This is a genomic window from Lawsonibacter sp. OA9 (genome assembly GCF_022440585.1).
The window spans coordinates 1653587-1881857 of record NZ_JAKNTI010000022.1; the positions used below are offsets into that span (position 1 = coordinate 1653587).

Annotated in this window: 215 protein-coding genes, 4 tRNA genes, 12 pseudogenes and 1 riboswitch (2 of these 232 cut by a window edge); of the genes and pseudogenes, 111 read left to right on the forward strand and 120 right to left on the reverse strand. The window is 55.8% G+C overall.

The annotated features are described in order from the left end of the window. From MCG44_RS09190 to MCG44_RS09240, 10 genes are all read right to left on the reverse strand, one after another. On the reverse strand, positions 1–498 hold the beginning of the coding sequence (locus tag MCG44_RS09190; RefSeq protein WP_147571198.1) for a sodium ion-translocating decarboxylase subunit beta. Its footprint begins 684 nt before the window's first position; the window shows 498 of its 1182 coding nt (coding positions 1–498); its start codon is at positions 496–498; its stop codon lies beyond the left edge, outside the window. A gap of 15 nt (positions 499–513) precedes the next feature. Beyond that, positions 514–1170 carry an OadG family transporter subunit gene (locus tag MCG44_RS15015; protein ID WP_318653902.1) on the reverse strand — a complete coding sequence of 219 codons (657 nt, stop codon included), beginning with the start codon at positions 1168–1170 and terminating at the stop codon, positions 514–516. Positions 1171–1186: 16 nt separating this feature from the next. After that, complete coding sequence (locus tag MCG44_RS09205; protein ID WP_147571200.1) at positions 1187–1606, reverse strand: biotin/lipoyl-containing protein; 420 nt, start codon at positions 1604–1606, stop codon at positions 1187–1189. Positions 1607–1807: 201 nt separating this feature from the next. Further along, positions 1808–2944: a (R)-2-hydroxyglutaryl-CoA dehydratase subunit beta gene (hgdB, locus tag MCG44_RS09210; protein WP_240287852.1), complete on the reverse strand. Its 1137-nt coding sequence runs from the start codon at positions 2942–2944 to the stop codon at positions 1808–1810. Then, positions 2941–4404 carry a (R)-2-hydroxyglutaryl-CoA dehydratase subunit alpha gene (gene hgdA, locus MCG44_RS09215; RefSeq protein ID WP_147571202.1) on the reverse strand — a complete coding sequence of 488 codons (1464 nt, stop codon included), beginning with the start codon at positions 4402–4404 and terminating at the stop codon, positions 2941–2943. The genes hgdB and hgdA overlap by 4 nt, the downstream gene beginning before the upstream one ends. 65 nt (positions 4405–4469) lie before the next feature. Continuing rightward, positions 4470–4640, reverse strand: coding sequence for a hypothetical protein (locus MCG44_RS09220; protein WP_186852475.1), 171 nt, complete (start codon positions 4638–4640; stop codon positions 4470–4472). Further along, positions 4637–5431: a (R)-2-hydroxyglutaryl-CoA dehydratase activase HgdC gene (gene hgdC, locus MCG44_RS09225; RefSeq protein WP_147571203.1), complete on the reverse strand. Its 795-nt coding sequence runs from the start codon at positions 5429–5431 to the stop codon at positions 4637–4639. The genes MCG44_RS09220 and hgdC overlap by 4 nt, the downstream gene beginning before the upstream one ends. Positions 5432–5576: 145 nt before the next feature. Next, positions 5577–7325 carry an acyl-CoA carboxylase subunit beta gene (locus MCG44_RS09230; RefSeq protein ID WP_340405806.1) on the reverse strand — a complete coding sequence of 583 codons (1749 nt, stop codon included), beginning with the start codon at positions 7323–7325 and terminating at the stop codon, positions 5577–5579. A gap of 186 nt (positions 7326–7511) precedes the next feature. After that, positions 7512–8315, reverse strand: a complete 804-nt coding sequence (gene gctB / locus MCG44_RS09235; RefSeq protein ID WP_147571205.1) for a glutaconate CoA-transferase subunit B — start codon at positions 8313–8315, stop codon at positions 7512–7514. A gap of 20 nt (positions 8316–8335) precedes the next feature. Then, entirely contained in the window at positions 8336–9433 is a 1098-nt protein-coding gene (locus MCG44_RS09240; RefSeq protein WP_240287854.1) for a CoA transferase subunit A, read from the reverse strand. A gap of 254 nt (positions 9434–9687) precedes the next feature. On the opposite strand from MCG44_RS09240, the gene MCG44_RS09245 reads away from it, so the two are divergent. Next, a complete protein-coding gene (locus tag MCG44_RS09245; RefSeq protein ID WP_147571207.1) occupies positions 9688–10533 on the forward strand; it encodes an AraC family transcriptional regulator in 846 nt (281 codons plus the stop codon). A gap of 149 nt (positions 10534–10682) precedes the next feature. Here the strand turns inward: MCG44_RS09245 and MCG44_RS09250 are convergent, their stop codons facing one another. From MCG44_RS09250 to MCG44_RS09265, 4 genes are all read right to left on the reverse strand, one after another. Beyond that, on the reverse strand, positions 10683–11561 hold the full coding sequence (locus tag MCG44_RS09250) for a YitT family protein (RefSeq protein ID WP_147571208.1): 879 nt from the start codon (positions 11559–11561) through the stop codon (positions 10683–10685). 24 nt (positions 11562–11585) lie between these two features. Then, complete coding sequence (gene pgsA, locus MCG44_RS09255; RefSeq protein ID WP_147571209.1) at positions 11586–12110, reverse strand: CDP-diacylglycerol--glycerol-3-phosphate 3-phosphatidyltransferase; 525 nt, start codon at positions 12108–12110, stop codon at positions 11586–11588. Between the two features lie 346 nt (positions 12111–12456). Continuing rightward, the gene (gene rimO / locus MCG44_RS09260) at positions 12457–13782 is read right to left on the reverse strand and encodes a 30S ribosomal protein S12 methylthiotransferase RimO (RefSeq protein WP_147571210.1); all 1326 of its coding nucleotides are present in this window, start codon (positions 13780–13782) and stop codon (positions 12457–12459) included. 20 nt (positions 13783–13802) lie between these two features. Next, entirely contained in the window at positions 13803–14036 is a 234-nt protein-coding gene (locus MCG44_RS09265) for a helix-turn-helix domain-containing protein (RefSeq protein ID WP_240287856.1), read from the reverse strand. Between the two features lie 78 nt (positions 14037–14114). Here MCG44_RS09265 and MCG44_RS09270 point away from each other — a divergent pair, with 78 nt between their 5' ends. Next, positions 14115–14369 (forward strand): hypothetical protein, encoded by a 255-nt coding sequence (locus tag MCG44_RS09270; RefSeq protein ID WP_240287859.1) that lies wholly within the window; start codon positions 14115–14117, stop codon positions 14367–14369. Here MCG44_RS09270 and MCG44_RS09275 read toward each other — a convergent pair. From MCG44_RS09275 to MCG44_RS09320, 10 genes are all read right to left on the reverse strand, one after another. Further along, positions 14366–14986 carry a regulatory protein RecX gene (locus MCG44_RS09275; RefSeq protein WP_147571212.1) on the reverse strand — a complete coding sequence of 207 codons (621 nt, stop codon included), beginning with the start codon at positions 14984–14986 and terminating at the stop codon, positions 14366–14368. The two genes, MCG44_RS09270 and MCG44_RS09275, sit on opposite strands and share 4 nt — an antisense overlap. After that, on the reverse strand, positions 14987–16096 hold the full coding sequence (recA, locus tag MCG44_RS09280) for a recombinase RecA (RefSeq protein ID WP_186852472.1): 1110 nt from the start codon (positions 16094–16096) through the stop codon (positions 14987–14989). A 119-nt stretch (positions 16097–16215) separates the two neighbouring features. Continuing rightward, positions 16216–17079: a peptide chain release factor N(5)-glutamine methyltransferase gene (gene prmC / locus MCG44_RS09285; RefSeq protein WP_147571214.1), complete on the reverse strand. Its 864-nt coding sequence runs from the start codon at positions 17077–17079 to the stop codon at positions 16216–16218. A gap of 102 nt (positions 17080–17181) precedes the next feature. Further along, on the reverse strand, positions 17182–18168 hold the full coding sequence (locus MCG44_RS09290; RefSeq protein ID WP_240287860.1) for a DUF1385 domain-containing protein: 987 nt from the start codon (positions 18166–18168) through the stop codon (positions 17182–17184). A gap of 173 nt (positions 18169–18341) precedes the next feature. Then, positions 18342–19769, reverse strand: a complete 1428-nt coding sequence (locus MCG44_RS09295; protein ID WP_147571215.1) for a sensor histidine kinase — start codon at positions 19767–19769, stop codon at positions 18342–18344. A 251-nt stretch (positions 19770–20020) separates the two neighbouring features. Further along, entirely contained in the window at positions 20021–20710 is a 690-nt protein-coding gene (locus MCG44_RS09300; protein ID WP_147571216.1) for a response regulator transcription factor, read from the reverse strand. Positions 20711–20732: 22 nt separating this feature from the next. Further along, positions 20733–22208 carry a VCBS repeat-containing protein gene (locus MCG44_RS09305; protein WP_240287862.1) on the reverse strand — a complete coding sequence of 492 codons (1476 nt, stop codon included), beginning with the start codon at positions 22206–22208 and terminating at the stop codon, positions 20733–20735. A gap of 230 nt (positions 22209–22438) precedes the next feature. Continuing rightward, complete coding sequence (locus MCG44_RS09310; protein WP_147571218.1) at positions 22439–24520, reverse strand: sensor histidine kinase; 2082 nt, start codon at positions 24518–24520, stop codon at positions 22439–22441. After that, positions 24521–25216, reverse strand: coding sequence for a response regulator transcription factor (locus tag MCG44_RS09315; protein ID WP_147571219.1), 696 nt, complete (start codon positions 25214–25216; stop codon positions 24521–24523). It abuts the gene before it with no gap. A 147-nt stretch (positions 25217–25363) separates the two neighbouring features. Continuing rightward, positions 25364–26314, reverse strand: coding sequence for a 3'-5' exonuclease (locus MCG44_RS09320; protein WP_240287865.1), 951 nt, complete (start codon positions 26312–26314; stop codon positions 25364–25366). Between the two features lie 155 nt (positions 26315–26469). On the opposite strand from MCG44_RS09320, the gene MCG44_RS09325 reads away from it, so the two are divergent. Next, the gene (locus tag MCG44_RS09325; protein WP_240287866.1) at positions 26470–26718 is read left to right on the forward strand and encodes a hypothetical protein; all 249 of its coding nucleotides are present in this window, start codon (positions 26470–26472) and stop codon (positions 26716–26718) included. On the opposite strand, the gene MCG44_RS09330 is transcribed toward MCG44_RS09325, so the two are convergent. Next, a complete protein-coding gene (locus tag MCG44_RS09330; RefSeq protein WP_186852468.1) occupies positions 26708–27559 on the reverse strand; it encodes a patatin family protein in 852 nt (283 codons plus the stop codon). The two genes, MCG44_RS09325 and MCG44_RS09330, sit on opposite strands and share 11 nt — an antisense overlap. 181 nt (positions 27560–27740) lie before the next feature. Between MCG44_RS09330 and cysK the strand changes: the two genes are divergently transcribed. Together cysK and MCG44_RS09340 are read left to right on the forward strand one after the other, a co-directional pair. Then, positions 27741–28673: a cysteine synthase A gene (gene cysK / locus MCG44_RS09335; RefSeq protein ID WP_240288907.1), complete on the forward strand. Its 933-nt coding sequence runs from the start codon at positions 27741–27743 to the stop codon at positions 28671–28673. A gap of 140 nt (positions 28674–28813) precedes the next feature. Continuing rightward, the gene (locus MCG44_RS09340; RefSeq protein WP_147571223.1) at positions 28814–30127 is read left to right on the forward strand and encodes an Ig-like domain-containing protein; all 1314 of its coding nucleotides are present in this window, start codon (positions 28814–28816) and stop codon (positions 30125–30127) included. Positions 30128–30227: 100 nt separating this feature from the next. Here MCG44_RS09340 and MCG44_RS09345 read toward each other — a convergent pair whose 3' ends face one another. From MCG44_RS09345 to MCG44_RS09450, 21 genes are all read right to left on the reverse strand, one after another. Continuing rightward, positions 30228–30755 (reverse strand): hypothetical protein, encoded by a 528-nt coding sequence (locus tag MCG44_RS09345; RefSeq protein WP_147571224.1) that lies wholly within the window; start codon positions 30753–30755, stop codon positions 30228–30230. Between the two features lie 4 nt (positions 30756–30759). Further along, positions 30760–31257, reverse strand: a complete 498-nt coding sequence (gene coaD, locus MCG44_RS09350; protein WP_147571225.1) for a pantetheine-phosphate adenylyltransferase — start codon at positions 31255–31257, stop codon at positions 30760–30762. Continuing rightward, entirely contained in the window at positions 31254–31847 is a 594-nt protein-coding gene (gene rsmD / locus MCG44_RS09355; RefSeq protein ID WP_318653910.1) for a 16S rRNA (guanine(966)-N(2))-methyltransferase RsmD, read from the reverse strand. The genes coaD and rsmD overlap by 4 nt, the downstream gene beginning before the upstream one ends. 3 nt (positions 31848–31850) lie before the next feature. After that, on the reverse strand, positions 31851–32447 hold the full coding sequence (locus MCG44_RS09360; protein WP_240287868.1) for an NTP transferase domain-containing protein: 597 nt from the start codon (positions 32445–32447) through the stop codon (positions 31851–31853). Next, positions 32440–34731, reverse strand: a complete 2292-nt coding sequence (locus MCG44_RS09365) for a xanthine dehydrogenase family protein molybdopterin-binding subunit (RefSeq protein ID WP_240287870.1) — start codon at positions 34729–34731, stop codon at positions 32440–32442. Before MCG44_RS09365 ends, MCG44_RS09360 begins: the two co-directional genes overlap by 8 nt. Next, positions 34731–35195, reverse strand: coding sequence for a (2Fe-2S)-binding protein (locus MCG44_RS09370; RefSeq protein ID WP_147571228.1), 465 nt, complete (start codon positions 35193–35195; stop codon positions 34731–34733). Before MCG44_RS09370 ends, MCG44_RS09365 begins: the two co-directional genes overlap by 1 nt. A 3-nt stretch (positions 35196–35198) precedes the next feature. Next, complete coding sequence (locus MCG44_RS09375) at positions 35199–35990, reverse strand: FAD binding domain-containing protein (protein WP_147571681.1); 792 nt, start codon at positions 35988–35990, stop codon at positions 35199–35201. A gap of 178 nt (positions 35991–36168) precedes the next feature. Next, positions 36169–36942, reverse strand: coding sequence for an ABC transporter ATP-binding protein (locus MCG44_RS09380; RefSeq protein WP_240287872.1), 774 nt, complete (start codon positions 36940–36942; stop codon positions 36169–36171). Further along, on the reverse strand, positions 36935–37951 hold the full coding sequence (locus MCG44_RS09385) for a FecCD family ABC transporter permease (protein WP_186852462.1): 1017 nt from the start codon (positions 37949–37951) through the stop codon (positions 36935–36937). Before MCG44_RS09385 ends, MCG44_RS09380 begins: the two co-directional genes overlap by 8 nt. Positions 37952–37964: 13 nt before the next feature. Then, positions 37965–39047: an ABC transporter substrate-binding protein gene (locus MCG44_RS09390; RefSeq protein WP_240287876.1), complete on the reverse strand. Its 1083-nt coding sequence runs from the start codon at positions 39045–39047 to the stop codon at positions 37965–37967. 118 nt (positions 39048–39165) lie between these two features. Continuing rightward, entirely contained in the window at positions 39166–39501 is a 336-nt protein-coding gene (locus tag MCG44_RS09395) for a winged helix-turn-helix domain-containing protein (protein ID WP_147571230.1), read from the reverse strand. An 11-nt stretch (positions 39502–39512) separates the two neighbouring features. Then, on the reverse strand, positions 39513–40025 hold the full coding sequence (locus MCG44_RS09400) for a cob(I)yrinic acid a,c-diamide adenosyltransferase (RefSeq protein ID WP_186852460.1): 513 nt from the start codon (positions 40023–40025) through the stop codon (positions 39513–39515). Between the two features lie 199 nt (positions 40026–40224). Continuing rightward, a complete protein-coding gene (locus tag MCG44_RS09405) occupies positions 40225–41145 on the reverse strand; it encodes a tocopherol cyclase family protein (protein ID WP_186852459.1) in 921 nt (306 codons plus the stop codon). A gap of 105 nt (positions 41146–41250) precedes the next feature. Beyond that, complete coding sequence (locus tag MCG44_RS09410; RefSeq protein WP_147571233.1) at positions 41251–42315, reverse strand: galactose ABC transporter substrate-binding protein; 1065 nt, start codon at positions 42313–42315, stop codon at positions 41251–41253. Then, positions 42272–43225, reverse strand: a complete 954-nt coding sequence (locus tag MCG44_RS09415; RefSeq protein ID WP_240287878.1) for a sugar ABC transporter substrate-binding protein — start codon at positions 43223–43225, stop codon at positions 42272–42274. Before MCG44_RS09415 ends, MCG44_RS09410 begins: the two co-directional genes overlap by 44 nt. Continuing rightward, positions 43222–44988: a sensor histidine kinase gene (locus MCG44_RS09420; RefSeq protein WP_240288908.1), complete on the reverse strand. Its 1767-nt coding sequence runs from the start codon at positions 44986–44988 to the stop codon at positions 43222–43224. Before MCG44_RS09420 ends, MCG44_RS09415 begins: the two co-directional genes overlap by 4 nt. 148 nt (positions 44989–45136) lie before the next feature. Further along, entirely contained in the window at positions 45137–46741 is a 1605-nt protein-coding gene (locus tag MCG44_RS09425; protein WP_318653903.1) for a response regulator, read from the reverse strand. Positions 46742–46881: 140 nt separating this feature from the next. Continuing rightward, the gene (locus MCG44_RS09435; RefSeq protein ID WP_147571236.1) at positions 46882–47940 is read right to left on the reverse strand and encodes a galactose/methyl galactoside ABC transporter permease MglC; all 1059 of its coding nucleotides are present in this window, start codon (positions 47938–47940) and stop codon (positions 46882–46884) included. Between the two features lie 17 nt (positions 47941–47957). Beyond that, positions 47958–49466 (reverse strand): sugar ABC transporter ATP-binding protein, encoded by a 1509-nt coding sequence (locus tag MCG44_RS09440; protein WP_147571237.1) that lies wholly within the window; start codon positions 49464–49466, stop codon positions 47958–47960. Between the two features lie 160 nt (positions 49467–49626). Beyond that, the gene (locus MCG44_RS09445) at positions 49627–50787 is read right to left on the reverse strand and encodes a galactose ABC transporter substrate-binding protein (protein ID WP_240287880.1); all 1161 of its coding nucleotides are present in this window, start codon (positions 50785–50787) and stop codon (positions 49627–49629) included. 292 nt (positions 50788–51079) lie between these two features. Then, a complete protein-coding gene (locus tag MCG44_RS09450) occupies positions 51080–51346 on the reverse strand; it encodes a GNAT family N-acetyltransferase (protein WP_186852454.1) in 267 nt (88 codons plus the stop codon). A gap of 162 nt (positions 51347–51508) precedes the next feature. Here MCG44_RS09450 and MCG44_RS09455 point away from each other — a divergent pair. Then, positions 51509–51582 (forward strand) — tRNA-Gln (locus tag MCG44_RS09455). A gap of 736 nt (positions 51583–52318) precedes the next feature. On the opposite strand, the gene MCG44_RS09460 is transcribed toward MCG44_RS09455, so the two are convergent. Both MCG44_RS09460 and MCG44_RS09465 read right to left on the reverse strand, forming a co-directional pair. Further along, positions 52319–52549, reverse strand: coding sequence for a hypothetical protein (locus MCG44_RS09460; RefSeq protein WP_147571240.1), 231 nt, complete (start codon positions 52547–52549; stop codon positions 52319–52321). Positions 52550–52551: 2 nt separating this feature from the next. Then, on the reverse strand, positions 52552–53388 hold the full coding sequence (locus MCG44_RS09465) for a TrmH family RNA methyltransferase (protein WP_240287882.1): 837 nt from the start codon (positions 53386–53388) through the stop codon (positions 52552–52554). A gap of 246 nt (positions 53389–53634) precedes the next feature. Between MCG44_RS09465 and MCG44_RS09470 the strand changes: the two genes are divergently transcribed. The 6 genes from MCG44_RS09470 to MCG44_RS09495 all read left to right on the forward strand — a co-directional run bounded on the left by MCG44_RS09470 (position 53635) and on the right by MCG44_RS09495 (position 61498). Continuing rightward, the gene (locus tag MCG44_RS09470; RefSeq protein WP_240287884.1) at positions 53635–55068 is read left to right on the forward strand and encodes a sensor histidine kinase; all 1434 of its coding nucleotides are present in this window, start codon (positions 53635–53637) and stop codon (positions 55066–55068) included. After that, on the forward strand, positions 55061–55750 hold the full coding sequence (locus tag MCG44_RS09475) for a response regulator transcription factor (RefSeq protein ID WP_147571243.1): 690 nt from the start codon (positions 55061–55063) through the stop codon (positions 55748–55750). Before MCG44_RS09470 ends, MCG44_RS09475 begins: the two co-directional genes overlap by 8 nt. Positions 55751–55921: 171 nt before the next feature. Beyond that, on the forward strand, positions 55922–57625 hold the full coding sequence (locus MCG44_RS09480) for an efflux RND transporter periplasmic adaptor subunit (protein ID WP_240287886.1): 1704 nt from the start codon (positions 55922–55924) through the stop codon (positions 57623–57625). 1 nt (position 57626) lies between these two features. Next, on the forward strand, positions 57627–58373 hold the full coding sequence (locus MCG44_RS09485) for an ABC transporter ATP-binding protein (protein ID WP_186852997.1): 747 nt from the start codon (positions 57627–57629) through the stop codon (positions 58371–58373). Continuing rightward, a complete protein-coding gene (locus MCG44_RS09490; protein WP_147571245.1) occupies positions 58370–59557 on the forward strand; it encodes an ABC transporter permease in 1188 nt (395 codons plus the stop codon). The genes MCG44_RS09485 and MCG44_RS09490 overlap by 4 nt, the downstream gene beginning before the upstream one ends. Positions 59558–59644: 87 nt before the next feature. After that, positions 59645–61498, forward strand: a complete 1854-nt coding sequence (locus MCG44_RS09495; protein WP_240287889.1) for an S-layer homology domain-containing protein — start codon at positions 59645–59647, stop codon at positions 61496–61498. Between the two features lie 73 nt (positions 61499–61571). Here the strand turns inward: MCG44_RS09495 and MCG44_RS09500 are convergent, their stop codons facing one another. The 3 genes from MCG44_RS09500 to MCG44_RS15140 form a co-directional block, all read right to left on the reverse strand. Continuing rightward, on the reverse strand, positions 61572–66203 hold the full coding sequence (locus tag MCG44_RS09500; protein WP_240287891.1) for an S-layer homology domain-containing protein: 4632 nt from the start codon (positions 66201–66203) through the stop codon (positions 61572–61574). A 115-nt stretch (positions 66204–66318) separates the two neighbouring features. Continuing rightward, a riboswitch (cobalamin riboswitch) is annotated at positions 66319–66536 on the reverse strand. Between the two features lie 71 nt (positions 66537–66607). Further along, entirely contained in the window at positions 66608–68026 is a 1419-nt protein-coding gene (locus MCG44_RS09505; RefSeq protein WP_240287893.1) for a phospholipase D family protein, read from the reverse strand. A 761-nt stretch (positions 68027–68787) separates the two neighbouring features. Further along, on the reverse strand, positions 68788–69042 hold the full coding sequence (locus MCG44_RS15140) for an elongation factor P hydroxylase (protein WP_186853001.1): 255 nt from the start codon (positions 69040–69042) through the stop codon (positions 68788–68790). Positions 69043–69197: 155 nt separating this feature from the next. On the opposite strand from MCG44_RS15140, the gene MCG44_RS09510 reads away from it, so the two are divergent. Together MCG44_RS09510 and MCG44_RS09515 are read left to right on the forward strand one after the other, a co-directional pair. Continuing rightward, a complete protein-coding gene (locus MCG44_RS09510) occupies positions 69198–69725 on the forward strand; it encodes a hypothetical protein (RefSeq protein ID WP_240287895.1) in 528 nt (175 codons plus the stop codon). After that, positions 69722–70375: a hypothetical protein gene (locus tag MCG44_RS09515; protein ID WP_240287897.1), complete on the forward strand. Its 654-nt coding sequence runs from the start codon at positions 69722–69724 to the stop codon at positions 70373–70375. Before MCG44_RS09510 ends, MCG44_RS09515 begins: the two co-directional genes overlap by 4 nt. A 95-nt stretch (positions 70376–70470) precedes the next feature. On the opposite strand, the gene MCG44_RS09520 is transcribed toward MCG44_RS09515, so the two are convergent. The 4 genes and pseudogenes from MCG44_RS09520 to MCG44_RS09530 all read right to left on the reverse strand — a co-directional run bounded on the left by MCG44_RS09520 (position 70471) and on the right by MCG44_RS09530 (position 73106). After that, entirely contained in the window at positions 70471–70839 is a 369-nt protein-coding gene (locus MCG44_RS09520) for a hypothetical protein (protein WP_240287898.1), read from the reverse strand. Positions 70840–70953: 114 nt separating this feature from the next. Next, positions 70954–71115: pseudogene (locus MCG44_RS15145) on the reverse strand (TetR/AcrR family transcriptional regulator); the annotation flags it as partial. Beyond that, positions 71112–72374 carry a cation:proton antiporter gene (locus tag MCG44_RS09525; protein ID WP_186853004.1) on the reverse strand — a complete coding sequence of 421 codons (1263 nt, stop codon included), beginning with the start codon at positions 72372–72374 and terminating at the stop codon, positions 71112–71114. The gene MCG44_RS09525 and the pseudogene MCG44_RS15145, both read right to left, overlap by 4 nt. A gap of 647 nt (positions 72375–73021) precedes the next feature. Continuing rightward, positions 73022–73106, reverse strand: a tRNA-Leu gene (locus tag MCG44_RS09530). A 260-nt stretch (positions 73107–73366) separates the two neighbouring features. Between MCG44_RS09530 and MCG44_RS09535 the strand changes: the two genes are divergently transcribed. Beyond that, on the forward strand, positions 73367–74563 hold the full coding sequence (locus MCG44_RS09535; RefSeq protein ID WP_186853005.1) for a cation:proton antiporter: 1197 nt from the start codon (positions 73367–73369) through the stop codon (positions 74561–74563). Positions 74564–74608: 45 nt separating this feature from the next. Here MCG44_RS09535 and MCG44_RS09540 read toward each other — a convergent pair whose 3' ends face one another. Together MCG44_RS09540 and trmB are read right to left on the reverse strand one after the other, a co-directional pair. Then, positions 74609–75616 (reverse strand): TolB family protein, encoded by a 1008-nt coding sequence (locus MCG44_RS09540; protein ID WP_240287900.1) that lies wholly within the window; start codon positions 75614–75616, stop codon positions 74609–74611. A 15-nt stretch (positions 75617–75631) separates the two neighbouring features. Continuing rightward, positions 75632–76348, reverse strand: a complete 717-nt coding sequence (gene trmB / locus MCG44_RS09545; RefSeq protein ID WP_240287901.1) for a tRNA (guanosine(46)-N7)-methyltransferase TrmB — start codon at positions 76346–76348, stop codon at positions 75632–75634. Between the two features lie 395 nt (positions 76349–76743). On the opposite strand from trmB, the gene MCG44_RS09550 reads away from it, so the two are divergent. The 3 genes from MCG44_RS09550 (at position 76744) to MCG44_RS09560 (ending at position 78493) form a co-directional block, all read left to right on the forward strand. Beyond that, positions 76744–76819, forward strand: a tRNA-Pro gene (locus MCG44_RS09550). A gap of 382 nt (positions 76820–77201) precedes the next feature. Continuing rightward, on the forward strand, positions 77202–77774 hold the full coding sequence (locus MCG44_RS09555; RefSeq protein WP_240287903.1) for an SGNH/GDSL hydrolase family protein: 573 nt from the start codon (positions 77202–77204) through the stop codon (positions 77772–77774). Beyond that, on the forward strand, positions 77771–78493 hold the full coding sequence (locus MCG44_RS09560; protein ID WP_240287905.1) for an alpha/beta fold hydrolase: 723 nt from the start codon (positions 77771–77773) through the stop codon (positions 78491–78493). Before MCG44_RS09555 ends, MCG44_RS09560 begins: the two co-directional genes overlap by 4 nt. A 112-nt stretch (positions 78494–78605) precedes the next feature. Here MCG44_RS09560 and MCG44_RS14930 read toward each other — a convergent pair whose 3' ends face one another. After that, on the reverse strand, positions 78606–78734 hold the full coding sequence (locus MCG44_RS14930; protein ID WP_263858386.1) for a hypothetical protein: 129 nt from the start codon (positions 78732–78734) through the stop codon (positions 78606–78608). 38 nt (positions 78735–78772) lie between these two features. Then, complete coding sequence (locus MCG44_RS09565) at positions 78773–79585, reverse strand: SWIM zinc finger family protein (RefSeq protein WP_240287907.1); 813 nt, start codon at positions 79583–79585, stop codon at positions 78773–78775. A gap of 214 nt (positions 79586–79799) precedes the next feature. On the opposite strand from MCG44_RS09565, the gene MCG44_RS09570 reads away from it, so the two are divergent. After that, positions 79800–80240, forward strand: a complete 441-nt coding sequence (locus MCG44_RS09570; protein ID WP_240287909.1) for a flavin reductase family protein — start codon at positions 79800–79802, stop codon at positions 80238–80240. Between the two features lie 63 nt (positions 80241–80303). On the opposite strand, the pseudogene MCG44_RS09575 reads toward MCG44_RS09570, so the two are convergent. Beyond that, positions 80304–80964 (reverse strand): annotated as a pseudogene (locus tag MCG44_RS09575) (vWA domain-containing protein). A 175-nt stretch (positions 80965–81139) separates the two neighbouring features. Here MCG44_RS09575 and MCG44_RS09580 point away from each other — a divergent pair. Then, a complete protein-coding gene (locus MCG44_RS09580) occupies positions 81140–81916 on the forward strand; it encodes a zinc ribbon domain-containing protein (protein WP_240287911.1) in 777 nt (258 codons plus the stop codon). Between the two features lie 41 nt (positions 81917–81957). Here the strand turns inward: MCG44_RS09580 and MCG44_RS09585 are convergent. The 4 genes and pseudogenes from MCG44_RS09585 to MCG44_RS09600 form a co-directional block, all read right to left on the reverse strand. Beyond that, positions 81958–82290: pseudogene (locus tag MCG44_RS09585) on the reverse strand (RNase III inhibitor); the annotation flags it as partial. Between the two features lie 457 nt (positions 82291–82747). Then, entirely contained in the window at positions 82748–83770 is a 1023-nt protein-coding gene (locus MCG44_RS09590) for an ornithine cyclodeaminase family protein (protein WP_240287913.1), read from the reverse strand. A 40-nt stretch (positions 83771–83810) separates the two neighbouring features. Beyond that, positions 83811–84908: an NAD/NADP-dependent octopine/nopaline dehydrogenase family protein gene (locus tag MCG44_RS09595; RefSeq protein ID WP_240287915.1), complete on the reverse strand. Its 1098-nt coding sequence runs from the start codon at positions 84906–84908 to the stop codon at positions 83811–83813. An 84-nt stretch (positions 84909–84992) separates the two neighbouring features. Next, positions 84993–86375: a sodium/glutamate symporter gene (locus MCG44_RS09600; RefSeq protein WP_240287917.1), complete on the reverse strand. Its 1383-nt coding sequence runs from the start codon at positions 86373–86375 to the stop codon at positions 84993–84995. Positions 86376–86716: 341 nt separating this feature from the next. Here MCG44_RS09600 and MCG44_RS09605 point away from each other — a divergent pair, with 341 nt between their 5' ends. The 5 genes and pseudogenes from MCG44_RS09605 (at position 86717) to MCG44_RS09620 (ending at position 89416) form a co-directional block, all read left to right on the forward strand. Continuing rightward, positions 86717–87571, forward strand: coding sequence for a MurR/RpiR family transcriptional regulator (locus tag MCG44_RS09605; RefSeq protein WP_240287919.1), 855 nt, complete (start codon positions 86717–86719; stop codon positions 87569–87571). Between the two features lie 859 nt (positions 87572–88430). Beyond that, complete coding sequence (locus tag MCG44_RS09610) at positions 88431–88694, forward strand: hypothetical protein (RefSeq protein ID WP_240287921.1); 264 nt, start codon at positions 88431–88433, stop codon at positions 88692–88694. Between the two features lie 10 nt (positions 88695–88704). Beyond that, on the forward strand, positions 88705–88926 hold the full coding sequence (locus MCG44_RS09615) for a hypothetical protein (protein ID WP_240287922.1): 222 nt from the start codon (positions 88705–88707) through the stop codon (positions 88924–88926). Between the two features lie 21 nt (positions 88927–88947). Continuing rightward, positions 88948–89025: pseudogene (locus MCG44_RS15150) on the forward strand (hypothetical protein); the annotation flags it as partial. A gap of 16 nt (positions 89026–89041) precedes the next feature. Then, the gene (locus MCG44_RS09620) at positions 89042–89416 is read left to right on the forward strand and encodes a relaxase/mobilization nuclease domain-containing protein (RefSeq protein WP_240288935.1); all 375 of its coding nucleotides are present in this window, start codon (positions 89042–89044) and stop codon (positions 89414–89416) included. 3 nt (positions 89417–89419) lie between these two features. Here MCG44_RS09620 and MCG44_RS09625 read toward each other — a convergent pair. From MCG44_RS09625 to MCG44_RS09645, 5 genes and pseudogenes are all read right to left on the reverse strand, one after another. Then, positions 89420–89590 (reverse strand): annotated as a pseudogene (locus MCG44_RS09625) (hypothetical protein); the annotation flags it as partial. Further along, positions 89577–89813 (reverse strand): hypothetical protein, encoded by a 237-nt coding sequence (locus tag MCG44_RS09630; protein WP_240287923.1) that lies wholly within the window; start codon positions 89811–89813, stop codon positions 89577–89579. The pseudogene MCG44_RS09625 and the gene MCG44_RS09630, both read right to left, overlap by 14 nt. Before the next feature lie 102 nt (positions 89814–89915). Continuing rightward, a complete protein-coding gene (locus tag MCG44_RS09635) occupies positions 89916–90107 on the reverse strand; it encodes a hypothetical protein (protein ID WP_240287924.1) in 192 nt (63 codons plus the stop codon). 602 nt (positions 90108–90709) lie between these two features. Beyond that, complete coding sequence (locus tag MCG44_RS09640) at positions 90710–93016, reverse strand: S-layer homology domain-containing protein (RefSeq protein WP_240287925.1); 2307 nt, start codon at positions 93014–93016, stop codon at positions 90710–90712. A 461-nt stretch (positions 93017–93477) separates the two neighbouring features. Continuing rightward, positions 93478–94350: a tyrosine-type recombinase/integrase gene (locus MCG44_RS09645; protein ID WP_240287927.1), complete on the reverse strand. Its 873-nt coding sequence runs from the start codon at positions 94348–94350 to the stop codon at positions 93478–93480. Positions 94351–94798: 448 nt separating this feature from the next. Between MCG44_RS09645 and MCG44_RS09650 the strand changes: the two genes are divergently transcribed. From MCG44_RS09650 to MCG44_RS09925, 56 genes are all read left to right on the forward strand, one after another. Beyond that, positions 94799–95914, forward strand: coding sequence for a hypothetical protein (locus MCG44_RS09650; RefSeq protein ID WP_240287929.1), 1116 nt, complete (start codon positions 94799–94801; stop codon positions 95912–95914). Positions 95915–95929: 15 nt separating this feature from the next. Continuing rightward, positions 95930–97399, forward strand: coding sequence for a DUF6138 family protein (locus tag MCG44_RS09655; protein ID WP_240287931.1), 1470 nt, complete (start codon positions 95930–95932; stop codon positions 97397–97399). After that, positions 97396–98778, forward strand: a complete 1383-nt coding sequence (locus tag MCG44_RS09660) for a DUF6138 family protein (RefSeq protein ID WP_240287933.1) — start codon at positions 97396–97398, stop codon at positions 98776–98778. The genes MCG44_RS09655 and MCG44_RS09660 overlap by 4 nt, the downstream gene beginning before the upstream one ends. Positions 98779–98791: 13 nt before the next feature. Continuing rightward, positions 98792–99070, forward strand: a complete 279-nt coding sequence (locus MCG44_RS09665) for a hypothetical protein (protein ID WP_147571293.1) — start codon at positions 98792–98794, stop codon at positions 99068–99070. 21 nt (positions 99071–99091) lie between these two features. Then, the gene (locus tag MCG44_RS09670) at positions 99092–99601 is read left to right on the forward strand and encodes a hypothetical protein (protein ID WP_240287934.1); all 510 of its coding nucleotides are present in this window, start codon (positions 99092–99094) and stop codon (positions 99599–99601) included. Beyond that, positions 99598–99831, forward strand: a complete 234-nt coding sequence (locus MCG44_RS09675) for an immunity 17 family protein (RefSeq protein ID WP_002576934.1) — start codon at positions 99598–99600, stop codon at positions 99829–99831. Before MCG44_RS09670 ends, MCG44_RS09675 begins: the two co-directional genes overlap by 4 nt. 13 nt (positions 99832–99844) lie before the next feature. Next, entirely contained in the window at positions 99845–100387 is a 543-nt protein-coding gene (locus MCG44_RS09680) for a hypothetical protein (RefSeq protein ID WP_318653904.1), read from the forward strand. Between the two features lie 41 nt (positions 100388–100428). Continuing rightward, positions 100429–100629 carry a hypothetical protein gene (locus MCG44_RS09685; RefSeq protein ID WP_147571296.1) on the forward strand — a complete coding sequence of 67 codons (201 nt, stop codon included), beginning with the start codon at positions 100429–100431 and terminating at the stop codon, positions 100627–100629. A gap of 39 nt (positions 100630–100668) precedes the next feature. Next, positions 100669–101256, forward strand: coding sequence for a hypothetical protein (locus MCG44_RS09690; RefSeq protein ID WP_240287936.1), 588 nt, complete (start codon positions 100669–100671; stop codon positions 101254–101256). A 12-nt stretch (positions 101257–101268) separates the two neighbouring features. Next, a complete protein-coding gene (locus tag MCG44_RS09695; RefSeq protein WP_186853040.1) occupies positions 101269–101610 on the forward strand; it encodes a hypothetical protein in 342 nt (113 codons plus the stop codon). Positions 101611–101617: 7 nt separating this feature from the next. After that, positions 101618–102697: an ankyrin repeat domain-containing protein gene (locus tag MCG44_RS09700; RefSeq protein ID WP_240287938.1), complete on the forward strand. Its 1080-nt coding sequence runs from the start codon at positions 101618–101620 to the stop codon at positions 102695–102697. Positions 102698–102701: 4 nt separating this feature from the next. Continuing rightward, positions 102702–103322, forward strand: a complete 621-nt coding sequence (locus MCG44_RS09705; RefSeq protein ID WP_240287940.1) for a hypothetical protein — start codon at positions 102702–102704, stop codon at positions 103320–103322. A 16-nt stretch (positions 103323–103338) separates the two neighbouring features. Then, complete coding sequence (locus MCG44_RS09710) at positions 103339–103932, forward strand: hypothetical protein (protein ID WP_318653911.1); 594 nt, start codon at positions 103339–103341, stop codon at positions 103930–103932. A 14-nt stretch (positions 103933–103946) separates the two neighbouring features. Beyond that, positions 103947–104786, forward strand: a complete 840-nt coding sequence (locus MCG44_RS09715) for a DUF2262 domain-containing protein (protein ID WP_240287944.1) — start codon at positions 103947–103949, stop codon at positions 104784–104786. Between the two features lie 12 nt (positions 104787–104798). Beyond that, positions 104799–105302, forward strand: a complete 504-nt coding sequence (locus tag MCG44_RS09720; RefSeq protein WP_240287946.1) for a DUF2004 domain-containing protein — start codon at positions 104799–104801, stop codon at positions 105300–105302. A 16-nt stretch (positions 105303–105318) separates the two neighbouring features. Further along, entirely contained in the window at positions 105319–105729 is a 411-nt protein-coding gene (locus tag MCG44_RS09725) for a hypothetical protein (RefSeq protein WP_240287948.1), read from the forward strand. A 55-nt stretch (positions 105730–105784) separates the two neighbouring features. Further along, positions 105785–106381: a hypothetical protein gene (locus MCG44_RS09730; RefSeq protein WP_240287949.1), complete on the forward strand. Its 597-nt coding sequence runs from the start codon at positions 105785–105787 to the stop codon at positions 106379–106381. 22 nt (positions 106382–106403) lie between these two features. Beyond that, positions 106404–107039 (forward strand): hypothetical protein, encoded by a 636-nt coding sequence (locus MCG44_RS09735; RefSeq protein ID WP_147571304.1) that lies wholly within the window; start codon positions 106404–106406, stop codon positions 107037–107039. A 26-nt stretch (positions 107040–107065) separates the two neighbouring features. Next, the gene (locus MCG44_RS09740) at positions 107066–107620 is read left to right on the forward strand and encodes an SUKH-3 domain-containing protein (RefSeq protein ID WP_240287951.1); all 555 of its coding nucleotides are present in this window, start codon (positions 107066–107068) and stop codon (positions 107618–107620) included. Continuing rightward, entirely contained in the window at positions 107617–108621 is a 1005-nt protein-coding gene (locus MCG44_RS09745) for a DKNYY domain-containing protein (protein WP_240287953.1), read from the forward strand. Before MCG44_RS09740 ends, MCG44_RS09745 begins: the two co-directional genes overlap by 4 nt. Positions 108622–108638: 17 nt before the next feature. Then, positions 108639–109184: a hypothetical protein gene (locus MCG44_RS09750; protein WP_147571307.1), complete on the forward strand. Its 546-nt coding sequence runs from the start codon at positions 108639–108641 to the stop codon at positions 109182–109184. A 16-nt stretch (positions 109185–109200) separates the two neighbouring features. After that, entirely contained in the window at positions 109201–109527 is a 327-nt protein-coding gene (locus tag MCG44_RS09755) for a DUF5713 family protein (RefSeq protein ID WP_147571308.1), read from the forward strand. A 5-nt stretch (positions 109528–109532) separates the two neighbouring features. Next, entirely contained in the window at positions 109533–110480 is a 948-nt protein-coding gene (locus tag MCG44_RS09760) for a DUF4241 domain-containing protein (RefSeq protein WP_240287955.1), read from the forward strand. 11 nt (positions 110481–110491) lie between these two features. Further along, complete coding sequence (locus MCG44_RS09765; protein WP_240287957.1) at positions 110492–111451, forward strand: NTF2 fold immunity protein; 960 nt, start codon at positions 110492–110494, stop codon at positions 111449–111451. A gap of 8 nt (positions 111452–111459) precedes the next feature. After that, positions 111460–111696: a hypothetical protein gene (locus MCG44_RS09770; RefSeq protein WP_240287959.1), complete on the forward strand. Its 237-nt coding sequence runs from the start codon at positions 111460–111462 to the stop codon at positions 111694–111696. Positions 111697–111711: 15 nt separating this feature from the next. Continuing rightward, entirely contained in the window at positions 111712–113193 is a 1482-nt protein-coding gene (locus MCG44_RS09775) for a hypothetical protein (protein ID WP_240287961.1), read from the forward strand. Between the two features lie 14 nt (positions 113194–113207). Further along, a complete protein-coding gene (locus MCG44_RS09780) occupies positions 113208–113759 on the forward strand; it encodes a hypothetical protein (RefSeq protein WP_240287963.1) in 552 nt (183 codons plus the stop codon). Between the two features lie 22 nt (positions 113760–113781). Further along, on the forward strand, positions 113782–114381 hold the full coding sequence (locus tag MCG44_RS09785; RefSeq protein ID WP_240287965.1) for a hypothetical protein: 600 nt from the start codon (positions 113782–113784) through the stop codon (positions 114379–114381). A 2-nt stretch (positions 114382–114383) separates the two neighbouring features. After that, the gene (locus tag MCG44_RS09790; RefSeq protein WP_240287967.1) at positions 114384–114620 is read left to right on the forward strand and encodes a hypothetical protein; all 237 of its coding nucleotides are present in this window, start codon (positions 114384–114386) and stop codon (positions 114618–114620) included. Positions 114621–114634: 14 nt separating this feature from the next. Beyond that, positions 114635–115504 carry an NADAR family protein gene (locus MCG44_RS09795; protein WP_240287969.1) on the forward strand — a complete coding sequence of 290 codons (870 nt, stop codon included), beginning with the start codon at positions 114635–114637 and terminating at the stop codon, positions 115502–115504. Beyond that, the gene (locus MCG44_RS09800; RefSeq protein WP_240287971.1) at positions 115492–115950 is read left to right on the forward strand and encodes a C-GCAxxG-C-C family protein; all 459 of its coding nucleotides are present in this window, start codon (positions 115492–115494) and stop codon (positions 115948–115950) included. Before MCG44_RS09795 ends, MCG44_RS09800 begins: the two co-directional genes overlap by 13 nt. Before the next feature lie 22 nt (positions 115951–115972). After that, positions 115973–116416, forward strand: a complete 444-nt coding sequence (locus MCG44_RS09805; RefSeq protein ID WP_240287973.1) for an Imm51 family immunity protein — start codon at positions 115973–115975, stop codon at positions 116414–116416. Then, on the forward strand, positions 116406–116735 hold the full coding sequence (locus MCG44_RS09810; RefSeq protein ID WP_240287975.1) for a hypothetical protein: 330 nt from the start codon (positions 116406–116408) through the stop codon (positions 116733–116735). The genes MCG44_RS09805 and MCG44_RS09810 overlap by 11 nt, the downstream gene beginning before the upstream one ends. A gap of 18 nt (positions 116736–116753) precedes the next feature. Then, a complete protein-coding gene (locus tag MCG44_RS09815; RefSeq protein WP_147571316.1) occupies positions 116754–117071 on the forward strand; it encodes a DUF6881 domain-containing protein in 318 nt (105 codons plus the stop codon). Next, positions 117068–117478 carry a DUF6966 domain-containing protein gene (locus tag MCG44_RS09820; protein ID WP_186853062.1) on the forward strand — a complete coding sequence of 137 codons (411 nt, stop codon included), beginning with the start codon at positions 117068–117070 and terminating at the stop codon, positions 117476–117478. The genes MCG44_RS09815 and MCG44_RS09820 overlap by 4 nt, the downstream gene beginning before the upstream one ends. A gap of 11 nt (positions 117479–117489) precedes the next feature. Then, positions 117490–117774: a hypothetical protein gene (locus MCG44_RS09825; RefSeq protein ID WP_240287978.1), complete on the forward strand. Its 285-nt coding sequence runs from the start codon at positions 117490–117492 to the stop codon at positions 117772–117774. 109 nt (positions 117775–117883) lie between these two features. Continuing rightward, a complete protein-coding gene (locus MCG44_RS09830; protein ID WP_412531143.1) occupies positions 117884–118246 on the forward strand; it encodes an SMI1/KNR4 family protein in 363 nt (120 codons plus the stop codon). Between the two features lie 672 nt (positions 118247–118918). Next, entirely contained in the window at positions 118919–119893 is a 975-nt protein-coding gene (locus tag MCG44_RS15155) for a hypothetical protein (protein ID WP_412531156.1), read from the forward strand. A gap of 15 nt (positions 119894–119908) precedes the next feature. Beyond that, positions 119909–120277, forward strand: a complete 369-nt coding sequence (locus tag MCG44_RS09840; RefSeq protein ID WP_240287984.1) for a hypothetical protein — start codon at positions 119909–119911, stop codon at positions 120275–120277. Positions 120278–120290: 13 nt separating this feature from the next. Next, a complete protein-coding gene (locus MCG44_RS09845) occupies positions 120291–121139 on the forward strand; it encodes a hypothetical protein (RefSeq protein WP_240287986.1) in 849 nt (282 codons plus the stop codon). 25 nt (positions 121140–121164) lie between these two features. After that, positions 121165–121515, forward strand: coding sequence for a DUF6547 family protein (locus MCG44_RS09850; RefSeq protein WP_186853066.1), 351 nt, complete (start codon positions 121165–121167; stop codon positions 121513–121515). A gap of 15 nt (positions 121516–121530) precedes the next feature. Beyond that, positions 121531–128736: a DUF2185 domain-containing protein gene (locus MCG44_RS09855; RefSeq protein WP_240287987.1), complete on the forward strand. Its 7206-nt coding sequence runs from the start codon at positions 121531–121533 to the stop codon at positions 128734–128736. Between the two features lie 45 nt (positions 128737–128781). Further along, complete coding sequence (locus tag MCG44_RS09860) at positions 128782–129555, forward strand: hypothetical protein (RefSeq protein ID WP_186853067.1); 774 nt, start codon at positions 128782–128784, stop codon at positions 129553–129555. A gap of 73 nt (positions 129556–129628) precedes the next feature. Then, positions 129629–130492 (forward strand): CbrC family protein, encoded by an 864-nt coding sequence (locus tag MCG44_RS09865; RefSeq protein ID WP_147571323.1) that lies wholly within the window; start codon positions 129629–129631, stop codon positions 130490–130492. A 28-nt stretch (positions 130493–130520) separates the two neighbouring features. Further along, complete coding sequence (locus MCG44_RS09870; protein WP_147571324.1) at positions 130521–130799, forward strand: hypothetical protein; 279 nt, start codon at positions 130521–130523, stop codon at positions 130797–130799. Then, on the forward strand, positions 130796–131908 hold the full coding sequence (locus MCG44_RS09875) for a hypothetical protein (RefSeq protein WP_240287989.1): 1113 nt from the start codon (positions 130796–130798) through the stop codon (positions 131906–131908). Before MCG44_RS09870 ends, MCG44_RS09875 begins: the two co-directional genes overlap by 4 nt. Before the next feature lie 16 nt (positions 131909–131924). Then, entirely contained in the window at positions 131925–132359 is a 435-nt protein-coding gene (locus MCG44_RS09880; RefSeq protein ID WP_147571326.1) for a hypothetical protein, read from the forward strand. Positions 132360–132384: 25 nt separating this feature from the next. Beyond that, complete coding sequence (locus tag MCG44_RS09885; protein ID WP_240287990.1) at positions 132385–133134, forward strand: SMI1/KNR4 family protein; 750 nt, start codon at positions 132385–132387, stop codon at positions 133132–133134. 53 nt (positions 133135–133187) lie between these two features. Next, positions 133188–133538, forward strand: a complete 351-nt coding sequence (locus MCG44_RS09890) for a hypothetical protein (RefSeq protein WP_147571328.1) — start codon at positions 133188–133190, stop codon at positions 133536–133538. 66 nt (positions 133539–133604) lie between these two features. After that, the gene (locus tag MCG44_RS09895) at positions 133605–134120 is read left to right on the forward strand and encodes a hypothetical protein (RefSeq protein ID WP_240287992.1); all 516 of its coding nucleotides are present in this window, start codon (positions 133605–133607) and stop codon (positions 134118–134120) included. An 18-nt stretch (positions 134121–134138) separates the two neighbouring features. After that, positions 134139–134498: a hypothetical protein gene (locus MCG44_RS09900; RefSeq protein WP_186853072.1), complete on the forward strand. Its 360-nt coding sequence runs from the start codon at positions 134139–134141 to the stop codon at positions 134496–134498. A gap of 14 nt (positions 134499–134512) precedes the next feature. Continuing rightward, positions 134513–135172, forward strand: coding sequence for a DUF3885 domain-containing protein (locus MCG44_RS09905; protein ID WP_240287994.1), 660 nt, complete (start codon positions 134513–134515; stop codon positions 135170–135172). 28 nt (positions 135173–135200) lie between these two features. Continuing rightward, on the forward strand, positions 135201–135980 hold the full coding sequence (locus tag MCG44_RS09910; protein WP_240287996.1) for a hypothetical protein: 780 nt from the start codon (positions 135201–135203) through the stop codon (positions 135978–135980). Positions 135981–135990: 10 nt separating this feature from the next. Beyond that, a complete protein-coding gene (locus MCG44_RS09915) occupies positions 135991–136704 on the forward strand; it encodes a hypothetical protein (protein WP_186853075.1) in 714 nt (237 codons plus the stop codon). A gap of 185 nt (positions 136705–136889) precedes the next feature. Further along, positions 136890–137765: a spondin gene (locus tag MCG44_RS09920; protein ID WP_240287998.1), complete on the forward strand. Its 876-nt coding sequence runs from the start codon at positions 136890–136892 to the stop codon at positions 137763–137765. After that, positions 137762–138640, forward strand: coding sequence for a DUF4261 domain-containing protein (locus MCG44_RS09925; RefSeq protein WP_240288000.1), 879 nt, complete (start codon positions 137762–137764; stop codon positions 138638–138640). Before MCG44_RS09920 ends, MCG44_RS09925 begins: the two co-directional genes overlap by 4 nt. 618 nt (positions 138641–139258) lie before the next feature. Here the strand turns inward: MCG44_RS09925 and MCG44_RS09930 are convergent. Then, a pseudogene (locus MCG44_RS09930) lies at positions 139259–139774 on the reverse strand (O-acetyl-ADP-ribose deacetylase); the annotation flags it as partial. Positions 139775–140034: 260 nt separating this feature from the next. Here MCG44_RS09930 and MCG44_RS09935 point away from each other — a divergent pair. From MCG44_RS09935 to MCG44_RS09955, 5 genes are all read left to right on the forward strand, one after another. Beyond that, positions 140035–140703: a response regulator transcription factor gene (locus MCG44_RS09935; RefSeq protein ID WP_240288002.1), complete on the forward strand. Its 669-nt coding sequence runs from the start codon at positions 140035–140037 to the stop codon at positions 140701–140703. After that, complete coding sequence (locus tag MCG44_RS09940) at positions 140681–142183, forward strand: ATP-binding protein (RefSeq protein ID WP_240288004.1); 1503 nt, start codon at positions 140681–140683, stop codon at positions 142181–142183. Before MCG44_RS09935 ends, MCG44_RS09940 begins: the two co-directional genes overlap by 23 nt. A gap of 394 nt (positions 142184–142577) precedes the next feature. Further along, positions 142578–143438 (forward strand): ATP-binding cassette domain-containing protein, encoded by an 861-nt coding sequence (locus MCG44_RS15160; RefSeq protein ID WP_186853080.1) that lies wholly within the window; start codon positions 142578–142580, stop codon positions 143436–143438. Continuing rightward, a complete protein-coding gene (locus MCG44_RS09950; protein ID WP_240288006.1) occupies positions 143435–145624 on the forward strand; it encodes a hypothetical protein in 2190 nt (729 codons plus the stop codon). Before MCG44_RS15160 ends, MCG44_RS09950 begins: the two co-directional genes overlap by 4 nt. Then, positions 145617–146330: a hypothetical protein gene (locus MCG44_RS09955; RefSeq protein WP_240288008.1), complete on the forward strand. Its 714-nt coding sequence runs from the start codon at positions 145617–145619 to the stop codon at positions 146328–146330. Before MCG44_RS09950 ends, MCG44_RS09955 begins: the two co-directional genes overlap by 8 nt. Positions 146331–146506: 176 nt before the next feature. Here the strand turns inward: MCG44_RS09955 and purF are convergent, their stop codons facing one another. The 8 genes from purF to MCG44_RS09995 form a co-directional block, all read right to left on the reverse strand. Continuing rightward, positions 146507–147919 carry an amidophosphoribosyltransferase gene (gene purF, locus MCG44_RS09960; protein ID WP_240288010.1) on the reverse strand — a complete coding sequence of 471 codons (1413 nt, stop codon included), beginning with the start codon at positions 147917–147919 and terminating at the stop codon, positions 146507–146509. A gap of 230 nt (positions 147920–148149) precedes the next feature. After that, a complete protein-coding gene (locus tag MCG44_RS09965) occupies positions 148150–149754 on the reverse strand; it encodes a CTP synthase (protein ID WP_240288012.1) in 1605 nt (534 codons plus the stop codon). Positions 149755–149790: 36 nt separating this feature from the next. Further along, positions 149791–151206: an adenylosuccinate lyase gene (gene purB, locus MCG44_RS09970; RefSeq protein WP_186853085.1), complete on the reverse strand. Its 1416-nt coding sequence runs from the start codon at positions 151204–151206 to the stop codon at positions 149791–149793. 12 nt (positions 151207–151218) lie between these two features. Continuing rightward, positions 151219–152493 carry an adenylosuccinate synthase gene (locus MCG44_RS09975; protein WP_186853086.1) on the reverse strand — a complete coding sequence of 425 codons (1275 nt, stop codon included), beginning with the start codon at positions 152491–152493 and terminating at the stop codon, positions 151219–151221. A 14-nt stretch (positions 152494–152507) separates the two neighbouring features. Continuing rightward, positions 152508–153233 (reverse strand): phosphoribosylaminoimidazolesuccinocarboxamide synthase, encoded by a 726-nt coding sequence (gene purC, locus MCG44_RS09980; protein ID WP_240288014.1) that lies wholly within the window; start codon positions 153231–153233, stop codon positions 152508–152510. Next, the gene (locus tag MCG44_RS09985) at positions 153226–154314 is read right to left on the reverse strand and encodes a carbamoyl phosphate synthase small subunit (protein ID WP_240288911.1); all 1089 of its coding nucleotides are present in this window, start codon (positions 154312–154314) and stop codon (positions 153226–153228) included. Before MCG44_RS09985 ends, purC begins: the two co-directional genes overlap by 8 nt. Positions 154315–154343: 29 nt before the next feature. Further along, a complete protein-coding gene (gene asnB / locus MCG44_RS09990) occupies positions 154344–155927 on the reverse strand; it encodes an asparagine synthase B (protein ID WP_147571349.1) in 1584 nt (527 codons plus the stop codon). A 67-nt stretch (positions 155928–155994) separates the two neighbouring features. Next, entirely contained in the window at positions 155995–158091 is a 2097-nt protein-coding gene (locus MCG44_RS09995) for a glutamine synthetase III (RefSeq protein ID WP_240288016.1), read from the reverse strand. A 339-nt stretch (positions 158092–158430) separates the two neighbouring features. On the opposite strand from MCG44_RS09995, the gene MCG44_RS10000 reads away from it, so the two are divergent. The 4 genes from MCG44_RS10000 to MCG44_RS10015 all read left to right on the forward strand — a co-directional run bounded on the left by MCG44_RS10000 (position 158431) and on the right by MCG44_RS10015 (position 163389). Continuing rightward, positions 158431–159663 (forward strand): glutamine synthetase family protein, encoded by a 1233-nt coding sequence (locus tag MCG44_RS10000; RefSeq protein WP_207721972.1) that lies wholly within the window; start codon positions 158431–158433, stop codon positions 159661–159663. 36 nt (positions 159664–159699) lie between these two features. Continuing rightward, the gene (locus tag MCG44_RS10005; protein WP_186853090.1) at positions 159700–160284 is read left to right on the forward strand and encodes an ANTAR domain-containing response regulator; all 585 of its coding nucleotides are present in this window, start codon (positions 159700–159702) and stop codon (positions 160282–160284) included. Between the two features lie 147 nt (positions 160285–160431). Continuing rightward, positions 160432–161562, forward strand: a complete 1131-nt coding sequence (locus tag MCG44_RS10010; RefSeq protein ID WP_186853091.1) for a DUF362 domain-containing protein — start codon at positions 160432–160434, stop codon at positions 161560–161562. A gap of 156 nt (positions 161563–161718) precedes the next feature. After that, positions 161719–163389, forward strand: coding sequence for a nucleoside kinase (locus tag MCG44_RS10015; RefSeq protein ID WP_186853092.1), 1671 nt, complete (start codon positions 161719–161721; stop codon positions 163387–163389). Positions 163390–163648: 259 nt separating this feature from the next. Here the strand turns inward: MCG44_RS10015 and MCG44_RS10020 are convergent, their stop codons facing one another. The 4 genes from MCG44_RS10020 to guaA all read right to left on the reverse strand — a co-directional run bounded on the left by MCG44_RS10020 (position 163649) and on the right by guaA (position 166947). Continuing rightward, on the reverse strand, positions 163649–163993 hold the full coding sequence (locus MCG44_RS10020) for a thioredoxin family protein (RefSeq protein ID WP_240288018.1): 345 nt from the start codon (positions 163991–163993) through the stop codon (positions 163649–163651). 20 nt (positions 163994–164013) lie between these two features. Further along, positions 164014–165015, reverse strand: coding sequence for a permease (locus MCG44_RS10025; protein WP_240288020.1), 1002 nt, complete (start codon positions 165013–165015; stop codon positions 164014–164016). A 90-nt stretch (positions 165016–165105) separates the two neighbouring features. Further along, entirely contained in the window at positions 165106–165420 is a 315-nt protein-coding gene (locus MCG44_RS10030) for an ArsR/SmtB family transcription factor (RefSeq protein ID WP_240288022.1), read from the reverse strand. Between the two features lie 237 nt (positions 165421–165657). Next, positions 165658–166947, reverse strand: coding sequence for a glutamine-hydrolyzing GMP synthase (gene guaA / locus MCG44_RS10035; protein WP_240288024.1), 1290 nt, complete (start codon positions 166945–166947; stop codon positions 165658–165660). A gap of 216 nt (positions 166948–167163) precedes the next feature. Here guaA and MCG44_RS10040 point away from each other — a divergent pair, with 216 nt between their 5' ends. Both MCG44_RS10040 and MCG44_RS10045 read left to right on the forward strand, forming a co-directional pair. Continuing rightward, entirely contained in the window at positions 167164–167793 is a 630-nt protein-coding gene (locus tag MCG44_RS10040) for an ECF transporter S component (protein WP_240288026.1), read from the forward strand. Positions 167794–167806: 13 nt separating this feature from the next. Next, a complete protein-coding gene (locus MCG44_RS10045) occupies positions 167807–168769 on the forward strand; it encodes a P1 family peptidase (protein ID WP_240288028.1) in 963 nt (320 codons plus the stop codon). 625 nt (positions 168770–169394) lie between these two features. Here MCG44_RS10045 and MCG44_RS15165 read toward each other — a convergent pair. After that, complete coding sequence (locus tag MCG44_RS15165; RefSeq protein ID WP_374740544.1) at positions 169395–169559, reverse strand: recombinase family protein; 165 nt, start codon at positions 169557–169559, stop codon at positions 169395–169397. A gap of 455 nt (positions 169560–170014) precedes the next feature. Between MCG44_RS15165 and MCG44_RS10050 the strand changes: the two genes are divergently transcribed. Beyond that, the gene (locus MCG44_RS10050) at positions 170015–170224 is read left to right on the forward strand and encodes an integrase core domain-containing protein (protein WP_263858472.1); all 210 of its coding nucleotides are present in this window, start codon (positions 170015–170017) and stop codon (positions 170222–170224) included. Positions 170225–170438: 214 nt separating this feature from the next. On the opposite strand, the gene MCG44_RS10055 is transcribed toward MCG44_RS10050, so the two are convergent. The 8 genes from MCG44_RS10055 to MCG44_RS10090 all read right to left on the reverse strand — a co-directional run bounded on the left by MCG44_RS10055 (position 170439) and on the right by MCG44_RS10090 (position 178255). Further along, positions 170439–171461 (reverse strand): sugar kinase, encoded by a 1023-nt coding sequence (locus MCG44_RS10055; RefSeq protein WP_240288030.1) that lies wholly within the window; start codon positions 171459–171461, stop codon positions 170439–170441. A 12-nt stretch (positions 171462–171473) separates the two neighbouring features. Then, positions 171474–172109, reverse strand: coding sequence for a dihydroxyacetone kinase family protein (locus MCG44_RS10060; protein ID WP_186852137.1), 636 nt, complete (start codon positions 172107–172109; stop codon positions 171474–171476). A gap of 12 nt (positions 172110–172121) precedes the next feature. Continuing rightward, positions 172122–173114, reverse strand: a complete 993-nt coding sequence (locus tag MCG44_RS10065) for a dihydroxyacetone kinase subunit DhaK (protein ID WP_240288032.1) — start codon at positions 173112–173114, stop codon at positions 172122–172124. A gap of 14 nt (positions 173115–173128) precedes the next feature. After that, entirely contained in the window at positions 173129–174091 is a 963-nt protein-coding gene (locus tag MCG44_RS10070) for a bifunctional 4-hydroxy-2-oxoglutarate aldolase/2-dehydro-3-deoxy-phosphogluconate aldolase (RefSeq protein ID WP_147571175.1), read from the reverse strand. Positions 174092–174169: 78 nt separating this feature from the next. Next, positions 174170–175699, reverse strand: a complete 1530-nt coding sequence (locus MCG44_RS10075) for a tripartite tricarboxylate transporter permease (RefSeq protein ID WP_147571176.1) — start codon at positions 175697–175699, stop codon at positions 174170–174172. A gap of 32 nt (positions 175700–175731) precedes the next feature. Continuing rightward, positions 175732–176196: a tripartite tricarboxylate transporter TctB family protein gene (locus MCG44_RS10080; RefSeq protein WP_147571177.1), complete on the reverse strand. Its 465-nt coding sequence runs from the start codon at positions 176194–176196 to the stop codon at positions 175732–175734. A gap of 80 nt (positions 176197–176276) precedes the next feature. Beyond that, positions 176277–177305 carry a tripartite tricarboxylate transporter substrate binding protein gene (locus tag MCG44_RS10085; RefSeq protein WP_147571178.1) on the reverse strand — a complete coding sequence of 343 codons (1029 nt, stop codon included), beginning with the start codon at positions 177303–177305 and terminating at the stop codon, positions 176277–176279. A 65-nt stretch (positions 177306–177370) separates the two neighbouring features. Beyond that, a complete protein-coding gene (locus MCG44_RS10090) occupies positions 177371–178255 on the reverse strand; it encodes a dihydrodipicolinate synthase family protein (RefSeq protein WP_186852135.1) in 885 nt (294 codons plus the stop codon). Positions 178256–178544: 289 nt separating this feature from the next. Between MCG44_RS10090 and MCG44_RS10095 the strand changes: the two genes are divergently transcribed. Together MCG44_RS10095 and MCG44_RS10100 are read left to right on the forward strand one after the other, a co-directional pair. Continuing rightward, complete coding sequence (locus tag MCG44_RS10095; protein ID WP_186852134.1) at positions 178545–179375, forward strand: IclR family transcriptional regulator; 831 nt, start codon at positions 178545–178547, stop codon at positions 179373–179375. A gap of 57 nt (positions 179376–179432) precedes the next feature. After that, entirely contained in the window at positions 179433–180329 is an 897-nt protein-coding gene (locus tag MCG44_RS10100) for a ribokinase (RefSeq protein WP_240288034.1), read from the forward strand. A 361-nt stretch (positions 180330–180690) separates the two neighbouring features. Here MCG44_RS10100 and MCG44_RS10105 read toward each other — a convergent pair whose 3' ends face one another. After that, positions 180691–182160 carry a recombinase family protein gene (locus tag MCG44_RS10105; RefSeq protein ID WP_240288036.1) on the reverse strand — a complete coding sequence of 490 codons (1470 nt, stop codon included), beginning with the start codon at positions 182158–182160 and terminating at the stop codon, positions 180691–180693. Continuing rightward, on the reverse strand, positions 182157–182528 hold the full coding sequence (locus MCG44_RS10110; protein WP_240288038.1) for a helix-turn-helix domain-containing protein: 372 nt from the start codon (positions 182526–182528) through the stop codon (positions 182157–182159). Before MCG44_RS10110 ends, MCG44_RS10105 begins: the two co-directional genes overlap by 4 nt. A gap of 696 nt (positions 182529–183224) precedes the next feature. Here MCG44_RS10110 and MCG44_RS10115 point away from each other — a divergent pair. The 5 genes from MCG44_RS10115 to MCG44_RS10135 all read left to right on the forward strand — a co-directional run bounded on the left by MCG44_RS10115 (position 183225) and on the right by MCG44_RS10135 (position 186702). Then, positions 183225–183605, forward strand: a complete 381-nt coding sequence (locus MCG44_RS10115; RefSeq protein ID WP_240288040.1) for a helix-turn-helix domain-containing protein — start codon at positions 183225–183227, stop codon at positions 183603–183605. A gap of 187 nt (positions 183606–183792) precedes the next feature. After that, positions 183793–184110 (forward strand): hypothetical protein, encoded by a 318-nt coding sequence (locus MCG44_RS10120; protein ID WP_240288042.1) that lies wholly within the window; start codon positions 183793–183795, stop codon positions 184108–184110. A 157-nt stretch (positions 184111–184267) separates the two neighbouring features. Beyond that, positions 184268–185230 (forward strand): viral replication protein, encoded by a 963-nt coding sequence (locus MCG44_RS10125; RefSeq protein WP_240288043.1) that lies wholly within the window; start codon positions 184268–184270, stop codon positions 185228–185230. Beyond that, complete coding sequence (locus tag MCG44_RS10130) at positions 185217–186518, forward strand: FtsK/SpoIIIE domain-containing protein (RefSeq protein ID WP_240288045.1); 1302 nt, start codon at positions 185217–185219, stop codon at positions 186516–186518. Before MCG44_RS10125 ends, MCG44_RS10130 begins: the two co-directional genes overlap by 14 nt. 13 nt (positions 186519–186531) lie before the next feature. Next, on the forward strand, positions 186532–186702 hold the full coding sequence (locus tag MCG44_RS10135) for a hypothetical protein (RefSeq protein WP_240288047.1): 171 nt from the start codon (positions 186532–186534) through the stop codon (positions 186700–186702). A gap of 101 nt (positions 186703–186803) precedes the next feature. Here the strand turns inward: MCG44_RS10135 and MCG44_RS10140 are convergent, their stop codons facing one another. From MCG44_RS10140 to MCG44_RS10190, 11 genes are all read right to left on the reverse strand, one after another. After that, positions 186804–187355, reverse strand: a complete 552-nt coding sequence (locus tag MCG44_RS10140) for a hypothetical protein (protein WP_240288049.1) — start codon at positions 187353–187355, stop codon at positions 186804–186806. Between the two features lie 71 nt (positions 187356–187426). Further along, a complete protein-coding gene (locus MCG44_RS10145; RefSeq protein WP_240288051.1) occupies positions 187427–188563 on the reverse strand; it encodes a hypothetical protein in 1137 nt (378 codons plus the stop codon). A 235-nt stretch (positions 188564–188798) separates the two neighbouring features. Continuing rightward, a tRNA-Pro gene (locus MCG44_RS10150) sits at positions 188799–188875 on the reverse strand. A gap of 113 nt (positions 188876–188988) precedes the next feature. Next, complete coding sequence (locus MCG44_RS10155; RefSeq protein ID WP_147571403.1) at positions 188989–189558, reverse strand: peptidoglycan-binding domain-containing protein; 570 nt, start codon at positions 189556–189558, stop codon at positions 188989–188991. Then, on the reverse strand, positions 189555–190802 hold the full coding sequence (locus tag MCG44_RS10160; protein ID WP_147571404.1) for a peptidoglycan-binding protein: 1248 nt from the start codon (positions 190800–190802) through the stop codon (positions 189555–189557). Before MCG44_RS10160 ends, MCG44_RS10155 begins: the two co-directional genes overlap by 4 nt. A 9-nt stretch (positions 190803–190811) precedes the next feature. Then, a complete protein-coding gene (locus MCG44_RS10165) occupies positions 190812–191207 on the reverse strand; it encodes a spore cortex-lytic protein (protein ID WP_147571405.1) in 396 nt (131 codons plus the stop codon). Between the two features lie 131 nt (positions 191208–191338). Continuing rightward, complete coding sequence (locus tag MCG44_RS10170; RefSeq protein ID WP_147571406.1) at positions 191339–192340, reverse strand: NAD(P)H-dependent glycerol-3-phosphate dehydrogenase; 1002 nt, start codon at positions 192338–192340, stop codon at positions 191339–191341. Positions 192341–192476: 136 nt separating this feature from the next. Beyond that, positions 192477–193166: a glycerol-3-phosphate acyltransferase gene (locus MCG44_RS10175; RefSeq protein ID WP_147571407.1), complete on the reverse strand. Its 690-nt coding sequence runs from the start codon at positions 193164–193166 to the stop codon at positions 192477–192479. A gap of 2 nt (positions 193167–193168) precedes the next feature. Beyond that, positions 193169–194494, reverse strand: a complete 1326-nt coding sequence (gene der / locus MCG44_RS10180) for a ribosome biogenesis GTPase Der (protein WP_186851989.1) — start codon at positions 194492–194494, stop codon at positions 193169–193171. A gap of 172 nt (positions 194495–194666) precedes the next feature. Beyond that, a complete protein-coding gene (locus MCG44_RS10185; protein WP_240288053.1) occupies positions 194667–196049 on the reverse strand; it encodes a DUF512 domain-containing protein in 1383 nt (460 codons plus the stop codon). 79 nt (positions 196050–196128) lie between these two features. After that, positions 196129–196563, reverse strand: coding sequence for a DUF5655 domain-containing protein (locus MCG44_RS10190; RefSeq protein WP_147571410.1), 435 nt, complete (start codon positions 196561–196563; stop codon positions 196129–196131). Positions 196564–196687: 124 nt separating this feature from the next. On the opposite strand from MCG44_RS10190, the gene MCG44_RS10195 reads away from it, so the two are divergent. Then, the gene (locus MCG44_RS10195; RefSeq protein WP_240288055.1) at positions 196688–198016 is read left to right on the forward strand and encodes a sodium-dependent transporter; all 1329 of its coding nucleotides are present in this window, start codon (positions 196688–196690) and stop codon (positions 198014–198016) included. Positions 198017–198111: 95 nt separating this feature from the next. Here MCG44_RS10195 and MCG44_RS10200 read toward each other — a convergent pair whose 3' ends face one another. Next, positions 198112–198282 (reverse strand): hypothetical protein, encoded by a 171-nt coding sequence (locus tag MCG44_RS10200; protein ID WP_240288057.1) that lies wholly within the window; start codon positions 198280–198282, stop codon positions 198112–198114. 219 nt (positions 198283–198501) lie between these two features. Between MCG44_RS10200 and MCG44_RS10205 the strand changes: the two genes are divergently transcribed. The 3 genes from MCG44_RS10205 to MCG44_RS10215 all read left to right on the forward strand — a co-directional run bounded on the left by MCG44_RS10205 (position 198502) and on the right by MCG44_RS10215 (position 202442). Continuing rightward, positions 198502–199656 (forward strand): alanyl-tRNA editing protein, encoded by a 1155-nt coding sequence (locus MCG44_RS10205; protein ID WP_240288059.1) that lies wholly within the window; start codon positions 198502–198504, stop codon positions 199654–199656. Positions 199657–199665: 9 nt separating this feature from the next. Continuing rightward, positions 199666–200994 (forward strand): putative ABC transporter permease, encoded by a 1329-nt coding sequence (locus MCG44_RS10210; protein ID WP_147571412.1) that lies wholly within the window; start codon positions 199666–199668, stop codon positions 200992–200994. 131 nt (positions 200995–201125) lie between these two features. Then, on the forward strand, positions 201126–202442 hold the full coding sequence (locus MCG44_RS10215) for a helix-turn-helix domain-containing protein (RefSeq protein WP_240288061.1): 1317 nt from the start codon (positions 201126–201128) through the stop codon (positions 202440–202442). Between the two features lie 36 nt (positions 202443–202478). Here MCG44_RS10215 and MCG44_RS10220 read toward each other — a convergent pair whose 3' ends face one another. Both MCG44_RS10220 and MCG44_RS10225 read right to left on the reverse strand, forming a co-directional pair. After that, positions 202479–204155 carry a hypothetical protein gene (locus MCG44_RS10220; RefSeq protein WP_240288063.1) on the reverse strand — a complete coding sequence of 559 codons (1677 nt, stop codon included), beginning with the start codon at positions 204153–204155 and terminating at the stop codon, positions 202479–202481. After that, positions 204152–204709: an RNA polymerase sigma factor gene (locus tag MCG44_RS10225; RefSeq protein WP_186851982.1), complete on the reverse strand. Its 558-nt coding sequence runs from the start codon at positions 204707–204709 to the stop codon at positions 204152–204154. Before MCG44_RS10225 ends, MCG44_RS10220 begins: the two co-directional genes overlap by 4 nt. Before the next feature lie 237 nt (positions 204710–204946). On the opposite strand from MCG44_RS10225, the gene MCG44_RS10230 reads away from it, so the two are divergent. The 3 genes from MCG44_RS10230 to hslO are packed head-to-tail and all read left to right on the forward strand — an operon-like array spanning position 204947 to position 206876. After that, complete coding sequence (locus tag MCG44_RS10230; RefSeq protein ID WP_147571416.1) at positions 204947–205240, forward strand: YerC/YecD family TrpR-related protein; 294 nt, start codon at positions 204947–204949, stop codon at positions 205238–205240. Then, complete coding sequence (locus MCG44_RS10235) at positions 205240–205992, forward strand: class I SAM-dependent DNA methyltransferase (RefSeq protein ID WP_240288065.1); 753 nt, start codon at positions 205240–205242, stop codon at positions 205990–205992. The genes MCG44_RS10230 and MCG44_RS10235 overlap by 1 nt, the downstream gene beginning before the upstream one ends. 5 nt (positions 205993–205997) lie before the next feature. Next, a complete protein-coding gene (gene hslO / locus MCG44_RS10240; RefSeq protein ID WP_147571418.1) occupies positions 205998–206876 on the forward strand; it encodes an Hsp33 family molecular chaperone HslO in 879 nt (292 codons plus the stop codon). 124 nt (positions 206877–207000) lie between these two features. Here hslO and MCG44_RS10245 read toward each other — a convergent pair whose 3' ends face one another. Continuing rightward, complete coding sequence (locus MCG44_RS10245) at positions 207001–211098, reverse strand: DUF6923 family protein (RefSeq protein ID WP_240288067.1); 4098 nt, start codon at positions 211096–211098, stop codon at positions 207001–207003. A gap of 380 nt (positions 211099–211478) precedes the next feature. Between MCG44_RS10245 and MCG44_RS10250 the strand changes: the two genes are divergently transcribed. From MCG44_RS10250 to MCG44_RS10260, 3 genes are all read left to right on the forward strand, one after another. Beyond that, a complete protein-coding gene (locus MCG44_RS10250) occupies positions 211479–212324 on the forward strand; it encodes a tyrosine-type recombinase/integrase (protein WP_147571420.1) in 846 nt (281 codons plus the stop codon). A gap of 450 nt (positions 212325–212774) precedes the next feature. Beyond that, complete coding sequence (locus MCG44_RS10255; RefSeq protein ID WP_240288069.1) at positions 212775–213905, forward strand: zinc-ribbon domain-containing protein; 1131 nt, start codon at positions 212775–212777, stop codon at positions 213903–213905. Positions 213906–213945: 40 nt separating this feature from the next. After that, on the forward strand, positions 213946–217542 hold the full coding sequence (locus MCG44_RS10260; RefSeq protein ID WP_240288071.1) for an S-layer homology domain-containing protein: 3597 nt from the start codon (positions 213946–213948) through the stop codon (positions 217540–217542). Positions 217543–217929: 387 nt separating this feature from the next. On the opposite strand, the gene MCG44_RS10265 is transcribed toward MCG44_RS10260, so the two are convergent. From MCG44_RS10265 to MCG44_RS10280, 4 genes are all read right to left on the reverse strand, one after another. Then, positions 217930–218928, reverse strand: coding sequence for an XcyI family restriction endonuclease (locus tag MCG44_RS10265; RefSeq protein ID WP_240288073.1), 999 nt, complete (start codon positions 218926–218928; stop codon positions 217930–217932). Further along, entirely contained in the window at positions 218925–219701 is a 777-nt protein-coding gene (locus MCG44_RS10270; RefSeq protein WP_412531157.1) for a DNA-methyltransferase, read from the reverse strand. Before MCG44_RS10270 ends, MCG44_RS10265 begins: the two co-directional genes overlap by 4 nt. A gap of 290 nt (positions 219702–219991) precedes the next feature. Further along, entirely contained in the window at positions 219992–220195 is a 204-nt protein-coding gene (locus tag MCG44_RS10275) for a helix-turn-helix transcriptional regulator (protein ID WP_318653905.1), read from the reverse strand. A gap of 124 nt (positions 220196–220319) precedes the next feature. Next, the gene (locus tag MCG44_RS10280) at positions 220320–220754 is read right to left on the reverse strand and encodes a hypothetical protein (RefSeq protein WP_240288077.1); all 435 of its coding nucleotides are present in this window, start codon (positions 220752–220754) and stop codon (positions 220320–220322) included. A 111-nt stretch (positions 220755–220865) separates the two neighbouring features. Between MCG44_RS10280 and MCG44_RS10285 the strand changes: the two genes are divergently transcribed. Continuing rightward, positions 220866–221177 (forward strand): helix-turn-helix domain-containing protein, encoded by a 312-nt coding sequence (locus MCG44_RS10285; protein WP_240288079.1) that lies wholly within the window; start codon positions 220866–220868, stop codon positions 221175–221177. 60 nt (positions 221178–221237) lie between these two features. Here MCG44_RS10285 and MCG44_RS10290 read toward each other — a convergent pair. The 8 genes and pseudogenes from MCG44_RS10290 to MCG44_RS10325 all read right to left on the reverse strand — a co-directional run. Further along, positions 221238–221480: pseudogene (locus tag MCG44_RS10290) on the reverse strand (DUF6061 family protein); the annotation flags it as partial. A 589-nt stretch (positions 221481–222069) separates the two neighbouring features. Then, positions 222070–223257: pseudogene (locus MCG44_RS10295) on the reverse strand (AAA family ATPase). Continuing rightward, a complete protein-coding gene (locus tag MCG44_RS10300; RefSeq protein ID WP_240288914.1) occupies positions 223247–223582 on the reverse strand; it encodes a plasmid mobilization protein in 336 nt (111 codons plus the stop codon). The pseudogene MCG44_RS10295 and the gene MCG44_RS10300 overlap by 11 nt, the downstream one beginning before the upstream one ends. 2 nt (positions 223583–223584) lie before the next feature. Next, positions 223585–224259: pseudogene (locus MCG44_RS10305) on the reverse strand (site-specific integrase); the annotation flags it as partial. 121 nt (positions 224260–224380) lie between these two features. Beyond that, complete coding sequence (locus MCG44_RS10310; protein WP_240288081.1) at positions 224381–225730, reverse strand: DNA/RNA helicase domain-containing protein; 1350 nt, start codon at positions 225728–225730, stop codon at positions 224381–224383. Beyond that, positions 225687–226056, reverse strand: a pseudogene (locus MCG44_RS10315) (MobA/MobL family protein); the annotation flags it as partial. The pseudogene MCG44_RS10315 and the gene MCG44_RS10310, both read right to left, overlap by 44 nt. Before the next feature lie 318 nt (positions 226057–226374). Next, positions 226375–226497: pseudogene (locus MCG44_RS10320) on the reverse strand (DUF3847 domain-containing protein); the annotation flags it as partial. A gap of 89 nt (positions 226498–226586) precedes the next feature. Beyond that, positions 226587–228271: pseudogene (locus MCG44_RS10325) on the reverse strand (recombinase family protein) (it continues 388 nt past the right edge of the window).

The following is a 228271-nucleotide window of genomic DNA, read 5'->3' on the forward strand; positions in this document are numbered from 1 at the left end:
CGGGCCATCAGCACCGCCGATCACGCCGATAGCGGCCGCGTCAGCGGGAGTAAAGCTGATCAGGCCGTTGGTAATGGGACCCAGAGCCAAAGCCATCAGGAAGGCCGCAAAGATACCCAACTGGGCGGCGGCGCCCAGCATCAGAGATACGGGGTTGGCCAGCAGAGGGCCAAAATCCGTCATAGCGCCAATACCCATAAAGATAATGGATGGGTATATGGCGTATTGGACGCCCTGATAGAGCACCCACATAAAGCCCACCGTTCCGCTGTGGGTGGCGGCATCATAGACGGGCTCGTTGAACAGCCCGGTGACCGGCAGGTTAGCCAGCAGCATACCAAAGGCGATGGGAACCAGCAACAAAGGCTCGAAGCCCTTGCCAATGCCCATATATAGCAGGACACAGGCAATAAACAGCATGAGCGCGGTTTTCCAATCCAGAGCGGCAAAGCCAGAACCCTGCATGATCTTAGTCAAAACTTCCGTTACAAAATTCATACTTTACCCCTCCTTTCAACCGATGGTGACCAACAGGTCATCGGTATTGACAGCGGTACCCACCACAGCGGAAACGGACTTGACGGTGCCGTCCGCAGGGGCGGAAACTTCGATTTCCATCTTCATGGCCTCCAGAACCACCAGGACATCGCCTGCCTTTACGGACTGGCCTACGGAGCACTCTACCTTAAAGATGTTGCCGGGCATAGGGCTCTTGACCGCTGTCTCACCAGCCGCCACCGCAACGGGGGCGGCGGTCGGAACCGCGGCCGGAGCAGGCGCAGCGGCGGGAGCAGGGGCGGCAGCCACAGGGGCAGCCGCGGCAGGAGCCGCAGGGGCGGCGGCAATATTGGTGATGCGGAAGGAGTTGGGCGCCATCCCGGACTCCTCAGCAACCGCAGCCATCATAACCGCAACCAGCTCACCCTCATCCACAGCCGGTGCGGCAGGCGCAGCCGCAGGGGCGGGCGCGGGGGCGGCTTTCTTTTGCGGAGCGGGAGCGGCAGACTTTCCCTCGATGGCGTTCACGATCTTGGAAATAACCATGATAACCAGCATCAGGATGGCCAGCATCAGGAATACCACAAGCAGACCACAAACGGCGACCATTAGCGCCTCCGGGACTGAAAGCGGTTCAAATGGATTCAGGATTGCGATATCTGCATTAGGCATAGATCATAGTCCTCCCTTAACCCAGAGTGACCAGCAGATCGTCCGTATTGACAGCGGTGCCTACCACAGCAGAAACAGCCTTGACCGTACCATCCACAGGTGCGGAAACCTCAATTTCCATCTTCATGGCCTCCAGAACCACCAGGACATCGCCTGCCTTCACGGACTGGCCCACAGAGCACTCCACCTTAAAAATGTTGCCAGGCATGGGGCTCTTGACTGCCGTCTCACCGGCGGCCACGGTGGCGGCAGGAGCCGCAGCGGGAGCAGGCGCTGGGGCGGGAGCGGGAGCGGCGGCAGGAGCAGCCACAGGGGCGGCCACGGGAGCGGCAGCCACAGGGGCGGCGGCAGGAGCAACGGCCGCGGGAGCGGCGGCGCCAGTTTTCTCCACGGTCACGCTGTAAACCTTGCCGTTCACTGTAACGTTGTAGTTCATAGCTTGTTTTCCCCTTTACAATTTATTAATCGGCCGCTTAAATACTGACACGGGTATTTCTACTCCAGTATTCACGGCTTATGGTTCTCTCCCGCCTGTTTTAGAGGCGGGAGAGAACTTAAAATCGTGGATATTATACCAGTTTTATCCGTCTTATGTCAAGGTCCGGGTAAATGAGATAAAAATATCTATATAGAAACTTTACAGCACGTCGGCAAATGCCTGGATCGCGGTGCTGGCCTGGCCAAAGTCCCGCATCTGCTGGTCCACACCCAGCTTGATGTGGGGGATGCCCGCCCCATCCAGAGCTTTCTTCAGGTAGGGATACTCCATCTCCTCGGGGTCGCAGAACTGCTGCATGAACAGGACCAGACCCTGAGCGCCGGAGTCCTTGACCAGCTTGACCACAAACTCGCCACGGCGGTTCTGGTTAGAGTGCTCATCGTACAGCAGCACGTCGTAGTCCTGATCAGCGAACTGCTGGGCCAGCGCCATCATGGGGTCGCCGGTCTCAGCAGCGTCCACCAGACAGGGACGGCTCTCATGGGCCACATCGTCGGCGACAATGGCGATCTTATTGTCGTCAAAGATTTGCAACAGCTTGGGGTTGTCGCAGATGATGCCGGAGGTGACCACCTTCTTACCCTTCCAGTTGCAGGCGGGCAGCTTGGACAGCTCCGCGTTCAGCCGCTCCAGCAGATCGGTGTGCTCATCCTTCAGCATGAACCAAGAGGAGCGGAAGACTGCGGAACGGTTGACAGCGGAGATTACATCAGGGTGCTGGCCGGCCAGCTTGGCAAACTCCCTGCGGGCGGCCCGGCTGCGGTTATACACCTTGATAGCATTCCGCAACGCCTCGTCCGTAATAGGAGCGCCGGAGATCTTCTCTAACTCGTTCTTCACATGAGTGTACTGGTCCACGCAGAACTGCAGACCGAAAGCGGGCTTGCGGTGCTGAGGGTGGGCCAGGAAAATGCAGGGCAGCTTGCCCTCCATAGCAACCCGGAAGTTCTGGCTCATGGGGCGCAGGGTGTCACAAATGGTGGGGGTAATCAGGCCGTCCAGGTCGTCCAGTGTGCCATCCAGCAGCATCTCCAGCGCCAACTGGGCGATGGTGCAGTAGAAGGTGGCACAATACTCCTTGGCCTGGGCGATGGTCTTGCTGTTGCTGCCCCAGATGCCCATGGGCACCATCCCAGCGGCATAGACCAGCTCCTCAGGGGCGTAATAGGGCAGGACGCCGATGACCTTCTTACCCTGCTCCTTATAGGCCTTGATCCGACGATAGGGGTGGTCGGAGGCCTCCTTAAACTGATTCAGCAGTACCTCGATGCTCATTTCTCAGCAGCCTCCTTCGCAGCTTTGTTAGCCTCCATGGCCTCTACCAGGCCCTGGACACGGGTCTCATACTGGGCCTCGTTGAAGTTACGGGGATCGGCCTGGTCGCCGTCAAAGCCGGCGCAGGGCACACCCAGATCCTTAGTAAAGCGGCGCTGCATCTCGGCCATGTAACCGGACCAGGGCTTGCAGGAACGGTTATAGTGGACCAGCACGCCGTCCACCTTGTTGTCCCGGCAGATGCCCTCACGCCAATCCACGCCCTGCTCGATACACACAGAGTTGGGGGCCTTGCAGTAGGCGCGGACCATCTCGTCCATGTTATTGTACACGAAGCCGAAAGCGGGGGCGTACACAACGGCGGTGACGTTGACGCCATGCTCCTTCAAGGGCTTGAACAGGGAGGGCAGCTTGGGCCAGCAGGGGATGCCCTCGAACATGACGCGGTACTGCTCCGGGAAGGGCGTTGTAGACTTACCCTCCTTGATGGCCTCATCCAAATCGCGGGAGAGCTGCTCAAAAGCCTCGGCAGCCTCCACACGGCCGCGGGCGGTCACAACGTCGGCCATGTGGTTGAACAGGTCGAAGCCGGAGTAAGGAGCGGGCTTGTACTGCAGATAGTCGCACACCTTCAGCCAGGCCTTGGCGGTCCGATTGGCGTTGGCGCAGGCTTCGTCAAACTTCTTCTCGTCAAACTTTTTGCCGGTCAGCTTCTCCAGATCGTGAATAGCGTTGTCAAACTGGCCGCGGATATAGGCCACATAGGTATCGTCTACTTCTACCGTATTGTTATAGGGGATATCGATCATGATCAGTGGGATATCGCACATACGGGCAATATTCTCATACCACTTGGTCATGCAGTTGCAGATGTTGTTGCAGCACAGCACAAAGTCGGGCTGAGGCATGCGCATCTGGCGGTAAGGCTTGATGGCCTCCCGGCGGAAGTTCTTATAGGCGATCTCCTTCTCGGTGGTTTCAGGCAGAGCCTCGATCTCATAGATGTCATCCAGCACGGTGTAAGGCTGCATGGTTTTGGGATCCTTCTTGGGCTTGCCAGTCTCAGGGTCGATGACCACCTTGCCGTTCTCGTCCTTCAGGGGCTTTCCGCTGTTGGGGTTGATGACAAACTCCAGCGTTTCAGGGTCAAATTTGCGGCTGGCGCGCTTGCCGGCGGCATAGGCCAGGCTAATACGGGCGTAGCCGCAGATGTCGTTGTCAAAACCCAGGTCCTCGGCGGCCTGACACATGATCTCGCCGTCCCGGTTGGCGGCGATACCGGCGGCCTGGTTTTCAGGGTACATTACGTTCAGGTCAAAGGCGGCGGCCAGCTCACAGGGGAACTTGGAGCTGGACCAGCCCACCAGCTTGCCCTCTTTCTTGGCCACACGGGCATCGGCGTAGACGTCCTCAACGACCTTACGCAGAGCCTTTACGCCAGGACTTACTTCTTTAGCCATTGTAAATTCCTCCTTACCGGAAAATCAATTTTGCGATCGGCCGCCGAGACAGCGGCCATACTGCGTTACTTCTCTTTGAATGCGCCAATTCCGGCGATCACCAGACCGATGACCGCTATCAAAACCGCAAACTCTCCCCTGCTCATCAGGTCTCCCACAATTGGGAGCCATATCTCCGACAGCAGTAAGACCAGCGCAAACAAAATCAGCGCGATTCCAAAGAAGATCTGTTTCATCCCTTCTGCTCCTTCAGATACTTCTGATAGGCAAACAGGGCGGCGCCCAGGGCGCCGTTATACTGGGTCAGAGGCGAGGTATGGATGGTGTGGCCCAGCTGCTCCTCCAGAGCACTGACGATACCGATGTTCTGGGCCACGCCTCCGGTCATAACTACCTGGTCCCTAATGCCCACCCGGTGGGCCAAACCGGCCACCCGGTTGGCCACAGAGTGGTGGATGCCGTTGATGATATCCCGCTTATCCGTGTCCTGAGCCAGTTGGCTGATGACCTCACTCTCGGCGAAAACCGTGCAGGTGGAGCTGATGCCCACGTTTTTGGTGGACTGGGCGCCCAGAGTGCCCAAATCCTCCACCTTCACCTCCAGCACTCGGGCCATGACGTCCAAGAACCGGCCGGTGCCAGCGGCGCACTTGTCATTCATAACGAAGTTGGTCATCACGCCGTTCTCAATCTGGAGGACCTTTACATCCTGGCCGCCGATGTCGATAACCGTGCGGACCTCAGGGAAAAGGAAGGAGGCCCCTTTGGCGTGGCAGCTCAACTCGCTCATCTGTTGATCGGCAAACTCCTCCAGGGAGTTGCGGCCATAGCCGGTAGCCAGGATATAGCTCATCTCCTCCCGTGCCTTGCCCGCGTTCTCCAGCACCTGGGAGATAGCCCGCTGGGGCCCGCTGGTGCCGGCACCCACGGGAATCAGGGACTTGGCGACGATGTCTTTGCCATCGGCCAGCATAATGCATTTGGAAGCGGTGGAACCGATATCGATCCCAAGGGTATAGATACTCATACGGTCAATTTCTCCTTGTATTGCTTAGATCGGCCGGATCGCAGCGCGGCAAAAAGGCCGCTCCCCCATCGATCCCATCCACACCCGCATCCGGGGACCTGCCGGCTGGGCAGCTCCCCGGCCGGATGATAGCGCAGGTGTCAGATCACCGGTGGCCCTCGTCGTAGTCCTTGATGGTCCGGGGCAGCAGCATCTGGTGGAAGGGGCAAATGCTCTCAGGATTCTGATAGCAGGAGTCGGTGAAGGCCACGATGTAGTTGCGCATCATGGGCAGGTCCACCACCTCGTCCACCAGACCGGCCTGGGCGCAGAACAGGGGCTTGGACTTGACATCGTAGTCGTCGATCAAGGCGTTCATCTTGTCGATGGTGGGCTGCAGATCCTTGCCCGCCTTCTGGTCCTTGGCCAGACGGCCGGTGTACATGGCGTTGGCGGCGGTCTTGCCGTTCATGACGTTGATCTCGGTGGCGGCGGTGCCCAGGGAGAAGGCGTTGTTGTCGTTGCCCTGGGGCCCACCCAGGACATAGTGGGCGGCGGCGGTGCCGCGGCGCAGGGTAATCTCCATCATGGGCAGCTTGCTGCTCTGGATGGAGTAGATCAGGGACTGGCCCAGGCCCAGCAGCTCGGCCACCTCGGCGTCGTCACCCACGTCGATGCCGGTGGTATCCTGAATCCAGATCATAGGCAGGCGGTCACGGGCACACAGGGTGACAAACTCGTTCATCTTGATCAGCCCCTGGCGGTACAGCTTGCCGCCCGCGCCCATAGACTGGCCGTATTTGGCCACTTTATACTCAGGGTAGTTGGGGAACACGCCCTGCTGATTGGCCACCACGCCCACCAGCAGGCCGTCCACCTTGGCGATGCCGGTGATCATCTCGGGGCCGTAGCCCTTCTTGTACTCCATGAACTGGCTGCCGTCAAACAGGCGGCCGATGACAGAGTACATATCATAGGGACGGTTCTTGTTGTTCAGCACCAGGTCGTACAGCTCGATATCGGACATGGCGGGGGACTGGGGCGCGTCCACACGGAAGAACTCCAGGTCGAAGGTGGGCAGCATATCCACATACTTCTTGATACCGGCGATGACCCCCTCCTGATCGGCGTACACCTCGCGGAAGAAGCCGGTCTGACCGTAGTGGATGGAGACGGATCCGGGAGGATCGGCACGCAGGCCCTTGGTGGCCTCGATCTGGGCCAGAGCGGCCTCCATATCCACATGGGGCTTGGGATTCATGCCGCCTACGATACCGGCGCCGCCTACGGCCATATTGGCCTTCTCATGGGCGATCAACACGGTGGGAGAGATGGAGTGGTAGCCGCCGCCGGCGGGGTTGGTGCCGTGAATGCCTACGATAACGGGAATACCCATCTGGTTCAGCTCAGAGTTGCGGTAGAAGGGGGTGCCGCCGCCCCGGCGGTTGGGGTACACCTTCTCCTGCTTGTCCAGCTCCACACCAGCGCACTCCAGCAGATAGATCAGAGGGATGCGCAGCCGCTTGGCAGTATCAGAGCCACGGAGCAGGTTATCCGCCTGACCGGGAACCCAGGTGCCGGCGTGCTTCTTGTTATCGGAAGCGATGATGCAGCACCACTTGCCGTTGACCCGGCCCAGGCCCTTTACGATGGAGGTAGAGCCGTTTTTGTTGTGCTCGGGGTTGTACAGGCTGTTCAGGGGGCACCAGGTGCCGGCGTCCACCAGCAGCGCGACACGCTGCATAGCGGTGAGCTGTCCCTTGGCGTTCATGTCCTCGTCCGCCTTGCCGGCAGACAGGGCGTCTACAATATGGGCGTGGATGTCGTCCTCGATGGCCCTCAGCTCGGCCACGTTCTCGGCGTTGACCTTAACAGGCTTGCCCACCACAGGCATGTTCTGGAAATAGCGGGGCATGGAATAGTTACCCAATGTAATTTCCTCCTTTTATATCGTATCATCTCTGATGCGCGCCGTGCCACCCAGGCGACCATAAATTGTATTGGGTCGCCGACGCCCCCGATCAACACTTGTGTCGGCGGCAGTACGGGCAGGGGAACACGGTCCGAAAGAAAGCATTTCTTCCCATCAGCAACTTATTTTTTACTCCTTGGGAACCTTAATAAAGGCCTGACCGGGATCGATCTCCTCGCGGATGACCTTGATGATCTCGGGAGAGGGGCCCTCAAAGAGCTGGGCGCGGGACACATCCACCTCGAAGCCGGTGTTCTCCTGAACCATCTCAGGGGAGGAGAAGGGATAGTAGTAGGCCAGGTACATCCGCTTGGTCTCCTCATCGAACTTCATAATGCCCAGATCGGTGACCACCATCTGGGGGCCGCGGTTGCCAGGCAGGCCGGCGCGCTCGCGGCCGCCGGGGCCATCCATCCAGCCGCAGGAGGTAATGTAGTCGATCTTCTCCATAAAGCGGCGCTTCTGGTGCTGCATCATGATGATGGTGTTGCAGTAGGTGGCGATGCCGTTGGCGCCGCCGGAGCCGGTAAACCGGGTCTGGGGCTTGATGTAGTCACCCTTGCCGTAGATACAGGTGGAGTTCACATTGCCATAGGGGTCGATCTGGGCGCCGCCGATAAAGGCGATGAGCCGGTCCTCGTCGTGGAGCCACTCGTTGGCCTCAAACCCGATGAAGCGCACGTTGGGCCACTGGACAGCGCAGTGAGCCATAAAGCGGTTGTCACCCACAGAGCGGGGGACCTCCACAGGGGAACAGTCCATCAGCCCGCTCTCCACGATGGGGTGGCAGGAGGGGCATACCACCCGCTTGGCAAGGGAGGCGCCGATCAGTGGAAGACCGGTGCCCACAATGACGATCTGGTTCTCTTTGATGTTCTTGGCGATGGCGTAAGCCTGCATCTCCTGCTTGGTATACTTGGTATAATCAGCCATGTCTATGTACCTCCCTGTTCTTAGTGTCTGGTGGAGTAGCCCAGATGGGGCTCGTTCTTCAACCGCATCAAACGGGAACCGCCCACCTTATCCAGCAACTCATCGTGGTCCTTGACGGAGTAAACCCACTTGTCTACATAGTCCTTAAAGGTCTCAGGGATGGCGATGCCGGCGGCGGCATCGTCAGCGGCCTTCTTGGCCTTGGCGGCAGCCTCGGCCAGCTTCTCATCCTCAGGCTTGGCGGCGGCGGCCTTCTCAGCCTTGGCGGCGGCCTTGGCCAGCTGGGCCTTGGCGTCCTCGGCATCCTGGTACTTAGATGCCTTGTCATACTCCTTCAAAGCATGGGAGTCGTTGTCATAGTAGTTATAGCACTGAGAGGGCCAGGCTCCATAAGGGGCGTGGACTACGGCGGAGACACATTCACCGAAGATACGGGTCAGAGTGGGGTCGCGGCGGATATACTCGTCGCTGACCAGCTCCTCACAGGTGACAATGACCTTGCGGGCAGCCACGGCGATATCCACATCGTGGAACTCGTCGCCCTCGACGATACAGGTGCCGTCGGGGCTGGCCTTCTGCACGTGGATGATGGCGGTGTCCAGCTTGGGCACAGGGACGGCCACCACCTTCTCGCCAGGCTTGAAGGGATTTTCGATCTCGACGCACTTCAGGTCGTCTACCTTGTCCATGGTCTTGCGCTGCTCCTCGCTGATGCCCCAGTATTTCATCAGGCCGGAGCCCTGCATCAGACGGACAGGCAGGAAGGGCAGGCCCAGGGAGGCGGCGTGGAGCTGGAGCATCAGGACGTCCTGGGAATAGTCCTCATAGGTCAGTTCGCCCTTCTCGATGGCAGCACGGAAACGACGGGAGACATTGGTATAGCCGGAGTTGGCGGTGTAGCAGTTGATGTACGCTTTGACGCGGCCCTCGCCAATCATCATATCCCAATCACCGCCGGCGGGGCCGGCCCAGACAGTAAAGTCCTTCTGACCCTGGCGCAGGATCTCACTCACAGCGGCATAGGGCTTGCGGTTGGTGGTGAAGCCGCCGAAGCAGATACAATCTCCGTTCTCGACGAATTTCGCCACGGCGTCATGCAAGGAATACACTTTGTTCATGGTAAAACCCCCATTACAAAAGATTTTTTCATTCGCTTCTTTTTCTCAAATTTTCAAGGTACTGATATGCGCTCTATATCGGCTATTATTTTAACACAACTGACACAAGAGGTCTATCTTTAATTTATCAAAAAGTTTGCATATCTTCGCCTGCTGTGCTATAATGCTCCTGGCCCTCTCCCCCACGCCGGCCGGGGGGCCTTCCAGGGGCGCTTTGCCCTGAGAAATGAGCCATACAAACGGAGGTTTGCCGTATGACCAATGTGGAGTTTCATCTGCAGCTCAACCACAACGACACCTGGAACATGAGCCGGCTCCATTTTCATGACCACTTCGAACTCCTCCTCCCTCTGACCAGCCCCGGCAACATCTTTGTCAACGACCAGGTGTACCCCCTTCGCCGGGGCACCCTGTACCTCATTGGGGAGAACACCCTCCACCGGACCATGGCCACCGGGGCGCACGCCAGGTATGTCCTCCACATCAGCCGTAAATCCCTGATGCAACTGTCCACCGTTCAAACCGATTTCACCCAGCTCACCCACGACTCCTTCCGCCGGGCTAACCTGAACGGTATGCAGATGACCGAGATCATCGAGCTGTTCCAGGCCCTGGAGCGCAATAAAAACGACGGTTCCTTCGGCAGCGACATCCATCAGATGGTGGCCCTGCTCAATCTGCTGATTCGGGTAGCTCCTACCTTGAATGCCGCCACTGCCGGAGAGGCCATCCACAACAAGGACTTCCTCCGGGTGGCCCCCATTCTAGATTATATCCGGGACAACCTGTCCGAGCCCCTGTCCCTGGATCAGATCGCCAGCCAGTTTTTCATCAGCAAACACTATCTATGCCGCGTCTTCAAGGCGGCCACTGGCTTCTCCGTAATGGAATATATCATCTACAGCCGGGTACTGCGGGCCCGCCAGCTTCTCCAGGAGGGCACCAGCGTCCAGCAGGCCGGGGAGTTGTCCGGCTTCTCAGACAACTCTCATTTCATCCGCACCTTTGGCCATCTCACCGGGGTCACGCCCGGCCGGTATGCCAAGGAGTATCAGAGCAGCGATCAGATCCTGCTCCGTGAAAATCTGAAGCATAGATAGGGACAGGCCCCTTTTTTTCCCGATTTTCCCAGATGAGGCCCCCACTACGGGTCAACATCTGCAAATCAGCTTCTTCTCTTCCTTTTGTCTATTTTGACCGGATATATCAAAGGGCGCTGTGTGCCGCGGCACACAGCGCCCTTTCTTTTTCAATCCCTTGGCCTTCGATAGAACTTCCCGTGGACCCGTTCAGTCCGAATGACATTGACAAAGGCTTTGGGGTCGGCCTGACGTACCTTACGGACCAGGCCCTTGCTTTCTCCCACGCTGACCACCGTATAGATCATAACGCAGGGCTCCCCATTGTACAGGCCAACCCCCTCGATCAAAGTAGCGGTATGGTGGGTATCCTGTATCTGGGCACACACGCCCCCCACCGTTTCCCGTCCCGTGACGATAAACAGGGTGGCCCGGCCGCTGTCCGGGTCCAGCAGACGGATGGTCTGAGTGCTGGTAAACTGGAAAATGATGGAATACAGGGCCCGCTCCCATCCGAAAAGCAGTCCGGCCACCGTCAGCATCACCGCATTGCCCGCCAGAATATAGTTCCAGGCATCGATATTCTTCCGTTCGGACAGGGCGATAGCAATAAAATCAGTACCTCCGCTGGTGGCTCTGGCCCGCAGGCAGAGGCTGACCGCGAAACCGGTGATCAAGCCGCCGAACACACAGATCAGCAGCAGGTCCTCTGTAATGGGGATGGTAGGCACCAGGTCAGTGAAAATGCTGACCAGGACAATACACTGACAGGAATAGAGGGTAAACTTCTTTCCCACAAACCTGAAGCTAATAGCGGCGGGCACCGCATTGAGCAGCAGATATACTGGCGAGAAGGGGATGTCTACTCCCCAAAACTCCCAAGCCGCGCGCTGGGTCAGACGGGCAAGCCCCGTAAAGCCGCCGGGAAACAGGTCGCCGGCCTGGACAAAGCTTTTCATATTGACGGCGATGATAAGCGACGCCAGCGTCACCAGGACCAGGCGGAACAGGATATCTCTGACAGGGGACCGCACCGCTTTTTCCGACATAGCCGCTTCCTCCATATTACTGGTCTATTTCACATCGGCCAATACGTCCAGGTTCTTCATAAAGTATTCCACGCCGGAATAGATGGTAGCCAGCACGATGACAGCCACACAGATATTGTTGACCCAGGGGGCGATGGGCAACAGCATCAGCACGATGCACACCATAGTGGAGGCGGTCTTTACCTTGCCGGACCAGCCGGCGGCGATGACTCTGCCTTTGTCAGCGGCCACCATACGCAGGCCAGACACCCCGAACTCCCGGATGATGACCACCAGCAGCGCCCAGCCGGGCATCTGGCCGATCTCTACAAACCAGAGCATGGCGGCGGTGACCAGACATTTGTCCGCCAGAGGGTCCATAAACTTTCCAAAGTCAGTGGTCTGGTTATAGTGGCGAGCGATATAGCCGTCCAGGGTATCGGTGAGGCTGGCAATCACAAAAATGGCCAAGGCCCAATAGTTCGCCCCAGGCACATCCAGATAGAGGACCAGCAGGAACAGCGGGATCATAACGACCCGCAGCAAAGTCAGCTTGTTGGCGGTATTCATCTTATCGTTTCTCCTCTTTTTCCGGAACATACTCTATCAATGTCCTCGAATTGGTCATCCAGGTAAGCGCAGAGGTATTCAATGACGCGGGATTCCACATAAACCTTTTTCCATATGTATAGTCTCCAGATCAGACACCTCAGCCGCTTTATCTTTTCTAATGACATATTTTTTCAGGCCCTTTTGTTTCAAGAGCTGGAACAGCTTATTATCGAGCAAGGACACCCAGATCACATATATGTTATCATAGCACATTATCAGCACTGGACAAAGCTGGATTCAACATAAAATCTCACTTTGATTCTGCGTCAGCCAAAATCACGCTTCATCCAGCGCCGCGTTTGTATCAGTCCTCAATTTCGCCGGTCAAATCTCCATCAGACACGCCGGTGATACGCACCTTGACAAATTCCCCCGCGGGCACCAGCCCGGCGGCGGTAAAATACACATGGCCGTCGATATCCACCGAGTCGGCATAGGTGCGCCCGACGTAACAGCCGGCCTGACTGTCAAAGCCCTCGCACAGCACTTCCATCACTGTTCCCAGGCGTTCTTCGTTGTACGAGTCCATGATCCGGGACTGGAGGTCCACCACCAGCTCTACCCGGCGGGCGGCTACCTCTCCATCCACCTGGTCCTCCATGGCGGCGGCCAGAGTGCCTTCCTCGGGGGAGAACTGAAACACACCGGCCCGCTGGATCTTTTCCTCCCGCAGGAAAGCACACAGCTCCTCGAACTCCTCCTCCCCCTCTCCAGGCAGGCCGCAGATCAGGGAAGTACGGATGACCACGTCCGGCATCGCCGCCCGCAGCTTGGCGAAGAGGGCCCGTATCTCCGCCTTGGTGTTTCGGCGGCGCATGGCCTTCAAAATGTTGTCGTTGCAGTGCTGGATGGGGATGTCCAGATAGTGGAGTATCTTGGGTTCAGAGGCGATGACCTGGATAAGCTCGTCGGTGACGGCCTCAGGATAGAGGTAGTGGAGTCGGATCCAGTGGAAGTCCAGCCGGCACAGCTCCTTCAACAGTTGGGCCAAAGTGGCTTTCTCCTCCAGGTCCAGGCCATACCGGGTAATGTCCTGGGCAATGACGATGAGCTCCTTCACCCCGGAGGCGGCCAGCTTTTTGGCCTCAGCCACCAACGACGCTACGGTACGGCTGCGATAGCGACCACGGAGTTTCGGGATGATACAGAAGGCACAGCCATTGCTGCACCCCTCGGCGATCTTTAGATAGGCGGTGTAGGGGGGCGTGGTGACAATGCGCTCGCCGTCCTCATAAGTGCGGTGGATGTTGCCGAAGTGCTCCGCCTTCTCCCCCTCCATCAGTTCCTCTACGGCGGCCACCACGTCGCTGTAGCTGCCGGTGCCCAGCATCCCATCCACTTCGGGCAGCTCGGCACGGATATCGTCGGGGTACCGCTGACTCAGACAGCCCGCCACTAACAGCTTCTTCAGCTTACCTTGGTCCTTCAGTTGAGCCAGCTCCAGGATGTTGTCAATGGCCTCGCTCTTGGCAGACTCGATGAAGCCGCAGGTATTGAGGACGGCCACATCGGCCCCCTCTGGGTCGCCGGTGACGATGTGGCCCGCCTGGCGGCACAGGGCCATCATCTGCTCGGTATTCACCAGATTCTTGGCGCAGCCCAGAGACACAAACGCTACTTTATAAGTCATAGGATCGCTCCGTTTATCATTTATTTCCCCCGCCAGAGGGGGTCATCAGTAATCCCTAAAAGATAGTCAGCAGAAACCTTATAAAATTCACAGAGCTGATACAGCCGGTCCAAGTTCGTCCCAGATTTTCCATGCTCCATATCACTGATCTGTGTCCTAGTCACTCCTAGTAGGTCCGCAACTGCCTGTTGGGACATCTTGGTATCTTCTCTTAGCTTATATAGACGCGCTCCAAAAATTTTTTTATCTAACATGGTAGATACCTCTTGACAGTGTAGAATAAATCTTCTATACTAAATCGTAGATTAAATCTACTCTCCGGAGGTGCTAAAATGTACGATTATATCTCCGCACTCTGCCTGGGCGAAAGCCTGCGGGATCCCCCGGTCAACCCCCTTGAGAACATACCGTCCAGCCTGAAGAAGCAGTTGGAGCGCATCGCTCCGGCTATGGGCGAGCAGTTCAACCAAGAGTTCCTGCGGCAGCTTCGGCTGGTCCTCACCCGCACAGAGCTAAAGAGCTACCGGGACGGCTTTCAGACCGGGGCCCAGCTGATGCTCTCCATGCTGGAGGACTGCGGCAGCTAGTCCAGCTCCACCTCCGCCCCGCAGCGCCCCAGGGCCTCGTTGATCTCGCTCCAGTGGTAGCCCCGGCGGGCCAGGGCGTCAGACAGCTTCTTCAGCTCCTGACGGTCAGGCGTCCTGCCCCCCAGCTTTTTGGTCAGGAAGGCGTCGATGGCCGTGGAGGAGTCCTGCGCCTGGTCGAGGGCATCCTCCCACAGCTCCCTTGGGACGCCCCGGCAATACAGCTCGTCCCGCAACTTCCGCTCCCCGTATCCCTTAGCGGAGTAGTAGCGGACTACTTGGGCAGCGTAAGCCGCATCGTCCAGGTAGCCCAGCTCCGCCATCCGTTCACAAATGGCGGCGGCCTCCTCCTGGGTGGCCTCCCACTGGGACAGCTTTCGCTCCAGTTCCTTTCGGGACTGGGGCTTTCTTGCCAGCAGGGACAGTGCCTTCTCCTTCAGGCCGCTCCGGTGGAGAGAGGCCATCAGTCCCTCGGCCTCCTCTTCGGTCAGCTCCTTCCCGGCGCAGAGGGCAAAATCAATGATTTCGTTCTCCCCCAGACGCAGGATGGAGCCGTCCTCCAACACAGCCAGCCACCGGCCCTGGACCCGCTTGGAGGGCTTCAACTCCTGGATGACCACTTAGTCCTCTCCATCCTCGAAATCGTCCGCAGCCACGTCCACCGCCCGCCCGGCGGCCCTGGCGGCAATCTGGGCCTGCTTGCTCATCAGCTTGAAGGCGTTGGCCCGTACCTGGGCCTCAATGTCCTCGGCCAGCTCCGGGTGGTCCTGGAGATACTGCTTCACCGCGTCCCGGCCTTGCCCCAGGCGCAGCTCACCCATGGCGAACCAGGAGCCGGACTTCTGGACGATATCCAGCTTGACCGCCAGGTCCACCAGCTCGCCCCACTTGGAGATGCCCTCGCCGTAGAGGATGTCAAACTCCGCCTCCCGGAAGGGGGGCGCGACTTTATTCTTCACGATCTTGGCTCTGGTGCGGTTGCCGATGATCTCAGAACCGTTCTTCAGAGCCTCCACCCGCCGCACGTCGATACGCACTGAGGAGTAGAATTTCAGCGCCCGACCGCCGGTAGTCACCTCGGGGTTGCCGTACATGACCCCCACCTTTTCTCGGAGCTGATTGATAAAAATAACGATACAGTTGGTTTTGGAAATGGAGCCGGCCAGCTTGCGCAGGGCCTGGCTCATCAGTCGGGCCAGTAAGCCCACATGGCTGTCCCCCATGTCCCCCTCGATCTCCGCCCGGGGCGTCAGAGCGGCCACGGAGTCCACCACCACCACGTCGATGGCTCCGGAGCGGACCAGAGCCTCGCAAATCTCCAATCCCTGCTCGCCGGTGTCCGGCTGGGAGATGAGCATGGAGTCGATGTCCACCCCCAAGGCCCTGGCATAGCCGGGATCCAAGGCGTGCTCCGCGTCGATAAAGGCCACCTCTCCCCCCCGTTTCTGAGCCTCGGCCACAATGTGGAGGGCCAGAGTGGTCTTACCGGAGGACTCCGGCCCGTAGATCTCGATGATGCGGCCCTTTGGAACGCCGCCAATGCCTAGGGCGATATCCAGGGACAGGGATCCAGTAGGGATGGAGTCCACCACCACATCGGCATTCTCTCCCAGGCGCATGATAGAGCCCTTGCCATAAGCCCGCTCGATCTGGGCCATAGCGGTCTCTAATGCCTTTTTCTTGTCAGACGCGGGAGTTGCCGACTCCACCACGGGTTTTTTAGCAGCCATGTACATCTTTCCTTTCTCGCCGGCGGCTCTCAGCCGCCGGCCTCTGTCTGTCCCATATATTACCCTTTTATCTATCCGATAAACGGTACTTTTTGTGGGGGGCGGCCCCCTGTTCTACCTCAGCTGTTGATGGTCCCCTCCACCACCCGCCAGATCCCCTGGGTATCGGCTGTGGTCTTAATGTCCTCAAAGCCGTTTCGGGCCAGAATCTCCTCCACCTCGGGCGCCTGGCCGATCCCCACCTCGAAGAGCAGGGTGCCTCCCAGCCGGAGGGCGGATTTCCATTTGGCGGAAATGAAGCGGTAAAAGTCTAGCCCGTCTTCGCCGCCGTCCAGAGCCATATGGGGCTCGTAGTCCCGGACAGAGTGTTCCAGACCCAGAATGTCCGCGGTAGGTATGTAGGGGGGGTTACAGACGATGGCGTCAAAATCCCAGAGTGCGGAGCTGGGCGGCTCCATCGCGTTGACGGATAAGCAGGTGACTCTGGAGTTCAGGTCGTTGCGGCGGACATTCTGCTTGCACAGCCGCAGGGCTCCCTCGGACAGCTCCGCCAGCACCACCCGGCAGTTGGGCGCATTGGCGGCCACCGCCAGCCCCACACAGCCGCTCCCGGCGCATAGGTCCAGCACTCTGGCACCCTCGCCGGCCTCCCGTGCCTTCAAAATCCCCCGCTCGGCCAGCACCTCGGTGTCCATCCGGGGGATAAGGACATCCTGGGAGATATTGAGCGGCAGGCCATAGAACTCCCACTCGCCGATGATATAGGCCACCGGCTCCCCGGCCAGACGGCGCTGGACCAGCTCCTCTACCCGGCGCTCCAGCTCGGCGGACACATAGAGGGACATATCTCGGTACAGCTGCTCACGGCTCTTGTCTGAGGCGTAGCACAGGATTTCTCTGGCCTCCAGCTGGGCCCCCTCCACTCCGGCCTTTTTCAGCCGGGCCCTAGTATCCAGAAACAGATTGTTATAGGTGGTGGCCATACTATCACCTTCCCCGTTTATTTGTATACGGACATAGGCGCACAGGGCTCCCGTTAACGGCCGGAGACGGCCTATCAAAACGGAGCCCGCTTTCCTTTGGCGCTACCAGGCGTCCTCCCCCTGCTTCTCCGGCAGGACCAGCTCCAGGGCCCGGATGCCCACCTCGATCATGGAGTCATCCGGCTCGAAGGTAGTGAAGTTCTGAAGCCACAGGCCGGGGGCGGTAAGGAGCTTGGTCACAGGTCCGTCATGGCGGCCTGCCCAACGATTAAACTCATAGCTGATGCCCACGATAAGGGGCAGCATGGCCAGGTGGGCAAGAAAGCGTAAAAAGGCATTCTCCACCGGCCAGATGGCAAAAACTACTGTGGACACTAAAATGGAGACCGCGATGACCATAAACAGGAAGCTGGTACCGCAGCGCGGGTGGTGCCGCGGCTGTTTTCTCACGTTCTCCACCGTAAGGGGCAGCCCAGCCTCATAGCAGAAGATAGTCTTGTGCTCCGCCCCGTGGTAGGAGAATACCCGTTTCATCTCCTTCATCCGGGAGCACAGGGCCAGATAGCCCACAAAAATTACGATCTTCAACAGACTCTCCGCCACGTTCCGAACCAGCATAGACGGGGTAAAAAACCGGACCGCTGTGCCCAGCAGGGTGGGCAGCAGAAAAAACAGGGCAATGGACATCCCGATGCCCAAAATCACGGCCAAGGTAGTGAAGAACGCGGTGGCCTTCTCGCTGCCCAGCCTGTTGTTGAGCCAATTTTCAAATCTGGAGGGCTCTTCTTCCTCCCCGTCCTCAGGGTAGAAATCCGCCGAAAACATCAGGGCGGTCACTCCGTTGTACATGGAGTCGCAGAAGGTGACCACGCCGCGGATCAGGGGCAGCCCCAGGATGGGATATCGGTCCCGGATCAGCTTAATATCTTTCTCCTGTATCTCCAGCTCTCCGTCCGGCCGGCGGACCACCACAGACTGCTTTTTGGGGCCCCGCATCATGATGCCCTCAATCAGAGCCTGTCCACCGCACATGGTCTTAAAACCCTTTTGGCAAGCCCCTTGTCTTTCTTGTTCTGTCTGAATCGACATTTGATTCTCCTTATGTTGGCACTGATAGAATAGGTATATCCAACTATGTCCGGGGAGCTCCCGGCAGTTTCGCCCCCTGTTCTCCAGAGGTCTCACCGTCCCATTCTGAATATTCTCCCCGATATTGTACCAGAGTTGAACGAAAATAGCAAGGTAAAATAGAACTTATGTTCTCATTTGTCCAATGGGAGCCGGATGACCACCAGGCACCCTCCCCCTTCGGCATTTCCAATGAACAGCTGTCCCTCATGCCGAACCACAATCTCCTCACACACCGCCAGACCGATACCGGAACCCCGTGCTTTAGAGCTGCCTTTATAGAATTTATTTTTAATAAATGGCAGCTCTCCCTCCGGGATACCGGGTCCATAGTCCCGGATGCGGATGACGGCTTCCTCCCCCTCCCGGGCGATAGACACATCAATGCGCTTTCCAGAACCTCCATGCTTGGCGGCGTTGTCCAGCAGATTACAGAACACTTGCCGCAGCCGGTGGGGGTCACCGGAGATCGGCAGCATTTCCTCCGGGCAGTCCGTGTACTCCAGTGCGATCCCCTCTCTACGGAAGAACTCGGTATAGGTATACACCGCGTCCTCCAGCTCTGCCTTCAGATCCAGGGGCTCCACCGACAGGGTAAAGCGGCCGTCAGAAATACGGGAGAACTCCAGCAGCTCCTCCACCATATTGGTCAGCCGCCTGGCTTCGGACAGGATGATCTCCATTCCTTTCTTCATATCCTCCGGGTCCCGCAGCTCGCCGCTCTGCATGGTTTCAGCCCAGCCGGTGATGGCGGTCAGGGGGGTACGCAGCTCATGGGACACCGAGGAGATGAACTCACTCTGGGTCTTTTCCGACTGGCGTATCTTCAGGGACATATCGTTGATGGTGTCGGTCAGCTCCCCGATCTCGTCGTCAAATTTCTTCTCGATCTGGACTCCATAGCTTCCGTCCGCAATGAGTCTGGCCGTTTCCGTGATGCTGGCCAGAGGCTCCACAATGGAGCGCACAAAATAGAGGTTGGAGAAATAGACCATGGCAAAAATGGCCAGAGCGACCACCGTGATGAGGGACACTGTCAGGATGAACTGGCGGTCGATACCTGACATGGAGGTGACATAGCGGATCAGCCCCTCGGTATGGCCCTGATAGACCACTGGGCTGCAGGCGGCAGCGATGCGCTCCCCCGTACTCGGGTCCCGCCCAATCCACGGTGTCGTCTCCTGATCCTCCAGCGCCCCCTGGATATCCGGCGTATCCGGCGTAGTTCCGGCCGCCAAGTCATTTCCTGAATAAAGAACGGCCCCCGTCTCGTCCAGGAACTGGAGCTCCAGCAGCCCCTTTTCCTCGTATTCGCTGACTGTGCGCTGGGCCACGGTACTATACTCACTGCTGGTATAGTTGCGGAAGCTGTACGCCGTGGAACTGGCCCGGCTCATCAGATCGTCGGTAGTGCCTGTATAATAGTAACTCCGCAGGCTGGCAATGAAGGTGCCCAGGGCCAGAGCTAAAATCAACAGCACTACGCCGACGCTGTTCAGCAGCCAGCGCCGACGAATGCCTCTTATCTTACCCTTATCGTGAAGTTCCATCTTTTTTGCCACTGGAGCACCTCCTTTCCCGTTTTCTGTCCCCTTATGGAGCGGTGGCAACAGTTCTTTTTCAGCATCAGCTTCCTTACTAATAGCCGCAGCCCCAGACCGTATTGACAAACACCGGCTTTGGGGCGTTGCTTTCCCATAGAGCAGGTACCCAGAAGTAAATTCCGCCTTCGGAAATTCTCCAGCCCCCTGGGCCTAAGAATTTATGGCCGGACCCGTCGAGCGGGGAGGACAACGCCCAAACGCCGTCAGGCTTAACTGCCCCACTTATAGCCGTAGCCCCAGACCGTATTGACAAACACCGGTTTTTGGGCGTTATCCTCAATCTTGATCCGCAGGCGGCGGATGTTCACGTCCACAATCTTTAGCTCCCCAAAGTAGTCTTTTCCCCACACAGTATCCAGGATCTCTTCACGGGACAGGGCCTTTCCTGGGTTCTCCATAAACAGCTTGACGATGGAATACTCCACCTGGGTCAGCTTTACCTTCTGCCCATCCTTTTCCAGTGTCCGGTTCCTAGTGTTGAGCAGAAAGGGGGGATCGCTAATCTCATCAGGGCTGGCCGCCGTCTCATCCCCGCCTGTACGGCGAAATAGGGCGTCCACACGCGCGGTAAGCTCCGCCGGGGAGAAGGGCTTGGTCACATAGTCATCCGCTCCGGTCATAAGCCCGGTTACCTTGTCCATCTCCTGGGTCCGGGCAGTAAGCATGATAATGCCGATTTTGTTGTCCATGGCCCGGATACGGCGGCAGACCTCAAACCCGTCGATGTCAGGCAGCATGATATCCAGCAGGGCCACCTTAATCCCTGGATTGGCCTTCAGTGCGGCCAACGCCTCTTCGCCGGTTCCGGCCTCTATCGTCTGGTAGCCCGCCCGCTTCAAGTTGATGACCACGAAGCTGCGAATATTCTCCTCGTCCTCCAGGACCAAAATTTTTCTCATCTCTGTTTTCCTCCGTCGTCTGTCACTGGCTATACCAGTCTGCCTGGATCGTCCTGAAATACTCCAGCAGGCTGGTCTCGTCCAAGCCGCAGTCCCAGTCGCTGTCATAGAAGGCAGCGGAATAAATCACATTCTCCTCCTCCCGGAGAACAAACCGGCCCTCTCGTGTGGATCGGGCCGCCCGGTTCAGCCCGGTCAGCCGGTAAATGCTTAGGAAGGGCACAGGCTCCTTATCCTCGCCCTGCCAAAGAGAGAAGATAACCTCACGCTGGCCGATGACCTGGTCGTTGCGGGAAATGGTAATCTTGCCCTCCCACTCCTGTGGGATGACCAGATACCAAGAATCAGTCACATTGTGATAGGTGGTCATCACATGGTCCCGCTCCCCTGTTTCCTGATACTGATACCAGTCGATCAGCCAGAAATTGGTGGCGGCATTGTCTCCGTATACCGGCAGGCGGCTGGGAGAGGGCAGCTCTATCACATAGTCGCCGTTGATGTCAGTGGGGTCCACCTCAGTATAGCCCAGCATGACTTCCCGGCTTACCCCGGTCAGCGGATCCATTGTTAGATTGGTCAGCCGCCCATTCTGATAGGAGAGCACATCGATCACCCGCCGGCCGTCGGAAAGGGTGCTGGTCACATAGAGAGCCGGTGGATAGAACTCTCCTCCCAGGTAATTGGCTCGGATACGGGTCAGGGACACGATGCCGGCAGACAATGGCACGCTGCCCAAGCTGACCATGGCTCCATCTCTCCATCCGTAGACCTCCACATGGCTGCCCACGCCAGCGGAGTCAATACGGACCACTGCTACCTCGCTCCTGGTGTCCCGGTCAATATCCAGCAGACGGTAACCACTGGAGAAGGAGGAGCCCTCCGTAGCGGCACTGCACCGAGTCAGCAGCAGTTCAGTGGCCAGCAGCTCCGCCCGTTCGGCAGGAGCCGCGCCCCATACCGTGGGGCCGGCCTCCGCAGCCTCCGTTCCTCCGGACACTGGAAGCATCAGCTCGTCCAGAGTATAGACACCCAGCTGATATACGCCAGTGCTGATCTGCCAGTTGACCACCAGCTCCTTATATCCGCTGCCGTTCAGGTCCACATAGTCTATGGAATAGATGGCCGAGCCGTCCCCCTCTACCACAGCGGACACCCGGTATTCCTCTCCTATCTGGGTAAAGATAAATATTTTAATGGACTTCTCAATACTGGGGATACGCAGGAAGGTGATCGCGCTCTCCCGGGTCCCATCCCCGTCCAAATCCTGGAGCTGGATGGTGGCAGTATTGTCGCCTGCCAGGATGACTGCTGTTTCCGCACTGGCGTCAAACTCCATTTCCAGGGCGGTGCGCACCTCCTGAATGACTGCGTTCAGCTTCTCATAGCCGGCTGACTTCTCCGGCTGGCGGTAGAGGTCCTGGGGAGACTGGAACAGGCAGCCGGACAGCAGCAGCATCAGCGCCGCCGGAAAGAGTATCTTATACCATTTTCTCCTCATGCCCTCCACTCTCCTCTCATTTCAGCCTTCTGCCGCTTCCCATAAAAATCCTATTTATCATCATACCACAAACCCGGTAAAAAGGATATACTTTTTTATTGGTTTTCTAAGCTGGCAGCGGCGGATGTCCTTGGGAGCTCGCTCTCCGGTACGGCTTCCCTCTTATATGCAGCCGGTATGGATATAAAAGCAGACCGCCCGCGAGATGCGGGCGGTCTGTCAGTTTACCCTCAATTCGCCTGGGGCAAGGTGATACACGCTTTGAACAGGTCCCCATCCACCTTCAGCTGGAAAATGCCCCCCTGAAGCTCAGTCAGGCTTCGGGCGATGGATAGTCCCAAGCCGGAACCCTCGGTGGTGCGGGACTCATCCCCCCGGACAAACCGCTCCATCAGACGCTCCGGCGCCACGTTCAGCGCCTCTCGGGAGATATTCTTCACCGATAGGACCACCTGTCCGTGCCCCCGCTCCAGGTCCAGGTAGATTCGGGTACCCTCCATGGCATATTTGGCACAGTTGGACAGCAGATTATCGATGACCCGCCACAGATGACGTCCGTCAGCATAGACCCAGGTTTCCCCATCCTGAAGATTCCTTACCACGGTCAGATGGCGGGCGGCCAGCTTCTCCTCCCACTCCCCTAGGGCCTGGTCGATCAACTGGACCATACCGATCTTCTCCCGGCTGACGGACAGCACGCCGGTAGACGCCTTGGACGCCTCCACCAGATCCTCCGTCAGCTTCTTCAGCCGCTGGGATTTGCGGTCCAGCACCTCAATGTATTCCTGGGCCTTGGGGTCGGTCTGCTCCGTAGTTTTTAACAGGTTGACATAATTTATAATGGAGGTGAGCGGCGTCTTCAAGTCGTGGGACACGTTGGTAATCAGCTCCGCCTTAAATCGCTCGCTTTTCATCTTCTCATCCACAGCACTGGACAGGCCCACCGAGATGTTATTCAGGTCCTCGGCCTGGAGACGCAGGTCATGGAACATCCTGTTGGTGTCGATCTGATGCTCCAAGTCCCCTGCGGCGATAGCCCGGCTCCCTTTTCGCAGGCGGTGGAACCCGATGGCCCACCAGGCCAGAAAGAGGAACACCACACCGTTGAGGCCAAACCACAGCAGCCCCGCCAGGCCGTTGTAGCGGGCCGAGGTAAACAGCATGACATTGGCAAAGAAATAGATCAAAAAGCCCAGGAGCACCTTCCAGATGAAGGGCAGGTTGACAATCAGCTCGTGGACAGTGCGCACTGTCCACCCGACCACCCTGCACAGCAGGGTGGTCCGCGCCAACGCCCCGGCCTTAACTCGGACCACCAGGGTACGCAGTGCCAGACAGATGACCCCGACCAGCGCCGCTGTGAGCAGGGAGAGGGCCAAATATATGACCCAGAGCACCCACTGCTCCTCCTGGGAATAGAAATGGACTTGCACGATGAATTGGTACAGGTAGTCCCCAAAATAGAGGCCTCCGGCGGCCAGGGCGGTCCCCACAGTCAACAGGAAAAACCAATGGAACTCCAGGAATATCTTATCCTGCCAGGAGAGTATGATCTCCTCTTTTCCCTCCTTATGTCCCGCCGACCACAGCAGAAATAGCAGGCACAGCAGACTGGCCGCCATCAGGGACAGAGCGGCGGTACACCGGGGGCGGAAGCTCTCTAGGGCCTGGTCAAAGCTGGTGGATAGCTGGTAAAATTCGTCTGCCCGGCTCTCATCCACGTTCAGTGGGAGCCCGCACTCAATGACCATCTGTTCCACGGCGCTCTTGCCCTCAAGCTCCGCCTCACCCGGCACCTGCTCGCTCCCCTGTCCCGACACGCCGATTGAGAATACATAATCATTTTCACTGTTATAGAGGTCGTATTCTTCCTGTGTAAAATGCTCGCCCACCACAAAGGTGGAGTACCACACGGAGGACACCGTCGCAGAGAGAGTCTCCCCCTCCTTCAGATTGGTGGCCAGGACCTGGCCGCCGTCGGCGGTCTTGACCTGAAACCGAAACCAGGTGCTTTCAGCGTCCATCCGCTCCTCCAGCTCCTCCAAGCTCTCCTGGATAGACTGGACAGCCAGATAAGACAGGCTCTCCCCATTTCGTTCCAGCTGGATGGCATCCGCCACCCCGCCGGCCAGCTGGCCCTCTCGGTCTCGCAGCAAAACATAGTAGATACCTGTCTGCTGCCAGTTCTCGGCACCCACGCAGGACAGAGCGGTCAGTGCCCTGTATCCGAACCAGCTACTAGAAAAAGCAAGGGCCAGCATCAGAAAGGCAGCCGTCAGTTTAGCCCATGGGCTCTTCCGTACCGCTTCCATTCAGGCCCCTCCCTTCTCCATCTTGTAGCCCAGCCCCCACACCACCTTCAGCCAGCGGGGGTCCGCCGGGTCGATCTCGATCTTCTCCCTCAGATGGCGGATATGGACGGCTACCGTGTTCTCCGATCCGTAGGCCGGATCGTTCCATACCTGCTCATAGATTTGGGCGGAGGAGAATACCTGGCCGGGGTGGGAAATCAGCAGCTTCAAAATATTGTATTCAATGGGCGTCAGCGCCACGGGCTCTCCATCCACTGTGACCCGTTTGGCACTGTCATCCATGGACACCGGGCCAACGGTGATAAGGCCAGTGCTCTTTTCTGAACCTCCCAGGCTGGTATAGCGCCGCAGCTGACTCTTGACCCGGGCTATGACCTCCAGGGGGTTAAAGGGCTTTGTGATATAGTCGTCCGCCCCGATGTTTAACCCCAGTATCTTATCTGTGTCCTCGCTCTTGGCCGTCAGCAGAATAATGGGCACATTGTTCTCCTCCCGCAGCTTGGCTGTGGCTCGAATCCCGTCCAGCTCCGGCATCATGATGTCCATCAGGATCAGATGAATCTCCCTCTGCTCCACAGCCTTGAGCGCCTCTCTCCCATTATAGGCCTTGACCGTCTGATAGCCCTCACTGGTCAAATAGATATCCAGCGCCGACACAATGTCCCTGTCATCATCGCAGATCAGGATAGTATACATGGTCCCTCTCCTCCCGCTTTCCATGCTTGTTGCTCTAAGGATAACATACAGAGTTTAAGTTGCAAGTGGGAAAATATTAAGAAGTGCTTAAATTGAGCAGAACAGGGGGCGGACCAGCAAAGCCAGTCCACCCCCTGCTGTTCTTTTTTAAGACGCCTTCTCCCTCGCTTCGTCCCCGGATCGTCTTCTTCCGCCGCGCCTCCGCCGCCGGCCGCCCAGCGCCTTGCAGGAATGGAGTTGACCCTTCATGGCCTCGGAGTATGCCTGGATGGTGGCATCCGTCAGAGGTGGGAGGGACAGCCTGCCCCGGAACAGCCCGTCCTCCCCAGGGCTCATCACAAACCGAACCAAGAACCTGCCGTGTTCGCGGCAGGGGAAGGTACCGAAATAGACTCCCTCCCGTCTGGAGCGCCACTGGATGACCCAACCTTTCTCTCCGCACAGCGGGCAGCTCATCAGACGGCTGGTCCGGCTATTCAGTCCGCTCCTGGCCGTTTGAAATGGCCCGATCTCGCGGCTGCTCCCCCCCGGTTCAGAGGTCCAGGTAAATTTTTTTACCCAAGCGGGCGACGACAGCTCGTCGATAGCCGCCGGGGAGATCCACTGGCTGACCACCGCCGTATAGACGCAGTCGTTCAGCGCGTTGTGAAATTCAAAGGGCGCTGGAACGCCGCAGTATTCCACCGCCCGGTACAGAGCAACGCTCTGGCCTGTGCCCACAGTGATGGAGAACGCGCGCTGGAGGTCCCACACCTTTTTTGACAGGTCGGCCTCCATCTTCCAGTACCGGCAGTTCTGGGCCAGCACCTCCATATCGCCGCTGCCCCAGGCGCCAAATTCCCGCTCTTCGCCGCACCAATCCAGGAAGGCTCCCATGGCCTCTGGAAAGGTGGTCTCCGAATCCAGGGACCGCCGCAGCTCCGGCAGATACCTGGCCATCTGTTTCATCTTCTTGTGGACGCGGGGCCGGATAAAGGCGCAAAAGGTATCTGTAATGGGGCCACCCAGCCGGTCTACCCGCACCGCGCCGATCTGGAGGACCTCGTCTAAAACGGTCTTGTCATATCCCTGGTTCCACTCCAGGTCCAAAATGATCATCCTGTCACCTGCCTGTATCTTCTGTATACGACCATACCACATCCTCCTGGAAACGTCAATGGATATCCATGGTTCACCCGTCCCGCGCCTTCGACAAGGCGGCGCGAAAAACCACCCCGGCGGCCAGCGCATAGAATGACCGGGGGGTGGTTGTATTGGGTCAACTTTTCCGCGGCGGCAGCCAGGAGCTGCTGGCCATAGCCGTCATACTGGCCCTACTCCTGGCCCAGGACCAGGACAGCGGCCAGTTAGGCCGTATGTCCGCTTTTTTTACCGTGTTGGGAGATATCCTGGCCCTTTTCGCCCTCCAGCCCGACCTTGTAGGGCGGTATCAGGGGCTCTGCTCCCTGCCGGCCGAGGAGCCGGACTGCCCAGCGGACGGGAGGCAGCGCCTCATCGGCTGAAAAAGTCCTGGATCTCCTCCAGCCGGTCCACAGCGTCCTGATAGCCGGCCGCCCACAGCAGCCGCAGCTTCTCCGTGTTCCGCTCTGTCCGTGAGACGCCCAGGGTGGAACGGGGCGCGATGACCAGAAGCCGGCCCTCCCGCTCCGCGCGGAAGAGCTCCTCCCGGTCCTGGTTATAGACCTGGGCCCGCTGTTCCATAGCCGCCACAAAATTGGGATATTCCCGGTACTTCTTCCGCACCAGGGGCAGCAGCTTATCTGGCCTGCGCCGGTATTCCCTGGGCCTGGTCAGCACCACCAGAACACGGTCACAGCCCTGCTCCAGCGCCCTCCGCCATGGGATGGCGTCTCCAACACCGCCGTCCAGATAGGGCTGACCGTTGATATGATAGATGGGAAACATCAGAGGCATGGCGCAGGTAGCCTGGAGCACCAGGGACTCCCGGTCCTGCCGGGGGATCTCCAGATAGTCCGCCCCGCCGGTGTTCAGATTAGTGACCACCGCCTCCGCCTTTCCGGGATAGGCCTGAAAGGCGTCGTAGTCAAAGGGGACCAGCTCGTTTGGGATAGTCTGATAGGAAAACTCCAGACCGAAATAACTCTGATTCTTCTTATCCGCCAGATTACGCATCCCCATGTAGCGCCGGTCGGGGGCAAAGCGAGTGACCACCTCCAGATTTCTGCGGGGCTGCCGGGACAGATAGCTGACGCCGTAGGCCGCCCCTGCCGACACCCCGATGAAATAGTCTGTCATGATACCGCCCTCCAGCAGGCCGTCGCACACCCCGCTGGAAAAAATGGCACGGAGGGCCCCGCCCTCCAGGACCAGTCCTGTTTTCATAGGTTTTCCTTTCTTGACATACTAAGAGATAAGAGCATTATACCCCCTATCTCCCGACCTTTGCAATCGAATTGACAAAAAACTCTGCCGGGGGTATGATTTTTAATATCAGGCAACTGGGACAGGCAGTGCCTATCCTCGGTTGCTTTGTATCATTTTGAATGGAGAAAGGTTGGTCATCATGGCCCGTATCTATACTGGAATCGAGCCGCTGGTGGGAGGAACACCTCTCCTGGCACTGACACGCTACGGAAAAGCCCACCACTTCACCGCCACTGTTCTGGCGAAATTGGAATACCTTAACCCAGCCGGCTCTGCTAAGGACCGGGTGGGGCTGTCCCTCATTCTGGACGCGGAGGAACGGGGTCTGCTCAAGCCAGGCGCCACCATTATCGAACCCACCTCTGGCAACACTGGCATTGGTCTAGCCTGTATCGCTGCCGCACGGGGATACAAGGTCATTTTAACCATGCCGGATACCATGAGCGCAGAGCGGCGGTCCATGCTGGCGGCCTATGGTGCCCAGCTCGTCCTCACTCCTGGCGCCCAAGGGATGCAGGGAGCGGTGGGAAAAGCCCAGGAGCTGGCCGCCTCGATCCCCGGCAGCTTTATCCCCGGCCAGTTTGAAAATCCAGCCAATCCCCGTGCCCACTACCAGACCACCGGGCCGGAGATCTGGCGTGACACAGATGGAAACGTGGATATTTTTGTAGCCACTGTTGGGACGGGTGGGACTTTGTCCGGTACTGGCCGGTATTTGAAGGAGCAAGATCCCAATATCAAGGTAGTAGCGGTGGAACCTGACGCCTCTCCCCTGCTGTCCGGGGGCCAAGCCGGCCCTCACGGCATACAGGGCATTGGGGCCAATTTTATTCCCCAGACCCTAGATCGTTCTGTCTACGACCAGGTTATCCGTGTAAGGGATCAGGACGCCTTCCAGGCTGGGCGGGAGCTTGTCCGGACCGAGGGAGTGCTGGCCGGCATCTCCTCCGGCGCCGCCCTGTGGGCGGCGGGAGAGCTGGCCCGACTGGAGGAGAACCGCGGGAAGACCATCGTGGTCCTCCTGCCCGACTCTGGGGACCGATATCTCTCCTCCCCCATGTTTGCAGACTGACCGGAGCTCCCCGCATCCGTTGCTGGATGCGGGGAGCTTTGTCTGAAAGGCAGGATCTTTTCTGGTAATTTCTGTGTTCGCATAATTTGGCTCCAATGGCAAAAGAATAGGGATACACCTAATTTTGAAGGAGGTATCCCATGAATCGCTTTCATCCGTTCCGCCGGGTCATGGCTCCCATCCTAGCCCTGGCTCTGGCCTTTACCCTGTCCCTTCCCGCCTCCGCTTTCTTCTGGAATAAAAAGGAGAGCGCCGCTGTCAACGACTTCTCCAAAAACGGGCTTATCGGCACCATCATCTCCTTCTCTCTGGAGGACTTCGCGGTCACCGGAGATAAGAAGACCCAGCTGACTGCCATCACCATCGAGAGCCTGCCTGACCCCGGCGCTGGCACACTAGTCATCGGCGGCCAGCCCCTCCAGGTAGGCACTGTGGTAGACTGTACCGCTCTGGACGGGCTCCGGTTCCAGAGCTCTCCCGTCCCCACCGTGACCACCACCACCTTTACCTTCACCCCCAGCCTCGCCCCCACGCAGGACTGCGGGCCCGTTACCGTCACCTTGTACCTTCTGGACCAGGAAAATCAGGCCCCAATCGCTCGGAATATGGAGCTGTCCACCTATAAAAACGTGGCCATCACCGGATATTTCGACGCCGTGGACAGCGAGGGGGACGCCCTGTCCTTCCAGCTCACCTCCACCCCCGCCCGGGGCGCTGTGACTCTGGCAGAGGACGGCTCCAGCCAGTTCGTGTATACCCCCTATGAGAACAAGACAGGGAGCGATTCCTTCACTTATGTAGCCGTAGACCCCGCTGGCAACACCTCCGCGGAGGCCAAGATCACTGTCCACATCGAAAAGGCCGACACCAAGGTGACTTATGCCGACATGGAGGGGAATCCCGCCCATAAGGCTGCGATTCACCTGGCCGAGGAGGGCATCTATGTGGGCCAGTATATGAACGGCCACTACTTCTTCGACCCCAAGCAGCCCGTCAGCCGGGCCCAGTTCTTGACCATGGCCATGGCCGTGTCTGGTCTGGAAGCCATGGAGGGCGTAACACTCACCGGCTTCTCTGACGACAGCGCCATCCCCACCTGGGCCAAGGGCTCTGTTTCCGCGGCTCTGAAGGCCGGCACCATCCAGGGCTCCAAAGATGAGAGCGGCGCCCCCGTCTTTGGGGCGGATACCCCGATCACTCGTGCCGAGGCCACAGTGATGCTAAACAACCTGCTGGACGTGACTGATGTGCCCGTAGAGGTATTTTCTTCTGACAGCCAGGGTCACTGGGCCTCCCAGGCCGCGGCCAACCTAGCCTCCTCCGGCGTCATCCGAATGGAGAGCACCGGCGCCGCAGCTCTATCCAATCAGCTGACCCGGGCCGAGGCGGCCGAGATGCTGGACGGGGCCATAGATGTGCTGGCTGACCGGGAGGACGGCTGGCTGCCCTGGTGAAGCTAAGTCTCCATTCGCCCCCACTTCGCCGTGATCCCCTGACTCAGACAAAGCAGCGCCGCTGGAAGCTTCCTTCCAGCGGCGCTGTTTCATTTTGTTCTCAATCCTCGTCAGCCGCGGCGTCATAGATAGGCCGGGAGCCGGTGCTCCCCGCCTGGGGCACAGCAGACGCTCCAGCGGCAGCCCGGAAGCTGGCCCGAGACTTCTTGATCTCATCATAGGCGGCAGCCACTGCCTCCTCCGTACGACGCAGCACATCTTCGCAGTATTCGTTGGCCGACCGCTTCAGATCCCGGCTTCGCTCCTCAGTCTCCCGCTTCAGATCGTTGGCCTTCTGCTTGGCCTGGAGGGTGATGACATCCTCCGCCAGCAGCTGGCGCGCCTTATCCTCCGCCGCCTTGCGGATGGAGTCGGCCTCGCGTTTTGCGGAGGCGACCAATTCAGCCCGGTTGGCCATCATCTTTCTGGCCTCAGACAGCTCTACCGGGAACTGGCTTCGGATATCGTCGATTAGATCCAGCGCCCGGTCCCGTTCGATCATACACTTATCACCGGAGAGAGGGACGTTCTTCGCCTCGTCAATCATCTCAAAGAGCATATCCAGCAATTCTTCTACTCCGCTTGCCATGCCATTACCCTTCCTTTCTTTCCATCTGCCCCATGCGCTGGTTCACATCGTTGACGATCTCTCTGGGGACGAAGTCCGCCAGATTGGCTCCGTAGCGGGCCATCTCCTTCACGATGGTAGAGCTGAGGTAAGTATATTTTTCACTGGAGGCCAAAAACATGGTCTCCAACTTGGGATTCAGCTTGCGGTTAATGACCGCCATCTGGACCTCCTGCTCAAAATCCGATACCGCCCGCAGGCCCTTGACCACCACATGAGCCCGACGGCGCTTGGCGTATTCCGCCAACAGCTCGTTGGAGGAATCCACCTCTACATTGGGGAAACGGGCGGTGGAGCGGCGCAGCAATTCCACCCGCTCCTCCGGGGTGAACATCCCCTGTTTTTTGGAATTGACCATGACGCACACGATCAGCTTGTCAAAGCAGGCGGCAGCCCGCTTGATGATATTCAGGTGCCCCAGAGTCACTGGATCAAAACTGCCGGGATAGATGGCAGTACTCATCGTCTATCACTCCCCGCCCGGCGGCAGACTGTCAGCCTGATCTTGCCGTAGCGATACTCTCTCCCCCGTTCATAGGGGGGCGGCAGGGCGGGCAGCTCCCGTTCCGCCGCGCTTTCACAAATCATTATACCATGTTCCCGAAGAATGTCAAACTCTGTGATCCGCTTCACGCTCTTTTCCAGCAGCTCCGTGCGGTAAGGCGGGTCCAACAGGATCACATCAAATTTTTCCCCGCAGGAGGAAAGGAAGGACAGGGCGTCCCCTTGGACTACCCGAGACCGCTCACTCAGGCCGGTCAGCCTCAGGTTCTCCCGAATCAGGGCGGCGGCCTCCTTTCTCATGTCCACAAAGGTACAGTGGTCCGCACCCCTTGACAGGGCCTCGATGCCCAGCTGACCAGTTCCGCCAAAGAGATCCAGCACCCTTCTGCCCTCAATCTCGAACTGGATAATATTGAATAGGGACTCCTTGACCTTATCTGTGGTGGGGCGGGTATCCATCCCCTGAAGCTCCTTCAGTCTTCTGCCTCTAGCCGAGCCGGAGATTACACGCATGGTTTTTCTTCCTTTCCTTTGCCGTACTTGGACAATGTTTCAGGCTTCTAATCCATTTTCTTCCAGAGCCTGTCTAGTATCCACATCCTCAAGTTCCCGTGGGGTGTCCACCTGGATTCGCTGACACCGTTCCTCACAGGCCTCCAGGACAGCCCGTCCACCCCGGTCGCCGGTGAGATCCAATAATCGGGGTATCAGCTCCGCTGAAAAGAGGGTGGGATTGCCTACCCTATCTCCCCAGGCGGCGGTGGCGGCCAGCAGTCCGGGCCGGGCCGCATCCAGCAGTCGGGACACAGTCCCCGCCCCCAGCCAGGGCTGGTCCGCCACGGCAAACAGCAAAAAATCCTCTGGCGCTAATCCATCCAAAGCCTGGATAGCACTCTTTATTGTAAAGGATAATCCCTTGTCAGTTTCAGGGCTATCCACAACCCTGGCGCCTAACGCGGCGGCCATCTCCCGAATCTCCAGATAACTGGAGACCACGGTCAAGGTACAGTCTTCCCGCCTTTGGACCAAATCAGCCAGCATATCCAGGCTATATCTATAAAGTGATTTTCCTTTCCAGTTGTAGAGCAGCTTGTTGCTTCCAAACCGGCGGCCGCTGCCTGCGGCCAGATAGAGGATGTGCTTACTCATCCCGGCCAAGGAGCACCTTTTCCGGCGTGATGGGCAGGGAGTGGTGCCGCAGGCCGGTGGCCCGGTACACGGCATGGGCGATAGCCGGGGCCGGCGTATTGATGACGATCTCCCCGATTGACTTTGCGCCAAAGGGGCCAGTCTGCTCATAGCTGGATTCAAATTCCACCTGAAGACTGCCCATATCCAGACGGGTTGGGATCTTATAGCGCATGAGGGAATCCTCCCGGATACGCCCCTCCCTGTTGTAGGTCACATCCTCAAACAGTGCCATGCCAATCCCCTGAACAATGCCCCCCTCGGTCTGGACTCTGGCCAGATTGGGGTTGATGGGCGTGCCGCAGTCCACCACGGCCGTATAGTTTAAAACCTTTACAGCTCCAGTTTCTTTGTCCACCTCCACCTCGGCCATGCCTACCATAAAGGGCGGCGGCGAGATGGGGGAGGAGTGGGAAACCGTGGTCTGAACCGCTGTTCCGTTTCCGCACATGGACTTGGTAGCGATATCAAAGAGGGATACCTGGGCGGATCCGTCCAACCGACGCACCGCCTTCCTGGCGTACTCCACTTCCTCTCTGGGGCAGTCCAGCAGCTCCGCCCCAATGGCGCAAAGCCGCTCTTTTAACTCGGCACAGGCTTTCTCCACAGCCTTTCCGGTGACATAGGTGGTGCTGGAGGCATAGGAGCCGGAATCATAGGGGGAGGCGTCGGAGTCAGCGCCAAAGACAGCTACTTCATCCACCTCGCACTCCATACACTCGGCGGCCATCTGGGCCAATATAGTATCGCACCCAGTCCCCATGTCCGCGGCGCCGATGGTCAGGTTAAAAAATCCCTCATCACTCAGCTTGATAGTGGCGGAGCCCACGTCCACCCCAGAGATTCCGGACCCCTGCATGGCCATGGCTACGCCTGCCGCCCGAATCTTTCCGCCGCCCAAATCCCGGACGGGGTACTTCTCCTCCCAGTGGAACAGCTCCTTACAGCGGGTCATGCACCGGTCCAGGGCGCAGGCGTCCGCCCGCTCGTTATAATAGGCGGGCATGACCTGTCCCTGGCGGACCATATTCTTCTCCCGCAGGGCCACCGGGTCCACCCCAAGCCGGTCGGCCAGCTCGTTCACCGCCGACTCCACAGCAAAGATGCCCTGAGTGGCCCCATAACCCCGGTAGGCCCCGGCAGACTGGACATTGGTGTACACCACGTCATAAGCGAAGCGGAAGGCCTCCAGGCTGTTGGTATACAGGGGAATGGATTTGTGGCCGGACAACCCCACTGTGGTAGGGCCATGCTCACCGTAGGCCCCGGTATTGGATAAGGTATACACATCCAGGGCCCGGATGGTCCCATCCAGGCTGGCTCCCAAGCGCACCTTGATCTCCATCTCGTGGCGGGGAGAGCCGGCAGTCTGGCACTCCTGCCGGGTATAGATCATCTTGGCCGGCCGGCCCGTCTTCCAGGTGACCAGAGCGGGGTATACCTCGGCCACCACCGTCTGCTTGGCCCCGAAGCCGCCGCCGATGCGGGGCTTCTCCACATGGATCTTGGATTTTGGGATATCCAGAGCGTTGGCCAGAATACGCCTGACATGGAATACGATCTGAGTGGAGCTGACCACATGGAGCCGGCCATAGGGGTCCATCTCCGTATAGGTGCGGAAGGTCTCCATCATGGCCTGCTGGCAGGCTTTGGTGTGATAGGTCCCCTCTACCACGATATCACACTGGGCGAGCACCTGGTCCACATCCCCGTCCTGGCAGCTCTCGCTGGCGCACAGGTTGCGGCGGTTGTCCGCCCCCACAGGGCACAGGGACCGCCAGTCCTCCTCAGGGTGGACCAGGATCATGTTGTCCTTGGCGGTGTGGTAGTCCAGTACAGGCTGGAGGACCTGGTAGCGAACCCGAATGCGCTTCAGCGCCCGGTCCACCGCCTCTTCGTCCTCCCCGGCCACGATGGCCACAGCGTCTCCCACAAAGCGCACCCGCCGGTCCAAAATGAGACGGTCGTAGGGGGAGGGCTCTGGATAGGTCTGTCCGGCCATCGTGAACCGCTTTTGGGGCACATCCTTATAGGTAAAGATGGCAACCACGCCGGGAATGCTCTCGGCGTTTTCCGTGTCGATCTCCTCAATTAGAGCGTGGGCGTGGGGGCTGCGCAGCACCTTGACCACCAGACAGTTCCGTGGCGTCACGTCGTCCACATAGGCGGGCTTGCCCAGGAGGAGGGCCATGGCGTCCTTTTTCCTGACCCCCTTGCCCACGATCTTAAGCTCCTGCTGGTCCATCACGCCTTCCCTCCCTTTCTGCTGTCCAGATAGGCCCGGATGCCCCGCAGTTGCCCCTCATAGCCGGAACAGCGGCACAGGTTGCCCGCCAAAAATGTCCGTATCTCCTGGTCCGTGGGGTCCGGATTCTCCCGGAGCAGGGCAATGGTATTGACAACAAAGCCGGGATTGCAGAAGCCGCACTGCTCGGCGCCCTGGTCGGCAATGTAGGTGACAAACGCCTCCGCCTCCCTCTGAAGGCCCTCCAGGGTCTGGACCGTCCGGCCATCCGCTCTGGCCGCCAGTACGCTGCAGGACAAAACCGGTCTGCCGTCCAGCAGCACTGTACAGGCGCCACAGTTGCTGGTCTCGCATCCCCGCTTCACACTGTAGCAGCCCTGGTCCCGCAAAAAATCCAGCAACAGCGTATCCGGCCGCACCGAAGCGCTGACAGCCCTTCCATTTAGATTCAGGTTGATCTCCATATGTCACTCCACCCCTTCCAGCTTCAGCAGTCCTCGGCGGACCAAAACCGGACAGAGCGCCCTTCGGCTCTCTTCGCTGCCCAGGGCGTTTCCCCCTAGCTTCACTCGCTGGGACAGTTCAAGGGCGAATGCCTGGGCGATTTCCCGGGTAATACCTCCGGCCAGCAGGCCTCTCTCATCGCTATAGGTCCGGGCCACCATAGGACGGGCGCCCACCGCCACCCGATATTCCTCCTCCCGGCGGACAATGGCGCAGGCGAGGAGAGGAAAATCAGTGGCGCTGTTTCGCTGGGACAGGTATACCGCCCCTGTCACACCTTTGGGGACAATGACTTTGGTAAGGATGTCCCTGGAAATATGACTCTCACAGAAGTCAGCCAGCGGCATCACTCCGGCGTGATACAGCTCCACGCGGGCCCCCAGGGCCATCAGAATGGTCAGGACATCGGAAAAGCCGAAGCGTCCAAAGACGCTTCCTCCCACAGTGGCACAGTTCCGGAACTGTACCCCCACGATATGCTCCACGCTGTTAGAGATGGCCCCCCCTGTCAGTTCGTTGAGCCCAGGGTGTTTCTCCAGCTCCCGCAGGGACACCATGGCCCCTATCTCAAAGGCGTCCTCCCTCTCCGTGATCTGGTCCAGCCCTAGGCCGCACAGATCAATGGCGGCGCCCACCTTTCTGTCCTGCATCTTCAGCCAGAGCATTCCCCCCAGCACCACGTTATTGCGCTTCTGACACAGCTCATAGGCCTCCTTCAGACTTTGGGCCTTGACATACCGGTCGATGGTCAGCAAAGCGTTCCCCTCCATATCTTGATCGGCACAGATGTCCGTCATAATCCACGGGATGCCGCAGCGGCACAGCCAAATTGGCTCTTGCCTGGCGGCATCATCATTCAGCGGCTATTATACCATCCTTTTTCTCCTTTGACAAACAAAAAACGACGCCCTATTAAAGGGCGCCGCTTCCCGTTCAATCGGGCAGACAGTAAAACCTGCCCTCCGCCTCCCGGCGGACACGGATGGAGGGATACAGCCTTCTCAATGCCGCCTGGAGTTCCTCCTCCCTCCGTTCGGCCACTATAATATCGTCCACCAGCCTTCCTCCGTCCAGCAGGAGCAGCCGGTGACAGCGGTCCAAGGCCAGAGCCGGGTCATGGAGGACCATCAGGGCGCACTTTTCCCCCTCCACCATCTGAGTGATCCGGTCAAAGAGCAGGGCGGTATTGTCAAAGTCCAAGGCAGTGTTGGGCTCGTCCAGCAGCAGGATTGGGGCGTCCTGGGCTGCCAATCGTGCCAACTGGACTAGCTGGCGTTGTCCCTCGCTGAGTTGGGCACAGTCCCGGTCCAGCAGGTAATCCACTTCAAACTGGGCCGCCGCCGCCCGAACTCGTTCCCGCTCCTCTCTGTCTCCCCCGGAGAGGGGACCCGTCCAAGGGTAACGGCCCATGGCGATAACCTCCCCCACCAACAGACCGGGAAGCAGCCGTGCCCTCTGGGGGAGCAGCGCCACCTTCCGGGCCTTCCGCCTCGGGTCCCAGCCGGCACAGTCCTGTCCATCTAGGAGTACAGTCCCCTCCATCACCTTGGCTCCGCCAGTCAGGCCTCGGAGCAGAGTGGTTTTTCCACACCCATTTCTCCCTAGGACAGCGGCCAGCTCCCCCTTGCGGATAGAGAAAGAGATGTTCTGGACCACCGGCCTTTGATAGCCTGCGCTGAGGTCCCGTACCTCCAGCAGCTTATCCATCCCGGCCTCCTCTCTGCCCCACCAGCAGGGCCAGCAGTACCGGCACACCAAAACATACTGTCCAGATGCTCAAAGGCAGCTCTCCCCCACCAGCTAGGCTTCGGGCCAACAGATCGGCGGCCAGCAGGATATCTCCTCCCACCAAAGCGCACAGCGGCAGATAGGGGCCGCCCCGCCGGCCCAGCAGAAGGAAGGCGATGTGGGGGGCAATCAGCCCCACAAAGGCCACCACCCCGGCCACTGACACCACCGCCGCCACCATCAGCGTGGTCAGACCAAGCAACAGACTCCGCCACGGTCCAGGGGCAAGGCCCATGGTCCGGGCGCTCTCCTCCCCCATGGAGAGGATGAGCAACCGCTGCCGGAACAGAAAGATGAGAAGGGCCGGGATAAGGATGGCAGCCGCCGCAGGCCACACCTTATCCGCCGTCATAGCGGCCAGGCTGCCCATGGTCCAAAACTCAATGGCGGCCAGCTCTCCCTCCGGGTCAGCCACAGTCTTCAGCACCATCAACCCGGCATCCGCCGCCGAGGAGATGATGACCCCCGCCAAGATATAGGTCCCTGTCCGCTCCAACCCGGCCCAGCGCACCAGGGCCAGGACCAGGACCAGCGAGGCCATTCCCATCAGGAAGGCTCCCCCCATGATCTGGGCGGAGGTTCCGGCCCCCAGCACAATAGCGCAGGCCGCTCCCAAGGAAGCCCCTGAGGCTACCCCTGTCAGGTCCGGGGAGGCCAGAGGATTGCCGAACAGCGTCTGATAGACTCCGCCAGCCAGACCCAGGGCCCCGCCGGCCAGCAGCCCCATCCACACCCGCGGCAGACGGAGTGTCCACAGCACCTGGGCCTGGGTGGTCCCCTTCCGTCCCCCAGCGAGGATGTCCCATATTTCATTGGAAGAAAGGGGGAAGCTGCCCACCTGTACCGAAACTAGGACCAGAGCCGCCATTAGGACGGCTGCTATCCCCAGGGCCTTCCCACTCCGACCAAACCGTTTCACAGGCCGCATCCCCCTCCTTTCGTTACTTGGTGATCAGGCTCCCATCCAGTTGAAAGCCGTAGAAGGTCTGATAGAAGTCCTGCGCGTCGGCCACAAAGTCCGCAAAGGGATAAACGTCCTCATGGAGGACGCTGGTCAGCCACATTGTGCCCAGAATGCCGGAGGGGATGGGAGAGTCCCACTCCTCAATGCCGCTGGGCATGGCGTAGACCGCGCCGCTCTGGACCGCTGGAAGGGAGGCCAACTGGGGATCCCCTAGAATATCCTCAGCCGTATACTCCGCTCCCGCTGGGATAATGACCACCTCCGGCGCCATGGCCAAGACGCTCTCATAGGATACTTCGGCCCAGTAGTCCCCCTCCAGGCCAGCGGCCACATTGGTCCCTCCGGCGCCCTCGATCAGAGAGCTCTGATACATAGCGTCCGGGGCGGCGGTAAGGTAGGAGGAGTTCCCCGCCAGATAGACCAGCGGCCTCTCCGTGCCCTCGGTGAGCTGGGCCATCCGGTCCAGCTGTTCCTCATAGTAGTTTGTCAGCTGGGCCGCCCGGTCCTCGACCCCGCAGGCCTGCCCCAGCAGCTCCAGCATAGTCACTAGTCCTTCATGGGTTTCAGGCTCCACGACCATCACCGGAAGGCCCAGCTCCTCCAGAGTATCCGCATAGTCCATCAGCTTCTTTGGCATGACCACCAGATCCGGAGCCAGAGCGGCCACCGCCTCTACATCCAGTTCTTTCATGGTGCCCACCTGGGGCTTCTCCAGCAAGGCAGAGGCCGCCATATGATAGATCGGACGGGTATCCGCCTTTTTTTCCAGACCTACCACCCGGTCGGCTACGCCCAGAGCAATCGCCGCGTAAGTGGTCACATAATAGCAGCTTACCACCGTCTGGGCCGGACCCTCCAGTTCTACCTGCCGCCCGGCCTGGTCCGTAAAGGCGACTATCCCCTCCTGCCCGCCGCTTTGGACCTCAGCGGAGCCAGCGGCCGCCCCCTGGCTCCCACTGGAAGCCGCGGGGCCGTTCTTCTGGCCACAGGCGGCCAAGGAAAGGGTCATCACAGCTGCAATGGCCAGTGCCAGCAGCCGCTTTTGAAAGTTTATCTTCATCTCTCTATCCCTCTTTATCTTTTGTCGATCTCTGGTCGGCAAATGCCGAGCGTTATTCTAACACAAGAATATCCCTTTGTCAAAAACACCCCTGCCCGTCGGGCAGGGGTGCTCTCAGCTACTGAAAATATTGTGCAAACGCCTTTTGGGCCGCCTGCTCTACTTGGGCGCACATGGCCTCATACCGCTCCAGCAGATCCCTGCCTTCCGGGGTAAGTACGGAGCCTCCTCCTTTGGGGCCGCCGGGCTGGCGGTCCAGCAGGGTAAAGCCCCACTCCTTTTCCAGCTTACGCAGCAGGGTCCACGCTTTGGAGTAAGACATCCCCATGGCCTCCGCCGCCTGGTGAAGAGAACCGCCCTCCTCCACACCGCGGAGCAGCCGCATGGGGCCGGGGCCAAAGCTCTTGTCCTGCCGGTAGAGCCTCACGGTCAGATGATAGCGCAGATGATCCATTTCTTACCCCCTTAAAATTCGATCCCAGGGCGAGCCTGTGTCCCGCGGTCAAAGGGGTGGCTGTGGCAGACCATCTCTGTTGAGTAGTGGGCCGCCTCCTTCATCCAATCCGCGGGCTCCCGGCCAGTAAGCACTACCTCACAATGCTCCGGCCGGCCCAATACAGCCTGACGGAGCATTTCCCGGTCTACCGCGCCAAGCTGCCAGGCCGCACAGGCCTCGTCCAGGATCAGCAGGTCACAGGGGACCTGGAGAGCCTGATGAAGCAGTCTGGTCTGCGCCTGCGCCAGTTCTTTTCGCTCCGCCTCCGACATCTGGAAGAAGAACCGATCTCCAGCCGCCCCAGAGTATATCCTGGCCCCCAACCGCTCTAAAGGGGACAGTTCCCCGCTCATTCCCCCTTTTAAGAACTGGACTACGGTGACTCCCATACCTTTTCCAAGGGCCCGGAGGGCCAGCCCCATAGCCGCTGTCGTTTTTCCTTTTCCCGTTCCCCAGTAAAGGTGGACCATTCCCCGCTCCATGCTTGTCCCTCCCCATTTCCGCCTGCCTCCAAAAAGCCTTCTCCGCTCCGGAAAGGGCTAAAGCGCCGTTCGCGGCACAGGCATCTCGATATCAGATTGATTTAACTACATTTTCTGAGAAAAATCAAGCTTTGTGACCGGCCGACTGGGAACAAGGCCATCCCTCTCCTGTCTGTATCTTGTTGGAGTCCATGTTTCCTTATGAATACCGGCCCCTCCCCCGGCGCTTTTTTCCCTCGTCCGCGTACTCATAGCTGGCCAGCTCATCTGTCCGGTCGAACATCAACTTTCCCCGCTCCCACAGGCGGTAGCGGACGGTGGCGCAGAGGCTCTCGTGGATGGTCCGCTCCATCTGTCCGGAAACAGGGGCCCGGAGGGGCTGTCCGCTCTCCCGGACCAGATCCACTGATAATTCCAAATCTCCCTGTCTTAGACGCGCCCCCTCTTTACCCCACTGGACTACTTTTACTCCCTGGTAGGTGGCCATCCGGTAAGATCTGCCTCCGAACCATATCTGACAGATACAGCCGGTAAACCCTCCCACCAGAATAGGGATGTGGGCAATAGACAGCATGATGCTCCCCTTCTGGCGCTCTTGCCAGCAGCACTGCGTCCACAGGTAGGTCCTGGGGAACGACCTCCCCCTGTCCCCCTCGATATATCCCGTTCCATGGGAGAAATCCAAATACCGCCCGTTCAGGCAGAGCAGCCCCTCCAACGGGTGGGCCATACTCAGCACCGTGTGGACGCACTCCATGGCCGGCACCCGTCGAAAGGGGCCCATAATGTCTGACTCCAGCCTGGTAAACGGGCCGTAACGCAGCTCTCCTTTCAGGGAAAAATCCCCTTCCTCCAAATCCACATAGACTCCGTCCTGGGAAAACCAGTTTCCGCTGACTCGAACCTTAAACTGGTCCGCCCATGCCTGAAACGCCCGTTCTGGGAAAGAGAATATTCTAGTCTGGTCCGCAGTGATCACCTGGATGGTGGCAGAGCGTTCCCCGCCGCGCCGCTGGTGAATCGCCGGGATCAGGGCCAACTCCCCCTCCGGGCCCTGATGCTTTAGATACCAGCCCTCAAAATAGGCCCCACGCCGGCCCGGACCATGGTAGTATTCCATGCTCTCTCCACCTTTTACTCTGTTTAAGATCCATTCCCCCATAGTATATCCCCGCGGGAACAAAATATCAGCGGGACAGGAACCACGCCCCGTCCCGCCAAAGACCTATTCCATTTGAAAGTCCGCCAGATTCTCTTTGGTCACTTTCTGGTAGGAGAGCCAGACGTAGTGGTCCCCGGTCAGCTCCACAGTGTCCCCAGAGTCCTTCACACCGCTCAGTGCCAGTGTGAGGTCCAGCATCGCCCGTGCGATCCCCTCGGCGTCGTTGAGGACCGTGCCGTACAGTGTTCCCTCCGCTACGGCCTGAAGCGCCGGGGCGGTGGCGTCTACCCCCACCACCAGAGGCAGCTCCCAGTCCGTCTGTCCATAGGCGTCTATCGCGCCCAGCGCCATGTCGTCATTGTTGGCGATGACCGCCTCGATCTGGTCCCCAAATTCCTCCAGCCACTGGCCCATTTTTGTGGCGGCCGGACCCCTCTTCCAGTTTCCGGTGTCACTTCCCAGTTTCTCCAGCTCCACCCCAGCCTCTGACAACACCTGGATGGAATACTCGGTACGCAGCAGGGCGTCCTGGTGGCCCGGCTCTCCCTCCAGCATCACATACTGGAGGATACCGTCTCCGTTTTTATCCAGCCGCTCCCGGTCGGACAGCCATGCCTTCAGCACCAGTTGCCCCTGAAGGATGCCTCCCTCCTCCGCTCTGGCGCCCACATAGTAGAGCTGATCCCATCGCTCCATATCCTCCGCCACCGGCTGGCGGTTGAAGAAGATCAGGGGCACCCCGGCCTCCTCCGCCTTGTCAATGAGAACCGCCGCCGCGGTGCGGTCCACGATATTGACACACAGCACATCGCAGCCCCAGGTAATCAGCCGGTCCACCTGTTCCAGCTGGGTCGTCTGATTGCTCCTTCCATCAGCCACAGAGAGGTTGATCTTGATGTCCCTGGCCAGTTCCTCCTCCTGGGCGATCCGCTCCAGGTCCTGTACAATGGTGGAGATGAACGTGTCGTCTTGGGTATAGAGCGCCAGCCCCACCCGCAAGGTCTCTGTTTCCGCTCCCTTTTCTGGGCCGCAGCCAGACAGAGGCGCTATGGCTAGCAGGGCCAGCAGCAGGACGGCAACTCCTTTAAGATGTGACTGGGAAGAGTAATTTTTGGTTGTCCGGCTCATAGATGTCCTCCCCTCGGATCAGGAAAAAGGGCGGCGGCTTCATTTCGCTCCGCTCCCCCCTGGCCAGTTTGGCGGCTCCGTCCACCGCCAGATAGCCCGCGGCGTAGTCGCTCCAGGCGGCCACGGCGGACAGGGCGCCCTGATCCAGGGCCGCTACAACGGCGGCGGTCGCGCCTACACCGTAGAAATCCGCCGAAAGCCCCTCCAGGCTTTTCACACTGGCGGCCGCTTCCGTGGCCGCCGGCTCAAACGTCATCATCTGGGCAGGGCTCAACTGCCTAAGCAGCTCGGGCAGCCGGCTCGCCAGGCTGTCTACAGAGACTGTCTCAACCTGTGTCTCCACCCCAGCCCCGGCCAAGAGATCTTTGGCCGCCGCCAGGCGCTGGGCCACAGCGGTACAGTGGGGAGCGGTGTCAAGCAAAAGCACCGTTCCACCCTTCCAATCCTCCAGTGCCGCCTGGGCCAGACTGGCCCCCATCTCAGCATTGGGGACTACCACGCTCAAATCAGCCCCCTCCAGCGGGGATTCCAATGTGACCACCGGAACGTCCCTGTCCAACTCCCCCAGGCTTTTCTCCAGCGCCGCCGGGTCCGCGGGGGCGACCACCAGAGCGTCCGCGCCCTGCTCGATCTCCCGCTGTAACAGCTCCCACTGCTCCCTGCCGTCGTTGGCGGTGGCCAGGGTCAAAAACCGCAGTTCAGCCCCCAGCTCCCCGGCCGCCTGCTCCATCCCCATACGGGTGTTGGTCCAGAAGGAGCTGTCCTGCTCCCGAATGATGACCGATAGCTCCAGCGGCTGTGGACGCCTGTGCAGTCCAGACATCTGAGGCAGCAGAAGGGTGAGGGCCACAGCGGCTCCCAGGGCTGTCAGGATGGCCAGCTGGATCAGCGCGCTTCTTCTCTTTTTCATGGCACGTCCTCCCGCTGGTACTGGGCCGCCCCGTCCTGATCCAGAGCGGGGAGGCGGATCCGCACAGTGGTCCCCTCGTCGGGTTCGCTGAATATGGTAAGCCCATATCTGTCTCCGAAGGTCAGCCTAATCCGCCGGTGGACATTCCGCACTCCAATCCCCGATCCGCTGGTGCGGATTTCGGGCCTGTCCTCATCCAGCAGAGAGGCGGCCACCTCTGGACGCATCCCCAGCCCGTTGTCCGCTACATCAATGACCAAGTCCTCCCCCTCCCGCCGGGCTGTGACGGTGATGAGGCCGTCGTCCTCCGCTGAGGCCATCCCGTGGTAGATGGCGTTCTCCAAGATAGGCTGTACAATAAGCTTCATGGTATATAGGCCATCGGTCCCAGGCAGGGCATTGATTTGTGTGGTAAATTTGTTTTTATAGCGTATTTGCTGGATATTCATATAGTGGCGGGCGTGCTCCAACTCGTCCGCCAGGGGGATGATGCTCTTTCCCCGGCTGAGAGAGATGCGGAACAGCCGGGCCAAGGAGGTGACCATTTGGATGGCCTCCTCATAGCGGCCCGCCTCGGTCATCCAAATGACGGAATCCAGAGTGTTATAGAGGAAGTGGGGATTGATCTGGGACTGGAGGACCTCCAGCTCACTTCGGCGCTTCTGCCCCTCCTGCTCGATGATGTCGTCCATCAGGTGCCGCATGGTGGACACCATGGACCGGATCGAGTGGCCCAGGCGCTGCACCTCATAGCAACCTCCCTCCTCGATCTCCACGTCCTCCCTGCCCGCCTCCAGCTCCTTGATGGACTGCTCCAGACGGCGGATAGGATCCGAGATATGGGCAGATATCCGAAAATTCAAAAAGGCCATGAGGAAGATAGAGAACAACAGCAGGGACAGCCCAAAAAGGAATATCTGCCGGGAGTCGGAGACAAACCCTCCCTCCACCGGCACGACTCCCACCAGCTTCCAGCCGGTATAGCCTACGGTCTTTACGGTCACCTGGCGGCGTTGGCCCTGGAACTCCTCGCTGTGGGTGCCATCCCGGTAGCGTGCCGCTGCCTGGTTGTTCTCCTCCTGCAGCCCGGAATAGATGAGCTGCTGCCGGGGATGGTAGATCAGCTCGCCGCTGCCGTCAATGAGATACAGGTAGCCCCCATTGGGCAACTCCACGTTGCGGCACACCTGTTCAATGCCAGCAAAGCCCATATCCACCAGCAGGACACCCCCCTCTGTGGCTCCGTCCCGGGTCAGCTGGACATAGCGGCTGAGGGAAACCACCCACTGGTAGTGGTAGTCCGGGTCCTCGAAGAGATCCTGGACATGGGGTGTAGAGAAATGGAGGTTCTCCTTCTTCTGAAGCGCCGAGAGGAACCAGCCCGTCTGCGTCAGGTCCGCTGGCTGTTTCAGGGTGCTTAACGGAACGGCGGACACCAACCCTCCCCGCAGGTCAAAGAGGGCGATGGACACCAGGGAGTCCCGGTCGTCCTCATATAACAGCTCCATGGGTGCGGTCAGGCTGTCCCGCCCCAGGTCCGCGCTCTTGATAACCCGGTAGTACATGGTGTCGGACACCCGCATCATAGAGCGGAGATAGCTGTCCAGATTCAAATTGACCTGAGCCAGCACCCGCTGGCTGTTCTCCGCCACCAGTTCCCCGGTGGCGGAAGAAAAGCGCCAAAACAGGCTCAGGCCCATAAAGATCATCCCCACCACCGCCACCGTGGTAAAGGAGAGGGAGATAACCATTTGGATGCTCATTTTCTGGTATCGCTGGGCCCAGCGGCTGGTAAACCGCTTTAATATAGAGGTCACTCTCCCCCTCCTCTCTTTTCGTTGACCAGGTCCCCTTTCCTGGGAAAGGGGCAGCGGGCCATGGCCCGCTGTTATGCCCATCCGGCGGATGGTGTCAGCCCGTCTGTCCCGCCCTGAATTTGGAGGGGGACACACCGAACCGGCGTTTGAACACATAGCTGAAATAGTTGGGGTCAGTATAACCTGTTTGCTCCGCGATAAGGTAGGTCTTTTCCTCTGTTTCCCGCAGGAGCTGGGCGGCCCGCTCCATCCGCACCTCAGTCAGATAGGCGATGAAGCTCATCCCCACCTCCCGTTTGAAGAGGGTGGAAAAATAGGTGGGCGACAGGTGGAGATAGGAGCAAAGGGTTTCTACGCTCAAATCCCCATCCCCATAGTTCCGGGCAATAAAATCCTTGGCCCGCTCCACCGTCTTCCAGGTGGAGTCTGTCCGCTGCTGCCCCAGCAGCTCCCGCAGCTTCAGGCCGCCCTTTACCAGCCACCGCTCCAGTTCATCCAGCGAGGAAAAATCCGTGATGGAGATCGCCCCGGTAAAGCCGGACCCAAACACCCGCTCCAGCTCCACCCCGCCTCCTCTGGCTAGTTTGATCAGACAGGTCATGGTTTCCAGGAAAAACAGGTGGCACTGGGGCAAAGAGAGCCCCGCCTCGCGGACCCGGTCCATCAGTGTACGAATGGTCCGCTCCACCTCTTCTTGGCTTCCCAGCTTGATCGCCGCTGTCAGTTGGCGCTGGTCCTCCTCCTCGAAGGCCAGCCGGACCGTGTGGTCCGGCTCCATATCGCCGATATAGATGACCTGTACGCTCCCCTTCAGCACACGGTAATCCAGGGCGGAACGGGCCCCCTCGGCCGAGGAATGGAGCTCCTCCGGCCCATCGCAGGGCAAGCCCACCCCCACGGTCAGCGACATCCCCAGATAGCTGTAAGCCAGGGCACACAGCCGCCCCAGCTCCTCGATCAGGGGATATATCCCCTGATCTCCCATATGGGCCAGCAGAGCCACTGTATCATTATACAGGATGGCCCGGATGGTACAGCCCTCCAAGGCAAAATGCTCCTCCAAAAACGCCCGGACAGACAGGAGGAGCAGTTCATCCCGCTCCGGCTTTCCCGCTTCGTTGAGGCAGTCCACCTGGACTAGCGCCGCCGCCCAAGTCCCCTGAGGCAGTTCAATCTCGTATCGGCCCGCCCGCTCCTGAATCAAATCAGCCCGTATCTGTCCATCCAGCAGCCGGGCGTAGAACATTTCACGCAGCACGGGCAGGCTCTCCTCATACCGGCGGCGGAGGGTCTCCATATCCCGCCGCTCCAGCCGCTGCCGGTCCAGCTGGTCCTTCAGCTTGTTCAGCACATCCATCAGCTCAGGGGCGTTGATGGGCTTCAGGATATATTCGGATACGTCCATACCGATGGCCTGGCGGGCGTATTCAAAATCGTCAAAACCGGAGAATACTACTAGTTTAGCCGCCGGAAGGGACTGTTTCAAGCGGCGGCACAGCTCCAAGCCATCCATAAATGGCATTTTGATATCAGTGAGGACCACGTCCGGCCTGAGCTGCTCGGCCAGCTCCAGGGCCTCCTGGCCGTTCTCCGCTTCGCCCACCAGGGCGAAGCCCAGACTGCTCCAGTTGATCTTGCGGCTGATGCCGGCGCGGATCTCCTCCTCGTCGTCGGCCAGCAGCACACGGTAGGGCTCCATAGTGACCCCTCCTTTGGAAAGAGTATAGCACAGGTCTGCCAAGCTATTCAAGGGCCTCCCTTCTTTCCCACAGAAGAAAGGCGCCCGTCCGCCGTGTGGTGGATGGGCGCCCAAAAGGCCAGAGGAACGTGCGGTAGAAATTACTTTTTCACCAGATATTTGCGCATATCCAGAGCGCAGGCAAAGAGGATGATCCCGCCCTTGATGGCATACTGCAGGTTCTGGTCCATGCCCACCAGAGGCAGGGCCACGAAAATCAGGCGCAGCATGATAACACCGATGACGATGCCGCTGATCTTACCGATGCCGCCTACAAAGGACACGCCGCCAATGACGCAGGCCGCGATGGCGTCCAGCTCGTAGTTGACGCCGGTGTTGGCGGTGTTGGAGGCGATACGGGCGGACTCCACGAAGCCGGCCCAGCCGTACATGGCGCCAGCCAGGGCAAAGACGGCGATGGTGGTGGCAAACACGTTGACGCCGGACACACGGGCGGCCTCCTCATTGGCGCCCAGGGCAAACATGTTCTTTCCGAAGGTCGTCTTGTTCCAGATGAACCACATCAGAACGGTCAGCAGCACAGCGTAGATCACATAGTTGGGGATCTGAATGGATCCGAAGGTCAGCAGAGGGGGATTGCCCACCACGAAGTTGCGGTAGCCCTGATCCAGACCGGAGATGGCCATGCCGTTGTTGTTGCCCTGCTGAACATATAGCAGAAGGATAGTGTACAGGATCAGCTGGGTCGCCAGGGTGACGATGAAGGGGTGCAGCTTGAACTTAGCCACAAAGAAACCGTTAAAGGCGCCGATCAGAGCGCCGATGCCCACCACGATCAGGATGACCAGGGGGATGGGCAGGGTGCCGATATTGGGCCACATCTTGTTGGCGGCGTCGCTGGCCTGGAGCAGGGAGGCGGCCACACAGGCGGTGATGCCCACGGCCCGACCGGCGGACAGGTCGGTGCCGGTCAGCACGATGCAGCCGGCGATGCCCAGCGCCACAGGCAGATAGGCCGCGGTCAGGGACAGCAGGTTGACCAGAGAGCGGGGGGCCAGGAAAGAAGGCTGGGTAATCGCCACATAGGCGGCCACCGCCAGCATAATGATGATCAGGGCATTGTTCAGCAGGGCGTTGCCGACCTGCTTGGCGTCAATGCCTTTCGCCTTGGCGGCGAGCTGCTTGGATTCGTTACTCATGAATCGTTTCCTCCTCTTTACACATACTTCGCCGCCAGGGTGAGGATCTCCTCCTGGCTGGTGTTCTTCGCGTCTACCTCACCGGCTACCTGACCGCCGGACATGACGATGATGCGGTCGCATACGCCCAGCAGCTCAGGCATCTCGGAAGATACCATAATGACCCCCTTGCCCTCGTTGGCCAGGTCGATGATGAGTTGATAGATCTCGTATTTGGCTCCCACGTCGATGCCACGAGTGGGCTCGTCCAGCAGAAGGATCTCCGGCTTGGTCAGCAGCCAGCGGCCGATGATGACCTTTTGCTGATTGCCGCCGGATAGAGAACGAATCTGGGTCCTCTGGCTGGGCGTTTTGATGTGCATGGCCTGGATGGCCCAGTCGGTGTCCTCTTTCATCTTCTTGTCGCTAAGATAGGCCAGACGGCCAAAGCCCACCAGGTAATTTTTGATATTGGAGATGACGGTGTTCTCCTTGATATCCCGAATGCCGAAGATGCCGGTGGCCCGGCGCTCCTCGGTAAGGAGGGCAAAGCCGTTTTTGATGGATTCTCTGGGGGTCCGGTTCTGGATCTGCTTACCGTGGAGGGTAATAGTTCCCCCCTGTCGGGTCATGGCGCCGAACAGATTTTCCAGCACCTCGGTCCGGCCGGAGCCGTCCAGACCGGCGATACCCAGCACCTCACCCTTTTTCAGTTGGAAAGTAGCGTCCTTCAGCCGGGTATATTTTCCCGCAATATGCTGGACGTCCAGGATCACCTCTCCCGGCTTGTTGGTCTTGGGCGGGAAGCGGTTGGTCAGCTCACGGCCCACCATCAGCCGGATGATCTCGTCCATGGTCAGCTCCTTGGCCGGTTTGGTAGCCACCCAGGTGCCGTCCCGCATAATGGTGACATCATCGCTGATCCGCAGGATCTCCTCCATCTTGTGGCTGATATAGATGATGCCGCAGCCCCGGTCCCGCAGCATATTGATGATCCGGAACAGGTGCTCCACTTCAGTCTCTGTCAGGGAGGAGGTGGGCTCGTCAAAGACGATAATCTTGGAATTATAGGATACTGCCTTGGCGATCTCCACCATCTGGCGCTGGGAAACGGGCAGCGTGGACATCACAGCATTGGGGTCCACCTCTACCTCTAAGGTCTCAAAAATCTCCTTTGTGCGCTGGTCCATAATGCGCTCGCTGACCACAAATCCGGCTACTTTAGGATACCGGCCCAGCCACAGGTTGTCCTTCACCGTGCGGGTCAGGGCCTGGTTCAGCTCCTGGTGCACCATGGCCACACCATTCTCCAGGGCCTCTTTTGAGCTTCTGAAATTGATCTCCTTGCCGTCCAGCGTGATGGTACCCGCGTCTCTGTGATAGATGCCGAACAGGCACTTCATCAGGGTGGACTTGCCGGCTCCGTTCTCCCCCATCAAGGCATGGACTGTGCCAGGACGGACAGTAAGGTTGACGCCGTCCAGCGCCTTGACGCCCGGGAATTCCTTGCAGATGCCGCGCATCTCCAGCAGTGCTGGCTGCTCCATATTGTTCCTCCTCTCTCTTGGTGAAGCTTCCGCTTCATACGCGCCCGGTACAGGCCGCGTCTCAAGCGGGAGCTTCACTTGGAGAGCGGGGCTGCCATCCGGCAGCCCCGCTCGCTTTGGGTCGTTTCTATTGGGGCCGATTCAGCTTTGCCACCAGTCCTTAGTCCTGGGTAGTAGCGTCATACATGGCGTAAGGCACGCGGATCTTAGCCACATCAGCATCAATGGTGAAGGAATCGGTATTGGCCATCAGTTCAGCGCCGTCCTGAACGTTCTTGACCAGGGTGACGATGGTGGAGGCCATGCCCACGGCGTCCTGCTTGATGGAGCCGGTCATGTTGCCAGCCTTGATCAGAGCCTTGGCGGAGTCGGTGGCGTCAACGCCGAACACGGGGATGATGGTGGTGCCCTCGCCGTTGTTATAGCCCACGTTCTGCAGAGCGGCGATAGCGCCCTCGGCCATACCATCGTTGTTGCAGATGACCAGCTCGATCATGTTGTTGTTGCCCTCGTTATAGGAGCCCAGCAGAGACACCATGTAGTCGTTGGCAGCCTGAGCGGACCACTTGCCGGCCTGGTCAACCAGGTACTTGGTGGAAGCGGAGGCATCGTAGTAAGCCAGCTCGGGCTTGCCGCCGGCAGTCAGGATGGCGTTGGCGTCCTCAACGGCGAACTGGGTGCGGGCCTCAGCCTCAGCGTTGGCCTCCTGGCCCTTGAACATCACATAGGAGATGGTGCCGTCGCCGTTCAGGTCCACGGCGTCGTAGTTGGCCATCAGGTAGTTGCCGATCATCTCACCCTGCATATGGCCGGCGTCGGGGGCGTTGGTACCCACGAAGGCGCACTTCTCATAGCTGTTGATCACCTCATTGTCGGCGACCTCGCGGTTGAAGAAGATGACGGGGATGTCAGCGGAGCGGGCGGCCTCAACGATATCCTTGGCGGGATCGGAAGTGGAGGTCTCCACGATGTTGACGATCAGAAGATCGGAACCGGCGGTGATGGCGGTGTTGACCTGGTCAGTCTGGGTGGGCTGGGAGCCGGCGCCGTCCCAGTTGTTGGGCTCAATGCCCAGGGCCTTCAGCTGCTCGTCCATGGACGCACGGACGCTGGAGATATAGATATCGGAGAAGTCATAGTAGAACACGTCTACCCGCATATCGCTGGCGGGAGTGGCAGTCCCCTGAGAGGTGCTGCCGGCGGCGCTGCCAGCAGAGCTGCCGGCGTTGCTGTTCGCACTGTTGTTGTCCTTGCTGCCACATCCGGCAAACAGGCCGATCATCATGACAGCGGCCAGAGCAAGTGCAAGCTTCTTTTTCATTGTTATTCCTCCTGTTTCGTTCAGTTGGCGTCTTACGTAGACTCGCTGAAAAAACCGATGTTTCTTTCAGCGTCCTTATTCTAATCGTTTCTCGCCGCAAAAACGATAGAAAAAACTACGAACTTCTATAAAAAAACTTGGTTTCGTGAGCAAACAAGAGAAAAATTTTTCGAAAAAAGACGAACCCAGCCCTTTTACCCTTACAGTATACCCCTCATTTCTCCTGCCTTACACCACAAATTGAAGCAGTAAAAAAGACGGCCTTGAACAGGTCGTCCTTCGTGCAGGGGAATTAAAGCAGATCAGACTGATCAGGGTGCTCCTTGAACCACTTTGCCGCGTAGCTACAGGTTGCCTTGGCACGCAGGCCCTCCATCCGGATCTGCCGCACGGCAGCATCCAGCAGCTGGCCGGCCACCCCCTGTCCCCGCAGGGACTGGTCTACAAAGGTGTGGTCAATGTCAGCCACCCCCTCTGAAACGGGGAATGTGACCTCTGCCACCAGCTTTCCCTGTTCATCCAAGGCAAAAATGCGCTCCCGCTCATGCTGAAACTCCATATCCATCACCTCTTAAAAGGTAGTATACCTTACTTTCAGATTGAAGGCAAGACAGGACCATCTTTCTTTTTTGCTTTCAAAATAAAAAAATAAAAAAATTCTATTGACAATTTTCTATCCTCTGCTATAATAACATTCGTGCTTGCGACAGCAGGCGCAAATAGCGGGATTGTGTAAGGGTAGCACGACAGACTCTGACTCTGTTTGTGAGGGTTCGAATCCTTCTCCCGCTGCCATGTCGGAGCAAACGTTATGTCGTTTGCTCCGACTTTTCTATTTAAAATTCAGAGCGCACTCATTTTGTTCCTCCTCTTTTCCAAACCGAACCCGCTGTCACTGGGCTTCGATCTGGGTCCATCGCTTTACAGCGGTTTGGTCTTATGACGAGAAAACGCCTGTTTTACCGTCCTTTACAAGCTAGAACCCCTGAAAGTGCTAAAAAGCACTTTCAGGGGTTTTTTACTGATCAACACTATTTTTTCGCCTGTTGGTGTTGGAATAAATCGGCTATTCTACCATTCTACCATCTTATGTATATTCTGTGCAATTTTCCTCTCCTTATTCTCAGCATCGTATATCTCTTTGTTTACGGTGTAGTGAGCAAGCAGGCCAAGAAAAGAAAGGGAGCAAAGGCTTAATCTTCTCATATCAGATACTGGGACAGTTGAGTGATGATAGTTTCATTGACAGGCCCAACACAATACTCAGCAGCATATGATCTTAACCCGGCCTCCCCGCATCTCCAAAATTAGGATTATCTTACAGATAGAATCTCGAAACGCAAAAACGTTACACTTAAACGGCGACAAGGAAAAATATAATTTCATTATATGGAAGCAAACAGCAGATATATCCGTATGCCCTTCTCATACCTTCCCAGCTCTCAGGATCAGCTGGACGTTTGACTTGAGCTCTGCCGAATTGTCGGCAGCTGCGCTTTCGCATGGAGGTTTAAATACGTCAGAATGTTTTTTAGTCCTGCCCCAGCTCATCCAGGCGGTCCTGCAGCTCGTCCACCAGGTCCTCCAGTTCCTCATGGAGCTCTCCCCAGCGTTCGTGTTCCTCTGTACCCATATGCTCTGGTTCCTGTCCATCTAACCGGTCTATCTGATCCCTCACCCGGTCCAGCCAGGCCAGGAGCGCCCTCCGGTCCAGGCCTTCCGGGGCCTCTCTGCCACCGCGGAAGGTGATAATATCCGCCATATTTACCCCTTCTTTTTCACCCGCAGCTGCCAAAAGGCCACCGCGCTGGCTGCTGCCACGTTGAGAGAGTCCACCCCGTGTCCCATAGGGATGCATACCGTATCGTCACACCCGGCCACTGTGGCAGGAGCCAGGCCATCCCCCTCTGTTCCCAAGACCAGGGCCAGCTTGTCCTCCGCCATCAGGCGCGGGTCCTCAATGCTGATCGCCCTGCTGTCCAAAGCCAGGGCCGCTGTCCGGAAGCCCAGCTCTTTCAGCCGTTCCAGTCCAGGCCTGGGCCACTGGGAGGCGTCGCTCCCAATCCAGGTCCACGGGATTTGGAAGACAGTACCCATACTTACCCGGACCGCCCTGCGATGGAGCGGGTCGCAGCAGGTAGGGGTGACCAACACGCCGTCCAGGTCCAGCGCCGCCGCCGAACGGAAGATCGCCCCCACATTGGTCGCGTCCACGATCCCCTCCAGGACAGCGATTCGGCGGGCGCCGGCGCACACCTTCTCCACCCTGGGCAGTACCGGACGTCCCATGGCACACAGCATCCCCCTGGTGAGGTGATAGCCGGTCAGCGCCGTCAAAATCTGGTCGTCCGCGGTGTAGACCGGCACCTCCCCGCACCGCTCTATAAGAGCCCGCCCCGCTCCCTCCAAATGTTTGTGTCCCATCAGCAGGGCGATGGGCTGACAGCCGCTGTCCAGAGCATGTCCAATCACTTTGGCGCTCTCCGCGATAAAGATCCCCTTTTCCGGCTCTCTCCGGCTACGAAGCTGCCCCTCTGTTAGTCGGGCAAAGAGATCCAGCTCTGGCGCCCTCCAGTCCGTTATCTCGATCACATGGGCCATCGTTCCGCTCCTCCAATGTTTAGGAAGGGAGGTCAGCCCCGCTTGTCTCGCCGGTTCTCCCCTCGTTTCTGTCATTTTACCACAGCCCGCCACAGGGTACAAGGGACACCTAGGACGCTGCCCTATACCAGTCCACCCCGCCGCCCGGCAGCGTATCTGTCCGAATTTGTAAAAAGTTTAGATTTTCCCCCTTCTTTTTTTACAAACAGGCACTATAATAAAATCATTATTATGGGAGGTGTCTGTATGAGCATCAAGCGACACCTATTTTTCTATAATACTATATCGGTGTTTACGGCTCTGGTGGTCATGTTGCTGGTCAGCGGGGTAACCACCCACTTTACCGCAGAAAACTACCGGCGGCAGAGTATGGCATCCATGGACGTGACTGCTACCATTGAGGTGCAGGAACTGCTCCAAGGGGAGGAGATCATACGAAAAGACTGGCCCGCCCTGGACCATCAGCTTCGGACACGGGGATATGCACTGACCGTCACCACACAGGAGGGGGATCCTGTATTCTCCTCTTTGGATCCGGCCCAGGACCGGCTATACCATGAGGTGGGCCAGGAAGCGAACTGGGTGGAGGCCACCCCTATCACTATCCAGAGTGCTGATATGGTCATGGTAGGCACAATCAGCGACAACTACTCGGTTGTATCAGTCTCCACCCCCGCCATGCCCATGTTTCTGGGCAGCAAGAGGCCCCCGGCTGAGATTGCCGTCCTTTCCATGGTCCTTAGCGGAATGGCTGCCATTGTCGTTATCGTGGCGCTCAATCTGCTGTTTACCCGCCGGCAGGTCAGAAGGCTGCTGGCACCGGTGGACGCCCTTGCCAGGGCTGCCCGTCGTGTGGAGGAGGGGGACTTCTCCCAGCCGGTGGACTATGGCGGACAGGATGAGTTCTCCTCGGTGTGTACCGCCTTTAACCAGATGCAGGAGCACCTGTTGGCCGAGCGGGAGAAGTCCGCGGCCTATGAGCGGGCCCGCACCGATCTGGTATCTGGTATCTCCCACGACCTCCGCACCCCCCTCACCTCGGTCAAAGGATATATCAAGGGACTGCGGGACGGGGTGGCCCAAACTCCCGAGCGCCAGCTCCAGTATCTGGATATCGCCTACCGCAAGGCCTGTGATATGGACATACTGCTCCAACGGCTATTTGATTTCTCCCGCCTGGAGACAGGGAACCTCCCCCTCTTTCCCGAGCCCGCCGATCTGGGGGACTTTGTATCCCACTTTGTCCAGGAGGCTGGCCAGGAGTTGGAACAGGAGGGCGGCCGGGTGGAGCTCCACATGATCCCCTCCGCTCACCCGGTGTCTATGGACTCAGAGCAGATCTACCGGGTACTGAACAATCTGAAGGACAACGCCCTTCGGTACGCCGGGGCCAATCCGCTAATCCTCACCCTGACCGTATGGCGGCAGGGCGACATGGAATGCGTCCGCTTCGCTGACAATGGTCACGGGGTAGCGCAGGAGTGTCTGCCCCGCCTGTTTGAACGGTTTTGGCGGGAGGACCAGGCCCGGAGCAGCCAGAACGGCGAGGGCAGCGGCCTGGGGCTGTATATCGCCAAATGCATCATCGAGGCCCACGGAGGGACTATCCGGGTTAAAAACGACGGGGGGCTGGTCTTTGAGATCGCCCTGCCCCGAAGGGAGGACGACTGCCATGGCTAAACTTCTGCTGGCTGAGGACGACCAGGCTATCTCTATGCTGGAGCGGGACTATCTGGAGATGGAGGGCTATGAGATCACGGCGGTAGACAACGGACAGGCCGCCATCACAGAGGCACTGAAGGGGGAGTATGACCTGATCCTGTTGGATCTGATGCTTCCTGGCTGCAATGGGTACGACGTTTGCCGTCTCATTCGGGACAAAATAGACATTCCCATCCTGATGGTGACTGCCCGTACCGAGTCAGTAGACAAGGTCCGGGGGCTGGGTCTTGGGGCGGACGACTACATCGCCAAGCCTTTTGACCCGGCGGAGCTGGTGGCCCGTGTCAAATCCCATCTGGCCCGCTATGCCCGGCTTACCGGCGGCCAGGAGGAACAGGAGGCCCTCACGGTTGGGGATCTCCGCATCCTGCCCCAGAGCTGGAAGGTCTTTAAAGGGGAGCGGGAGGTCAAGATGCCCAACCGGGAGTTCGCTCTGCTGAAATTTCTGGCGGAGCACCCCAATGTGGTCTTCTCCAAGGAAAAGCTGTTTGAGGCCATCTGGGGCTGTGACTATCTGGGGGACAGCGCCACTGTCACCGTCCACATCGGCCGCATCCGGGACAAGGTGGAGGACGACCCAGCTCACCCCACACTCATCGAAACCGTATGGGGCGCAGGCTACCGCCTAAACCGGCAATAACTGATAAAACGCCGCTGAGAAGTCTATCGCTTCTCGGCGGCGTTTGAAATTGTTTGAGTCCTGTTTATCTTTTGTTGTGATTTTCTCCTCCCCCCGTTCAAATTTGTTAGATACACTGGACCTACCTTATGTTGGAAAGGACAGTGTCCCATGATGAAGTTACCGGTTTTATTGAAGCGAGAAGTCCCGTCACCGGAGGATACCCCTCCCAAGTCGGGCTCCAGTCCGTGGAAAAAGAGACTGCTGAGGAAAAGGGTACTGATCCCCGCAGTGGCCTGTGTGGTGGCCCTCTCTCTGGGGATACACTTTTTCGGGGGCGGCCAGACCGCCCTGGCCGCCGACTTGACCTATACCACCGCGGCGGTGGAGCGGCGGGATATCACCTCCAAGATCACCGGAAGTGGGTCTCTGGAGGCGGCCAACTCCTATTCCGTCACCTCCCTGGTGGATGGTGCCATCCTCGCTGACTATTTTGAGGAGGGGGATCAAGTGAACGAGGACACTGTTCTCTACGATATCGACAGCTCTGACATGGCCAGCTCTCTGGAGCAGAGTGAGATCTCTCTGAGTCAGGCCCAGCGCAGCTACAACAATAAGTTGAAGGACCTGGCTGACCTGACCGTCACCGCTCCCAAAGCAGGACAGGTGGTGGATATCGCCGTGGAGGCAGGGGACGATGTGAGCGCGGGGCAGACCGTCGCCACCATCCGGGACTCAGACACTATGACTTTGAAGGTCCCTTTCCTGGCCGATGAGGCAGCCGGTTTCTATGTGGGCCAGAGCGCCCAGGTCACCCTGGACAGCACCTTCGAAGTGCTGAATGGCACAGTCACGGAGGTATCTGGCGTGGATCAGGTGCTGACAGGCAACGTCATTGTCCGGGATGTGACCATACAAGTCAGCAATCCTGGCGGTTTGTCCACCAGCCAGACAGGCTCTGCCACAGTGGAAGGCTGCGCCAGCGCCAGCGGAGGCAGCTTCTCCTATCTGGCAGAGCGGTCAGTAACTGCCGAGGTCTCTGGCACTGTCGCCAGCATCCACGTCAGCGAGGGCGACCGTCTCTCCCAGGGGGGAGCTATCCTCACGCTGACCAGCGATAATCTGGAGGATGAGCTCCAAAGCGCCGCCGAGGCTTTGAGAAACGCGGAGCTTTCTCTGGAGAGCCGGTATGACCAGCTGGATAACTACACCATCACCTCCCCCATCTCCGGCACTGTCATCGACAAGAACTACAACGCGGGGGAAAACATCGAGACTGGTCAGACCCTGTGCTCCATCTACGACCTGTCCTATCTTACCCTGACGCTTAATGTGGATGAGCTGGACATCTCCAATATCCAGGTGGGGCAGCAGGTGCTTATCACCGCCGAAGCGGTGGAGGGCCGGACCTACACAGGAGTAGTCACCAAGGTCAGTGTGGCCGGCACCTCCTCCAGCGGGACCACCACCTATCCGGTCACCATCCGCATTGACGAGACAGACGGTCTTCTCCCCGGCATGAATGTGGATGCCACCATCACACTGGACAGCGCCGGCGGCGTACTGGCCATTCCCAGCGCCGCCCTTAACCGGGGGAACACCGTTCTGGTCACCGCCGACTCCCCCAGCGCCGCCAATGGCACTCTGATGGAGGGCATCGGCGGGGACAGCGAACAGTATTATTCCGTCCCTGTGGAAGTAGGCGTCAGCGACGACAGCTACATTGAAATCATCTCCGGCCTGCAGGAGGGGGACACCGTGGCCTATATCCCAACCACCTCCTCGGGCAGCTTCGAGATGGGCAGCATGATGATGATACCTGGCGGAGGCATGGGCAGCGTTACCATCAGCGGCGGGCCCGGAGGCGGTATGGGCGGCGGGCCTGGAGGGTTCTGATATGAGCGCACTGATCACCTTTCAGAACGTCTGCAAGTATTACCATATGGGGGACGCCACGGTAAAGGCCGCCGACCACATCTCCTTTGAGATCTGCAAGGGGGAATTCGTGGCCATCGTAGGTTCCTCCGGTTCTGGCAAGTCCACATGTATGAATATCATCGGCTGCCTGGATGTACCCTCGGAGGGCACCTACCTCCTCCAGGGCCGGGATGTGGGCCAGATGAACAAAAATGAGCTGGCAGAGATTCGGAACGAGATGCTTGGCTTCATCTTCCAGCAGTACAATCTCCTGCCCAAGCTGAATCTGCTGGAAAATGTAGAGGTCCCGCTGATGTACGCCGGGGTGTCTAAGGGGGAGCGCCGGGAGCGGGCCCACCAAGCGCTGGCCCAGGTGGGGCTGGACGACAAGTGGCGCCATAAGCCTATGGAACTGTCCGGCGGCCAGCAGCAGCGGGTATCTATCGCCCGTGCTTTGGTCGGCCATCCCTCTGTCATTCTGGCCGATGAGCCCACCGGAGCGTTAGACTCCCGCACCGGGCGGGAAGTGCTGGCCATGCTCCAGGACCTCCATGAACAGGGTCACACCGTAGTGCTCATCACCCACGACAACTCCATTGCTGTCCAGGCCCAGCGAATCATCCGTCTGGAGGACGGACATGTGGTATATGACGGCCCCTCCGACGATCCGGAGGCGGTAGTCACCCCCCGGGCCGCCGGAGCAAGGAAAGGGGGACAGCCCCAATGAGAATCACCGAATCTCTCTCCCTAGCGCTGAAAAATATCGTGTCCAGTAAGACCCGGACCCTCCTCACCATGCTGGGCATCATCATCGGTGTGGCGGCGGTCATTGTCATCGTGGGCCTGGGAAACGGCCTGGAGGGCTATGTGGCCGACAGCTTTGCGGACATGGGGACCAACACCCTCACCGTATCTGTCCAGTCCCGCGGAGCCACCCGGACTATGGAGGTAGAGGATATGTACCAGATCGTGGATCAAAATCCCGACTATCTGGACCTGTGCTCCCCTACCGTGTCCATGATGGGGGTCAAGATCGGCACGGATCTCACCTCTACCTCCGCCACCGGGGTCAGTGAGGACTATTTCAGCATCAAGGGCTACACGCTCTCCCAGGGCCGGGGGTTGCAGTACAGCGACATCGCTTCCCGCTCCAAGGTCTGCGTAGTCGGAGCTTATGTCAACCAAGCCTACTTCGGGGGCAGCGCCGTGGGCCAGACCCTGCGGGTCGGTGGACAGGCGCTGACCATCGTGGGAGTTCTGGACCAGCAGGCGGAAACCATGGAGGAGGGAGGAAGCGACGACTGCCTCTTCCTCCCCTACTCCACCGCCGCCCGTCTGGGGGGTGGACGGGTTTCCAGCTATGTCATCACCATGGTGGACGAGAATCTGATGGACGCCAGCCAGTCTGCCCTGGAATCGGCCCTGCGCAGCTTTTTCGGCAGTGATGACTATTACACAGTCGTTACCATGTCCGAGCTGCTGGACTCCATGACCAGTATGATCAATATTTTAGTGGGTGTGCTGGCTGGGATCGCCGCCATCTCCCTGGTGGTGGGAGGCATCGGCATTATGAATATTATGCTGGTATCCGTGACCGAGCGCACCCGTGAGATTGGCGTACGAAAATCCCTGGGGGCCAAGGAGCGGTATATTATGGAGCAGTTCGTCATCGAGGCGGCGGCCACCTCCGCTCTGGGAGGCGTCATCGGCATCGTTCTAGGCTATCTCCTGTCCGCGGGAGCCACGGTGGCGGTGGTCCGGCTGATGGGCGAGGCCCTCACCGTGTCCCCCACCCCCACGGCGGTATTGGCGGCCTTCGGCATCTCCGCTGGTATCGGCGTTTTGTTCGGTTACCTCCCGGCCAAGAAGGCCGCCCGCCTCAACCCCATTGACGCTCTGCACTACGACTAAACCAGGGTGGAGCGTGAAGAACAGTATGGAAACAGCTTGTATATGGAGTCTCTTCACTCTCCACTCTCATCAAAAGGAGTTTTTACCATGAAATTAACTCGCCTTCTCTCCACTCTGCTGGCCGCCTGCCTCTCCATGTTTCTGCTGTGCACCGGCTCCCTCGCGGTCAGCGACAGTGCGAAACTAGAGACCATCCAGGTGTTGGGCATCCTGTCCGGGGACGGCTCCGGCAATCTGAATCTGTCCAGTTCTGTCACCCGGGCCCAGTTCGTCACTATGATGGTGGCCGCCTCCAGCTATAAGGATGCGGTGGGAAGTTACGGCAGCTCCCTGTTTAAAGACCTGAAGGGGGACCACTGGGCCAGCCCCTATGTGAAAGTGGCGGTGGAGCAGGGTTGGATGTCCGGTTATGTGGACGGCACCTTCCGCCCGGACCAGGGCATCACCTTGGAGGAGGGCTGCACAGCCCTTCTGCGCCTGCTGGGCTATGATTCCAGCACACTAACCGGGGCCTACCCCACGGCTCAGTTGTCCAAGGCCAGTGCTCTGGGGCTGCTGGACGACGTAGGCGCTGTCCAAGGTCAGCAGCTCACCCGGCAGGACTGCGTAGACCTGTTCTACAATGCACTCACCGCCCAGAACAGCGCCGGGACGATCTACGGCACCACACTGGGCTATACTGTCACCAATGGACAGGTGGACTACTCGGCCCTGGTGACCGCAGATACCAAGGGCCCCTATGTGGCGGAGAGCGGTGCTCTCTCCCTCTCTTTTACCCCCTCGTCCGTATACTACAACGGGGCTCTCTCCTCTCTCTCCTCAGTCCAGCAGTATGACGTATACTACTATAACGCCAATATGAAAACTGTCTGGATCTACCACGACCGGGTAACCGGAACGCTCACCGGCGTCTCCCCCAGCAAGAGCGCCCCCACCTCCGCCACCGTGGCCGGGGTGAGCTACGACATCGGCACTTCCGAGGCCACTTATCAGCTCTCCAGCCAGGGCTCCTTCCAGGAGGGCGATCTGGTCACCCTCCTGTTGGGCATGAACGGCGAGATCATATCTGTGCTGGACGCCCAGGAGAGCGAAGCGACCTATTATGGCAGTGTGGTATCCAGTGTCAAGGGGGCCTCCAGCTCCTCCACCAGTAGCTCCTCCACCACCAGCGCCCAGGTGACCACCCAGGTAGCCTGTACCGACGGAGTCGTGCGCACCTTCTACCATAGTGGCTCCGCTTTAAATACAGGCCGTCTGGTCACGGTGTCAGTCACTCAATCCGGGACCAAGGTGACTTCTCTGTCCAACAAAAAGTTGGAGGGGAGCGTGAGCAAGGACGGCAGCAGCTTCGCTGGCCACGACTTCGCGGACGGAGTCCAGATCCTGGACACCGACGAAAATGGCGGCTACGCCCGTATCTACCCCTCCCGCCTGGCGGGCGCCAAACTGTCTGGTGACGACGTGCGCTACTACAGCCTGGACGCCAATGGAGATATCGACCGCCTGGTCCTCCATGAGGTCACTGGAGATACCTGGGAGTATGTCTATGTGAGCAGTGTAGTAAACAACTCCTCTGACATGAATATCTCCGCCTCCTACACCTATGTCCAGGATGGGCAGACCCAGACGCTGAACAGCAGTAAGCTTTACAGCGTCAAGAGCGGCGGCGCGGCCATGATCTATGAGGACGGCCAGGTGAGCTCCATGCGGCAGTTGTCCTCTGAAACGTTGGACAGCGTGTCCTCCCTGTCCGCCATGGCCGGCAATCAGGAATATGCCCTGGCAGAGGATGTTCAGGTCCTGCTTCGGGACGGCTCAAAATACTATCAGACATCCCTGTCCCAGATCAACGGCGAAGGTTACCGGCTCACCGGCTGGTACGACAACCTGGGCTGTCCCGCCGGAGAGCGCATCCGCATTATCGTGGCTACTCCCCGCTGACCTCCCTCTTCTTTATACGAAAATGGCCGGGCAGGATAAAATCTCCTGCCCGGCCGGTTCTTTTCTATTCACGTCACCGCAGCATCAGGGCAACCAGTTGACGGAGCATCACAGCCGCCTCGGCTCTGGTGGCGGTGCCTCCAGGGGCCAGTGTCCCGTCCGGATGTCCGCTTAGGATGCCGCTGTCCACTGCCCAGGCCACCGCCTCCCGTGCCCAAGCGGACACGGAGCCGCTGTCCGTAAAACTGGTCAGCGTATCCCGCCCGCTGGTGACCATATCCAGTGTTTCAGCATAGCGGAACAGCATCAGGGCGAGCTGTTCTCGGGTAACGGGGTCGTCCGGTCCGAAACGGCCGTCACCATAACCGGAGATGATGTTCTCCCCAGAGGCCCAGGAGATGCCCTGGGCGTACCAGGCTCCCTCCGCCACATCGGCAAAGGGAAGGTCCGCTGTTTTTTTCTCTGGCTCCTCCAGTTGGAAGAGAACTGTGGCCAGCATCCCCCGGCTCAAGGTCTGCCCAGGGGCAAACTGGTCCTCGCTCACGCCGGAGAATAGCCCACGGCCCGCCACGAAGTCCACCGCCGGGCTGTACCAAACTCTGTCCGCCACGTCGGTGAAGGCGCTCTCATAGTCCACCAGCCTCACAGTGGCCCCCTCCTCCAACAGGAATACGGCCTTTCCATCGCTGACCAGGGACTTTTTCACCACTTCCTCCCTGCCGTCAGCGTGGACGATGACCACCAGCTTGTTTTCCTCCGCCTGATCAATGACCACCCTCTGGAGGCCCTCGCTGTCTTCGGGGAGGGTGACGGTGTAGGTGCCGTCAGACTTATTTTCCTCCACCTCAACGGAAGTCTGGCCCGATTCCCCCTTCCCGCCGGAAGCTCCGCCGCTTGAGGGGCGGTGGTAATCCGGGTCCACCTTGCTGGCGTCCTCGGTGTAAAACACCTGGATCTCATCCCCGCTGTGGAGGGAGCAGCTCCCCATGTACACGTCGGGAAATTCTCCGTTTACCAGATACATCCAGCCGGAGTCCTCGCCATGCTCCTTCTCCCGCAGGGAACCCCGAGGGCCGGAGATGGACACGATGTAGGTGCCGCGGCTTCGCTCCGCCGTGTAGCCGTACTCATCCAGCATCTCGGTGAACACATCGTAGACTGTGTAGGTCTCGCTCAGTCCACTCAGGGCAGTAGTTCCGATCCACTCCTCGCCATCCAAGCCGGACAGGGAGAAAGTGACGTTGTCGATGGTGTCCACCACTGCTGTGGTGCTGGTGGGGTCCGCGGTGCCCCGAACCAGCAGCTTCAGGCCGGGCAGGACGGCCTCATTTACCGCCGCTCTGGCGGCAAACGCGGCGACGGCCTGGGAGGTATCTGCGGTGACCTCCTGGTAATACAGGTCGGCCAGTTCAGAATACTTCGCATATTTCACGGTATCAATCTGGTAGAGTTCACCATATTTACCCAGCGCTTCGCTGGACAGATAGCTGGTGATGACGACGTTCTTGGGTTCTTCCTGCCGGGTAACCAACAGGTTCTCGTGGCTGATGACATTGGGGTTGCTGGATTTGAACAGCCGCCAGGCCTCCAGTTCCTCCCACCCCTCGATGGGGGTGGGGACGATGCCATAGCCCTTCATGTCCTTCATATCCCGGACCCAGACCAACTCGCCGTTCTCCTCATAGACCTCCTGGAAGGGGGACAGGTCGGTGGTAATGTTGTCGATGGCCTTGTTCTCTCCCCGTATGCCGTTGAAGTAGTTGGCCTTGACCTTCTCCATCAGCGCCAGCTCGTCATCGATCTCCTTCTGTGTCAGGGCGGGGACCTCGATGGCAAAGGACCGGGCGGCGGTGACGCTGGTTTCATCGTCGTGGAGAGTGACCGTTATGGTGACCTCCGCCGGCTCCTCCCCCACTCCGGGGCGGTACACCCAGAGCCGGGCGGCATTGTTCACACCCGGAGACTGGATGACCTCCTCGTGATCGCTGGACAGGGTGACAGGCATATACTTTCCGTCTACGCCGAAGTCCCGTGTGGTGGGCAGCTGGATATCGTTGATGGCTGTGTAGACGCCATCCTCGTCCGGAACCAGCCTCTCGCCGGTCAGGGCGTCGGAGAGGCCCTTAGCCGCGAAGCCCTGGTCCAGTTTGGTTAGCAGCTCCTGTTCGATTTCGGCATACTGATCCCCGTCCATAGCTGGAACGGTCACTTCAAATGTATTGACAAGTTCAATGGGGGCTTCCTCGCCAATGACATCGTTGGTATACTGGAACGTAAATTTGGCCGTGAGGATAACGGTCTGATCTTCCTCCCCGCGGCGTACCACACCTACATAGGGGTTAAAGAGCGTGTCGGCAGTATTCTGGTTTTCTCTGCTGATGGAGATAGCTTCCTCGTTGTCAGACTCCCAGGATATCTGGGTCCAGTATTTCTTGTCCACCACCTTGGGCAGGGTGAGGTTTTCGGTGACAGCCAAGCCGTCTCCGCCTCCGATGGAGGAAAGGGTGACCTGGCTCATGATCTCCTCGCTCATAGCCGCCCTGACCTTGGCTGCATCCCAGTAAAGGATAACCGGCACATCGGAGAGCGTGGCGGCCGCCCCATCCTTCTCCAGCGTAAAGGTCACCTTGCAGCTTCCAAATTTGACGGCCGGAACCGTATTGGGGTCCTTATAAAAATAAGTGATGTCGCCGTTATCGCCAATACCTGCCCCTCCGTAGACTTCGGTGACAGACGCGACGGAGACGGTGATGTCATCAAAGCCCTTCTCCGCCAGATCGGCCAACACCATGCGGTTGAGGTTGGTGTCCGTGTCGTAGACCGGGCAGAGCCTGTAATCGTCGCTCAGGGCGGTAATGGCGTGCTGCAGTTCATTTTGTTTGTCCTCATCTGCGGCGGTGTCGGACCAAACTACAATTTTGTACAACGTATTGTAGAAAGCATCGTTGTATGTATATTTTGCAGACAGAGTTACAGTCACCGTCCCCTGAGTTGGGCGGATGACGGTACCGTCTGCCGCGATCACATCATTAAACCCGCCCCACTGGATCTGGGCAGTAATCCCGTTTTCTGTGACCACAGCGGGAAACTCCAGCTTGGTATCCTCTTTGATCTCGTCAGGCAGTCTATTTTCCTGATAGGCCACCGGGTACAGCTTGCCGTGGTCGGCAGTACGGACGGTTGCCTGGTGATCCTGGCAGCTGTGAATCACCCTGCCGCCGCAGGTGATCTCAACCCCGATTTTATATTTCTGGTCTTCTGCTCCAAAATCATCTTCCGAAATGGTATAGGTGGCTTCCGTGGCCCCGGCGATTGGATGAGAGGTGGGATATGCGGCCATAGGCTCATACTTGTACCACTGATATTTCATCTCCAGTCCGGGATACTGTTCCGGGGAATAGGTGCCGCCGCCCTCGATGTTAAGGGCAGCTTCTACCGTCTGCCCTACGGCCACCGCGCCGGGCTGACTTATATTTTGAATGGTGACAGTTGTAAAATGCGGGATCACCGTCAGGGTATAGTCATCTGTGTACTCCTCCCCATCGTAGGTCACCGTGGCTGTTACATTCACCACGCCGCCCTTGCCGGCGGTGACCACATAGCCTTTCACATCGCTGTCCTGGGTGGTTTCCACCCAGGCGGCCGCCCCTTCATTGCTGGCGGAAAAGCTCCACTGGACCTCTGGGGTCTCGTCCCCCATATTCTGATAGTCTACATAGAGAATGGTATCATTTTTGTCGCCGCCGCCCGTCTGTACCCAAATTGTATCGCCGTTGGTAGAGCGGATGGAAATACTGGGCTCGGGGGGCTTGGGAGTATTCCCAGCCTGCCAGACGAGGATTACATTACCCTCTGCATCGGTGGTGAAGGCATCGCCCAGCAGAGAAGCGTCGATTGGAAGATCAGAGTTGTCAAAGCAGTTGAACAGTTCGCCGTTGAAGCCGCTGATGGCATCCGATGTGGTAAAGCAGTTGCGAATCGGGGTAGTTGAATATACCTGCCCGACGATACCCCCGGCCCTGTTGGAACCGGAGATCGTGCCGGTGCTATAGCAATTTTCAATGCTTGTCCCATTGGCGGAGCAATAGCCTAGAATGCCCGCCGCCGCGCCGCCTCTGATGTCTGCGGTGTTGGCACAGCCTGAGACGCACACAGATCCGCTGTTGACCCGCCCAATGATGCCGCCGGCCCCCGCATTTACTCCGGTCTTGGAAGACTGGACGCTGCCAGAAAAGGAGCATCGCTCGATGGTGACAGTGCCGCTGGTCTTGCCAACAATGCCGCCAACATAACCACTCTTGGTTGCTGACACCGTTCCTTCAACCTTCAGATTTTTAATCGTCGCGCTGTTCACGGTGCCGAACAGTCCAACGCCGTTCGTGCTGCTGTCGTTGATGGACAGTCCGCTGATAGTGTGTCCAGCTCCGTCAAAGGTACCGGCGTAGGCGCTGGTGACATAGCCATTTTGCGGATTAAACGGTATCCATTCCTCATTTTCCAAATCAATGTCAGCCGTCAGCACAGCGGAGAGAGTTCGCTCCCCGCCATTGACCCGATCCCGGAACGCTTTTAGCTCCTCCGCAGAACTAATGTTTACAGAATCGTCCACAGCATTTTCTGCCGCCCACGCCGTCCCCGGCAGCAGGCCCAGCGCCATGACCAGGGTGAGCAGCAGGCTCAAGGCCCTTGTCCTTATTTTCCTCATCAAATCTCCTCCATTTCTCTCATTCAAAACTCAAATAATATAAAAAACGGCCGCGGCAGACCATAACAGGCCTGCCGCGGCCGACTTTTCCCGCGGTGCATTTGGGCATACCAATGCCCTGTCATATAAACACCATAGGTCTTCCGGCTTGTGGGGTGTGGAGCACCGCTCCGCGCCTGTCGCTCCGCCTTCTCAGGATCGCTCCCAATGACCGGCTCACGCCATGAACGACAGCCTCCCCCGCATACGGCAACGGGTATTGCTCCGGGTTCTCACCGGATTCCCTCATCCCCGCCTCTGCCCAAAGCAGACACGAGGTCATGATGCTTTTTTTGTCATTATAAAATGATGTTCCGTCCTTGTCAATCCGAATTCCGTTCTGCCTCTTTGCCCAGACTATTATTTTACAAAAATCTCCGCAACGGGATGGTAAGTACCCGCAGGACCAGATAGAACGCCTTTTTCCCAAAGCTCAACTCCTTCGGCACATACTTTTCCCCATACTGATACTCTCCGTCCTCTCCCATTGTCTTACTGTACGTCTGATCGCGCTCGGCCTCTTCCCGAATCATCCGGTTCAATTTGGGAGAATCCACCACCAGCATCAGCTCCGTATCCTGATAGGTGCTTCTCATATCCATATTGTACGACCCGACTACGCTGAGTCTGTCGTCAATTACCATAGCCTTTGTATGGCAGGAATGTTCCCCCATATACTCATAGACCTGTACGCCCGTATCCCAGATTTTCCGCCGTTGGTTCAGATAGTCGGTACATCCCCAGGGATTTGCGCCGCTGGCTACATCGTTTGTAATAATCTGAATCTCTGTGCCCCCCGAGGTCAGCCGCTCCAGATCATGATACATCTCCCGCCCACAAATAATATAAGGGGTATAAACGATCACCTGTTTCCCCTGAGACATCAGCCGGTTGAGAGAATACCACATCCAGGGCTCCTTATTTTCCGCCTGAATCGGATTTGTCAAAAGGCTGATCCGCCCGGTTTCAAATGTACGCTCCCTCCAGTCCACGGGGACAAATAATTCTGGCTCTGCCGCCCTCATAGCCTGCTCCCGGCTGCGTAACGACTCCTCCTCTCGCTGCCGGTCTTCTTCTCCAAGGCGGCCCTGAAACAGTCTGCTGTCTGGAAGCGCCCAAACCGACTCAAAATAGTTCACCAGCTGATACAGCGAGGCCTCTGGATCCTGTCCAGACCGCATCACAAGAAGCTCCCGGTCGATGTTCGGCTTGACAGAGGGCTGCTCTCCCAAAAACAGATCCGTTGTATTTCTGCCGCCCAGAAGGTAGACCTTTCGATCTACGATCAAATATTTATCGTGGAGCCGCGCCTGCAGCTTCCAGGGCTGGAGCAAGTCAATCGGATTATAAATTTTCAGTTCCACGTTTTTGTGGCCGGCCAGCGCCTTGAATACCGGATCCTTCTTCACATCCAAAAAACCGCTGGCGCCGTCCACCAGCACACGGACCTGAACTCCTCTTTCCGCGGCACAGAAAAGGGCCGAGACCATGTCTGTCCCGCTGCTGTCCCCATTGAAATCGAAGGTCGAGAGGATGATCTCCTCCTCCGCGTTTCCAATCAGATTCATCCGGCAGAACAGCGCATCCTTATTGTTGTCAATATAGGCCGCCCGCTCCGGGCCGACGCCTGTCCCATAAAATCGGCGGTCTTCAAAAGCAGCTCGATACTCTGGTGAAACCTCCTTATGCTCTATGTACGGCACCACCACGGCCAGTATATACAGCAGAATCAGCAGAAACGGAAGCGCTTTTAGACAACAACGCAATACGGAGCTTTTCACCATACTAGTTCCTTTCTCCAAGCCACTTTAAGCTACTATCTTTCTCCTGGGATGTAGACAGTACTATATCAACAAACCATATATCCCGCAAGGGGAAAACCTCCGTTTTTACAGAAATGTCATACTTTTTGTCGAAGACGCTCTGTTATTCCGGGAATCCTTGTTAGGCATCCGCCGTCAAAAACTAATAATGTCAGGCTGACCATCAGGAAAGTGCCAAGGGACTCCGTTACCGTAGTAACCATAATTTGAGAGGCCGTTTTTTTCGTCTGTTTCCAGATGATCTCTGTACCCATCATCGAGACAAAGATAAAACACTCTTTGATACCTTACCACTGCGTATCCATGGTACCTCTTATCAATAAGCAGAGAGTGTGCGGGGCAATCAAAATTCCAGTAAGCAGCCAGCACCAAAATAAAAGGTAGTCTTTCCTTTATTCAGCATTTTTGTTGAATAACATGGCAACTAGAAATTGTCAATCTATGTCTCCATCTGTTATACGGTCCATTTGGACTCTGTCTGGCCGTACAGAGCCGCACTTACGCTCCATGATTTGAATGCGCCTTCTTCCATCCATTTTTATCCATTTTATTCATAAATAAAGCTTTATTATATACTTCTTTTTTGTCTAATTAAACTTCCAATTATGATACATTTTCGCCGTTTTTCTAAAAAATATTCTTCATTTTTCACACTTTAAATCCGTTTAAAAGAGGTATATCATCTTTATATTCTTTCTTAGAGGTGAATATTTATGAACTTCTCAAGCTTTGATTTCACGACCCTGCGGGATATACCAATATCCCACCCCTATTATGACACCCCGCGAATCTCCATCTCCGCAAAAGGGAGCGTTTCTATGAACGGAGCTCTGAAAAAAGCAGTAGGAGAACAGAGAGCGTTTCGGGCGAAACTTAGCCCTGATGGCTGTCTGTTTGCGCTTTATCCCTACGAATCGCCTAATATCCGTTTTTCTCCTAAAGGTGGGCACATCATGCAGCCAGCTCTCGTTGAGCATCTGGAGCAGCTCGGTCTATCACTACCTGTTTTGTATACGTTAGAGTGGAACACCGAGCAGCAAGCCTGGGTTGGCTGCTGTGATGAGTTACCTCAACCCCCATCCATTTCTAAACTAAGTCCTCCTCCAAGAGCCTCTAAAACTAGGAGGAAAGTATGAAGCGTAAAAAAAAGAGTTTTTCTCTCCGTGGATATCGATTCATCGACGGTTTTATCTGGGAGATCTTCGATTTCTTCCATCTCCCTCATCAAAATAAAGATTTGTATCAGTGCGCCTGGGTCGCCTTTCTCTCCGCCTACCAGGAACGACCTTTTTCCTTTTCCCGTACCAATTCCCCTGGATGGAAGCGGGCCTATCATATCATCTGGGACGCGCTTGCAAAAGAACAAAAGTGTACCAATATTTGGCGCTATAAATATACCTCCGCAGACCAACCGGCACGGTATGATATCCCTACTCCCCTCATTGAATTGCAACATTCCCGCCATGGCGACTTCCAAAACAGTGTCTGTTTCCATGACTATTTGGCACACCTAGGTCCTGATACCCGCCTTATGGCCTATGGCCTGATTCATGGGGATACCATAGAGGAAATCCAATCCTATCTCCGCTGGGACTATGACCACACTCATTTTATTTACAATGATCTTCGGGAAAAGATGGAGGAGTATTTGCGTATATGAGTATCAAGGAGACACCTATATCGTCAGATTCAAGGGCAGCTTCAAAGCATAGGACTTATATCACTATATTAGAGACCTATGTGGCTATTTTAGGGACAATTCTCGGTCTTGTATTTACCTGGAGCCAACTTCGCCTTTCTCAAAATGAAGACGATCGATCTCGCCGTGCAGAACCACTTTCTTACACTTTAGAAGCTGTCAACACACATTATCAATATGATATTCAACAAGACGGAGTCGCCATGTCCATTTCCGCACCCTCCCTCCGCCTTTATGTTACCCATGGCAGCTTGAGTTCTATTACTGCTATTTCTTTTGATGGATCAGCCTTCCATGAGTTGTCTGACCTTCCTATTTTAGATAGATGGGAGGGCTGTACAGTAGATGTTACTATGCCGGCAGAATCTCTGATCGTCGACGGAAATTTAGTATATGTCTACTTTTTTCTTTTCCTCCAACCTACAGAGGGAGAAAATCAACTGGATTTGATTTGCAATACTATTTCTTTGGACACTCAAGAGGTACAAACCAGTATATTCCACCCTATCGCTCTAACCCAGCTTTCATACCTTGCTGATAGTCCACAGAAAGAGCTGCTCCTGGTATATAATGCACTCCTAAACGACTTTAAAGGTTTAGGGCTATTATAATCTTTTTCCATTTTTCATTTGACATCCTAAGGGGCGACAGACCTACTCTGTCGCCCCCCTATCTATATATAAACCGGTTCCCATTTAACCGCGTATCATTGCTCTGTCTTTTGCTCCCTGATTGGGGCATCCGCCTGCTGAAACACACCAAATAAGATCATATCCAGCAGCTCCTCTGTGGCTTCCAGCATAGCATGGATATCCTCCAAAGCGCGGCCTCGCAGCAGCATATCACTGAAGGTATAGACGATACTCTCCAGATAACGATTTACCTGCTCCTCCTTCAGTTCTGGGCGCCGCCTCATCCCAGACACGACTACTCTCAAAAAACGCCGATTCATCTCCTCCAGCGGTCTATGTAGAATCTGTATTTGTTCTCTAAGCTGTTCCGGTGGACGAAGCATGGCGTTTTCAAAAACGCGCTTGTGCTTGGGCTCCAGTTGAAAAAAGTATTCCCGAATCATAAAATATTTTTTTATCGCGTCAAAATTTTTCTGCCCGGCCAATTTCTCAGCCTCTCGTTCTACATAGGCTCTCAGCGATAAAAATGTATCCTGGACACAGAGCAGAAACAATTCGTCTTTGTTTGCGTAGTAGTGATACATCATCCCCTTGGATATCCCATGTCCAGAGCAAATGCTTTCCATGGTCACCTGACCATAGTCATGGCTCCCAAATTCTTCTCGTGCCGCACGGAGTATTTCCCGCCTACTCCGTTCTTGCCTTTCCTTTTGAGTCATGCTCCAGCTCCCCCTTCCACTGGAGACACCGTTTTCTTCGCTCTGCCCAACTCACCTGCCCACTCAAAGCCTTTTTTGGCCATAAATACCGCGATCAGTTCATTGATAACCGCCGCGGCCGCAATAGTCCCCTGCACAATAGCCGCGCAATCTGGTGCCGGTCCTGCCAACACAGACACTGCGATACCAGTAAACACCAGTGACACTCCAGAGTGCGGCAACAGTGTAAAGCCCAGGTATTTTCTCACCGGTTTGGGGGCATGGGTGACCGAAGCGCCAAAATAGGCGCCGAGATACTTTCCGATGGCACGGGCCACAATATAGACCGCTGTATAAATTCCGGCGCCGAAAATCAAATGGTAGTCCAGAGGTGCGCCCAAACTCAGAATGACCACTATCATGGCAACCCCGATGATAGGATCCATCACCTTCATGATCCCTTTCAGCTTTTCCTCCGAGACCATATTGGCGAAAACAGTGGAAAAAGACATTCCGATCAGCATAAAGTTAATCACCGGGGCTGGCAGCAGGCTGTTTAAGGCAGCCCCTATCCCCACAGAGACCAGGAGCATCAGGATTACGACAGACAACGTGCTGTTCTGAGTGTGGGTCATTCTCAACAGCTCTCCAGTGATAAACCCGGTAATCATTCCAAGCAGCACTGGGAGGAACACTAAAAAGAGTACCACGGGCACTGGAATCCCCTGGGTGGAAATATGGGCAGACACAAAAGCGATGACTAGAAAGAAAACTAAGGCACCCACCAGATCATCTAGAGCTGCCATAGGAATCAGTGTCCTAGTCACAGGTCCATCCGCCTTCATGTCCCGCACAACAGATAAAGAGGGGGCTGGAGCTGTAGCTAATGCGATCCCGCCGAACACAAACGCCAAATACAGCGGGATATCCACCACCAAAAAAATAACTCCAAATACCAAACTGACCACCAGGAAAGTACCAAGAGATTCAGTCACTGTAGTAATAACAATCTGAGAGCCAGCTTTTCTCATCTTTTTCCAGATGAGCTCTGTGCCGATCATCAGGCCAAAGGTACACTCAAAAACACTCTTTAACATCTCAAACCACCGCGCATCCAGGATACCGTTTCCCAGTAAACCCAGAGCGTAAGGTCCAAGTAACATCCCAGCAATTAACCAGCCCAAAATAGAAGGCAGTTTTCCCTTTGCAATCAGATTTCCAGCTAAAAACGCAATCAATATCGAAACAAGCAGCCTCAATACATCCAGCAGAAGTTCCATTGGCGGTATCCCCTTTTGTTCTTGAGATTTATAGACGGCATCGTCCACAAGTTTAGATTATAGCATTTATAGACGATATCGTCCATAAAATTTTTGTAAACTTTTGCAACGGGTGAAACTCCATATCTAAGACTTTTTGAAATTTATTGTTTTGACCATCTTATCTATCAATGTGCGTACGCTCTGATTTTTCTCAGGAAAGTTGGAGCAAGCTATATACAACTTGCCCCGATGCGTAAAGGACGGTTAAACTCGATATCTCCATGTACCCAATAAAAGCGCCACGAAGCGGCGATACCAAATCACGCCCCAGCGCAGCGGTTGTAATTTGGAGAGGGGGAGCAACAAAATAAGTGTGCTCCCACGTGCAAAGGATGGGCAAAATCGATATTTAGGACAGAAACGAAAAACAACCGTCCATAGGGCAGCACCAAATCGGAGCCCAGCGACAGCGGGTCTGGTTCGGAAGCGAGGAGCAGCAGAATGCGCGCGGTGAACTTTGGAATAAAATGAAAAAGCCGCCCGCAGGGCGGCCCCAAACCGGAGCCCAACGAAGCGGGTCCGGTTTGGAAAGGAGGAGCAACAAAATGAGTGCGCTCTGACTTTTATAAAAAGTCGGAGCAAACGATATGACGTTTGCTCCGACGTGGTGCGGGCACGGGGACTCGAACCCCGACGGATTGCTCCATGAGAACCTAAATCTCACATGTCTACCAATTCCATCATGCCCGCATATAAGAAACTGATACTAGACAATGATACACAACACTCGATAAAATGTCAATGGGTATGCAAGTCAAAATCGATATCCCCTATGGCAAACTTCACATTTTTAAATTAAAAAATGAACGAAATCTGAACGCTTGCTCCCTTGACTTTTTCGAAAGTTAAGCCTATGATTTGTCTGCAAAACAGGTAACGGCCTTACGGCGGTAAAGACGGTCCGTCGGATATGATAGTTGTGGCCCGCCTCTTTGCACAGGAGGTATTTTATGGACTCTTATACAATTTTCAAAGATATCGCCATCATTCTGGTGGCTGGCAAATTTTGCGGCCTGTGCGCGCGAAGGCTGAAAGTCCCCAGTGTGGTAGGTGAGATCGTAGCTGGTCTTTTGGTTGGGCCCTGTGTCTTTGGTCTGGTCCAGCCCTCCGATTTCTTGACCCAAATGGCCGAGATCGGCGTTGTGCTCCTCATGTTCTCGGCCGGTCTGGAGTCTGACACCCAAGAACTTCTGCGCAGCGGCCCCAAGGCCCTTGCTATCGCCACTTCCGGCGTTCTGCTCCCCCTAGTTGCGGGTACGGGCCTTTTCCTGCTGTTTTATGGCGGGGACAACTCAGAGAGAAATCTGTTCTATGAAGCGCTGTTCATTGGCTGTATCCTGACCGCAACCTCTGTATCTATTACCGTGCAGGCTCTGCGGGAGCTTGGCCATCTAAAAGAGCAGGTCGGCACCACTATCCTGTCAGCCGCTATCATCGACGATGTACTCGGCATTATCGTCTTGACCCTCATCAGCGGCCTGAAAGATCCCGATTCCTCTTTGTTCATGGTAGCCTGGGGAACTTTGATGTTCTTCCTTTTCTCTGCCGTGGTAGGTTATCTAATCTATCAGTTCTTTGATCGAATGGATGCTCGTCACCCACAGACCAGGCGGTTACCCATCCTTGCTCTGTCCTTCTGCTTGGCAATGTCCTATATTGCCGAGGAGTATTTTGGAATTGCCGATATCACCGGCGCCTATGTAGCCGGATTGGTGTTATCCAATCTGCAAGACGCCCCCTATATCGAGCGCAAGATGGACATTAACTCGTATATCATTTTTGGCCCCCTGTTCTTTGCTTCCATCGGCTTAAGTACCGATGTGGGCGAGATGAATCCTAAGCTCCTTCTGTTTACCCTCGCCTTCCTTGTGGTCGGTCTGCTGTCTAAAGTGGTCGGCTGCGGCGGAATGGCCCGTCTATGCCACTTCTCCGGCAGAGACTCCCTCAAGATCGGTGTCGGTATGATGAACCGGGGCGAAGTGGCCTTGATTGTGGCCCAAAAGGGGCTACTGCTGGGCCTTCTCAATTCCATGTTCTTCACCAGTGTTATCATCTTGATCTTGGTGTCTGCTATCATCACCCCCATCTTTTTGAAGATCCTATATAGCCGGGACTCTCGACTAGAACCGACACCTCCGACAGCATAAACGCTCAAAAACGCCGCCTCGTTTTTCCCAGGCGGCGTTTTTATGTCAGAAATCAGGATACCCCACCAGGGGCTTCCAGCCGAAAAATTCCCGCAGCTGGCGGCCATCATATAGATAAGCGCCAGCGCTGTCCGACCAGGTCAAACAGTCTCCGGTCCACACCGGCCCGCTGGAGCTGCTGGATATCTGTGGGCACTCAAAGTGGAATCTCGGCTGGCTCCCATTCACAGCCGAGGACCATATCCCGTGGTGCAAGAGCTCTTTTCCAGGACCAGACCTTAAAGCTGCCTCCCGAGGGCAGCACAGCCTCAGACTAAACCACAGACGCCCCCCGCTGATCCCCAGCAGGTCCATCTCTTCCCACACCTCCTTCTCCCGCTCAAAGGGAGCCAGGATATCCGGGGCGCTTCCCCACCGCAGGATATCTCTGTAACCTCGAAGTATCGTGGTGCATCTGCCGGTTTTTATATCCAGTGCCTTCACCCCACTTGACTTGGTATATACCACGCTTGTTTCATCCAGCCAATGGTAATGAAAGATGGAGCATTTCGTATCCCGAACCTCTCCGGTATCCAGATCATATAGGTGCAGCACCTTGTTTCCGGAGCGGTATTTATAGTAAGACAGGTACCGACCCTCCGGACTGATCCCCAGTCCCATAGGGGCCCCTTTGGCCTGTTGAAAGCGAACCAGCTTCTCCCCCTGCCGCTCCCCCAATCTCCAACGCCAAAAGCTATTCCCGTCGCTAAAATACAGCGTATTCCCCGGTCCCATAATCGAATCCGCGGTAAAGCAGTCCTCTTTTGTAACCTTGATGGGAACCGTGAGTAGCTGTCCTTCCTGCTGGTCATAAAGCCAAAGGCCGTGGGCCTCCTCAGGCACATATCTCAGCCCTTCGGCAGTGGCTCGGGAATTCCCTATGGCCGCATAGCGCTCTCCGCCCACTAAGTGGGCATACACGCCGGGCGCCAGTGGTCCCGGCAGGGGCACATGCGTGATTTTCTCTCCGTCCAAAATCTGAAAGTCGCTTCCCATTAGGCGGTAAAAGCGCATGATACCGCTCTCCTTCTATCCCGTCTCCGCATCCGTCTTTGTCCTGCGGCTCTGGTCAGGTCCTACGATGGGCTTATATTCCGGCTCCGGATTCATCGCTTCCTTCGTTCCTACGCAACGGTTGATAGGCGTCCCCATTTGATAGAATTTTTCTTCATAATCCGTCATTACCCCGTTGATACCCTGTCCGTGGAGATCACGAGTAACTTCAGATAGTATGAATCCAGCCTTTGGAAATTGGAAAAGGGACCACTCAAACAGATCCCGGTTGTCGCTCTTGAAGTGGATCTGCCCCCCCTCTCTAAGGATCCCACGATACAGAACCAGGAATTGCTCGTGGGTCAATCTGCGGCGGGCGTGTTTCAACCCTGGCCATGGATCGCAAAAATTGATATACAGCAGATCCACCTCTCCTGGCGCAAAATAATCCCGGAGCTTGGCTGCGTCACCATCAATAAAAAAAATATTATCCAGTCCCTTTTCCATGCTTCGCTCCATAGCAATGACCATGGCGTCAGGCACCCGCTCCAAAGCGATATATAAGACATCTGGGTTCCGTTGAGCGGTCTCCGCAGAAAACCGCCCCTTTCCACAGCCGATCTCTAGCCTAATTTCCTTGGCGTCCGGCTTTAACTGTCTCCAATGTCCCCGGTAGGAGGACGGTTCGCGAATTAAAAAACGGGCACACCGCTCCATTCGGGGAATTAGATTGGGCTTTTTTCTCATTCTCATAGGGATGTCACCTCTCAGGTTTGTTACAAAAATATCTTATCATATTGATAGGAATACTTGCAATCTTTTTCAAAATATACTATACTATATTTTGTTAGCTGATTGTCAGTCTGTGAGCAAACAATATGCCGGTTTGTTGGTATGTATCAAATGTAAAATGAAACATCGAATATCTGGATATAGTGAAGGTAGTATTGCGCTTGATTTGGGAGGATAGACGACCTATCCATTCCCCTGAAAGCGAAATCCCGGAAGTCCTTGGGACAGTAGCTTGTGGCGAAAATTCCCCGGTTGAAAAATTCCCGCAAAATCGGGCTTGACCACAGCGCCGCCCACAGACACGAAAAACTTGCTTTTTCTTTCTCAGCATGGTATCATGCAGAAAAACTGAATATCCGGGTGTAGCGCAGTTGGTAGCGCGCTTGCTTTGGGAGCAAGATGCCGGGAGTTCGAGTCTCCCCACTCGGACCAAAAACCGCCTCAAAACAGATGTTTTGAGGCGGTTTTTATCACTTTTTAAGCAATAGTTTTCTTGACGTTCTGCACAAACACAATCTCAAATGTGGTCAACGCACTGTTTCGGATTCGTTTTAAATTTTCCTTGTAAACATGATTTCTTGCCCATCTCCGTCACGCTTCGTTTCGAAAAACGAAAAGGCAAACTGCACAGATTTTGAAATATGCGGCCATGACTACCCATTCATGGCCGCCGTACGCGGCAGAAGCCTTATCTTTGTATCTTGCGCCGCAAAATCTGATAGGCCCCTCTGCGCTTCCCGGCCTTGTTCCTCCCGATCAGGCCGTGTATAATGATAGTGGAAAGCAGTGAAATAAACGAGTAAGGAGCAGTGCCATGCGGATTCTCATGCTGGGCAACAGCTTTACCTTCACCAATGATATGCCTCAGATGCTTGCTGACCTGACTGGGGCGGAAGTCGTTCACCACACACGGGGCGGGGCGCGGCTGTCGGAACAGCTGAACCCCAACACCAAGCTGGGCGAGCGAACTCAAGCGGCACTGGTGGAAGAGCGGTGGGACTATGTAGTCCTCCAGGAGATGAGCCACGGCCCCATCACCGCCCCTAATAGCTTCTTCTCCAGCGTGGAACGGCTCTGCGGGCAGATCCGGGCAAACGGAGCGGCGCCCGTTCTGTTCGCCACCTGGGCCTATCAAAAGGGCGGTGCCAAGCTGGCAGCCAAGGGCTGGGACTATGACGAGATGGCCCATGCTCTGTCCGCAGTCTATCAAAGAGCCGCCCGGGAAAACCATGCTCTGCTGGCCAATGTGGGACAGCGGTTTTATGCCCTGGCCAATACCCGGGACCTTTACGCCGCCGACGGCGTCCACCCCAGCGCGTTGGGCTCCCGCGTCGCGGCGGAGGCCATCGCAGCCGTGATCCGGCAGCAGAAGGAGGAGCGGCTATGACGACAGGAAGAAAACCCCGCCGCAAAAAGTGGAAGATCGCCCTCGGCAGTTTGCTGGCGATCCTGGTCCTGACGGCGGGCGGCTTTTTCTGGTATCTGTCCGACTACTACCGGGCAGAGGGTGTGGCTCTGGAGGTACTTGCCACAGAGGACCATCTGGAGGTGCGGGATGATCTGACCATCCTCTCCCTATCCTACCCCACGGATACCGCCACCATCTTTTATCCTGGGGCCAAGGTGGAGGGCGCCGCCTACCTGTCCCTGCTGGATCGGCTCCGGCAGACCGGCCTCACCTGCATTCTGGTGGAAATGCCTTTTCACCTGGCCATTTTCGATGTAAATGCGGCGGAGGATGTGATGGCCCAATTCCCAGACATCCGGCACTGGTACCTCGCCGGCCACTCTATGGGCGGGGCTATGGCCTCTCAGTTCGCCTCGGAGCACCCGGACAAGGTAGAGGGACTGATCTTGCTGGGAACCTACCCGTATGGCGACTACCCGGTAGAGGACACCCTCACCGTCTATGGTTCCCTGAACCAGAGCGTGGAGGACAAGATCGACTACACGGAAAATGTGGTGAAGATCGAGGGCGGCAATCACGCCCAGTTTGGAAACTACGGTCCCCAGAAGGGGGACCTGCCCGCCGCCATCTCAGCGGAGGAACAGCAGGCGCAGACGGTGGCAGCCATCACGGACTTCATCGCCCGGCAGCTGGAGTGAAAGAACTATACTGCAACAAACGCCACCTGAAATCTTCCGATTTCAGGTGGCGTTTCCATATATCAGGATATCGATCGCAAAACCTTTCTTCAAAACAGACGCACTGCCACCGTCACCATTCCAACTCGGCCCTGAGGTCCTCCAGATGGGCGGTGGTCTCAGCCCGCTGCTGTCCCTCCTGTTCCATCGTCTCGCCGAAGTCCCGCCCCCCGTTGCCGTTCAGGCCAAAGAATTTATCCATAAGACGCCTCCATTTTCTACCGGTTCAGCTGGCAGCCCTCACAGGACAATATGCCCGGTCTCCCTGCTGTCAATGGCAAACTCCAGAAGGGTTCCCTTGAACACGGCCGCGAAATAGCCGCTCTCCTCATACTGTCCAGCGTAGTACTTCCCGATGAGTTTCAGTGTCTCCTTGAGTTGCAGCATGGCGGCAAACTGGTGCTTGCAGGGGTAGCTGCAAAAGCAGCCGCAGGTCAGATCCCGAATCTCTCCATTGGCGTATTCAAATTCCAACTCATAGGGGTGGGTTCCCTCCACGATAGCCCGGCCATGGCTCCCATCCACGGCGATGTATCGGACTCTGTTTTCCAGGAAGTAGTCCCGGCCCCGCTCCGCCGTGGAGCCGCTGATCCCCATGGTGCCCAGATCGTCCAGCCTGAAGCCGGTCTCATCCTTGCCGGACACATAGACCTCTCCCTCTTTCTCCGGTGCTTTGAACCAGGTGATGACCTGCTCATAGGTCAGGGTCTCCTGATCGAAGGTGACGAAGTGAGAGCCGGCAAAGTGGAGCTTCCCCTTCACCGCCGTGTCCGCCACGCTGATGACCCGCTTGTAGTCGGAGAGCCTGATCTTGAAGCTGTACGTCACATCGACCACCCGGCCCCGCAAGTCCTCCAGCTTGCCGTCTACATACACAATGTCCCCCCGATGCAGGTCAAAGGCGTCGTTGTAATAGGGCAGCGTCATATTACGGGCAGGAAAGTGGATGAGGACAACGGATTTCCTCGGCTCCGCGGCAGGCCGGGTCAGAATCTTCCCCTGCTTCACAGTGGGATTTTCCGTGTCGCTGGCATGGAATCCAATCTTGAACATACAATCTCCTCCCTTAGATGGTTCCTTTCCTTTTTGTTGGTCTTATTCTACCAAAGGAGCTGTCCCATAAACCTCCCTTTTCCATTGTGCGGACAGTACAAAAGAGAGCCCTGGCAGGAAAGATAAGGATTAGCGCGTGTTAGAAATCAGAACAATATTATCCCACCTTCTTCTATTCCTGTGATATAATAAAACCACATAAGGAGGGATCTCTATGCGCAAAAATTTTGGAGCCAAGCCCTGGACCTATCCCCAGCCGGTCTTTATTCTGGCCCGCAAGGCGTTCACCGTGAGCATGGCCACGGCGGAGCAGGCAGTGGCCTGCGACTATGTGGGCATCGAGTCCGGCAACAAGGTGGCGGACAAGGTGGCAAAGGCCGGGTGGCACACCACCAAGTCGGAATTTGTGGATGCTCCCCTCATCGACGAGCTTCCCATGGCGGTGGAGTGCCGCCTGGTGAGCTACGATCCGGAGACCTGCCGCCTGGTGGGCGAGATCGTCAACGTCAGCGCCGATGAGTCCGTGCTGGATGAGAACGGGAAGATCGACCCGGACAAGCTGCGGCCCATCACATTCGACCCCGTCCACAACACATACCGCGTGCTGGGCGAGAAGGTGGCCAACGCTTTCCAGGACGGCGCAAAGCTGAAATAATTGCCCAGGCATGAACAAGGGACGGAGGTGTGACCTCCGTCCCTTGTTCGTTTTATCGACCACTCATCGCCGCTCTCTCTTCTTCCGTTTGCGGAAGTCCTCCTCAATGGCGTCCTTCCAGTGGGCGTCCAAAGGCGCGCTGCACCGAACAGCGGCCACAGCCTGCCCCACCACCTCGTAGTTCAGCCGGGTTCCCTCGCTGTCACAGTGGTAGTTCACCGCCCGGTCAGGGGCAATCCCCAGATGGCCCGCCGTCTCCACCGCGTCGATGTTGGCCCCCAGGAAGAGAAATTCCCAGCCGTATTTCTCCTTCTGGCACCGGATCATCTCCTTCACCTCTGGGGCTGAGTAGCGGCGGCTGGCGTTTTCCATGCCATCGGTGGTGATGACGAACAGGGTGTGCCTCGGCACATCCTCTGGTTGAGCGTACTTGTGGATGTTGCCGATGTGGTGGATGGCCCTGCCAACGGCATCCAGCAGGGCGGTACAGCCCCGGACATAGTACTCCTTGTCAGTGATGGGCCGGACCTCGCCTAATTTCACCTGATCGTAGAGTACCTCGATCTGATCATCGAAGAGAACGGTGGAGACAAAAGCCTCACCGGGTTCTTTCTTTTGTTTTTCAATCATGGCGTTGAAGCCGCCGATGGTGTCCCCCTCCACCCCCCTGCATAGAGCCGCTGCGGTCCACGATGAACACCAGTTCCGTCAAATTCTGCTTCATAAAACATCCCCCTAAACTGTGTTGTTTGGCTTGCAAGCACAGTATAGGGGGATTTGTATATTGAGTGGTCGCTTGGCAGGTGACAATTTACCGCAGGATTTTAAGACAGACAGCAACTGTGGGTTGCTTGCTGTTTTGACGCTTTTGCTGTATGATCGTCACGAGGTGATCTTCCATGGATACAAAAGATGTGATCCGGGAACTTAGGATAAAAAAGGGGTTCTCTCAAGATGAGCTTGCTGAAACGGTATTTGTCACTCGCCAAGCAGTATCCCGTTGGGAGAATGGCGAAACTACACCAAATATCGATACACTCAAGCTGCTTTCCAAACTGTTCGATGTTTCCATCAACACACTTCTCGGTTCTCCGAGAGAGCTTGTTTGTCAGTGTTGTGGGATGCCTTTGGAGGACACCAGCATCAGTAAGGAGATCGATGGTTCCTTTAACGAAGAATACTGCAAATGGTGTTATGCAGACGGAACATACATATACCATGACATGGATGACCTGATCGATGTCTGCGTACAAAACATGGCAAACGACCAGTTGACGCCCGAACAGGCACGCGCATATATGAAAGATATGCTCCCGAAGCTGAAGTATTGGAAGCAACACACCAATTTGGCTGGGGCGGAAGCATTTGAACACTTCAAAAAGCAATTGATCGACGAGATCAATGCTTTACACATAGAAGGCATGCCGAGGGTCGAAACGCTCCATGCGCTTGTGGGTGGATACATCAATCTTGAGTACAGGCTCCCCAATGGAACACTCGCTAAATTTTTGGATGATGGAGCAACTTACTTAGGAACTCAGCTGGAATGTAAATTTGGTGGAAACAGGTGTTTCGGGATTGCCGCCAATATGGATTTTATTTTGGTGTGCACTTATGAAGAAAATGGCGAAGCTCCCGAATTGGTAACTTACAAGAAAAGACAGCACAAAGAATGAGGAAGTGAGTCAATCACTTCCTCATTTAGTTTGATAGGGCTCTATGCGCCCAGCAGGCTCTGGTCAAAGGCGAACAGTGCCTCGTTAATCTCGAAAATGTTGTAGTTCCGGTAGGTAATAAAATACTCCACGATGATGTCGAACTTGCTGGCATGGGAAAAGGCAAAGCCAGCCTTCTCCAGCATCTCCCGTACCTCCTCCATGGATAGTTCCAGCGCCACGGCGAAGGCCATGGCACTGGACTTGGAGGGCTTGTAATGGACGTCCTAGCGGATCTTGGAGAACAGTTTGCGGTCGATATTGGCCTTCTTATAGCACTGGGCGTCGGTGATTCCGGCTTCGTCGATCTTCCGCAGCAGCATCTGGGAAAAGCTATATAAAAGCTATTAAAGAAGTTAAGATACAGCAGCGAATCATTGTATCAGCAATATTACTGTGGACTGGGCGGCAGATGACCTGTTTAATCATTCGCCTAATTCCAGAGTTTGAAATCTACCTGGTTACTTTTGATGCTCTGAAGAAGCGGGCAGCATTCGTCATTCGGACGCTTACCATAGACAACTTAAGTATTAGTAACAGAAAGAGATCAAATGGTTTTGATTTCAAATAAAAGTTGATTGAACTAAATGTCAGTGCAGTCAACGCTGGAACAGCCGGGTCCTAGCCTACCATATCGCATACTCTGTGGCAAAACTACCGGACGGCATCTTTGCCCGGGTGAAGCTAGTCCAGCCGTAAGCTCAGGAGGACCAGCGGATAATCAGGCAGATGCACTGTAAACAGAGGGATGGATCAAAAGATCCATCCCTCTACGTTTTATCCTGATTGACTTTATACCCAATAGGGAACCACAGTGCCCTTATTGGTTTCCACCGCCTTACGATAGCACCGGGTAGTCACCGCCAAATCCAGGATACCGGTACCCACAGCGTTGAAGTAGATGATCTCCTGGTCGTTCTCACGACCGGTCTTTTTCCCGTCCAAGATCTGGCCCAGCTGGGCGTGGATGTCCTCATCCTTCACCAGTCCGTCCTTCCACATCATGGCTACAGTGCTGACCATACGGTGCTTGATGGTATCCCAGTTATCCACCACGATCTTACTAGCCCGCTTGACACAATCATAGCTGACCTCATAGTCGGCCATGTTCATTAGCAGGCAGCCCTTTTTCAGCCACTCCGCTTGGACGATGGGCTCGTTGGCTAGGGTAACGCACACGGTGATGTCACTTTCCCGCACCGCTTGCTCCGGCCCCTCCACAGGGAGAAACTCTACTTGGGGATACTTGGCCCTAGCCTCCTGAGCGAAACGTTGGGAGCTCTCCATTCGGATATCGTAGATATAGACTTTTTTGATGGTCGGCCGGACAATCAGGGCAGCCTCCAGTTGGGTGCGGCCCTGGGCACCTGCACCGCAGATGGTGAGGACGGCGGCGTTCTGCCGGGAGAGCAGCTTCATGGCCACACCACCGGAGGCCCCGGTACGTTTGGCACTGACCTCAGTACCGTCGGCGATACAGACTGGCAGCTTGGTATCCGGGTCGTTGAGAATCACCGTAACGCTGGCCCGGGGCAAACCTTTCTTATAGTTCATGGGCCCACTACCGATCCATTTGATCCCCGCCATAGCATACTCTCCGCCAATATAGCCAGGCATGGCGTTAATACGGCCATAGATATTCTCGTCTTCTGGGGTGGTTCCCCACCGCATGACACACTTACCCGGGACCAGAACATCTCCCTGCTCTGTGAGAAGATAGGCCCTCTCTACATCGTGGATGACCGCCTCCATGTCTCCGCAGCCCAGCTCCTCCATGTCCCTGTTGTTCAAAAACAGGATATCCGCCTTGCTCATATTCCTTCATCCTTTCTCGTCCCCGGTCTGGGGAATTTTTTCAGTGTAGTTTCTCGCCGGTCTCGAAATAGTGGGCCACCTGTTTTTTGGTCATTCCTTCCAAACCCAAATTTTTGGCGCAACGCCCCTCTGTTCGGAAGTCCCGACCGTAGATGGTACTAGTTAACTGGATTACCGCATCAATGTTTGGGGTGGGCACCTGGGCCATCCAGCCCAAGGTGGAAATGGGCACCAGGCTCATGGGTACATCCTCTGTGACATAGCGGGCCTGAATGGTCTTGGGGGCCTGGATGTCCTCGTAGGCCCGGTTGTGCTGGATCAGCTCGTACAAGTTCTCCCCCTGAGTGTCATAGGACTGGCGTAACCACTCCTCTGCGCTGGGGACGCTGACACCATAAGCCCGGGCCACCGCCATCCGCTCCTGATCAATCTCCCCTACTAAGGTGGCCACCGAAGGGGTGATTCCATCCCAATAATAGCGAAAGCCTTGGAGATCGTTCTCGATACGCCCGATGTTCAGCAACACCGGAGTGGGGTGAAACAAGGCGCCGATATTAGAAAGACTGGTCTCCAGACAATTGGAGGCAGGGACGAACTGGGGATAAAAGGGGTTAAGCAATTCTATCACTCGGTCCGTCCGATCGGCGGGTAAGGCCCCCAGGGCCACCGCTTTCTTTACCCCGTAGATTTCTACCGATGAGGGCCCTGTCTTGCGGCAGGAGTATATCAACGTCTGGGCCTCCGCAATGGTGATATCCCCATGGCCCCCCCCCGCCCGAACGGTGTTGAGGAACTCCAGTGCCCCCCCAGTCCGTCCGGGGTTGAGGACCACTACCTGCCCGTCTGCCAGTGCACCACAGCAGGCCTGGGCAATCATTTTATGGGTGAAAGACGGGGTGACCACCATGATCAAATTTACTCCCTGAATGGCCTGGACCACGTCCGATGTGATCAGATCCAGAGACTGGTGAGAGGTTACTCCCTCCAAGGTCAGGTCAATGCCTCCGGCGGCCCGGATGCCCTCCAGATACTCTGGAAACAGGTCGCACAAGCGGACGTTCGCCCCCACGCTGGCCAAATAACCAGCAATGGCGGTGCCGCCGTTGCCGGCTCCAATTACCGCAACACTCATTTCCATGCTTTTCCCTCCAAAATTCGCTTTATGTTCTCCCCGCCCCGCCGTCTTCCCGGCGGAACAGGACTTGTAATATCTCCAGACTGTTCAACGTTGCTCTCGTTTGGCATTTTTATTCCAGAACAGGAGACGCAGAACGATTAAAATGGCGATGGAAGCACCGCAGAAAATCAATCCAGCTGTCATCGAACCAAGGCTCTGTATGATGTAGGGATAGGCTGTGGTGACCAGACCGCCGCCGATGAAAGGGCTCATTAAGGGACAGCCCAAGGCGTAAATCGTGCCGGCCTCGGTCTCCATTTTCGGGTCAGCGGTGCGCAGGAGCATGTAGCCCACCGCAGCCACGCCGGTGAAGGCACCGTACCGAATGATACCCTGCTCGAACCAGCAGTCCTGGAAAATGTGAGGGCTGAGCCAGAAGAACCAGAGCAACATAAACGCCATCACAACAATGGTTCCAATCAGCAGAGGGGCCCAGTAGGCCAACACTACAGGAACCTTGATGGAAGCCATGGCCCCCACCACCAGGATTTCCAGTGCCATGCCCTGGATGCGTTGAAAAATACCTCGGTCCAGCAAATGACGCAGAGAGGTACGCTGCACAATGCTGTTGATAATCCAGCCGCCTATCATAGCGAAGGGGAACAGGGGTAGGCCCGTATATCCGAAGATCACACCGAAAGCCCACACAATGGCCCGGCCAATCAAGATCGCCGCTCCGATCACCCCTAGGTGGAACGCAAAGGGCTCTACCACATCCTGGCTCACCGTCATATAGGCTGCAGTCTCCCGCTCTCCTTCGGCAAAGATCTCCTTGGCATCGCCGGAGGTGGCGGGCTCGGTGAGGACCTTGGTATATTTTTTACGGACGCCGTAGTTGATGATGATCATGCCGCCGAAAATACCTGCCAGCAGACCAATCGTGGCGGTGGTCAGACCGAGGTCGGCCCCGTCCGCCCAGTTGAGCAGCTCCGGGTCCTGGAACACGGTGGCCATTCCGCTGGCGGTGCCGTGTCCGCCGGCAAAGCCGATCTCAAACAGAGATCCGAACAGGGGATTCACCCCAAACACCGGGGTGAACAGAAACGCACACAGCAGGGATACTATCCCCACCTGCATAAAGCTGTTCGACCACAGCCAGCCCAGACCGGCGGCAGCGTCATGGAACATGGTTTTGCCGGACTCCTGCTTTTGAACGCCCAAAAGCATACAGGCAAATACCACCGTGATCATCGGAGTAGGCAGAGCTCCGATTGAGTTCATCATATCGCTGGGGATGATCTTCAGTGCGTAAGGTCCAAGGGCCAGGCCGATCAGTCCGGCCAGGAGGGAGGCGGGGATAAAAGCTTTCCGCAGAATAGGAACCTTTAGACGGATCAGCGCGGCGATCACCAGAAGCAGCCCCACGATGCCGACGTAAAGGACCAAGTTGTTCAACGTACCGCTTGCGATTTTTTCCACTGGTATCATCAGAAAATCTCCCTTCTCAGTGTGATGCTTTTATTCAAATACACCGGAGACTACACCTGTGCGGCCTTTGCCTGTTGAGGTGGCCAAGCTCAGATCAGGCGGCGCGCTTGGGCTTAGTCATTCTGTCTGCGCTTCGGTGTAATTTGACTAATTTTACCAAACTCCGTTAATAAATAAAGAAATTTTTTTATTGTAATTATATCACTAAATTTTTTTATTTCAATAGATTTAAAAAATTTTTTATTTCTTTATGATCTTTTTTTCTTTTTCGATTCTGTTATAATAGTAAAAAAGAAAAATACCGCTTCCGGCCTGGAAAGCGGCTCAAAGAGGCGAATAATATGACTTTGCAGGAGCTTCTCAATCAAATCCGTGATACGCAGACATCCCTTTCAGATGCCCAGCGGCTGGTTGCGGCCTATATTCTGGAAAATTATAATCAGATTCCCTTCCTATCTATCTCTTCCTTGGCAAAAAAAATCGGGGTCAGTGACAATACCATCGTAAAATTCTGCAATCGGGTTGGATTTAGTAAATTTAAGGAATTCAAGAATGTCTTTGCCGACTACGCCCATTCCGAACTGGTAATGTTCAATAAGATCTCTGAGGACACCTCAGATACTGACAACAAAGATTTTTTTGCTTGTGAGATGGAAGACGACGTATCTGCCATCCAAGCGGCTCTCTTAAGCCCTGTCAACCAAGAAAATCTCCCCAAACTGCTCTCCCAGATGGATCAGGCTAAACATATCTACATTACCGGCGGTCGGGCATCCGGCATCGTAGCCAGCCTGTTTGCCAATCTTCTGCGCTATCTGGGTCTAAAGGTATATGACGTACCCTTCGGCGTGGGGGACTATTTGGACCGCCTTACTATCGTGGAACCGGAGGACCTGGTTATCGCCCTAGCATTTCCCAGGTACACCGCACAGGTGGTAAGCGCTCTGGCCGACCTGCACAGCAAGGGGATCCCCATCGCCCTGATCACCGATTCCGTCCTTTCCCCCGCACAGCCTTATGCGGACTTGGCCTTCCATTGTCCCGTATCTTCTGGTTATTATTTTCCCTGCTACTCTGGCTGTCTCTCTCTGATCAATGTCATCTGCAGGGCTGCCGCCGCCAACCGCAAGTCCGAGGCCGCAGAGCACCTCCGCAAGCTGGAGGCCCACCTGCTGGAGAGGGGGGTATTTCTCTGATCGTACCTTTCTGGCCCCAAAAACCAGCCCCACAAGCACAGTACAGGGCATACGCTGTACTCTAAAATTAGTTTCCGAGGCATTTTCTCAAACTCGTCCCAGAAAGTGGGGCAGCGGATGCCTCTGGCTCCGGAGTGAGAGGGGATTGTGTCAGGGCACTTTCATGCCGACAGCCTGTTAGCCCCCGAGGACAGGGCTACCCGGTGAAAAACGGCCATGATACTCATTCGGTATGTGCCCCCCTAAGGGCAGGCGACAGGAGGAGGACAGAAAGGCCCAAGAGCAAAATGGAAAAAGAGAATACTCTCCACCACCAGAAAGCGCCCTCTTAGTTTGTCAAAAAGGTCTGGCAGGGTTTCGTGCCATCTCCGCACTCAGAGCCGTCTTTTGGGGGGTTGCGCTCCAAAATGCGTGTGCAGGTATAGCACAGGCGAAACAGAATAAAAATTTATTTTCTTCGGCGGCAAGTCTATCAAAGGGAATACATTTCTCCTCGCAGGTGTGGAATCTGTCCGCTATAGGCGGGCAAATCACAGGTGCAATGGTATGGGGACCACTCGAAGAAGCGGCAGAGTCCCTTTTTCCACCTTGCTGCTCGGAGTGATTGTGTGCCCTGGAGCCTTAGTGTAGGACTACCGTCCGAGCCCATAACGGCCGTCTCCTTCCAGGATAACCAAGTCCCGAGGGCGGCTTCTATCGGTAAGGGCTATGATTCTGGTTTTCTCAGAGAGTTGCCTTATGGTGGGGCCCTGTTCCGTACTGCCCTTCATTGTAGAGAGCATGGCTTTTATGTCGCCGGGGGTGCCCCAAAAACGGGCGGCGCTTTGCGCCGAAAGGGGCTCCTCCCCTATCACCATGGTTGGAAAGGAGCGGCTCAACATCACTGACAGAAAAAACGGGAGCTGGAAACGTCAGGGCCAAGCAGTGCGGCCTGTCCCTGTCCGGGTATCTCCGGCGAGTAGGAGTTGGCAAATCCACGGCAGCGTTCCCTTACCAGCGGTTCCATGCCCTCTATCAGCGGTCAGCCGTGTACGCGATCAACTCGGACAGCCAGCCTCTGGAACCAACAGTGGCCCAACTGGACGAACTGTCGGGACAGATTCTGTCCGACTATGCAGGCTGAGGTGCGGACAGTGACGACGACTAAGATATGGCCCGCCAAAGACAGCCTCTCCTGTATGGTGGACTATGCCCAGAACCTGGACAAAACCATCTATTCGGACCTGCGATCCGTGCTCCACTACGCTGCCAATATGGACAAGACCGCTGAAGGCAGGGAACGGGCTATGTTCGTCACCGGCGTAAACTGCAACCGGGATACCGCCTTTCAGTGGATGCAGGCAGTCAAAGAGTGATTTGGCAAGGCGGGAGGGAATGTGGCCTACCACGCATACCAGAGTTTCAAGTCCGAAGAAGTCACTCCGGAGCGGTGCCACCGGCTGGGCGTGGAACTGGCAAAACGGATGTGGGATGAGGAATACCAAGTGCTTGAGACCACCCACTTCAATACCGGCACCTACCTACCACAACCATTTTGTGGTCAATTCCATAGGTCTGTGGGATGGCAGGAAATTCAACTGTGGCAAACGGGCCTTCTATCAGTTTCACCAGTTGTCGGACGATCTATGTAGGGAATACCATCTTTCCACCATCCAAAATCCAAAGGGGAAAACGCCCCGGAGCATCTACTTCGCTGAAAGGAACGGTGAACCCACCCGGTACAACCTCATGCGGGAGGCGGTGGATGCCGCCCTCTGCCGTATCTCGTCCATGACGTTGGAATATGTGTTCAGCGTGGTAGCCCAGAATAGTGGACAGTGTCTTCAAGTTTATTCCGTGGGATAGGACTTTGGTTGAGAAAATGTGGCGCAAATCGTGGAAGCTGACCCTCTCACACCTAGTATGGCCCAAGAGCCGGTGTAGCCTCTGGTGTCCCACAGAGAGCCATAACGGCAGATTCTCTTTCTTTGAAGAAAGGAACATCCAACGGGAGTTTACCCTGATTTTATACTCCGCCATTGCTTTTCTGACTGCTTGCGGCTAGATCATGGTTCGGACCGCCCGCTTTGGTCTTCAGTTCGTTGACTACTAGCTCCGAGCCCACGATATTCACTTGCTTGTTGATCCGCAGTTCCTCAGTCATCATGTCCAGATCGTCCCACTGGAGAGCCATCAGCTCCACCAGATGAAGCCCTGTTGCGAGTTCCAGAAGAAACAGCTCGTAGTAGTTTTCTTCTTTCACCTAGATCGGCAGCCTCTACATGACCTCCCTAGAGAGGATCTTCATCTCCTCCAGCTTGCGTACCACGCCGTCCCCCTCGAATCTCGATGCCGCTCCGACACGTTAGACACGCAGTTTTCTCAGTTGTTCCTCTGGGATCTCCATGGACTCTGCCAGAATGTTCATCATCATATCCATCTCCACTGCCAGCTTGAACAGCAGACTGCGGACGTGTTTCTCGTTGCCCTGTGCCGTCGTTCGAATTGCCGCGGCGGGCACAGACGGCAGGACGGAGAAGCAGTCCTTTGTGGTCATGTAGTCACAGTAGAACCGGGGACTTCTTCCACGAATTCTTTCGGCTCTTACTCTCGACCAGCGGTATGGCGCTTTTGTTCTTCTGGTCTGTATCAGGTCTGATCCATATCTCCAGTCCGCATTGTAGGACGGTGTTCGAAGCAGCGAGAGTACCACTTTATCCCGCGCACTTTTCGCCTCCCGGTTTACCCACCTTTTTGGTCCTCAAACTGTGTTCCCGCTCATACCCATCCACCCAGCGGATGAACTGCTCCGTGGACACCACCTCGTCGTCCTCTCCCCAGTGAAACCACTTCGTTGGGTTTTGCCGGCGGCCCCATTTTTCGTATCGGGCAACAACGGCAGGTTTTTGTAGGTAAGGATGGTGTACCTAATTTTGTCCTTTCATATTCAAGTAAAAAGGGCTGTCGCAAAATACGGTTTCCAGCCTTGGACACGAAATTTATGCGCTAAAAAAGTTGCCAAGAACCGCAATAACAGGCAGTTCTTGGCAACTCTTTATTTAGTCTATTTTTTGAGGTTCCGTTTTGCAACGGGCCTCTTTTTATTGTTTATTCGGCGCAGACGTTGTTTGGCAGGTCCCGTTGAGTGAGGAGGTGACATCATTGTACGCCCCGATACATAAAGGTCACGATCTGGCCGCGGGTGCAGGCTGCATCCGGGCTGAACGTGGTGGCGCCGGTGCCGGAGGTGATGCCCTCCTTCACGGCCCAGGCCACGGCGTCGGCGTAGTAGGCGTCAGCGGCCACGTCGGCAAAGCTGCCGCCGCTGACAGCCGGAGCGCCGGCCGCGCGGTACAGGAAGGTGACGGTCTGGCCGCGGGTCACGGTCATATCGGGGGCAAAGGTGGTGGCGGAGGTGCCGCTGGTGATGCCCTCCTTCACGGCCCACAGGACCGCGTCGTAGTAGTATGCGTCGGCGCTCACATCGGTAAACGGGTTGGCCCCGTCAGCCTTGGGGGAGCCGTTGGCACGCCACAGGAAGGTGACGATCTGGGCGCGGGTGCAGCTCATGTCGGGACTGAATGTGTTGGTGGAAGTACCGGAGGTAATACCCTGCTCCACAGCCCACTTCACCGCGTCGGCGTAGTAGGCGCTGGCGGGTACGTCCGCAAAGGCAGGGGCTTCCGGTTCAGTCTCGATCAGCTTGAAGCTGACCTCCACCTCTACACGGGTGCCGGGCATCTTGAAGGTGTACTTGCCGTTCCCCTTGTCGGTCAGGTCAAGCTCCTTGCCCTTGCTGTCGGTCACGGTCAGCTCGTCCAGCTCATAGCCCTTGTCGGGATCGACGGTGATGGTGACGGTGTCGCCCTGCTCGGCGTAGCGGTGGCTGGTCTTGATCTCGCCGCCCTTCACGTTCTTGGGCAGGGTGACGCTGTAAGTGGGGTCGTCATCATCGGAAGAACCGCCGCCGGAGCTCGCATGGGAAACGGTAACAGCACAGGTGGCAGTCTTTCCGCCGTCCACGGTGGTGACGGTGATGGTGGCGGTGCCGCTGGAAACGGCGGTGACTTTGCCGTTGCTGTCCACAGTGGCAACACTGGAGTTGCTGGAGGTCCAGGTGACAGCCTTGTTGGCAGCGTCCGCAGGCGCCACAGTAGCAGTCAGAGTATAGGTGTCGCCCTCGTCCAGAGACAGGGTGGACTTGTTCAGCTCCACGCCGGTGACGGAAACCGTGTTCTCCTCCACGTTGCCATCCGGGTCCACGCTGCCGCCGTTGGGCAACTCGGTGGTATTGCCTTCGGGATCGGTGACGGAGCTTCCAGCGCCCAGGATAAAGTTGCCCTGGTTGTCCACATAGCTGCCGCCAGCCTCGCCCCCGTCGTTCTTGCCCACAGTGATGGTGTTGCCGCCCTGCTGGACTTTCGCGCCGCCAGCAAGATCGACAGCCTTGCCACCGTTATTCTCCGAGGTGATTTTTGCATTGGGATTTTTAGGCAGGGTCAAGGAAGCGTTTTCCTCAACTTTAATTGCGGGCTGTCCATCGCCAGTTGAAGAAATAGCGAGTTGACCTCGGCTATCTTCATCAGCGTTTACCGTCAACTGACCATCGCCTTTTACCTCAATAGCTGGGGCGGCTCCGGTGTTAGAAACTTCTGTGACTTTGTTGCTAAATATGCCGCTTTCCATTGTAACACTGCCCGAAGCAGAGATCACAGGCGCATCGCTATCACTGGTCAGCTTTACATCAGTCAGTGTTGCGGTAGCGTCAGCCTCAACCTCAAGCAAAGATCCTTCGGCTTCCTCACTGAGCTGATAGACCGTAGAGTTTGAATCGGTGGTGGGGTCCACACTCTCCATCGTCAGACTGCCGCCAGCCTCTACTTTAATCGGTCCGCCAAAAGTAATGGTGACATTTTCGGGGTAGTAGCCAAGCATATCTGACACAAAGTTCAGGGAACCGCCGCTCTTAACCGTTATTCCAGAGTTGAAGGTATGAGCAATATCCTCCGGTCTGGCTGCACCGCCGCTGGTAAACGGCGCTACAACGATGTTCACGGTAACTCCGTCATTGACCGTTAACTCCTCCATGGTCACGGTTTGGGGCTTGGACATCACAAATTTGAGCTCGTCTGGAAGCTGAAAGAAGCTATCTTCTGTCCCTATGGTAGTCTCATCCAGCATGAACTTACCATCTACTACAACGGCTTGCCATGCGTCATCAAAATCCGAGAAATAGGCAGGCAGGGCGGAGGAAACATAGAATTTAACCCCCCATTCCCCGGATGGACTTTGCGATGCTTGAATCAGTTCCTCATTTGATGTGGTATCGGTGGAATCGTTACTATTTACTGTCTGCTCAACTGGCGGCGTGTCTGGAACATCAGTGTTATCTAAAGCAAATGCCGCAGGAATCATTGTAGTTACCATACACAGTACCATCAGACTTGCCAATAATCGTTTCTTCATGTTGTTTCTTTCCCCTCTCTATCTATGTAAAAATTATTTGCGCCTGCCCCCACAGGCCGGGAAAACGCGAGGTCACTTGACTGTCCCGGCAACGCCCCCCAGTTCTTTTGACAGGCTCCCGCCCGTCTTTTATGCGGAAAGAACGTCCGCAACAACATTCTTTCCGTTCTGTCGTTTTGGGCAGAAAAAAAGACCACAACAGAATTTCCGTTCTGTTGTAGTCCTGCCAATATATGTAGCATTACATAAGTGGATTATAGCCTTAAAGTGGGAAAATAGCAAGTGATTTTCCGATTTTCGGCGTGCCAATCAGACGGGGCAGGTGGTTTGTTCTGCGCCGTCTGCTTTGGCGTGGGAAAATTCAGTTTTGGCTGGTGCTTTTTGTCGAAATGGGGTATAATGGGCCTGTCCCAAAGGGCCTTTGGGCCTTTATCTAAAAATGGACTACAACAGAACGGAAACTATGTGGTCAAGACAAGGCCCATGCGCTCCATCTGCCGGGCGTGGACGGCCCCGCTCTCCATGGTGTAGACGCGGGTGGTGTTGACGCTGGAGTGGCCCAGAATGTCCGCCAGCCGGGACAGATCCTTTTCCAGCGTGTAATAGGTCCGGGCGAACAGGTGGCGCAGGTTGTGGGGAAAGACTTTTCCCGGCTCCACCCCGGCGCTGTCGCACAGGCGCTTCATGTCCCGCCAGATGTTAGAGCGATCCAGGGGCTTGCCCGTCCGGGTGGCGAACACAGGATTTTTGAAGTCCGCCGGTTGGGCGGTCTTTTTTTGTGCCTGGAGGTATGTTCGCAGCAGGCGGCGCAGCTTGTCCGGGAGAAAGACGGTCCTCCGCTTGCCCTTGTTGGCGATCTCCGCCCGGCCTGTCTCCACGGCCTCCACAGTGATGAATTTCAGCTCGCTCACCCGGACGCCGGTGGCGCAGATGGTTTGCAGGACCAGAGCGAGGCGCCGGTTCCCGTCCAGCTCCGCCGCCCGGACCAGCCGGACGTACTCGCTCCGGGTCAGCTCCCGGCCCTCGTCGCAGAACGGGGACTTTTGAATGTTCAGCAGCTTCACGGCGCACTCCCGCCAGCCCATGAAGCGCAGAAAGCCGTTGACGGCGGCGATCATGCTGTTGACCGTGGCCGGGGCGTGGTGCCGGGCCAGCTCCTCCTTCCAGCCGATCAGGGCGGCCTTGGTGACGGGCCGCCCCGCCAGATGGCGGCCCAGGGCCTCCAGGTCCCGGACGTACTTTTCAATGGTGCTGTCCGCCCGCTCCTCCTCCCGCAGATGGAGGGCATAGCGGCGGAGCAGGCCGGGGGTGAATTTGTGGCATTTTGGTTCCATAGCGGTATCTCCTTTGGTGTCCAGATATCGCTATTGTACAGGATCAGGGGGACATGATACGAACCGGAAGGTAAAAGCTTTTTCCTGTTAAGATTAATGTAAATTTTGGTTGATTATTTTCTCGTAATTCGGTATGATGAAAATAAACGATTCCAGCATATCATTTCCTTTGAACGAATCCTCCAGCCGTACAAGCATTGACATGATAAGAGTGTACACTGTATGTATAGAATCTGGAGTAATACATCTGGAACCTTTGGAAAATGCGTATGAATCATCCAATAACGGCCTCGTTTCTATATAAAAAACTGATTTTCTCCCAAGAAGAAACCACATCCGCCGGTGGATGTGGTGTTTCCCTCGCGGCCTTTTCACGCCCCGCGTCAGCCTGTCCAAGTGACAGAGCGTCGCGGGGCGTTTTTCTATCATCGGAAAGGAGTCGAAAAATATGAGCCTGAAATATACCTGCCCCGGCTGTGGGACCCCTTTGGGCTATGACGGATTGTGCTGGAAATGCAAGTGTGAGCAGGAGCGAAAAACTGCATTGGCCTGGACACCGGAACAGATTGCCGAGAAGCAGAGAAACCTGATCCAGAACATCCATCGGCTTGCTGATATGGAGGACCCCGAATGTACCGACTTCTGGCAGCTTCTGGGCTACCGGGATGCCATCACCCCGGAAATCCAGCGGGCGGCGCTGGCCGCAGGGGTGTTCTGGCCCTGTGAGATCTATTATCACGCTCCCGCTGATGTGGGGGAGGGCCTGATCCACGCGCTGCTGTCCACGGAGGATTCCAGTGAAGCGTCCAACCTGATGTGCTGCCTTGCTTTCCAGGGCGATGACCGGGCACTGGAAACACTAGTAGAACTGGAGAAACATCCTCGCCCCTGGCGCAAGAAGCTCTATGTAGACCCGTCCATTTACGCCCAGTGCGGCGGCTGGACCTTTAATAAAAAGGGACAACGGACCCAACTCAACTTCGACACCTGCTATGCTATGGTCAAGGGAGCCCCCGGTGAAGTGTCCCCCGTCCGCATCGGGCGGGCACGGGAGGAAACCTGTCCCCACTGCGGCGGGCGGATGGCGGACATGCTGGTGCTGGACGGCCAGGACGAGCGGCTGAAGTTTCTGGGGCTTGACGGCATTCTGACCGCCACCTGCTGTCCCAACTGCGTGGGCTTTCTGAAAGGCCCCGCTTTCAACCGCTTTACTCTGGACGGCGGCGTAGAGGTCTTTCCCTCCGAGCTCTTTGACGGGGCGGGAAAGATGGACTGCTATGTCCGGCCGGAGGACTACAGGTCCCTTACCGAAAATCCCTTCGTGCTGGGCGGTGCGCCTGTGCCCCTGTTCTATGGCGCCGCCTGTGACGATGTGAACACCGTCGGCGGCTTTGCCAACTGGGTTCAGGACTGGGAATACACCGCCTGCCCCCACTGCGGAAAGCCCATGAAATATCTGGCCCAGATCCAGTGGGATACTTTGATGGACGGCACAGAGGGCACACTCTACATCGAGTTCTGCCCTGACTGCCAGATCGTATCCATGCAGCACCAGCAGACCTGATAGGAGGAAATCGCTATGAATTTGCCAAAGTTCAACAGTGCGGACGGGCGCTGTTACTGGATGAAGCCCGAGGTACAGGAGGAACTGCAGCCGCTCTTTGACCAGTGCATCCAGGATGCCATTGACGGGAGAATCACGCGGCTTGATTCCCTCTGGCCGCCGGTAGTGGTCAGCAGTCAAGGTGCGCCCTTTGAGGTGTGGCAACTGCTTAGGGCGTGGACCGAAATACAGCGGGCCGAGACCCTGGATGCGGAAAAGGCCATCGCCTTCAGCGAAAACCTGCGCCGCCAGAGCCGGTGGGGTGAAATTGACCACCATCTACTTGATATGCTGAAACGGGAGCTGCAAGAGAAGTATTTTGTTGCAACAGGCAATGAAGATGATCACTTCTGGGATCGGGAGTATTCCCTGAAACCAGGCATTCGTGCAGAGGAGGTCCCGGAGACGCTGCTGCGTTTTGCCTGCTATGTGGCGGTGAGCTATAAGGTATATGGTATGGACTTTCAGTATCTGGACACCAATTACCTCTTTGGATTGGTGGAGAAAGTCCGTCCGGATATGGTGAAAAAGCTCCGGGAACATGGGACCGGCAGGCTGCCGCGCTCTCTGCAAAAGCGGAAAACAGAGCACTTCACCGCATCGGCCAACGATGCCTTTGCCGTGATCCGTATTACTGCCAGGGACAGTACAGAGGAATGCTATGCCGAAGTGCTGAACTACCTGTGCGAGCTTCTGGAGCAGGAGGATTTTCCCCGCAGCTATGCGGTGGAGTTCAAAGGACCGGAAAAGAGTTATCTTCCCATCACAGGACTGCCCAAAAAGGGAGTAAACCAGTTCTTTGCCTGTGCCGTACAGTACCCCGGCCTCCATCCCCTGATGGAACGGTACGCCCGGCTTGCCATGCGGCAGTATGAGCAGTACACCAATCTCAGTGATGAGCAGTGCGCTCTCCCGGGAAGTTTTGCCGTGTTTGCCCTGGGAATGCTGGGGCAAGAGTGGCGGCAGCTTATCTGGGATTATCTCGACCTTTGTGATGATGAGCACTCCCACTTACAGGAAAAATTCCTCAGAGAGTATGTAAAACAGTTCGGATTTACCGCCGATACCGTCCCTGTATTTGTCCGTGGGGTGCTGTCCATGCAGAACATGAAGTATTCCAAGGACTATGCCGCATGGATGGCAAACTCAGAGAGCCTGGACGCTCTGCTGGAGGCAAAAATCCACCTGTCCGAGATCGTTCCAAGCGGTTTTTCCTCCGACGAGGATGATGACGAGGACGAGGAACCCGCTGAGGAAACAGAAGCCAGCCCGGAGGAAGTGCTGCAATACGCATGGGAAACGGTCTGCTATGTGATCTGGGGCAAAGCCAGCGCCAAGGGTGGTCAGAAAGTGGTGGAAGCAGCTTCGGAGGAACTGAAGGAACTTTACCGACAGATTTTTATTCCGATAACGGAGAACCTGGAAGAAAGTGGTGGCCTGCTATGAGCTTGCCAAAGCGTGACGGCGTGCATGGCCGCTACTACCTGATCCATAAACCGGATACTGACCCCGAGGTGCTGGAACACGCCGATCAGTGCATCCAGGATGTGTTGGATGGAACTGCAAAAGAAAACCATTCCGGCTATCCGGTGGTCGTTCGGACCCAAAGCGGAACACCCTTTCTTCCCAGCCAGCTGCTGGAGCGGTATCTGTCCAAACTGCCTTTGCAGGGATTCCCCTATGAGGAAGCTGTTATCTTCTGCGATGCCCTGCGGCGGCTGGTTGGCTGGGAAGAGATCCGCTATACATTGGAGAAGTATATAGAACAGCAGGTGCAGGAGCGGTTCTTCCTTGTGGGAGAGCGGGACGATGGGTTTACAGTCTTTCCGCCCTGTACGGTATGGCCGGAGTTGCGGCCGGAGGATGTGGACGAAGGGCTGCTGCGCTTTGCCTGCTATGTGGCGGTCTGCTGCACGATGTATGGGCAGAGCTTTGAATCTCTTAAAACCGAACACATCCTCGGTCTGGTTTCCCAGCTCCGTCCCAACATGGTAAAGGAACTGAAAACCAATGGCAGCGGCAAGCTGCCGAAGGACATCCAGCGGCGTAAGACGGAGCATTTCACCGCATCGGCCAATGATGCTTTCGCCACCATCCGCATTACCGCCAGGGACTCCACCGAGGAATGCTATGCCGAAATCCTGGACTACCTGTGCGCGGTGCTGGAGCTGGAGGAATTTCCCCGCAGTTACTCGGTGGAGTTCAGAAGAAAGGAGAAAATCTATCTGCCCATTCCCGGCCTGCCCAAGAAGGGAGTCAATCAGCTCTTTGCCTGTGCTGTGCAGCACCCCAATCTGCATCCGGCTATGGAGCGATACGCTCGTCTGGCTATGCGGGAGTTTGAGTGGTACAACAACCTCCCCGATGAAGCCTGCGCCATGCCCGGTACCTTCGCCGTGTTTGCTCTGGGGCTAGAGGGAGAACAGTGGGCACCGCTGGTGACGGAGTATCTGGATCTCTGTGACGATGAGCACTCCTCCCTGCAAGAGAAATTCCTTCATGCCTTGATCCGGAAGTTTGGTTTTCAACCATGGACGCTGGGGGTATTGGTGCGGGGCGCATTGTCTATGCAGTGGCTGGAGCCTGCCAGGGAATTCCGCAGCCTGATCGCCAATGCGGAAAGCCTGGATGCGCTGCTGGCAGTCAAGCGCCGCTTTTCCGCTTATCTCCTGCCGGAAGAAAACGAAGACCCGAAATTCCGGGCCATCGCTTGGCAGAGTCTACTCTGGGCCATCTGGGGCCCGTCCTCCGAAAACGGCGGCAGTAAAGTCATCAAGTCGGCGCCGAAGGAACTGAAAGAGAAATACCAGCAAGTATTTTCGTAAGGAGGGTTCTATCATGTGCGAGCACTGCCGAAACATTCAAACATGGAGAAAATTTGACGCCCCAAAGGACTACCTGGCCTGCATTGCTTATATTCAGCAGTTGGTGGGACAAGGCCAATTTGAACTGATGACAGAGGAGTCCACCTGTCCGCTGGAGAAGGTAAAGACTGAGGATGGATGGGCAGACGAAATTATGGCTCACATGATCCGGTGCAAGCACTGTGGCCAGATCTTCACCTGTGTAGTCAACACCTGGCGGGGCAGCGGACACTTCAAAAAAGGCAAAGGATGACACAGAAAAGGCGGTGAAACGATGAATCAGACAGAAGAAACAAAACTGCTGGAGTATATTGAGCAGTGGAATGATGCGGACGAGTTCTCCCGATGTATTGAGGCTATCGAAGCCATCCCGGAGCAGGAGCGAGGTTATTTGCTGACCGTTAAACTGAGCAGGGCTTACAGCAATCTGGCGGTCCTGGGAAATCATGGAGTGCATGGGACCGACGGTGAAGTGGACGGGGATCTCATCCGACACGCCATTGATCTGCTGGAATCCGTCCGCACCCAGGGAGAGGACGATCCCTACTGGAACGCCCGGATGGGCTATTCCTGCCTGATGGCATACCGCTCCGCAGCCACCGCCTATACATACGCAAAACGCTGGCTTGCCCTGGCCCCGGATGACCCGGACGCCCAAAAACTGGTCCGGGACTGCGAGAAATATTTAGAAGAAGAAAAAGCCTTGGAGATGGATTGGAAAGAGCGGGAGGAGATCATCCGAAAGGAAACTCCCGATGATGCAAAGGGGGTTAATTGTAAATGAACAGCGAGCAGATCACAGCATTTTTGCAGGAGCATTGGTACATTGCCTCGGTGCTCATCGGGGCCGTGATTTTAATTGGGGCGATCCGCAACTGGAATTGGCTCTGCGACCCCACCGGCACACGGGATGCCCACCGCCACAGCAGAGGATACCGGCGGGTGGTGTTCTTCCTGCTGGGCGTCCTCCTGATCGTAGTGAGCATCTGGGGATTTGTGCTGAAATTGAAGTAGGAGGAGAAAGACTGTGATGACTGAAAAATATCCTACCTGGCTCATCGGACATGTGAAAGGATGGGCGGAGAATCGTCTGCCCACCGTGACGCTCTGTTCTACCACCGGCAGTGAACTGCTGGAGGTTTGGTATTACGGAGATCTGCTCACGGTGAAGGGAGAGCCTCAATCCTATATTGTAGATGGGGACGAGGCCCCCGGACTGGTGGCGGCCCACGATCCGGAGAGCGGCGAGGAGTTCGTCATCTTCGACGGCGGGCGGCATGGCTACGACAATATGTTCTGCGATGAACACGATCCATCTGAATTGGAACACCGCCCCCTCAAGCGGTATGAGATCCCCGCCTCCAAGCTGGTGCTGGAGCTGGGGTACAGCGTGGACTACGAGGATGAAAAAGAGGACTTCGAACCGGATGAGGCGGATACCGTAGAGCTGATCAACGGCGGGCGTATGCCCTGGGAGCAGGTCAAGCGGGACGGCATCGACTATATCGCCCTTTACTATGTGAACGAGGACGGGAAACAAGTCCAGATTCTGGATGCAGAGCTGGCGTGAGTATAGCCATTCCATCCTTCGGCAATCTGAGGAGGTGCCCCATGAACCAAGAAGAACAAATCCGCCTCTACCGGCTGATGGAAAAGCTCAACTGGTTCTTCCATCAGGAGATGCACTATTTGAACCGGGATATTGCGGAACAGACCGCACGGGAGTGTTACCCGGAGATTCGGGAGTTTACATATGATATTTTATGGAACGACCTGCCCAAAGAGGCGCAGGAACAACTTGAGGAGGATTAACTCCAATCACTTTACACTGACCCAGGAGGTAGAACCGCAATGTCCATAACCGCCTATAAAGTTGAAGCCGTCGGACATGACCGAACCGGCGAAGACTATGGCTATGTGAATATCATGTACCGCTATGGCAACAAGCAGTCCTGTCCTCGGCCAGATCAATGTGAAAAGATAGAGGTTATGTGGGCGGATGAGAGCGTCTACGGGCCGCCTGCTCCTGGCAGCAAGGTGGGCGACTTTATAAAGACATGGCTGATGGGCTCCTGGGACTGCGGGGTATTTACCCACCGGGAGATCGCCCAGCGGCTCATGGACACCTTCACCGGTCTGAAGCGCAAGGAACTGGCGTGGTTTGAGAACCCCAGAGAAAAGACTCTGAAAAATGGCAAACCGCGTGCGCGCCGGGCCAAGTGGCTGCCGGAGCGGGAGGTGGATCTGGTGTATCTCTACTCCGACTACTATATTGACGCAAGAGAACCTACTTCTGCCCAAACCGACTTTTTCACCGTTACAAGGATGGACGCCTGGGGCGTGAGCACCTGGTTCATGTGTACCCCAGAGGCCGCCGGGAAGCTGATCGCCATGAATTACGACAATCTGGCCGTCAAGGAAACCACCATTGTGGGATAGGAGTGATACAGCATGATCGGGACAGATGAAAACCGGGCGGTGCTCCATGTGGAGGTCATCTTCTGGCACGGCAAGCGAAAGACTCCCCCCAGCCTGGTCAGCGGAAAGTATTGCCCCCATTTTGTCGTCACAGGAACCACGGAGTATCTGGGGATATGCTTTCTGGACGGAGACGACTGTTCATTTGATGAACCGGCTTTGGGAAATGCCCAACCCCTCTATCCGGATACTATTGACTACGCTCCGCTGGAAAATAATGCGGAATTTTTGATCTATGAGGGAGCCAACGCTGTTGGCAAGGGCCGGGTACTGGGCCGGACAATCCCCTATCAAGTGAAACAACGACGAAGGTAGGTGCCTTATGTACCAAATTGCATATATTGGCCGCTGGGAGACTCTCCCGGAAACGGCTGCCGCCATCTGTGACCATGACACTCCCAGGCTGGAGGCGTTGCTCCAAGGCGGTCTGGATTTAGATGTTCCCATCCAGCTTAGTGAGTATATCAAACTGATGCCATTAGAGATCGCGGTTTTTCGGAATGATGTGCCCATGATCCACTTCCTGCTGGAGCATGGAGCTGATCCCGGTCTGGCAGAGGAACAGCCCCTTCTGCTCACCGCTGTCCGCTGCTGCGGGCCGGAGGTAGTCGCTCTCTTTGCTGGACAGGCCGCAAAATTCAGCCCGAAGCAGAAAGAGCGGGCCTTCCAGGAAGTGCGCTGGGGTCAGCGAGCGGAGAATATCCCGGTGCTGGAGCAAGCCGGGATCACAGTGGACAAGTTTGGCGGCGAGGCATTCCGGGCGGCGGTGTCTGATGGGCAGGCCGAGCTTGCAAAACTGCTGCTGGAAAAAGGGGCGGACATCAATTACCACAAGCCGGACATGGTGTTTCCGAACGCCTCCACCCCTGTTACTGAGGCCGCCCGATCCAACGATTTCCCCATGGTGCGCTGGCTGGTGGAACAGGGGGCGGATATCACCATCGTTGACAAATACGGCGACCGGCCTTACACCGTGGCGGTGCAGAACAAAAATCAGGAGCTGGCTGACTACCTGAAGGCCCTGGAACCGGAGGACTGGCACAACGAGCAGGAAAAGGTCCGGCAGCTCATGCCCTACAAGCTGCCCGTCAAGCTGGTGGAATACTTGAAGACCGGCCCCCTGCGGCTGGAATTCCCGGAGCAGGAGTGGGTGAAGTGGGCGGAGCTCTACTCCTTCATGGATGTGCAGGAGATGACCTGGAAACGGAAGAAGCTGCTCTCCCTGATGGTGCAGATGGACAACTACAGCGACTATCTGCTGCTGTGGAGCCCCAGGGACAAAAAGCTGTGGTATCTGGACATCGAGCATGAGGAATTCCACCCTCTGGCCAAATGGGATGACTTCATCGCAGATCCCGGACGGTATCTGAACGGGATGATCGAGGGTGAGTTTGAGGAGTAAATCCATGACATCAATAGACTTTCTGAACAAGGTACATAAAAACCTGGACTCGCAGGAATACAGCCTCTCTTATTCTCCGGCCAAGTCCAAGAATTATATGCTGTACTGCAACGGCAGCTTTATCGGCGGCCTGTTCGATGAGGAGCTGTGCTTCGTCTACGCCGACAGTGTGAGCGAGCTGCTTGGGTGGCCGGGCCCCGTCTACCGCGGCTACTCCAGCACCGCCCAGCACAGGATGCTGGTGATTCCGGAGGAGCACTGGGAGAAGGCGCTGAAACTGCTCTATGCCGAAAAATTTGACTGGAACCGTTTGGTGTACGACATCACCTACACCAGCATTGGCGCGGCTGTGGTGGAGGACTTCTACGACGAGAATGTGGTATTCCTGCGCTTCTGCTTTGAAAAGGAATTGCTGAAAAAGAACCCTCTGGACCGGCAGGGCCGTATCCTTCGGATGGTCTATCTCAATCAGGATTTGACAGAAGCGGGCAAATATCTATTCCCCAGACTGATGCAGAAGTTTCTTGTTTTTACAGACCGCAGCGGGAAAACCAGCCTGGAAACCATGCTGAAACGGTGGTACACCGCGCTGGAGAAGGAATACCGCAAGCAGGCGGCGGGATAAGGAGGGCAATAACATGATGACAGAAGAAAACAGAACCTATATTACTCAACTCAAGGTCACGGATGTTCCGTGGCACCGGCTCACCACCGCCTATGGCCGGGGGACGGAGTTTCCCGCACACCTGACGGTACTGGAGCAGATGTGTGACTTGGCGTCCGTCAAAGAGTCCCTCTATGAGCTCACCACCAACATGGAGCACCAGAGTACCCTTTGGCACGCCACCCCTTTCGGCATGGTGTTTCTGAGCCGGATTCTGGGGAAGGCCCTCGCGGAGAGCGGACAAGACTCCGTGGCCCATTTCCTGGCCGGGGAACTGCTGGACTTCTTTGCCTGCATCCTCCAGTGCTTCCACGATGGAGATGAGTTGGAGCACGCCTCTCCCCTACCCCACTTCTCCGATCTGCTGAAGGAAGAATACCTGTGGTCGGAGGAATACGACGAGGAAGAAGATGAGATGCGCTACGAGGAGGACGAGGTCTTCCCAGATGACCTGTTTTACAGCTTCTATTACTACTCCTGGCAGGCGGTGCTGGCCTACCAGGGCGCACTGGAGCAGGAGATTCCTCCGGAGTTTACCCCCAAGATCGCGGCAGTTCTGGAAGGGCTGTAAGGGAGGCTGCACCCATGTTTGAAGAATTTTATGAGATGTACGAGCCCGAGGAGCAGGAAGTGGTGGCTTTGATCCGCAACTGCATCGGGGGCGGATACAACAATAGGGGCAACTTTTGGCAAATGACCGTCGTGACACTGGGCGTGGTGTTCTGTGACACCGGAAAGGTCAGCACCAAAGAGGAGCGGCTGGAGTGGCCGGTCACCGATGAGGAACGAAACAGCGGCAAGGGCTGGGGACGCTTTCAAAACGAGCAGATCTGCCGCCTGAAGATCCGCCGGATGAAAGAAGACTGGGCAAAGGATCTGGTGGTGCGGCCCTGGTGTATCTCCCAGGTAGTCAAGGCCCATGAGGACTGCCCGGAGCTTCAAGCCGTTCTGGACGAGTACCACAAGCCGGTGGTGATTCAGGACCAGGTGCTGGGAGAACTGACACTGGATAAGGACCATGATACCTTTGAGGGCGAAATCCAGTGGTGCGGAAAGGATGTGCTCCTTTCCCTTGAGGTCAATGCGGAGAGCAAGCCCTCCTGGACCCGCGCCCGCAGTGCCGCCAAGAAGCTGCTGGCCGACTGTGAAACCTGGGACAAGGCCATGCGGGAGCTTGCGGCCAAGAACCTGACTGGGCTGGCCAACGACTGGCTCTCCCAGGATGAGGACAACCCCCGCGATCCGGAAACAGACCCCATCACGGAGGAAGAACTTGCCCGGCGGATCAGCATGACCAGCCTGTCCGTCACCTCCGGCGGCAGCTTCACCGCCTGGTTTGACTGCGACGAGATGTTCACCGACCATGCGGTGACGGTCTATGGCTCCTTGAAAAAGGGCCTTAAAGCTGCCAACATTGAGGGATAAGGAGGCGCAGAGATGAAGCTGAACTGTAAACGCATTGATTTACCATATACCCCCGGCGAGGAAATCTTCAACTTTCCCGAAGAATCGGGACTGCCCTTTCTCTTCGATGTGGAGGAAGAACTGACTGCTGATCCTGCTGCTATGGATGCGGTGGGAGAAATGCTGGATGAGGCGGAGAAATTGGCGGAAAAGGCCAAAGCCGCCATCAAAGCGGCGCTGGCGGACGAGGACAGCCGCTACCATAGCATTGTGACATTTTTCATGGAGTTCCACCGGGACGAGGTAGGCCCGGATATTGCGGCGGAACTTTTTCCGGGAACCGACCCATCCAAGCTGTCCTTTGCCAAGATGGTGGACTTTTTGAAGCTCAAGCGGTTTGGCAGCCTGGTGGATAGCGAGATGAATCAACAAGTTTTCATTATGGATCTGTCCTTCAACCCGGAGATCACCGACGAGCTGATGGTGGTCTACTTTGATTTGAACAAGGAGATTTTTTGTATTACTCATGAGAGCTGAGGAAAGAGCGTTACCTATGGAAAAAGCGGCTGCTGTTAACACCTGCTTAGGTGTTTTGAAGGGACGGGACTGCATCTATCTGGATCAGGTGAAACAAGATGATCTGAACAATCTGACCTTTATGGGGGACATCAATGGCCATCTAATCTCCCAGCACAGTGACGAAAAAGACTGGTTTCCCTACACACTCACCTTCCGGCGGGTGCTGACCTATTTTGCCTGTGAATTGGACACCTATGAAAGTCTGGCTGGGACGGGGCGTCTGGATGGCAGCTCTTTTGATTTAATTGAGGATAGCACCTGGCTGAAGTCTTTGCCGGTGCGGGAGGACTTTGACAAAGGCATCTATCGGCACTACCGGCTGTTTACATACGATGATGTTTACAACATCATTGCGGTTTCCTATGAGTTTGCGGCAGAGTTGTAAATGTCTGAAATATGGATAATCATTGAAAGAATCAAGCCAGGAAGGGGGCGCGGCAATGAAACAGAATAGCAAACGGCGCAAATATCTGCCCACACTTCTGGTTCAGCAGATCCGCCTGCAATGGTATAAAGACTGCCGGGGCGGAAACGCGGCCGCACAGCGGAACCAGTATCCCAAAGCCATGCGGCTGCCGAAAGACTTCTTCTCTTACTATTCCTTTGGCCTGCCTACACACTTTGTATCGATCTTACAGAGGCCCGATGGATTTCAGATCGATAGGGACTGTCGCAGGCTGATGGAATGGAAGCCGAATGGCACAATGCGGCTTCACCCTTTTGAACTGATTCAGCAGGAGTCCGGAATCCAGGTGCGTTACCGCTATGATTGGCATATTGGTGCGATACCAGAGCGATATACCTACGATAAGGCCGGGCAAAAACAGCCCCTCAATGAACTGGCACTGGATTTGGCTCCCGGTGAGTATGGAAGCGCTGTCTGCAATGGGCGGTTCCGGGACTGGGATACAGGAATCTGGTATTATGTACTGGATATTTTGAATGTGATGCCGCTTACAGAACCCACTGACTCATTGACCAGTTTTACGGACAGAGAGCCTAATAAGATATATACCCAGATCGACCGACTGTGGTGACGAAAGACAGGAGGATAACCACATGATTTCCACAAAAGATTTATCCGGCCTTCCCAATGCGGAGCGCCTGAAAAACTTCTGCAAAGGGCTGGCAGCTCTGGACATCATCATGGTGGAGGAGGAATGGAGCTTCATCCGCCACTATACATACAACCCCGCATGGCGCAAAGGCAAAGAGGCATTCTTTGCCACTGATGGCAGTGACCAGAGCATGATCGTCATGTTTGCGCCGGAAGGCTGTGTAATCAACGGTGTGGACTCTGAACTCTATGACTGGGAGGAAAAACTTCCCCGTATCGAAGACCTGACAGATGGGATGCCCCCTGCTTTGCAAAAACTTATGGGCAGCCGTGAAGTCAAAAAGATGAAAAGCACCTTCTGCGTCTGGACGGAAGATGGCACCACCTGGCACTGCAATCCCATGGACGGCGAGGACGCATCCATGGATCTGCTCTCCACGATTGATGGCAATCCGTTGAGCTATGCGGAGTACGGGAAGTGGTTTTATCCGGCCGATCTGCCTTTGGAAGCTGTGCGCCAGCTTGCGGACGGGGTGCCGGTGACAAAAGAACTGGTCACTGCGTTGAACCCTAAGCGCAATGAATGGGAAGAAATCAAGGCGGGCCTGGGCAAGATTGGGTATCCAAATGAACTTTGATTCACAGCAGACAGGAGATGAATTGAATGATCAAAGAACGCATCCCCATCTCCGGCGATCTCAAAAGCAAGGTTAAGCAGCTGATGGAGTACGCCGGATGGCAGGAAGGCCGCAGTGTGGATATTTCCATTGCGGAGCAGTATTACGCCGCTCATGGCATCCCGATGATGAAGACCACCCAGCGATTTTACCGTAAGTATTTCGGCCTGTGCTGTGAGTGGTACCTGGCGCAGAAAAAGCTGAACTGGGCGGCTGACTTCCAATTCGCTCTGTTCCCTTACCTAGTCAATGGGATCAAAAATCATTTGGAAGAAGCCTTTTTTCGGGATATGTCCGGCTGTGAGCTGGCGGAGATCGAGCAGGCAGCTGGTCAGAAGTGCCAGCCCATCGGTCACATCGGCTATTACTACCCGGCAGAGGTTTGGATCTCGGAGTACGGGAAACTGTATGCAAAATATGAGTATCAGGACGAGATCGATTGCTTTCCCGATGTGTTTGCCCTGATTGAACGGGAACTGCGGCAGTGCAAATTTGATTCCGCCGCTATGAAAACCGTTGGGGCACTGGACGGAAAACTATGAAACAGGACTTTACGATTTGGCGCAATCAAATATTGCAGAATCCGTGGGACATTTCACCGCTGAAATTCGGAATGTTACAGGATGAGGTCATAGAAATTTTTGGGAATCCCGATGATGTTTCCACCATGGGAAGCGGCGGGAAACCTTTGATCCTCAAATATCATGACATTGAACTGCATTTCGATAGAAAGGCCCCTCATGGGCTCTGCTTAGTGTATAGCGACGACGAAATCGAACTGAGCTTAACAAATCATCACGAAGAACTGCTGCAGCCGATCACCAACACAGAGCCGGTGGACAACGAATTTTTTCTTCGGGATGGAGCCGTCTATTTCTCTGGCCTATATGAAAACGGCTTGTTGAAGGGTGTTTCGCCCAAATACTTCTGCTGTTGGCATTACTGGGGCAAATCCTCTACGGCCTGCTTTCTCGGCGGGATTCGCCTGCGTGGAGCAGACCCGGCATCGTTTCGGGTGTTAAACTATGCCTACGCAATGGATAAAACAGCCGTCTACACCACCAGCGGGAGAATCCCAGATGCAGATCTGGCAGCCTTCCAGGTGTTGGACAAGGGCCAGAACGATTCAGGCGCGCCCCAGGGATATGCAAAGGACAGCCGGCAGGTCTACTTCCATAATGGGGACGGAAAGGTGAAGATCATCAAGGGGGCGGAAGTTTCCTCTTTCCGCTCGTTGGGCGATACCTATTTTGCCAGGGATGAGAAACGGATCTATGCCTACGGCAAGCAGCTTCCCAATGTAGAGCTGACTTCCTGGGAACTGCTTGGGCACTGGTATTCCCGCGATGTCAAGCGGGTGTATTATCTCAACCGGGAACTCAAGGGAGCGGATCGGGACAGTTTCACAGTCTACACTCCTATGGACGCAGCTCCGCTTGCCGATCATCTGGCCCGTGACAAGGAACATTTTTACCAAAACGATGAGGTAATTGAAGAAACGCTGTGGCGGGAAAGGCTGCACGAGTTAATACAAGAACAGTAAACGGAGGGAAAACGGCTATGGACTATTTGAAGATACTGCATGAAAACCCTGATTTGGCAGAGGAATTTGATTCGCTGTTTGACTTCTTCCTGCTGGATGAGTTGTCCCCGCGGGATGACGCAGAAGGCCGATGCACCTTTTCCCTGCCCGGCATGGTGTTTGCCAGGGATGGCTCCGGCGGAGAATACCACCTGTTGGAAGATGGCTCCATCGGCTATTACAGCAGCGAAGGCGAGGCAGGCCGTCTGGCTGAGAGCATGGATGACCTTTTTTCCCTGCTTGTGAGCTGTATTTGCTGGCACGACTGCTGTGACACAAAGCTGTATGTGGATTCCAAAACATTGGAGGAGTATGGGCAGAGGCAGCGCAACTGTAACTTGGAAGATATGGATGTGGACAGCTTACGGCGGGTGTCTGATACCCTCGGCATCCCTACTGGTGAGCCGCTGGCTCCGGTTCTGGAGCGGTTCCGCAACGCAACCCAGCGTGAGCCTCTGTATCAGTGTATATTTCACGAGGACGACGGAAGCCTGACCGAATCATACGGTCTGATGTTTGAATGAGAAAGGAACAATCCCTATGAAAGCATTTGACCCCAATTACAAACTGCTGGACGAGATGTATCAGGACGATTACTATCCTGCTTTTCTGGTAGACAAGGTAAAGGACGAGCTTCAGAAGGTCATCGACCTGCTGGAGAGCGGCGAAACCGACACCGAAACGGTGCAGGAAACGCTGGACGAGGCGGTCTGCGGCATCAACGATCTCCAGGAGGAGTTTGACGAGCACGACAGCGAACTCGAAACGGTGGCACGGGAGTGTATCGCGGCAACTGTGGCCTACATTCTGGCGTGGTTCAACATCCCCATTGACACTGAGGAAGCCATCCGGGAACGGGACTGGTGATCCCTATGACAGAAAAAGAACTGGCCGTTTGTGATGAGTGCGGCAGTCTGTTTTTCAAAGGCTCATCACAGATGATAGGGCTGTGCCCGGAATGTGCCCATATTCTATATGGCTACCCGAATTGTGACCATCATTTCCAGAATGGCCGGTGTGTGAACTGCTGCTGGGACGGCTCAAAGAGTGTGTACATCAAGAAACAGAATCAACAGGAGGAAACTGATATGCCTACAACTGAATGGCTGAACAAATACGAATCCATCAAGGATAAACTGACCTGTAAAGATGACTTGGAGGCCCACTTCACAGAGAAAGTGATTGGGAACATGGGCGTGGATGTACTGGACATCGGCGCAGTCCATTTCACCACCGGGCAGATCTTCGCCTGTGATCCGCTGGTGGAGCTGGAGGACACTCTGCCGTTCCTTCAAACGATCCCCGCCGGAACTTATCCGGTGAAAATCTGCGTGGTGCCCAGCGAACAATACGGCGACCGCTACGCCTGCGTCAAGGTGGAGGTCAGCCAGGAAAAGCCTGTCCGCTATGAGCTGGGCATGACGGGCAACGAGGAGTTGGACGCGGCGCTGGGAGATGACGACTACTTCGGTTTCGGCGTGGATGCCGGGATGGGGTGTATCGCGGACATCCAGACCCAGGCGGCCTTCAAGACATACTGGGCCAAGCGGCTGGAGGAGGACCCGGACATCGACCCCTACAACGACTTGTTCTGCGACTTACTGGAGGAAAACGCCCAAGCCCACCCCAAATATCAGGGAGACTGCGGCGACTGGCTCAACTGGACAGTACCGGACACGGACTGCAATCTGCCCATCTTCTCCTCCGGCTGGGGTGACGGTTACTATCCCGTCTACTTCGGCTATGACGCCAAGGGAGACGTCTGCGCCGTGTATGTGCGCTTCATCGACATTGAAGCCTGTTATAGAGAGCAGGAATAAGGAGGCACGCTATGGAATGGCCAAAACGGGCGCGGACAGCGGACTGGGAAAACGGTGTCCTGACCTTGGATGGAGAGAAGCAGTTTGAGATCCCGGAGCTGACCGCCGAGATCATAGGGCGGCTGGCCGGTTATACCCTGGCGGGTTTCCACACAAAGGGATTCCCGGTGACGGATGAACTGCTTGCCCCCTTTGCCGGGCATAAAAGCATGGTCAACTTCGGCGTGGAGAAGGGCGCGCTTACCGACGCTTGTTTCCCCGTCTTTTCCGCCATGCCCAAGCTGCGCTATCTGCTGCTGGACGGAAATGCCGCCATCCACGGCGGCGGCCTGTCCGCCCTGCAAAGCTGTAAGCTGGACCTTCTCACCCTCAACCACACCGGGCTGGACGACGTTGGACTGCTCCAGGCGTCCTCCATCCCCAAGCTCTCCCACATCCAGATCGACCATACCGCTGTGACATACGAGGGCCTGCTGGCCATCGCCGGCAACAACTACATCCATCCGGTGGCCCATAAGCAATTCACCAAAGAGCAGATGGAACACTTCTCCCAGCTCCAGCGGGAAAAGGCCAAAAAGCCCGCCCAGCTGGATGAGCAGGCAGCGTCGGAATGCCGCAGTGTGTTGTCCGCTTTCTTTGCCGAAATGACAGAATGGGAGCAGTATATGGAGCAGGTTGGGTTTGAAGATCCCGAGGCTGTGCCCCGCCTGCTGGCGATCTGGGAGAAGTATGTGAGCGAAAAGCCCCGTCCGGGCTATCTGCCTCTGAATCTCTCATACAGTGCCCAGGGCACCTACAAGGGCGAGCAGTTCCTGGATGCAGAGCAGATCACCAAGAACAAGCTCTATATCTATACCAGAGAGAAAAACACCGGCTTTGACCGCCGCTTTCTCATGAAGCGTGTGGGCGGGGGCTGGATGATCGACGCGGTGCAGGAGCGGCTGGACGGCTGGCAGCGCACAGGATTGTGAGGCATCACATGGCTTGGGAATATGAAACCTTTGGCCCGGACGGTCAATGCAAATTGTTCGGTGTGAACATCTTTGACTACGACTGGCAAACCACCGGCAAGCAGGTAAAAGTACAAGACCCGATCTATCGCCAAAACCACACTTTCGAGGTCTGGCAGGTAGAACTCGGCGGGCAGATCCACCGCTTTGCCGCCGGAGAGTTCTCCAACTGCGTATGGGGATTTTATTTAGAGAAAGACGGATGAGAGGAGCGTGAACCCATGAAAGCCAATGCCGGAGAGGTCTATACCGTTTACAACCAATATCTGAAACGCTACACCGCCTGCCAGGTGGCCTATATTGCGCTGCCGGACTCGGTGAGCAAGGAACCCTGGGCGGTGGTCCTCTCTCTGGACTGGGTGGGGGACGCCCCTCTGACCGCAGAGGAACTGCCCCATCTCCGTCCGCTCTACAAGGACTTCATGTACTGGTCCCGTGACCTTCACCTGCTGCGGGTGCCGATGGAGGTCCCGCCCCAATATAAGTTGGTGGGCACACTTCCGCCCTTCACCGACCAGCCCTGCCGCTCCTACGGCGGCTGGAATGACGGCTATGATGTGTACCTCCAGATCCGGTGGCAGGCCATCCCGGAAAAGCGGCGGCGGGCCTTCAAGGAGGCCATGGAGAGCGACGAGCAAACGGAGATTGGCGGTATCCCGCTGAAGGTCAACAGTCATCGGGTGATGGACCAGTACGCGCCATTCGATTCGGCGCTGGAACTAAAGGCGCTGCCCTGCCTCTCCGACCTCGTCTGCCAGCGGTGGCACCCGGATCTGCTGGAGTTTTTGCGGGAAAACCCCTTCCTTGATGAACTGACTTTGCTGAACCACGGTCAGAGGACGCTTGATCTGCGGGGCACCAGCATCAGAAAGCTGATGCTGGACATGACCGGGCTGGAGGAGCTGTGGCTGGGTGAGGATACAGAGCAGCTCCTGTTCCAGAACAAGGAGCCGGACACCTGTGCCATCCATGCCCCCGAAGATGGCGGCGGTCTGACCCTCCAATTTATCGGGGAATACCGCCCGCACACGGAACTGCCAAACCTTTGGGGGCTGCATGGCATCCAGCTGAAGGACTTTGATCTGAGTGGACTGGCCGCTGTCCATCCCCATCTGAAGGAGCTGCGGCTCTGGGGCGCTCCGGGAAATCTGAGAAACTTCTCCGCCGTGGGAGGGTTCCGGGAACTGACGAACCTCTCCACCTTTGACCTGTTCGGCTTCGGGGCGGACGACATCCCCACCCCGGAGCAGATGCCGGAGCTTCGCTGGTTCTGGATGACCAGCCTGCCGGAGACGGCAGCAAAAGCGGCAAAGCAGCTCTGGAAAAGCAAGCCGGGAATGGACCTGCGAATCACAAAGCCCCGGAAACCGGAGTGGCTGGCGCAAAATCTGGACAATCCCTTCCGAGGCTGGGACGGCGCGGAGCATATCCCTGCCGCCGCCGCGAAAAAAGCAGCCAATCAATACCGCAAGACCCGCTCCCAGCTGATGAAGCTGGCCGCTGAACCGGGCGAGGGCGCCCAGGCCCCGGCGCTGGATGCGGTGGCAGCCTACACCCAGACCTTCAACAAGATGGGCTTTATCGAAACCGAGGAACGGGATGAAATTTACATGGCCCTGCGGGGTATCCTGGATGCCCTGCCGGGCGATACGCTCCAGAAAGAAGCCCTGATTGAGAAGTTTGAGGAACTAAGAGATTTTTGAGGAGAACAAGTAGCATGATAGAGTTCAGCAAGGATCATAGCTCGGCATGGATGGAAATGATGTCGGCCTATCAGGTTTTTCGGGCAAAGCTGTTTGATTGGGCCCACGAACCAGATCAGATCAAACAAAAGGATTTGCTGCTGGAGCTGGACTCTTGGCAAAATCGGGATTTTCACAGAAGGATGCTGGTAGTAGATCTTCTGCACAGCACAGAGATGTGGGACGAAAAAGCCCTCCTCTTAGTTCTGAAAGAACTGACAGCGATTGCCCTAATGGAACAGGATGAGATTGCCGCTTATGCTCGAATGGCATTGTCTAAACTCAAAGACCAGTCGGAGCGGCTTACCATTGCCGATGAGGTGCTTCGTCTTGCAGCGGTCGAGGAAGAAAAGGCGGAACCTGATCCCGTTGTATTCCACAACGGCTGCCTGCTGCTGTATGAGTTGCACTGTGAAGTAGCGTTCTCGCAGTATGGAGATCGGTATGCGAATCTGATTGAGCAGGCATACGGTTTAGATGAAAAAGACTTAGCGGGCATGAAAAAAGCGCTGTCCGCCGAGCCTTGAATTGAAAGGAATGTGTGGGCGCATGAGCCGAATCATTGATGAGCCCTACTTTACATACAGTGCCTACAACGCCCTCACCACCGGCATTCAAGTGAAATGCCCCAAGTGCCACGGTGCGGGTGTGGTGACAGTGGATGATGACAACGCCTATTTCCTCTGCCTGAGCTGCGGTCATCAGGAAATCCGTGACCGGACGATCTACCGCTATGATGTCCATAACCAGTGCAAAAACTGCGGCAGGTACTACCGGGTGGATATTGAAGATACTGCAAAACAGCACTTTTCCGTTCTCCATGTGGCCTGTCCCTATTGTGGGACAACCATGTCGGGAGAAGTTCATAAAACAGCGGAGGCTTTCTCCTACATTGCTGATATTCAGAACGGACGAGAGCCTTATTTTGGCCTGGAGCTGTGGTTTTTGACCTCATTCCAGGGTAAGCCGGTCTGGGCCCTCAACCGGGAGCACCTTGCCTATCTGATCAACTATCTCAGCGCCGGCCTGCGGGAAAAGCCGTTTGGAAGTCCGAAAAAGACCCAGGCCGACCATCTCCCCACCTTCATGAAAACCGCAAAGAACCGGGAGCGGATCGTGAAGCTGCTGAAGAAAATGCAGGAGGAATGAGGATGGAACAGAAAGTAATTTACAACGGCCAAATTCTTACTCTGACTCACTTTTGGGCAACGGGAGAGCCCTGCCTGTGGATCACAGATCCAGAGCAAATTGAAATGCCTAAAATGGAGTTTGTGGGAGGCCACCCGGACGAATACTGCATTTTCCTGAAAAATCTGACGGAAACAGAGTTGGCACAGATCACATCCCTGGACGGCGCTCCACTGGATGTGAAAGAAGAATTACGGTAGAAAGGACAAACCCTATGGCGCTACAAGATAAGAAAATAATGCCTCCCCCCTGGCTGGCCCACCGGGAGATCGAGCGATACTCCATTGGCTGGCGCATGGGCTATGGGGAGGATTACATATACCGATTTGGCGATTGGCTGGATACCCTCTCACCGGAGGAGCGGGCGGAATACCGCACCCTCTTTCCCGAACCGGTGACCTGGAAGGGCTGGTGGGATAACGAGGACAGCAGCGAGGTGCTGGAGCATGACGGCTTCTTTGTGGAGGTGTGGCAGCCGGAGGGCCAGCCCAAGTACACCCGGCAGTGGCTCCAGCAGGAGTTTGCCGCCGGGAGAACGCGGGAGCTGTGCCTGTTCTGGGGCCATCAGCCTTCCGAAGATGGCCAGTTGACAAAAAGCTGCCTCAGCCAGTGGTGGATGGAGGACTTCTATACGATGGCTGACTCCTACCTCTGCATGGAGCAGTATATGATGGCAGGCAAAGCCGGGCTATTTGGGGATAGTGAAATCCGGGAGCAGATTTTGAAATGCAGCGATCCTAAACAGATCAAGGCCCTGGGCCGCAAGGTGCGAAGCTTTGACCAGAAGGTGTGGGACAGGTTCAAATACGCCATTGTGCTGCTTGGCAACTGGTACAAATTCAGCCAGAACCGCGAACTGCGGGAGTTTCTCCTCTCCACCGGGGACAGTGTGCTGGTGGAGGCCAGCCCCTACGATGCCATCTGGGGCATCCGGCTCTCGGCCAGCTCCCCGGAGGTCCAGGACCCCATGAAGTGGCGTGGACAGAACCTGCTGGGCTTTGCGCTGATGGAGGTACGGGACGAACTGCGCCGGGTGACGCAGAATGAAATGCTTTGCGATTGGAGTACAGTATGGGAACAATGAAACTCTATGAACTGGTCAACCACTACCACATCGGCACAGACCTGACCTGTGCCGAGGCGATGTTTCTGGCTTGCAATGAATATTACCATCTGAATTTATCCGAGGAAACCCGGAAGATGTTCTCCGTCATGGGCCTTGGGATGCAGACTGAGCAGTCCTGCTGCGGCGCTTTTACCGTGGCGGTGGGGATCATCGGTCTGACGACCGCCAAAGAGGGCCAGACGGATGTGGACAACATGGAAGGCTACCAGATGATCGCTGAATTGACGGAGTTTATGCTGGGCTTCTACGGAACGCTCCACTGTATCGAGCTGCAAAAGCTGGAGATCGTGGGATACGAAAATCCCTGCCACGCCATTGTGGAGGCGCTGGCCAAAAAGCTGGAGGAGCTGCTGGCGGGCCGCAGGATCTTCCGCCCGACAAACGGGGGGCAGATTGGTTCCTGATATGCCGGAAAAGGAGAACACCATGAAAGACCTTTGCCAATACGGAAACAGGCAGGATAATGAATGGGAAATCCTGCCCTGGATACCTGATCCGCGCCCGCCATTCAAAATTTGGGTGAAACCAGAGCAGATCGCGCCATTCTTTCTCATTCCCCACCACCCCTATGCAATCTCCCTTCTGCTGAAGATCAGCGACGGATTCCGGGCAGAGGAATTCTGCCGGCTGGGACTGACCGGCAGCAGCGGGGACTGGGAGCGGCTTGTCCGGGGCGTAATCCGGGAGTTTGAGGAAAACAACAGCGGCAAGGACCTGTTTCACTTCGACTCCGACAAGGATGTGTTCTGCGTGTATTCCCAATACATCGACGATTTGATGCTGCTGTCCAAGATGATCCGAGCGGCCTGTGACGATGAAAAAACGATGGGGGCTTATCTGGGCAAAGGAGAGGTGGAACATGAGAAATAAGGAACAGGAGCTCGCATGGCAAAAAGTAATAGAAGCCTGTATGGAGGATGTGAAAAAACACTTTGCTGATATAGAGCAAAGTGTCGAGTTCGGCGCATACATACAGCCGGAAAACTACTTCGTGTCCTACATCTTTGCCACCGACGTACAATTAGAAGCGGCACAGCAGAGCGGACTGACGGAACAGGTCAATTCCTATCACAGAGAGCAGCTGACAAAGCGCCATTACCCCATTGAGGGAATCAAGGACTGCACCTTTGCCTCTCAGGAGGAATGTGACCGGGAATTTGGCGGGAATTGGTATTACTATTTCAAATGATAGGATGAGGGCATCAAGATGATTGAATACATCAAGCTCTTTTGGGAGGGCGCACCGGGGGAAGAACCGCCGGTCATCCTCTATGAAGTGGATACAGAAAATGAGCGGCTGGTCCTCCGTTCCATTGACATCTTTGCGGATGGCAGCACCCGCAACATCCCTGACCTTTACGACGGTGCTATCGAGATCACGCCGATTCCCACCGTGGAGGAATTGAACACCCATGTCTGGGGCGAGGAGTTCCACGCCTGCGTCATAGAGAAAGCGGAATTTGAGGCTATCTGGCAGAATCACACCTACAATGAAGAATTAAAGGGGACGGGAGAAATTGGATGAAACAGACCGATATTTATACCGAGGCTCTAATCTGTCTGCGGTCGATTTTACAGACGGACCACCCGGAATTCAAAAACTGGATCGACTGGCTGGAGCGGGATATTGAGGACTGGACCCAGCGGCGGGAGGTCGCCCACCATCTTCAGGCATACGGCGGCATGGGTTCCTTCAACGACCTGCCCAGTATGCGTGGAAATCATGACTATATTTTCGACTTTCTCAAGTCCGTGTGCTATGCCTTCGGCCATCTTTATGGCAAACGGGAAGGCATTTCTCCAGAAGCGTTGATGAAAGAATGTGTCCATGATGCCGAACAAGCATCTTATCACCCCCGTAAAGAGCTGAACCAAGCCATTGCCCAGCACTTGATGCAGGGCGATTTGCAAGAGAATCTGGATCGGATGTAGGAGGACAAACGATGGTTCAAGCGTGGCGCAAGGTGAATTTTGGCACTGGAACAGTCACCTTTTTGGATGACACACAAAAAGAAGATATGCTGCAAGTGGAATATCCAAACGGATTTTTGTTGGATATGGGCTGGTATCAGGACAGATACATCATTTCCATCATTCATAATTTTGATTGGACGCATCCAGTCAAGCGGTATGAAACGACAGACGGAAATCAGCTTCCTGCGCTGTTGACAGAGGCAGTTCGCTTTGTAGAAAAGAAATCGCGGACTGCCGAACGGGAGAAATCATGAGGTGAACATGATGCTGGTAAGCAAATTGGAGAGATACCGTGACAAAATCAAGGCCGCTTATGAAGCAAGTGCCTTCACAAAGGGTACCTGCCCAGAACCGGAGGATGCTGTGAAACGATTTGAAAGCAGGTATACTCCCATCCCAGCAGAGTACCGCTGGCTGCTTTTGAACTTCGGCGGCTGCTATTTGGCGGAGCCGTGGATCTTCACACTGGAAGAGTTGGAGGAAGCCTACCCGATTTTTCAAGAGGCTTATGAGGATTACATGAGCGAATATGACCACGGCCCCGCCTTTCCAATCGGAGGATTGGGTGACGGGAGTATCGTATTTCTTGACTTGGAGAGCGGCAGGGTCCGGGGCTATAACTGTGACTATGCCGATTTGGAGGAGATCGCAGAGAGCTTTCCCAGCCTGCTCCTGAGCCTTGTGGAACAGGCATTGGAACTGGGAAAACTGTGCAGAGAATCGTGAGGTAAGCATATGGCAAAGGACATCAGGGAGTGCCTGCTGGAGCAGGCAATAAAGTTCCATCAATGGCAGGAAGCCACTTATCCCGGCAAAACCAGCGAGGAACTCGGCGGTGAGTGGGAAGTCGATTATCCATACTGGAATGACACTTACAGCGCCTTTTGCCATGTGTTGACCCAAACGGATGCAGAAACGGCAGACAGCGTCCTACTGGATGAGATGGTCTATCTGATCGCCAGGGACAACGAAGCGGAGGGGTTTATACAGGAGAGCACTTCCCATCCCCAATGGTTTGAGTGCCTCTGCCGCAGGGCCGCAGCCTCTAATGAGAATGAAGCCAAGTGGCAGTTTGCCGCGTATCTGCCGGAATGTCCGTGCAGCCAGGAAGTCAAAGACATGATCCTGGACTTCGCAAAGGACCCCAATGAATATGTGAGCCGTCGGGCGCTTTTGGCGATGCCCGCTCTGCGTCCTGACTGTGTGGAACAATTTGCTCCGCTGTTTTGGGAGCGCAACTGTTACTCTCCTGAACTTCAGGAATACCAGCGGATCGCTGTTCTGATTTCGCTGGACGCCATCCATTCCGACCTGCTTCCACAATACTTGGAGCGGGCCAAGCAGGATGGTCGGAGCTATCTGCTGGAACACGCAAAACGAATCGAAGGAGGACTTGCCATGAACGAAAAACTGTCCCGTCCCCAATTCAATCAAATGGGTACCACCGAAAAGCAGGCGCTGATGGAAAGCTTGGCTGCTCGTTATGATATGACCTTTCTCGGCCTGCGTACCTTTGACCGCTGGGGCCAGAGCTGCACCACCGGCATCTTCGAGAAAGATGGCCGGGAGTTCGTCTTTGTCCCCGGCGATACCGTCACGCTGGGCTGGGAGCAGTTTGCCGTGGGACTGAATCAGGAGAGCCGGGAGGAGTTGGAGTACCTGTTCCAGGAGTGGGAGATGGAACCGCAGAACCCGGAGGAGATGATCCGGGAAAGCATGGCTCCCGTTCGGCAGGCGGCCATTGGTCCCATGCTGGTGGGCCGGGAGCTGGAGGAACTCTGCTGGGAGCCGGTCAAGATGGACGATTCCAGACTGACCGCCCATCCTGACTGGCTGAAGAAGTTCCGTGAGTTTGCCTGGAGTGACAGCAGCAGTCTTACCTTGCATCAGTCGGCCCGCATAGAACGGACGGAAGATGGATTTCAGACCTGGATCTATAACCATACAAACTACAATGCGCTTCTTGCCGGGCTGGAAAAACAGGGGCTTTCGCTGCCCATAGCGGACGAGTGGGCCTACCTGTGTGGCGGCGGGTGCCGCACCCTGTTCCCCTGGGGGGATGGAATGGACTACTCCATGCACCTGCACCACTTTGAAAGCCCAGAGGATGAGGACAAACCCTTCGATATGGAGGAACCCAACTTCTTCGGCCTGTCCATCGCCTACGATCCCTATATGCGGGAAGTGGTGCAGGCTGATAGACTTACCACCTGCGGCGGTGATGGCGGGCGCAGCATCTGCGGCGGACTGGGAATCTTTCTCGGTTTCCTGCCCTGTTCTCCCCACTGTAAGCCGGAAGTGCAGGAGGACAAGGAACTGAACGGAGATTATGACTTTTATCGGCCCATTATCCGGGTGGAGTTTGATGGATAGACCGGAGTGATACGAATGGAAAAAGAGAATCTTGTTTGCCCCTCCTGTGGTCAGTTGGCGGCACAGATGAAGGAGGACGGCAGCATCTCCCACCGCCAATATGACCAGCTTCTCCAGAAACTCATGGAACTGGAGCGGCAAGGTGACATGGAACTGTTCGCCGGTGACTGCCCACTGGAGGATACCGGCGCGGTGCTGGACGCTGAACAGCACTATACCGCCTGCCACTATATGCAGTGCCGCAGCTGCGGAGCCCTCTACTTTGTGGGAGCCTGTATCCGGGGTGCGCCGGTCTTTCGGCAGGTGGCAGACATCAGAAAGGAAAAACTGGACACCCGGCTGTGGGGCCGATGTGGAACCTACTACTTACAGAAAAAAGACTGAAGGAGGTATCAACATGGATGTCGTGAAACTTCCCAAGAAAGTCCGCATGGTCTGCTATGAGATCATGGATGGCAAAGAAGGGGCCTTGGACACTCTGGAATCCTTTGCGGATAAATACCCCCATCAGATAGCGGCGGTCAAGGCCGAGGTCGCCTATTTCAACATGGACTATGAAAAGGCGCTGGCTTTGGATCTGACCATCCTTCCCTGGCTGGAGGAGTGGTATTACAGCAATGTGAGCGATGAACACATGATCGCCATGACAGTGGCCGCCATCCAGCTCCACCGTGAGCAGGAGCTGATTGAGGCGCTGACAAAGGAACAGGCTCGCATCCGGGCTGAGAACGGCCTTCCCCAGCGGGTTCGGTTCTGTGACATCCTGATGGATTACTTCAAGCGGGGCGTTATGCCCTTTGCAGACAACGACAAGAACTACCCCTACCATGAACCGGAGGAACCACAGACAAAGGAGCAGCTCTGGGCAAAGCTGGCGGAGCAGCATAAAAAGCTCTCGCCGGACGATCCCGATGCCAGGCGGAAGCTCTATAACTACTGCTGTATGTTCGGAACCGCCAGGGATGCCGTAGATTTCTTTGAGGAGATTCAGGGCGTGCCCCTGGCTGACTCCTCCTATCGGGACGCAATCGCCCGCTATCTCTATCTGGGCGAACGGGAGAAGGCGGTCCAGACAGCGGAGCGGTTGGCAACATCGCGGCTGTGGGCGGTTGCCGGGCCGACCCAGGTGCGTCCTATGTCTTTCTTTGAGGACCCGAACTTGCGGGAGTTCTTGCTGGAACCGGAATCCCTCCGGCGCATCCGGGAGGCTGCAATCATTGATGACGGGAACTTAATCCGAAAGTAAATTACTTGGGAATGGAGGATTTAACATGAGTAAGGAACTTGAACTATATAAAGCATTTATCGACGGTCTTGTGGAGCGGAAGGATAGCATAACGGCCCGGTGGGTCAAGGGGGATGGCTTTCCCAAGACGGAGGACAATAAGACGAAAAACGATTTTTTAGCCACACTGACCCCAGAACAGAAAGGTATAATAACCGAGATGCTTCAGGACGAACATATTGCGGGTATCCACAATACCCTTGCATATATCAATGAGATGATGGATCTGGAGGGGCTGGAGCTTCATCAGGACGGTGAATCCTATCCCAACGACTATTTTGAGAGCCTGCACTATGACTTCATCAGCCGTTGCGACGGCGATGAGTGGCCGGAATAATAGGAGGTGTGACAAATGTATATCAAAAAATACTGGGGCAGCTTTATTGGCGGTTCCGATGACAGTCTGAACCTTGTGGCATTTTTAGAGGACCAGAAAAAGGAGGAGATCCCCCTCAGCGAGATTTTTGCGAAGATCGGTCTGGACAAGCAGAACTGGGACTTCCGCCAGACTGTGGAGTATCTGGAATTCACCCACTCCAATGGCGTGGAGATGGACTTTCATTTCGCCATTGATGTGGTCACCGATCTGGCCGCCGTCCTGCTGGAGTGCAGCATCAGCGGCGGCGTAGACCTCCACGACCTGGATTCGTACCACACCCCCCATCGCCGCATCCGCGTCACCGCCACGCCGGAGGAGCACGACGCCATGAACAAGGCCCTGGCGGATTTTGCGCAGAACCCGCTGGAATATGACCTCAGTGAGATGATGGACGACGAGGAGATCCAGGAGATGGCTCGGGATGTGGAGGCCCTGCGGAAGGAGCTGTATGAGTCCGCCGGCCGCAACCGCAGCTACCATGTGAAAGCGGAGGATGTGAAACATCTGCTTCCCGACTGGGAGGGCGCCGATGGCTGCATCGCCACCAACCGTATCACGGTGGAGGGCTGCAAGGTTGGCTACTGCTACCGGGAGGAGCCGGACGGCGACTGGGACAGCGGCTGGCGCTTCACCGCCGGTGATGAGAGCGACGAATATATGGACGACCCAAACAACGCCGGGATCTACAAGCTGAATACGATCTGCAACGACGATCCCGACATCATCCCTCTGCTGAACACCCCCGCTCCCTGCGCCTTTGAGCGGGATGAGCATGGTGTGTTCCAGCAGATCAAAGACTGGAAACCGGAACAGGACGAGGAGGAGCCTGATATGGACATTTTGAAGCAGTGCCAGAAGTGGAATGAAAACGACGAATATCAGAAGATCATTGACGCGCTGGAGGCCATCCCCGCCCAGGAGCGCACCCCTGAGGAGGACAGCGAGCTGGCCCGGGCTTATAACAATTTGGCAGACCCATATAAGCCAGGTGGCAAGGATATGCTCAAGAAGGCCATCGCCCTGCTAAAGCCCCACGCGGAATATTTCGAGGGCGACCACTGCTGGAACTTCCGCATGGGTTACTCTTACTTTTATCTGGATCAGGAGGGCCGGGCTCTGCGATATTTTGAAAAGGCATTGGAAGCCCGCCCCGGTGATGAGGACACCAAAGAGTTTATCGAATGGTGCAAGAAGGGCATTTCCCTACCTCAGTTCTCGGAGTGCTTCCGGGAGCGGACAGAGGACTGGTGGGAAACCTTTGCCGAGATGGAAGCAGAATTGCGCCAGATGATGGACGAGGACAAAGACCACACCCGCGGCGCAGAACTCGTGGCCCAAATGGAGGAAACCCTGAATTTGGTTTTTGACGAGATTTCCTTCGAGATGGGCTTCAACGGCGAAAAGCATGAGCTGATCCTCACCCCGGAGGGTGACAAGGTCAAGCTGTTTGAGCTGGTCTATTTCCAGAAGCACGCCCCCAAGGAGGTGCTGGAGCACTGGAATATCCTTGTGGGCCGTCAGCCCCTCCAGAACATCGGCCTTCGCACCGAGGATGGCTGGGAGATTTCCGGAGAGGATGTGCAGCTCTGGCTGGAGGAGCAGGGGGAGAACAGCTTCGCCATCTCCGTCTACTGTGAAAAGCTGCTGCCCATGCTCCGTGAGGCGGAAGGCCGGGCCTGGTGGATGCTCACTACCCTCACCGATCAGGTGCTGGGCGAGATCCCCCACATGAGATACATAGACAGCTTTGATGTGCTGGAGGAACCCAAGGCAGAGCCGTCCTTCCTCCTGTCCCAGCTGCCCGACAAACTGCGGGAGCAGGGCCTGGAGCTCTCCACTGATCCGGAAGCCTATCTGGAGAGCTATCTTGGCTACGAAATGAAACCCAAACAGGACCCGGACGCTGACTGGCGGCTGGATGTAATGGCCGGTTCCACCTGCTGTGTGCCGCTCATCAACGGCTATCTGAATGCCGACAATGATTTCATGGACGATCTCCATGCCGACGGCGCAGTAGCGGGCTTCTTCTGCTATCCTCTGGATACCCTGCGGGAGGAGGAAGGAACGGAGAAGATCTTCGACTTCCGGGACAAGCTGGAGGAAGTGCTCACCGCCGGGGACGGCCCGGAGGTGCTCACCCTCACTGGCGGAGCCACCGGCCTCTACTGCGGCTATGTGGACTTCATCGCCTGGGACATCCCAGAGGCACTGAACATGGCGAAAGCGTTCTTTGAGGACAGCGACATCCCCTGGGCCAGCTTCCACACCTTCCGCCGTGAGGCAGGTACAGTGAGTCTGAAAACGCCGCCCGAGGAGCCGGAGGACAAGGAAGAGGAGGACGAATTGGACGAAACCCTGACAGGCATGGACTATATCCCTTACACCCCCCAGAACGCCGAAGCATTCTTCACTCAGCTGGAGCAGTGGAACGATGAGGACGAGTACACCCGCTGTATTCAGGCATTGAATGCCATCCCGGAGGACTGGCGGAACTACCGCACCGCCTACGCCCTGGCCCGGGCGCTGGAAAACTATGCCATCATCGGGGACCATGACGAGGGCACCCCCAACTACAAGGGGGACAAGGCCCTGCTGCGGGCCATCGAAGTATTGGAGTCCGTCCGGGAGGAGGGCCAGGACAAGGCGGAGTGGAATATGCGGATGGCCTATGGCTATCAGTATCTCCACGCGTGTGAGGAAAAGGCCATCCCCTACGCCCAGCGTTGGGCGGAGCTGGACCCAGAGGACGAAAATGCCCCGGCGGTGATCCGGGAATGTAAGGCGGAGATCCGGAAACGCCGGCGCAGCCGGAACAAGAAGGCCAAATTCGTACCTGGCAACACCCCGTTCGAGGGCTTCGACCTCACCAACTTCTGGGATGATAATTGGTATGCGCTGAAAGAATATGTCAGCGAGCCCCCCTCTGACGAGCTGATCGCCAGCGTGGAGGAGGAGCTGGGCTACAAGCTTCCCGCCGCCTATATCTGGCTGATGAAGCAGCACAACGGCGGCATTCCGGTGAATACCTGCTATCCCTGCGATGAGCCCACCTGCTGGGCAGAGGACCATGTGGCCATCACCGGCATTTTCGGCATCGGGCGGGAAAAGAGCTGCTCCCTCTGCGGAGAGCTGGGCAGCCAGTTTATGATCGATGAGTGGGAGTATCCCGCCATCGGCGTGGCCATCTGCGACTGTCCCAGCGCCGGACACGATATGATCTTCCTGGACTACCGGGCCTGCGGCCCCCAGGGAGAGCCTGCGGTGGTCCATGTAGATCAGGAAAATGACTATAAAATCACCCATCTGGCAGATAGCTTTGAGGAATTTATCCGGGGACTGGAGCATGAATCCCTGTATGATCCGGATGAAGAAGATACAGACGATCTCGACGAGGAAGATGTCGCTGACGGGGAGGAAAACAGCCACACAGGCGTCTTCACCGGCTTTGTCCTCCTGTCCAAGGCAGAATGGGATAAAGAGCAGTTCATCCGGGACATGAAGGAAAAGTGGGACATCACTGTGGATGAATACGACGCCAGCGAGGAAAAGGACGATGACGCCCTGGTGTTTGAAGTAGGCGATATGCTGGCCGCCGTCAGCCTGGCCTCCTCTCCTATCCCCGGTGGTGAGGCTGAGGTAAATGCGGAAAACAACTATATGTGGGAGGATGCAGTCCAAGTGGCCAAGGAACACCGTGGCCACATCATGGTAGCGGTTCTGGGCAAGGAGGAGAAAGTTCTGGAGAAGGGCAAGCTGTTCACCAAGATGGTGTCCGCCTGCTGCCGCCAGAAATATGCCACCGGCATCTACACCAGCGGCGTGGTATTTGAGCCCCGGTTCTATGAGGGTTTTGCCGATATGCTCAAAGAGGACGAACTGCCCATCTTCAACTGGGTCTGGTTCGGTCTGTACCAGAGCGAGGGCGGCTTGAACGGCTACACCTACGGTATGGATGTGTTCGGCAAGGAGGAGATGGAGGTGCTGAATGCCGACGCTGAGCCGGGGGATCTGCGGGACTTTTTGGCCAGCCTTGCCTCCTATGTGCTGGCGTGTGATGTCACGCTGAAGGATGGCGAAACCATCGGCTTTTCCGCGGATGATAAGCACACCATCACCCGCAGTCCCGGCGTTTCCCTGCCGGAGGAGCAGATGACCCTGAAAATCAGCTGGGAACCACTGGATGACGACCCGGATGATGACGGCGGGGACGGTCCGGAGGGTGAAGGACCTCAGGATGAGGAGCCCGGCCAGCCCGAGACAGGTTCCCTCCTTTCAGCGGAGGATATCGAAGTTTTGGAGTCCTTTGATGACGGTGCATCGGGCTATTTCGGGAAAATGATTCAGTGGCTGGATAACTTTATTGAACAAGGCATTCAGGAAGGAAGATTTACAGAAAAACAGGCCCGTCAGGATCTTCAAATCGCCCTGTGGTACTCCTTCGCTTACAACAATCTGGACTCCTACCGCTGCTACTGCAAGGCAGCGGAGTGGATGAAGGACTCGGAACAGAACGCCAAAGGCTGCGCTGCTTGGTACTACCGCTACTCTGTGGCCCTCATGTACTGCGGGAAACTGAATGAGGCCATGGAATATGCCGAAAAAGGCGCTCGGGAGGAACCAGACTACCCCTGGGTGTGGCTTCAGGTGGGCAAGCTGCGGGCCCACTTTGGAGATAAAGCCGGGGCTTTGGAGGCGGTGGAGCGGGGCCTTGCCATAGAGCCCGGAGACCACGAATTTACCGTCTTACGGGAAGAGATCGAAACCGGTGCCACCCTGGAACAGATGGAGTATCACTGGATCAACCCGGATCTGGATTGGAAACTCCAGATGGGGTTGGATGAGGACGCTGATGACAAGCAGCGCTCTATTTCCTGCATCACGGTCAGTCAGAAGGGGCTGGAGGACTTCTGGAAGATATTCGGCCCTAAGCCGGAGGAATACGAACCAAATGATCCCTTCACCCATTTCCCTTACAGGAATATGGATCTGGTATTCCAGATGAACGAGGGCGGCATGTCCAAACTGAGCCCAGAATGGCTGTGGAAACTAAAAGGTTGGCTGGATAGCGGGGACTGGCTGGAGCGAAAACACCCAGACGGCAGGGTTGCCCGCCTGGACACAGTATTGGTTGGGCTGGACTGCCGCATCGGTCTTCTTTACAAGTTGACGGATCAGGAGGAATACTTCCAAATTTTTATCAATCCAGATGGCACGGAGCAGACAGACACCCTCTGGTCCTCGGAAGGAGGCAGCCAGCCCGAGGTCTACACCGAGGAGGAGATGGAGGCCGTCGAGGGGCACATCCAGCAGTATTTCGGCAAGTTCGAGAATGTGTTCCACGAGCTGGTTTCCCCCGACATCCATGTGGACATCTGCGTGGTGCCGCCCACAGAGGAGCGGGATTACTACACCCTGGTGACGATGGGCATGGGCGCCCACCGGATGAATGTGCCGGAGGAGCTGGCGGAGTACAAGCTGGAGCGGGCGGAGCTAGCCATCGCACTGCCTGCGGACTGGAAACTGGATCAGGAGTCCATGAAAGACGAAAAGTGGTACTGGCCCATCCGTCTGTTAAAATCCCTGGCCCGTCTGCCCATCAACTGTGACAGTTGGTTGGGGCATGGTCATACGGTGGAGAACCGGGAACCATTTGCAGACAACACCAAGCTGTGTACTGCTACCCTGATCGGTCCCCAGGGTACGGAGGATGGCTGCGAGGTCTGCACCCTCCCAGGCGGCGAGGAAATCAACTTCTATCAGGTCATCCCGCTTTATGCGGATGAATTGGACTATAAACTGGAACATGATGCAGACGCTCTGCTGAACAAGATGAGGGGGATCAGTTTTGTGGTAAACCCCACCCGCCAGGATGCTGTCACTCGTGGTACCCTTTCCAATAATGATTTTGACGGTGAGATGGACGACGCTTCCTATCACCTTGAGAGCATTGAGGAGAAGGAACTGCCCATTGACCCCATCAATGCTTATAACCACATGGCTATCTACTTGCGCTGGTGCATGGAGCACGACCTGATGGGCGAGGACTTTCTGAAAGAATACGGCGAAGTGGCCAAACAGGTCAAAGCCGACCCTGCTAGCGTGGATCTGCGGGCGTTTATCCGGGATGAGCTGGACGGCTGTCTGTTCTCTGTGCTATTCAATCAGCAAGGCCGCGCCTTTGCGGGCTATTACTACGGAGAGGGCGACAGCCCCTACTATCCCGCCGATGTTGACGACAATGCCCACCGCTTCTTCGGCCCGGAGCGGTATCACTCCGATGAGTTCCGGGATGAAGCCTACCTGTTCATCCCCTTTGATGAGGACTACTACCAGGCCATGGCAAAGGCGATCGAGGAACGCTTCACCAACTGGCAAGGACAGGACTTCGACGAGGACACACTGGAACCCTCCGAACTGGCTGAGGCGTTGATGGAGTATCTGGACTGTGAATGCACCTATTTCCCCTCCATGAAGGACGATGACCCCATTATGGCCGCTTACGGTTATGCCAAACGGGAAAGTGTCAAAGAAGGCTTTGTGCCGGTGCTCATCAAGGCGGATGACGAAACGCTGTTGGAGTGTCTGGTAATGAACGCCGACCCGGAGCATGATGCGGATTGCTATGAATTTGACCTCAAAACCGTGGAGGAGTACCGTAAAAAGATGCTCTCCGCCCCCATCAAGGACAGCAAGGCAGTTCTGGAGGAACTGGTCGGCCAGCGTAAAGCGGAGGCCGAGGATGACGATATGGACTGGGATGAGGAAGTCCTGGGCGAGATGGAGGGCGGCTATGACAATGACCGCTTCTCCTGCTATTGGGATTCGGACAGCCACATGACCTATCCTCTCATTCTGGCCAAGATCCCGGTGAAGAACCCCTGGGAGATCTTCGCCTACCTGCCCTTTGGAAACTGGAATGAGTGTCCTGACACCCCGGACCTGATGGCAGTGGCGAAATACTGGTTCGAGCAGCATGGTGCCATCCCAGCCGCCATGAGCCACGATGAACTGGAGTTCCTGCTCCCGGCCCCTGTTTCCCAGGAACAGGCTATGGAAGTTGCCGCAGAGCAGTACGGCTTCTGCCCGGACATCGTGGACCAGGAGCAGGATGACCCCACTGTGGGCAATCTGGCGGATGTCCTGCGGCAGTCCACCGTCTGGTACTTCTGGTGGGATTGATGGGCTGTATCGGAATGACAGAATAGCAACGATAGGAGGAACGTTATGAAAAACTTGCAGATGCTGATAACGTGCTGTTTCCTGGTACTGCTGACTGCCTGTGGGCGGGAGGGCGGCGGCACGGCCCAAACCCCTGTTGCTTCAGAGGAGATCACAGAGAGTATCACGCAAATGCCGGATGAACAGGAGAGTGAAGCCATGCCGGAAAATATGGAATTGGGGATCACAGTGAACGACGTCTATTATCCGATTCCGGTTTCTTTGAAGCAGTTAACCGAGGATGGGTGGAAAATCAGCGGGCAGACACCCTATTTCCTGGAGCCGTTTGTGGGTGAAGAGTATTACGAAACGCGGGCAGATTGGTCCCTGACAGAGGATGGGCAGGGGATTTTGCCGGGTGGGTCCATCATCCGGCTCCTGGAAAAAGACGGGGTGTTGTTAGAGGTGACCATTACAAACCAGGTGTCCACAGGGTCGGATACGCCACCTCAAAAAATCGAAGATGGTGTGGTAGATTCTATGGTGGTTTTTTATGATGAGAAACACACCAGCATCAAATTGGATAATCAGGAACTGAACCATGTAACCCAGGATTATTTGATTGAGAGGTATCCTTCCAGTGATGGTTGGACTCATCTTCCCAACACATACAGCGATCATCCAGAGTTTGGGATTTCCACAGAATATACCATCGAAAATGATTTGAACCAGTACAACAACAGTATCACGATCTATTTCGATTTGGAGAACAGACCGTTCAAAGTAAGTGTATGGAACGAGACCCCTCTGGACCAGGTGGAGCTGCCCCCACAAACATGACGGGCGGACTCATGTTTCCAGAGAGTGGTCTACGGTTTGGTGCTTCTGGTGGGATTGATGGGAGGTACGCCCGATGACAGAATATCAGAAAACCTACATCGAACTAAAAAAGCAGTTTTCCGCAACCGACGGCGGTCCGGACAGTGTCCGCGCTCTCTATGCCTTTAAGGAGGAACTGGAGCAGACCGAGGACCGGCAGGCCAAGGAAGTGCTGGTAGATGTGTATGATCTGCTGGACTTCAAGAAGGATGCCTATGAACTGCTCTGCCAAATCGGCAAGCGCTCCGATAAAAAGACCCTCAAGCGGCTGGGCGTCTTGAAGGACTATGTGGAGAGCTGGGGCAACCACTATGCCATCCCCAAGCCCAAAACACCGGAGGAAAAGCAGAAGGAGAAGGAGCGGCGGGCCCAGCTGGGCCTGCCCACCTTCCGGTATCATCCGGACCCTCTGGAAACCGGCGCTTTTGAGGAGTCCGCAGATGGCGTTGTCTGCGACTGCTGCGGCAAGACGACCCGCATTTTCTATACCAATCCGTTCTTTTCTGTGGAGGAAGTTGCGTATCTGTGTCCGGCGTGTATCGCCAGTGGCGAGGCGGCCCGGAAATATGACGGCAGCTTTCAGGACGATTACTCTGTGGATGATGGTGTAGACGATCCGGAGAAGCTGGACGAGCTGATCCACCGCACCCCCGGCTACTCCGGCTGGCAGCAGGAATATTGGCGCGCCCACTGCGGTGACTACTGCGCCTATCTGGGCCATGTGGGAGCCAGAGAGCTGCGGGCACTGGGTGTGCTGGAGGGGGTGCTGGACGACACCATGTGGGACGAGGAACAGAAGGAACTGATTCAGGAATCCGTCAATGGCGGGCATCTGCAATGCTATCTGTTCCAGTGCCTCCACTGCGGAAAGCACCTGGTCTGGATGGATTTTGATTGAGAAGTTTTCAAAAGGTGGGATACAATCGATGACAACCAAAACACTGACTATTCAATGGAATGAGGAACAACTGCCCATCCTTCCATTAGAGCCGGAAGCCCACCTCTCCTTTGCCACCCATGATGACGGAAATGAGTTGGAGCTAACAGGAAACCGGGCTGGGCTGCTCCTATTGGCGAAAGCCGCTCTTGGTATGGCGGAAACCATTCGTGAGGATGGATTCCACATCCATCTGGATGACCTGTATAGCATCAACGCCGAGGGAAAAAGCATCCTGATCCGAAAGGAGGAACGGTCAAAACCATGATGGAAAAAACCTTCCTCAACCCCGCTACAAATAAGCAGTGGCGGATTGAAATTGACGGCCATACCATCCGAACCTGCCCCAATGGCGGGAAGGTCAAGGAGATCCTGTGTGACTCCGCCTTCCAAGTCAAGAGCAAGGCAGCCAGCGCCATGATGGGCCAGATGCGGAAAGGATTCGTCTATCAGAATCCGGACGCCGCTGTTGGGCAGGCGCGGTGCCATCGGTTTGTCGGAAAGGACAGCAACGGCTTCATGCCTCTGGCCGCCGCCCTCACACGGGATGACTTCTTCCTGACGCGGGTGGTAGGCGATTTTGAGGACGAGCTCCTCTATCACTTCGATGGCAATGGGAAGATCCTCGAAACGATCTCTCTGGGCGCCAAGCGGATGACCTATGAGCAGGTCCTCTGCCCCAATGATACTCTGCTGCTGAACAACAGCTATCTTTTGGAGCAGTTCTCCCTCCGCACCCATGCGGTCACCCCCTTTGCCAGCAAGAAAAACAGCATGAAGGCCATGCTGGACCAGAGCGGCGACCTGGCCCTGTGGTACACAGGCGAGGAAATCGTGGTCTTTGACTTTGGCAGCAACACAGAGGTGTGGCGGGAAACGGTAAAATGCAAGAAGTCGAAGAATCCGAATTTTGCCTATTACTGCTTCGGGATGCTCTCGCCCCGGCAGAGCAAAGCGGCCTGGCGTGTCACCGAGGGTGAGTATGTGCTGGTCGATTTGAAGTCCGGCCAAAAAGTAGTGATCCCCAATGCGGGCTGGCACCCCTTCTTCTCTCCAGATGACCAGTGTTTCTCGGTGGGCGGCAGGTTCTATCTGACCCAGACCGGAGAGGAAATATCCAATCCTTTCCCGTTTTCTGTTCGGCAAGGGCTGAGTTTTTCGGATACCTGTGCGGTGCGGACAAGGGGCAGTCTGATGGCCGTTCAGCAGGATCGGAACAGTTCCCCCATAGAGGTGTGGGATACCGGCAGCGGTCAACTGCTGGCCACCATTGACGACCCCTTTGTGGTGCGGCAGGTGAATTTTTCCTTTACCAAGAGCGGACTGGTCCTCCACACCGATTACGGGGCCATGAGCATCTATTCCTGCCCCCTCTGAAACGGAGGGATGAACGATGGATCATGAGAGAAAAGAACTTTTGGCACAGAAAAAGGCACAGCTTAAAGTAAAACAGCAAAGAGAAGAGATTCAGCAATACAAAGACCATTTTGCAAAAAGCATCCAACATTTTTCTCAAAAATGCCGGTACGCAGATGAAGCGGAAGCGGTCAAACTTGGAAAATTCATCTCAAAACTCGATTTCGCACAGCCGGGACAACTGTCAATCCAAGAAGTTTGCCCGTACCCCCACGAAAATGTTTACCTGTGCTTTTTGATGGGAACAGAGGCACTGTTTCAAATCTTCATATTCGGAAAATATGATGACATCCTGCGCGATTATGATGAATGGGCGGTTTTCAGCCCCTGCCTGCTGCTTGTGGATGAGGATTTTATTCATTATACTTATATCAACAATGATGGCGAAGTCAAAGAATCACAAGTATCGTGACGGCTGAGAAAGAGAGTATACGCCTATGAACAAAGAAACATTGACGACAAAACTCCTGGACTTGGTCGAGGGGCGGGAAACGCCCGAAAGCTGGCGAGGCTGGTGGGACGAACATGAGTCTGAACTGGAAACCCTGCTCAATCGTGGTGAATTCCTGAAACTGAAACCCTGCCGACACGGTTTTAAGTGGGTCCCGGTGTTTGGCAGCCAAAAGGGAGCTATCGCCATTCTGGAAAAGAGCGGCACAGCATTTGAGGCCAGCGATCTCTACCAGGATCGGTATCTGGCGGAGCTGGACGCTTTCTGCAAGGAGCAGGAGCGAGTGCAGCGGGAAAAGCAAAAGGAATTCAAGACCAGCAACCCGGAGCTGTTTCGACGCTACCCCAAGTTCTCCAAGGCGTTGGCAAAGGCGCTTGACCCCTCTGATGAGATCCAGCCCGCCGCCACGGAGGAGCAGATCGCAAGTCAAGAAAGCGTGCTGAACTTCACGCTCCCGGCCCAGGTTCGGGAGTTCTTCCTGCTGACCGCAGGCATCAATGTATCCACAGGCGTGACCATTGATTTGTCCGACTTGTTCGATCTGACCATCCACGGAGAGCGGTATTGTGTGCTGGGCGAGTTCTGGAAAGAAGCGGACGGCGACCAGCTCCTGCTCCGCCCCGGAGAGGAAACCATCTGGTACTACGCCCATGAGCAGGACAAGGTCAAGCGACTCTGCAATGATATGACAGAACTGCTGGAGAAGAAATTGGCGAGGTATCTCAATGAGCAATAAAAACAGCGCGGTGATTGAGGGCCGAACTGTAAATCAGCGAAGGAAGAATGGAAATGACATTAGAAGAAATGTTCTGTGATCTTTATGATAAATATAGTAAGGATTTTAACTGGTATATGATCCCCTTCACACAGGCGGACGGGGCATTTGTTGCTGAACTAAACAAAGAAATAGGACAAGACCACTTCTTATACGGCAAAAAAATCTGGGCGGTTGCGAAGTGCGAATCCAATGATGATGTGTTATATGTTCTCAGAAACGGAATAGGAAGAGACATTTACTATCTGTTTCATTTGACTTATTCGGCACAAAATGCGGACGGATTTCCCCGGTATGAGGAGTTTGCAGATATATTTGCAGTAAAAGAATTTATAGAACGATCATATATCGAGGATTATATGTAATCTTCAAATTTCAATTTATTGGGAATCTACCTTACCCGCAGCGGCAGCAGAAAGGAGGCGGTCACTATGTCAACTTGGAGCGGAATGCGGAACAAACTGGAAAGTGACTATCTGTGTCCGGCGCTCCGGGGCCACATCCAGTATTTTGCCACCAGTTACAGCAAAAGTGCTGACCATGAGGGCCGGGCAGCCATTCGATTGGACGGCGTGGAAGTGCTGCGGAGCAACTACTACACCTATTTTGAGAATGTGTGGACGAAATTTTATCAGTTGCGGTCTACAACGCTGAAAGATTGTGACTCCGCAAAGGAGGCCATCGACCGGGCTTATGCCTATGCGCTGGAGCAGGGCACCTTTGACCAAAAGGTGTTCTATGAGGCGTTTGGGATCTTTGATAACCAAAGCATTGAGAAAAGCCTTGTCAGCAAGAATCCCCTTGTCCGTATCTTTGCCCTTCTGGACCGCAGGCTGGGAAAGCGCCGCCTGCTGGCTTTGGAGGAATCCATGGAGCAGGAACTGGACTGGGTGCGGGCTTTCTATGTGATCCGGTTGCAGGCCGAAGGATTGATGGAAAAAGAATAACATTTAGGAGGAACTGCCATGTCACAGATTGCATCTTTTTATCTTCTCAAAGGCGGCCAGCGGCAGGAATTACCCAACGGTAACTGCTCCGGCTCGGTCTATATGGCCATCTGGGACTGGTGTGAGCGCGAGCTTGATCTGGATGTCCGTTTTCCTGCTCCCCAGACGGAGGACACCCTGGACTGCGCTCTGCTGGAGGGAGAGCTGGCGTCTAAACTGCTGGCAGTTCTGCGGGAGCAGGACCTCCCGGAGCTGACCGCTGAAATTGCCCCAGACTGGGATCTGCCCACCGAGGCGGTGCAAAGCGGACTGGAAACGCTGCGCTCCCATTTGGAACTGGTGCGGGGCAATACAGCCCTGCTGTATGAAATGTTATAAGACGGAGGGATACCATGCTGGCAAAGCGGTTTGAACACATTTTACATGATCTGGGCATGGCTGGGCTGGAACACCCTTTGTTCTACCATGCGCCGGTGGGCATTCGGTTTGAGATTGGCGGAGATGAACCAGTCTATCTGGAATGCACCTATTTGGACGAGAACACCGAGAAACTAACTCCAAATCCCGCCTATGTTCAAGGCGCACTGGAGCGGGCGATTATGATCTACCGGAACCTTCCAGCGCCGCCGGGTATTCTGCGAATTGACGGGTATCCCGAGGAAAAACCTGTCGAGTCCCTGCTGACGGCCATCCAGCAGAGAGTCGCACTTCCTGCCCCGCATGAGCAGATCACAGCGACCATGATGGACGAGGACGGGGATACATATGCTCAAGTACAGTTTTACTGGGATCTCAGCAAAATCAGCTTTCAACCGGAGCGGCTTCTCCAGGAGATCATTCTGGGGGACATCGGCGGCTGGAACGGCTTTGTGTCCAGCGTCTATCTGACCGGGCCGGGACCATTCCTCTACCACCTGTACGATGACCGTGGGTTGGATATACTGGGCGGCTCACGGGAGCTGCTACTGCCGCTCTATCATCAATTCCATGACTGGATCTTGGAATACAATCTGGAGAAGATTGACCGACTGTTCGCTCCGGCAAAAGAATGACCGTACAGACAAAAAAGGAGGCATCACGATGGGACTTGATATCTACGCCGGAACATTGACCCGGTACTATTCTCACAACTGGAAAACCGTTGTTCAGCAGTGGGCGGAGGAAAACGGATACGCCTTTAACCGGATCACGCCGGATGGAGAACCCGCTGACAACGAGGAGGATCTGTCCCCGGCCGAGGTCCAGGCGGCGGTGGAGAACTGGCGGGATCAGATCTTGAGCGCCATTTCTCAGCCGGACCAGCCCCCCTACACCCCCTGGCCGGAGGATAATGAGAAGCCCTATTACACGGACAAGCCGGATTGGGATGCCTTCGGCGCTATGCTGCTGGTGGCCGCCTGTCGTATATACGAGGAACCGGTGCCACCTACTGTGGAGAAAGACTGGGACTTCATGGGGAACCCTATTATCGCCCGTCTTTCGGCAGATAAAGAACGGGTTTGGTCATTGTTTCGCGGTGCTACATGGTGGATTCCTTTGTCGGCCAGCTTCCTGTTCCAAGGACCGCTTCCTACCAACGATACAGCCACAATTGGTACGGTAGGAGGGCTTCGAAAAGAGCTGGAGAAGCTGAACCAGCTGGCGTGGCAGGCCGATGAGGATACCATCCTTGAATGGGCGGATACGGAGGGATACCCGGTAGACGGAACCATAGACGCAGATGGGCAGTACAGCAAGGCGGACATCCCGGAACACACCCAGTATGACACCCAATCCCTGGCCAAGTTCGCCTTCTCCATGTTCTGGCGGGCCATGCGATTTGCCGAGGAACAGCAGGTTCCCATTTTACTGGATTTTTAGGGAGGTTTTTATGGGATACGACGTGAGTTTTCACCCGATTTCGCCGGAAGAAATGCGGGAATGGTATTTTACTCCCCTTACTTGGATACAGCAGGGACAGGAGGAAAAGGTACTGGCCCTTGCCGCACGGCATGGAATGGAGGATTTCTATGCGGAAAAGTATCTGGATACCCTGCGGGTCGGGGCGGGGACAGAGCCGGATGAATTGTTTGATAAGAGCCACGGCTTTTATATTGCGGTAATCCAGGGCTTTTTCCGGGATTACTATTACACCAGAGGCAGTGCCTTTTCTTTCTTGGTGGAGCAAAAGCCGGAATATGCCCGGTACTTCACCCCATGGACACAGGTGGTACCAACCTTCTTTCCCAATCCAGCAAAAAATCGGATCATCGAAAACTACTGCTCCGGTGTATACTTGTCTCCGGATCAAGCCGCACAGCTTCTCCGGGATATGAAGCAGGGGCCGAAGGTTCTCGAAGATATGGAGAGGCTTTGGAGCGATGGGCAGCTTGCGGTGCTGAAAAAGGCCCTCACCGCCGCCGTGGAGCTGGGTGCTGGCCTGCTGGAAGCCACTGAGGTAGTGGAGCCCAATCCCATCCGACCCAATGAGAGTACAAGCTATTCCAACCTGTACCACTGCGACCGGGATGGGGTATATCTCTACATAGACATGGCTCTGAAACAGATTAGCCAAACAATGGAGAGGAGTAAAGACCATAGTTGAAAACAGAAAATTGATAAGAAGGAGAAGCGATGGATGAATGGAATCATCCTTTTGGTGGGCGTTTTATTGTTCGCGATACTGATAATGTTGCTTCTTACAAAGCAATGGGGTGGTCTGATTCTCTTTTTCCTTGCCCTGTATTTGATTTTCAAATAGTGGATGAACTTTGCCTGGAGGTGGGTACTATGGAACAAAGACGCCCTGCGGACATCTTTGCGGAGGCCCTGGACTACCTGTGGAACGGCCTGGGCCTGGAGGAAAAGGGCTGGAAGCGGCTGAAAAAAGGCGACTTCAAAAAGAGAACAAAAAACGGCCTGACCTATCAGATCTGGTTTGATAGGAGCCGATACAACTACCTGGACTATGAGATCGGTCATGGAAATGTGGAGGTGGGCTTCACCTGCATCATTAAGCTGGGGGATGACCGCCTCTATTCTTTTAAAATAGAATCCACAACAGGCGGTTCGTTCTTCCGGATGCTGACAGAGGACCTGCGGCTGAACACCGGACTGCTGGACACCTTTCTGCCCCTGATCCAAGCCCACTACCTTGACTTTATCGACCGATTTGAGGCGGACCCGGCAGAGGCGCTCCAGCCGGTCTGCGCCCCCTTTATCCAGCCGGAGGACTACATCTGGTGCATCCATGTGAATGAGCAGATGGTGGAACGGTACGGAACGGCGGAACAGCTGGCGGAGTACCGCCATCAGGCGGAACTGCGCGGAACGCCGGAGCACAAGGCAAAGAACTGGATGGGCTCGATGTTGTTCCACCTCTCCCACTCCGATGATGTGGATCACGCCTGGGCCTCAAGCCGCACCAGAGCGGAGCTGGACCAGGTGGTGGACCCCTTTGTGCAGGCCAAGCGGCAGACAGGACAGTGGTCGCAGGAGGATGAGGCGGGCTATCAGCTCTACCGGCAGGAGACAGACCCGGAGAAACGCACCTTTCGGGTCTGGTATCTCATCGCCAACCCCCGGGGCCTGCCGAAAGAGTTTGTCCAGAAAGAACTGGAATTCCGGTGGAAGCTGTTCCCTCAAAAGAAGGAGGAGACCAAATGAGCAATAAAGTGTTCCAGCAGAACCTGGATGACAAAAAAGGCCCCCAACCCGGCGGCCCTTATCTCATTCAGATGCTGTTCAAAGAGCCGGCGGATATGCCGGACAAGGATGAAATGACCGCTGTGATGGAAAAGCACATCGGCGCTGTAGAGTGTTTCTGCCGCGACAAAAAGATGGCCGGCTATGCCGCCCTGGATCATATTGCGGAATTTCAGGACGGTAAGTGCCCGGTACAGTTGATGGTGATGAAATGCGACAAGTTCAAGGGCAAAGGCTTTGACGCCTTCCTGATGAGTCAGATGTGGGACTGCCAGGAGGACCGGGAGCGGATCTTCCGGGAGTGCCGGTATCAAGTCGTGGCCACCGATATGCTGGCTGCGGCGCTTCCGGCGCTGGAGCGGGCCAACCTGGACGCCAACTTTTTGGAGGCTCTGGCAGAGCTGTATCCCACCTGCGAGGCGTTCTATTTTCAGAACTGTGGCAAGCTGTTTCTGGCGGAAGATGTGCGTTCCCACCAGATTGAGGGGCCGGACCGTTTCATCCGTTTCGGGGTCAATGTCCGCTTTTTCAACATCGAGGGCACCGAGGATATGCTCATCGATACGGTGGGCATGAGCACTTTGTTCCTGCCGGATCTCCAGTACCACTTCCACGGCATGGACCCCAACTGGGTGGTCAATCATACCTACAATGTAGCGTCATATATTCTGGGGAACGATAATCCTATTAGCAACGGGGAAACCGTAGACGGCGTAGTAGACGGGAGAGTGAGCCGAGAGATCCAGTGGAAGTGCCAGTATGAGGATGCCCTGATCCAGCCGCCCAGAGGGGTGCTGGACATCAATATGGGGAAATATGCCTCGGGAGGACGATGATTTGATAGGCCGACTACCTGAGCAATCTAAGGGGATCTTTGTGTGTGCCAGCGCGCAGAATGGCGCACACAAAACCGCCTGATTATCCCTCTTATAAATTGCCCATTATCTCGGAAACAGACAGCGAAAAACGGTCCGTTAGGGTTTTCCTTCCCTAACGGGCCGTCCTGTTTTATTAGCTCGGTACAGGCTTTCATATTCATGTGCGTTGCCCCACTGAGTTGCCTGACACATGGTGAAGCCGGGCACAGGCCAGCATCAGATACACTAGGAATGGCTGGCGTTTTATCCCAGATCTACCTCCCCATTTTGTACGACACACATTTACTCTTTTACTCTCGTCCACCAGAATATCGCACACCCTGCCGGTAATTCAGGTGCGGTCAGGATTCGCAGCGGGGCTGTTTCACCCCTTCCCCGGCCCCAGCCTCTCAGCAAGCTCTGACCAAAAATGGACAGGGCCATGTTGCTTGCATAGAAATTGTAATTCCGGAGTATGAAAAAATAATTTTATGAAGATATTGAATCCGCGCAGAGTCTGGGCAAAACTTGGAATCGATGTTAGTCTTTTTTGTCGTATTGGGGCCTCGTTCATTTATTTTCCGCAACAAGACAATGGTCTTCAGTATCATCGGCAAGGTCCGCAAAAAGCTTCCTGGCGATAGAAAAGGCCGTCCGGTCAAAGATCACCAGATAGACCGTCACGTCGTGGTCCAGCACAAAGTGCCCGATGATGTCCACAGCCACCTTCAGCGCCTGCTCCTTGGGGTAGCCGTACACTCCAGCGGAGATAAGCGGGAAGGCCACCGTCTGGCAGCCATGAGCCAAGGCCAATTCCAGGGAAGAACGGTAGGCAGATTCAAGCAGTTCCCGCTCCCCGTGGCGGCCGCCCCGCCAAATTGGTCCCACCGTGTGGATCACATATTTTGCAGGCAGCCGGTATCCATTCGTGATTTTTGCCTCTCCCGTCTTACAGCCGCCCAAGGCGCGGCACTCGGCCAGCAGTTGAGGCCCGGCGGCACGGTGGATGGCGCCGTCCACACCTCCGCCCCCCAGCAGGCTCTGGTTCGCGGCATTGACGATGGCATCCACCTTCAGCGTCGTAATATCATTTTGCACAATGCGCAGGGGCATAGAGGCGCCTCCTTCATTTCTATCAAAATCAAATTTCTGCCCATCCTTCTATTTGACCACAGTATAGCATCCTTCCTATGTTTTGTCGATAGAGGGCCTGGACTTTGTCTGCCCCTATTATCCCTGGGACGCCTTTGTAAATGTCATGGGGGTCCACCTAAAGTCTGTCATTTTATGGGTTGTTCAAATTGATATGGAAGATAGGCTTCTTCATAAGAAATTCATAAACCTGTACTATACTAGTATAGAGGTGATCTCACATGAAAAAAATTTTGGTCGTAGAGGACGAGCCGGACATCCAAGAGCTCCTGGGCGCTTATCTCAGAGACACTGGATATGACGTAGAGATCGTGGGAGATGGGGTTGCGGCTCTGGACCGCTTTCAAAAGGGGACCTTTGATTTGATCCTTCTGGACTTGATGCTGCCAAAAATCGACGGCTTCGGCGTATGTGAATTGATCCGGCGAGAGTCTGATGTGCCCATCCTGATGCTCACCGCCCTGGATGGTGAGGAGGAGCAGTTACGGGGCTTTGGTCTGGATGTGGACGACTATGTGACCAAGCCCTTCTCCATGCCCATCCTTCTGGAGAAGATTCGGGTAATCCTCCGCCGTTTTGACGTTGTGGAGAGTGACAGCCGGCTGCACTACCGGGAGCTGGTGATAGACCCAGACGCCCGCGAGGCCCTTCTGAACGGCCGACCGCTGGAGCTGACCGCACGGGAATTTGAGCTGCTACACACCTTTGCCGCCGCCCCCGGAAGAGTGTTTACCCGGGAAATGTTGCTGGCCAAGCTGTGGGGTTATGACTTTTACGGGGATGAACGGGTGGTGGACAGCCACATCAAAAACCTACGCCACAAGCTGGGGGCCGGCTACATCGAAACGGTAAGGGGGGTGGGCTATCGTGCTGGGAAAACGGCTCGCTGAAAGCCTGACTGTCCGTGTTTTCCTCATTACTGTCCTAATTCTATTCGGTGCGGGGGCAGTGACCTTCGGTCTGATTGCCTGGGCCACCCCCAGCACCTATACCGCTGTTGTCAACGATGACCTGACACGGCAGGTGAAGGTCCTCGCGGCCAAGCTGGAGCAGTCCTCATATAGGGACTGTGGGCCTCTGTTGGACGATTTCATCCGTGCGTCTGGAGCCCAGGCTATGCTGGTCGGTCCGGACGGCGCGCTCGCCGACACTGGTGCCCAGTTGGCCGTCCAACCGCTGTATGAGGACAGCACCATGGTAATCACGGCATCCGGCAACTTGGGAGAGGCGGACGCCGCCATCGCCCGGGCAGAGGGTACCTCTGTGGCCGGTGATATGGTTTCCGTCACCATGTCCGAACAGGACACCATTGTCACCGAAGTACGGTTTTCCGATGGAGAGGATCCCTATTCTCTCTATGTCACCCCGCGGATGGAGGCGGAAAATCTGGCGGTGCGGGCGCTGGTCCAGATGGCCCCGTGGCTGTTGCTGGTGCTGCTGGTCTTTTCCCTTCTGTGCGCCTTTGGATACTCTCGCTATATCACCCGACCTATCGTCCGACTCAGCGGCATCGCCCAAAAAATGGCCGGGCTGGACTTCCACTGGGAGTGCGGAGAGCGGCGCCGGGACGAAATCGGGCAGCTGGGACGCAGCCTGGACCAGATGTCCCATCGGCTGTCCGCCTCCCTGGCTGAACTGGAGGCAGCCAACCAGACCCTGCGCGGAGAGATCGAACGGGAGCGAGAGCGCCAGCGGCAGCGGACGGCCTTCTTTTCCGCCGCCTCCCACGAGCTGAAGACCCCGGTCACCATTCTGAAGGGACAGTTGACCGGGATGCTGGAGGGGGTGGACGTGTACCGGGACCGGGACAAATATCTGCTCCGCTCCCTCCAGGTCACTGGACGGATGGAGAGCCTGATTCAGGAGATGCTGAACATTTCCCGTGTGGAACAGGGGATAGTAACCGTGGAGAGGGAAGCCGTGGGCCTGGCAGCCCTGTTGGAGAAACAACTTTCCCAAGATGCTGGGCTGCTGGAACAGCGGGGGCAGCGGCTCTCCGCCTGTCTGACCACCGAAATCACGGTAGAGGGGGACCCCTCTCTGCTGGGTAAGGCGGTGGGCAATCTGCTCTCCAACGCCGCCCTCTACTCCCCCGAGGGGGCCGAGATTCGGGTGTGGTGTGGCCTCCTGGATGGCTGCCCCGCCCTGACGGTGGAAAATACCGGGGCCCATATTGGGGAGGAGGCTCTCCCCCACCTGTTCGAGGCCTTTTACCGGGCGGAAGCCTCCCGGAACCGGAGCACCGGCGGCAGCGGCCTGGGGCTCTATCTGGTGAAAATGATCCTGGAGCGGCACGGAGCCACCTGCACCATTGAAAACACCCCAGAGGGAGTACGGGCGTCTGTCCGCTTTTTAGAAGAGGTATCATGAGAAAACCATTCCCTTCTCCCCCACTTTGGCCCCCGAATCATAACCACTGGCTGTGCCGGTGATTTCGATTGTAAAAAACACCGCTAGAAAAATCCACACATTGGAACGCTGATAGACACAATATACGGCCTTTTCCCAGCGCGAGAATTGAGCCGTGCGTTAATCGTCCCTCTGTTCAGCGAAGACAGCGGGAGAAAGCAGGCCGCAAAATCAGGAAACCACCATTCGTCAGGCCTCATCTCCCCAATCTACCGTTGGCGGAAGCATATCACGCTTTGTATACCAAATCCATATTCCCTCTGAATCTCCACACAAAACACACACCCGCTCCAAACCGTCTCCATATGGCGCTGGTATCCTAGCCGCATCCCAAGCAGAAAGGAACCTGACACATATGGAGATCAACATTCAAACCGTCGGCATGACCTATCCCAACGGAAAGCAGGCTCTTAAGGGCCTCTCTCTGGATTTGCGCTCCCCCAGCCTGGTGGGTCTGCTGGGCCCCAACGGGGCGGGCAAATCGACCCTGATGAAGCTGCTGGTGGCCGCCCTGCTCCCCACCACCGGCTCCATTCTGGTGGATGGACAGCCTCTGACCAGGGTGGAGCGGCAACTGAAGGCCCGGCTGGGCTATCTGCCCCAGGACTTCGGACTGTTCGACGAACTCACTGTGGAACAGTTTCTGGACTACATGGCAGCCCTCAAGGGATTGCGGGGCCCCAGAGCCGTCATACGGCAGGTAATCCGCTCCGTCAATCTGGAGGAAAAGGCAAGGGCCAAAATCCGCACCCTGTCCGGCGGGCAGCGCCAGCGGGTGGGCATCGCCCAAGCTCTTTTGGGGGATCCGGAGCTGCTGATTCTGGACGAGCCCACAGTGGGCCTGGATCCAGAAGAGCGTATTCATTTCCGCAATCTCTTTTCCCAGACCGCCCAAGACCGGCTGGTGCTGCTGTCCACCCACATTATCGAGGACATACAGTCCGTGTGTGGGCAGCTTGTGGTCATTAACCGGGGCCAGGTCCTGTTTTCTGGCACCCCAGAGGCGTTGATCCAGACCGCCACCGGTCATGTGGGTATCTTTTGGGAGAAGGACGCCGCCCAGGAGGATGGACTTCACATCACTGCCCGAGTAAATACCGGCCAGGGAGTCCGCTGCCGGGCGGTGGCTGACGTGCTCCCTCCCTTCGCCCAGCCGTCGGACCCCACCCTGGAGGACGCCTACCTCTATCTCATTTCCCAGGAGGCGGTCCAATGAAGCCCCCGCGTCTGTTTTCTCTGGAGCTTGGGCGGCTACTGAAAAGCCGTCTGACCTGGCTGGTCCTGCTGTTGACCGTCCTCTCTCCTGCCGCCGGGTTGGTGCTCTACCGGCCTGCCGCCGCCAGCACCATGCTGTCCACCTATCTGGCCAACCCAGCTCTGGCCGGCGGCGTTGTGGGCGGCGTCCTGTTCGGCCTTCTGGCAGTGTACGAGCTGGACCGGACGGAGCGCGGCCGGGTCAGCCTGCTGGTGGACGGGGCGGTCTCTCCCCTGATGATGGCCCTGGTGCGCCTGCCCGCTCTAATGGCAACAGCGGCACTGGGACTGGGCCTTACTGTTGTAGTGTGGTTCCCGGTGAGCCGGCAACTCATCGGCTCTGTCTTTGATGGAGCCGACTACCTGTTGGCCTACGGGCTGCTCATGGGGCTGGCCCTGTGGCTGTCCATTTTGGCGGCAGCATCCGCCTATCAGTTCACCCGGCGGGTGGACCTATCCCTGGTTCTCTTTACCTCCTTTTCCGCTTTAAGTCTTACGGTGTGGGCCGGGGACTGGCAGTTGTGCTGGCTCAACCCCTGTGTGTGGGCCCTGTCCGATGACTTTTCTAACCTTCGTATCTTCCGGTCCGTGGCTTATATGCGCCTGACCTGGCTGGCAGCCCTGGCTGGGATATGGGTTGTTTCCTACCTGTGCGTCCGGCGGTATGAAAAGGGGCTCCTGGGTTCTCTGGCCCAGAATGCCCGGCGGGCCTACCGCCCTGCTGTGGCCCTGCTGCTCCTGATCGGCTCCGGCGCCGCCTATGCCGCCCAGCCCTTCGTAGACCACAGCAACCCGGACCTGATGGCCATGACCTTTTACGAAATTCCCTATGCCGAGGGGGTGGTGTGCACCGGCCGCTCCGCTCAGGTGTTTCCAGATACCGCCTCTGGAACAGTTTTCGGTCGGGCCAGCTATCAGTTTGAAAATACCTCCCAACAGGAACGAACAGCGTCCTTTGGCGTGACCCCTGGCTACACAATCTCTAATGTGCGGGCCAACGGTGTGGAGGCTCCTTTCTCTGTAAGCGACTACCAGGAATATAACGAAGCCCTGCTGGAGGTAACTCTCCCCGCTGATGAGCAGGTGGAGTTAATCATGGAGTACAGCGGCTTTCCCCAAGAGAGCAACGTCATGTCCACGATGCAGGGTGGCGCGGAGATCAGCGGGGAATACCTGTGTCTGGAAAACGCAGCCCTGTCTCCCCGGCTGATGAATGTGCTGCCAGGCGAGGCGGGTTATCCCACCACCATGGAGCTCACCCTGCCCTCCTCCATGACGGTCATCCCCTTCGGCTCCAGTGAGGCGGAAGTGGTGGCCCAGCACGACGACGGCACCGCCACCTGGCGCTATCAGTTCAGCAGCACCGGCGGAATTGTCTATGCTGGGGACTATATCCGGGAGGACATTCAGGCCGGGGGTATGACCATCCAGTTCTATTACGGCCGTAAGCACCAGGCTGTGATGGCGGAGGCTGGCGCGGCAGATGCGGTAAAGGCGGTGGTGGACTACTGCACAGAGCATTACGGTCCCCTATCTTTTGGCGCCGGGAAAACCCTGAAGCTTGTCCAGAGCCGAGTGTCTGGCGGCGGCTATGCCGCAGACGGGGCCAGCCTGCTGGATGAGGCGGACTTCACCGCCGCCAATCTCAGCGATGGAGGCAAGGGCGCCGCCCCCGGTGAGGTAATGATACACGAATTGGTCCACCAGTGGTGGGGCCTGGGCAATATGTTTGATTTGGCGGCCCCTGCCTCTCCCTGGTCTGCCGAGGGCTTGACCGTGTACACCACCTACCGTATCGTAAAGGAGCTCTACGGCGAAGATTACGCCCAAACACACTATGTAGACCAGTGGAAGCGGGAGGTGGAGGACTACTACCTAGATTTCTATGTCCGCAATCCCGAGTTCTTGGCCAAGTTGCCCCAGGAGGAGCAATTAGCGATCAGCAACAGCCTGTCCTTCATACGTCAGTACCACGAGATGCCCTTGAAGATCCTGAAGGCGGAGAAACTGGTCGGCGGAGAAGAGGCCATGGACCAGGTTCTGTGCGGCCTGTTTACCCGAGAGCTGGACCCCATGTATCCCTATCTCACCTATCAGGAGTTTTTGGATGCCTGTGGGCTGACGGAGGAGGCGTTGGATCTTGGCTAAGATTTTCGGATATGAGTGCAGGCGGCTGCTGTGGAACAAGTTTTTCCTGGGCCTGTTGGCAGTCCTGCTGTTTTACGGGTGGCAGGTCCTGGATCGGGTGACCATCCTGGGGGTGTCCCACACTGCCCCCTTCTCCCCTTGGAGCTTTGGGGACTACCTGTGCCGGCTGCTCCCCCTGATGTGGATCGGGGCCCTGTTTTTTCTGACCTTCTTTACTTCGGGAAAGGCCCGGCGGGCAGCGGTGCTCACCGATGCCGCCCCGGCGGAGCCCTATCGATACGCCCTGGCCCGGTGCGCCGCCGCTCTGGTGGGGACGGGGCTGCTGGCCTTGGCCTGCCTGGGCGAAGCGGCGGTGTTTTACGGTCGATACTTCGGCTGGTACCGCTGGGGGGAGCTGGTCCTCCCAGCCCTGGCTACCCTGGCCCCTCCTTTGGTGTTTGCCCTGGGAAGTGGCTGGCAGTTAGGGAGAGTACGGCCCTGGCTGATCTTCCCGTGGATGCTCCTTCCCATTCTTCTGACGGCGCTGCCCCTACCTGAATCCCTTGGACTGTTAAATGGCAGTATCTTTGTAAGCCGTCCTCTGGCCCTGGGCGTGCTAGATCCGGCCTTTTCCTTGCCCGTGGGCGCCATTGTGACCCAATGTGTTCTTCTCCTTGTAGGCGTGTTATTCCTGATCATCCGTCCTTCCAAGAGAAAAATACGCTGAACCTGTCCGGTACAGGCAGGATCTTATAAGGGGAGCGATTTCATCTCTCTAATCTAAAAATCTCCCATTTCAATCATTGAAATGGGAGATTTTCCTCTCTGTTTAAATATCTAATTCTTTTCCTTCCAATCTTAGGAGGTGACATCCCTCGATTTACTGTCCGCTGCTGGCACCATCTACCGGGATAGCTTCCGTTCAAAGCGGTCCTTCCTGGTATCCGAGGGTATTGCGGTGGGATATCTGCCGCTGAAACAGGCGTCACAGCAGTTCCCTCCCCCGATAAGTTCCCCCAGCTTGGACAGTGGAAGATACCCCAGCGAATCCGCCCCTATCATGTCTGATATTTCCTCTGGCGTGTGGCTGCAGGCAATCAGATTTTCCTTCGAGTCGATATCTGTGCCATAGTAGCAGGGATTCAAAAAGGGTGGCGCCGAAACACGCACATGGATCTCACAGGCTCCCGCCTCTCGTAGAAGGCTGACAATACGGCCGCTGGTAGTACCCCGGACAATGGAGTCGTCAATGAGGACTACTCGCTTGCCCCGGACGGTCTCTCCGATGGCGCTTAACTTGATCTTCACCTTGTCCAGACGCTGCTCCTGTCCCGGCGAGATAAAGGTGCGCCCAATATACTTGTTTTTGAGCAGTCCAATTCCGTATGGGATACCGGAGGCCTGGCTGAATCCAAGGGCGGCGTCCAGCCCTGAGTCCGGCACCCCTACCACCACGTCCGCCTGAGCCGGGTGCTCCTGTGCCAGGATCCTTCCGGCCCGGAGTCGGGCGGCGTGGACGGATACCCCATCGATGACCGAGTCCGGACGGGCAAAATAGATGTACTCAAAAATACAAGGCCGCCTCGCGGCTTTTCCACAGTGCTCCCTCCGGGCGACCATTCCTTCCGGACTGAATACCAGGATCTCTCCTGGCTCTACATCACGGACGAACCGCGCTCCTACGGCAGTCAGAGCACAGCTCTCCGAGGCTGCCACATAGCCCCCGCCAGGCAGTTCCCCATAACACAGGGGACGGAACCCATAGGGATCTCGGGCGCAGATCAGCTTCCTGGGAGACATGAGTACCAGAGAGTAAGCCCCCTCCAGCTCATCCATGGCCTTGCTCAGAGCTTCCTCAATGGAGGGGCAGGTCAGCCGCTTTCTTGTAATGGTATAGGCAATAATCTCTGTATCGCTGGTGGTATGAAAGATGGCTCCCTTCAGCTCCAGTTGCCCCCGCAGTTGGGCGGCGTTGCTGAGGTTTCCGTTGTGAGCGATGGCCATGTGCCCCTTCACATGGTTGACCTCAATGGGTTGGCAGTTGCCGCGATTTGCGGCCCCGGTAGTGCCGTACCTCACATGGCCCACCGCCATGGCTCCCTTGGGAAATCGGGCCAGCTCCTCCTGAGAAAAGGCCTGGCTCAACAGCCCCAGATCCTTTCTTGAGAAGAATACACCGTCGTCGTTGACCACGATGCCGCAGCTCTCCTGTCCCCGGTGCTGGAGGGCATACAGTCCGTAATAGGCCAGGCTAGCCGCCTGGATTGGGGCTTGGCTGATGACGCCGAATACACCGCACTCCTCATGGATGCTCATTTCTATTCCTCCCGCTCTGAAGCTGGCGCCGGCCCGCGCGCTTCCTTATTCCCTATTCCCTGTTTTTCTCCTTCGCCGCGAATATAAATTCCCGAAACAGCGGATGTGCCCGGTTGGGCCGGGCGCAAACACGGGCTCCCCCCGTGTTTGTCCCGGTGTTTCAATGCCCTCCGGCTCTCCGCTGCCGCGGAAACCGCCGGAGCTGGCAAAAAGCCGGCCCGCGCACGCTCTTACGCTCCGCTTTTCTCCTTCGCCGCGAATATAAATTCCCGAAACAGCGGATGTGCCCGGTTGGGCCGGCTTTTCAGCTCCGGGTGGAATTGGACGCCTACAAACCAGGGATGGGAGGGCAGCTCTACTATCTCCACCAGCCGGCCGTCCGGCGACAAACCAGACAGGCGCAGCCCAGCTTGGGTCAACCGCTGGCGATATTCGTTGTTGAACTCATAGCGGTGCCGGTGCCGCTCCGAGATGTCCGACGTTCTGTAAGCTTGGAACGCCGCTGTGTCTTCCCGGTCAATGCGGCACGGGAAGGCGCCCAGGCGCATGGTGCCTCCCTTGTCGGTCACGCCCCGCTGGCCCTCCATCAGGTCGATGACGGGATAAGGTGTGTCCGGGTCCAGCTCGCTGGAGTGAGCCCCCTTCATGCCGCACACATGGCGGGCAAACTCCACCACCGCCATCTGCATTCCCAGACAGATGCCCAGAAACGGTATTTTATGCTCCCTGGCATAGCGGATGGCGGAGATCTTGCCCTCGATCCCCCGGCTGCCAAAGCCGCCGGGTACCAGGACGCCGTCCACTCCGGCAAGGAGCATCTCCACGTTGCCCTCTGTGACCGCTTCGCTGTCTACCCAGCGGATGTGTACCTTTACCCCGTTCTCGATCCCTCCGTGGGTCAGCGCCTCCACCACAGAGAGGTAGGCGTCATGGAGGGCCACATACTTACCCACCAGTGCGACCTCCACTTCTCCTTTTGGGTGCTTGGCCCGCTGAACCATAGTATCCCACTCGGTCAGGTCCGGAGCGTGGCACTCCAGCCCCAGATGCTTCACCACCACCTGAGCCAGTCCCGCCTTCTCCAGCATCAGCGGGACCTCGTAGAGCAGGCCGGCGGTCAGATTTGGGATGGCGTTTTCCACCGGGATATTGCAGAACAAGGATATCTTTTCCAGGATCTCCTGGGGCACCGCCTCATCACTACGGCACAGGATAACATCGGGCTGGATGCCCAGCGAGAGCAGCTCCTTGGCCGAGTGCTGGGTGGGCTTTGATTTCAGCTCCCCGGTCCCTGGGATGGATACGATGAGGGATACATGGAGAAACATGACGTTTTTTCTCCCCCGCTCGGCGGCCACCTGGCGGATGGCCTCCAGGAACGGCTGGGATTCGATATCGCCTACCGTACCACCGATCTCTACAATGGCTACATCGGTTTCAGGCCCCTCCAAGGTATAAATACACCGCTTGATCTCGTCGGTAATATGGGGGATGATTTGGACCGTTCCACCCAAATAGTCCCCTTTCCGCTCCCGATTCAGTACGTTCCAGTATATCCGGCCCGCTGATACCGAGGAGTTTACCGTCAGATTCTCATCGATGAAACGCTCATAGTGGCCTAGGTCCAGGTCAGTTTCCGCCCCATCATCGGTGACAAAGACCTCCCCGTGCTGATAGGGGGACATGGTCCCTGGGTCCACGTTGAGATATGGGTCCAGCTTCTGGACTTTTACCTTCAGCCCCCTCTGCTTCAGGAGCCGGCCCAAGGACGCCGCTGTGATCCCCTTGCCCAGGCCGGACACCACGCCTCCAGTCACAAAGATATAGTTTGTCATAGCCCCTTCTCTCCCTTCACTGGCCGCAGCCTGTTCTCACAGCTCGATCCGGGCAGTCTCCCGCTCCAGATCCGCAAACAGCGGACGGATGCTCTGGACAAAGTCCTCCACCTGCTGGGCACACCGGCCGGTATACAGCTCCGGGTTCAGCAGCCGCTCCATATCCCCTCGTGACAGGCCGAAGGACGGCTCCCCGGCCAGCCGGTCCAACAGGTCGCAGTCCCCCCCATCTTTCATCCGGGCGGTGGCTGCCATGGAGCAGCGGCGGATGATTTCATGGAGCTCCTGCCGGTCTCCCCCCCGCTTTACCGCCTCCATCATCAGATTTTCCGTGGCGATGAAGGGCAGGTACTCCTTTACCGTTTTCTCAATCACTCTTTCATTGACATGGAGCCCGTTTGTTACATTCTGGGCCAGACGCAGGATAGCGTCAGCGCACAAGAAGCCCTCGGGCAGGGCAATGCGCCGGTTGGCTGAGTCGTCCAGCGTCCGCTCCAGCCACTGGGTCGAGGCAGTCATAGGGGCATTCATAGCGTCGGCCATCAGATAGCGGGCCAGGGAGCAGATTCGCTCACAGCGCATAGGGTTGCGCTTATAAGCCATGGCGGAGGACCCAATCTGGTCCTTTTCAAAGGGCTCCTCCACCTGCCTGTCGTGCTGGAGCAGGCGGATATCATTGGCCATACGGTAACAGCTCTGGGCGATAGAGGAGAGGCAATTCAAAATGCGGCTGTCCAGCTTTCTGGGGTAGGTCTGGCCGCACACCGGGAAGCACTCCTCAAATCCGAAGTCAGAGGAAATCTTCCGGTTCATTTGACTGATCTTCTCCTGGTCCCCGTCAAACAGGTCCAGGAAGCTGGCTTCAGTGCCGGTAGTCCCACGGCAGCCCAGGAACTTGACGTTCTTCAGGGTGAAGTCCAGTTCGGACAGGTCGGACTCCAAGTCCTGGAGCCAGAGCGCCGCCCGCTTACCTACCGTGACCAGCTGGGCAGGCTGATAGTGAGTGTAGCCCAGGGTAGGCAGGGCCCGATATTGCTGGGCAAAGTCGGCCAGATTGGCCATCACCTGAAGCAGCTGCTGGCGGAGATAGCGCAGCCCATCCCGGTAAAGGATCAAATCGGCGTTGTCTGTGACATAGCAGCTGGTGGCCCCCAGATGGATGATGCCGGCGGCAGAGGGGGCCGCCTGTCCAAAGGCGTAGACATGGGCCATCACGTCGTGGCGCACCTCTTTCTCCCGCCGCCTGACACAGTCATAGTCGATCTCGGAGATGTGGGCCTCCAACTCCTCTACCTGCCCCTGGGTAATGGGCAGGCCCAGTTCCATCTCCGCCCGTGCCAGGGAAACCCACAGCCGCCGCCAGGTCTGATAGCGGGTATCGGCGGAAAAAAGCTGGAGCATATAGGGGGAGGCGTAACGGGTAGACAGCGGGGATTCATATCGGTCAGTCATTTGTCGTCCTCCTTATACTCTGATGACACTGTCCCGCTCCGGCCCCACCGAGATATAGGCGATAGGACAGCCGATGGCCCGCTCCACATGGCCCACATACTCCTGGGCCTGGCGGGGCAGATCCTCCCACCTACGGGCCGAGGAGATGTCCTGCTTCCAGCCCGGCAGATACTCGATCTCCGGCAGGGCTTTGCCCAGGGCCGTGGGGAAGGGAAAGCTCTCTGTAGGCTGGCCGTCCAGCCGGTAGCGGACGCACACAGGGATTCGGTCCAGATAGCTGAGTACATCCAGTTTGGTCAGTGCGATCTCTGTGGCCCCCTGGATTTCCACCCCGTACCGGGTGGCCACCAGGTCGATGGGGCCTACCCGCCGCGGCCGGCCGGTCTTGGCGCCGTATTCCGCTCCCGCCTTCCTCAGTTTCTCCGCCTCCGGACCGAACATCTCACAGACAAAGGGCCCCTCCCCTACACAGGTGGAGTATGCCTTTACCACACCTACCACCCGGTCAATTTTGGCGGAGGGCAGGCCGGAACCGATAGGGGCGTAGGCCGCCGTGGTGTTGGATGAGGTGGTGTAGGGGTAGATGCCGAAGTCCAGGTCCCGAAGGGAACCCAGCTGGGCTTCGAAGAGGATGCTCTTTCCCCGGCTCTGGGCCTGCTTCAAATAGGCCCCGCTGTCACAGAGATAGGGCTTGATTTTTTCGCAGCTGTTGGCCAGCCACTCCTCCACCCTCTCCATGGTGAAGGGCTCTGCCCCATACACCTTAGTCAAGGTTAGGTTCTTCCACTCCAGAAGCTGGGCCAGATGGTCCCGTAATTCCTCCGGATAGAACAGCTCTCCGGCCATAATGGTCTTTTTCTGGTACTTATCGGAGTAGAAGGGGGCAATCCCCTGCTTGGTTGAGCCATACTTGTGGTCCTTCAGCCGCTTCTCCTCCAGCTCGTCCAGCTCCCGGTGCCAGGGCAGCAGAAGCGAGGCCCGGTCGCTGATCTTCAGATTCTCCGGGCTGATCTCCACTCCTCTGGACATCACATCCTCTATCTCTGTCCACAGGTTCTCCGGGTCCAGAGCCACCCCGTTCCCCAGGACATTGACGACCCCCGGGCGGAAAATACCCGAGGGAAGAAGATGGAGGGCAAATTTTCCATACTGGTTGATGACGGTGTGTCCGGCGTTGCCGCCCCCCTGGTAGCGGACCACAAGGTCATAGTCCTGGGTGAGCAGATCCACCATCCTTCCCTTGCCCTCGTCCCCCCAGTTGATGCCCACGATGGCGCAGTTTGACATATCGTTCCCTCCGTTTACAGTTGTTGGTTGAGCCGGTCCATGACCTGGCGGTAGGCCGCCTCCACGCCGCCCAGATCCCGGCGGAAGCGGTCCTTGTCCAGTTTGTCCCCAGTCTGACTGTCCCACAGGCGGCAGGTGTCGGGGCTGATCTCATCGGCCAGGATTATGGTACCGTCTGGCAGCCGGCCAAACTCCAGCTTGAAGTCCACCAGTGTGACGCCGCACTGCTTCCAGATCTCCCGGAGCAGCCTGTTGACCTCCAGGGCATAGCGCCGGATGACCGCTACCTCCTCCGGGGAAGCCAGCCCCAGGGCGAGCACATGGTCGTCGTTGAGCAGAGGGTCCCCCAGCTCATCATTCTTATAGGAAAACTCCAGGGTCGGCCGGTAAAAGACCGCTCCTTCGGCCACCCCGTACCGCTTGGAAAAGGAGCCGGCGGCAATGTTGCGCACGATGACCTCCAGGGGGACGATGGCCACCCTCTTTACCAGGGTATCCCGGTCGTTGAGCTCCCGGACCAGGTGGGTGGGGATTCCCTCCCGCTCCAGCCGGGCCATCAGCAGATCGCTCATCCGGTTGTTGATGACACCCTTACCGACGATGGTACCCTTTTTCAGCCCATTGAAGGCGGTGGCGTCATCCTTATAGGATACAATCAGCAGCTCCGGGTCATCTGTGGCGTACACCTTTTTCGCCTTGCCCTCGTAGAGCAGCTCCCGCTTTTGAGGCATTTCACTCATTTGTTTTCCCTCCCATAGACGCTACAAATCGGTCAAACAGATACTCCATATCCCTGGGGCCGGGGTTGGCCTCTGGATGGAACTGTGTGGAAAAGCAGTTGGGGCGGCGGTAGCGCAGTCCCTCGCAGGTTCCGTCGTTGGCATTGATGTGGGACACCTGGGCCACCACCGGGTCCACGGTATCGGCCAGTACCATATAGCCGTGGTTTTGACTGGTGATAAACACCCGGCCCCTCTCTACATCCCGGACCGGGTGGTTCCCGCCCCGGTGGCCATAGTCCATCTTTCCCGTCCTGGCCCCGGTGGCCAGTGCCAGCATCTGGTGGCCCAGACAGATGCCATACAGGGGCAGGCCGCTGTCATAGAGCTTTTTTATCTCCCGGATCATGTCTGTGTTCTCCGCCGGGTCCCCAGGGCCGTTGGACAACAGCACCCCATCATAGCCGCCGGAGAGGACTGTCTCGGCCGGGGTGGAGGCGGGCAGCGCCGTGACGCTGCATCCCCGGCGGCGGAGACAGTCTATCATATTCTGCTTGACCCCGTAGTCCATCATGGCCACATGGTACCGCTCCTCCCCTATGGCGGGAAACTCCTCCGGGGCGGAGCGGGTAACCTTCTGGATCGTATCCCGGACCTTATAGGCGTGCAGCCGCTCCAATACCTGCCCCACATCAAACTGCTGGGCACAGGTCAGCATGGCGTTCATGCTCCCCTGGCTGCGGAGCAACTTGGTCAGGGCACGGGTATCCACCCCCTCGATGCCGGGGATGTCATGCTCCTTCATATAATCCCCCAGGTCCATCTCTCGGCGGAAGTTGCTCCCCCTGGGGGACAGATGGCGAACCACCAGCATCTCCACCCAGGGGCGGCTGGACTCGTTGTCCTCGCTGTTCACCCCGTAGTTGCCGATGAGGGGATAGGACATGACCACGCCCTGTCCGGCATAGGAGGGATCGGTCAGGATCTCCTGGTAGCCAGTCATGGAGGTGTTGAACACCAGCTCGCACACCCGCGCCTCTGTGCTCCCGATGCTGGTACCGGAGAGGACGCTTCCGTTTTCCAAGATCAAAGTCGCTTTCAAACTGCTCACTCGCTTCCTATGTGATGGTCTTAAACTCCGCTCTGGCCGTAGTTGGCCAGCACACGGGCGGAGGGGTCATCCACGTCGCAGCCCTCCCACTCCCGGTTGGGCATCCAGAAATCCAGGACCATCCCGCTCTGCCCCGGATAGTATTTCTCAAATATCTCACGATAGAGCAATGACTCCTTGGTAAAGGGGCGCGCATGGACATACTTCTGCCTCAGCTTCTGGAAATCGTCATCGGTGTAACACTGTTCCGCGTATTCCTTCAGGTCGTCCACCAGTGAGTGGCCCACAGCGTCGGAGAAGGCCGCCTTCTCCCGCCACAGGATATCCTGGGGCAGCCAGCCGCCCTCCTCGAAGGCGTGGCGGAGCAGATACTTGCCCTTTCCATATCGGTTCCGCTTCCGCTCCGGGTCCACCGACATGACATAGCGCACGAACTCCAGGTCTCCGAAGGGGACTCGTGCCTCCAGGGAGTTGACCGAGATACACCGGTCTGCCCGGAGCACATCGTACATGTGCAGCTCTCGGACCCGTTTTTCCGACTCCTCCTGAAACGCTTGGGCAGAAGGGGCGTAGTCTGTATACTTATAGCCGAACAGCTCGTCGGATATCTCGCCAGTGAGCAGCACCCGAATATCGGTCTGCTCGTGAATGGCCTTACAGACCAAGTACATTCCCACGCTGGCCCGAATGGTGGTAATGTCGTACGTGCCCAGCAGATGAATCACCCGCTCCAGGTTGGAGATCACATCCTCCCGTGTGATGATCACCTCCGTGTGGCGGCTGCCGATGTATTCCGCCACCTCCCTGGCGTATTTCAAATCGATGGCGTCGCCGCTCATGCCGATGGCAAAGGTCCGAATCGGGGTCTTGCTCCGCCGGGCGGCGATGGCGCACACCAAGGAGGAGTCAAGCCCTCCAGACAGCAGGAAGCCCACCTTGGCGTCGGCCACCAGCCGCTTTTCCACCCCGGCGATCAGCTTTTCCCGGATGTTCCGGCATACCGTTTCCAGGTCATCCCGGCAGATCCGCTCCACCTGGGTCATATCCCGGTAACAGATAAATCTGCCGTCCTTATAGTAATGTCCAGGGGGGAAGGGCAGTATTTCTCCCGCCGCCAGGCCCAGCAGGTTCTGGGGCTCGCTGGCAAAGAGGATAACTCCTTGGCTGTCATATCCGTAATAGAGGGGGCGGATGCCGATGGGATCACGGGCGGCGATGTACTCCTGTCTCTCACCGTCATAGAGGATGCAGGCGAATTCCGCATCCAGCATCCGGAACATCTCCACCCCGTATTCCCGGTACAGAGGGAGCAGCAGCTCACAGTCAGAGTCGCTGGCAAAGGTATATTTTTCTTCCAGTCGCTTTTTTAGCTTTTCAAAGCCGTATATCTCGCCGTTGCACACCACGAAGCTGCCGTCCAGCGCAAAGGGCTGCATCCCGGCAGAAGTCAGGCCCATAATGGACAGCCGGTGGAATCCCAGCAGGCCCTTTCCTGTGTCAACGATCCGGCTGTCATCCGGCCCCCGACTGACCGTGCGCTGAAAGCCGGCCTGAAATGCCTCCAGGTCGAACACTGGGCCGCAATATCCCATAATGGAACACATAAACGCTCCTCCAATCTCTATTGGGCCCCGGTCCGAATGGAGGCCGGGGCCAGAAGGGATCTGGTCGTTACCGCACGCCAAACAGCAGGTCGCCGTAAGTGGGAAACGGCCAATACTTTTTGGGGGTCAGGGTCTCCGCCTCGTCGCAGGCCAGGCGCAGCTGCCCCATTTTACACAGGATCACATCCCGGACAGCGGCGGCCTCCTGGGCGATATCCCCGGCGGAGGACACCTCCAGCACCGCCTGCTCCAGCTCCGTGGTTTTGGCCGCCATCTGATCCGTAAGAGCAGACAGCTTTTTTACCAGCTCGGACTCATACCCGCAGGGGCAGCCAGGGACCAGTTCCCGCTTGGCGGCCGCCCCTCTGGCGGTGTCCAGCGCAAAGGACTCCACGGCTGGCAGGATCTCCGTTCTGGCCATATCCACCATGGTGTTGGCCTCGATCAGAATGGTTTTGCAGTAGTTCTCCATCATGACCTCATACCGGGAGGTAAGTTCCTCCAAGGTCAGCACGCCGTGGGAGGTGAGGAGCCTGACATTCTTCTCATCCAGCAGATGGGGGACGCAGTCCGGGGTGGTGCGGTAGTTGAGCAGGCCCCGCTTCTCTGTGGCCTCAGTGATCCAGGCATCATCGTAGCCGTTTCCGTTGAAGATGATGCGCTTGTGCTCCCGGATAGTCTGCCGGAGCAGCTCCTGCAGGGCGGCGGGGAAGTTCTCGGCCCCCTCCAGGCGGTCGGCATAGAGCTTGAGGCTCTCAGCCACAGCGGTGTTGATCATGATGTTGGCGCAGGCGATGGAGTCGGAGGAGCCCACCATGCGGAACTCAAACTTGTTGCCAGTGAAGGCGAAGGGGGAGGTGCGGTTCCGGTCTGTGGTATCCTTGCTGAATTTGGGCAGGATATCCACCCCAAGCTTCATCTTGGTCCGGGCAGCTCCCTGATAGGGGGTCTCATGGTCAATGGCCTCCAGCACACCGTTCAGCTCATCTCCCAGGAAGATGGATACCACAGCGGGAGGCGCCTCGTTGGCTCCTAGGCGGTGGTCGTTGCCGGCCGTGGCCACCGAGATGCGCAGCAGGTCCTGATAGTCGTCCACCGCCTTGATGACGGCGCACAGAAACAGCAGGAACTGGGCGTTCTCATAGGGCGTATCACCGGGAGAGAGCAGGTTGACGCCAGCGTCGGTGGAGATAGACCAGTTGTTGTGCTTACCCGATCCGTTCACTCCTACAAAGGGCTTCTCATGGAGCAGACAGACCAGCCCGTGCCGGGCGGCCACCTTCTGCATGATCTCCATGGTCAGTTGGTTGTGGTCAGTGGCAATGTTGGTGGTGGTATAGATAGGGGCCAGCTCGTGCTGGGCCGGGGCCACCTCGTTATGCTGGGTCTTGGCCAGGACACCCAGCTTCCACAGCTCCTCATTCAGGTCCTCCATAAAGGCGGCCACCCTGGGTTTAATCACGCCGAAATAGTGGTCATCCATCTCCTGTCCCTTGGGGGGCTTGGCGCCGAACAGAGTTCGGCCGGTAAACCGCAGATCCCGGCGCCGCTCATACATTTTGGCATCCACCAGGAAATACTCCTGTTCTGGACCCACCGCGGTGGACACCCGTTTCACCGTGTCATTTCCAAACAGCCGCAGGATGCGGAGGGCTTGTCGGTTCAGGGCCTCCATGGAGCGCAGCAAGGGGGTCTTTTTGTCCAGCGCCTCGCCGCTGTAAGAGCAAAAGGCCGTGGGGATGCACAGCGTTTTCCCCTTGATAAAGGCATAGGAGGTGGGGTCCCAGGCGGTGTAGCCTCTTGCTTCAAAGGTAGCCCGCAGCCCCCCGGAGGGAAACGAGGAGGCGTCCGGCTCCCCTCGGATCAGCTCCCTGCCTGAGAATTCCATGATAACCCCTCCATCTGGAGAGGGGGTGATAAAGCTGTCGTGCTTCTCGGCGGTGATGCCGGTGAGTGGCTGGAACCAGTGGGTAAAGTGGGTGGCCCCCTGGGCTACGGCCCAGTCCTTCATGGCGGCTGCCACAGCGTTGGCCACACCCAAATTCAATTTAGCCCCCTCGTCGATGGTCTTCTTTAAAGACTGGTATACGTCAGCGGATAAATTTGCCTTCATCACCCTGTCGTCGAACACCATGCTTCCAAAATACTCCGGAACAGCTGCCATTGTCTTTCACCCTTTCTACTTCTAAAAAAATGCAAAAAAGGCGAAGGCGCCTCTAAGGAAAATCCTTAAAGACGCCTTTGCCTTTATGTGCCGCATTATAGCCCCGTGGCAGCCGTTTGTCAATGAGATTTTGGACTGTTTAGTACATTCTGTAACAGTTTCCAAAAACATTTCGCCCTATTTTTCCTGTTTCTGTCTGGACCGCCAAAATTTTTTCCCATAGGAGACAACACTGGAAAATCCATTTTTACCGGTGCTATAATAGCAGCGGATCCCGTTCCACCAGGCTGCCAGCCGGCTTTGCGGCCTTCGCATATGCCCGGCGACGCAAAAATATCCATGAAAGTTGGTGTGACCGTGAAATATTCCAAGCGCGAGGTCATGCAGTATGTTCAGGAGGAGGAGATCAAGTTCATCCGCCTCGCCTTTTGTGACGTATTCGGCCGGCAGAAAAACATCTCCATCGTGGCCACCGAGCTGCCCCGGGCCTTTGAGTACGGCATCGCCATTGACGCCTCCGCCATCGCCGGCTTTGGGGACGTAGCCCATTCCGACCTGCTCCTCCGGCCTGACCCAGAGACGCTGATGCTCCTCCCCTGGCGCCCGGAGCATGGTCGGGTGGTGCGGATGTTCTGCTCCATTGTCTATCCCGACGGCCAGCCCTTCCCTTGTGATTGCCGGGTCCTGCTTAAGCAGGCTGTGGCCTGCGCTGAGGAGAGGGGGCTTCAGTTTCTCTTTGGCGCGGAGCAGGAATTCTACCTGTTCCGGCGGGATGAAAACGGTGAGCCCACCAAGATTCCCCACGACAGGGCCAACTATATGGATACGGCCCCAGAGGACAAGGGGGAAAACATCCGCCGTGAGATCTGCCTCACTCTGGAGCAAATGGGCATCTGGCCTGAGTGTGCCCACCACGAGGAGGGGCCCGGCCAGAACGAGATCGACTTCCGCTACTCCGACCCTCTCACTGCCGCCGACAATGCCATGACTTTACAGGCCATCGTGAAAATCATTGCCGAGCGGAATGGACTGTGCGCGGACTTCAGCCCCAAGCCCCTGGAGGGGAAACCGGGCAACGGCTTTCACATCAATATGTCAGTGAAGTCAACGGATGGACTGGACCACCTGCCCGAGATGGTAGCCGGTGTGCTGGACAAGGTGGGGGAGATGACCGCCTTTTTGAACCCTACCCGAGAGTCCTATTCCCGTCTGGGCGGCTATAAGGCCCCAGATTACATCTCCTGGTCCAAGGGGAACCGTTCCCAGCTGATCCGGATCCCAGCGGCGGCTGGTGAGTACCGTCGAGCGGAGCTGCGCTCTCCCGATCCTATGGCCAACCCATACCTGGCCTTCGCACTGATGATCTATGCCGGCCTGTACGGCATTGAGCGGCATCTGGAGATGCCTCATCCCGCCGAGGTGGACCTCTACCAGGCGGACGCAGAGACGCTGGTAAAATTCCGTCGGCTGCCTCAGAACCTCCAGTCCGCCTGCGCCACCGCCGCAGACAGCCCCTTTATCCAGACCTATATCCCGGAAGCCATCCTGGCGGAATACCGCAAGCGGGCCTGAAGCCCGTCTGCATAACAGGGAAAGGAGTGGGAAGCCATGAGCCTGAAGGAGCAGGTATACAGCGTTCTTTTTGTATCATCGGCGGAGCGGTTCAACATCGGCTTTTCCGCCGTCCTTCAGGAAACTCCCTGTGAGCCGGTGGTCACAGTGTCTAGCGTAAGCGCCGCCGAGCAGACCCTAACCCAGCGGTCCTTTGATTTTATCTTCATCAACTCTCCCCTTCCGGATGACTCCGGCGTTCGGTTCGCCGTTGACAGTTGCCGTCTGGGGGGGACTGTCATCCTTTTACTTGTCCCCAGCGACCTCCATGACGAGGTCTATGACCGAGTGGCAGAGCACGGAGTATTCACCTTGCCCAAGCCCTTTTCCCGGACCATGCTCCTCCGGGCGGTCAGCTGGATGGTCAGCACCCGGGAGCGGCTCCGGAGGCTGGAAAAGCGCGTCCTGCCTCTGGAAGAGAAGATGGAGGAGATCCGCCTGGTCAACCGGGCCAAATGGTTACTCATCAGTGAATTGAAGATGACCGAGCCGGATGCCCACCACTATATCGAGCATCAGGCGATGGACCGCTGTGTGTCCAAAAGATCCGTTGCGGAGGATATTATCCGTCTTTATACATAGCGGTCCCAAAAGGCCGGAGGGCGCTCCTCTTACCCCACCTGTGGCCCGCGTTCAAATCTCCTCTTGACATGGAGTGTACTCCAACCTTTATAATAGGACAAGTGAAAGTAGTCTTTGAGAATCATATTGTTCAGGAGGGAACCGATCATGGCAGAGTCCAAGGTCTATTTTACCGATTTTCGCACGATCGCCTTTGGCGATAGCCTGCCTATCAAACTGAAGAAACTCATCCGCAAGGCCGGCATCGGCCAAATCGACATGGATGGCAAGTTTGTGGCCATTAAGATGCACTTCGGAGAGCTGGGCAACATCAGCTATCTCCGCTCCAATTACGCCAAGGCGGTAGCCGACGTAGTAAAGGAGCTGGGCGGCAAGCCCTTCCTTACCGACTGCAACACTATGTACCCCGGCAGCCGTAAAAACGCTCTGGAGCACCTGGAGTGCGCTTGGGAAAATGGTTTCACGCCCCTCTCTGTGGGCTGCCCTGTTATTATCGGCGATGGACTGAAGGGGACTGACGATGTGGCTGTCCCCGTGGTGGGCGGTGAGTATGTGAAGGAGGCGAAGATTGGCCGTGCTGTGATGGACGCCGACGTTTTCATCAGCCTGACCCACTTCAAGGGACATGAGATGACCGGCTTCGGCGGGGCCATTAAGAACATCGGCATGGGCTGCGGCTCCCGGGCCGGTAAAACCGAGCAGCACAGCAGTGGAAAGCCCAGCATCTCCCCTGATCGGTGCCGGGGCTGCCTGCGCTGCCAGCGGGAGTGCGCCAACGGCGGACTGGTCTTTGACCAGCAGACACGGAAGATGCATGTGGACCACGACCACTGTGTAGGCTGCGGGCGCTGTCTGGGAGCCTGTAACTTTGACGCTATCTCCTTTGACAACGACAACGCCAACGAAGTCCTCAACTGCCGCATGGCGGAGTACACCAAAGCCGTGGTGGACGGCCGTCCCTCCTTCCACATCTCTTTGGTGGTGGATGTTTCTCCCAACTGCGACTGCCATTGTGAGAATGACGCCCCCATCCTGCCCGACCTGGGGATGTTTGCCTCCTTTGATCCCCTGGCGCTGGACCAGGCCTGCGTAGACGCCTGTCTGGCTGCTACCCCCATGCCCAACAGCCAGTTGTCCGACCATCTGGCCGACCCCGGCTTCCACGACCACCACGATCACTTCACCAACTCCTCCCCTGAGTCCGAGTGGCGCACCTGCCTGGAACACGCCGAGAAGATCGGTCTGGGGAGCCGGAAATACGAATTGATTCGCGTCTAATCCCGCGCACATGAATCATCCTCCCGCCTTACCAGCGGGAGGATGGTTTTTTCTGTTCCGCTGACTGGTTGATTTCCCATGCCCCCGGTGATACAATGATATTTGACCGTCGTCTTTCAATCCATCCGGCCGCGTTGACCTGAGGAAGGAGTTTTTATGGAACAGACCAAACTGTGCACCGTAACTGTGGGCGAGACTGCGCGCGCCTACCCCTATGGGACCACTTATCAAACCATTGCCGCTGACTTTCAGGAGCAATATGAAAACGACATTCTGCTGGTCAGCCGAAACGGGAAGCTCTGTGAGCTGAATAAAACATTGGACCGGGACTGCACCCTGGACATAATCACAGCAAAGGACAAGCCCGGCATCCAAACCTACGAGCGAAGCGCGGTCTTTCTGATGCTCAAGGCCTTTTATGATGTGGCAGGCAGCGAAAACGTGGAGCGAATTTCTGTGGAATACTCTATTGGCCCAGGGCTGTTTATTCGGGCCAAGGGCAGCTTTGTCCTCAACCAGTCCCTCTTGGATCAGGTCGGCGAGCGGATGCGGCTGCTTGTAAACCAGGCAATCCCCATTCAAAAACACTCTATCAGCACGGACGACGCTGTGGACCTGTTTCAGAAAAATCGGATGTACGACAAGTCCCGTTTGTTTGAATTCCGGATCAATTCCCATGTCAATATCTATTCTCTAGACGGCTTTTCAGACTATTTTTATGGATACATGGTCCCGGACACCAGCTATCTCAAATGGTTTGATCTTCAACTGTTCCAGGAAGGCTTTGTCCTTCTTCTGCCCAGCCAGAAAAACCCCCATGCGCTGGCGGAATTCCACCCCTCTGTCAAGGTCTTTCAGGCCCTTTATGATGCCACGCTTAGGTCCGAGAAGCTGGGCATTTCCAACGTGGCGGAGATGAATGAGACGATTGCCAGCGGCGGCGCCACCCAGATGATCCTGACCCAGGAGGCCATGATGGAGAAGCAGATTGGCGACATCGCCGAAGAGATCTCCCGACGGAAAGACGTCCGGTTTATCATGATCGCCGGCCCCTCCTCCTCTGGTAAGACCACCTTCTCTCACCGCCTGTCCACACAGCTGCTGGCCTGTGGGATGCGCCCCCACCCCATCGCCACAGACAACTATTTTAAAAACCGCGCAGATACTCCCCGCGACGAGAATGGGCAGTATGATTTTGAAAGTCTGGGGGCCATGGATGTCGAACTGTTTAATCAGGATATGACCAGGCTTCTGCGGGGGGAGAGCGTTGAGATTCCTCAATTCAACTTCAAAAAGGGGGCGCGGGAATATAATGGTGACTACCTCACCCTCGGCCCCCAGGATATTCTCGTCATCGAGGGCATCCACTGCCTGAATGACCAGTTTTCCTATTCGCTCCCCACGGCAAGCAAGTATAAAATCTATATTAGCTGTCTGACTACACTGAATATCGATGACCACAACCGCATCCCTACCACGGACGCCCGCCTCCTCCGCCGGATCGAGCGGGACGCCAGGACTCGGGGGTACAGCGCAAGAGCCACGATCCAGATGTGGCCGTCTGTCAGACGGGGCGAGGAGCGTTATATCTTCCCCTATCAGGACAGCGCGGATGTGATCTTTAATTCTGCCCTGATCTATGAAACGGCTTTGCTGAAGCCATATATCGAGTCTTTGCTCTTTGCCGTGCCCAAAGACTGTGACGAGTACACAGAGGCCAAACGTCTTTTGAAGTTCCTGAACTACTTTTTACCTATTCCTTCCGACGATGTGCCGAAGACCTCCCTGATGCGGGAGTTTATCGGCGGCGGCTGTTACAAGGTCTGAAGACAGGCCCTGCCGCCTGTGTTTTTTGGAATAAATATAGAGCCTGTGACTTTTGTCACAGGCTTTTTCTATTAAAAAGTTAGAAAACATGATATAATTTGATATTTTCTCTTCAGAATTTATACATCGCTTTTGTTTTTTCGGTCCAAAAGCACCACTTATCCAAACGAAGATTGTGTCATCGGTTAGAATCTTATAGTTTCTAATCGATGGCTTCTACTGTGATTTCTATTGGTGTTGTACTCTATTTTCCCAAAGCCTACTTTCTAACTTTCTGAATAAGCGCTTTAACCTGTTCTTTTTTTATCACTTTACCATAGGACACCACCTTGCCATCTACCACCAGCGCCGGGGTCGTCATTACGCCATAGGCGGCGATCTGTGTGAAATCCGTTACATGATCGATGGCGGTGTCCATCTCCAACTCGGCCAGCGCCTCACGAGTGGCCTCCTCCAAAGCGTTGCACTTGGCACACCCGGAGCCAAGCACCTTAACGCCACCGGAAGCCTTGACCGCCTCTGCATGGGCCATCGTTTCTGGGGTGCAGTTGCCGCCACAGCAGCAGGACGCAGGTTCTTCTTTCTTCTTGCTGAACAGTCTCATGTTTCATTACCTCCTAAAAATTAAATCAAAATGAATTGGAACACATTGAACAGATAGCCGACGATGACGATACCAATGGTGCAGATGGCGATAAACAACGCCAGCAGTTTTGGCTTGACGGCTTTGCGGAGCATGATAAGGGACGGCAGAGACAAGGTAGTAACAGCCATCATAAAGGATAAGACGGTGCCGAGTTGTGCCCCCTTAGAAAGCAATGCCTCCGCAACAGGAATTGTGCCGAAAATATCCGCATACATCGGAATACCAACGATAGTAGCCAGGATCACACCAAAGGGATTACTGCTGCCAAGCACCGTTTCGATCCAACTTTCCGGTATCCAGTTGTGGATCACAGAGCCAATCCCGACACCGATTAAAATATAGGGGAACACTTTCTTAAACGTACCAAGCATTTGTTCCTTTGCGTAGGTAAGCCGTTCCCGGATCCTCAGTTCTGGAGACTCAATATCAACACTGCCAGCCGAAAGTACAAAACTTTCAACATACTTTCCCATACGCAGCTTTTCAATCATGGTACCGCCGATCACCGCAATCACGAGCCCAAGGATCACATAGACAACAGCCACTTTTGCGCCGAAAATGCTCATGAGCAGGACCAGACTTCCTAAATCGACCATTGGAGACGAAATCAGAAAAGAAAATGTCACGCCCAAAGGAAGCCCCGCACTTGTGAAACCAATAAACAGCGGAATAGATGAGCATGAACAAAAAGGCGTTACGGTTCCCAACAGAGCGGAAATGATATTTGCCCAAATCCCACGGAAACGCCCTAAAATGCGTTTGCTCCGTTCCGGAGGGAAATAACTTTGGATATAGGAAATCGTAAAAATCAGCACACAGAGCAGCACCGTGATTTTCAAAACATCATAGATGAAAAACTGAATACTGCCGCCTATGCGTCCATTTACATCCAAGCCCAGCGTCGACAGCCCAACGCCAAGAAGTTCATTCAGCCATTTCATGCCAAGCACCTGGTCTTGAATGAAATCCCACACGCCCATACAAAAACCTCACTTTCCATAGATAGAAAATATATCAAAAATTTTTGATGTGTCGTGCCGATAGAAACGCCATCTTCTTAGATGGCGTTTCTATCCACACCGAGAACAGGATACCTCCTGCTCTATGTTTGGAGTTGTCAACTCCTTCAGCAGTTCCACCGCATAATCCCGTCCCGAAGAACTTAGGCGATAATGCGTCCATTTACCCTCCTGACGGCTGGTAACAATGCCAGAGTCACAGAGGATTTTCATGTGGTAGGAAAGGCCAGATTGGGTCAAACCTAACGGCTCTTGCAGGATACAGGCACACTTTTCACCGCTCCTTAACTGTTCCAAAATCGCAAGGCGCTTTGGATCGCAGAGAGCCTTAAACACCTTGGCCTGCTCCTGATACGCTGTCTCCATGTTTCACCTCACATCAAATTATTTTGATATGATTATTGTATGCGGCAAGTTGGCTTTTGTCAACAGTAAAATCAGAAATTTTTGAAATCACCGCCCACCACGGTCAAGAGAACGCCGGGGCCGCTTGCGGCCTTTCTCCGCCTGTTCCCGCTGTTTGCCGGCCTCCACCGCCGCCGCTATCTGCTCCAGCACAAAGGACCGCAAGTCCCAATAAAGGAGACTTGCGGTCCTTATGGTTCATTCCCACTCTATGGTACCAGTAGGCTTTGGTGTCAGGTCAAACAGCACTCGATTAACTCCCTTTACCTCGCTGGTAATGCGGGCTGTGATATGCTGGAGCAAGTCGAAGGGCACATTCTCCACTGTGGCGGTCATGGCGTCCACGGTATTGACAGCCCGGATAATGACGCACCACTCGTCGGCCCGCTTGTTCTCCCGGACGCCCACGCTCCTCAGGTCGGGAATGGCGGTAAAATACTGCCACACCTTCCCCTCCAAGCCGTTTTTTGCGAATTCCTCCCGAAGAATGGCATCCGACTCCCGGACAGCTTCCAGGCGGTCCCTAGTAATCGCGCCCAGGCAGCGCACTCCCAGGCCAGGACCGGGGAAGGGCTGGCGGTACACCATGGAATCGGGTAGGCCCAGAGCCTTACCACAGGCCCGCACCTCATCCTTGAACAGCATCTTTAGCGGCTCTACCAGCGCAAAGTTCAGATCCTCCGGCAGACCGCCCACGTTGTGGTGGCTCTTGACCGCCTTGACGGTTTTGGTTCCGCTCTCGATGATATCAGGGTAGATGGTCCCCTGACCCAGAAATTGGATACCCTCCAGCTTTCGGGCCTCCTCCTCAAAGACGCGGATGAACTCCGCTCCAATGATCTTACGCTTCTGTTCCGGATCAGCTACCCCGGCCAGCTTGTCCAGGAAGCGGTCCACCGCGTCCACATAGACCAGATTGGCGCCCAGCTCCTCACGGAAGACCTTGACCACCTGTTCGGGCTCCCCCTTACGCAGCAGGCCGTGGTTCACATGCACACAGGTGAGCTGTTTGCCGATGGCCTTAATGAGCAGAGCGGCCACCACAGAGGAGTCTACTCCTCCGGACAGGGCCAGCAGCACCTTTTTACCGCCCACCTGCTGGCGGATGAGCTCCACCTGGTCGGCAATAAAGTTCTCCATATTCCAGTTGGCTTCTGCCCCACAGATGGTAAAAATAAAGTTGGACAGAGCCTGCTTGCGTTCCTCTGCATTCTCCGGCCAAGGGGAATCTCCCTTGTGGTCCACCAGCAGCGCAGGGATATCACAGTTGTAGATGTCCTGGGACACGTCAATCTCCACACCATCCACCACCCGGTTGGGGCCCCCGTTCAAGATGATACCCTTGACATTGGGCAGGGCTCTCAGCTCGGCCAGCGTGATGTCGTGGGGGTGTATCTCACTGTACACGCCAAGGGCACGGATTTCACGGGCCAGTCTAGGATTTTCCTCACTGCCCAGGTCCAGAATGACGATCATATCCTGTTTCATTGGCAAATGCCTCCTTATTTTTCTCTCTCGAATATCCTATCATGCCGCGTCCCTTCCCGCAAGAGTAAATCGTAAAAACGTCCCTCGCCTCTTGCAAAAGAGTACAAAGTAGGGTATACTGCCCTTGGCATTCCAGCGTTCTTCTTGATATGAAGAACGCCCAAAAAATTGCGCTGCATCCGCAATATGGCGGAGCGGCAGCAGGAGGAACTGAATATGGAAAAGGCAAAAACCAATCTCACGTACCTGATCGAATTGGCCCTGCTCGTCGGGATCCTGCTGATGATGAACATTACAGGACTGGCGATGATCCCTCTACCTGGACAGTACGCGTCGATCATGACTGTACCAGTGGCTGTGGGCGCGATGATGCTTGGGCCTTTAGCTGGGGGAGTTCTGGGCGGTGTGATGGGCTGTATCAGCTTCTATACCGCCATCAAAACTGGGTTCAGCACCCTGTTGCTTGCGGGCTACACCGGCGGTATAGTGGTAGTTCTCAGCTTCATCAATACTATCATTCCTCGCATCCTGATGGGTATCTGCGTGGGCTGGGTATACCGGGCCGCCAGCAGACTGGACCGGGGAAACACGATTTCCTATTACATCGGCGGCATTGCGGCTCCGCTGCTGAACACCCTTTTCTACATGACGGTGCTGGTCCTGATCTTTTTGAACGCCCCCACCCTCCAAGCGCTTCTGGGCGAGGAGCTGATGGCTAAGTTCCAGGATAACATCCTGCTATTTGTGGCCGCCTACGTGGGGGTCCAGGCCCTGATTGAAGCCGCGCTGGGCTGCGTCATCAGTGGCTCTGTCTGTAAGGCCCTGCGCGTCGTGCTGAAACAGTGAAGGGGGAGAGGTCATGCAAGAGATCGGGATTATGGATGTGGGCGGCTTTCAGGTCGGTCACGCCCAAGATTTGGAGGGAGCCACTGGATGCACTGTCATCCTCTGCGACCGGATGAGCCCCGCCGGACTGGATGTCCGGGGCGGCGGCCCGGCCTCCCGCGAGTCCCAAATATTGAATCCTGTGGCTGCCGCCGAGGGGATCAACGCGGTACTGCTGTCCGGTGGCAGCGCCTTTGGTCTGGATGCCGCCGGCGGAGTCCAGCGGTATCTGGAGGAGCGAGGCATCGGCTTTGACACAGGGGTGGCCAAAGTCCCCCTGGTAAGTCAGTCTTGCCTGTTTGACCTGGGTGTTGGCAGCAAGGAGGTGCGGCCCACTGCGGACATGGCCTATCAGGCCTGTGAGAACGCCAGCCGGTCCGCCCCCGCCCTTGGGAATGTGGGCGCCGGCACCGGCTGCTCCATTGGAAAGTACCGTGGAATGGACAGGGCGATGAAATCAGGTTTCGGCACCTTTGCCCTTCAGTCCGGCCCTGTTAAGGTGGGCGCCCTGGTGGCGGTGAATGCGCTGGGTGATGTGTATAGCCCCGACGGAAAAGTGGTCGCCGGGCTGCTTGATAAGAAGAAATCAGGGCTGTCCTGCACCTTGGATGAGCTGTTTTCCGATGCTTCTCCAACCGGGAATCTGTTTACTGGCAATACTACGTTAGGCATTATCGTCACCAACGCACAATTTTCCAAAACCCCTCTGACCAAGATTGCTGGTATGGCCCACAACGGCTATGCCAGGGCCATTCGCCCGGTTCACACCACCGCTGACGGAGACAGCATCTATGCTCTCTCCGTGGGCTCTGTTCCGGGTGACGTCAATCTGGTGGGTGCCCTGGCCGCTCAGGCCATGGAGATGGCGATCCTTCGAGCTGTCCAGACGGCGAAATCCGCCTATGGACTGATTGGTTTGTCTGACCTTTCCCACTGACCATGGGGCCTCCCTTCTGTATTTCCACCAGGGAAATGGCTCTTTTAGGAGAGGATTACCGCTATTCCCAGAGATATAAGTTTTTTGAGAGTAAGTAAGCACGGCTGAAGTCTGTCGAGTGGAAAGCGCAGCAGGAACAGGACAAAGCGAAAAAGGACTAACGTACAAGGCGGGAACATCATTTTAATGGTGTTCCCATTTTTTCATAAAGCAGTATTTTTTTGAATAATAGTATTTATTTAGGATTTTCAAAAATTATAATGTTTATAACAGATAGCTCAATAAAATTTTCTAAAACGCTCCAGCGCAATACCAATGCATAATAATCCCCTTTGACTATCGGAAATATCGCCCATTTCTTGTTCCAACATCTGTTTACGGCTGCGAAAATCTTTCGCATATTCAAAAAATACCTGTCCGGCAAAGGTTCGCCATGGGATTTCATTGTTTTCCAGCTTGTATTCTATATAGCCATCGGAAGAGAACTTATTCTCCAGTAAATGGAATCCCCATGTAATATTTGATGTTTATATTATTATCTATCTGATATAGATCCAATTGTCCTTCATTACATACCTGTTTATGTTCCAAAAAATTCTGTACATAGGTCTTTTGTAGTTTCACACTACCTGTATATTTTTCGTTTTTCAGAATCTTTCCGTTCCTTGTCTCCTTGCGGAGATGGGATATCCATTTCCTTCAGTCTAAGGGATATCTTTGAAAGACTTTCTCCCTTACGAGCCATATCATAAATGAGCCGAATGATTTGCGCCTCCTCTTCATTGATCACGAGTCAGCCGTCTTTGTCATGAGTGTACCCATAACAGATTCTTTGATAATACCTGGACTCTGGGGTCCCCAATGCTTTTCTCAGCCCCCATTTGATATCTCCGCTTTTGGAACGGCCTTCTTGCTACGCTCTAGCGCAGATCACTGTCAGAAGAAACTCCGAGCTTTCGTAGAGAAAATGAATTTCCTCCAGCCCAAAATAAATGTCAGCCTTTCGCCTGTGTCCTGCTTCCGATGCCGGAAAAATGCCGGCGAATGTCCAATGAAGGATTCGCTTAATCCATTCCTCATAGTATTGTTCCTGTAAGAATAAACAGGTTCGTTGTTCTAAGCCGTTCGTACTGATGCGGCAGTATACTGCCACCTTTGGCTGTGTTGGTGTGAGTATGAGATCATTCGGCGGTATTATTCTGACAGGCCCCATGACTTTCCTATCAAAGTACACGCTGCATGAGAATGACTTTTCGCCCTGTTTCTACGACTTTTTTCTTGGCGGAGAACATCAAAGATAATTTCCTCATGATGACCATTTATGACTGTTTCAAGGAAGATTTTAAACAATGCCTTGCATCTCTCATCGAGTTTTACAACACACAGAGGCCGCATCGCACATTGAAAAACCGAACGCCCTGTCAGATGGAAGATACGTTCATGAGCGACAAATAAAGAGAGCAGCTTGCTGACATAACGGGGGTTCAAATCTCGCCATTTAGACGTTTTGCGTTTTCATTTTACTCGGTTTATATGATTGGTGAGAGTGGCACTCCGCATAAGAATGCCAGAACCCCTTGCCGCAAGAGGTTCTGGCATAAAACACCCCCAACTGATCGAAACCATGACAAGCATTTGTTCAGATCGGATGGGGGTGTTCATTCGCAGTTTACCGTTGTACACGGCCGGAGCCGTCTCCGCCCACCAGGCGCTTGACCTCGTCAGCGGTGGACAGGTTGAAGTCCAGCTCAATGGTCTGCTTGAGACAGGATGCGGCGGCGGCATATTCAATAGTCTCCTGGGGGCCGTAGTCGTTCATAATTCCGTAGAGCAGACCAGCGGTGAAGGAATCTCCGCCCCCCACCCGGTCTACTAGGTGGATCATGTACTGCTTGGAGAAGTAGGGCTTACCGTTTGTATACAGCATTGCGCTCCACTCATTGTCCGAGGCACTGATGCTGCGCCGCAGGGTGACGGCTACCATCTTGGTTCCGTAGGTCTGGCAGATCTGCTCCGCCACATCTATGTAGCCCTCCCGGTTGAGCTTACCCTGGGTCACATCAGTATCACGGGCCTTAATGCCCAACACCTTCTCTGCATCCTCCTCGTTGGCCACCAGCACGTCGATGTAGGGCATCAGCTGGACCATGCACGCATTGGCCTCAGCCTCAGTCCACAGATTTTTGCGGTAATTCAGGTCACAGCTGACGGTCAGTCCCATCTCCTTGGCCTTTCTGCACGCCTTGATACACACCGAGGGGATGGTTTTACTCAAGGCGGGGGTGATGCCCGTCATGTGGAAATGGGTGGCCCCGGCAAAAATATCTTCCCAGTCAAAATCCTCATAGGCGCAGGTGGCGATAGAGGTATATTTGCGGTCATAGACGATCTTGGAGGGGCGTTGGGATGCCCCCTTCTCCGCATAAAACACACCCATCCGCTCCCCGCCGTAGGCGATATGGCTGGTCCCCACATTGAACTTGCGCAGCTCCGCCACACCGCAGGCGGCAATATCGTTGTCAGGCAGCCGAGTCACGAATTCCGTGTCCATCCCCATCATCGCCAGGGAGACGCACACGTTGGCCTCCGCACCAGTATAATTGATCTGGAAGTGGTCCGCCTGGATAAAGCGCAGATACCCCTCTGGATTGAGACGGAGCAGATAATCTCCGAAGCCTACCATTTTCTTCATTGTGATCTCTCCTTATTTCTGGATACCGTTATACAGGCCCTGAACGAGCAGCATCCCGGCAGTGGCGCCCTGGTCCTCAGTTCCCAGGGCCTTGGCCGCAAAGACGGCGGCCTTGCCGTATTTGGGCGTCATCTCTTTGGTGGACTCCAGGCCCCGCTTTGCCCCCTCCAGGGCCGCAGCGGCGGTGTCCTCCAATCCGCTTCCAGATGTGGCCGCCTGCTCCGCCGCATCGGCAGCCGGGAAGATGGCGTCCAGCACAGTGCGCTCTCCGGGGACACACTTGCCCCGCTTGGCAATTCCATCCGCGAAGCCACGCAGGAATGCCGCAAAGGCGGAGGCGTCCACCTCTTCCTTCCCTATCAGGCGCTTACCGCCCTCCATCCATCCGGAGGACATCAGTGTACCCATGGTAGAAGGAACTACGCTGGACATCTTCATGCCGGCCTTAGACAAGCGCTTGCCCATGTCTGCTTCCTCCAAGCCAGCATAAATCTCCGGCAGGGCACAGTAGCCTTTCTTCATGGTCAGGCCCAGGTCCCCGTCGCCCATGCGGGCGTCCATCTCGCACAGGTGGTCTGCCTGCTCGGTCATTATCTGAGCTACCGCCTCCATAACAGCGGTCCAATCCTTCGCTTGAATGACTTTCATGGTCGACGCTCCTTACTTCTGGCAGTAGAAGGGGGTGCTGACGGGCATATCCAGCATAGCCTTAGTCTCGCTGTCCACCTTCATGATGGAGATGGACGCCCCCATCATCTCCATGGAAGTAGCGAACTCGCCCACAAAGGTGCGGTAGATGGAGATGCCTTTGTCCTCCAACTGCTGGGAAACGCTGTTGGACAGAATGTACAGCTCCTCAATAGAGGTGGCGCCCAGGCCGTTGATGAGCAGGGCGACCTCATCGCCGGAGGCAAGGGGCATATCCTTCAGCAGGGTGTCCAGAGATTCAGCGGCCAGCTCGTCGGCCGTCTTGATGGGGCCGTTCCACACGCCGGGCTCTCCGTGGATACCCATGCCCATGGCCATCTCGTTCTCGCCCAGGGTGAAGTTGGAGTGACCCACCTCAGGAATGACACAGGGGGTCAGGGCAAAGCCCACAGTACGGGTGTTGTCCTTGGCCTTCTGGGCCGCAGCCAGCACCTCGTCCAGAGTGCCCATCTGGGCGGCCTTGGCACCGGCGCACTTGTACATAAAGAAGATGCCGGCCACACCCCGGCGGGCGGCCGGATCGGCGTTGGAGTTGACGTCGTCCGCGCCCACAATGGAAGCAGTCTTGATATCCTCCAGGTCGCACATCTCGGCGGCCATGTCAAAATTCATGATATCACCGGTATAGTTGCCATAGAGGTACAGGATGCCGCCGCCGTTGTTGACCTCTTTGCTGATCTCAAAAATCTGCTCGGCGCTGGGTGACTGGAACACGCTGCCCACAGCGCAGCCGTCCAACAGGTTCTCCCCCACATAGCCCAGGAACAGGGGCAGGTGGCCAGTGCCGCCACCAGTGATGATGGAAACCTTACCGGGAACCTTTTTCTTTGTGCAGTAGCAGCGCAGATCGTTATTGACATATCCCACCTGGTCGCTGTGGGCACGGTAGATACCCTTGAGCATATCGTCGGTGTACTGGGCGGGATCGTTGATGATCTTTTTCATGGAACAGACCTCCTTCAAGCTTTTTTTACAATGTGGACGGCAAAGCCGCCGACTTCTTCCTCCAGGTAGACCGCCACCAGGTTGCCCTTGGCGTCCACGTTCTTAAACTCCTCCCGCGTAGGGATACCCTTGGCCTTGAAATAAGCCAAGGCCCGATCGGGGGAATAGGTAAAGATGCCGATGTGTCCGAACTTGCCCGGGAACTGCTGGTTGCAGCACTCCACATAGGTGCCGGCGAAGTTGGAGCGGCCGCCCTCCTTGACCTGGAAGCCGAAGCGCTCGGCGAACCAACGCGCGGTGGCCAGCCCCTCCTCCTTGCTATCCCCGTTGATGCCGATGTGGGCCAGGGAGAAGCCCAGGGATTTCTCCACTGACTTCTGGCACAGGGCGGTGATTCCTTCCCAGTCCTGGGCTTCCACCATGGCGGCGGGAGCCATGAAGCTGCCACCCACCGCGGCGATCTTGTCGCTGGAGAGATACTCCTCCATGTTACTCAGGTTGATGCCGGCGGTGGGAATGAACTGGATGCTGCCGTAAGGGCCGCACAACTGCTTAATGGTGGCCATGCCGTTCATGGGCTCGGAGGGGAAGAACTTAAAGGTGGTCAGACCCATCTCCAGCCCCGCTTCAATCTCAGTTGGGGTGATGCAGCCCGGAACTACAGGCATCTCCAGCTCCAGGCAGCGGGCTACCACCTTGGGATTGAAGCCTGGTGTGACAACGAAGTCCGCTCCGGCCTCCTTGGCCTGGTCCACCTGCTCGCAGCGCAGGATAGTACCGGCGCCAGCCAGCATCTGGGAGTCAGTTGACTTGATGGCCCGCAGACAGTCCATAGCCTTTTCCGCCCGCATGGTGACCTCGATGAGAGGCAGTCCGCCGCGGCGCAGGGCGGCGGCGACTTGGGGCGCGGTGTCCGGGTCCTTCAGGCCCAGAACGGGAACGACCCCGTGCTCCTTGATGATTTTTATTGCATCCATATGAAGAAAATTCCTTTCCAATGGCCGTGATGAGCTGCCGCGGGCAGCTCATCACGGACCACATACATTCGATTTAACTCAGCCAGCCTTCTGAGCGCTAGCCTCCTTGCGCTTGCGCAGGACAGCCTTCAAAACGGGCCAGCACAAGGTGAGGATGATGGCGATGAAAAGCACACAGGACACCGGACGGGTCACAAAGGTGGCCCAGCTGCCGTGGCTCATGACCAGGGCGCGGCGCATATTGGACTCCAGCATGGAACCCAGCAGCAAGCCGAGAACGAAGGGGCCATTGGGGAATTTGAATACCTTCAGGAAGAAGCCCAGAACGGCGGCGGCAAACATAATAGCCACATCAAAGAAGGTGTTGTTCAGGGCGAAAGACCCCACCACGCACAGGATACACACGGCGGTCCAGACGGTGGGCTGGGAGACATTGAGCACCTTGGCCGAGATCTTAGCAGTAGCCAGGCCGAAGATGAGGAATACCACGTTGGCCAGCAGCATCATCAGCATGATCTGGGCGGTAAAGGAGGCGTTCTCAGTAAACATCTTGATGCCGGGCTGCATTCCGTACATGGTCAAAGAACCAATCAGGATGGCGGTCACCGCATCGCCTGGAATACCCAGGGTCATCATGGTGGTCATGGCGCCGCCGATGACGGCATTGTTGGCGGTGGAGCTGACGGCCAAGCCCTCCAGCGAGCCCTTGCCGTACTCCTCGGGGTGCTTACTCATTTTCTTGGCGTTGCCCCAGGAGATAATGGAGGCGATATCGCCGCCCGCCGCGGGGATGGCGCCAATAATGGTGCCCTCAACTGCCGCAATCAGGGTAGGAACTGCAAGCTCCTTAGCCTGCTTGGCTGTGGGCAGGACGCGGCCAAGGGCCAAGTTGACTTTCCGAGCCTCCAACTCCTTCTCCTGGTCGGCCTTGCGGAAGGTGTAAATCTGATAGAACACCTCACCGATGCCGAACATACCAATCATGACTGGGATGAAGGAGATACCGCCCAGCAGAGCAGTCTGGCCGAAGGTGAACCGTTTGATGGACAGGATGGGGTCCAGGCCTACACAGGAAAGCAGAATGCCGGCCATACCCAGGATCAGCCCCTTGAGCACGCTGCCCTCTGAGACAGCCACCATCATCGACAGGCCAAACAGGGCCAGCATACAGTATTCGGGCGCATTAAAGGAAATGGTAAAGTTGGCAATGGGGGTAGAAAACAGAATGAGGCAAAAGGTGGAGAAAATGCCTCCAATGAAGGAGTAAATGACGTTGATGCCCAGCGCCAGACCACCTTTACCCTGACGGTAGAGGGAATAGCCGTCAAAGGACTGGGTAATGGACGCAGGGGTGCCGGGGGTGTTGACCAGAATTGCGGAAATACCGCCGGCAAAGATGGCAGCGTTCCACAGGCCCATCAGCATGGCGAAGCCGTCCGCCGGCTCAAACCAGAAGGTGATGGGCGTCATGATGGCAATACCCATGGTGGCAGACAGGCCGGGCAGAGCACCGATGACCGTTCCAATACAAACGCCGATACACAAAAACAGGATAACAGAGGGCTGCAGGCACAGCTGTAGTGCGCCGAGCCAAACTTCAGCAGACATTCGGGTTCATCTCCTTTTACTGCTCTACTGCCTTATCGGTTGAACTGGATGGAGAAGCCGACAACAAAGGCCAGGTAGATAAACGCGGTAAAGACCACGGTATAAATGATGTTGTACTTCAGCTTTCGGCCGAAAATGGCGTTCAGGGCAAAGCACAAAATGGGCACACAGACAATAAACCGCTTTGTGGTCTGCCACAGGATGAAAAAGATTACAATGGACACAGCAGTCAGGCCCAGGCGCTTGAGGTTAAACTTGATTTCGGGGTCGACTTGGAAATACTGCACGGATCCTTTTTGCAGGATTCCGCGCACAAACAAGATGGTACCTAGAATGCCCACAGCAAAGCCCAGCAGCACTGGGAAGAAGCCCGCACCGGGCACACCGTCGGAGGACTGGGCGTTGACTCGCATGGTATCCTCCAAAAGCGTATAAATCGCCACCGAGTATCCAAAAATGGCGGTAATCAGGCCGGGAATTGTATCGCCCTTATGCATGGGAACCCTCCTTTTTTTATCAGCGAGGAAAAGCCGCGCTCACGCCCGAAGGCCTGAGCGCGGCTTGCAACAGTTATAGGTTAGGCAATGCCCAGTTCAGGAATCAGTTCGCTGTAGTAGGCCAGCTCCTCCGCGGCCTTAGCGTCCATGTCGGCGCCGTTCAGATAGGCATGCTCATAGCCGCGGTCGGCCAGAGTCTGCTTAACGGAGTCGGAGTTGATAGCGACCTCGGAAGCTTCCTCCAGGATGTCCACGATAGCCTGAGGGGTGTCCTTGGGAACAGCGAAGCCGCCCCAGCCTTGGATGGTAATGTCGTAGCCCATCTCCTGCGCTGTCTCAACCTCAGGCACTACGGAGGAACGACTCTCGCCCAGGATACACAACACCTTGAAGTCACCGGAGTCCACGTTGTTCTTTACCTCAGAGGGGCTGACGGTAACAGCCTGGATATTCTTGCCCAACAGAGCGGCCACAGCGGGAGCCGCGCCGTCGAAGGGCACATGGGTAAACTCTACGCCGCACTCCTTCTCAATGGAAGCGGCAGCAATATGCCAGATGGAACCAGTGCCGGAGTTGCCGACCTGGACCTCACCGGGATGCTCTTTGGCATAAGCCAGGAAGTCCTCAAAGGTATCCCAGGGAGCGTCAGCACGGACAGTGACGGCGGCAGGGATAGTCATAGCACGGCCCACAAACTTGAAGTCGTTGGTAGACAGGTCAGTGAAGCCCAAGGCGCTAAGCATGGTGGACTCAACGGGCATATAGGCCATGGTATAGCCGTCGGGATCGGCGTTGCGGACCTGCTCCAGGCCGATGGCGCCAGAAGCTCCCTCAACATTGGAGACGATGACGCTGGTGTCAAGGGACTGCTCGAGCTCAGAGGCGTAAATACGGGCCACGGTGTCAGAGGCGCCGCCAGCAGCGTAGGGAACGATCAGAGAGATCTGCTTTCCGTTGGGGAAATTGACCTCTTCCTGCTGGCTGGTGTTTCCAGAATTGGAAGCGCTGCCGGAATTGCTGCTCTGAGAGGTCTGGCTGCCGTTGTTACCACAGGCGGCCAGTGACAGGGCCATCGCCGCTGCCAAGGCAAGTGAAAGAATCTTTTTCATTTTTCTGCTCCTTTTCTAGATCATAGTTATTTCACACGCTTACGCAGTGGAATACAAGGTAAGAATTAAATGTAGGGAGCAACTTGCTGCTTCAGCTGGGCAACCTGCTCGTCGGTCAGGTCCAGCAGGGGCTTGCGCATATGTCCTCCTGTCACACCGCGGAAGGTAAGGATGTTTTTAAAGATGGACATGTCTCCGCCAAACTGCATCAGCTTGACCAACTCGGTAGCGGCCACCTGCGCCTTGCGGGCTCCCTCCAGATCGCCGCTCTGGAATGCCTTGTAGACCGCTACAAAGGCTTCGGGGAATGGGCCGGAGCAGCCGGAGACAACACCGTCGCAGCCGCACACCAGGGCAGGCAGGAACAGGTCGTCCGCGCCGGGCACCACAGAGAAGTTTCCATTTCGCACTTGCAGATATTCGTTGATGCGACGCATATCGGCGAAGCTGTACTTGACGCCCACCACATTCTTGCAGGCAGCCGCAATCTGCTCCATCGTGGCAGCGCTGATGTCGTTATGCGCCAGCTGGGGAATGACGTACACATATACCGGGAAGTCATCAGGCAGGGCGGCGCACACGGTCTTGTAGTACTCCACCATGGCCCGATCGTTTACCGTAAAGTAGCTGGGGGTAACGACGCCCACGCCGTCGGCACCAATTTTGTGGGCGTGCTGGGCCAGGCGAATGGTCTCGTCCACCGTCATTGCACCCACGTGGATGAACACTGTAACTCGTCCCGCAGCCTTTTTCACAACGGTCTCGGCCACCAGTTCTCGCTCCTCCGCGGACATGAGGTACATCTCCCCCGTCGTTCCGCAGGGATACAGACACTGAATGCCCTTTTCAATCAGGTATTCTGTCTGCTCCTCCAGCGCCGCCGTATCTACCTTCCCGTCTGCGGTAAAGGGGGTAGTCATGGCGGTGATGACACCATATAGTTTCTTCAAGTTTCTCTCCTCCCAACAATAGGATAAAATGCTTTTGTGTTCAGTATTGCTGAATGATTATTCAGTTATTTCACACTTTATTTGGATTTTAGCACGGCTAGTTATCATTGTCAATATAGTTTTATTATTTTTGGAATATTTGTTCTCTTTTTCACTTTCCATTTGACAAATACGTCAATGGAGGTTAGGATAATATACGATAGCAGATGTAAATGCCTCTGCATCTGTATTTTATTTGGACCAATCGCGGGCATTTTTCTTCAATATGGATTGCAAAGGATGTTGCACCATGATTCTTTTAAAAGGGGATTCCGCTGAGATGGAATCCGCCTCTACTGTCAGCAGTAGAGTCACGTCTACCGCCAAAGCGCTGCGGATTCTAGACTGTTTTTCTCCTGCCAGGACTGAACTGACATTGGCCCAGATCAGCCGGCTGCTATCCATGCCCAAAAGCACACTGCTCAACCAGATTCGCACGCTGGAGGAAGCCGGCTATCTGCTGCGTATCCGGGACGGCCAGGCCTACCGCCTTGGGTACAAGGTCATGCAGCTCAGCTACTGCGCCCAGGCAGGCAGTCCTGTGGCCCAGTATGCCATCCCTGTGATGGAGGACCTGCAGTCCGCCACCGGAGACATCATCTACCTTACCTCCCATATTGACGGCAAGGTGTTCTATATGGAGTGCGTCTATCCCAGCCGGCGCTCCATCTCATACTCCGTCTCCGGCAAAACACTCCCCATGCACTGTACCGGCTGCGGGAAGGCCATGCTCAGTCAAATGCCCACCGAACAGGTGGAAGCCATCATTCGCAAGCATGGCCTGCCTCCCATCACACAGAACACCATCACCGACCACGACCAACTGATGGAGGCACTTGCCACATACCGCCGTAAGGGATATGCACTGGATAATGAGGAGGAAACCATGGGTGTAAAGTGCGTAGCCATGGCCATCCGCACCGGACGTGGAGACGTGGCGGGTGCCATCAGTATTTCCGGCCCCGCCATCTCTATCACACCCGAAGTAGTAGATCAATACTCCGACCTACTGGCCAGGGCCTGCAACACACTGACCCAGTGCGCCCACCTATTTCCCGCCATTCAGTTGGCCTCCAACTGAATGGCCGGATGTTGTCTGGTCGATCTGTACCTTTGAATTCTGAAAGGATGGTCGCTTATGTCTCGTATCCTCAGTTACGGCTCCCTAAATCTGGATTATGTCTATCATGTCCCCCACTTCGTTGCTCCAGGAGAGACCCTCGCCTCCTGCAGCCGGGATGTCAACTGCGGCGGGAAAGGACTTAACCAGTCAATCGCCTCTGCCCGGGCAGGGGCCACCGTCTGTCACGCTGGAAAAATTGGGCCGGATGGACAGCTTTTGGCCGACACACTAGCTTCCAGCGGTGTCGACACCTCCCTCATCTCACTCAGCAGCGGCCCCAGCGGCCACACTATTATCCAGGTGGATTCCCAGGGACAAAATTGTATCCTGCTATATGGCGGCAGCAATCAGAAGATCACACACCAGGAGGTGGACCTGGCTCTGGAAGGCTTTGGTCCCGGTGACTACCTGATTGTGCAAAACGAAATCAACTGCCTGGATTACATCATGGAACAGGGCGCCAAAAAGGGCCTGTCCATCGTATTCAACCCCTCCCCCATTGACGAACATATCTCCACCCTCCCCCTGCATCTTGTCTCGCTTCTGGTTTTCAACGAAATTGAGGGGGCCGCCCTAGCCGGCACCAGCGAGGAGGGGCAGATTCTGGATATACTGCGCAGCCGCTGGCCCTCCTGCCAGCTGCTGCTCACGCTAGGGAGCCGTGGATGCATATATGATGACGGCACACAGCGAATCAGCCAAGGCGTTTACCGTACCAAGGCTGTAGACACCACAGCTGCCGGAGATACCTTCACGGGGTACTTTGTAGCCTGTTTAGCTGCCGGTATGGATGCGCCGTCCTGTCTGAACCTCGCCTCCCGTGCCGCCGCCATTGCTGTCTCCCGTCCAGGTGCCGCTCCCTCTATCCCTACAATGGATGAGGTGCGCGGCTCCACCCTCTCTCTGGCATGATGCCGCAGACTTTATCTGATTCTCATCTGTTTGAAAAACGCAGGCAAAACGCCTGCGTTTTTTCCTGCCCCGCCCTTGTGTACTGCCTCATTTTGTGCCAGAAAACTTGTTATGGAAATATTCTGTAGACTCCCGCTTTGCTTCGATGTGTCTCCATTCATCAAATCATAGCTATATAAAAGTTTCATCGCTTTCTGACTTTATAAAGCATAAATAAAAGCAGGTTTGAATGAGAGCCAGTCTCCTCATACCTGCTTAACGATACTTTCAGTAATTAAATGTAAGTACTATCCTAATTTTTATGCATCTTCACTAATAAACACAAAACCTGTGTATAACAATAGTTATACACAGGTTTTGTCTACTTTGGTCCCCCGACCGATTGTAAATCCGAACTTTCAATATCCTTAAAATCAAGCCTTGTTTCACCATCTTTGTAGTTGAAAGTTATCAAAATGTAATCGTCAAAGATGGTCACGGAGTTTACAAAACTGTCAATCAGCCGCCGCCGTTCTTCCAGTTTGCTCACATCGAGTTTTCGGAAACGGCAAATCCAGAATGTCACATCTTCACGGGAGAGCAGGGGTTTTTTAATTTCCTCCTGAATGATATGCAGCTCGATTTCCTTTTTCCGTTCTTCCAACTCGTCAAGGCGCTGTTTCGTGGACTGGTTGATAATCCCCATCTGGATAGCGTTCAGCATATTTTCTATGCCCCGCTCTGTTTCCGCCAACTGCTGACGGAGGGCGGGGAGTTCGCTGCTTTCCTTGCCCTGCAACTCCATCACAGCGTCCGCTATGTACTCCACAAAATCATCATTCATCACTTTCGCCATCGTTGCGCTTACCACGGCGTTTTCCAACGGCAGCTTACGGACACTCTTATGTTTGGCGCTGCAAGTCTTGTTTTTCTTGGTGTTCACGCAGCGGTAATAATGGTATTTCCGGCCTTTGCTGGCGCTGGTGCCGCTCTCGCCCACCATCATAGCCCCGCAGGTGCCGCAAAAGAGTTTTGTGGTCAAGAGATAATCGTCCTCGGCCTTGTGACGGGCTGGCGCTTTCCTGTTCACCTCAAGCCTCTGCTGTACCCTGTCGAACAGGTCTTGCGGAACGATAGCAGGAATGCCGCCAGGGGTAACGATGTGGCGGTAACTGTATTCCCCGATATACTTTCGATTTTTCAGCAGACGGGAAATAAAATTCAGGTCGATTTTCCGGCCCCGTACTGTGGTAAAGCCGCTTTCCACAAGGTACTGCATGACCTCTTTCATGGTGGTTCCATTGGCGTACCGGGTAAAGCTCTCCAACACCACAGGGGCGGTGTGCGGGTCGATCTGATAGTATTTATCCTTGTCGATGACATAGCCGAAAGTGGGGGTGCCGCCGTTATACTTGCATTTCAAGGCGTTCTCTGTATGGCCCCGGATGACTTTCTCGGACAGTTCGGCGGAGTAGTATTCCGCCATGCCCTCCAGCATACTTTCCAGAATAATGCCCTCCGGGCCCTCGGAAATGTTCTCCGTGGCAGACAGCACTTTAACGCCATATTTCCGAAGCTGGGCTTTATAGTGGGCGCTGTCGTAGCGATTGCGGGCAAAGCGGTCAAGTTTCCAGACGATGATAACATCAAAAAGGCCCTTTGCGCTGTCCTTAATCATGCGCTGGAAGTCCGGGCGGTGGTCGGTCTTGGCGGACATGGCCCGGTCAATGTATGTCCGTAAAATGGTAATATCGTTCTTCTTGCAGTAGGCCGTACACTCCCGCAACTGGCCCTCAATACTTTCCTCCCGCTGGTTATCGCTGGAATACCGGGCATAGATCACAGCTTTCATTTCTGCTCTCCCTCCTCCATGATACGGAACAGCGCCTCTTTCAGACGCTTGTTGACGGGGGCTTTCGGGTCAAAGCACATTTCAATAAATTCTCGCATTTCCCGGCTCTGCTCCGTTTTCTCTTTCAGCGCCTGGGGCCGGTAGTCGTAGAGTTTGCCCCTGGGGTCGTCTGTGCGGCAATAGAGATAATCCATTGACACATCGAAATAATCGGCGTACTTGATGAAGATTTCCGGGGCCGGGGTGGTCTGGCCCGTTTCGTAGCGGTTGATCCGGGATTGCTGGACACTCAAAATCTCCGCCATGTTCACCTGCGTTAATCGGACACCCTCACGCAAGGCCCGCAGCCGCTTTCCAATCTGCTCCATAAAATATCCCTCCTATTAAATCTAAAATATCACAAATAAAGATAATTGTAAATGCTCAATCTAAAAACATTTTGCGGGTGTCAGCCAGCCTGCGGCTGACACCCCTTGATTACCGAAAAGCTCAGGGCACATCCCCTGTCAATGGCGGCACATAGGCCGTTTATCTTGACCATTGACAGGGGGGTGCCCTGGGCTACTGGCGAGAGAAGCAGAAACTACAAGATATAGATTCATTTACAGTTTATTCATCAATATATAGGAAATCTGTGGTAGTGTATAATAGCGGTCAAAAAGAATGTTTCTTGAAATTGAAACCATTAGTCGAATGAGAGAGCCGCTTTTGCGGCGCACAACGAGGACGCCGTCCTATGGACGGCATGGAGAAACTATGCGGAGGGTGGAAACGCCCCAACTACTCCCAAGATGCAGATGGGAAAAGTTTGCTGCACTTGCCAACCCAATATCTGCGGGACAGATGAACGGCGCAGTCTCGACTGTGCCAGACAGCTTTGATTAGTGAATGGGCTTTGCGTCGGAGGTGGATAGGAACTATTCACCAAAAGCGTATTCACGAAAGGAGGTGGTGGCTATGGACTACACTTGTATGATTGCCCATAGCATTTGGAAGTATCAACACTTACAGACCACCTCCGGCAATAAGCCCGCATAAGTAGATTATAACCAGAGGGACAGGCTTTGGCATGGAAACAGCCAAAGCAAAGCCCTGGTTATAAAGATGAAGCATCAACCCCGGCAAGGTTGATAAGGAAACGCATGAAAGAACTCGGTATGACACAAAAATTTTTGGCAGAGGAAACGGGTATATCTGAAGCCAAGATCAGCCGGATCATGCGAGACAGCACGGAACCCGGAGACTCTTTTGAGTGGACAGAACTGGATATAAACAAGATTTCCATTGTCTTGCAATGGGGCAAGCAGGGACGGGACAAGCTGCGTTATGCCATCTATCCCGAACTTGTCTGCTATGATGCGGCACTGGAAAACAGAGAAGGCATTGTCCGCCTTAATTGTCGGTTACAAGGCCACGGTTTCCCATTGATAGAGACGAAAATATGATGAAATACCGCCGTTCCCGGCAGCAAGGGGAACGGCGGTAAATTTTTTTGAAAAATTTCGCTGGAATTTCATCCGTGAAATTTTAGGGCAATTCCGGGTGCTATGATAGGCACAACACGAGGCCGAGTGTTCTGTACCTGTCAATCTATGGATAGCGCATCTACGCTGTAAAGAAAGGATTATTGCCATGAAAATTTCCGATTTGATTATCTCGCCCAAGAGCCTTGGGGACAAGCTGTGGCTGGTGGATGTGTCCCCGGCGTATGAGTACAAGGATGGTAAGCGTACCGATACCGTCCTCGGCTACCGCTACTCTGTCGCCCTCCCTGAAAAGGGCTTGGATAAAGTCGATGTACGCATTGACGGACAGCAGCAGGCAGAGGCCCCGGACGGTTATGTGGAAGTGCGCTTCGACAACCTTGAAGTGTTCATCTACTGGTCCAAGGGTGACTATCGTGTGGGAGCTAAGGCCACGGGTATCCATCTGGTAACTCCCAAGACCTAATGCTATGGGCGGCGCTGGGGCGCAGACGGGGATCAGATATTTTTCCTCAAGAAAAATGTCCCCCGGCGGCAGCGTCAGCGCCGCCCCCGTTGCCATAAGGGTTAGTATTACCCTTATGGCAACCATGTAGCATGTAGCAACAACAAAGGAGGCCAACATGGGAAACAATACACAATCCCGCAAGTGGTCGCTGGTCATTAACAACCCATTGGAGGCTGGACTTGACCACGCCGCTATCCGGGAAATACTGCACCGATTTTCTCCGGCCTATTTCTGTATGGCTGACGAGATCGCAACAACCGGGACATATCACACGCATATCTTCCTGTATTCTCCCTCGCCCATGCGCTTCGGTACGCTCAAAAATCGCTTTCCGACGGCGCACTTGGAAAAGGCATACGGCAGCGCAAGAGATAACCGGGACTACATCACTAAATCCGGCAAGTGGGCCGAAACGGACAAGTCGGAGACTTCTGTCTCTGGCACCTTTGAGGAATGGGGGGACCTCCCCACAGAAAAAGAAGAGGCCTCGCCGGATAAATACAGGCTCCTTCAATCTCTCCGGGAGGGCATGACCTCCTTGGAGGCGGTGGAGGACAATCCTGACCGTTTCTACCATTACCGGGAGATTGAAACTGTACGCCAGTCTATCTTAGAGGATACTTACAGTACCATCATGCGGCAGGTGGAAGTGACCTATCTCTTTGGTGCCAGTGGAACGGGCAAGACCCGTGGAATTTTTGAGCGCCACAACCCTAAAAGCATTTGCCGTATCACCGACTATGGCGGAAAAAATGGCGTCCGCTTTGATTCCTACCGTGGTCAGGAGGTACTGGTCTTTGAAGAATTCCATTCTCAAATCCCCATCAGCGCCATGCTCAACTATCTGGATATTTATCCCATCATGCTCCCGGCTCGCTATAATGACCGGGTGGCCTGTTATACCACAGTCTATCTCACAAGTAATATCCCTTTGGAGGCACAGTATCAGGAAATCCAGCGTTACCAGTTGGAAACATGGTATGCGTTCCTCCGGCGTATCCACAATGTGATCGAATACCTGCCGGACGGCTCCACCGTCCAGCGGAAGAAAGGGGGCTTTCCCTGTGACCCAAAATGATAAGTTCAACATCCAGCGCCGGACTGTCTGGCGTAATTTCTGGCAGCGTCTAAGCGGCGTTCCTGATTTGGCTGTCAAGCTGCTGTTCGTAGCTCTGTATCTCGCTGGAATGGCGTGGGTATGGAGCAAGCAAGAGGCGGTCAGCGCCTATGCTCAGAGCGTGGAATTTATGTCTCCCATCATGCTGGCCGCAATGACCCATGTTGTTCCCGCTTACCTCATCGTGGGCGGCGCTGTGCTGGCTGTCCTCATGATATACCCTTTTGGCAGAAAGACAGCCCAAGACCAACTACGGAGCATTGGACTGGTCAACCGTGCCGAGATGGTACCTGAACTGCTGCGAAAGCGGCAGGACAAAGAGCATCCCCGTGTGACAGTATGGGAGTTTAGAAATCAGAGCATCCCCCTCGCAGTCTGGGAGGAGAAGCAGGCAGCATTGGAAGCGGCCTTGGACGTTTCTATCATAAAAATCATCTATGGCAAGAGCAGAAGTCGGGTGCTGGTCTATGCAGCTCCCACCCGAACCAGTTTACCGGATATTCTGCGGTGGAGCGATAGTTACCTCTCATCAGACAGTTTCGTTCTGACGCTGGGTGAAAGTCTGCTGGGGCCTGTGACCGTCAACCTCGCTCACATCCCCCATATCCTGCTGGGTGGTTCCACAGGGAGCGGCAAGAGTGTCCTGCTGAAACTCCTGCTCATGCAGGCGCTTCACAAGGGAGCCGAGGTCTATATAGCCGATTTCAAGGGCGGCGTGGACTTCTCGAAAGTCTGGCACGAAAAATGCCGGATGTGCTTCACCGAGGCCGAACTACTGGACACCCTAGACAATCTTGTAAAGGAATTAGAGCAACGCAAAGGACTTTTGGCGAAAACGGGATGTCCCAACCTTGACGCCTACAACGAAGCCACGGGAGAGAACCTTCCCCGGCTTGTGTTCGGCTGTGACGAGGTGGCAGAGGTGCTTGACAGAACAGGACGGAGCAAAGGGGACAAGGAACTGCTGGCACAGATCGAGAGCAGGCTTGCAACGATTGCGCGGCTGGGGCGGGCGTTTGGTATCCACCTCATTCTTGCCACCCAGCGCCCGGACGCAAATGTAATTCCTGGTCAAGTCAAGAACAACATGGATTTCCGAGTATGCGGCAGGGCGGACAATATCCTCTCTCAGATCATTCTGGACAACACCAGTGCCGCAGAACAGATTCCCAAGGACGCAAGGGGACGCTTCATCACGGGGGACGGTACTGTGTTCCAGGGCTATCTGCTCGATGAGGGGCAGCTCTAACGGGGGTAATATCATGCCACGGAAAAAGAAGCCCAATGACCACGGCACCGGGATTCCCTATCACGAGGTGGAAGCACTGGCCCGTGTCCTGCTCCCGGAGATACAGGCGTTTTTCGAAAGCGAGGAAGGACAGCGGGAGTTTGCCGAGTGGAAATCACAACAGCGGGGCAAACAACAAGAATAGATGTAATCAAGGCGGGAATATGCAGTAAACTGCTCCCGCCTTGACTTATTTGGCACATCTTAAGAGTAAAAAGAAAAACGAAGCAATACTGCACAATTTTTTCAAGGACATCGCTCAATAGCTGCATCATGCTCCTCTTGCAGCAAGGTCAATATCTCTGAAATATTCCCGCTGGGATAGATTTTTTGGTACTGTTCAATAATTGAACTGAATTCTTGAGTATTCCCATACCAAAACACATCAGCACTTGCAATCTCGCGGCAAAGCTCCCTAACGGCAGTTTCGTTTCCGGATTGTCCTCCCCGTGCTACTTGGTCACCAATCAGAGCAAAATAATTCAATACTTTGGTGGGAGCATCCATGAATCGTTTATACAGAGTATCCCCAGAGCCTTCTGCACCAGCTCCATCAGTATATAGATGATACGCACAGAGTTTAGCAAGTGTGAATTCCGAAAAATTGGGTGGTTCAATAAATGCCAGCATCTCGTAGGTAATTCCATAATCTGACGGATTAATGCTGACCACATTCCAATCTACTATTTCATATTCAGGAAAAAGACTATGCTCGGCAACGGACTGCTTTTTTGCTGTGCAGCCGAATACTGCAACCATCATTATAAGAGCCAGAATGACAGAAAATACTTTTCTCATACATTTCCTCCGAAACTACCAGCTTCTATACTTCCCGCTATTAAAGACTGTGCAATTATTTCTTTATATACTCACTCAGTAGAGGGCTGATGCGAGAGAATATGCCAATTTTCGCCGTTCTTCTGGAGTACCAGCATATCCGAGATTCCACTTTCCGCACTGGGAGCACCCCATAACGTAACAATGCCGCCATTTTTTTCGCCGTAGCGTGGGATGAACATTCCGGGGCCAAAGTCACTGGAGAATGTATAGAAGCAGTCAGTTTCCGGGATGTAAAAAGATTCTTTCAACCAATCAGTGTGCATTTCCTCCACCGTAATCCCCGCATATTTCGTCAAAATCTCATTGATATAGTTGCGGGGCAGTCGATGACAGGGTACTGGCATTTCCTCCAGGGAGGCAAGGTGGTTGTCTTCGCCGACACGCCAGTCCGCCTTTTCCTGCACGATGCGGAACTCTGCTTCGTCCCCGGCTTCCAGAATCCCCTGGTCAGGACAATAGTAGAGGAACGCTCCCGCATCCATGTCCCTGGGATCGCTGTATCGGGAGGTGAAGAAGCAGCTGATGGGCGTGGCACCGCAAATAAAACCGTCCCATTCTTCGTCATAGGTGCTTCTCTCGGATGCAGTATACTCCATAAACCAATCTAGTTCATCCGCTGTGAGAGACACTCCTGCATGACCGTTGTACAGTTCTGCTGTGTACGCTTCTTGATACCATTGTTCAAAGGTGTCCCAGAGCATCCAACTTACCTGTTCAGTAGTGTAAGACTTTTCATCTCCGATGAAAGGGAGGATGAATATTCCGTCACCACATTCTGTTTTTACACGGAGGAGACATTCATTATCATAGCCACACTGATAGGCAGTGAGAGAAATACCGGGAGTTGTAAATACACAGCGATATCCATCACTTCCGTCCCATTCGGTCGGGATATGATATTCCTCCCATGTAAAATCTTGTAATTTCTCAATGTAGCTTTCGACGCGAATTGCAAAGTTGGCTTTGCAGGTATTAGTCGTTTCACCATAATAAGTTAACGTGCTTTCGGTCAGTTCTAAATTAGCAAGGATTTCATTCAAATCAGACACACTCAATTTGCCAGGGGCAGGTGTTAGATTTCCCGATACTTGTTCATCAGTGTTACTGCATCCTGCTGCAATGAACAAAGAGAGACCTATAATGATGAGAATACTGCTTTTTTTCATGAGATATCTCCTTTCCATTTGCTTTCATTTATTTATAGTCTCTACTGAATATTTAGACGATATTTCTAGGATTTTGTTCCGCTTATTTTGTTAAAAGTATACAGCAGCACAAATAAAAAAGCAAGGAGAGAAAGATCCCTCTCCTTGCTTTTCCTCGTCACAGAATGCTTTCGATAGAAATGATAAATCCGAACACATTACCCACTTGGATAATGTAGTTCGGATTATCATTGTTTGGTCCGAGTGCCGAGATTCGAACTCGGGGCCTCTTGAACCCCATTCAAGCGCGATACCAAACTTCGCCACACCCGGAAAGAGCTGCCAGAATTTTCATCAGTCAGACAGCTTGTATATATTAGCATACCGGAGAAAAAAAAGCAAGCCCCTTTTTCAACTTTTTTCATTTTATTTTTTGGGCAGGGAGCTCACCCCCTGCCCTGATAGCGGCTGCTGTCCTGCTGTTTTCTCTCTTTGACCACAAACATCTCGTACAGGCGGCCCAGCAATTCCCAGGTCTGCCGGTCCATAATTCCGCTCTCCTCTAGCCCCGCCGCCCTCTGGAGCCAGCGGGTATTGGCCACCGAAGCAGGCCCATGAAGCCCGTCTGCCTGATCTGCCGTAATCCCATCGAAATATCGGGCCAGTATTCGGAGCATCGCCTGTGGAATGATTAGGAACTCCTGCTCATTTCCTGGATAGACCCGGGCTTCCTGTCCGGGGAACAGGCGCACCGGCCGGGGCTCTGCCAGCTTCCGCTCCAGAAGGATCCACCGCTCCCGGATGTCGTTCCAAGTTTCCTCGTCCACCATACCGGTCACTGGAGGATGGAGCTCCCGTTGAAAGAGCATCACCGCCTCCAGCGTCCGCTCGCCAAACACACCATCCGCCACAATCTCAGGCAGGAAGGGATATTGCAGCGACAGCCTCCGCAGCATATACTGCAGGCTTCTGACCGGCTGTGCCAGCAATTCCCGCTCCAGTTCATCCCGTGTCATACCAACACCTCTCCTCTCCGGTCCGTCTGGCCAAACCGCACAGTTTCCCCTGGAAATTGCCCGACCCGTGGGGTGTCGGCATAGCTGCTAGCATCCGAGCCTACATTGATAACCGAGGCCGGCATAATCTCAGTGGCTGTTCTGGGGAAACGGACCATATCCCGGCGCATGAACTGGTCCGCCAGAGCAAAGTGGCCATAGATGGAGTTCCAAGTGACCTCCCCAACCACCCCATCAATCGTAAGCCCAACCAGGCCCTGGTATTGCCGGACAGCCTGGGTTGTGTTGTGTCCAAAGTCCCCGTCTACCTCGATGGGCAGCAACGCCTCGTCGAACTGCGCCATCACGGCCAGCATATATTGCAGGACTCGGACCTCAGGACCAGTATCCCCCTCCCGCAGAGTCCCAGGGAACTGGAACTCGATCCCATAAAAGGTCTGGCCCTCGCTGATAAGTTCAGCCAGTTTGGTGACACCTACATAGAGAGAGACCATTTTATACCAGGTTGCCTTTCCCACGATTCCGTCCGCGGTTAAATTGAATATCCGCTGGAATTTTCTGACGGCCTCCTCTGTCTTCTCATTAAAAGCGCCGGTAACCGGCCTAATTTTGGGAATCGCGGGATAATTTTGCGAGATGCGGTTAATCATGGTCTGAATCGCTACGACCTCCTCCCCCGCTGACCCCAACCGCAGGGGGTAGCCGGGATAGGAGCGAGTCATATCCTGGATCGGCGCTTCCACCACCAGCTCGATATCGTCGCCGTAGTAGCGGTAGAGGATCTCCATAGAGTTTGCTCCCTGCTTCGCCATGTCCTGGCTGCCCCATTGGGACAGTCCGTCGCAGGTGCTGGTGGTCCCATTGCAAAATTTGGCGGCCAAAGGCTCTACAAACCCCCGACGGCGGATATAGTCGTTAAAGATCTCATCCACTACCCGGCTGATGCTGTCAAAGAAGTTGCGCCCCCGGATGAATTTCTGGTCGTACTGGGTGGTGGAGGTAATATCAAACTCATAGCCCCGGCTGCGGTAGTACTCCGTGTACACCCGGTTGAGAGCAAAGGAGATGATTGCCAACACATTGGCCCGGATGGCCGACAGCTCCCAGGTAGGGTATATCTCGCTGGAGGCCACATTTTTCACATAGTCCGGGAAGCTGACCGTGATGTTTTCCGCCCACTGACTGGGCAGCCCCAGATGGACCGTAATGTTGGTTGGGATATAAGGAGTGATGATGACCGGCATTGTTCCACCTCACAGGCTCTGGGCGGTGATCTCCCGCTGGTCCCTTACCTGGAGGCTGGACTGGCCCTCGGCCAGCGGAATCAGCTCCATGTCCTGGGTCGTTTCCACCCCTGGGAATATCTGGACTCCATCTACCTGGAGCATAGCGTATCCGGGATGCTCCGCCCACACGCTGCATATGGCAAATGGAACGGGGCCATCTGTATGCGGGGCGGTACTCTCTCCCAGCAGCGGAGTCGATATCTGGAGCGGAAGAATGGCTCCGCTGCTGTCCGTGACCTGGAGGGAGAGCAGCTCCCGCCTGCCCCCCTTCCCCTCATGGGTGACCACCACGGTGGCTCCGCTAATTGGAATCTGTGCCCGCGAGGTATAAACCCTGATAATCAATGTACCAATATCGTCCATATGCGCCCTCCTGTCCGCGGGTTCTGCCCGCTTCTGTTTTCCCCATACTATGTCGGCGTACAGGTTGTTGTGCTTCGGGGTGGTAAAAAAAGCCGCCTGTTATAAAAACAGGCGGCTTTTAGCTTTTGATCTTAGCTCCAGCTCTCATCCAGTTCGGACCGCTTGGCGCGGCCCATCAGGTCCGTGATGACCGCGTGGACATCTCGGCCCTGGTAGAGCACCTCATAGGCGGCTTGGGCAATCGGCATCTCCACTCCGGCCTTTTCCGCCAGGGCCTGGGCATTAGCAGCAGCGTAGTAGCCCTCCACCACGGCGCCCACCTCCTGCATGGCCTCATGAATCTCTTTGCCCTGGCCCAACAGGATACCGCACCGGCGGTTCCTGGAGTGCATGGAGGTACAGGTGACGATGAGATCGCCTACGCCAGCCAGGCCGGTAAACGTCTCCTTTCTGCCCCCCAGGGCCACGCCCAGCCGGGCCATCTCGGCCAGTCCCCTTGTCATAAGCAGGGCCTTGGTGTTGTCCCCATAGCCCATCCCGTCACAGCAGCCAGCGCACAGGGCGATGACGTTCTTCAGGGCGGCGCAGATCTCGGTGCCCACCTTATCATCGCTGGTATAGACACGGAAGCGGGGGTTCATGAACAGGTCCTGGACCTTTTGGGCTACAGACAGCTCGTCCGCCGCCGCCACCACGCCGGTAGGGATACGGCGCCCCACCTCCTCCGCGTGGGAGGGCCCAGACAGCACCACCACAGGGCATTTGCCCTGAAGCTCCTCCTCGATGACCTGACTCAGACGGAGCGAGGTATCCTTTTCAATTCCCTTGGACACCGATACAACAATGGTCCCTGGGTCCACCAGCTCCCGCAGCTGGGCTGCGGTGGCTCGAACAGCGAAGGAGGGCGTTGCCAGCACCACCAGACCACATCCCTTGACCGAGGATAGGTCGGTGGTCAGTTTCAGTTCCTCCGGCAGAGGCACTCCCTTGAGCATGGGGTTCTCATGGGTGTCCCGCATCCGGTTAGACTCCTCCTGGTGATAAGACCAGAGAGTGACATCGTTTCCGTTTTCCAGTAACAGCAGGGCCAGGGCAGTCCCCCAGGCGCCGCTGCCTACTACGGTGATCTTCATCAGAGTTTACCTCCCAATGTAATATTGTAGGGGCCAGTGTCCACGACGGCCCTCCAGTTCACGGTCTCATTTCGTAGGGGCACAGCACGATGCGCCCCCGGGCGGGCAGCTCCATGGGGCCGCCCCCGCGGTCATATCATTTCTTTTTACGCAGAGAAAACTTATTTTCCGTTCCGGAGAGCAGCCGCTTGATATTGGCCCGGTGCATATAGACCACCAGCCCGCCGAGCAGCAGCCCCAACAGGGTGATGACCCAGTCTTGGTAAACAAACCAAGTGGCCACAGGGAAGGAGGCCCCAGCCCACACCGAACCCAGGGACACATATCGAGTGAGGACGGCCAGGATGAGAAAGCCGCCCCACACGACCAGAGCGATCCGCCAGTCGATCATGATGGCGATGGTTCCTCCGGACAGGATGCCCTTACCCCCCTTGAAGTGGAACATACAGGGAAACATATGGCCCAACAGGCAGAACAGGCCCGCCCAATACTTGAACAGGACTACATAATAGGCGACCGTAGCACCATCCAAAGGGAAGTCCGGCATGATGCGCGGGTCATATCCGCCGCCAATTTTAACCGCGATCAGAATGGCCACCACTGCCTTTAGCACATCGGTGAGAATAACCACAAAGGTCAATGGGCCGCCGAAGGTACGGTAGAAATTGGTCAGCCCCGCGTTGCCGCTTCCGTGGTTTCGCACGTCGTCCCGCAGGATATATTTGGATACGATCACCGCCCCATTGAAGCAGCCGCAGAAATAAGAGATGACTGCCACGATCCAAAAATCCATCCGGGTGAGGAAAAATAAAATCGCGGAACCCATTATCACTCCTCCTTATCGCTGCGCTGCCGCACGGTCAGCCGGACAGGGGTGCCCTCCAGGCCGAAGGTGGAGCGGATCTGATTTTCCAGATATCGCTGATAGGAGAAGTGGAACAGCCGGGCGTCGTTGCAGAAGCAGACGAAGTGGGGCGGACGGATGCCCACCTGTGTCATATAATAGATCTTCAACCTCCGCCCCTTGTCTGTGGGAGGCTGGACCCGGGCGGTGGCGTCGGCCAGGACCGAGTTGAGCATTCCAGTGGTGATGCGCATGGCGGACTGGTCGTTGACATAGTTAATAAGCTCAAAGAGCCGGTCCACCCGCTGGCCGGTCAATGCGGAAATAAAGACAATAGGGGCGTAGGTCATATAAGACAGGTCCCGCATGACCTCCTGACGCATCTTGTCCATGGTCTTGCCGTCCTTCTCGATGGCGTCCCACTTGTTGACCACAATAATGCACGCCTTACCCGCCTCGTGGGCCAATCCGGCCACCTTGGTATCCTGCTCAGTGACTCCCTCCTGGGCGTCGATCATGATCAGGCACACATCGCTGCGCTCGATGGCCATGGTGGAGCGCAGGACGGAGAACTTCTCGATCCGGTCATCCACCCTGGACTTCTTCCGCATCCCGGCGGTGTCGATAAAGAGATATTTTCCGTGCTGGTTCTCAAACGCGCTGTCCACAGCATCCCGGGTGGTGCCTGCCACGTTGGATACAATGACCCGCTCCTCTCCCAAAATGCGGTTGACCAGAGAGGATTTTCCCACGTTGGGCTTTCCGATAACTGCCACCTTGATGACGTCGTCGTCCTCCTCCTCGTCCTCCTCCTCGGGGAAGAACTGGAAGCAGGCGTCCAGCAGATCGCCGGTGCCGTGGCCATGGAGGGCGGACACGGCAATGGGATCGCCCAGCCCAAGGTTATAAAATTCATAGATATCCGGGTTCTCCCGCCCGGTCTGGTCTGCCTTATTGACTGCCAAGATCACCGGCTTGCCCGATCGGAGGAGCATATTGGCCACCTCCTGATCGGAGGCGGTCATTCCGGTCTTGATGTCGCACACAAAGACAATGACCGTGGCGGTGGAGATGGCGATCTCCGCCTGCTCCCGCATGAAGGCCAGGATCTGGTCGTCGGTGCCCGGCTCGATGCCGCCGGTATCCACAATATCAAAGGTGCGATTTCTCCACTCACACTGGGCGTACAGCCGGTCCCGGGTGACGCCGGGGGTGTCCTCCACGATAGACAGCCGCTGGCCGCACAACTTGTTAAAGAGCATGGACTTACCGACATTTGGTCTGCCTACAATAGCAACAAGAGGTTTCATGTAATCATCCTTTCATATGCCCCTATCAAAGCCCAGCAAATCGGGTTTGATGTGGGGAGGAGGCGCAAGAGAATGCAGCAAAAAATGCCCAGACGTCGTTATGGGAGAAGCGGCCTTCGCGGCGGCGAGGGGCGGCCTGAAATATGCCGGCCTTTCCACATTCGGCTCCCCGCTACACTCTTTGATTATATTGATAGTATTCTGTTTCTTCCTGGCTCTGGCGTTGGGCCATAGGGGTAATCTCCAGTCCGCAGATTGCGTCGCACAGCTCATAGCCGTCCTGCTCCACTGCCGCAACAGGAACACCAAGTTCCCGCTCCACATCGTCCACCGACACGTCGTCCAGAAAGACCCGCTCCCCGGAGCGGAGCATATTGGCCGGGATCAGCAGGCGCTCTCCCAGCTCCCGCCCCTTGAGCTGATGGATCAGATCGCCTCCGGTGACCAGTCCGGCCACCGTGATGGTCTCTCCAAAGAAGTGGTTGACGATGGGATAGACCCTGCCCTCTATTTTACCACATTTCTCCCTGGCCTGGGAAATCAATCTCTCCAAATATGGGGCGGCGGACACCCCGGTGGCGATGGAAAACGGGGTGGCGCCCGCCATCTCCTCCGGCTCCATCAGGTCCAGCGCCCGGCCAAACTCCCGGGAGAGCAGGGTGAGCATCCCCACCCCGTTGTCCAGCTGGGTAAACTCCTCAAAATACTCCTCCGGCGGGAGCTCCCGGCCAGCCAGGAGATAAAACTCATCCGAGCACCACGCCAGCCTGGTCCCCGCCCTCTCCAGATGGTGGGCGGCAAAGCCCTCCACCTGGTCGATGACCGCTCCGGCGGTCTCTGTGTTGTAAATGGACAGGGGATACAGCCCCTCCCGGTATTTCGTCACGCCTACGGGGACCACCGAGATGCTGTTCACCGCCGGATACATCCCCGCCAAGTCATGCAATGTCTTATCCAGAGCGGGGCCGTCGTTGATGCCGGGGCAGGATACGATCTGGCAGTTCATGGTGATGTGGTTTTGGGCAAACCGCTCCATGATATCGATGCTCTCCCCCGCCCGCCGGTTCTTCAGCATCTCCGCCCGGAGCGCCCGGTCTGTGGTGTGGACGGACACGTTGATGGGGGAGATCCGCAGGTCGATAATCCGCTGCACCTCCCGAGGGGACAGGTTCGTTAAGGTGAGGTAATTGCCCATCAGGAAGGACAGCCGGGCATCGTCGTCCTTAAAATAGAGAGAGGGTCGCATCCCAGGGGGCATCTGGTCCACAAAGCAGAAGATACAGTTGTTGGCACAGGAGCGGGCCCGGTCCATCAGATAGGTCTCAAATTCCAGCCCCAGGTCCTCCCCCTCCCCCTTGCGGATCCGCAGGGTGCGGGTGGAGCCGTCTCGCTCCCGGAGGGTCACTTCCAGCCTGGGATCATAGCTGTAAAATTTATAGTCCAGCACGTCCACGATCATGTGGCCGTTGATGTGGGTCAGCGTTTCCCCCACCCGGATACCCGCCCGGTGGGCCGGACTTCTAGGGTCTACTGACTTCACAGCCGTCATGCTCATGGATGCTCACCTTCCTTATGGGGTCTATCGTAGGGCGTTCGAATCATTTTACAATAGGTTGCCCGGTATTGCAAGATTTTCAGCTCTTTCTCCGCCGCCTGCGCCCGGAAAATTCCTTGGACAGATAGAGCCAGCCCATTAGCTCCTCATCCAGCTCGCCAAGATCGGCCACCGAGGTGTGGTGGGTCCAGCGGTTGGGGTAGGGCTCTGTCGAGTAGGGAATGCGGGGGCTTTCCACCTGAAATTCCAGAAAAAAAGACAGCCCCACATAGATCCGCCCGTCCGGCCTTTTCCACCGGGGCAGCCATAGGGCGGCGAAAGAGCCTGGGCCTTTCCAGGTAATCTGGCTCTTCTGTACCACCACTTCAAAGTCACCCAGCCTATCCCGGACAGCCCTCTCAATCTCCAAATAGAGGGGCAGCAGCTCAGGCTGTTTCATAAAAAACAGGTCCACCGAGAGGTCGTTCACCGCTCCATCCTCCGTTCTCTCAATTTGGGCACCTTTTACTTCCATCCTATCCCAATCCCTCCCCTCTGTCAACGAAAATTCACCCCTTTGTTTTTTTCCTATAATATGGTATGCTTACATCTGCGCAGGACCTTCCCTGTCAAAAAGAGAGAGGCGTGATCGAACATCCATGAAACATGAGAAGAAACGAGATTCCTGGGGCTCTAAGTGGGGCTTCATTCTGGCCTGTATCGGCTCCGCGGTCGGCATGGGCAACATCTGGCTCTTTCCGGCTCGGGTGTCAAAATACGGCGGAGCCACCTTCCTGATCCCCTATCTGATCTTTGTGGTTATCATCGGCTCCACCGGCGTCATCGGGGAGATGGCCTTCGGCCGGGCCACCCGGTCCGGTCCTGTCCACGCCTTTGGCGAGGCCACCAAGCTGCGCTTCGGCACCGATAAGCCTGGCAAGCTGCTGGGCCTTATCCCGGTCCTGGGATCCCTGGCCCTGGCCATCGGTTACTCTGTGGTCACCGGCTGGATCTTCAAGTACACCGCCCAGTCCATCACCGGCGCTCTGTCCGCCCTGGACGGAGTAGACGCCTTCAGCGCCAATTTTGGCGCCACCGCCTCTGGAAACCTGGGCTGGCAGATCGCCGGCATGGCGGTCACCATCGCCATCATGGCCTTCGGCGTGGGCCGGGGCATCGAGAAGGCCAATAAAGTCATGACGCCCCTGTTCTTTCTACTGTTTATCGGTCTGGCCGTCTACCTGGTCACTCTGCCCGGCTCCTCCGCCGGCTATCAGTACATCTTCGTCCTCCGCCCTGAAGGGCTCCTGGACCCCTGGGTATGGGTCTATGCCCTGGGCCAGGCATTTTTCTCCTTGTCCATTGCCGGCAATGGAACACTGATCTACGGCTCCTACTTGAGCCCTGACTCCGACATCCCCTCTGACGCCAAGATGGTGGCCCTCTTTGACACCTGTGCCGCCCTGTTGGCCGCTCTGGTCATCATTCCCGCAATGGCGGTGGCGGGCCAGCAGCTCAACGAGAGCGGTCCGGGCCTAATGTTCATCTACCTCCCCAATGTGATCCGCGGAATCCCCGGCGGGCCAGTCATCCTGGTGGTATTCTTTGTCGCGGTGGTTTTCGCTGCTCTGACCTCTCTGGTCAATCTGTTTGAGGCCCCCACCGCCACCCTCCAGGAGCTGTTCCACCTGCCAAGGCCCGCTGCCGTCGGCATCATCGGGGCCATCGGCATTGGAGTGGGCCTGCTCATCGCCCCTATCGTCTCCCATTGGATGGACGTGTGCTCCATCTATATCTGCCCCATCGGCGCCCTGCTGGCCGCGGTCATGTTCTTCTGGATATGCGGCAAGGACTATGTACTCAAGCAGGTAAACCTGGCCCGCCACAAGCCTCTTGGGTCCTGGTTCTATCCAATGGCAAAATATCTGTTCTGCGGCGTTACCCTGCTGGTTCTGGTTTTGGGGGCTGTCTTCGGCAGTATTGGTTGAACGCTCTCCCCACTCACAAATACAGAGAGCCGGAACACAGGCTTGTGTCCCGGCTCTCTGACCAAATGGGGAAAACAAATGTGGAGGCCGCTTCTTTAACGAGCAGCAGTCTTACTCCTGTCCCAGGAATATGCCTTTACAGACTTCTTATGGGCGGCAGACCGGACTATCCTAGATACCAGCTTCACGGACAGAGCCAGAACAGACGCTACTAAAATAACGATAGTGGCAATCACCAGTCGAAGCAACATATAATCAGCTATCATAACGACTCACCTCTGTACTTTATTATCCGAATCCTGCCCTTTCGGATGAGCCTATCCTATTCCATTTCATAAAAAAATGGGATTAAGCAAAATGCCGCCGCATTAAATCCGCATTAAACTTTCCTGCCGCCCACCTGAAATCATATTCTCAAACGAAACATCTTTCCAATTTGCCTTTCCAACCCCAGTGTGCTATGATACAAAAAATAGAGAGAGGACATGACCATGGAAAAGCTCTACGAACAAGACCCATTTCTGACCCGATTCTCCGCCCATGTGGAGTCCTGCATACAGGGCAAGCGAGGCTATGACGTAATACTGGACCAGACCACTTTCTACCCCGAGGGGGGCGGTCAGCCCTATGACCTGGGCGTCCTTGGGCCGGTCCAGGTATTGGAGGTCCACGAGCGTGAGGGCCGGGTAGTCCACACCTGTGACGGCCCTTTGGAGCCCGGCGCTCAGGTGGAGGGGCAGATTGACTGGGAACGCCGCTTCGATTTGATGCAGCACCACTCCGGCGAGCATATCGTGTCCGGCATCGCCCACGCTAAGTGGGGGTGCGACAATGTTGGTTTTCATATGGGGAGCGACTTCATTACCATCGATTTAAACGTACTGCTGGACGGAGACCAGCTCCAGGAGCTGGAGGAGGCGGCCAACCGCTATATCTGGGAAGACCACCCCATCTCCATCACCTTCCCTTCTCCGGAACAGCTGGCAACACTGGAATACCGGAGCAAAAAGGCGCTGACTGGCCGGGTAAGAATCGTTTCTTTCCCCGGCGCTGATACCTGCGCCTGCTGCGGCACCCATGTGGCCTCCTCCGGCCAGGTGGGCTTTGTGAAGCTCCTGTCCGTTCAGAAGTTTCGTGAGGGGGTACGCATCGAACTGGTGTGCGGCAGTCGGGCCTTGCGTTATGTAAACAGTATTTTAGCGCAGAACCACCAGGTGTCTACCCTTCTCTCTGCCAAGGCCTTTGAAACTGGGGCAGCGGTCCAGCGGCTGACCGAGGAGAACGCCGCTCTGAAGTCCCGGCTTCTATCCATGGAGGAGGATCGCTTTGCTTCCCTGGCCCGTCAGCTCACTGGGGCAGGAGATGTGCTTCTCTTTGAGGAGGGCCTGACCCCTGATAGTCTGCGCCGCCTGTGCGACGCCGTCCTCCAGACTTGTGGCGGGCGGTGTGCCTGCTTCTCCGGCGTGGATGGTCAGGGCTACAAGTACGCCGTTGGCCAACTGGAGGGCGACCTGCGTACCTTTGCCAAGGAGATGAACCAAAGCCTCAACGGCCGTGGTGGCGGCAAGCCCGGCTTTGTCCAGGGCTCGGTCCAGGCGGACCATGGGGCTATCCAGGCATTCTTTTCCGCCGCTGGATAAGGAGTTTCTATGGAATATACAGTATATCAGCTTCTCTGGTTCTTTCTGGCCTACTCCTTTTTGGGGTGGCTGGGTGAAACCGCTCTGGCGGCCGCCAAACGGCGGCGGCTTATCAATCGGGGGTTTTTGAATGTCCCCTTCTCCCCGGTTTACGGCCTGGCGGCTGTGTTGTTCGCCATCTTTCTGCCCGAACTGAAAAATACGCCCTTTTTTCTCTTTCTCTTTGGCCTGATTATTGCCACCGGCCTTGAACTGTTCACCGGCATCCTACTGGAACATCTCTCCGGCCAGAAGTGGTGGGACTACTCCAGATACCGCTTTCAATTCGAGGGTCACATCTGTTTGGGATACTCCCTTCTCTGGGGCGGGATGGCCCTTTTGTGCCTCTATTTTGGCAACCCCCTGCTGGTCAGGCTGGCCGGACTGATTCCCCGCTCTGTCGGTCAGCTCATCCTGCTGGTCCTGTTCTGTCTGCTGGCCGGCGACCTGCTTACCTCTCTGGCCGCCCTGCTCCAGCTCAATACCAGTCTGAAGGAGCCCAGTGAGCTCTCCCTCCGGCTCCGTCGTCTCACCGACCATCTGGATAACGCCGTCACCCGGTATATCCAGCGCCGTATGGCCAGGGCCTACGGCCTACGGCGGGAGCGGCTGGAGGAACAGGCCCGCCGCAGAGCCGCCAAAAAAGGAACGTCCGGAGTCTTTGCCCAGGGCTGCTGCTTTTACAAGCTGTTGTGGCTGTTTTTGATCGGCGCCTTTCTGGGCGACATGATTGAAACCATCTTCTGCCGTATCACGGCCGGGGTGTGGATGAGCCGAAGCAGCGTGGTCTACGGCCCCTTCTCCATTGTCTGGGGGCTGGGGGCCGTCCTGCTCACCGCTGTTCTGTACAAGTACCGGCACAAGAGCGACAGCTACGTCTTTCTTGTTGGAACCGTGGTGGGCGGCGTCTATGAGTATCTCTGCTCCGTTTTTACCGAGTTGGTCTTCGGCACGGTGTTTTGGGACTACAGCCACCTGCCCTTCAATCTGGGCGGACGCATCAATCTGTTATACTGTTTTTTCTGGGGCATCGCCGCTGTCGTGTGGCTCAAGTCCATCTACCCCCGGCTCTCCCAGTGGATCGAGCGGCTCCCTCTCCGGATCGGCCGGGTCCTCTCCTGGGTCCTCATCCTCTTTATGGTGGTCAACATCGCCGTGTCCTGTCTGGCCATGGGACGGTACACCCAGCGTCAGACTATGGACGCTCCGCCCGACACCGCGCTGGGACAGCTTCTGGACCGCCGTTTCCCAGACAGCCGCATGGAGCGCATCTATCCCAATGCTATTTTGGTGGACTGAGGTCCTCTAAACTCCTTGCGCCCCAATGGATTCCGGAGAATGTAAACCGCTGGTTAGCAGGATTCAAACCGCGAGGAGGTGGTCTTTTTCTCCCCTTTTTGCTAGGGTGAATGCAAAGGAGGCCGATGACCATGACGACCGGACAACGTATCGCCGCCAAGCGCCGGGAGCTGGATCTGTCCCAGGAGGGGCTGGGCGAGGCTCTCGGCGTATCCCGACAGTCTATTTATAAATGGGAATCTGATTCCAGTCTGCCCGATGTGGACAAACTGGTGGCTCTCAGCCGCCTGTTCCATGTATCCGTCGGCTGGCTGCTCGGTGTGGAGGAGGACCAGGAGGAGCACATCTCCAACGATCTTTCCCCTGCCCAGTTGAAACTGGTCGAGGAGATCCTGTCCCGCTATCAGCAGTCCAGCCAGCTCACCGCGGAACAGCAGGAGCGGGTGTCGGAATTGGTGGAGCAGAAGGTTCGGGAAAGCCGCTCCCCCCGCCACAGGCGCTTGCGCTACGGCGCCGCCTGTCTGGCCCTGCTGCTTGTCCTTCTGGCCGGGCGCTCCCTATTCGCCCGGTTGAAGGAGCTGGACCGCCAATACACCGACCTGGCCAATTCCGTGGGCAATATTACCTACTCGGTCAATAGTCAAATCGGCTCCATTACCAGCAGGGTGGAGGAGATCCTAAAATCCCAGAACAGTCTGGTGGCCGACTACGCTACCAATATCCAGTCGGCCGACCTGGCGTCCAATACTGTCACCTTTTCGGTCCGTGTGGTGCCCAAGACCTATACTGAGGGGCTGGAGATCCTTCTCCATGCTGATACCGGGGATGGGTTGGTGGACGTTCCCGCCGTTCCTGGACCGGGGCAGGAGTTCTCCGGCCAGATCACCTGCCCTCTGACAGACAGCATCACCTTATCCGCGGTCCTGGTGGACCAGGGAACACGCCAGACTCAACTACTGGGTAACTATTCCTCTCTCTACGGCAGCAGTCTACCAGTGGTAGATATCTCTCTTTTGGAGAGTGCCCTGTTAAATATTCCCCGTGGAGAGGACGGCCTGTTCCATGTGAGAGAGAATTATGGCTTCCTCACAGGGCTGTCCGCCTCCGCCTCTGCGGTCAACGAGGATATTGGTCAATCCCAAGTCAAGCAGGTCCAGCTCGGCCTGTTCCGAAACCGAGCACTGCTCTTTTGGCTGGAGCCATGCGGCCGTCCAGACAATCATCACGGCTTTGAGAAGGCGGAGCAGTGGTTCCACCTTCCCTCGGTAGAGCTGGATCTCCAGGAGGGGGATGAACTGGTCTTCGCCGCCCTGGTCACCGACCAGTACGGCCGGCAGATAGTCACCCCCTCTCTCCCCGCTTTCCGAGTAGAGGGGGATGAAATCACTTGGTTCAGCACCAGCTTTGACTTCCCCAGCGAGCCGGAAGGCTGGGAGCTTGCGGGATAAAAAGACAGCGGACTGGTCACAGTCCGCTGTCTTTTCCTATTCCTCTGTCTCCACCCGCCGGACCGCCAGATAGTAGTGCTCCTCCTCCGGATTCAGCTCCACGGTCCGTATCCCGCTCTCAGGCTCAAACCCAAAGTTTTGCCGAACGATCTCGATCCGCTCCCGGTCCTCCAGAACGGCGCTCTGGCCGGTAAAGGTGAGGGCGGAGCCCAGCCTGGTCACCAGGTCATAGCCGTATACGCCCTCGTTTTCGGTGTGGGCACAGTAGAAATCGAAGCTGGCATTCTTGACCAGTTGGGCAGTCACTTCCACTGTCCCGCCAGCGGGGATAGTCACTTCCCCCTCCAGATAACATACACGGTCTGCCACTTCAAAGTCCACCTCTTCCAGCCAGCCGGTTTCATACCGCTCCGCCGGGTCCTCTGACAGCAGGCCGTAGCTCATCAGATAGCCGCACAGCAGGCCGTAGTACATCTCAAAGTCCACCGTGGCCTGGGCGGGGTGGCGCAGGCCCCACAGGTCCTCGCTCCACCGCTCCATATCCGTCTCATAGAGCAGGGCGGCCGCATCCCGAAGGGCGGTATCCAGATCGCTCTCATACCGCTGGATATCCACCCCGGCCTCTATCTTTTTGTCCGTGTCCCAGCCCCCGGTGTTATAGCCCTGGGTGGTCATATTGGCCACGTCGTCCCCCAGGACAATTAAATAATAGGGTCGGTCGTGATCCCGTTCCCATTCCTGAGGAATGGAGAAGCTCTGGCCCATGATCCCCGCCTCCCGATCATAGAAGCCGCCATGGAAGCCGTAGGAGAGAACAGTAGTCCTGTCATAGTCCAGCTCGAACTCCACCCGGAGGGTAGGGTTTGGAAGGTCGGCCTTCTCGTCCTGCTCCGGCCCCCAGGGATCGGTGAATCGATAGACCGTCACCGGCACGCCTGTCAGGTCTGGGTAATCCCCCAGGGCTCCCTCCAGATAGGAGCCGTCGGACAGAAGATCCCGGTACGCCTCCCAGGAGTCCAGCCCCCGCAGGTTCAGCCGCTCCCCATCTGTCTGTCCCTCGGTGTCCTGAAAGCCGCCGGAGTATCCGCCGGGGTGAAGGACAGTTTCCAGTTCTTCGCCGTCCGCAGACAGGGTTGGCATCCGCTTCGTCAGGTCCCTCAGGGAGCTGACAAAGGGGTAGAGCACCTGGACCCTCTGCTCCTGGTCGGAGTGATTGGTCAGTACATAGCGGTCGCGGATCAGAAGGTCCGTGGACCGGCTGGAGTAACCCCCATCGGGGAAGCTCTCCCGGAGATCACTTAGGATCTTATCGTAGCTCTCCTCCCCCCAGGCCGCTTCTTCGGCGGCCATCTCCTCATTAGAGATCCACCGGGGTACCCAGGGTTGAAAGTCCAGAGTGATCTCCCGCTGGGCGGTGACAGCCCCGTTTTCCTCCGCCAAGGTCAGGGGAAACACCGGGCCTGCATAGGACATGAAATTGGTCACCCCGTCCGCTCCGCTCCCGCCCAGGCCGTTGTTGGATGAGCTCCCCCCCATCCGGGGCAGATACCACACTGCCGCCCCCGCCACCAGGCACAGACAGGCGGCCAGGGCGGTCCACCGCCTCCAACGGGGGGCGGGCCGCTTTCCGGCCGGTCTCCGGGCCGCCTCATCTACCTTCTGGTCTGAAATGTCGCTCAGAGATTGAAAGATCCTCTCACTCTTGTCACTCACAGCACTACCCCCTCTCGCTCCAGATACCGCTTCAGACCCGTCCGCAGGCGGAGCAGCCGCTGGCTCACCCGGTTTGGGGACCAGCCCAGCTGACCGGACAGCTCATCCAGCCGCTGTCCGTACCAGTATCGGCGGACAAACAGAACTCGGTCCTCTCTCGGCAGACCGTCCAGCCAGCGGTCAATGGTCCGGGAGAGCTCCCGCGCCTCTGTCTCCTCCTCGGCGCTGGGGACGGCTGGCACACAGTCCTCCAGCTCCAGTACCAGCGCCTCCAGCCCTTCTCCCCGCTTCTGGCTCTTCCGGGCCCGCCAGCGGTCGATGGACAAATTGCGGACCAATCGGACCAGATAGGCCCGCAGGGAGGCAGGCCGCTGGGGCGGCATGGTATTCCAGGCCCGGTGCCAGGTGTCGTTGACACACTCCTCCGCGTCCTCCCGGCTGGCCAGGATATTGTGGGACAGAGAGCGGCACAGCGTGCCGTATTTTTCGTCGGTGGCCGCAATGGCCCCCTCGTCCCGGGCCCAATACAGCTGGATGATGTCTGTGTCCTCCACGGCCGCACCTCCTTCCAAAATCCTATTCATCCTTCTAGACGTAAAAAAACGCGCGATATGACATCGGATTGATTTTTTATTTTATCATGGGCCGGTGAAAAAAGCTACGAGGGGCGGACCTCGGGTGCCGGTCCTCTGGCTGTATTTTTTTGTTTACTTTCACATGGTAGCCTGTTAAAATATAGAAGTATGGAGATATCCCCCACCCTTGGAATCATCGGGAGAAAGGAGCCTGTTATGTCAAAATTTTTGGATAAAGAGGCCAGCGATACCCTGTATCGCGCCATTTTGACCCTGAAGGACGAGGACGAGTGCCGCCGCTTTCTCCAGGACCTGTGTACCGTGTCCGAGCTGAAGGCCATGGAGCAGCGGATGGAAGTGGCCATGCTGCTGGATGAGGGCCTGATTTACAGCGACATTCTGGAAAAGACTGGGGCCTCCAGCGCCACCATCAGCCGGGTGAACCGGTGCCTCCACTACGGGGCGGAGGGCTATCAGCGGGTCATCCCCCGCCTGAAGGAGCGGCGGTGATGAACAGCTACCGCTTTCTGGCCGGTTGCTATGACCAGCTGACCTATGATGTCCGCTATCCCGCCTGGGCCGACTATATCGAAAAGCACTTCCGCCGCCAGCCCCTGCCAGGCAGGACGGTGCTGGACCTGGCCTGCGGCACGGGCTCCCTCACCCGGGAGCTGGCCTTGCGGGGCTATGAGATGATCGGAGTGGACCAGTCGCCGGAGATGCTGGCCGAGGCGGCGGAGAAAAACCGGGGCGCCGCCCCCATTGAGCCCATCTTCCTGTGCCAGCCCATGGAGAGGCTGGACCTGTACGGCACCATCGACGCCTGTGTGTGTTGTCTGGACAGCGTCAACTATGTTACCGACCCGAAAAAGCTCCAGCGGGCCTTTGAGCGGGTCCACCTGTTTCTCATGCCTGGGGGTCTGTTTCTCTTTGACGTAAACACGGTGGAAAAACTGGAGGGGCTGGATGGTCAGGTCTTTTTAGATGAAACTGAGGACGCCTACTGCGTCTGGCGGGCGGAGTACTCCCGGCGCGGCCGCATCTGTTCCTATTTCATGGATATTTTCCAGTTGGACGAAAGGACCGGCCAGTGGGCGCGGGGGGAGGAGCTCCACCGGGAGCGGGCCTACACCACGGAGGAGCTGACGGCCATGCTCCGGCAGGCGGGTTTTTCCCAGATCAGGATATTCGGAGAATTGAAAATGCGTCCCCCCGTGGACGGGGAACAGCGCATTTTTTTCACTGCGAGAAAGGACAAGTAATATCTATGCGCGACGAAATCGTAAGAGCAATAACCGGCGACGGCCTGGTCAAAGCTGTCGCTGTCACCGGACGGGACGTGGTGGAGCGGGCTCGAAACATCCACAAGCTGCTGCCCATGTCCACCGCCGCCCTGGGGCGGGCTCTGCTGGGGGCCTCTATGATGGGCGACATGCTCAAGGAGGAGCAGGGCTCCCTCACCCTTCAAATCAAAGGGGGCGGCCCCCTGGGCACCATTTTGGCGGTGTCCGACTATGAGGGCAACGTCCGGGGCTATGTCCAGCACCCCCAGGTGGACCTGATGGAGAAGTACCGGGGCAAGCTGGACGTGGGGGCCGCGGTGGGAACCGACGGCACCCTTACCGTCATCAAAGACATCGGACTGAAGGAGCCCTATGTGGGGTCTATCGGTCTGTTTTCCGGTGAGATTGCTGACGACTTGGCCATGTACTTTGTGGAGAGCGAGCAGATCCCAACCGCCTGTGCCCTGGGTGTACTGGTAGGGTTGGACCAGTCTGTCACCGCTGCCGGCGGCTATCTCATCCAGCTTCTGCCTGGCGCCGACGAGGAGATGATATCCAAGATAGAGGCCGGGGTCCATGCCATGGGCTCGGTCAGCCACGCTCTAGCCGATGGACTGGACGGCGAGGGATTGCTGAAAGCGGTACTGAAGGACTTTGAGCTGGAGATCCTGGAGAAGCATCCGGTGGAGTACCGGTGCTACTGCTCCCGAGACCGGGTGACCCGCGCCCTCATCAGCATGGGGCGGCAAGAGCTGTCCGGACTGATCGCCGAGCAGGGCCAGGCGGAGCTGTCCTGCCAGTTTTGCGACAAAGTGTACCGCTACTCCAGGGAGGAACTGGAGGACATTTTGGCCAATATGTGAGCATCAGGGCTGGCCCAGGCGGGTCAGCCCTGATTTTCTCTTTTCGTAAACAGCTTGTGAGGCTCCAGGACTCTGTTTTAATTTTAGAAGATGCCGGAAGGATATCCTTCCGGCATCTCTCTTTTCAGCAGGGCAGTTGGCGGTGCCGGGGCATCGGGCCCTGGCACCAGGGCCTCCACACCACCGTGGCCGCCGATGCCTCGTTGTCCTCGGGCCTCAACTCCAGGGACAGAGCAGTTACCGCCGCCCGGTTGACAAGGACGCCCTGGGCACAGGCATCCACCTGCCCGGCCAGCAGCAAGGACCGGGATTGCCCGGAGGGGATATCCCCCAGCTCGTAGCTGCCAATCCAGGGCTGCCAGGTGCCGCCGCCGTCGGGTGACACCATCACCCCATTCAACTCCGCCGGCAGTTGGTCTGTCACTACCGCTTGCAGCGCCGTTTCTGGCCCCAGGTTGGTCACCTGAAGCACATAGACCAGCGTCTGACAAGGCTGGACGTAACCTGGCGCCCACTTGCTCAACTGTAGATCCGTGCCGCCCGCGATGGGTACCACGCTGGTGGATGAGTTATTTGTGGGATCTGGATCCGGCGTAGTGCTGGACACGACGGCCGTGTTGGTGACACTGGTTCGGGCCTCCACCGCCAATCCACCCTGGATCAGGAAGGACCGCGCCCCACCCTCCGGCAGTTCTCCAATAGGATAGCTCCCGCTCCAGGGGCCCCAGGTGGCTCCGCCATCCAGGGAGAACTCTACATTGGACAGCTCCGGCGGAGTGATATCCGCCAATATTACCCCTTGGGCAGTGCTCGGCCCCCGGTTGGTCACCAAGATAGTATAGGTCAAGCTCTGACCGGGCTGGACCGGGTCCACGGGCCCCGTCTTGACCACCGCCAGGTCAGCCGTCTGGAGCACCGGAGTCACATCAGTGGAACTGTTGTTGCTGGGGTCCGGGTCCGGGGTAGTAGAGGCCACCACCGCTGTGTTGACCAGGGTATCTCCCGCAGTTGTGCTTACAGTGCCCCGCAGCAGGACCGAGCGGCTCTGTCCGGCGGGCAGGATGCCCAACCCATAGGGGCTGGACCAGGGTGCCCAGGTGGCCCCGTTATCCAACGAGAACTCCTGTCCCAGCAGGGCGGCCGGAACCGAGTCGGTCAGAATCACATTCTGTCCGTCCGAGGGGCCGCTGTTTCCCACCGTGATGGTGTACTGGAACTGCTGGCCGGGCACCGCGGGAGAGGTCCCGCCCTCCTTTACCACACTCAGATCGGCGGACTGCTCCACCTCCACCGGTGCGGTATCCGTGTTGTTGTCCGGATTTGGGTCCGGTGTAGTGCTGGATACTACCGCGGTGTTGGACAGGGGGCCAGCCTGGGCCGAGGGGGACACTGTCCCTCGGATAAGGACTGTCCTGTTGTCCCCCGGCAGCAGGGTACGCAGCGGATAGGGGCTGGACCAGGGTACCCAAGTGATCCCTCCGTCCATGGAGAGCTCGGGCCCCAGAAGGGCACCCGGCGTCTGGTCCGCCAGTTCCACGTCCTGGGCAGCGGAGGGGCCCGCATTGGTCACTATCATGGTATAGACCAGGGGCTCCCCCGCCCGAACCGCCACCGGCAGCCCCGTCTTGACCACCGCCAGGTCAGCGGAAACGTCTACCGGGATCCGTACCGTGTCACTGTTGTTGCCGGGGTCCGGGTCCGGGGTGCTGCTGGACACGGTCGCGGTGTTTTCCACCAGGCCCTCCGCGTCCATGCTCACCGTCCCCCGGATGAGCACCTGTATCTGCCGCCCATTGGCGATGGTCCCCAGGGCATAGCTTCCCGTCCACGGCTGCCAGCTGGCCCCGTTGTCCAGAGAGAACTCCTGCCCCAGCAGAAGGGCGGGCAGCATATCGGTGATCTGGCCATCCACCGCCGGGTCCGGGCCCAGATTTTGGACCAGGATAGAATAAGTCAGCAACTGACCATGGATAGCCGGATTCGGGGAAGCGATCTTAGTTACTGCCAAGTCGGCGGCAGTGTTTACTGGGGTCAGCTCCGTGGCTGTGTTGTTGGTGGGATCTGGGTCTGGAGTGTCGCTGGTAATGGTCACGGTGTTCTGGATGGTCTCAGCGGCATCCGCTCTCACCGTCCCCCGGAGGACAACGGTCCGTGCGCCGCCCGCCGGCAGGGTGCCCAGGGACAGAGACCCGGTCCAGGATCGGAAGGTCACACCATCCAGAGAATACTCCCCGTTGGACAGCTGGTCAGGTAGGGGGTCGGTAAGGCGGACGTTCTGTCCGTCCGCCGGCCCCAGATTGGAAACTTCCACGGTATAGGTCAGTACCCCGCCCGCAGATACCGGACTGGGCGCCCCGGTCTTGGTAACCGCCAGGTCGGCGGCCAGGTCAACGGGTGTAATATCCGTGGAGGTATTGTTACTGGGGTCCGGGTCCGGGGTGGGACTGGTCACGGCAGCCGTGTTGACAATGGTCTGGCCGGCCGCAGGGCTGACTACGCCCCGCAGCAGCACCACTCTGGCCACCCCTGGTATCAAAGTCCCCAGGGGGAGAGTTGGGCTCCACGGCTGCCAAGTGGCTCCGTTGTCCAGCGACCACTCCAGGCCGTCCAGTCCAGCGGGCTGCTGATCCTCTAAGGTGACATCTACCGCACTGGAGGGGCCGGCGTTGCCCACCGCGAAAGTATAGGTCACCCGGTCCCCCGGACGGGCGGGTTTGGGAGCGCCCAGCTTCAGCAGAGACAGGTCCGCCTCCTCCCCCACCGACACCTCCACGGTGTCTGTGTTATTGGACAGGTCCGGATCAAAGGTAGGGGAGCTAACTACGGCGGTATTGACGATGCTCCCCGTGGCCGCTGGGTCCACGGTCCCACGGATCAACACTGTGACGCTGTCCCCTGACGGGATGTCACCCAGAGGGGTCGAGCCGGCCCAGGGCTGCCAGGTGCTTCCCCCATCCAGGGAGAACTGGGGGGACAGCATCTCTGGGGGAACTGTGTCAGTGAGTTGGGCATCCTGTGCCGGGTCGGGGCCATTGTTATAGTTTTTGATGCTGTACGTCAGCGGTCCCCCCGCAGTAGCGGGATTGGGGTCCGCCGTCTTGGTCATCTGCAAGTCCGCTGTGGGCTCCACCACTGTCCGGGGGCAGATGGCCCCGTCGTTAAAGGAGGCAAAAAAGGTGGTGGAGAAGGGCACTCCTACGGCAGTGTTGCCACTGTGGGTATAGCGGTATACCGTTCCGTCGTTGTTGGCGATGGCGTAGACAGTCCCGGTGCTGTCTATGACCACCGCGCCGAAAGACGCATTTGGATTGGGGGCGGTGGTGGACAGGGCCGTGACCTGGCCAGTGGTGGGGACGATTCGAGTGAGCACTCCGTTGCGCTGCACACCGTACAGGTTTCCGTCCGCCGGGTCGTAGGCCCAGTCACTGATGTTGACCGCGGAGGACAGGGGCGTGCCATAGTTTGCCGTCTGCTCCACATAGCCCGCTCTGGGGTCTGCCAGCTTCAAATAGGTGGCCGAACCGGGACGCAGATCCACTGTGTAGTAGCGGGCCGCGTCATTGATATACAGGTAAAAGAATCCGGCCGCGTCAAAGGTCCCGGTGTTGTAGCCGGCAGCCGGCAGTCCGTTAGGGCGAGTCAGTTGGGTCAGGGTCCCGTCCCCATCTACACGCACCAGGTTGTTGGTCGTCTGGTCATAGCCATAGAGATAGTTGTCCAGGGGACTGTACCCAATGGCGTTTACATCGTGGGCTGGGTCTACCGCCCCGCGCAGCACCGACTGCCCCGTGACCAGATCGATGTCGTACCAGTTGGTGGGCCGCCCTACAAACTGAATCATCCGGCTGGAGCAGGGCAGCGGCGCGCTCAGGGCGTCGTGTCCGAAGTTCTGTCCGGAGAGCTCCGCATTGGATTCCACTTGAGCGGCAGTCACGGTAACATCCGCTTTGCGCGGAGTATTGGAGTGGAGATAGCCCGCCGGCTGTGGAAAAGCTGAGGGCGGACATGAGGTGGGTTGGACCACCGGCTCATATATCGTATAACTGCCGGCGGCCGCCACAGAGAAGGAATAGCGGCCAAAGGCGTCGGTCTGCACAGTAGTACAGCTGCCTACGGCCCTGTATAATGTCATGGAAACGCCGGGGATCCCCGGTTCGCCCCCGTCAAACTGACCATTTCGGTCCAGGTCGTCATAGACGACCCCGGTGATGGTGGCTGGCATTTGAAATACATCTCCCTGTTAAAATTGGCGGCTGAAAATTGGCCTACGCCGCCACTCCATATTATGCCATGCCGCCTTCTTAGGGCACTTGGACCGGGTATTCGAAGGCTCCCGCCTCAGAAACGGCTTCAAAAGGAGCGATCTTTTTTCCTGCCAGCAATAGCCCAGGCTCTATTTTCTCCTGAGCAATACACGATGGATGAAATGCCCTCTCACATGGAAACATCTTTTCATGTAAGAGAGCGTTTTGCCGTTCCAGGGCACAAGGTTCCTGTCCCTTTGGTAAGTTTGGTATCAATTTGCAACATAAGCCCTGCAAAAGAGGATACGAGCCGACCCTGAACGGTTACACTAAGAGGAAACATGGAAAGGAGCGGGACATGAAAAACAGGAGTATCAGCGGAGAGCATCTGATCCGGTTTCGGAAGCGGCTGGAAGATGAGGAGCGAAGCGCGGCGACGGTAGAGAAATACCTGCGGGATGTGGCGCAGTTCGCGTCCTTTCTGGCGGGCGGCGTAGTAACCAAGGCCTCCGTTGCCCGGTGGAAGGAGCGCTTGCTAGAGGAGGGCCAGTCTCCCTCTACGGTGAACGGCAAGCTGACGGCGCTGGACCGCTTTCTGGCCTTTGCCGGCTGGGCGGACTGCCGGGTGCGTCACCTGAAGCTGCAGCGGCGGCTGTTCCGGGACTCGGACCGGGAGCTGACACGGGAGGAGTACGGCCGTCTTGTAGCGGCGGCGGGCGCGGCCGGAAAGGAGCGGCTGGAGCTGCTGCTGGAGAGCGTCTGTGCCACCGGGGTCCGGGTGTCCGAGGTAAGATATCTCACTGTGGAGGCCGCCCAGCGGGGCAGAGCAGAGATATCTCTCAAGGGCAAGATCCGTGCCATTCTCATCCCTGGCAAGCTGTGCCGCAAGCTGCTGAAATACGCCAGGAAACAAAAAATCGCCTCCGGTGAGATATTCCTCACCAGAGGCGGAAAGAGCTTATCCAGGAAACAGATCTGGGCGGAGATGAAGGGGCTCTGCCAGAAAGCTGGGGTAGCCTCCTCCAAGGTCTTTCCCCATAATCTGCGCCACCTATTCGCCCGAACCTTCTACCGGGCATGCCGGGACGTGGCCAAGCTGGCCGATGTGTTGGGCCACTCCTCCATTGAAACGACCCGTATCTACCTCATCTCTACTGGCGCCGAGCACGCCCGCGCCTTGGAGCGGTTGAGGCTGGTGTCCTAGCCTTATAGACAGAATCAGCCTTCTGTCCCAAAAAATTGAGAGGAAAAGGCTGATACATCCATTACATAACAATAATCATATCAGGGGAAGGCCGAAAAAGCAAGTGTTTTTGCCTTCCAAGGCATGAAAATCAGGACCGACGAATCCATTTTTTCGCCGGCCTGTGTTTCCATGCCCATGATTTGACAAAAAGTCGCTCTCCAGAGCGGCTTTTTTATTTTTTCCGCCCCATGAAGCGGCTATTGAGGACAAAAGGGCCGCTCTCCCCGACCTTATCCAGAACAGAAGGCTGATTTTGTCATCCTTCCAAGTGTTAATGGACAAGGCAGCATTTTTAACACCTTATCCTATTATGACAGAAGGCTGATTCTGTCCTGAAGGCCGAGAAGGTTCTTGTAGGCTGGGCCTTTTTGTCCCGTGCGGAAAGGGGATGAGGATATTCGGAAAACGATGTATCAGTTGTGTCGGCAAACAGGCCGTGAGGAACTACTGGATCAGTGGCACCCCACGAAAAACTTGCCGCTGACGCCGGACACAGTAAGTGGCGGGAGCAGCCGCCGGGTCTGGTGGCGGTGCGGGAAGGGGCATGAGTGGCAGAGCGCCGTGTACGCCCGGGTGAGCGCGGGGGCCGGGTGCCCCTATTGCTCTGGGAAGCTGGCCGTCCCCGGCCAGACCGACCTGGCATCCCGCTTTCCGGAGGTGGCTTTCCAATGGCACCCCACGAAAAACGCCCCTCTCACCCCGGACCAGGTGCTCCCCGGCAGCCACAGGCTGGTCTGGTGGCTATGCAAAAAAGGGCACGAGTGGCAGGCCGTGGTCAAGTCCCGGACAGCCGGCAGCGGCTGTCCGGTGTGCAGCAACCGGGTAACTGCCCCTGGGGAGAACGATCTGGCTGTCACCCACCCGGAGCTGGCCGCCCAATGGCACCCCACGAGGAACGGGTCGCTGACGCCCCAGGAAGTGACGGCTGGGAGCCGCCGAAGGGTATGGTGGAAATGCTGTCGGGGGCATGAGTGGCAAGCCAGAGTCCTGTCTCGATCCTTTGGGGGCACAGGCTGCCCCTACTGTGCGGGCAAGCGGGTAATCCCTGGGGAGAACGACCTGGCCAGCCTCTACCCGGAGGCGGCCGCCCAGTGGCACCCAATGCGGAACGGCGCCCTGGCCCCAACTCAGGTGTCACCGTACAGCAACCGGAAGGTGTGGTGGCGGTGCGAAAAGGGCCACGACTACCAGGCGGTGGTGGCGGCCCGGACCATGGGTGGGAGCGGCTGCCCCTACTGCGCAGGGCGGAAGGCGCTGGCGGGCTTCAACGACCTAGCTACTCTGGCGCCGGAGGTGGCGGCCCAGTGGTACTGGACGCTCAACGGCAGCCTAACGCCGGAGCAGGTGACGGCCGGGAGCCGGCGGAAGGTATGGTGGGAGTGCCCCTATGGACACGTGTGGAAGGCGGCCATCTACTCCCGGACAGGAGAGCAGCACAGCGGCTGTCCCGTCTGCGCGGGCAAAGCCCGAAGCCGGCGGGCCCCCGCCCCAGCCGCCTGGGCGGCCAATCAGTCAAACAGCGGTATAGGCCGCATTTGAACCTATGAAACACCTTAATACGCAAGGAGGAAATGAGTACATGAAGAAACGATTGACAGCGATCCTGCTCACTCTGGCGCTGGTCCTCTCCCTGGGTCCGGTGTCAGTCTGGGCGGTAGGCGGGAGCGGGCTCTCGCCGGATGATCCGATGGCGGTGCCGGAGGAGGGCATGGTCATCGACGGGACTGCCTATAGGGGGGTCTCGAGCGACTGGCTTTTACGTGTTAATCCGAGTGGAGACGAGATGTATTTCTCCATCAAGATACCGAGCAGCGTGACGACTATTGGTTCGGGTGGTACGGTTGGTACGAATGTATTTTCGAACCTCGGAAAATCCAAAGTCGTGATTGACTTCTCCGAAGCGACCAGTCTGACCACCATTGAAAGTCAGGCGGCGATGGGTGCGCCCATTATCGGCGTACTGGATTTATCTAAGACAAAGGTACAGACGATAGAAAAGAGCGCCTTCAGCAGATGTACGGGTCTGACCGGCGTGATCCTGCCCGATACCCTTGAGGTCCTGGGGGCGGCTGACGGCAGCAGCGGCAGTGTTTTCAATGGGTGTTCAGGGCTGGAGTTTGTCCGCACAGCGAACAGCGAGGAGAGTACGGTCTTTGAACTGCCGGACAGCCTGAAAGCCATCGGAAAGCAGACTTTCAAAGATGCCTTTTCCGCCGGAATGGATGTGAAGGTCGTCATCCCAAAATCCGTGGAAACCATCGGCAGCGAGGCATTCTACAGCGGACGCATCTCCCAGATCGTGGTAAAACGGCAGGGAGACGGCTGGGACTCGAACTACACCGGTTATGACAGCAAAGCGTTCCATACCGGAAACAGCAGCCTGCTGATCATCTTTAATGACAACACGAGCTATCAGGATTACAGACTCAACTGCAGTCCCACAAGCACTTCCAGAAATGCCATGACCCATCCCCTGACGATTCGATTTGGCGACACAGGTATTCAGCAGGAAAAGCTGAACTATCAGTCTATTCAGTATATCCGGATTGAGGGTACTGACTTTTGGGAGAAGGATACAACATATACACTCCCCACTCTGGATAATACGCCGGATGAAAAGCCTGGCTACGATATACAATGGATGTTGGGCGGCAGCGCATTGACAAACACGGGGAAAGTGGATACCAATCAGACAAACCCGCAGGCCAAGGTGTCCTATTCCCTGCAAAACCCCACAGTCCAGTTTTCGGTGGACGGCGTCGCTCAGGCAAACGGGAACCTGACCGTAGAGCTAGATGACCAGGAACACACCGCCGGGGTACTGGTGTCCCATCCGCTGCTTCTGGAAAAACAGGGCAGCACGGAAGATGAATATGTCTACTTCCAATACTGCTGGTGGGACGAGTACGACCAGACCCCAAATGGCCCGCGCAGCATTGCGGAGCCAGATATCTTCTCTAACAGCGAGGGAAGCGGCATCCTGAATCGTGTAAAGACAGAACGTTCAGAAATTCCCATTGAGAGTAAAGACCATGAGAGAATCAGCCCCAACCAGTACATGGTAGAGATTTACGGCTATATCGTCAGGAATGGTGGAGAGCCAGAACTCTTCTATAAATCACATTATAATTTTATCGACTTCGGAAGCGACAACGATTACGAGGCGACAGTAACCAATTCTTACGTTTTCCAGGTGACGGTCATAGAGCCCAAGACCATCACGATTGAATCCCAGGACATTACGGCCTATACCGGCGGCGACTCCATCAACGACGACTCCTTCCCCACTGCCCGCTACAAGGTGACGGGTGCGGAAAACGTCACCTTGGATGAAATCGTTGTCACTGACAAAGCGGGCGAAGCGGGCGTAGAGTATGCCCTGTCTGACATTGAGGAGGGAGAAATCGTCCTTCTGCCCTGGCTGGAGGAGGGCTTTGTCCCAAAGGCAGAGGCAAACGCTCTGTCAGACGACGGCTTCGATACCGCAGATGATGACCGTGAGGCCGGCCTGTACGACATCGTCGCCACCAACCTGAACGAGCTCACTGTGAAAACTAAGGACGGGGACCCGGTGGATATCGACTTCTACCCCGGCACCCTGACCGTGCGCAACGTATCCGATCCGGACAAAGTTCTGGACAACACCGTAGACATTGCCCAGCCCGTGGTCCACAGCGAGGACGACGTGGATACCGACGACGGAATCGCTGTGGCCGTGATTCCCGATGGCGCGCATTTCTATACCAACGGCCAGGAGGACCTGGGCGTGCTGGGCACGGATACAACCGATCCCGATGCCAACCCACAGATTGCCCTGCTCTTTGACGATATTCTCGAACGGGACGCTGCGGCCCAGGCCGACACGCAAGCGTTGTTGGCAGAGCGCGCGGCTGAAACAGGCCATGCCCTCACAGAAAATCAGTATGAGTTCAAGTATCTGGACCTCATCAACGAGCACGACGGCAACGCCTGGGTAAGCACAGACCAGGATATCACCATCTTCTGGCCCTATCCCGATGCGGTCAAGAGCAGTTATAACGACTACACCTTTAGCGTCCTGCACTTCGAGGGTCTGCACCGGGAGTACCAGATCGATACAGCGGAGGATATGGAAAATCTGATCGATGCCTCCAACGTGGTTTCTATTTCCGCCGCCAAGACAGACAAGGGCGTGAAATTCAGCCTGAGCGGGGACGCTGCTAACGGCAGCTTCTCCCCCTTCGCCCTGGCCTGGACGAAGGAGAGCGGCGGCAGCTCCGGTGGAGGCGGCGGCACCACCCGTTACACCATCACGGCCAGTGCGGAGGATGGCGGCTCCATCAGCCCCAGCGGTTCCGTCCGTGTTGCCCGCGGCAGCGACAAGACCTTCACCATCCGGGCGGACAGCGGGTATGAGATCGCCGACGTGCTGGTGGACGGAGAAAGCGTGGGGGCCGTTCGCTCCTACACCTTTGAGAACGTCCGGGAGAAGCACACCATTCAGGCCCAGTTCCGGGCTGTCAAGCCGGTGGCTGACCCTGACCACACCGGCGTATCCAACTGGCTCAATGCGGAGGACCACATGGCCTATCTGACCGGATACCCTGACGGCACCTTTGGCCCCAACCGGAGCATGACACGGGCGGAGGTGGCCCAGATGTTCTACACCCTGCTTCTGAACCAGGATGTGAAGCTTACCGTATCCTTCTCCGACGTGCCCACCGAGGCGTGGTACGCCAAGGCGGTGAACACCCTGGCTTCCCTGGGTATGGTGGACGGCGTAGGCGGCGGCCGGTTTGACCCAGACCGGGCCATTACCCGCGCGGAGTTCACTACCATCGCCATGGGCTTCGCTCACAGAGTGAGCGAAGGAGAAGCCAGCTTCTCCGATGTGTCCGAGAGCGACTGGTTCTATCCCTATGTGATGAGCGCCTCCCAATATGGATGGATCGGCGGGTACAGCGACGGCACCTTCCGCCCCAACAACACCATCACCCGGTCGGAAGTGACCACCATCGTAAACAATATGCTGGCTCGGGCGGCAGACAAGGACTATGTGGACGCCCACGCCGACAGCCTCCGTCAGTTCCCCGACGTGGCCGAGGGCTATTGGGGTTACTACCAGATCATGGAGGCTGTCAACAGCCACAACTATACCAAGTCCGACGGCATGGAGGATTGGACTAGGTTGAAGTAACAGCGCCCATCTATCCCCTGCCCGCCTTCTAATTAAGGAGCACAAAGGAGGGAGCCGTTCCAACTGGAACGGCTCCCTCCTAAATTTAGATAAAATTTCACTATCGCTGACTTTTGCCACAATTACTCCCACTCGCTCCTGCCAGAAGTTTTCTAAACAGATTTGCTTACGGAGTTTAGCTCAGAGTATTAGTATTCTTTTCATTGTTCAGATAGTAGAGGCTATCTGATTTTTTGTTGCCATGGTGTTGCCAAAGAAATTGCGACATATTATCAAGCGGTATAAATAAAGGTTCCTCTTAAATCAAAAGTCTTTTTCTTTCCTTGGATAGCTAATCCAGCTTAAACATGCTGCATTTCATTTGTAAATAGTCGATTTTATCTAAAGTTAAACATCACAAATACTATTGACAATCAGACCAAACCTTGAAACAAGCATGTTTTTAAACGAGTCATATGTTTTACCCGATTGTGCACATACTTCATTGATATCAAACCACTTATCTGTTGAGGGAGATTCTGTAAGCAATTTATCTGCTTGTTTGTGTTGAAGTCCCACAAGATATATAACTGTCCATTTTTCACGCCAGCCCGCTTGACCTGCTTTTAGATGCGCTTTTTCAGCTTCTCCTGCACGGTTATGTACATTTGCAACATCCTGCCCACCTTTAATTTCAATACAAAGAATTTTTTCCTCAGGTTGCCCCTCCGAAAAAACGGAAATATCTGGATCAGAGCTTGGAACCACTCGGTATATATTACCTGCATTGTTTTTAAATCTCAAACATTTTTCTTCATCCGTGACAAGATCTACACGGAACGATTTTACAATTTGCTTAATTGTTTCAAACACATGTAGCGCTGCTTGAGTTCCTATTATATTTCTCCAAACTCCATCCGCATATACTCCCAGAGTCATTAGTGGCAATTCTGTAAGATCCTGTTCTAAATTTGAACGATTGACACCTCTTAACAGTAGTGCCATTGTATTATTTATAGCACAACATAAATTATCAAGTTCTTTTTCTGCACTTGCATTAACTTTACCATCATGTTCCATTGTTTTAAATACGGACAATCCTGTAGCACTCGTATAAAATTGTTTTTCGCTAATTCCCATAAGAAGGCGATAGTATCCCAAAAGTATTGGATTACTTTTTAAGACGCACGGTAATGCAAACATGACTTCCTCTCGGATACTTAGGCCTTGCAAAATCATCCGGCAGTCTTTACCTACAAACCTAGAAACTTCTGCCTGCAAAACATCTGGATCAATAGTTGATACTGTAGCTTTAAGATTTGATCCCAACATTCTTTCACGATAGTCATGAAGAATTTTTTGCGTTTGTATTTGCTTTGCTGTAGATGGGATGACAATGTCTCTCACATTTCTTCCTCCATAATACTCATTCCTTCTGAACATAAACGTTTTATTGATATTTGGTAATAGTCTGGATTAAGCTCAATTCCAACAAAACGCCGATGTAAACGTTTCGCAGCCACCGCTGTGGTTCCTGATCCCATAAAGGGGTCTAGAATCAAATCATTTTCATTTGTTCCGAATAGGATACATGGTTCAATTAATTCTACCGGATATACAGCAAAATGTCCTGATGTATCCTTATTCGCCTTAGTATTGATACTCCATACGTCTCGAATTCTTCGTCCATTTGGCCCTTTTTTTGCATCAACATAATATTTATATTTTTCATTTTTAGAAAATAAGAACATATACTCATGACATCTTGTTGGACGATCTCTAACACTTTCTGGCTGACAATTTGGTTTCTCCCATATTATATCAGAACGAAGATACCATCCTCGAGACTGCAGTGCAAATGCTAATCGCCAAGGTACACCTATCAGCTCTTTTGCTTTTAACCCTTCAGGTGTATCTGGTCTAATTGACATTGCGCGAGCTTTATTTTTGCCATCAGGAGCGCGCCATTTGCGCCCGCCTGATGTATAACTATCTCCAATGTTTAGCCAAAATGTTCCATCATTCTTTAATACTCTTTTTACTTGATCAAATAAATCAGCAAGTGTGTCTATATACTTATAGACGCTTTCTTCTAGACCAATTTGACCATCGATATTATAGTCTCTCAATGCCCAATATGGAGGCGAGGTAATTACACATTGTACGGATTCATCGCGCATTTGGTCTAAAATTTTTTTTGCATCCCCAAGGAATAATGAAGAAGTATCCGAAAGAATCTTCTCTACCTTACCTTTATTTATACCTGTACTCAAAACAACAGGACTAGAAAACAATGATTTTTGATAAATCAAATCGTCGCAAATCCTGCTACCTTTTTTCTGTGATTCCTCAATCAATTTCATTTTCCTCCAATTAAGGATAATCCGTACATTATACTATGCATATACATTCTAATCCGAAAATCAATTTTCTCTATAGTTAATGAGTGCAACATGGACAAAGCCAGCAATCACTCGTCTATAAACGCTACAATCTCACCTATATCGCATGATAAGGTTCGACAAATCCGATGAAGACTTTCCATAGAGACATATTCATTCTTGCCCATTTTGGCTAGTACATTGAAACTGATTCCCGCAACGTCTTTTAGCTCTGTTCGATTCATCTTTTTATCAATCAGCATCTTCCATAGTTTATCGTAACTGACTGGCATAATCAATTCCCCATTTGTTGTCGAATTATTTCACATTATACCACATCATGCACACAACGGCAAGATAATCTCATGAAACTGTGAGGATATATAAAATCTATGTGAGATTGTAGTTCAATCTATCTTACACTGTTATCTGTAAATGATTTTGACCTTTTCTCCTTCTTACGTACTCCACCAGCTCCCGCGCATTACTGGCAGGGTACCAGTCATAGACAATCAGATAGTCTACATAATCAACAATATAGCGGTTTGCTCTTATAATTGGAACACATTCTATCCCTGGCGGATAGAATGTTCCATCAAATCCATCGGGTGTTGGGATGGGCCGCTCTGCTGGATGGTATGGCAATAGCAAAGTGAGCTTCACCTCTGAGTAAAAGCACTTGGCTTCTTTGACTGCCGATGCTACAAGGTGGTCAAATCCACCGTAGTGACCGACGATAAATTCTGTAACGCCATATTCAACAATGTGCTGCTCCACAGCCGCATACAATGCCGAATAAATTTCTTTCGATGCCTCTCTGTGCCCAATGAAAAAGCAGGTTTTTCCTCCCAAAGTTTTCCTTCCTTTGCAGTCGTGCTTGTCGTTAAAATTATACGATATAAATGATTAAATCACAAACCATTTATCAAAGTATAATTTACGAAGAACACAAGCAAAGGAGTGATGCAGGTGAAGGATATTCTCTCGGTTATAACCGCGTATCGGGAGGAACGGGGCTGGACAGAGTATCAGCTTGCAGAATGCTCCGGTTTACCACAATCCACGATCTCCTCATGGTATCGTAAGAAAATGGTTCCGACCATTCCATCCCTGGAGAAAATCTGCACAGCTTTTGGCATTACGCTGTCTCAGCTGTTTGCCGAAGAAGATGCACCTGTTTCCTTGACTGAGGCGCAGAAAAAGCTTCTGGAACGCTGGTCAAGATTGAGCGAAGATCAACAGGTCGTTGTATTTGCTTTGATTGATAAGATGTAAAAAATCCGCCAGAGGCACACCTTTTAGGATGCTACTTCTGGCGGATTTTCTTTCTTGCCAATCTAATGGAGCTTTCTTTGTTACAGTCTTTAGATACAGTTCTGGCTCACCATTCAAAATCAGCTCGGCATAGACCAACGGATTGTTGTAAATCAGCCAGTCTAGCTCTGACCGTTGGTACATACTGTTCGCTACCTCGTTCTCTAAAGCTGTGCAGTCAATAGAGAGTAGCGTTCCGTCACCCATGCGCAGCTCCACGCAGGCGGTGTCCAGGTTAAACTTGCAGGACAAAATCTTTCTCATACTCGTTACCTCCCAACCCCTCAAATTTCGGTTAATTTGCCGCAACGGCACAAGGGTCGTTGCGGTTGTTTTAGTTACCGGCAAGCAATGCATGTGGCTATCCACACACAAATCCGGCAAGCAATGCGAGTGTTAATATACACTCACATTTCCTGCCGTCTGCTTGTTGAGGGCAGCGCCCCCAAGCCCCCTTGAACACAGAATTTCATTCTGTGGCTGCGCGTTCTCCGAACGCTTTGAAAGGGTACGACAAAACGCCGACCCCTTTAAGATACTCTGGAACAAATCGTTCCCCCCTTATTGCCTGATGGCTACCGCGAAACACAGTAGCCCTCGCTAGATGCGTGGGCAAAATGCCTACCCATCGTTCTCTTTTACTCCGCATCCTGTGCCCTGTTTTTGGGCATAGGGTGTCGTGAAACGCGACATCCTACGGTACTTTTAGGGTGCCCTAAAATGGGTCGCCCTCTTGAATAATGGGGTGGCAAAACACCACCTCGCATTTTCTTTCCCGCAACATGGTACAGGGGCGCAGCGGTACTGGGAGTACCCCTCAAAACACCGTCGTGACCGTTGCAAGCGTCGCGCTTTACTCGATTACTTCAAATGCGGATGCTTCTACCACCATATAAGTCAGCCGAATACGCCGCCCTTCATGTTTGATTTTGTATTCATACTTCACCTGATGTTCTTCCAGCAGACGACTGGCATTTACATTCAGATGCTTAGTAAGGTGGTTCACCACCATATCCAACCGGATGGCTTCGGCAAGATCTGTGTGGCTGCCTTCCCATTCGCAGTTCTCGTCAGATACGATCTTCGCTACCGCTTCCAGCACGGGATCCGGTGGCTACTTCCAGAGTTCATTCTCCGCATAGTCGAGGATCCATACCAAACGCTCCTGGTCTTTGCTTAGATACAGCCGCTGATCCGGCTGATCCCGTCCGCTGATTTCCAGTGTGGCCTTTCCGTCAGTTCGTTTTTCTTTCTGCATAATGAGTGCCCCATCTGCACAGCCTGACAGTCCGGTGGTGCCGGAAATCTTCTCAAAGCTATCTCCTGCAGGCTACTTTCTGGTGTGATGGACGATCAGGATGCAAATTCCATGCCGGTCTGCAAATTGTTTCAGTTTTCCAATCACCTCATAATCGCTGGAATAACTGTAGTTATCGCTCACCATCTCCCGGACTTTTTGCAGGGTATCTACGATAACCAGTTTGGTGTCTCGGTGTTCCCGGACAAATTTTTCAAGCTGTTCATCCAGACCGCTGCCGATCATCTTGGCACTGGTAGCAAAGTGGAGGGAGTTTGTCCCCTCCACACCGAACATACGGAACATCCGGCGCTGCAAACGACTTTCGTCATCTTCCAGAGCAAGATAGAGGACTGTTCCCTGATGAACCTTGTAGCCCCACAAATCCTGCCCGGTGCTGACATGGTGGGCGATCTGCGCCACCAGAAAAGATTTGCCGATTTTGGGCGCTCCGGCAAGGATATATGCTCCAGTATAGAGCAGGTTTTCAATCACTGCGGACTTTACCTCAAACACATTGTCCATCAGCTCGTCCAAGGTTACAGTATGCAGGTAAGCCGGGTCGCTCATGCGCTGTATCCTACGGTACATTTCCTCCAGGCTTTCCTGAGGATTTATAACTTCATCGTTGATTTCTTCCTTGAAAGTGGTTATACTAATGTCAGAGTTTTTAGAGATTGACTGCCCATCATCTGCGCCAACAGATGAAGCATGGGTGGTCATTTTCTTTTTTTCATCGGTCATAGGCAACATCCTCCTGCATTCCTTTCATAATGGTTGTGATCATCTGAATGGTGTCCAACAGTTCCTCATTTACGCCTTGCCCGGCTTCAATCCGGTGCAGCTCGTCCAGCACAGTAGCCAGCTGATCTCGCAGTGCCTTATAGACTCTTGGATTTCCCTGCACCACCACATCCCGACAGAGCAGCCGATGGATGATATAGTCTTGCTTGGTCAGTCCTGTGAGCTTGACTGCTGTTTCAATCTTGGTATCCTCCTCTGGGGAGACCCGGAAAGATACGGCCTTGTTCCTCCAACGGTTGTGCTTATCCAAATTCTTTGCTGATATTTTTAATTGCCCCTTTCCATATTTAATTTATCAGCCATTTCCGTTTGCTTGGACGGAAACAGGTGTGCATAATTGTAAGTAATGTCGATACTTTCATGGCCCACCCGGTCTGCTATGGCTGTAGCAGAGAACCCCATGTCGATGAGAAGTGAAACTGCACTGTAACGAATGTCATGGATTCGGATGCGCGGGACTCCAGCCTCTTTGGAGCCTCTATCCATCTCCCGGTGGAGATAACTCTTGGTGACGGTGAACATTCGGTCATCTGCTCCAATGCCGTAGAGCATTTTGAGGTAATCCTGAATTTCCTCGGCCAGGAACTGCGGCATAGTGATGATCCGATTGCTCTTTTCAGTTTTTGGAGTAGTAATCAAATCCTGCCCATTCAGCCGCTGATAGGATTTGTTGATGGAAACAGTGCGCTTCTCAAAGTCAAAATCTGCCGGGGTCAGAGCCAGAAGTTCTCCCTCTCGGATGCCACACCAGTAGAGCATCTCAAAGGCATAGAAGGACAGCGGTTTATCCATCATCACTTCCACAAATTTCAAATACTGCTCCTTAGTCCAGAACATCATTTCTCGGTTTTTCTTTTTCCCCATGCTACCTGCCTTTTTACAAGGGTTATCACGGAGATTGTAATACCGTACCGCATGGTTAAAGATGGCACTGAGTTGAGAAAGGATTTGTCAAGGGTAATTTCTGCAGAGCGTTCACAAATAATAAATGTCAAGTTTCTACAGAAGCAGGGGGCTACCGTGTTTTACGGTAACCTCCTGTTGTTTTCCAACTCTTATCGTATCAAATTTCAATAATGCCAATCTTCTTTAAATAGTTGTAAGTTTGATCATAGTATTCAGGATTTCTGGTAACATCTTCAGGATTGCCCTTTGGTACATAAATTATATAACCTTGCTGTGCACGAGTAAGCAAAACTCGATAAGAATTTTTCTGATAATTCTGAGCAATTGGATTATTAACCTTTGACCAAGAAGATCCAGCAAAATTATTGTATGTGAATTTACCATCCAAGTACCTGTAGTCCGCTTCCCATACAACAACTGCGTAGTCAATTTCCAACCCCTGAATCTTAAATTCCGATGCCGCAACTTCCATAAAGTATGAAGAGTTCACATCATCTTTTCCATTCAAAAACCATTTTTCAATCTCAATATCTTTGGGAACTGTGACACCATCTGCACGTAGCCGCTTAGCACCTGAACTCGCAATAATTCCATATCGTTCTGTGCCATGACTTATATTTCGCACCCATTCTTTAGCCGTCTGAAGATTTCTCGTTAAAAGAATTGGATACCGCATTTTGTTGGTAGCTGAGTCAGCTTGGATGATTTTCGGATAAAGTTCCTTTGCAGTTGCTTCATCTCCATCGATTATCGCCTTTGCAAAAGCAGAAACAAGCTCACTTCTAAAGCTTCTCATAGAAACCGACAGATGAAGTTCACGGCACTTATGAACTTCTGCATTGAAAAGGAGTTCATCAATCGAACTATTTCTAGCATATTCATAGCCTGCCATACGGTCTGAGCAAAACACCTTCCAGGAAGGAAAATGCTCATTTATTGCATTAAACCATTCTGCAATTCCTGCTTCCCCATCATGTATTTCCTGCCCTCCGCCAACTAAACATACAATAACCGCCCAATCTTTGTGCCTGTTCATATACTCAATAAGGCATTCAGGCTCAGACATATTAAAGTGGGACTGTCCCTTTTTTGTCCGCATGAACTTACTTAACTGCTCCTTTTTCCAAGCCCGCTGAGCTTCATCAAAAATCGCAATCTTGTCGATAGGTGCTGAATGTCCCTCCAAAAGTGAATCATCCCTAAACCAATGTATCATCTGAATAAAACTCTTTGTTTCAGAAAAGATGCCGTTTTTTGTAATATTATACTCACAGTTGGTACAGTTTCTGTTCAAATCTCTGGCCTTACAGTCTGTACAATACATTTTTTTCTTTTCTACTTTATCTCGAGTCAATGCCTCTCTTAAAACAGTAACCAAAGGTTCATTTCCCGAAAGAAACACGGCATGTTCTTCGTCTCCTTCTTGAAAATGATGTCGCCTATTCGCTATGTTCAGTCCTACCGAGATATTCTTTCTCGGTCTTGTACTGCCATTTTCCCTTTTCATCCAGCGGGCGCACCGTCAGCAGGATGTGAGCGTGGGGATTGTGACCGGGAGGGTATGAATCATGAATCGCCACATCCGCACACATTCCATCAGATACAAAGGTATCAGAAACAAAATCAGACAGCAGCCTTTCCCACTGTGCTTTACTCAGCTCAATCGGCAGAGCAACCACAAATTCACGGGCCAGTCGGCTGTCCTTTGTTTTTTCGTTTTCCTCCACAGCATTCCACAGTGTTTCTCGATCCTGCCACTCTTCGGGAGCGGCAACCGGCAGAGCATCCGGCTCCACGGCTGACCATTTTGGCCTCTAAATAATAAATTGCCATTGTCTACCATCCTTTCCGAAGGGTTACTGTGAAATGCAGTAGCCCTTCTTCCGCCCCTGTATCTGTGTCAAGCTGCCGGTGGCAGGTTGACACAGGCAGGCGGCGAGATGGGGTGGCAATATACCACCCCATAAATAGGGGGCTTACAAAATGGTCCCCCTTGCCGACTGCATGGACAAGGCTGGCAGTTTGACAGAAATGCAGCCTTGTCCAGCGGCGTCCGCAGATGCCGCAATCCCCCTCGGAAAGCGCACGATTTCCGCAGGAAATACCACCGCCCCTTCGGGGTGGTGAGTAAGTACGCCCTTCGGGAAAAAAGAGAAGCGCCCCTTCCTGGATGAGCCTACGTGTTCGGGCTTTACGTTCTTTCACTCGATCCCGTGCCTGAGCTTCCTCTAAACGGTGCTTAGCCTGTAATAACTTCTTTTCGTGTTCCGTCATAGATTTTCCCTTTCTGCCGTATCCGGCTGAAAATACAAAAAAGGCGGCTTATGAGATTTTATTCTCACAAGCCGCCTCCGTGCTGATCCTTATGCTGTTTTCCCTTTTTGATCCGACTCTTTAATGGCGGATACTTCTATACTTTTCTGTTCGTTTTTCTTTGCCGCTCTGCGCTCCTTCTGTCTTTTATAGACTGCTTCTTTCATGCAATCCTCACAGCAGTATTTCACGCCGTTTCTGTCTGTAATAAAGACAGTTCCGCAGTTTCCACAAGTGCATCCTCGTTTTCTTTTTTTCGCCGCTTCCTGCCGGTAATATTTAGAGCGACAATTTTGATCGCAGAACATTGCATTGGACATTTTTGATTCAAAGGTCTTCCCGCAGCACTTACACACAATCTGAAACGGTTCACCTACTTTCCGGGTGCCATCCTTCAGTGCTTTGTACCGCTCTCTGCTTTGCATACGATGCTTACACAGGTATTCCTGTCGCATTTCTTCCTCCGGTGTCAGTTCCGGCACAGGTGCCGCAAAGTATCCAATAAAGTTTAGATAGATCTCCACTTCCTGCACTCGATCCCCATCCACCTTTTCCGGGGCATAAACAAGGATTATGTCTACAAACTCGTTGATCATCGGCGTCGTCAATCCGGAAAAGTCCGTGTACTTTTTCGCCAGTGCAAGGAATTGTTCGGCATTTGCGGTACTTTCTTCAAAGGCCGCTACTTGTTTTTCAAACTCTGCAATCTCCGAGCGCAAATTTTTTTGTTCTGCTTCATACTCCGCCAGCAGACTATCAAAGCGTTCATCTGAAATTCGCCCAACCGCAAAAGACTCGTAGAGCTTTTTGATGATGACATCCTGCTCATCTGCTCGTTTCCGGTTCTTATTGAGCTTCCGTTTCGTATCTTTTACAGCTTCTTTCTAGCGGAACGCAAATGCTACTCTCACCTTTTCCAGAAATTCTTTCTGGTTGGTGATGGCATAGGTGCTGGCTGCCTGTATTGTTTCCAAGAGCAAAGTCCGAATGGCTTTAGTTGAAATATAGTGACTGCAGCATACATCCATCCTGTTTCTGGACGCCAGTTTATACGCTGAGTATTCGTAAGCATCATAAGGGTAATTTCCGTTTTCTAAATCACCTTGGAATCGGTGGTTATACATTTTCGTCCCACAATCAGCGCAGAACACGAGTCCTGTCAGCGGATTTGCTTCTCCAAGGGTATCCTTTCGCCTGGGGGGTTTCCGCAGCTTCTGCACCAGTTCCCATGTCTCTTTGTCAATAATCGCTTCATGGGTGTTTTCAAAAATCAGCCATTCCTCCTGCGGATTACGAACACTGCCCTTATCCTTATAGGATTCTTTATGAGAACGAAAATTTACAGTATGTCCGATATACTCCGGCTTAGACAGAATCTGCTCCACCATATAACCGCTCCAATTATAGGGGTTGGGAAAGTCTTCTTTGCTTTTCCAAAAGCCGATCCCTTTCTTCCCTAAATAGACAGCAGGAGTTTCCACCTTGTCCTCATACAAAATCCGTGCAATTTCATAAGGACCGATTCCTTCTGCATTCATGCGGAATATTCTGCGTACAACCTCTGCGGCTTCCTCGTCGATCAGCCAGTGGAATTTATCCTTGGGATCTTTTTTGTAGCCATAAATGGCGATGTTTGTGGTCGGCTTGCCAGATTCACCTTTAATCCGAATCGCTGTGCGCTGTTTTCGGCTCAAATCCCAAAGATACCATTCGTTCATGATATTGAGAAACGGAG

Bases quoted from the DNA above. Each gene is read 5' to 3' on its own strand.
- MCG44_RS15015 (WP_318653902.1), bottom strand. From the start codon at position 1,170: ATGCCTAATGCAGATATCGCAATCCTGAATCCATTTGAACCGCTTTCA.
- MCG44_RS09205 (WP_147571200.1), bottom strand. From the start codon at position 1,606: ATGAACTACAACGTTACAGTGAACGGCAAGGTTTACAGCGTGACCGTG.
- hgdB (WP_240287852.1), bottom strand. From the start codon at position 2,944: ATGAGCATCGAGGTACTGCTGAATCAGTTTAAGGAGGCCTCCGACCAC.
- hgdA (WP_147571202.1), bottom strand. From the start codon at position 4,404: ATGGCTAAAGAAGTAAGTCCTGGCGTAAAGGCTCTGCGTAAGGTCGTT.
- MCG44_RS09220 (WP_186852475.1), bottom strand. From the start codon at position 4,640: ATGAAACAGATCTTCTTTGGAATCGCGCTGATTTTGTTTGCGCTGGTC.
- hgdC (WP_147571203.1), bottom strand. From the start codon at position 5,431: ATGAGTATCTATACCCTTGGGATCGATATCGGTTCCACCGCTTCCAAA.
- MCG44_RS09230 (WP_340405806.1), bottom strand. From the start codon at position 7,325: ATGCCCCGCTATTTCCAGAACATGCCTGTGGTGGGCAAGCCTGTTAAG.
- gctB (WP_147571205.1), bottom strand. From the start codon at position 8,315: ATGGCTGATTATACCAAGTATACCAAGCAGGAGATGCAGGCTTACGCC.
- MCG44_RS09240 (WP_240287854.1), bottom strand. From the start codon at position 9,433: ATGAACAAAGTGTATTCCTTGCATGACGCCGTGGCGAAATTCGTCGAG.
- MCG44_RS09245 (WP_147571207.1), top strand. From the start codon at position 9,688: ATGACCAATGTGGAGTTTCATCTGCAGCTCAACCACAACGACACCTGG.
- MCG44_RS09250 (WP_147571208.1), bottom strand. From the start codon at position 11,561: ATGTCGGAAAAAGCGGTGCGGTCCCCTGTCAGAGATATCCTGTTCCGC.
- pgsA (WP_147571209.1), bottom strand. From the start codon at position 12,110: ATGAATACCGCCAACAAGCTGACTTTGCTGCGGGTCGTTATGATCCCG.
- rimO (WP_147571210.1), bottom strand. From the start codon at position 13,782: ATGACTTATAAAGTAGCGTTTGTGTCTCTGGGCTGCGCCAAGAATCTG.
- MCG44_RS09265 (WP_240287856.1), bottom strand. From the start codon at position 14,036: ATGTTAGATAAAAAAATTTTTGGAGCGCGTCTATATAAGCTAAGAGAA.
- MCG44_RS09270 (WP_240287859.1), top strand. From the start codon at position 14,115: ATGTACGATTATATCTCCGCACTCTGCCTGGGCGAAAGCCTGCGGGAT.
- recA (WP_186852472.1), bottom strand. From the start codon at position 16,096: ATGGCTGCTAAAAAACCCGTGGTGGAGTCGGCAACTCCCGCGTCTGAC.
- prmC (WP_147571214.1), bottom strand. From the start codon at position 17,079: ATGGCCACCACCTATAACAATCTGTTTCTGGATACTAGGGCCCGGCTG.
- MCG44_RS09290 (WP_240287860.1), bottom strand. From the start codon at position 18,168: ATGTCGATTCAGACAGAACAAGAAAGACAAGGGGCTTGCCAAAAGGGT.
- MCG44_RS09300 (WP_147571216.1), bottom strand. From the start codon at position 20,710: ATGAGAAAAATTTTGGTCCTGGAGGACGAGGAGAATATTCGCAGCTTC.
- MCG44_RS09305 (WP_240287862.1), bottom strand. From the start codon at position 22,208: ATGAGGAGAAAATGGTATAAGATACTCTTTCCGGCGGCGCTGATGCTG.
- MCG44_RS09310 (WP_147571218.1), bottom strand. From the start codon at position 24,520: ATGGAAGCGGTACGGAAGAGCCCATGGGCTAAACTGACGGCTGCCTTT.
- MCG44_RS09315 (WP_147571219.1), bottom strand. From the start codon at position 25,216: ATGTATACTATCCTGATCTGCGATGATGACAGGGACATTGTGTCGGCG.
- MCG44_RS09320 (WP_240287865.1), bottom strand. From the start codon at position 26,314: ATGATCATTTTGGACCTGGAGTGGAACCAGGGATATGACAAGACCGTT.
- MCG44_RS09330 (WP_186852468.1), bottom strand. From the start codon at position 27,559: ATGAAAACAGGACTGGTCCTGGAGGGCGGGGCCCTCCGTGCCATTTTT.
- cysK (WP_240288907.1), top strand. From the start codon at position 27,741: ATGGCCCGTATCTATACTGGAATCGAGCCGCTGGTGGGAGGAACACCT.
- MCG44_RS09340 (WP_147571223.1), top strand. From the start codon at position 28,814: ATGAATCGCTTTCATCCGTTCCGCCGGGTCATGGCTCCCATCCTAGCC.
- MCG44_RS09345 (WP_147571224.1), bottom strand. From the start codon at position 30,755: ATGGCAAGCGGAGTAGAAGAATTGCTGGATATGCTCTTTGAGATGATT.
- coaD (WP_147571225.1), bottom strand. From the start codon at position 31,257: ATGAGTACTGCCATCTATCCCGGCAGTTTTGATCCAGTGACTCTGGGG.
- MCG44_RS09360 (WP_240287868.1), bottom strand. From the start codon at position 32,447: ATGAGTAAGCACATCCTCTATCTGGCCGCAGGCAGCGGCCGCCGGTTT.
- MCG44_RS09365 (WP_240287870.1), bottom strand. From the start codon at position 34,731: ATGGACCAGCAGGAGCTTAAGATCGTGGGCAAGGGGGTCAGGAAAAAG.
- MCG44_RS09370 (WP_147571228.1), bottom strand. From the start codon at position 35,195: ATGGAGATCAACCTGAATCTAAATGGAAGGGCTGTCAGCGCTTCGGTG.
- MCG44_RS09380 (WP_240287872.1), bottom strand. From the start codon at position 36,942: ATGGATAAGCTGCTGGAGGTACGGGACCTCAGCGCAGGCTATCAAAGG.
- MCG44_RS09385 (WP_186852462.1), bottom strand. From the start codon at position 37,951: ATGCGGCCTGTGAAACGGTTTGGTCGGAGTGGGAAGGCCCTGGGGATA.
- MCG44_RS09390 (WP_240287876.1), bottom strand. From the start codon at position 39,047: ATGAAGATAAACTTTCAAAAGCGGCTGCTGGCACTGGCCATTGCAGCT.
- MCG44_RS09395 (WP_147571230.1), bottom strand. From the start codon at position 39,501: ATGGATCATCTGCGCTATCATCTGACCGTGAGGCTCTACCGGCAGGAC.
- MCG44_RS09400 (WP_186852460.1), bottom strand. From the start codon at position 40,025: ATGGAGCGGGGAATGGTCCACCTTTACTGGGGAACGGGAAAAGGAAAA.
- MCG44_RS09405 (WP_186852459.1), bottom strand. From the start codon at position 41,145: ATGGAATACTACCATGGTCCGGGCCGGCGTGGGGCCTATTTTGAGGGC.
- MCG44_RS09410 (WP_147571233.1), bottom strand. From the start codon at position 42,315: ATGAGCCGGACAACCAAAAATTACTCTTCCCAGTCACATCTTAAAGGA.
- MCG44_RS09415 (WP_240287878.1), bottom strand. From the start codon at position 43,225: ATGAAAAAGAGAAGAAGCGCGCTGATCCAGCTGGCCATCCTGACAGCC.
- MCG44_RS09420 (WP_240288908.1), bottom strand. From the start codon at position 44,988: ATGAGCATCCAAATGGTTATCTCCCTCTCCTTTACCACGGTGGCGGTG.
- MCG44_RS09425 (WP_318653903.1), bottom strand. From the start codon at position 46,741: ATGGAGCCCTACCGTGTGCTGCTGGCCGACGACGAGGAGGAGATCCGC.
- MCG44_RS09435 (WP_147571236.1), bottom strand. From the start codon at position 47,940: ATGAGTAACGAATCCAAGCAGCTCGCCGCCAAGGCGAAAGGCATTGAC.
- MCG44_RS09440 (WP_147571237.1), bottom strand. From the start codon at position 49,466: ATGGAGCAGCCAGCACTGCTGGAGATGCGCGGCATCTGCAAGGAATTC.
- MCG44_RS09445 (WP_240287880.1), bottom strand. From the start codon at position 50,787: ATGAAAAAGAAGCTTGCACTTGCTCTGGCCGCTGTCATGATGATCGGC.
- MCG44_RS09450 (WP_186852454.1), bottom strand. From the start codon at position 51,346: ATGGAGTTTCAGCATGAGCGGGAGCGCATTTTTGCCTTGGATGAACAG.
- MCG44_RS09460 (WP_147571240.1), bottom strand. From the start codon at position 52,549: ATGGCGGATATTATCACCTTCCGCGGTGGCAGAGAGGCCCCGGAAGGC.
- MCG44_RS09465 (WP_240287882.1), bottom strand. From the start codon at position 53,388: ATGGCCCATGTGATCGAGATAACGGACTGGAGGGCGCCAGAGCTGGAT.
- MCG44_RS09470 (WP_240287884.1), top strand. From the start codon at position 53,635: ATGAGCATCAAGCGACACCTATTTTTCTATAATACTATATCGGTGTTT.
- MCG44_RS09475 (WP_147571243.1), top strand. From the start codon at position 55,061: ATGGCTAAACTTCTGCTGGCTGAGGACGACCAGGCTATCTCTATGCTG.
- MCG44_RS09485 (WP_186852997.1), top strand. From the start codon at position 57,627: ATGAGCGCACTGATCACCTTTCAGAACGTCTGCAAGTATTACCATATG.
- MCG44_RS09490 (WP_147571245.1), top strand. From the start codon at position 58,370: ATGAGAATCACCGAATCTCTCTCCCTAGCGCTGAAAAATATCGTGTCC.
- MCG44_RS09495 (WP_240287889.1), top strand. From the start codon at position 59,645: ATGAAATTAACTCGCCTTCTCTCCACTCTGCTGGCCGCCTGCCTCTCC.
- MCG44_RS09500 (WP_240287891.1), bottom strand. From the start codon at position 66,203: ATGAGGAAAATAAGGACAAGGGCCTTGAGCCTGCTGCTCACCCTGGTC.
- MCG44_RS09505 (WP_240287893.1), bottom strand. From the start codon at position 68,026: ATGGTGAAAAGCTCCGTATTGCGTTGTTGTCTAAAAGCGCTTCCGTTT.
- MCG44_RS15140 (WP_186853001.1), bottom strand. From the start codon at position 69,042: ATGCTCAACGAGAGCTGGCTGCATGATGTGCCCACCTTTAGGAGAAAA.
- MCG44_RS09510 (WP_240287895.1), top strand. From the start codon at position 69,198: ATGAAGCGTAAAAAAAAGAGTTTTTCTCTCCGTGGATATCGATTCATC.
- MCG44_RS09515 (WP_240287897.1), top strand. From the start codon at position 69,722: ATGAGTATCAAGGAGACACCTATATCGTCAGATTCAAGGGCAGCTTCA.
- MCG44_RS09520 (WP_240287898.1), bottom strand. From the start codon at position 70,839: ATGATTCGGGAATACTTTTTTCAACTGGAGCCCAAGCACAAGCGCGTT.
- MCG44_RS09525 (WP_186853004.1), bottom strand. From the start codon at position 72,374: ATGGAACTTCTGCTGGATGTATTGAGGCTGCTTGTTTCGATATTGATT.
- MCG44_RS09535 (WP_186853005.1), top strand. From the start codon at position 73,367: ATGGACTCTTATACAATTTTCAAAGATATCGCCATCATTCTGGTGGCT.
- MCG44_RS09540 (WP_240287900.1), bottom strand. From the start codon at position 75,616: ATGCGCTTTTACCGCCTAATGGGAAGCGACTTTCAGATTTTGGACGGA.
- trmB (WP_240287901.1), bottom strand. From the start codon at position 76,348: ATGAGAATGAGAAAAAAGCCCAATCTAATTCCCCGAATGGAGCGGTGT.
- MCG44_RS09555 (WP_240287903.1), top strand. From the start codon at position 77,202: ATGCGGATTCTCATGCTGGGCAACAGCTTTACCTTCACCAATGATATG.
- MCG44_RS09560 (WP_240287905.1), top strand. From the start codon at position 77,771: ATGACGACAGGAAGAAAACCCCGCCGCAAAAAGTGGAAGATCGCCCTC.
- MCG44_RS14930 (WP_263858386.1), bottom strand. From the start codon at position 78,734: ATGGATAAATTCTTTGGCCTGAACGGCAACGGGGGGCGGGACTTCGGC.
- MCG44_RS09565 (WP_240287907.1), bottom strand. From the start codon at position 79,585: ATGTTCAAGATTGGATTCCATGCCAGCGACACGGAAAATCCCACTGTG.
- MCG44_RS09570 (WP_240287909.1), top strand. From the start codon at position 79,800: ATGCGCAAAAATTTTGGAGCCAAGCCCTGGACCTATCCCCAGCCGGTC.
- MCG44_RS09580 (WP_240287911.1), top strand. From the start codon at position 81,140: ATGGATACAAAAGATGTGATCCGGGAACTTAGGATAAAAAAGGGGTTC.
- MCG44_RS09590 (WP_240287913.1), bottom strand. From the start codon at position 83,770: ATGAGCAAGGCGGATATCCTGTTTTTGAACAACAGGGACATGGAGGAG.
- MCG44_RS09595 (WP_240287915.1), bottom strand. From the start codon at position 84,908: ATGGAAATGAGTGTTGCGGTAATTGGAGCCGGCAACGGCGGCACCGCC.
- MCG44_RS09600 (WP_240287917.1), bottom strand. From the start codon at position 86,375: ATGATACCAGTGGAAAAAATCGCAAGCGGTACGTTGAACAACTTGGTC.
- MCG44_RS09605 (WP_240287919.1), top strand. From the start codon at position 86,717: ATGACTTTGCAGGAGCTTCTCAATCAAATCCGTGATACGCAGACATCC.
- MCG44_RS09620 (WP_240288935.1), top strand. From the start codon at position 89,042: ATGAGGAATACCAAGTGCTTGAGACCACCCACTTCAATACCGGCACCT.
- MCG44_RS09635 (WP_240287924.1), bottom strand. From the start codon at position 90,107: ATGACCACAAAGGACTGCTTCTCCGTCCTGCCGTCTGTGCCCGCCGCG.
- MCG44_RS09640 (WP_240287925.1), bottom strand. From the start codon at position 93,016: ATGAAGAAACGATTATTGGCAAGTCTGATGGTACTGTGTATGGTAACT.
- MCG44_RS09645 (WP_240287927.1), bottom strand. From the start codon at position 94,350: ATGGAACCAAAATGCCACAAATTCACCCCCGGCCTGCTCCGCCGCTAT.
- MCG44_RS09650 (WP_240287929.1), top strand. From the start codon at position 94,799: ATGAGCCTGAAATATACCTGCCCCGGCTGTGGGACCCCTTTGGGCTAT.
- MCG44_RS09655 (WP_240287931.1), top strand. From the start codon at position 95,930: ATGAATTTGCCAAAGTTCAACAGTGCGGACGGGCGCTGTTACTGGATG.
- MCG44_RS09660 (WP_240287933.1), top strand. From the start codon at position 97,396: ATGAGCTTGCCAAAGCGTGACGGCGTGCATGGCCGCTACTACCTGATC.
- MCG44_RS09665 (WP_147571293.1), top strand. From the start codon at position 98,792: ATGTGCGAGCACTGCCGAAACATTCAAACATGGAGAAAATTTGACGCC.
- MCG44_RS09670 (WP_240287934.1), top strand. From the start codon at position 99,092: ATGAATCAGACAGAAGAAACAAAACTGCTGGAGTATATTGAGCAGTGG.
- MCG44_RS09675 (WP_002576934.1), top strand. From the start codon at position 99,598: ATGAACAGCGAGCAGATCACAGCATTTTTGCAGGAGCATTGGTACATT.
- MCG44_RS09685 (WP_147571296.1), top strand. From the start codon at position 100,429: ATGAACCAAGAAGAACAAATCCGCCTCTACCGGCTGATGGAAAAGCTC.
- MCG44_RS09690 (WP_240287936.1), top strand. From the start codon at position 100,669: ATGTCCATAACCGCCTATAAAGTTGAAGCCGTCGGACATGACCGAACC.
- MCG44_RS09695 (WP_186853040.1), top strand. From the start codon at position 101,269: ATGATCGGGACAGATGAAAACCGGGCGGTGCTCCATGTGGAGGTCATC.
- MCG44_RS09700 (WP_240287938.1), top strand. From the start codon at position 101,618: ATGTACCAAATTGCATATATTGGCCGCTGGGAGACTCTCCCGGAAACG.
- MCG44_RS09705 (WP_240287940.1), top strand. From the start codon at position 102,702: ATGACATCAATAGACTTTCTGAACAAGGTACATAAAAACCTGGACTCG.
- MCG44_RS09710 (WP_318653911.1), top strand. From the start codon at position 103,339: ATGACAGAAGAAAACAGAACCTATATTACTCAACTCAAGGTCACGGAT.
- MCG44_RS09715 (WP_240287944.1), top strand. From the start codon at position 103,947: ATGTTTGAAGAATTTTATGAGATGTACGAGCCCGAGGAGCAGGAAGTG.
- MCG44_RS09720 (WP_240287946.1), top strand. From the start codon at position 104,799: ATGAAGCTGAACTGTAAACGCATTGATTTACCATATACCCCCGGCGAG.
- MCG44_RS09725 (WP_240287948.1), top strand. From the start codon at position 105,319: ATGGAAAAAGCGGCTGCTGTTAACACCTGCTTAGGTGTTTTGAAGGGA.
- MCG44_RS09730 (WP_240287949.1), top strand. From the start codon at position 105,785: ATGAAACAGAATAGCAAACGGCGCAAATATCTGCCCACACTTCTGGTT.
- MCG44_RS09735 (WP_147571304.1), top strand. From the start codon at position 106,404: ATGATTTCCACAAAAGATTTATCCGGCCTTCCCAATGCGGAGCGCCTG.
- MCG44_RS09740 (WP_240287951.1), top strand. From the start codon at position 107,066: ATGATCAAAGAACGCATCCCCATCTCCGGCGATCTCAAAAGCAAGGTT.
- MCG44_RS09745 (WP_240287953.1), top strand. From the start codon at position 107,617: ATGAAACAGGACTTTACGATTTGGCGCAATCAAATATTGCAGAATCCG.
- MCG44_RS09750 (WP_147571307.1), top strand. From the start codon at position 108,639: ATGGACTATTTGAAGATACTGCATGAAAACCCTGATTTGGCAGAGGAA.
- MCG44_RS09755 (WP_147571308.1), top strand. From the start codon at position 109,201: ATGAAAGCATTTGACCCCAATTACAAACTGCTGGACGAGATGTATCAG.
- MCG44_RS09760 (WP_240287955.1), top strand. From the start codon at position 109,533: ATGACAGAAAAAGAACTGGCCGTTTGTGATGAGTGCGGCAGTCTGTTT.
- MCG44_RS09765 (WP_240287957.1), top strand. From the start codon at position 110,492: ATGGAATGGCCAAAACGGGCGCGGACAGCGGACTGGGAAAACGGTGTC.
- MCG44_RS09770 (WP_240287959.1), top strand. From the start codon at position 111,460: ATGGCTTGGGAATATGAAACCTTTGGCCCGGACGGTCAATGCAAATTG.
- MCG44_RS09775 (WP_240287961.1), top strand. From the start codon at position 111,712: ATGAAAGCCAATGCCGGAGAGGTCTATACCGTTTACAACCAATATCTG.
- MCG44_RS09780 (WP_240287963.1), top strand. From the start codon at position 113,208: ATGATAGAGTTCAGCAAGGATCATAGCTCGGCATGGATGGAAATGATG.
- MCG44_RS09785 (WP_240287965.1), top strand. From the start codon at position 113,782: ATGAGCCGAATCATTGATGAGCCCTACTTTACATACAGTGCCTACAAC.
- MCG44_RS09790 (WP_240287967.1), top strand. From the start codon at position 114,384: ATGGAACAGAAAGTAATTTACAACGGCCAAATTCTTACTCTGACTCAC.
- MCG44_RS09795 (WP_240287969.1), top strand. From the start codon at position 114,635: ATGGCGCTACAAGATAAGAAAATAATGCCTCCCCCCTGGCTGGCCCAC.
- MCG44_RS09800 (WP_240287971.1), top strand. From the start codon at position 115,492: ATGGGAACAATGAAACTCTATGAACTGGTCAACCACTACCACATCGGC.
- MCG44_RS09805 (WP_240287973.1), top strand. From the start codon at position 115,973: ATGAAAGACCTTTGCCAATACGGAAACAGGCAGGATAATGAATGGGAA.
- MCG44_RS09810 (WP_240287975.1), top strand. From the start codon at position 116,406: ATGAGAAATAAGGAACAGGAGCTCGCATGGCAAAAAGTAATAGAAGCC.
- MCG44_RS09815 (WP_147571316.1), top strand. From the start codon at position 116,754: ATGATTGAATACATCAAGCTCTTTTGGGAGGGCGCACCGGGGGAAGAA.
- MCG44_RS09820 (WP_186853062.1), top strand. From the start codon at position 117,068: ATGAAACAGACCGATATTTATACCGAGGCTCTAATCTGTCTGCGGTCG.
- MCG44_RS09825 (WP_240287978.1), top strand. From the start codon at position 117,490: ATGGTTCAAGCGTGGCGCAAGGTGAATTTTGGCACTGGAACAGTCACC.
- MCG44_RS15155 (WP_412531156.1), top strand. From the start codon at position 118,919: ATGAACGAAAAACTGTCCCGTCCCCAATTCAATCAAATGGGTACCACC.
- MCG44_RS09840 (WP_240287984.1), top strand. From the start codon at position 119,909: ATGGAAAAAGAGAATCTTGTTTGCCCCTCCTGTGGTCAGTTGGCGGCA.
- MCG44_RS09845 (WP_240287986.1), top strand. From the start codon at position 120,291: ATGGATGTCGTGAAACTTCCCAAGAAAGTCCGCATGGTCTGCTATGAG.
- MCG44_RS09850 (WP_186853066.1), top strand. From the start codon at position 121,165: ATGAGTAAGGAACTTGAACTATATAAAGCATTTATCGACGGTCTTGTG.
- MCG44_RS09855 (WP_240287987.1), top strand. From the start codon at position 121,531: ATGTATATCAAAAAATACTGGGGCAGCTTTATTGGCGGTTCCGATGAC.
- MCG44_RS09860 (WP_186853067.1), top strand. From the start codon at position 128,782: ATGAAAAACTTGCAGATGCTGATAACGTGCTGTTTCCTGGTACTGCTG.
- MCG44_RS09865 (WP_147571323.1), top strand. From the start codon at position 129,629: ATGACAGAATATCAGAAAACCTACATCGAACTAAAAAAGCAGTTTTCC.
- MCG44_RS09870 (WP_147571324.1), top strand. From the start codon at position 130,521: ATGACAACCAAAACACTGACTATTCAATGGAATGAGGAACAACTGCCC.
- MCG44_RS09875 (WP_240287989.1), top strand. From the start codon at position 130,796: ATGATGGAAAAAACCTTCCTCAACCCCGCTACAAATAAGCAGTGGCGG.
- MCG44_RS09880 (WP_147571326.1), top strand. From the start codon at position 131,925: ATGGATCATGAGAGAAAAGAACTTTTGGCACAGAAAAAGGCACAGCTT.
- MCG44_RS09885 (WP_240287990.1), top strand. From the start codon at position 132,385: ATGAACAAAGAAACATTGACGACAAAACTCCTGGACTTGGTCGAGGGG.
- MCG44_RS09890 (WP_147571328.1), top strand. From the start codon at position 133,188: ATGACATTAGAAGAAATGTTCTGTGATCTTTATGATAAATATAGTAAG.
- MCG44_RS09895 (WP_240287992.1), top strand. From the start codon at position 133,605: ATGTCAACTTGGAGCGGAATGCGGAACAAACTGGAAAGTGACTATCTG.
- MCG44_RS09900 (WP_186853072.1), top strand. From the start codon at position 134,139: ATGTCACAGATTGCATCTTTTTATCTTCTCAAAGGCGGCCAGCGGCAG.
- MCG44_RS09905 (WP_240287994.1), top strand. From the start codon at position 134,513: ATGCTGGCAAAGCGGTTTGAACACATTTTACATGATCTGGGCATGGCT.
- MCG44_RS09910 (WP_240287996.1), top strand. From the start codon at position 135,201: ATGGGACTTGATATCTACGCCGGAACATTGACCCGGTACTATTCTCAC.
- MCG44_RS09915 (WP_186853075.1), top strand. From the start codon at position 135,991: ATGGGATACGACGTGAGTTTTCACCCGATTTCGCCGGAAGAAATGCGG.
- MCG44_RS09920 (WP_240287998.1), top strand. From the start codon at position 136,890: ATGGAACAAAGACGCCCTGCGGACATCTTTGCGGAGGCCCTGGACTAC.
- MCG44_RS09925 (WP_240288000.1), top strand. From the start codon at position 137,762: ATGAGCAATAAAGTGTTCCAGCAGAACCTGGATGACAAAAAAGGCCCC.
- MCG44_RS09935 (WP_240288002.1), top strand. From the start codon at position 140,035: ATGAAAAAAATTTTGGTCGTAGAGGACGAGCCGGACATCCAAGAGCTC.
- MCG44_RS15160 (WP_186853080.1), top strand. From the start codon at position 142,578: ATGGAGATCAACATTCAAACCGTCGGCATGACCTATCCCAACGGAAAG.
- MCG44_RS09950 (WP_240288006.1), top strand. From the start codon at position 143,435: ATGAAGCCCCCGCGTCTGTTTTCTCTGGAGCTTGGGCGGCTACTGAAA.
- purF (WP_240288010.1), bottom strand. From the start codon at position 147,919: ATGAGCATCCATGAGGAGTGCGGTGTATTCGGCGTCATCAGCCAAGCC.
- MCG44_RS09965 (WP_240288012.1), bottom strand. From the start codon at position 149,754: ATGACAAACTATATCTTTGTGACTGGAGGCGTGGTGTCCGGCCTGGGC.
- purB (WP_186853085.1), bottom strand. From the start codon at position 151,206: ATGACTGACCGATATGAATCCCCGCTGTCTACCCGTTACGCCTCCCCC.
- MCG44_RS09975 (WP_186853086.1), bottom strand. From the start codon at position 152,493: ATGTCAAACTGCGCCATCGTGGGCATCAACTGGGGGGACGAGGGCAAG.
- purC (WP_240288014.1), bottom strand. From the start codon at position 153,233: ATGAGTGAAATGCCTCAAAAGCGGGAGCTGCTCTACGAGGGCAAGGCG.
- asnB (WP_147571349.1), bottom strand. From the start codon at position 155,927: ATGTGTTCCATTATGGGATATTGCGGCCCAGTGTTCGACCTGGAGGCA.
- MCG44_RS09995 (WP_240288016.1), bottom strand. From the start codon at position 158,091: ATGGCAGCTGTTCCGGAGTATTTTGGAAGCATGGTGTTCGACGACAGG.
- MCG44_RS10000 (WP_207721972.1), top strand. From the start codon at position 158,431: ATGAAAGTTGGTGTGACCGTGAAATATTCCAAGCGCGAGGTCATGCAG.
- MCG44_RS10005 (WP_186853090.1), top strand. From the start codon at position 159,700: ATGAGCCTGAAGGAGCAGGTATACAGCGTTCTTTTTGTATCATCGGCG.
- MCG44_RS10010 (WP_186853091.1), top strand. From the start codon at position 160,432: ATGGCAGAGTCCAAGGTCTATTTTACCGATTTTCGCACGATCGCCTTT.
- MCG44_RS10015 (WP_186853092.1), top strand. From the start codon at position 161,719: ATGGAACAGACCAAACTGTGCACCGTAACTGTGGGCGAGACTGCGCGC.
- MCG44_RS10020 (WP_240288018.1), bottom strand. From the start codon at position 163,993: ATGAGACTGTTCAGCAAGAAGAAAGAAGAACCTGCGTCCTGCTGCTGT.
- MCG44_RS10025 (WP_240288020.1), bottom strand. From the start codon at position 165,015: ATGGGCGTGTGGGATTTCATTCAAGACCAGGTGCTTGGCATGAAATGG.
- MCG44_RS10030 (WP_240288022.1), bottom strand. From the start codon at position 165,420: ATGGAGACAGCGTATCAGGAGCAGGCCAAGGTGTTTAAGGCTCTCTGC.
- guaA (WP_240288024.1), bottom strand. From the start codon at position 166,947: ATGAAACAGGATATGATCGTCATTCTGGACCTGGGCAGTGAGGAAAAT.
- MCG44_RS10040 (WP_240288026.1), top strand. From the start codon at position 167,164: ATGGAAAAGGCAAAAACCAATCTCACGTACCTGATCGAATTGGCCCTG.
- MCG44_RS10045 (WP_240288028.1), top strand. From the start codon at position 167,807: ATGCAAGAGATCGGGATTATGGATGTGGGCGGCTTTCAGGTCGGTCAC.
- MCG44_RS10050 (WP_263858472.1), top strand. From the start codon at position 170,015: ATGACTTTTCGCCCTGTTTCTACGACTTTTTTCTTGGCGGAGAACATC.
- MCG44_RS10055 (WP_240288030.1), bottom strand. From the start codon at position 171,461: ATGAAGAAAATGGTAGGCTTCGGAGATTATCTGCTCCGTCTCAATCCA.
- MCG44_RS10060 (WP_186852137.1), bottom strand. From the start codon at position 172,109: ATGAAAGTCATTCAAGCGAAGGATTGGACCGCTGTTATGGAGGCGGTA.
- MCG44_RS10065 (WP_240288032.1), bottom strand. From the start codon at position 173,114: ATGAAAAAGATCATCAACGATCCCGCCCAGTACACCGACGATATGCTC.
- MCG44_RS10070 (WP_147571175.1), bottom strand. From the start codon at position 174,091: ATGGATGCAATAAAAATCATCAAGGAGCACGGGGTCGTTCCCGTTCTG.
- MCG44_RS10075 (WP_147571176.1), bottom strand. From the start codon at position 175,699: ATGTCTGCTGAAGTTTGGCTCGGCGCACTACAGCTGTGCCTGCAGCCC.
- MCG44_RS10080 (WP_147571177.1), bottom strand. From the start codon at position 176,196: ATGCATAAGGGCGATACAATTCCCGGCCTGATTACCGCCATTTTTGGA.
- MCG44_RS10085 (WP_147571178.1), bottom strand. From the start codon at position 177,305: ATGAAAAAGATTCTTTCACTTGCCTTGGCAGCGGCGATGGCCCTGTCA.
- MCG44_RS10095 (WP_186852134.1), top strand. From the start codon at position 178,545: ATGATTCTTTTAAAAGGGGATTCCGCTGAGATGGAATCCGCCTCTACT.
- MCG44_RS10100 (WP_240288034.1), top strand. From the start codon at position 179,433: ATGTCTCGTATCCTCAGTTACGGCTCCCTAAATCTGGATTATGTCTAT.
- MCG44_RS10105 (WP_240288036.1), bottom strand. From the start codon at position 182,160: ATGAAAGCTGTGATCTATGCCCGGTATTCCAGCGATAACCAGCGGGAG.
- MCG44_RS10110 (WP_240288038.1), bottom strand. From the start codon at position 182,528: ATGGAGCAGATTGGAAAGCGGCTGCGGGCCTTGCGTGAGGGTGTCCGA.
- MCG44_RS10120 (WP_240288042.1), top strand. From the start codon at position 183,793: ATGAAAATTTCCGATTTGATTATCTCGCCCAAGAGCCTTGGGGACAAG.
- MCG44_RS10125 (WP_240288043.1), top strand. From the start codon at position 184,268: ATGGGAAACAATACACAATCCCGCAAGTGGTCGCTGGTCATTAACAAC.
- MCG44_RS10135 (WP_240288047.1), top strand. From the start codon at position 186,532: ATGCCACGGAAAAAGAAGCCCAATGACCACGGCACCGGGATTCCCTAT.
- MCG44_RS10140 (WP_240288049.1), bottom strand. From the start codon at position 187,355: ATGAGAAAAGTATTTTCTGTCATTCTGGCTCTTATAATGATGGTTGCA.
- MCG44_RS10145 (WP_240288051.1), bottom strand. From the start codon at position 188,563: ATGAAAAAAAGCAGTATTCTCATCATTATAGGTCTCTCTTTGTTCATT.
- MCG44_RS10155 (WP_147571403.1), bottom strand. From the start codon at position 189,558: ATGACACGGGATGAACTGGAGCGGGAATTGCTGGCACAGCCGGTCAGA.
- MCG44_RS10160 (WP_147571404.1), bottom strand. From the start codon at position 190,802: ATGCCGGTCATCATCACTCCTTATATCCCAACCAACATTACGGTCCAT.
- MCG44_RS10165 (WP_147571405.1), bottom strand. From the start codon at position 191,207: ATGGACGATATTGGTACATTGATTATCAGGGTTTATACCTCGCGGGCA.
- MCG44_RS10170 (WP_147571406.1), bottom strand. From the start codon at position 192,340: ATGAAGATCACCGTAGTAGGCAGCGGCGCCTGGGGGACTGCCCTGGCC.
- MCG44_RS10175 (WP_147571407.1), bottom strand. From the start codon at position 193,166: ATGGGTTCCGCGATTTTATTTTTCCTCACCCGGATGGATTTTTGGATC.
- der (WP_186851989.1), bottom strand. From the start codon at position 194,494: ATGAAACCTCTTGTTGCTATTGTAGGCAGACCAAATGTCGGTAAGTCC.
- MCG44_RS10185 (WP_240288053.1), bottom strand. From the start codon at position 196,049: ATGAGCATGACGGCTGTGAAGTCAGTAGACCCTAGAAGTCCGGCCCAC.
- MCG44_RS10190 (WP_147571410.1), bottom strand. From the start codon at position 196,563: ATGGAAGTAAAAGGTGCCCAAATTGAGAGAACGGAGGATGGAGCGGTG.
- MCG44_RS10195 (WP_240288055.1), top strand. From the start codon at position 196,688: ATGAAACATGAGAAGAAACGAGATTCCTGGGGCTCTAAGTGGGGCTTC.
- MCG44_RS10200 (WP_240288057.1), bottom strand. From the start codon at position 198,282: ATGATAGCTGATTATATGTTGCTTCGACTGGTGATTGCCACTATCGTT.
- MCG44_RS10205 (WP_240288059.1), top strand. From the start codon at position 198,502: ATGACCATGGAAAAGCTCTACGAACAAGACCCATTTCTGACCCGATTC.
- MCG44_RS10210 (WP_147571412.1), top strand. From the start codon at position 199,666: ATGGAATATACAGTATATCAGCTTCTCTGGTTCTTTCTGGCCTACTCC.
- MCG44_RS10215 (WP_240288061.1), top strand. From the start codon at position 201,126: ATGACGACCGGACAACGTATCGCCGCCAAGCGCCGGGAGCTGGATCTG.
- MCG44_RS10230 (WP_147571416.1), top strand. From the start codon at position 204,947: ATGTCAAAATTTTTGGATAAAGAGGCCAGCGATACCCTGTATCGCGCC.
- MCG44_RS10235 (WP_240288065.1), top strand. From the start codon at position 205,240: ATGAACAGCTACCGCTTTCTGGCCGGTTGCTATGACCAGCTGACCTAT.
- hslO (WP_147571418.1), top strand. From the start codon at position 205,998: ATGCGCGACGAAATCGTAAGAGCAATAACCGGCGACGGCCTGGTCAAA.
- MCG44_RS10245 (WP_240288067.1), bottom strand. From the start codon at position 211,098: ATGCCAGCCACCATCACCGGGGTCGTCTATGACGACCTGGACCGAAAT.
- MCG44_RS10250 (WP_147571420.1), top strand. From the start codon at position 211,479: ATGAAAAACAGGAGTATCAGCGGAGAGCATCTGATCCGGTTTCGGAAG.
- MCG44_RS10255 (WP_240288069.1), top strand. From the start codon at position 212,775: ATGTATCAGTTGTGTCGGCAAACAGGCCGTGAGGAACTACTGGATCAG.
- MCG44_RS10260 (WP_240288071.1), top strand. From the start codon at position 213,946: ATGAAGAAACGATTGACAGCGATCCTGCTCACTCTGGCGCTGGTCCTC.
- MCG44_RS10270 (WP_412531157.1), bottom strand. From the start codon at position 219,701: ATGCGCGATGAATCCGTACAATGTGTAATTACCTCGCCTCCATATTGG.
- MCG44_RS10275 (WP_318653905.1), bottom strand. From the start codon at position 220,195: ATGCCAGTCAGTTACGATAAACTATGGAAGATGCTGATTGATAAAAAG.
- MCG44_RS10285 (WP_240288079.1), top strand. From the start codon at position 220,866: ATGCAGGTGAAGGATATTCTCTCGGTTATAACCGCGTATCGGGAGGAA.
- MCG44_RS10310 (WP_240288081.1), bottom strand. From the start codon at position 225,730: ATGAAAAGGGAAAATGGCAGTACAAGACCGAGAAAGAATATCTCGGTA.